General features: G+C 39.1%; 215 protein-coding genes, 1 riboswitch and 1 other annotated feature (2 of these 217 running past the window's edge). Of the genes, 170 read left to right on the top strand and 45 right to left on the bottom strand.

Translation table 11 applies throughout. From position 1 onward, the window contains the following. The 3 genes from IGL86_RS12700 to gor form a co-directional block, all read left to right on the top strand. Positions 1-1,396 carry the 3' portion of a hydantoinase/oxoprolinase N-terminal domain-containing protein gene (locus tag IGL86_RS12700; RefSeq protein ID WP_002360919.1) on the top strand. 158 nt of this gene lie to the left of the window's left edge, so the window shows 1,396 of its 1,554 coding nt (coding positions 159-1,554); its start codon lies beyond the left edge, outside the window; its stop codon occupies positions 1,394-1,396. Positions 1,397-1,470: 74 nt separating this feature from the next. Further along, positions 1,471-1,869, top strand: coding sequence for a hypothetical protein (locus IGL86_RS12695; RefSeq protein WP_033625562.1), 399 nt, complete (start codon positions 1,471-1,473; stop codon positions 1,867-1,869). An 86-nt stretch (positions 1,870-1,955) separates the two neighbouring features. Further along, positions 1,956-3,305, top strand: coding sequence for a glutathione-disulfide reductase (gene gor / locus IGL86_RS12690; protein WP_033625561.1), 1,350 nt, complete (start codon positions 1,956-1,958; stop codon positions 3,303-3,305). 114 nt (positions 3,306-3,419) lie between these two features. Here the strand turns inward: gor and IGL86_RS12685 are convergent, their stop codons facing one another. After that, on the bottom strand, positions 3,420-4,193 hold the full coding sequence (locus IGL86_RS12685) for a helix-turn-helix domain-containing protein (protein ID WP_016617644.1): 774 nt from the start codon (positions 4,191-4,193) through the stop codon (positions 3,420-3,422). A gap of 177 nt (positions 4,194-4,370) precedes the next feature. Here IGL86_RS12685 and folB point away from each other — a divergent pair, with 177 nt between their 5' ends. Genes folB through folP form a run of 5 tightly spaced genes read left to right on the top strand, consistent with a single transcriptional unit; the run spans position 4,371 to position 7,163 of the window. Further along, positions 4,371-4,733, top strand: a complete 363-nt coding sequence (gene folB, locus IGL86_RS12680) for a dihydroneopterin aldolase (RefSeq protein WP_002354733.1) — start codon at positions 4,371-4,373, stop codon at positions 4,731-4,733. Continuing rightward, positions 4,734-5,219 carry a 2-amino-4-hydroxy-6-hydroxymethyldihydropteridine diphosphokinase gene (folK, locus tag IGL86_RS12675; RefSeq protein WP_010778032.1) on the top strand — a complete coding sequence of 162 codons (486 nt, stop codon included), beginning with the start codon at positions 4,734-4,736 and terminating at the stop codon, positions 5,217-5,219. After that, positions 5,213-5,782, top strand: a complete 570-nt coding sequence (gene folE, locus IGL86_RS12670; RefSeq protein ID WP_002381007.1) for a GTP cyclohydrolase I FolE — start codon at positions 5,213-5,215, stop codon at positions 5,780-5,782. The genes folK and folE overlap by 7 nt, the downstream gene beginning before the upstream one ends. Positions 5,783-5,785: 3 nt before the next feature. Beyond that, a complete protein-coding gene (locus IGL86_RS12665) occupies positions 5,786-6,379 on the top strand; it encodes a non-canonical purine NTP pyrophosphatase (protein WP_010713670.1) in 594 nt (197 codons plus the stop codon). Beyond that, the gene (gene folP, locus IGL86_RS12660) at positions 6,372-7,163 is read left to right on the top strand and encodes a dihydropteroate synthase (protein ID WP_010713671.1); all 792 of its coding nucleotides are present in this window, start codon (positions 6,372-6,374) and stop codon (positions 7,161-7,163) included. The genes IGL86_RS12665 and folP overlap by 8 nt, the downstream gene beginning before the upstream one ends. Positions 7,164-8,079: 916 nt before the next feature. Here the strand turns inward: folP and IGL86_RS12655 are convergent. The 6 genes from IGL86_RS12655 to IGL86_RS12630 form a co-directional block, all read right to left on the bottom strand. Beyond that, positions 8,080-8,445, bottom strand: a complete 366-nt coding sequence (locus IGL86_RS12655; RefSeq protein ID WP_002370162.1) for a type II toxin-antitoxin system PemK/MazF family toxin — start codon at positions 8,443-8,445, stop codon at positions 8,080-8,082. Next, positions 8,435-8,680: a type II toxin-antitoxin system PemI/MazE family antitoxin gene (mazE, locus tag IGL86_RS12650; protein WP_033625488.1), complete on the bottom strand. Its 246-nt coding sequence runs from the start codon at positions 8,678-8,680 to the stop codon at positions 8,435-8,437. The genes IGL86_RS12655 and mazE overlap by 11 nt, the downstream gene beginning before the upstream one ends. A gap of 303 nt (positions 8,681-8,983) precedes the next feature. After that, the gene (locus tag IGL86_RS12645) at positions 8,984-9,970 is read right to left on the bottom strand and encodes a polyprenyl synthetase family protein (protein ID WP_002358954.1); all 987 of its coding nucleotides are present in this window, start codon (positions 9,968-9,970) and stop codon (positions 8,984-8,986) included. Positions 9,971-10,007: 37 nt separating this feature from the next. Next, the gene (locus tag IGL86_RS12640; RefSeq protein ID WP_002354743.1) at positions 10,008-10,565 is read right to left on the bottom strand and encodes a Gx transporter family protein; all 558 of its coding nucleotides are present in this window, start codon (positions 10,563-10,565) and stop codon (positions 10,008-10,010) included. A gap of 11 nt (positions 10,566-10,576) precedes the next feature. After that, the gene (locus IGL86_RS12635) at positions 10,577-10,999 is read right to left on the bottom strand and encodes a NusG domain II-containing protein (protein ID WP_002358956.1); all 423 of its coding nucleotides are present in this window, start codon (positions 10,997-10,999) and stop codon (positions 10,577-10,579) included. A 581-nt stretch (positions 11,000-11,580) separates the two neighbouring features. Next, on the bottom strand, positions 11,581-13,527 hold the full coding sequence (locus tag IGL86_RS12630; protein ID WP_002354747.1) for an NAD(P)/FAD-dependent oxidoreductase: 1,947 nt from the start codon (positions 13,525-13,527) through the stop codon (positions 11,581-11,583). Positions 13,528-13,804: 277 nt separating this feature from the next. Between IGL86_RS12630 and pplA the strand changes: the two genes are divergently transcribed. The 5 genes from pplA to IGL86_RS12605 all read left to right on the top strand — a co-directional run bounded on the left by pplA (position 13,805) and on the right by IGL86_RS12605 (position 21,695). Beyond that, entirely contained in the window at positions 13,805-14,734 is a 930-nt protein-coding gene (gene pplA, locus IGL86_RS12625; protein ID WP_002367507.1) for an extracellular electron transfer flavoprotein PplA, read from the top strand. A 255-nt stretch (positions 14,735-14,989) separates the two neighbouring features. After that, positions 14,990-16,057, top strand: coding sequence for an FAD:protein FMN transferase (locus tag IGL86_RS12620; RefSeq protein WP_002354751.1), 1,068 nt, complete (start codon positions 14,990-14,992; stop codon positions 16,055-16,057). A gap of 13 nt (positions 16,058-16,070) precedes the next feature. After that, on the top strand, positions 16,071-17,018 hold the full coding sequence (menA, locus tag IGL86_RS12615) for a 1,4-dihydroxy-2-naphthoate polyprenyltransferase (protein WP_010830747.1): 948 nt from the start codon (positions 16,071-16,073) through the stop codon (positions 17,016-17,018). A gap of 386 nt (positions 17,019-17,404) precedes the next feature. After that, a complete protein-coding gene (locus IGL86_RS12610; protein ID WP_033625812.1) occupies positions 17,405-17,767 on the top strand; it encodes an LPXTG cell wall anchor domain-containing protein in 363 nt (120 codons plus the stop codon). Further along, positions 17,754-21,695 (top strand): WxL domain-containing protein, encoded by a 3,942-nt coding sequence (locus IGL86_RS12605; protein WP_430605618.1) that lies wholly within the window; start codon positions 17,754-17,756, stop codon positions 21,693-21,695. The genes IGL86_RS12610 and IGL86_RS12605 overlap by 14 nt, the downstream gene beginning before the upstream one ends. Before the next feature lie 197 nt (positions 21,696-21,892). On the opposite strand, the gene pepG1 (IGL86_RS12600) is transcribed toward IGL86_RS12605, so the two are convergent. Both pepG1 (IGL86_RS12600) and IGL86_RS12595 read right to left on the bottom strand, forming a co-directional pair. Next, complete coding sequence (gene pepG1 / locus IGL86_RS12600; RefSeq protein ID WP_080270554.1) at positions 21,893-22,036, bottom strand: type I toxin-antitoxin system toxin PepG1; 144 nt, start codon at positions 22,034-22,036, stop codon at positions 21,893-21,895. A 330-nt stretch (positions 22,037-22,366) separates the two neighbouring features. Further along, positions 22,367-23,983, bottom strand: coding sequence for a phosphatase PAP2/LCP family protein (locus tag IGL86_RS12595; RefSeq protein ID WP_002372620.1), 1,617 nt, complete (start codon positions 23,981-23,983; stop codon positions 22,367-22,369). A 91-nt stretch (positions 23,984-24,074) separates the two neighbouring features. Then, a riboswitch (M-box (ykoK) riboswitch) is annotated at positions 24,075-24,241 on the bottom strand. A gap of 203 nt (positions 24,242-24,444) precedes the next feature. On the opposite strand from IGL86_RS12595, the gene IGL86_RS12590 reads away from it, so the two are divergent. Continuing rightward, on the top strand, positions 24,445-25,740 hold the full coding sequence (locus tag IGL86_RS12590; RefSeq protein ID WP_033625219.1) for an AAA family ATPase: 1,296 nt from the start codon (positions 24,445-24,447) through the stop codon (positions 25,738-25,740). 8 nt (positions 25,741-25,748) lie between these two features. Continuing rightward, positions 25,749-26,381, top strand: coding sequence for an RloB family protein (locus IGL86_RS12585; protein WP_033625386.1), 633 nt, complete (start codon positions 25,749-25,751; stop codon positions 26,379-26,381). Between the two features lie 66 nt (positions 26,382-26,447). Here the strand turns inward: IGL86_RS12585 and IGL86_RS12580 are convergent, their stop codons facing one another. After that, entirely contained in the window at positions 26,448-27,440 is a 993-nt protein-coding gene (locus IGL86_RS12580) for a biotin--[acetyl-CoA-carboxylase] ligase (RefSeq protein ID WP_002358973.1), read from the bottom strand. Between the two features lie 138 nt (positions 27,441-27,578). Between IGL86_RS12580 and IGL86_RS12575 the strand changes: the two genes are divergently transcribed. The 3 genes from IGL86_RS12575 (at position 27,579) to rpoC (ending at position 35,648) form a co-directional block, all read left to right on the top strand. Further along, on the top strand, positions 27,579-27,794 hold the full coding sequence (locus tag IGL86_RS12575; protein ID WP_002354768.1) for a zinc ribbon domain-containing protein: 216 nt from the start codon (positions 27,579-27,581) through the stop codon (positions 27,792-27,794). A 419-nt stretch (positions 27,795-28,213) separates the two neighbouring features. Continuing rightward, on the top strand, positions 28,214-31,828 hold the full coding sequence (gene rpoB, locus IGL86_RS12570) for a DNA-directed RNA polymerase subunit beta (RefSeq protein ID WP_002389470.1): 3,615 nt from the start codon (positions 28,214-28,216) through the stop codon (positions 31,826-31,828). Between the two features lie 166 nt (positions 31,829-31,994). Continuing rightward, a complete protein-coding gene (gene rpoC, locus IGL86_RS12565; RefSeq protein WP_002354777.1) occupies positions 31,995-35,648 on the top strand; it encodes a DNA-directed RNA polymerase subunit beta' in 3,654 nt (1,217 codons plus the stop codon). Between the two features lie 47 nt (positions 35,649-35,695). Here rpoC and IGL86_RS12560 read toward each other — a convergent pair whose 3' ends face one another. Beyond that, positions 35,696-36,388 carry a prepilin peptidase gene (locus IGL86_RS12560; protein ID WP_430605617.1) on the bottom strand — a complete coding sequence of 231 codons (693 nt, stop codon included), beginning with the start codon at positions 36,386-36,388 and terminating at the stop codon, positions 35,696-35,698. 108 nt (positions 36,389-36,496) lie between these two features. Between IGL86_RS12560 and IGL86_RS12555 the strand changes: the two genes are divergently transcribed. The 8 genes from IGL86_RS12555 (at position 36,497) to IGL86_RS12520 (ending at position 48,465) form a co-directional block, all read left to right on the top strand. Then, a complete protein-coding gene (locus IGL86_RS12555) occupies positions 36,497-38,017 on the top strand; it encodes a gluconokinase (protein ID WP_033625388.1) in 1,521 nt (506 codons plus the stop codon). 83 nt (positions 38,018-38,100) lie between these two features. Next, positions 38,101-38,820: a DUF5105 domain-containing protein gene (locus IGL86_RS12550; protein WP_033625389.1), complete on the top strand. Its 720-nt coding sequence runs from the start codon at positions 38,101-38,103 to the stop codon at positions 38,818-38,820. Positions 38,821-38,947: 127 nt separating this feature from the next. After that, positions 38,948-39,415: a Dps family protein gene (locus IGL86_RS12545; protein ID WP_002354782.1), complete on the top strand. Its 468-nt coding sequence runs from the start codon at positions 38,948-38,950 to the stop codon at positions 39,413-39,415. Between the two features lie 236 nt (positions 39,416-39,651). Beyond that, positions 39,652-40,080, top strand: a complete 429-nt coding sequence (gene rplM, locus IGL86_RS12540; protein ID WP_048670019.1) for a 50S ribosomal protein L13 — start codon at positions 39,652-39,654, stop codon at positions 40,078-40,080. Positions 40,081-40,093: 13 nt separating this feature from the next. Beyond that, positions 40,094-40,486: a 30S ribosomal protein S9 gene (gene rpsI / locus IGL86_RS12535; RefSeq protein WP_002354786.1), complete on the top strand. Its 393-nt coding sequence runs from the start codon at positions 40,094-40,096 to the stop codon at positions 40,484-40,486. Positions 40,487-40,624: 138 nt separating this feature from the next. Continuing rightward, positions 40,625-43,642 carry a sulfatase-like hydrolase/transferase gene (locus tag IGL86_RS12530; RefSeq protein WP_033625390.1) on the top strand — a complete coding sequence of 1,006 codons (3,018 nt, stop codon included), beginning with the start codon at positions 40,625-40,627 and terminating at the stop codon, positions 43,640-43,642. Between the two features lie 189 nt (positions 43,643-43,831). Continuing rightward, positions 43,832-44,392 carry a hypothetical protein gene (locus IGL86_RS12525; protein ID WP_033625391.1) on the top strand — a complete coding sequence of 187 codons (561 nt, stop codon included), beginning with the start codon at positions 43,832-43,834 and terminating at the stop codon, positions 44,390-44,392. A 1,145-nt stretch (positions 44,393-45,537) separates the two neighbouring features. Then, positions 45,538-48,465, top strand: coding sequence for a CHAP domain-containing protein (locus tag IGL86_RS12520; RefSeq protein ID WP_430605616.1), 2,928 nt, complete (start codon positions 45,538-45,540; stop codon positions 48,463-48,465). 55 nt (positions 48,466-48,520) lie between these two features. Here IGL86_RS12520 and IGL86_RS12515 read toward each other — a convergent pair whose 3' ends face one another. From IGL86_RS12515 to IGL86_RS12495, 5 genes are all read right to left on the bottom strand, one after another. Then, entirely contained in the window at positions 48,521-51,040 is a 2,520-nt protein-coding gene (locus IGL86_RS12515) for a sigma 54-interacting transcriptional regulator (RefSeq protein WP_033625645.1), read from the bottom strand. Positions 51,041-51,187: 147 nt separating this feature from the next. Beyond that, complete coding sequence (locus IGL86_RS12510; RefSeq protein WP_033625644.1) at positions 51,188-52,015, bottom strand: PTS system mannose/fructose/sorbose family transporter subunit IID; 828 nt, start codon at positions 52,013-52,015, stop codon at positions 51,188-51,190. Next, on the bottom strand, positions 52,012-52,827 hold the full coding sequence (locus IGL86_RS12505; protein WP_002365419.1) for a PTS mannose/fructose/sorbose/N-acetylgalactosamine transporter subunit IIC: 816 nt from the start codon (positions 52,825-52,827) through the stop codon (positions 52,012-52,014). Before IGL86_RS12505 ends, IGL86_RS12510 begins: the two co-directional genes overlap by 4 nt. A gap of 16 nt (positions 52,828-52,843) precedes the next feature. Beyond that, the gene (locus tag IGL86_RS12500; RefSeq protein ID WP_002354800.1) at positions 52,844-53,335 is read right to left on the bottom strand and encodes a PTS system mannose/fructose/N-acetylgalactosamine-transporter subunit IIB; all 492 of its coding nucleotides are present in this window, start codon (positions 53,333-53,335) and stop codon (positions 52,844-52,846) included. A gap of 12 nt (positions 53,336-53,347) precedes the next feature. Beyond that, positions 53,348-53,767, bottom strand: a complete 420-nt coding sequence (locus tag IGL86_RS12495; protein ID WP_002354802.1) for a PTS sugar transporter subunit IIA — start codon at positions 53,765-53,767, stop codon at positions 53,348-53,350. Between the two features lie 257 nt (positions 53,768-54,024). Here IGL86_RS12495 and IGL86_RS12490 point away from each other — a divergent pair, with 257 nt between their 5' ends. The 3 genes from IGL86_RS12490 (at position 54,025) to IGL86_RS12480 (ending at position 56,886) form a co-directional block, all read left to right on the top strand. Continuing rightward, the gene (locus tag IGL86_RS12490) at positions 54,025-54,960 is read left to right on the top strand and encodes an ABC transporter ATP-binding protein (protein ID WP_430605615.1); all 936 of its coding nucleotides are present in this window, start codon (positions 54,025-54,027) and stop codon (positions 54,958-54,960) included. Next, complete coding sequence (locus IGL86_RS12485; protein WP_002354811.1) at positions 54,953-55,723, top strand: ABC transporter permease; 771 nt, start codon at positions 54,953-54,955, stop codon at positions 55,721-55,723. Before IGL86_RS12490 ends, IGL86_RS12485 begins: the two co-directional genes overlap by 8 nt. 188 nt (positions 55,724-55,911) lie before the next feature. After that, positions 55,912-56,886 (top strand): tRNA dihydrouridine synthase, encoded by a 975-nt coding sequence (locus tag IGL86_RS12480; protein WP_010713692.1) that lies wholly within the window; start codon positions 55,912-55,914, stop codon positions 56,884-56,886. Positions 56,887-56,943: 57 nt separating this feature from the next. Here the strand turns inward: IGL86_RS12480 and IGL86_RS12475 are convergent, their stop codons facing one another. From IGL86_RS12475 to rpsN, 5 genes are all read right to left on the bottom strand, one after another. Further along, positions 56,944-58,479, bottom strand: a complete 1,536-nt coding sequence (locus IGL86_RS12475) for a zinc ABC transporter substrate-binding protein AdcA (RefSeq protein ID WP_033625643.1) — start codon at positions 58,477-58,479, stop codon at positions 56,944-56,946. Between the two features lie 20 nt (positions 58,480-58,499). Then, complete coding sequence (locus tag IGL86_RS12470) at positions 58,500-58,622, bottom strand: putative metal homeostasis protein (protein WP_002383181.1); 123 nt, start codon at positions 58,620-58,622, stop codon at positions 58,500-58,502. A gap of 34 nt (positions 58,623-58,656) precedes the next feature. Continuing rightward, positions 58,657-59,631 (bottom strand): CobW family GTP-binding protein, encoded by a 975-nt coding sequence (locus tag IGL86_RS12465; RefSeq protein ID WP_002367488.1) that lies wholly within the window; start codon positions 59,629-59,631, stop codon positions 58,657-58,659. Positions 59,632-59,646: 15 nt separating this feature from the next. Beyond that, entirely contained in the window at positions 59,647-59,796 is a 150-nt protein-coding gene (rpmG, locus tag IGL86_RS12460; protein ID WP_002354818.1) for a 50S ribosomal protein L33, read from the bottom strand. A gap of 110 nt (positions 59,797-59,906) precedes the next feature. Further along, positions 59,907-60,176 (bottom strand): 30S ribosomal protein S14, encoded by a 270-nt coding sequence (gene rpsN, locus IGL86_RS12455; RefSeq protein ID WP_002354822.1) that lies wholly within the window; start codon positions 60,174-60,176, stop codon positions 59,907-59,909. Between the two features lie 200 nt (positions 60,177-60,376). On the opposite strand from rpsN, the gene IGL86_RS12450 reads away from it, so the two are divergent. From IGL86_RS12450 to lrgB, 8 genes are all read left to right on the top strand, one after another. After that, complete coding sequence (locus IGL86_RS12450; protein WP_002386234.1) at positions 60,377-60,775, top strand: OsmC family protein; 399 nt, start codon at positions 60,377-60,379, stop codon at positions 60,773-60,775. 362 nt (positions 60,776-61,137) lie between these two features. After that, the gene (locus tag IGL86_RS12445) at positions 61,138-61,860 is read left to right on the top strand and encodes a methionine ABC transporter ATP-binding protein (RefSeq protein WP_002372719.1); all 723 of its coding nucleotides are present in this window, start codon (positions 61,138-61,140) and stop codon (positions 61,858-61,860) included. Then, a complete protein-coding gene (locus IGL86_RS12440; RefSeq protein WP_033625642.1) occupies positions 61,857-62,528 on the top strand; it encodes a methionine ABC transporter permease in 672 nt (223 codons plus the stop codon). Before IGL86_RS12445 ends, IGL86_RS12440 begins: the two co-directional genes overlap by 4 nt. 12 nt (positions 62,529-62,540) lie before the next feature. Then, positions 62,541-63,359, top strand: coding sequence for a MetQ/NlpA family ABC transporter substrate-binding protein (locus IGL86_RS12435; protein ID WP_002354826.1), 819 nt, complete (start codon positions 62,541-62,543; stop codon positions 63,357-63,359). Between the two features lie 91 nt (positions 63,360-63,450). Next, positions 63,451-65,220, top strand: a complete 1,770-nt coding sequence (locus IGL86_RS12430; protein WP_033625641.1) for a sensor histidine kinase — start codon at positions 63,451-63,453, stop codon at positions 65,218-65,220. Further along, entirely contained in the window at positions 65,201-65,929 is a 729-nt protein-coding gene (locus tag IGL86_RS12425; RefSeq protein ID WP_010822216.1) for a LytR/AlgR family response regulator transcription factor, read from the top strand. The genes IGL86_RS12430 and IGL86_RS12425 overlap by 20 nt, the downstream gene beginning before the upstream one ends. Positions 65,930-66,080: 151 nt before the next feature. After that, the gene (gene lrgA, locus IGL86_RS12420; RefSeq protein ID WP_002354829.1) at positions 66,081-66,500 is read left to right on the top strand and encodes an antiholin-like murein hydrolase modulator LrgA; all 420 of its coding nucleotides are present in this window, start codon (positions 66,081-66,083) and stop codon (positions 66,498-66,500) included. Next, the gene (gene lrgB, locus IGL86_RS12415) at positions 66,497-67,180 is read left to right on the top strand and encodes an antiholin-like protein LrgB (protein WP_002354830.1); all 684 of its coding nucleotides are present in this window, start codon (positions 66,497-66,499) and stop codon (positions 67,178-67,180) included. The genes lrgA and lrgB overlap by 4 nt, the downstream gene beginning before the upstream one ends. A gap of 205 nt (positions 67,181-67,385) precedes the next feature. On the opposite strand, the gene IGL86_RS12410 is transcribed toward lrgB, so the two are convergent. Next, positions 67,386-67,931, bottom strand: coding sequence for a cysteine hydrolase family protein (locus IGL86_RS12410; RefSeq protein ID WP_016630755.1), 546 nt, complete (start codon positions 67,929-67,931; stop codon positions 67,386-67,388). A gap of 165 nt (positions 67,932-68,096) precedes the next feature. Between IGL86_RS12410 and IGL86_RS12405 the strand changes: the two genes are divergently transcribed. From IGL86_RS12405 to IGL86_RS12350, 12 genes are all read left to right on the top strand, one after another. Next, the gene (locus IGL86_RS12405; RefSeq protein WP_033625640.1) at positions 68,097-69,110 is read left to right on the top strand and encodes an alpha/beta hydrolase; all 1,014 of its coding nucleotides are present in this window, start codon (positions 68,097-68,099) and stop codon (positions 69,108-69,110) included. A 366-nt stretch (positions 69,111-69,476) separates the two neighbouring features. Further along, positions 69,477-74,336, top strand: a complete 4,860-nt coding sequence (locus IGL86_RS12400; RefSeq protein WP_033625199.1) for a hypothetical protein — start codon at positions 69,477-69,479, stop codon at positions 74,334-74,336. A gap of 19 nt (positions 74,337-74,355) precedes the next feature. Further along, entirely contained in the window at positions 74,356-74,745 is a 390-nt protein-coding gene (locus IGL86_RS12395) for an LPXTG cell wall anchor domain-containing protein (protein ID WP_002354835.1), read from the top strand. Further along, positions 74,702-75,436, top strand: a complete 735-nt coding sequence (locus IGL86_RS12390; protein ID WP_002354838.1) for a WxL domain-containing protein — start codon at positions 74,702-74,704, stop codon at positions 75,434-75,436. The genes IGL86_RS12395 and IGL86_RS12390 overlap by 44 nt, the downstream gene beginning before the upstream one ends. 4 nt (positions 75,437-75,440) lie before the next feature. Continuing rightward, entirely contained in the window at positions 75,441-76,241 is an 801-nt protein-coding gene (locus tag IGL86_RS12385; protein ID WP_002385162.1) for a WxL domain-containing protein, read from the top strand. Continuing rightward, a complete protein-coding gene (locus IGL86_RS12380; RefSeq protein WP_002383195.1) occupies positions 76,242-77,000 on the top strand; it encodes a WxL domain-containing protein in 759 nt (252 codons plus the stop codon). A gap of 105 nt (positions 77,001-77,105) precedes the next feature. After that, on the top strand, positions 77,106-78,185 hold the full coding sequence (locus IGL86_RS12375) for a DUF916 and DUF3324 domain-containing protein (protein ID WP_002354842.1): 1,080 nt from the start codon (positions 77,106-77,108) through the stop codon (positions 78,183-78,185). Positions 78,186-78,289: 104 nt separating this feature from the next. Next, complete coding sequence (locus IGL86_RS12370) at positions 78,290-78,775, top strand: hypothetical protein (RefSeq protein ID WP_002372750.1); 486 nt, start codon at positions 78,290-78,292, stop codon at positions 78,773-78,775. Beyond that, a complete protein-coding gene (locus tag IGL86_RS12365; RefSeq protein WP_002378832.1) occupies positions 78,750-80,231 on the top strand; it encodes a helix-turn-helix domain-containing protein in 1,482 nt (493 codons plus the stop codon). The genes IGL86_RS12370 and IGL86_RS12365 overlap by 26 nt, the downstream gene beginning before the upstream one ends. A 236-nt stretch (positions 80,232-80,467) precedes the next feature. After that, the gene (locus IGL86_RS12360; RefSeq protein WP_033625735.1) at positions 80,468-80,965 is read left to right on the top strand and encodes an RNA polymerase sigma factor; all 498 of its coding nucleotides are present in this window, start codon (positions 80,468-80,470) and stop codon (positions 80,963-80,965) included. Positions 80,966-80,989: 24 nt separating this feature from the next. Beyond that, the gene (locus IGL86_RS12355) at positions 80,990-81,874 is read left to right on the top strand and encodes an RsiV family protein (protein ID WP_010824032.1); all 885 of its coding nucleotides are present in this window, start codon (positions 80,990-80,992) and stop codon (positions 81,872-81,874) included. Between the two features lie 129 nt (positions 81,875-82,003). Further along, positions 82,004-83,140: an ArgE/DapE family deacylase gene (locus IGL86_RS12350; protein WP_002367472.1), complete on the top strand. Its 1,137-nt coding sequence runs from the start codon at positions 82,004-82,006 to the stop codon at positions 83,138-83,140. 52 nt (positions 83,141-83,192) lie between these two features. Here IGL86_RS12350 and IGL86_RS12345 read toward each other — a convergent pair whose 3' ends face one another. Beyond that, positions 83,193-83,984, bottom strand: coding sequence for a hypothetical protein (locus IGL86_RS12345; RefSeq protein ID WP_010713701.1), 792 nt, complete (start codon positions 83,982-83,984; stop codon positions 83,193-83,195). 163 nt (positions 83,985-84,147) lie between these two features. On the opposite strand from IGL86_RS12345, the gene IGL86_RS12340 reads away from it, so the two are divergent. The 3 genes from IGL86_RS12340 to IGL86_RS12330 all read left to right on the top strand — a co-directional run bounded on the left by IGL86_RS12340 (position 84,148) and on the right by IGL86_RS12330 (position 85,881). Further along, complete coding sequence (locus tag IGL86_RS12340) at positions 84,148-84,531, top strand: YccF domain-containing protein (RefSeq protein WP_002358999.1); 384 nt, start codon at positions 84,148-84,150, stop codon at positions 84,529-84,531. A gap of 88 nt (positions 84,532-84,619) precedes the next feature. Further along, the gene (locus IGL86_RS12335) at positions 84,620-85,096 is read left to right on the top strand and encodes an Rrf2 family transcriptional regulator (protein WP_002408372.1); all 477 of its coding nucleotides are present in this window, start codon (positions 84,620-84,622) and stop codon (positions 85,094-85,096) included. Positions 85,097-85,251: 155 nt separating this feature from the next. Further along, positions 85,252-85,881 (top strand): NAD(P)-dependent oxidoreductase, encoded by a 630-nt coding sequence (locus IGL86_RS12330; protein WP_025188758.1) that lies wholly within the window; start codon positions 85,252-85,254, stop codon positions 85,879-85,881. Positions 85,882-85,959: 78 nt separating this feature from the next. Here IGL86_RS12330 and IGL86_RS12325 read toward each other — a convergent pair whose 3' ends face one another. After that, positions 85,960-87,165 (bottom strand): hypothetical protein, encoded by a 1,206-nt coding sequence (locus IGL86_RS12325; protein WP_033625547.1) that lies wholly within the window; start codon positions 87,163-87,165, stop codon positions 85,960-85,962. 191 nt (positions 87,166-87,356) lie between these two features. Between IGL86_RS12325 and IGL86_RS12320 the strand changes: the two genes are divergently transcribed. The 11 genes from IGL86_RS12320 (at position 87,357) to pepG1 (IGL86_RS12270) (ending at position 100,541) form a co-directional block, all read left to right on the top strand. Next, on the top strand, positions 87,357-88,601 hold the full coding sequence (locus tag IGL86_RS12320; RefSeq protein ID WP_010706982.1) for a competence/damage-inducible protein A: 1,245 nt from the start codon (positions 87,357-87,359) through the stop codon (positions 88,599-88,601). Positions 88,602-88,714: 113 nt separating this feature from the next. Then, the gene (recA, locus tag IGL86_RS12315) at positions 88,715-89,761 is read left to right on the top strand and encodes a recombinase RecA (RefSeq protein ID WP_002354860.1); all 1,047 of its coding nucleotides are present in this window, start codon (positions 88,715-88,717) and stop codon (positions 89,759-89,761) included. Positions 89,762-90,157: 396 nt separating this feature from the next. Continuing rightward, positions 90,158-91,714, top strand: coding sequence for a ribonuclease Y (rny, locus tag IGL86_RS12310; RefSeq protein WP_002354863.1), 1,557 nt, complete (start codon positions 90,158-90,160; stop codon positions 91,712-91,714). Positions 91,715-91,873: 159 nt separating this feature from the next. Further along, positions 91,874-92,671 carry a TIGR00282 family metallophosphoesterase gene (locus IGL86_RS12305; RefSeq protein ID WP_002354864.1) on the top strand — a complete coding sequence of 266 codons (798 nt, stop codon included), beginning with the start codon at positions 91,874-91,876 and terminating at the stop codon, positions 92,669-92,671. A gap of 73 nt (positions 92,672-92,744) precedes the next feature. Then, positions 92,745-93,131 carry a RicAFT regulatory complex protein RicA family protein gene (locus IGL86_RS12300; RefSeq protein ID WP_002359008.1) on the top strand — a complete coding sequence of 129 codons (387 nt, stop codon included), beginning with the start codon at positions 92,745-92,747 and terminating at the stop codon, positions 93,129-93,131. Continuing rightward, positions 93,132-95,708, top strand: a complete 2,577-nt coding sequence (gene mutS / locus IGL86_RS12295; protein WP_033625548.1) for a DNA mismatch repair protein MutS — start codon at positions 93,132-93,134, stop codon at positions 95,706-95,708. A 31-nt stretch (positions 95,709-95,739) separates the two neighbouring features. After that, complete coding sequence (gene mutL, locus IGL86_RS12290; RefSeq protein WP_033625549.1) at positions 95,740-97,872, top strand: DNA mismatch repair endonuclease MutL; 2,133 nt, start codon at positions 95,740-95,742, stop codon at positions 97,870-97,872. Between the two features lie 24 nt (positions 97,873-97,896). Beyond that, complete coding sequence (locus tag IGL86_RS12285; RefSeq protein WP_002354869.1) at positions 97,897-98,451, top strand: Maf family protein; 555 nt, start codon at positions 97,897-97,899, stop codon at positions 98,449-98,451. Positions 98,452-98,582: 131 nt separating this feature from the next. Next, positions 98,583-99,020 (top strand): peptide-methionine (R)-S-oxide reductase MsrB, encoded by a 438-nt coding sequence (gene msrB / locus IGL86_RS12280; RefSeq protein ID WP_002354871.1) that lies wholly within the window; start codon positions 98,583-98,585, stop codon positions 99,018-99,020. A gap of 174 nt (positions 99,021-99,194) precedes the next feature. Then, the gene (locus IGL86_RS12275; RefSeq protein WP_002381060.1) at positions 99,195-100,166 is read left to right on the top strand and encodes a ribose-phosphate diphosphokinase; all 972 of its coding nucleotides are present in this window, start codon (positions 99,195-99,197) and stop codon (positions 100,164-100,166) included. 231 nt (positions 100,167-100,397) lie between these two features. Next, entirely contained in the window at positions 100,398-100,541 is a 144-nt protein-coding gene (pepG1, locus tag IGL86_RS12270; RefSeq protein WP_002392696.1) for a type I toxin-antitoxin system toxin PepG1, read from the top strand. Between the two features lie 239 nt (positions 100,542-100,780). Here the strand turns inward: pepG1 (IGL86_RS12270) and IGL86_RS12265 are convergent, their stop codons facing one another. The 3 genes from IGL86_RS12265 to IGL86_RS12255 all read right to left on the bottom strand — a co-directional run bounded on the left by IGL86_RS12265 (position 100,781) and on the right by IGL86_RS12255 (position 105,245). Beyond that, a complete protein-coding gene (locus IGL86_RS12265) occupies positions 100,781-101,374 on the bottom strand; it encodes a PBECR4 domain-containing protein (protein ID WP_010706987.1) in 594 nt (197 codons plus the stop codon). A gap of 461 nt (positions 101,375-101,835) precedes the next feature. Further along, positions 101,836-102,486 (bottom strand): beta-phosphoglucomutase, encoded by a 651-nt coding sequence (gene pgmB / locus IGL86_RS12260; RefSeq protein ID WP_033625550.1) that lies wholly within the window; start codon positions 102,484-102,486, stop codon positions 101,836-101,838. Positions 102,487-102,500: 14 nt separating this feature from the next. Next, entirely contained in the window at positions 102,501-105,245 is a 2,745-nt protein-coding gene (locus tag IGL86_RS12255; protein WP_430605614.1) for a glycoside hydrolase family 65 protein, read from the bottom strand. A 260-nt stretch (positions 105,246-105,505) separates the two neighbouring features. On the opposite strand from IGL86_RS12255, the gene treR reads away from it, so the two are divergent. The 3 genes from treR (at position 105,506) to IGL86_RS12240 (ending at position 108,104) form a co-directional block, all read left to right on the top strand. Continuing rightward, positions 105,506-106,219 (top strand): trehalose operon repressor, encoded by a 714-nt coding sequence (treR, locus tag IGL86_RS12250; protein WP_002354877.1) that lies wholly within the window; start codon positions 105,506-105,508, stop codon positions 106,217-106,219. A 379-nt stretch (positions 106,220-106,598) separates the two neighbouring features. Further along, a complete protein-coding gene (locus IGL86_RS12245) occupies positions 106,599-107,297 on the top strand; it encodes a WxL domain-containing protein (RefSeq protein WP_033625718.1) in 699 nt (232 codons plus the stop codon). Positions 107,298-107,390: 93 nt separating this feature from the next. Beyond that, positions 107,391-108,104, top strand: coding sequence for a WxL domain-containing protein (locus tag IGL86_RS12240; RefSeq protein ID WP_033625719.1), 714 nt, complete (start codon positions 107,391-107,393; stop codon positions 108,102-108,104). Positions 108,105-108,144: 40 nt separating this feature from the next. Here the strand turns inward: IGL86_RS12240 and mscL are convergent, their stop codons facing one another. Further along, complete coding sequence (gene mscL, locus IGL86_RS12235; protein WP_033919012.1) at positions 108,145-108,591, bottom strand: large conductance mechanosensitive channel protein MscL; 447 nt, start codon at positions 108,589-108,591, stop codon at positions 108,145-108,147. 208 nt (positions 108,592-108,799) lie between these two features. On the opposite strand from mscL, the gene yfmF reads away from it, so the two are divergent. From yfmF to IGL86_RS12165, 14 genes are all read left to right on the top strand, one after another. Continuing rightward, positions 108,800-110,068, top strand: a complete 1,269-nt coding sequence (gene yfmF / locus IGL86_RS12230; protein ID WP_033625720.1) for an EF-P 5-aminopentanol modification-associated protein YfmF — start codon at positions 108,800-108,802, stop codon at positions 110,066-110,068. Next, the gene (gene yfmH / locus IGL86_RS12225) at positions 110,061-111,365 is read left to right on the top strand and encodes an EF-P 5-aminopentanol modification-associated protein YfmH (RefSeq protein WP_010824020.1); all 1,305 of its coding nucleotides are present in this window, start codon (positions 110,061-110,063) and stop codon (positions 111,363-111,365) included. Before yfmF ends, yfmH begins: the two co-directional genes overlap by 8 nt. Positions 111,366-111,532: 167 nt before the next feature. Continuing rightward, entirely contained in the window at positions 111,533-112,399 is an 867-nt protein-coding gene (locus IGL86_RS12220; protein ID WP_033625721.1) for a RodZ domain-containing protein, read from the top strand. A 303-nt stretch (positions 112,400-112,702) separates the two neighbouring features. Next, on the top strand, positions 112,703-112,957 hold the full coding sequence (locus tag IGL86_RS12215) for a hypothetical protein (RefSeq protein WP_010824217.1): 255 nt from the start codon (positions 112,703-112,705) through the stop codon (positions 112,955-112,957). A gap of 9 nt (positions 112,958-112,966) precedes the next feature. Further along, the gene (locus tag IGL86_RS12210; protein WP_033625937.1) at positions 112,967-113,329 is read left to right on the top strand and encodes a hypothetical protein; all 363 of its coding nucleotides are present in this window, start codon (positions 112,967-112,969) and stop codon (positions 113,327-113,329) included. After that, complete coding sequence (locus IGL86_RS12205) at positions 113,320-114,762, top strand: T7SS effector LXG polymorphic toxin (protein WP_430605613.1); 1,443 nt, start codon at positions 113,320-113,322, stop codon at positions 114,760-114,762. Before IGL86_RS12210 ends, IGL86_RS12205 begins: the two co-directional genes overlap by 10 nt. Positions 114,763-114,785: 23 nt before the next feature. Further along, the gene (locus IGL86_RS12200; protein WP_029742320.1) at positions 114,786-115,103 is read left to right on the top strand and encodes a hypothetical protein; all 318 of its coding nucleotides are present in this window, start codon (positions 114,786-114,788) and stop codon (positions 115,101-115,103) included. A 292-nt stretch (positions 115,104-115,395) separates the two neighbouring features. Further along, on the top strand, positions 115,396-116,169 hold the full coding sequence (locus IGL86_RS12195) for a hypothetical protein (protein ID WP_430605612.1): 774 nt from the start codon (positions 115,396-115,398) through the stop codon (positions 116,167-116,169). Between the two features lie 6 nt (positions 116,170-116,175). Then, positions 116,176-116,409, top strand: coding sequence for an Imm74 family immunity protein (locus IGL86_RS12190; RefSeq protein WP_010820319.1), 234 nt, complete (start codon positions 116,176-116,178; stop codon positions 116,407-116,409). 165 nt (positions 116,410-116,574) lie between these two features. Then, the gene (locus tag IGL86_RS12185; RefSeq protein WP_430605611.1) at positions 116,575-117,327 is read left to right on the top strand and encodes a hypothetical protein; all 753 of its coding nucleotides are present in this window, start codon (positions 116,575-116,577) and stop codon (positions 117,325-117,327) included. 17 nt (positions 117,328-117,344) lie between these two features. After that, entirely contained in the window at positions 117,345-117,617 is a 273-nt protein-coding gene (locus tag IGL86_RS12180; protein ID WP_016617324.1) for a hypothetical protein, read from the top strand. Between the two features lie 345 nt (positions 117,618-117,962). Next, positions 117,963-118,415, top strand: coding sequence for a hypothetical protein (locus IGL86_RS12175; RefSeq protein WP_425268165.1), 453 nt, complete (start codon positions 117,963-117,965; stop codon positions 118,413-118,415). 98 nt (positions 118,416-118,513) lie between these two features. After that, positions 118,514-119,092 (top strand): CDP-diacylglycerol--glycerol-3-phosphate 3-phosphatidyltransferase, encoded by a 579-nt coding sequence (gene pgsA, locus IGL86_RS12170; protein WP_002365382.1) that lies wholly within the window; start codon positions 118,514-118,516, stop codon positions 119,090-119,092. Positions 119,093-119,585: 493 nt separating this feature from the next. Next, positions 119,586-120,374: a hypothetical protein gene (locus IGL86_RS12165; RefSeq protein WP_033625397.1), complete on the top strand. Its 789-nt coding sequence runs from the start codon at positions 119,586-119,588 to the stop codon at positions 120,372-120,374. 377 nt (positions 120,375-120,751) lie between these two features. On the opposite strand, the gene IGL86_RS12160 is transcribed toward IGL86_RS12165, so the two are convergent. Continuing rightward, positions 120,752-121,639 (bottom strand): MurR/RpiR family transcriptional regulator, encoded by an 888-nt coding sequence (locus tag IGL86_RS12160; RefSeq protein WP_002383224.1) that lies wholly within the window; start codon positions 121,637-121,639, stop codon positions 120,752-120,754. Positions 121,640-122,014: 375 nt separating this feature from the next. Between IGL86_RS12160 and gnd the strand changes: the two genes are divergently transcribed. The 13 genes from gnd (at position 122,015) to IGL86_RS12095 (ending at position 131,930) form a co-directional block, all read left to right on the top strand. Continuing rightward, a complete protein-coding gene (gnd, locus tag IGL86_RS12155; protein ID WP_002378821.1) occupies positions 122,015-122,950 on the top strand; it encodes a phosphogluconate dehydrogenase (NAD(+)-dependent, decarboxylating) in 936 nt (311 codons plus the stop codon). 12 nt (positions 122,951-122,962) lie between these two features. Further along, positions 122,963-123,964, top strand: coding sequence for a D-isomer specific 2-hydroxyacid dehydrogenase family protein (locus IGL86_RS12150; RefSeq protein ID WP_010776179.1), 1,002 nt, complete (start codon positions 122,963-122,965; stop codon positions 123,962-123,964). 14 nt (positions 123,965-123,978) lie between these two features. After that, a complete protein-coding gene (locus tag IGL86_RS12145; RefSeq protein WP_002401114.1) occupies positions 123,979-125,082 on the top strand; it encodes an iron-containing alcohol dehydrogenase family protein in 1,104 nt (367 codons plus the stop codon). A gap of 12 nt (positions 125,083-125,094) precedes the next feature. After that, positions 125,095-125,931, top strand: coding sequence for a PTS mannose/fructose/sorbose/N-acetylgalactosamine transporter subunit IIC (locus IGL86_RS12140; protein ID WP_002372794.1), 837 nt, complete (start codon positions 125,095-125,097; stop codon positions 125,929-125,931). A gap of 20 nt (positions 125,932-125,951) precedes the next feature. Continuing rightward, entirely contained in the window at positions 125,952-126,824 is an 873-nt protein-coding gene (locus IGL86_RS12135; RefSeq protein WP_002354903.1) for a PTS system mannose/fructose/sorbose family transporter subunit IID, read from the top strand. Positions 126,825-126,845: 21 nt separating this feature from the next. Next, a complete protein-coding gene (locus IGL86_RS12130; RefSeq protein ID WP_002354904.1) occupies positions 126,846-127,352 on the top strand; it encodes a PTS system mannose/fructose/N-acetylgalactosamine-transporter subunit IIB in 507 nt (168 codons plus the stop codon). A gap of 77 nt (positions 127,353-127,429) precedes the next feature. Next, positions 127,430-127,882, top strand: a complete 453-nt coding sequence (locus IGL86_RS12125; protein ID WP_002354905.1) for a PTS sugar transporter subunit IIA — start codon at positions 127,430-127,432, stop codon at positions 127,880-127,882. Between the two features lie 23 nt (positions 127,883-127,905). Continuing rightward, entirely contained in the window at positions 127,906-128,979 is a 1,074-nt protein-coding gene (uxuA, locus tag IGL86_RS12120; protein WP_002388613.1) for a mannonate dehydratase, read from the top strand. Positions 128,980-128,983: 4 nt separating this feature from the next. Beyond that, on the top strand, positions 128,984-129,637 hold the full coding sequence (locus IGL86_RS12115; RefSeq protein ID WP_002354907.1) for a bifunctional 4-hydroxy-2-oxoglutarate aldolase/2-dehydro-3-deoxy-phosphogluconate aldolase: 654 nt from the start codon (positions 128,984-128,986) through the stop codon (positions 129,635-129,637). Between the two features lie 165 nt (positions 129,638-129,802). Then, positions 129,803-130,273 (top strand): ASCH domain-containing protein, encoded by a 471-nt coding sequence (locus IGL86_RS12110; protein WP_010713713.1) that lies wholly within the window; start codon positions 129,803-129,805, stop codon positions 130,271-130,273. 176 nt (positions 130,274-130,449) lie between these two features. Then, positions 130,450-130,668 (top strand): YdbC family protein, encoded by a 219-nt coding sequence (locus IGL86_RS12105; RefSeq protein WP_002381076.1) that lies wholly within the window; start codon positions 130,450-130,452, stop codon positions 130,666-130,668. A gap of 16 nt (positions 130,669-130,684) precedes the next feature. Next, entirely contained in the window at positions 130,685-131,569 is an 885-nt protein-coding gene (locus IGL86_RS12100; protein WP_002383232.1) for a YicC/YloC family endoribonuclease, read from the top strand. A 55-nt stretch (positions 131,570-131,624) separates the two neighbouring features. After that, positions 131,625-131,930, top strand: a complete 306-nt coding sequence (locus tag IGL86_RS12095; RefSeq protein WP_002383233.1) for a hypothetical protein — start codon at positions 131,625-131,627, stop codon at positions 131,928-131,930. A 43-nt stretch (positions 131,931-131,973) separates the two neighbouring features. Here IGL86_RS12095 and IGL86_RS12090 read toward each other — a convergent pair whose 3' ends face one another. Then, positions 131,974-133,455, bottom strand: coding sequence for a DUF1958 domain-containing protein (locus tag IGL86_RS12090; protein ID WP_033625856.1), 1,482 nt, complete (start codon positions 133,453-133,455; stop codon positions 131,974-131,976). 222 nt (positions 133,456-133,677) lie between these two features. Here IGL86_RS12090 and gmk point away from each other — a divergent pair, with 222 nt between their 5' ends. From gmk to IGL86_RS12035, 11 genes are all read left to right on the top strand, one after another. Beyond that, positions 133,678-134,292 carry a guanylate kinase gene (gene gmk / locus IGL86_RS12085; RefSeq protein ID WP_002354915.1) on the top strand — a complete coding sequence of 205 codons (615 nt, stop codon included), beginning with the start codon at positions 133,678-133,680 and terminating at the stop codon, positions 134,290-134,292. A gap of 4 nt (positions 134,293-134,296) precedes the next feature. Next, positions 134,297-134,599 carry a DNA-directed RNA polymerase subunit omega gene (gene rpoZ / locus IGL86_RS12080; protein WP_002354916.1) on the top strand — a complete coding sequence of 101 codons (303 nt, stop codon included), beginning with the start codon at positions 134,297-134,299 and terminating at the stop codon, positions 134,597-134,599. Between the two features lie 154 nt (positions 134,600-134,753). Beyond that, a complete protein-coding gene (gene priA / locus IGL86_RS12075; RefSeq protein WP_033625857.1) occupies positions 134,754-137,186 on the top strand; it encodes a primosomal protein N' in 2,433 nt (810 codons plus the stop codon). A gap of 26 nt (positions 137,187-137,212) precedes the next feature. Then, positions 137,213-137,707, top strand: a complete 495-nt coding sequence (def, locus tag IGL86_RS12070; RefSeq protein ID WP_002371656.1) for a peptide deformylase — start codon at positions 137,213-137,215, stop codon at positions 137,705-137,707. Continuing rightward, positions 137,700-138,641: a methionyl-tRNA formyltransferase gene (gene fmt, locus IGL86_RS12065; RefSeq protein WP_002383238.1), complete on the top strand. Its 942-nt coding sequence runs from the start codon at positions 137,700-137,702 to the stop codon at positions 138,639-138,641. The genes def (IGL86_RS12070) and fmt overlap by 8 nt, the downstream gene beginning before the upstream one ends. Positions 138,642-138,646: 5 nt before the next feature. After that, positions 138,647-140,026, top strand: coding sequence for a 16S rRNA (cytosine(967)-C(5))-methyltransferase RsmB (gene rsmB, locus IGL86_RS12060; protein WP_033625858.1), 1,380 nt, complete (start codon positions 138,647-138,649; stop codon positions 140,024-140,026). Between the two features lies 1 nt (position 140,027). Continuing rightward, on the top strand, positions 140,028-140,777 hold the full coding sequence (locus IGL86_RS12055) for a Stp1/IreP family PP2C-type Ser/Thr phosphatase (protein WP_002383239.1): 750 nt from the start codon (positions 140,028-140,030) through the stop codon (positions 140,775-140,777). Continuing rightward, positions 140,774-142,930, top strand: coding sequence for a serine/threonine protein kinase IreK (ireK, locus tag IGL86_RS12050; RefSeq protein ID WP_033625859.1), 2,157 nt, complete (start codon positions 140,774-140,776; stop codon positions 142,928-142,930). The genes IGL86_RS12055 and ireK overlap by 4 nt, the downstream gene beginning before the upstream one ends. Positions 142,931-143,179: 249 nt before the next feature. After that, entirely contained in the window at positions 143,180-144,073 is an 894-nt protein-coding gene (rsgA, locus tag IGL86_RS12045; protein WP_002383241.1) for a ribosome small subunit-dependent GTPase A, read from the top strand. 23 nt (positions 144,074-144,096) lie between these two features. Then, complete coding sequence (gene rpe / locus IGL86_RS12040) at positions 144,097-144,750, top strand: ribulose-phosphate 3-epimerase (protein WP_002354925.1); 654 nt, start codon at positions 144,097-144,099, stop codon at positions 144,748-144,750. Beyond that, entirely contained in the window at positions 144,747-145,391 is a 645-nt protein-coding gene (locus IGL86_RS12035; protein ID WP_033600674.1) for a thiamine diphosphokinase, read from the top strand. The genes rpe and IGL86_RS12035 overlap by 4 nt, the downstream gene beginning before the upstream one ends. Positions 145,392-145,493: 102 nt before the next feature. Here IGL86_RS12035 and rpmB read toward each other — a convergent pair whose 3' ends face one another. Beyond that, positions 145,494-145,682, bottom strand: a complete 189-nt coding sequence (rpmB, locus tag IGL86_RS12030) for a 50S ribosomal protein L28 (RefSeq protein WP_002354928.1) — start codon at positions 145,680-145,682, stop codon at positions 145,494-145,496. A gap of 266 nt (positions 145,683-145,948) precedes the next feature. Between rpmB and IGL86_RS12025 the strand changes: the two genes are divergently transcribed. The 20 genes from IGL86_RS12025 (at position 145,949) to IGL86_RS11930 (ending at position 170,268) form a co-directional block, all read left to right on the top strand. Beyond that, positions 145,949-146,857: an ATP-binding cassette domain-containing protein gene (locus IGL86_RS12025; protein WP_049095406.1), complete on the top strand. Its 909-nt coding sequence runs from the start codon at positions 145,949-145,951 to the stop codon at positions 146,855-146,857. After that, positions 146,850-148,091, top strand: a complete 1,242-nt coding sequence (locus IGL86_RS12020) for an ABC transporter permease (protein ID WP_033625861.1) — start codon at positions 146,850-146,852, stop codon at positions 148,089-148,091. Before IGL86_RS12025 ends, IGL86_RS12020 begins: the two co-directional genes overlap by 8 nt. 228 nt (positions 148,092-148,319) lie before the next feature. Next, positions 148,320-149,648, top strand: coding sequence for a sensor histidine kinase (locus IGL86_RS12015; protein WP_033625862.1), 1,329 nt, complete (start codon positions 148,320-148,322; stop codon positions 149,646-149,648). Between the two features lies 1 nt (position 149,649). Further along, positions 149,650-150,369 (top strand): LytR/AlgR family response regulator transcription factor, encoded by a 720-nt coding sequence (locus tag IGL86_RS12010; RefSeq protein WP_002413786.1) that lies wholly within the window; start codon positions 149,650-149,652, stop codon positions 150,367-150,369. Positions 150,370-150,580: 211 nt separating this feature from the next. Continuing rightward, a complete protein-coding gene (locus IGL86_RS12005; RefSeq protein WP_002354933.1) occupies positions 150,581-150,943 on the top strand; it encodes an Asp23/Gls24 family envelope stress response protein in 363 nt (120 codons plus the stop codon). 82 nt (positions 150,944-151,025) lie between these two features. After that, on the top strand, positions 151,026-152,702 hold the full coding sequence (locus IGL86_RS12000) for a DAK2 domain-containing protein (protein WP_002354936.1): 1,677 nt from the start codon (positions 151,026-151,028) through the stop codon (positions 152,700-152,702). Positions 152,703-152,817: 115 nt separating this feature from the next. Continuing rightward, positions 152,818-154,854 carry an ATP-dependent DNA helicase RecG gene (gene recG / locus IGL86_RS11995; RefSeq protein ID WP_033625863.1) on the top strand — a complete coding sequence of 679 codons (2,037 nt, stop codon included), beginning with the start codon at positions 152,818-152,820 and terminating at the stop codon, positions 154,852-154,854. 102 nt (positions 154,855-154,956) lie between these two features. Beyond that, on the top strand, positions 154,957-155,958 hold the full coding sequence (gene plsX, locus IGL86_RS11990) for a phosphate acyltransferase PlsX (RefSeq protein WP_033625864.1): 1,002 nt from the start codon (positions 154,957-154,959) through the stop codon (positions 155,956-155,958). Positions 155,959-156,094: 136 nt separating this feature from the next. Beyond that, a complete protein-coding gene (gene acpP / locus IGL86_RS11985) occupies positions 156,095-156,334 on the top strand; it encodes an acyl carrier protein (protein WP_002354939.1) in 240 nt (79 codons plus the stop codon). A 263-nt stretch (positions 156,335-156,597) separates the two neighbouring features. Beyond that, positions 156,598-157,638, top strand: coding sequence for an oligopeptide ABC transporter ATP-binding protein Opp2D (gene opp2D, locus IGL86_RS11980; RefSeq protein WP_002367425.1), 1,041 nt, complete (start codon positions 156,598-156,600; stop codon positions 157,636-157,638). Beyond that, positions 157,638-158,582 (top strand): oligopeptide ABC transporter ATP-binding protein Opp2F, encoded by a 945-nt coding sequence (gene opp2F, locus IGL86_RS11975; RefSeq protein ID WP_002415658.1) that lies wholly within the window; start codon positions 157,638-157,640, stop codon positions 158,580-158,582. Before opp2D ends, opp2F begins: the two co-directional genes overlap by 1 nt. Beyond that, the gene (gene opp2B / locus IGL86_RS11970; RefSeq protein WP_002354943.1) at positions 158,582-159,544 is read left to right on the top strand and encodes an oligopeptide ABC transporter permease Opp2B; all 963 of its coding nucleotides are present in this window, start codon (positions 158,582-158,584) and stop codon (positions 159,542-159,544) included. The genes opp2F and opp2B overlap by 1 nt, the downstream gene beginning before the upstream one ends. 27 nt (positions 159,545-159,571) lie before the next feature. Next, positions 159,572-160,495: an oligopeptide ABC transporter permease Opp2C gene (opp2C, locus tag IGL86_RS11965; protein WP_002365358.1), complete on the top strand. Its 924-nt coding sequence runs from the start codon at positions 159,572-159,574 to the stop codon at positions 160,493-160,495. A 28-nt stretch (positions 160,496-160,523) separates the two neighbouring features. Next, positions 160,524-162,302 carry an oligopeptide ABC transporter substrate-binding protein Opp2A gene (gene opp2A / locus IGL86_RS11960; protein WP_002408275.1) on the top strand — a complete coding sequence of 593 codons (1,779 nt, stop codon included), beginning with the start codon at positions 160,524-160,526 and terminating at the stop codon, positions 162,300-162,302. Positions 162,303-162,631: 329 nt separating this feature from the next. Continuing rightward, on the top strand, positions 162,632-163,324 hold the full coding sequence (gene rnc, locus IGL86_RS11955) for a ribonuclease III (protein WP_002354946.1): 693 nt from the start codon (positions 162,632-162,634) through the stop codon (positions 163,322-163,324). 20 nt (positions 163,325-163,344) lie between these two features. Beyond that, positions 163,345-166,923, top strand: coding sequence for a chromosome segregation protein SMC (gene smc, locus IGL86_RS11950; protein ID WP_010818566.1), 3,579 nt, complete (start codon positions 163,345-163,347; stop codon positions 166,921-166,923). A gap of 24 nt (positions 166,924-166,947) precedes the next feature. Continuing rightward, positions 166,948-167,775, top strand: coding sequence for a Cof-type HAD-IIB family hydrolase (locus IGL86_RS11945; RefSeq protein WP_002359053.1), 828 nt, complete (start codon positions 166,948-166,950; stop codon positions 167,773-167,775). Between the two features lie 2 nt (positions 167,776-167,777). Then, on the top strand, positions 167,778-169,106 hold the full coding sequence (ftsY, locus tag IGL86_RS11940) for a signal recognition particle-docking protein FtsY (RefSeq protein ID WP_002404795.1): 1,329 nt from the start codon (positions 167,778-167,780) through the stop codon (positions 169,104-169,106). A 158-nt stretch (positions 169,107-169,264) separates the two neighbouring features. After that, positions 169,265-169,750 carry a cupin domain-containing protein gene (locus IGL86_RS11935; RefSeq protein WP_002381091.1) on the top strand — a complete coding sequence of 162 codons (486 nt, stop codon included), beginning with the start codon at positions 169,265-169,267 and terminating at the stop codon, positions 169,748-169,750. Between the two features lie 119 nt (positions 169,751-169,869). Further along, positions 169,870-170,268 (top strand): VOC family protein, encoded by a 399-nt coding sequence (locus IGL86_RS11930; RefSeq protein WP_002354951.1) that lies wholly within the window; start codon positions 169,870-169,872, stop codon positions 170,266-170,268. A gap of 50 nt (positions 170,269-170,318) precedes the next feature. Here IGL86_RS11930 and IGL86_RS11925 read toward each other — a convergent pair whose 3' ends face one another. Both IGL86_RS11925 and IGL86_RS11920 read right to left on the bottom strand, forming a co-directional pair. Further along, positions 170,319-171,215 carry a YitT family protein gene (locus IGL86_RS11925; RefSeq protein ID WP_002365354.1) on the bottom strand — a complete coding sequence of 299 codons (897 nt, stop codon included), beginning with the start codon at positions 171,213-171,215 and terminating at the stop codon, positions 170,319-170,321. A gap of 345 nt (positions 171,216-171,560) precedes the next feature. Further along, positions 171,561-172,061: a cysteine hydrolase family protein gene (locus IGL86_RS11920; RefSeq protein WP_002378961.1), complete on the bottom strand. Its 501-nt coding sequence runs from the start codon at positions 172,059-172,061 to the stop codon at positions 171,561-171,563. Positions 172,062-172,231: 170 nt separating this feature from the next. On the opposite strand from IGL86_RS11920, the gene gshAB reads away from it, so the two are divergent. The 3 genes from gshAB (at position 172,232) to IGL86_RS11905 (ending at position 175,226) form a co-directional block, all read left to right on the top strand. Then, positions 172,232-174,502: a bifunctional glutamate--cysteine ligase/glutathione synthetase gene (gene gshAB, locus IGL86_RS11915; RefSeq protein ID WP_002368430.1), complete on the top strand. Its 2,271-nt coding sequence runs from the start codon at positions 172,232-172,234 to the stop codon at positions 174,500-174,502. Between the two features lie 187 nt (positions 174,503-174,689). Further along, positions 174,690-174,791 (top strand): putative holin-like toxin, encoded by a 102-nt coding sequence (locus IGL86_RS11910; RefSeq protein WP_075551663.1) that lies wholly within the window; start codon positions 174,690-174,692, stop codon positions 174,789-174,791. A gap of 333 nt (positions 174,792-175,124) precedes the next feature. Continuing rightward, positions 175,125-175,226, top strand: a complete 102-nt coding sequence (locus IGL86_RS11905; RefSeq protein ID WP_162780856.1) for a putative holin-like toxin — start codon at positions 175,125-175,127, stop codon at positions 175,224-175,226. Positions 175,227-175,440: 214 nt separating this feature from the next. Here IGL86_RS11905 and IGL86_RS11900 read toward each other — a convergent pair whose 3' ends face one another. Further along, positions 175,441-175,893 (bottom strand): YueI family protein, encoded by a 453-nt coding sequence (locus IGL86_RS11900; RefSeq protein ID WP_002367417.1) that lies wholly within the window; start codon positions 175,891-175,893, stop codon positions 175,441-175,443. Between the two features lie 184 nt (positions 175,894-176,077). Here IGL86_RS11900 and IGL86_RS11895 point away from each other — a divergent pair, with 184 nt between their 5' ends. The 10 genes from IGL86_RS11895 (at position 176,078) to IGL86_RS11850 (ending at position 188,313) form a co-directional block, all read left to right on the top strand. Then, positions 176,078-177,025 (top strand): ABC transporter permease, encoded by a 948-nt coding sequence (locus IGL86_RS11895; protein ID WP_002394759.1) that lies wholly within the window; start codon positions 176,078-176,080, stop codon positions 177,023-177,025. Beyond that, positions 177,022-177,987, top strand: a complete 966-nt coding sequence (locus IGL86_RS11890; RefSeq protein WP_002371665.1) for an iron chelate uptake ABC transporter family permease subunit — start codon at positions 177,022-177,024, stop codon at positions 177,985-177,987. The genes IGL86_RS11895 and IGL86_RS11890 overlap by 4 nt, the downstream gene beginning before the upstream one ends. After that, positions 177,984-178,739, top strand: coding sequence for an ABC transporter ATP-binding protein (locus IGL86_RS11885; protein WP_002354962.1), 756 nt, complete (start codon positions 177,984-177,986; stop codon positions 178,737-178,739). Before IGL86_RS11890 ends, IGL86_RS11885 begins: the two co-directional genes overlap by 4 nt. Positions 178,740-178,777: 38 nt before the next feature. Continuing rightward, on the top strand, positions 178,778-179,731 hold the full coding sequence (locus IGL86_RS11880) for a siderophore ABC transporter substrate-binding protein (RefSeq protein WP_033626077.1): 954 nt from the start codon (positions 178,778-178,780) through the stop codon (positions 179,729-179,731). Between the two features lie 281 nt (positions 179,732-180,012). Then, positions 180,013-180,258 (top strand) — a binding site (T-box leader). 48 nt (positions 180,259-180,306) lie between these two features. Further along, entirely contained in the window at positions 180,307-181,950 is a 1,644-nt protein-coding gene (locus IGL86_RS11875; protein ID WP_002359061.1) for a peptide ABC transporter substrate-binding protein, read from the top strand. Positions 181,951-181,971: 21 nt separating this feature from the next. After that, positions 181,972-183,192, top strand: a complete 1,221-nt coding sequence (pepT, locus tag IGL86_RS11870) for a peptidase T (protein WP_033626078.1) — start codon at positions 181,972-181,974, stop codon at positions 183,190-183,192. A gap of 85 nt (positions 183,193-183,277) precedes the next feature. Beyond that, a complete protein-coding gene (locus IGL86_RS11865) occupies positions 183,278-183,835 on the top strand; it encodes a GNAT family N-acetyltransferase (RefSeq protein ID WP_002415462.1) in 558 nt (185 codons plus the stop codon). Between the two features lie 34 nt (positions 183,836-183,869). Beyond that, positions 183,870-184,481, top strand: a complete 612-nt coding sequence (locus IGL86_RS11860) for a YktB family protein (protein ID WP_033626079.1) — start codon at positions 183,870-183,872, stop codon at positions 184,479-184,481. A gap of 381 nt (positions 184,482-184,862) precedes the next feature. Beyond that, positions 184,863-185,225 (top strand): LPXTG cell wall anchor domain-containing protein, encoded by a 363-nt coding sequence (locus tag IGL86_RS11855; RefSeq protein WP_033625187.1) that lies wholly within the window; start codon positions 184,863-184,865, stop codon positions 185,223-185,225. Further along, the gene (locus IGL86_RS11850) at positions 185,212-188,313 is read left to right on the top strand and encodes a WxL domain-containing protein (protein WP_430605610.1); all 3,102 of its coding nucleotides are present in this window, start codon (positions 185,212-185,214) and stop codon (positions 188,311-188,313) included. The genes IGL86_RS11855 and IGL86_RS11850 overlap by 14 nt, the downstream gene beginning before the upstream one ends. A 55-nt stretch (positions 188,314-188,368) precedes the next feature. Here the strand turns inward: IGL86_RS11850 and lepB are convergent, their stop codons facing one another. The 3 genes from lepB to rpsD form a co-directional block, all read right to left on the bottom strand. Continuing rightward, complete coding sequence (lepB, locus tag IGL86_RS11845; RefSeq protein WP_010707024.1) at positions 188,369-188,905, bottom strand: signal peptidase I; 537 nt, start codon at positions 188,903-188,905, stop codon at positions 188,369-188,371. Between the two features lie 61 nt (positions 188,906-188,966). Then, positions 188,967-189,515: a biotin transporter BioY gene (locus IGL86_RS11840; protein ID WP_002354975.1), complete on the bottom strand. Its 549-nt coding sequence runs from the start codon at positions 189,513-189,515 to the stop codon at positions 188,967-188,969. Positions 189,516-189,673: 158 nt separating this feature from the next. Continuing rightward, positions 189,674-190,285 carry a 30S ribosomal protein S4 gene (gene rpsD, locus IGL86_RS11835; protein ID WP_002365342.1) on the bottom strand — a complete coding sequence of 204 codons (612 nt, stop codon included), beginning with the start codon at positions 190,283-190,285 and terminating at the stop codon, positions 189,674-189,676. Between the two features lie 323 nt (positions 190,286-190,608). Between rpsD and IGL86_RS11830 the strand changes: the two genes are divergently transcribed. The 3 genes from IGL86_RS11830 (at position 190,609) to IGL86_RS11820 (ending at position 192,924) form a co-directional block, all read left to right on the top strand. After that, the gene (locus tag IGL86_RS11830; protein WP_002365340.1) at positions 190,609-191,412 is read left to right on the top strand and encodes a formate/nitrite transporter family protein; all 804 of its coding nucleotides are present in this window, start codon (positions 190,609-190,611) and stop codon (positions 191,410-191,412) included. A 72-nt stretch (positions 191,413-191,484) separates the two neighbouring features. Next, on the top strand, positions 191,485-192,138 hold the full coding sequence (locus tag IGL86_RS11825; protein ID WP_002354978.1) for a DNA alkylation repair protein: 654 nt from the start codon (positions 191,485-191,487) through the stop codon (positions 192,136-192,138). A 9-nt stretch (positions 192,139-192,147) separates the two neighbouring features. Continuing rightward, complete coding sequence (locus IGL86_RS11820) at positions 192,148-192,924, top strand: HAD family hydrolase (protein ID WP_002361040.1); 777 nt, start codon at positions 192,148-192,150, stop codon at positions 192,922-192,924. A gap of 170 nt (positions 192,925-193,094) precedes the next feature. On the opposite strand, the gene def (IGL86_RS11815) is transcribed toward IGL86_RS11820, so the two are convergent. After that, positions 193,095-193,658 carry a peptide deformylase gene (def, locus tag IGL86_RS11815; protein WP_002354981.1) on the bottom strand — a complete coding sequence of 188 codons (564 nt, stop codon included), beginning with the start codon at positions 193,656-193,658 and terminating at the stop codon, positions 193,095-193,097. 279 nt (positions 193,659-193,937) lie between these two features. On the opposite strand from def (IGL86_RS11815), the gene rpsO reads away from it, so the two are divergent. The 8 genes from rpsO (at position 193,938) to IGL86_RS11775 (ending at position 201,386) form a co-directional block, all read left to right on the top strand. Then, positions 193,938-194,207 carry a 30S ribosomal protein S15 gene (rpsO, locus tag IGL86_RS11810; RefSeq protein WP_002354983.1) on the top strand — a complete coding sequence of 90 codons (270 nt, stop codon included), beginning with the start codon at positions 193,938-193,940 and terminating at the stop codon, positions 194,205-194,207. Positions 194,208-194,393: 186 nt separating this feature from the next. Continuing rightward, entirely contained in the window at positions 194,394-196,508 is a 2,115-nt protein-coding gene (pnp, locus tag IGL86_RS11805; RefSeq protein WP_002354984.1) for a polyribonucleotide nucleotidyltransferase, read from the top strand. Between the two features lie 181 nt (positions 196,509-196,689). After that, positions 196,690-197,550 (top strand): rod shape-determining protein MreC, encoded by an 861-nt coding sequence (mreC, locus tag IGL86_RS11800; protein WP_002383273.1) that lies wholly within the window; start codon positions 196,690-196,692, stop codon positions 197,548-197,550. Next, entirely contained in the window at positions 197,547-198,056 is a 510-nt protein-coding gene (mreD, locus tag IGL86_RS11795; RefSeq protein ID WP_002354987.1) for a rod shape-determining protein MreD, read from the top strand. The genes mreC and mreD overlap by 4 nt, the downstream gene beginning before the upstream one ends. Positions 198,057-198,387: 331 nt before the next feature. After that, positions 198,388-199,809: a CHAP domain-containing protein gene (locus IGL86_RS11790; protein WP_177218725.1), complete on the top strand. Its 1,422-nt coding sequence runs from the start codon at positions 198,388-198,390 to the stop codon at positions 199,807-199,809. A gap of 177 nt (positions 199,810-199,986) precedes the next feature. Continuing rightward, complete coding sequence (locus IGL86_RS11785; protein WP_002354991.1) at positions 199,987-200,556, top strand: TetR/AcrR family transcriptional regulator; 570 nt, start codon at positions 199,987-199,989, stop codon at positions 200,554-200,556. A 40-nt stretch (positions 200,557-200,596) separates the two neighbouring features. Next, the gene (locus tag IGL86_RS11780; protein WP_010715461.1) at positions 200,597-201,067 is read left to right on the top strand and encodes a low molecular weight protein-tyrosine-phosphatase; all 471 of its coding nucleotides are present in this window, start codon (positions 200,597-200,599) and stop codon (positions 201,065-201,067) included. 88 nt (positions 201,068-201,155) lie between these two features. Beyond that, on the top strand, positions 201,156-201,386 hold the full coding sequence (locus IGL86_RS11775; protein ID WP_002383277.1) for a hypothetical protein: 231 nt from the start codon (positions 201,156-201,158) through the stop codon (positions 201,384-201,386). Positions 201,387-201,433: 47 nt separating this feature from the next. Here IGL86_RS11775 and IGL86_RS11770 read toward each other — a convergent pair whose 3' ends face one another. Further along, on the bottom strand, positions 201,434-202,168 hold the full coding sequence (locus IGL86_RS11770; protein WP_010816813.1) for a class A sortase: 735 nt from the start codon (positions 202,166-202,168) through the stop codon (positions 201,434-201,436). 233 nt (positions 202,169-202,401) lie between these two features. On the opposite strand from IGL86_RS11770, the gene IGL86_RS11765 reads away from it, so the two are divergent. The 3 genes from IGL86_RS11765 to thiT all read left to right on the top strand — a co-directional run bounded on the left by IGL86_RS11765 (position 202,402) and on the right by thiT (position 204,655). Next, entirely contained in the window at positions 202,402-203,187 is a 786-nt protein-coding gene (locus IGL86_RS11765) for a hypothetical protein (RefSeq protein WP_002354996.1), read from the top strand. Between the two features lie 76 nt (positions 203,188-203,263). Continuing rightward, positions 203,264-203,917, top strand: a complete 654-nt coding sequence (locus IGL86_RS11760; RefSeq protein WP_033625246.1) for a PepSY domain-containing protein — start codon at positions 203,264-203,266, stop codon at positions 203,915-203,917. 162 nt (positions 203,918-204,079) lie between these two features. After that, positions 204,080-204,655 (top strand): energy-coupled thiamine transporter ThiT, encoded by a 576-nt coding sequence (gene thiT / locus IGL86_RS11755; protein WP_002354998.1) that lies wholly within the window; start codon positions 204,080-204,082, stop codon positions 204,653-204,655. Positions 204,656-204,774: 119 nt separating this feature from the next. Here thiT and IGL86_RS11750 read toward each other — a convergent pair whose 3' ends face one another. Beyond that, complete coding sequence (locus IGL86_RS11750) at positions 204,775-205,137, bottom strand: hypothetical protein (protein WP_002354999.1); 363 nt, start codon at positions 205,135-205,137, stop codon at positions 204,775-204,777. A gap of 216 nt (positions 205,138-205,353) precedes the next feature. On the opposite strand from IGL86_RS11750, the gene IGL86_RS11745 reads away from it, so the two are divergent. Together IGL86_RS11745 and IGL86_RS11740 are read left to right on the top strand one after the other, a co-directional pair. Beyond that, a complete protein-coding gene (locus tag IGL86_RS11745; RefSeq protein WP_002372856.1) occupies positions 205,354-206,130 on the top strand; it encodes a peptidase C39 family protein in 777 nt (258 codons plus the stop codon). A gap of 76 nt (positions 206,131-206,206) precedes the next feature. Next, positions 206,207-206,758, top strand: a complete 552-nt coding sequence (locus tag IGL86_RS11740) for a DNA-3-methyladenine glycosylase I (protein ID WP_002378947.1) — start codon at positions 206,207-206,209, stop codon at positions 206,756-206,758. Positions 206,759-206,826: 68 nt separating this feature from the next. On the opposite strand, the gene IGL86_RS11735 is transcribed toward IGL86_RS11740, so the two are convergent. Further along, on the bottom strand, positions 206,827-207,579 hold the full coding sequence (locus tag IGL86_RS11735) for a MurR/RpiR family transcriptional regulator (protein WP_002365331.1): 753 nt from the start codon (positions 207,577-207,579) through the stop codon (positions 206,827-206,829). 143 nt (positions 207,580-207,722) lie between these two features. Between IGL86_RS11735 and IGL86_RS11730 the strand changes: the two genes are divergently transcribed. The 7 genes from IGL86_RS11730 to IGL86_RS11700 all read left to right on the top strand — a co-directional run bounded on the left by IGL86_RS11730 (position 207,723) and on the right by IGL86_RS11700 (position 213,609). Continuing rightward, on the top strand, positions 207,723-208,538 hold the full coding sequence (locus IGL86_RS11730; RefSeq protein WP_002387362.1) for a carbohydrate deacetylase: 816 nt from the start codon (positions 207,723-207,725) through the stop codon (positions 208,536-208,538). Positions 208,539-208,624: 86 nt separating this feature from the next. Further along, positions 208,625-209,719, top strand: coding sequence for an acyltransferase family protein (locus IGL86_RS11725; protein WP_033625243.1), 1,095 nt, complete (start codon positions 208,625-208,627; stop codon positions 209,717-209,719). A gap of 146 nt (positions 209,720-209,865) precedes the next feature. Further along, the gene (locus IGL86_RS11720) at positions 209,866-210,303 is read left to right on the top strand and encodes a PTS sugar transporter subunit IIA (RefSeq protein WP_010823988.1); all 438 of its coding nucleotides are present in this window, start codon (positions 209,866-209,868) and stop codon (positions 210,301-210,303) included. Positions 210,304-210,329: 26 nt separating this feature from the next. Then, positions 210,330-210,806: a PTS N-acetylgalactosamine transporter subunit IIB gene (gene agaV, locus IGL86_RS11715; RefSeq protein ID WP_002355007.1), complete on the top strand. Its 477-nt coding sequence runs from the start codon at positions 210,330-210,332 to the stop codon at positions 210,804-210,806. Between the two features lie 45 nt (positions 210,807-210,851). Continuing rightward, a complete protein-coding gene (gene nagA / locus IGL86_RS11710) occupies positions 210,852-212,003 on the top strand; it encodes an N-acetylglucosamine-6-phosphate deacetylase (protein WP_002409180.1) in 1,152 nt (383 codons plus the stop codon). Positions 212,004-212,027: 24 nt separating this feature from the next. Beyond that, the gene (agaW, locus tag IGL86_RS11705; RefSeq protein WP_010713739.1) at positions 212,028-212,801 is read left to right on the top strand and encodes a PTS N-acetylgalactosamine transporter subunit IIC; all 774 of its coding nucleotides are present in this window, start codon (positions 212,028-212,030) and stop codon (positions 212,799-212,801) included. Next, on the top strand, positions 212,773-213,609 hold the full coding sequence (locus IGL86_RS11700) for a PTS system mannose/fructose/sorbose family transporter subunit IID (protein WP_430605609.1): 837 nt from the start codon (positions 212,773-212,775) through the stop codon (positions 213,607-213,609). The genes agaW and IGL86_RS11700 overlap by 29 nt, the downstream gene beginning before the upstream one ends. A gap of 66 nt (positions 213,610-213,675) precedes the next feature. Here the strand turns inward: IGL86_RS11700 and IGL86_RS11695 are convergent, their stop codons facing one another. Together IGL86_RS11695 and IGL86_RS11690 are read right to left on the bottom strand one after the other, a co-directional pair. Continuing rightward, a complete protein-coding gene (locus IGL86_RS11695) occupies positions 213,676-215,331 on the bottom strand; it encodes a peptide ABC transporter substrate-binding protein (RefSeq protein ID WP_002355011.1) in 1,656 nt (551 codons plus the stop codon). A gap of 318 nt (positions 215,332-215,649) precedes the next feature. Continuing rightward, entirely contained in the window at positions 215,650-215,991 is a 342-nt protein-coding gene (locus IGL86_RS11690; protein ID WP_002355012.1) for a PepSY domain-containing protein, read from the bottom strand. A 306-nt stretch (positions 215,992-216,297) separates the two neighbouring features. Between IGL86_RS11690 and pepA the strand changes: the two genes are divergently transcribed. From pepA to ytpR, 4 genes are all read left to right on the top strand, one after another. Beyond that, a complete protein-coding gene (pepA, locus tag IGL86_RS11685) occupies positions 216,298-217,374 on the top strand; it encodes a glutamyl aminopeptidase (protein ID WP_002355013.1) in 1,077 nt (358 codons plus the stop codon). Between the two features lie 11 nt (positions 217,375-217,385). Continuing rightward, the gene (locus tag IGL86_RS11680; protein ID WP_002355015.1) at positions 217,386-217,700 is read left to right on the top strand and encodes a thioredoxin family protein; all 315 of its coding nucleotides are present in this window, start codon (positions 217,386-217,388) and stop codon (positions 217,698-217,700) included. Between the two features lie 149 nt (positions 217,701-217,849). Next, positions 217,850-218,305 carry a universal stress protein gene (locus IGL86_RS11675; RefSeq protein ID WP_002385249.1) on the top strand — a complete coding sequence of 152 codons (456 nt, stop codon included), beginning with the start codon at positions 217,850-217,852 and terminating at the stop codon, positions 218,303-218,305. 210 nt (positions 218,306-218,515) lie between these two features. Continuing rightward, positions 218,516-219,136 (top strand): YtpR family tRNA-binding protein, encoded by a 621-nt coding sequence (gene ytpR, locus IGL86_RS11670; RefSeq protein WP_002361057.1) that lies wholly within the window; start codon positions 218,516-218,518, stop codon positions 219,134-219,136. 46 nt (positions 219,137-219,182) lie between these two features. Here ytpR and IGL86_RS11665 read toward each other — a convergent pair whose 3' ends face one another. Further along, entirely contained in the window at positions 219,183-220,502 is a 1,320-nt protein-coding gene (locus tag IGL86_RS11665; RefSeq protein WP_193363163.1) for a S1C family serine protease, read from the bottom strand. A 376-nt stretch (positions 220,503-220,878) separates the two neighbouring features. On the opposite strand from IGL86_RS11665, the gene rlmH reads away from it, so the two are divergent. Together rlmH and IGL86_RS11655 are read left to right on the top strand one after the other, a co-directional pair. Further along, positions 220,879-221,358 carry a 23S rRNA (pseudouridine(1915)-N(3))-methyltransferase RlmH gene (rlmH, locus tag IGL86_RS11660; protein WP_002355021.1) on the top strand — a complete coding sequence of 160 codons (480 nt, stop codon included), beginning with the start codon at positions 220,879-220,881 and terminating at the stop codon, positions 221,356-221,358. Positions 221,359-221,938: 580 nt separating this feature from the next. Then, a complete protein-coding gene (locus IGL86_RS11655) occupies positions 221,939-226,057 on the top strand; it encodes an EF3023 family LPXTG-anchored polysaccharide lyase (RefSeq protein WP_430605608.1) in 4,119 nt (1,372 codons plus the stop codon). A gap of 70 nt (positions 226,058-226,127) precedes the next feature. On the opposite strand, the gene IGL86_RS11650 is transcribed toward IGL86_RS11655, so the two are convergent. Then, complete coding sequence (locus IGL86_RS11650; RefSeq protein ID WP_161633954.1) at positions 226,128-227,531, bottom strand: dicarboxylate/amino acid:cation symporter; 1,404 nt, start codon at positions 227,529-227,531, stop codon at positions 226,128-226,130. A 332-nt stretch (positions 227,532-227,863) separates the two neighbouring features. Between IGL86_RS11650 and gst the strand changes: the two genes are divergently transcribed. From gst to IGL86_RS11630, 4 genes are all read left to right on the top strand, one after another. Then, a complete protein-coding gene (gst, locus tag IGL86_RS11645) occupies positions 227,864-228,373 on the top strand; it encodes a DinB family glutathione transferase (protein ID WP_033625974.1) in 510 nt (169 codons plus the stop codon). Between the two features lie 278 nt (positions 228,374-228,651). Next, positions 228,652-229,116, top strand: a complete 465-nt coding sequence (locus IGL86_RS11640; RefSeq protein ID WP_002383292.1) for an RNA polymerase sigma factor — start codon at positions 228,652-228,654, stop codon at positions 229,114-229,116. Between the two features lie 2 nt (positions 229,117-229,118). Next, the gene (locus IGL86_RS11635) at positions 229,119-230,045 is read left to right on the top strand and encodes an anti-sigma factor (protein WP_033625341.1); all 927 of its coding nucleotides are present in this window, start codon (positions 229,119-229,121) and stop codon (positions 230,043-230,045) included. Positions 230,046-230,196: 151 nt separating this feature from the next. Next, positions 230,197-230,686, top strand: partial view of a hypothetical protein gene (locus IGL86_RS11630; RefSeq protein ID WP_033625340.1) — the start only. The gene runs 1,292 nt beyond the window's last position; only the first 490 of its 1,782 coding nucleotides appear in the window; the start codon lies at positions 230,197-230,199; its stop codon lies off the right edge, out of view.

The raw sequence follows: 230,686 nt of genomic DNA, 5'->3' as shown, positions 1-230,686 counted from the left end.
GGACCCAACCAAAGTCACACATGCAATGTTGGGCACGACCCAATGTACGAATGCCATTGTTGAGCGAAAAAAATTAGCAAAAGTTGGGGTCCTTCGTTTGGGCTATCCAGCAACCGCTTCGGTCTTGCCTTACACAGCTTGGCCCAAGGATTTAGTGGCCACTCTTTCAGAAACGTATGCTTTAGCACATGGCGGCTACGAATATGATGGACAACCATTGACTGCACTGGACGAAGAAGAATTACGTGGGATTTTGGCCTCTTGGCGAGGAGAAGTAGAGGCAATCGCAGTAATTGGCGTTTTTTCTTCTTTAAAAAATGACCAAGAATTGTTTGTTCAAGCACTTGCGAAGGAAGTGTTAGGGGCAGATGTTCCTGTATCTTGCTCCTCAATGATTGGGTCTGTCGGTTTAATTGAACGGGAAAATGCGACAATTTTGAATGCTGCGTTGCACAAAGTAATTAAAGTGACCAGCGAGGGCTTTGAACAAGCCTTAGAACAAGAAAAAATTCATCACGCCCAAGTGTACTTATGTCAAAATGATGGTACGTTAATGTCGTTAACGTATGCCAAACAGTTTCCTATTTTAACCATTGCTTGTGGACCAACCAATAGTATTCGTGGGGCTTCTTACTTAGCCGGCTTGAAAGATGCGGTTGTTTTAGATGTTGGTGGCACAACGTCAGACATTGGCGTGTTAGTGGATGGCTTTCCAAGAGAATCTTCACTGGCCGTTGATGTTGGCGGGGTACGGACTAATTTTAGAATGCCAGATATCGTGTCAATCGGTGTCGGCGGCGGCAGTCTAGTGCGTGAACAACCAGATGGTTCTGTGACAGTTGGCCCCGATAGTGTCGGCTACCGTATTACACAAGAGGCCCTTGTTTTTGGCGGCACACAATTAACGACCACTGATATTGCGGTTCGCTTAGGCCATGCCCAAGTCGGTGATCCTAGCAAAGTGGCTCATTTAGACCAAGCGTTTGCGGAAAAAGTGTACCAAAAAATTGGCGAATTGGTCAGTGAAGCGATTGATCGCATGAAGACCAGTTCCGCAGACGTGACGGTCGTTTTAGTTGGTGGTGGGAGTATTATCATCCCCGAAGAATTGACAGGCGTTAAAGCGCTAATTCGCAACGAAAACGGAGCAGTGGCGAATGCCATCGGTGCCTCTATCGCTCAGATTAGCGGACAATACGAACAAATTTATGTCTATTCAAAAATCCAACGGGATGCGGCGTTGACTGATGCCCAAGAAAAAGCCGTCCAACAAGCTGAACTTGCGGGTGCAGTCCCTGGCACAATCGAGTTAGTCGAGGTGGAAGAAACACCACTTGCCTATCATCCAGAAAATGCAACCCGCTTACGAGTAAAAGTGGTTGGGAATATGTACTAAAAGAAAGGAAATCCTCTGGCATATGAGGGTTTCCTTTTTGTGCTATAGTAAAAGAAAAAGAAGGAGGAATAACTATGGCTAAATTATTCGCCTACCAAATTGGTCAAAACCCTCGTATTCAAACGGACCTTTTGGTAGATCCTCAGCTGTTTGAAGATGAGCATGGCTGTATGGGTGCAGTGGGCTTCGGGTTAGCAGATTGTGTTCAAACCGGAATGTTTACAGATATTGAAGTGATAAAACGGTATCTTCACGAAGCAACCTACGTTTTTATTAATGGTGACTTTGACCGACTAAGTTATTTAGAAATTGGGATTGCACTTTCCTTAGGCAAAACACTTTACGTCATTACAATGAATCCAAACGTAACGAAAGAAGATTTAGGAATTCCCTTCGACAATGCTACGATTGAATTCCTTTCCCCCAGTGCTTTTACGGAACGAATCAATAAAACAGAAGCAGCAGAAAACTAAACAAAAGTAAGTAATACGACTGTCTTTTTTTGCTATTTTTTGCGATAATAAGGGAGAAAGTTCAAATTGAAAGGGAGCCAGAATAAATGAAAACCTATGATTATATTGTTATTGGTGGCGGTAGTGGCGGGATTGCTTCTGCTAACCGCGCAGGAATGCACGGAGCCAACGTCCTTTTAATTGAGGGCAACGAAATTGGTGGGACCTGTGTCAACGTTGGTTGTGTGCCTAAAAAAGTCATGTGGCAAGCCAGCAGCATGATGGAAATGATGGAAAGAGACACAGCAGGCTACGGGTTTGATGTTGAAATCAAAAATTTTAGCTTTAAACAATTAGTTGAAAATCGTGAAAAATATATTGACTTCTTACATGGTGCGTATAATCGTGGTTTAGACAGTAACAACATTGAACGTATCCATGGTTACGCTACGTTTACTGGGGAGCAAACAATTGAAGTCAATGGAACAGAATATACGGCGCCACACATTTTAATCGCGACAGGTGGTCGTCCGAAAAAACTAGGTATTCCAGGAGAAGAATATGCCTTAGATTCAAACGGCTTCTTTGCGTTAGAAGAAATGCCAAAACGTGTGGTCTTTGTGGGTGCAGGGTACATCGCAGCCGAATTAGCAGGAACCTTACATGGCTTAGGTGCAGAAACACATTGGGCCTTCCGTCATGAACGACCATTACGAAGCTTTGATGACATGCTTTCTGAAAAAGTCGTAGAACGCTATCAAGAAATGGGCATGCAAATTCATCCGAATGCAACACCAGCTAAAATTGAAAAAACGGCGCAGAATGAGTACGTTATTACATTTGAAAATGGTGAATCAATCACGACAGATGCCGTGATTTTCGGGACAGGCCGTCAGCCGAACACGGATCAATTAGGCTTAGAAAATACGAAAGTAGCCCTTGATGAAAAAGGCTACGTCAAAGTAGATAAATTCCAAAATACCACGCAAAATGGCATCTACGCAGTCGGCGATGTCATTGGGAAAATCGACTTAACGCCAGTCGCAATTGCCGCTGGTCGGCACCTGTCTGAACGCTTATTTAACGGACAAACCGATTTATATTTGGATTATAACTTGGTACCAACGGTGGTCTTTACCCATCCACCAGTTGCGACAATTGGCTTGACGGAAAAAGCAGCGCTTGAAGAATATGGTGAAGACCAAGTGAAAATCTATCGCTCTAGCTTTACACCAATGTATTTTGCTTTAGGAGAATACCGTCAAAAATGCGATATGAAATTAATCTGTGTCGGCAAAGAAGAAAAAATTGTCGGTTTGCATGGCATCGGCATCGGTGTTGACGAAATGCTACAAGGCTTTGCAGTCGCTATTAAAATGGGTGCGACAAAAGCAGATTTTGATAATACTGTTGCGATTCATCCAACAGGCTCAGAAGAATTTGTAACAATGCGATAAAAGGAGAATAAACCCCGAAAAAGAGCGTTGCATTAGCAACGCTCTTTTTTGAATACACGAGTTATTTCATTCAATTTATAACCAATTGGGTGCTGACAAACGTGATGAAATTAGCTATTTTCTATTATCAGTTGCAACATTTTTTTCATTAAAATGTTGATATAAGGAAGTATCAGAAACGAGTAATTCAATGATTTCAGATTTATCTATAATAGTAATTCTTTGTCGAGACAAAAACGCAATAAATTGTGGTAAAAATCTTTTGGCATAGATATCTAAATATAACTTTGTGGTTTGATTATTATAGGTGACTAGTAAGTAAAAATAGTCGGGACTACTATCAAAAGCGGACGCTCTTATCTTTTTGGTATAAATGATTTCTATGGATTCAATTTCAGAATAAGGAATTTTTATTTGTGTAGAACTGTTTTTTATGCATTCAATGATTTTCAGAATCGGGTTTCTGGAGAATTGATGGACCATAATATCTTGTTGGTTAATTATCCAATAATCTGAAAAGATGATTGGAAAAACTAAAAGTAGACCGATAAATATGATTGCACTAAACAACCAAAAAGGTTGATAACCAAAACCAGTAAGTAGCAAAGAGAAACAAGTCCAAACAATACAAAATAAAATTCCTTTTTTTAGATTATAAATTTTTCCAACAACTTGGGGCTTTTTAAAATAAGGACTACCTTGGATTAGCTCATCAATAGAAATATTGTATAAATCAGAAAGCATCAGTAAATTATCAATTGAAGGGATGGATTGTCCAGTTTCCCATTTGGAAACAGCTTGTGTAGTGACATGTAATTTTTGGGCAATTTGTTCTTGCGTATAGTGATTATTTATTCTCCGTGTTTTTAAAATAGTTTGGATTAACATTATTCGTTACCTCCTTGATTTTAGAGTAGTCTATTCCGCTATATGTTTCAATCAACTAGTGGTTAATAAGCAAATAATTGCTATTAAATAAACAATAACATCTTTTAACTACTGACTTTTCCAAGAAATATGCTATGATTAAAAAAATCAGCAAAACAGAGGGTAGGGAGTTAGAGGATGGATAAAATTAGAATCAACAACTTGAAATTTTTCACAAAAAATGGTGTTTTGGCAGAAGAAAAACGTCTAGGACAGCAAGTAGAAATCGACCTTGAAATGCAGTTGTCGTTAGCCGAGGCAGGGCGAACAGATGATGTCACCCAAACCGTCAATTATGCCGAAGTGAATGAATTGATTGCCCAACGAGTAAACAATCACTCGTACGATTTAATCGAAGGTTTAGCGAGTGCTATTTTAGATGATATTTCTGCAGATTATCAAGAACAATTGAACAAAATTATCATTAAAATTAGAAAATATAGTGTGCCGATGCCCGGCCTTTTTGACAATATTGAAATTGAAATGGAGCGAGAAGTATAGATGATTGGCTATGTAGCATTAGGTAGTAACGTCGGCGATCCGTACGCAAATTTAGTGAAAGCCCGCAATTATTTAAACGAAGACCCGCAGATTCAGGTCGTGGCTTCTTCAAAACTTTATGAAACGGATCCTTACGGTTATACAGACCAAGATGATTTTTTGAACGCCGTATTGAAAATTGATACTAGCTATACCGCTGAAGAGTTATTGGCTGTTACCCAAGGGATTGAGCAAGCAATGAAACGTAAAAAATTAATTCACTGGGGTCCGCGGATTATTGATATTGATATTTTATTATTAGGGGAGCAGTCAGTCACGTTGCCCCACTTACAAGTTCCTCATCAAGAATTAACAAAACGGTCATTTGTTTTGATTCCCTTAAGTGATGTTTACGCAGAGGAACAACTATTGGGCACGCCAATAGCTACGTGGATTCAGCGCAGTGGCAATCAAGAAGAAGTGCGAGTAAGCGAAAAGGAATGGTAGAGATGGAGCAGGAAAAACAAGCGCAAATTGAGCAGGCAGTTACCACAATCTTAGAAGCAGTGGGGGAAGATACTCAACGGTCAGGACTCATTGATACACCCAAACGTGTAGCTAAAATGTATGCAGAAGTTTTTAGTGGATTAACCGAACCTGAATTTGACGATTATAAATTATTTGATAGCTTAAATGAAGGCGAAATGGTTCTAGTAAAAGATATTGCCTTTTATTCAATGTGTGAACACCATTTATTGCCATTTTATGGAAAAGTACATGTCGCTTATCTGCCAGAAGGTGGCAAAGTATTGGGACTAAGCAAGTTACCAAGATTAGTAGAACATTGTGCCAAACGTCCCACAGTTCAAGAAGATTTAACAGTGACAATTGCCCGCAAACTTCAAGAAAATATTCCCGTTAAAGGCATTGCAGTAGCCATTGAAGCGGAACATATGTGTATGACGATGCGCGGCGTGAAAACACCACAAAGTAGCACCAAAACATTTCAATTTACCGGACTATTTAAAGAACAAGAGTGGAAAAATCAATTTTTAATGGAGATACGTTAGAAAATGGAAATTATTGTTGGCACGAATAACCAAGGTAAGTTAAAAGAAATGCAATCAGGACTTAAGGACCCCGCTATTCAACTTGTCTCTTATCGAAAGTATACAACCAGTCAAGAACAACCTGCAGAAACTGGCACTACGTATGCTGAAAATGCTTATCTAAAAGCTCGCTTTTTCCAACAATTAATTGGCCGCCCAGTGTTAGGTGATGATGGCGGCTTAACGTTAACTGCTTTTCCTGATTTATTAGGTATTCATACAAGCCGCTTTTTCCATTCAGCCAATCCGGAAGAACAGAACCGCGAACTGTTGCACTTATTTGAAGGGCGACAGTCGACTCGAGAGTTAACCTTATCAGCCACGTTGGTCTATGTACTCGATGACGACAAACTGTTGCAAACGGAAGCCACTTTGACTGGTGAATTAGTTGAACCGCACGGTACAGGTGGTTATGGCTTTGATCCGATTATTTATTTACCAGATCGAGGCAAAACCTTAGCGGAGTTGTCCACGAGTGAACGAATGAAGATAAGTCCTAGAATGCGGGCTTTACGAAAGATGATTCAGCAGATAAAGGAGCAATGTGACAATGATTGATTTAAAAAAGAATTACCAAATTATGGGGATTGTCAACACGACCCCCGACTCTTTTTCTGATGGCGGTAGCTACACAACGGTCGACGTGGCCTATCAACATGCGCTTCATCTACTAGAAGCGGGGGCCGATATTTTAGACATTGGCGGCCAATCCACACGTCCTGGCTACGAAGAAGTTTCTCCACAAGTTGAGGTAGACCGAGTATTACCATTAATAAAAAAAATACGTGAGACTTCTCTAGCGCCGATTTCTGTGGATACCTACTATCCCGAAGTAGCAGAAGCCGCGATCCAAGCTGGCGCCACAATGATTAATGACATCAAAGGATTAGACACTCCGAGGATGGCAGAAGTCCTCGCACAATATCCTGAAGTCCAAGTTGTGATTATGCATTCTAGAAAACGCCAATCGCTTTCTTTAAAAGAAGAGTTGCACCAATTTTATACAGAAAAAATTGAACAATGCCAAAAATATGGGCTTTCCTTAGAAAAAATTTGTTTCGATCCAGGGATTGGCTTTCATAAAACTGTCGCAGAAAACCTTCAACTGTTAAAAGATCCTAACGCCTTTCGCTACCAAGATTATCCGTTACTATACGGCGTTTCTCGCAAACGAACCATCGGCGCTTTAACGAACGAACCAGAACCAGCCAACCGTGATTTTGGCTCAGCCGCTGCTTCCTTGTATGCAGCACAACAAGGCGTAGAAATTTTACGTGTTCATAATGTCCAAGGCTTAAAACAAACATTTGATGTCTGGCGAGCATTGTCGGAGAAGGAGTAAGGGCGGAGCAATAGACTAAACAGACCGACCATCAAAAAAGATGGTCGGTCTGTTTAGTCTAAAAAATTTTAGTTGGCTGAATCGTTTTATCCCAGTAAACGGTGCGCGATTTTTATTACAAAAGAAAGCGGCTGTTGAATAATCAGGAAAGTAAGCGTATTCTAGGAAGGTACAAATGTGTTATACTACACAAGTGGGAAGTTTATGACGGTGGCAATTTCTCAAAAAAAGGGGGACTGCCAATGTTTTTGCTTGTTTGCTCTTTCCCTAGAAAGGAATAGTAGTGACTGTCTTTGAAGCATTGATGCTTGCGATTGCTTTCGCAACATTAATTGTCAAAATCAGTAATAAAAACGACAAAAAATAAACCCGTCATAACTTTTAGCGAAGATTGACGGGTTTATTTATCCACAATTAAAGCTACCGTCTTAAACGGTCTACCCGAGAGCGTATGTCTAGTACGCTCTCTTCGTGTTTATTATAGCAAGTTGAAACGGAAAAGTCGAATAGTAAATAAAAAAGTAAGCGTATTCTAGGAAGGCATAAATGTGTTATACTACACAAGTAGGAAGTTTATGACGGTGGCAATTTCTCAAAAAAAGGGGGACTGCCAATGTTTTTGCTTGTTTGCTCTTTCCCTAGAAAGGAATAGCAGTGACTGTCTTTGAAGCATTGATGCTTGCGATCGCTTTCGCAACATTAATTGTCAAAATCAGTAATAAAAACAACAAAAAATAAACCCGTCATAACCTTTAGCTGGGATTGACGGGTTTATTTCCGTATTAAAATCAAGCTACCGTCTTAAACGGTCTACCCGAGAGCGTATGTCTAGTACGCTCTCTTCGTGTTTATTATAGCAAGTTGAAACGGAAAAGTCGAATAGTAAATCATATATGCGTGTTCAGTTGAAGCCTAATTAAACAGCAAAAGAAAAGTTTTGTAAAAACTTTTGAGCAATTTCGTAAAATGTTTCTTCGTCTAACGTATCTACATACTTTATTCTGCGTTGTGCCTGTTCTGTATAGTCGAGTGAATAGACTTGGAGCGTATTCACTTTACTTACTGCATTATCGGAGGTATGAAGTTTTTCGCTATAAATAGGGACAAGAAAAGGACGTTCCTTATCCAACGAGGTTATTGGACAGACAATAACTAAATTTGTTGAAATATTGTAACTGTCTTTGCTCATTACGAGAGCAGGTCGTCGTTTTCTGATTTCATAACCTTTAGAAGGCGCAAAGTCGATAATAACAATATCTCTTTGAGTTGGTTTATAGCCCATCAATTTCTCCTCCGCTAGGTGAATAATCAATCGCTAATTCAGGAAGATAAAACTCTCCTTCAGCAGTATTTTCAAAAAAATCTTCTACTTTTGGAATCAATGCGATGGAGCCATTATTTTTGCGAAGAATAACAAATTCTTCCCCTTCTTTAACTCCTAAAGTAGCAGGAATTGTTATAACTAATGAGTTTCCTTGTTTTCTTGTTTTTGTTGATGTCATAGCTAACACCTCCATTTTTTAATTAGTATAACATGTATTCACTAGGTAATACAAATTAGAGATGGAATGAAGCATCAAAAGTAGTTAAGTTGTATAAGTAACAACATTAATTGTCAAAATCAGTAATAAAAACGACAAAAAATAAACCCGTCATAATCTTTAGCCAGGATTAACGGGTTTATTTCCTAATTAATTCAGCTACCGTCTTAAACGGTCTACCAGAGAGCGTATGTCTAGTACGCTCTCTTCGTTTTTATTATACCAAGGTATCACCTAAAAAGCTAGCCGCTAAATCCTCAATAGGATCCAGCGGCTTTTTTAATTTTCTCTTGTCAAAATCGTTTGTGTAATTTCATACAATTGTTCTTTCGCTTGGGCCTTTGTTTCAGGAAGTTTGCTGATTTCTTTCAGCGCTTTTTCTGTGTAATGAGTGGCTAATTGTTGGGCCTTTTCTACGCCACCTAGTTCATGGACAAGACGATAAATTTCCTGTGTTTCTTCATCGGTCAAGGCTTCTTTTTTCATTAAAAGTGGCAACAAGACTTCACGATTGGCTTCAAGTGCATAAATCAAGGGCAAAGAATACACGCCTTGACGTACGTCTTCTAAGACGGGTTTGCCGATAGCATCGGCAGTTTGCGTATAGTCCAAAATATCATCAATAATTTGAAAAGCCAGTCCGATGTTTTCGCCGATTTCACCACAACGTTTGGCAAAACGTTGGGAGGTGCCACTTTCATAGGCACCGACAAAACAACTTAGCGCAAACAGTTCCGCAGTTTTCCCGGAAATATTTTTTAAATATTGGTCAATCGTTACCTCGAAATTATAGCGATTGTCCATTTGACCAAGCTCACCAGTCAGGACTTTTTCCATACTGCGCGAATTTAATTGAATGCTTTTTAATGAAGAAGAATAATCAGATAAGAGCTTGAAACAGCAAACAAAAAGATAATCGCCTGTATACACGGCTGTGCTATTCCCAAAGCGCGAACGCAATGTTGGCAAGCCACGACGCGTATCGGCTTCGTCGACAATATCGTCGTGAACTAACGTGGCGGTATGCAGTAATTCAATGGAAGCCGCTAACGCTGTCGCCTTTTTAGGGTCCCGCTGTTCACCAAAATAAGAGAACAACAGTTGGTAGGCTGGACGTAGCAATTTGCCGCCAGAATGAATCATATCATGGACAGCAGCTTGAATCTCTTGATTATCGATTTGAACCGCTTGTTCCATCAAGCGAAGAGTAGTTGTTAATTCTTTTGATAACGTAGGATAGGTATTCCACATAGGATGTATATTCATAAGATGACTCCTTTAATTGTGGCGGACAGGTTTTCAATTAGAAAAATTGACTCCACTTATGTTTCGTTGTTTGTTCATAATTCAGTTGGAATTTTCGTAACGTCTGGACATGTTGTAGTAAATAATTAGCGGCAATCCCAATCGCAATCCCCGAAAGTAACCCAAACAGAGATAGAAATGGTAAGTACAGCATCGGCGCCCACGAATGAGCAAAGAAAGAGGTCGTTAGCAACTGACCAACGTTGTGTAAGAAACCACCAACGGCACTAATCCCGATAATGCTGACCCGTTTTGGCCCCAGCTGCTTGACAAGCAACATGCCGAAATAACTTAATAAGGCACCACTGGCACTATAGAAAAAGGTCGAAAGTGTACCGCCCAGTAATGTCGTTAAAATCAAACGTAAACAGACTAGGAAAAAACTATCACGCTTACGCATGGTGAAAATCGCAATAATAGTAATTAAATTTGCTAGACCGAGCTTTGCCCCAGGAGCAAATGCGAAAGGGTAAGGAATCATATTTTCGATTAAGCCAATAATGACCCCTTGGGCAACGAGCATAGCAATATAAATATTCTTGTGTAATTTGCTCATAGTTGTCGTGCTTAATAAATTAAGCTACCGTCTTCACTCCCATCAGAAGCTTCCACGGTGATAAACAAATTGTGGGGTAGACAGGCAATCGGGGTTTCACCAGGTTTGGAAATCCAGCCTCGCCGAACATCCACTAAGTCAGCACAGTTGGCTTCCTTCACGCGGATACGATCACCATCTACTTCAATCAGGTTGTAATCACCGTCTTTTGCTTCGTATTTATATGTATAATGCGGGCCGTCCTTTTTTAAGTCAAAGACTTTGATTACTTTGTTGTCTACTTTCAAGACTGCTTGATACGTAGCCGCTTCTTGACCACGGTTTTGCATGGCAAAAACAACAAGGGGCAGAAAAGAACCAAGAACTAAAACAGCAATAATAATAACGTCCCATGTTTTCAAGCGACTTTTCTTAATGAATTCTTTGATCGTCATTTTCTTCTCTCTCCTTTGGTGTTTTTTTCTTGTCTATCATAACACAGTGAACGAGCTTGGAACAAAAATTATTTTGAATTTTTGTTCCAAGCTCAAAAACTGATAAACGGCGGGAACAGAACCAACACTACGCGTTGCTCCGATCTCAACAACTTCTAAGAGCTAAAGCTCTAAGAGTTGAAGGTCCTTCGGAAATAAGCCGAAATTGTTGAGAATCACGAAGAACGTAGTGATTCGATGATGAACAATACCTACTTGGTCTCCAAAAATTAAAGAGCACCGAGTAGGTATCATGCAACATCAACTCTTTCCTCGTTGTGTTTTATGACAATTTTCGGAAATTCCTTCTTATTGCTGAGAAACACTATTTGCAAAGCAAATAGATGTTGAACAGTACCTACTTGGTTCTCGGAGCTAAACGATTCTGTCCCGACCTCAGTTGAGCCACCATATTATATAAAAGAAAATATGTGGGACAAAAGTCATGCTTGACTGCTGTCCCACATACTAAATCCTATGATAGTCAGCTGGAGACATGTGTCTCAGCTTTTGCTCGTAGTTGTCAATCGATGATCGATTGCTTACTTACCGCCGTATCTAGCTTTCGGGGTACCATACCACGCTTTACCAAGTTTGCGTTGAATCCATGGAATTACCCAGCGGTCTAAACCGACAGCACGGCCTGAACCGTTCATCAAAGCAAAAGCGACAAAGATAAACCAGATATTTACCCAATAGAACATGCCAGATAAACAGAAGGCAATTGTTAAACCAATTGTAGCAGCACTTGATAACCAAGTGAATAAACCAGCAATCAATGCTAAAGCAATACATACTTCAACGATTGTCATGAATTTTTGCATGAACAAAGCAACTTCTTGGTTTGGCATCATAAATTTCATTACGCTTTCGAACCATTTAGGCATGTGATCAAACACTTGCATTGGTGTTTCGCCGTAAGCGTAGCTTAAACCAAAGTGCGCTGCTTGTGTTGCCGCATCGGCACCACCGCTTGCCGCCGCATCCGCCGCACCACTTGCAGCAGTTGTTGCTGTTTCAGTTGCTTGAGAAGCACCTGTTGTTACTTGTTCTTGTAACCAAGGGAATGGGAAAACGACTTTATCTGTGAACCAAGAACCGTCACCAAACCAAGTGCTTGGTTTCAAGTAATCGCCGTTGCCGACAATTTTCTTCATTGATTCGACTAACCAAACCATACCATAGAAGACACGTAGCGGAACACTCCACAAGACATTGCCGTAACGAGACGTATGTCCGCGAGCAACAGAACGATCATCTTTAATATGGAAGATTTCGTGCATAATGTATTGGAACATGTAGTAACCAGAACGAATATCAAAGAAGTATTTCAAGTTAACGATATGTTTCATAATGATGGCTAAGAAACCACTCAAATGAATTTTATCGAATAAGTTGGCAACGCCCCATTTCGCGCCGATGGAAACCATGAATCCTTGGTAGTTTCCTTTAAAGGCATGTTTTTCGCCGCCTTTAATATCTGCAACGATGTTGGCAGCTGCAGTATGACCTGTTTGTTCAGCTGCTTGAACGATTTGAGGAGTTGGTGTATTTGGTGTTTCTTCGTAATAAACCAAGTCACCAATGATATAAATGTTTTTGTCTTCGTAACCTTTTGCTTGCATGTATTCATTCGCAACTAAACGACTACCACGGGCTGCTTCTAAACCAAAGTCAGCGGCATCAGAAGTTGCTTTCACACCAGCTGTCCAGATTAACGTATGCGTTGGTACTTCAGAACCATCTTTTAATTTAATGTGATCTGCTGCAACTTCAACGATTGGTGAGTTCAATAATAATTGAACATTTTTCTTTTCTAGATAACGTTCTGCTTTGGCAGCATCGTTACGAGATAACATGTTTAAGATGGTTGGCATTGCTTCAACAACCATTAATGTAATTTCGTCTGGATCAATTTTGGCATCTTTCGCTAAACGATCTTTCCAGTCGATTAATTCGCCGACCATTTCGATCCCAGTAAAACCAGAACCACAGACAACGAATGTTAACATTGCTTTGCGTACTTCAGCATCTGGTTCGATGGCTGCTTTAGCAACGGTTGCTTCAATGTGATGACGAATTTTCACTGCGTCATCAAATGACCATAAGGTGAAACCATTTTCTTTCACGCCTGGTGTTCCAAAGTCGTTTGGTTCGCCACCCATACCCAGAATTAACTGGTCAAATGGATAAGAACCTGCTAAAGTTTTCACAACTTTGTTTTCTTTGTCGATCCCAGTAACAGTATCTGTTACCAATTTTACGTTTTTCTTGCGTGAGAACAAACGTTGTAAGTCGTATTGAATTGCTTCTGGTTCAACACGTCCGCCTGCTACTTCATGCAATTCGGTCATCATAGTGTGGTAAGAATGGCGATCAATCAATGTGATTGTTACGTCCGTATCTTTTTTAAATTTCTTTGCTAGAAATTTAGTAGCTGAAACGCCAGCATACCCAGCACCTACAACGACAATATTTTGCTTTGTCATTGACAATCCGCTCCTTAATATTGTAAGTAGTAAAATAGTGATAATGATTAATAAGTACACAATCGACTAACATTATATAAGTATTTCACGAATTTGTCTAATATAAATTTTAATTGTCAACAAATTTACTCCAACGATGAGTTTTTGATGAAAAAAAGACCGAAATGTAAATATTTTTAGGGGATGGTCTTGACAACGTTTTTAAAACCATTATAATGTGTAATGTATCACAAACTTTTGATGTTTGTGAAAATCAGGAAAGAAAAGGTGACTATCAATGAAAGTGAATAAATTTGTTAAAGGTTTTGCGGCAATTGCATTATTTAGTTTAGTATTAGCAGGCTGTGGCGCAGACAAGAAAGACAACACAACGAACTCTTCTAGCGCAGCATCTTCAGAAACGAAAAAATCAACTGAATCATCAGCACCAGCGAAAAAAGTTGCCGGTGGCGATTTAAAAGATGGTACGTATAAATTAGAAGAAAAAAATGAAAAAAATGGTTACCGTGCAGTCTTTGAAATGACTGTAAAAGACGGCAAAATCACTGAATCTAAATATGACAACATCAATGCTGACGGCAAATCTAAAACAGAAGACACTAAGTATGAAGAAAGCATGAAAGCAAAATCTGGTGTTGGACCAAAAGAATACATCAAACAATTAAACGATTCTTTTGTTAAAGCACAAAGCGCAAGCGGTGTGGAAGTAGTAACTGGTGCGACTCATTCATCTGAATCATTCCAAAACTACGCACAACAATTAATCCAAGCAGCACAAGCTGGTAACACAGACACAATCGAAATCGACAATGGCGCAACATTGAAAGATGGTACGTACTCATTGAAAGAAAAAAATGACTCAAACGGCTACCACACAACATTCTCAATGACTGTGAAAGATGGTAAAGTGACTGAATCTAACTACGATAACGTGAACGCTGACGGCAAATCTAAAAAAGATGACACTGAATACGAAAGCAAAATGAAAGACGTTACTGGCGTTGGACCAAAAGAATATATCGAAACATTAAACAAAGAATTTGTTAAAGCAATGGGCGAAGAAGACGGCTCACCTGCAGGTGTTGAAGTGGTAACTGGTGCAACACACAGCACACATTCATTCATCAACTACGCACAACAATTAGTGAACGCTGCTGAAAAAGGCGACACAACTGAAATCGTTGTTGACAACATCGTAACAAAATAAGTAATAATAAATGAATCGTGAAGTAGTTCCTGAAACGCTTTTCAGCAATTACTTGACACCATTGAGGGGTTGGGAAAAAGTCGGTTGGCTGACTTTCCCGCCCCTTTTTCTTCGCTAGTTCTGTCCATCATTTCACAAATTTTTTTCACAGAAATTTGTGAATTTCCAAGAGAAAGACTTTTCATTTTTTCCAAAAAAGGCTACTATGCAAGAGAACTTATTTTTTAATTAAAGAAGGAAAGAAGAGGGAATCCTATGAAAAAGAAACTTCTGCTCATGGTGAGTGTTCTAGCAGTGCTGTTTGTGGCAGCTGCTTGTTCCTCAAAACCAGAAGCGAAAATTAATACAGAACCATACTCTGACCGTCAAACAATGCTTGGTACCTACGTTCAAATTCGCATCTACGATGATGGCAAAGAAGACGTCTTACCGAAAGCTTTTGCCCGTGTCAAAGAACTAGGCGATAAAATCACCGTCAACCAACCAGGTTCAGAAATTGATGAAATCAACCAAGAAGCAGGCGTGAAACCAGTCAAAGTCTCAGATGACCTGTATCCTTTGTTGAAAAAAGCCTATGAATATAGCAAAGACTCCCGCGGCGGCTTCGACATGGCAATTGGTCCAATCACCTCTATGTGGCACATTGGCTTCGATGATGCCCGCAAACCAAGCCAAGCCGAAATTGATCAAGCCTTGAAACTTGTCGATTACACGAAAGTCAAATTCAACGACAAAGAGCAAACCGTTTACCTTGAAGAAAAAGGCATGCAATTGGATTTAGGCGCAATTGCCAAAGGCTTCATCACCGATGAAGTCGTGAAAGTTCTGAAAGATAACGGCGTCACTACCGCTATCGTCGATTTAGGCGGGAATGTTTACGTCTTAGGACACAGCCCACGTGGCAAAGACATGGACTGGACAGTCGGCATTCAAGACCCGAATAAAGCCCGCAACACTGTTTTAGGTCAAGTCAAAGAAAGCAACAAAACCTTAGTCACATCAGGAATTTATGAACGCTACTTAAAAGTCGATGGCAAAACGTACCACCATCTCTTCGATCGTGAAACTGGCTATCCGTTTGATAACGACATCGCAGGTGTCACCATTATCACCGACAAATCCATCGATGGTGATGGTCTCTCAACAGCCGTCTTCTCAATGGGCGTCAAAAAAGGACTGGAATATGTCGAAAGTCTGAAAGGAACCGATGCCATTTTCGTCACAAAAGACGACAAAGTCTACATCAGCAAAGATATCGAAGGCAACTTTGAAATCGGCAAAGACTCTGGCTATACGATGGGGAATCGGGCCGATTTGAAATAAGGAGCGACTAAAAATGTCTTTAAATGTGTTTTTAAAAGTAGTGGAAATTCAGACGAAGCTTGCCAGTCTCTTTCCCTTTATCATCGGGGTCTTGTTTTCAATGACCTATTTTGGGGAAGTTCAGTGGGGCAACACGCTGGTTTTCTTCATTGGCATGGTGGTCTTTGATATGGCCACTACCGCCATTAATAATTACATGGACTTCAAAAAAGCCAAATCGGATGTCTACAAATATGAAGAAAATATTATCGGACAATCAGGCGTTTCACCACAACTAGTTCGCAACATGATTTTCGCCATGATTGCCTTCACTGCCGTTGTGGGTGCGTACTTGACGGTTCAAACCGGTTGGCTCTTCCTTGTGTTAGGAGGAATTTGCTGCTTCATCGGGATTTTCTACACGTATGGACCGATTCCGTTATCCCGCATGCCCTTAGGGGAAATTTTCAGTGGCTTCACGATGGGCTTAGGCATCTTCGTCTTAACCGTTTACTTGAATGTCGTCACCAAGCCGCCGTTTTACTTAACGGTCGATTTTGCTAGCGGCGCCTTTCGCTTAGACGGCAATCTCTGGGCGGTGCTTGCGATTGTCGTGGCGTCCTTGCCTTTGGTCTGTTCGATTGCTAACATCATGCTCGCCAACAATTTACGGGACTTAGATACGGATATTGAGAACCACCGTTATACATTAGTCTATTATATTGGGCGCCCAGCGGGGATTGTGCTGTTTCAAGTGTTAGCGCTAGCTGGCTATCTGGTGATTTTATTCGGCTTCATTAGTGGCATTTATCAATGGCCAGTGTTAATTACATTTGCTACTCTGCCTGTCATTTGGAAAAATATTCAAACGTTTAAACAAGAATTGCCGCAGCCGAAAAGTTTCCGCCATTCCATTAAGAACTTAATGGTTTTCAATGGCACCTATGCTTTAGGGCTATTAATCAGTGCCTTGCTTGGTTAGAACCTAAAAAAGTGCGAGGAATGCGAAAAAAATCTTGTTTTTTTAAAAAAGAATGCGTCGGAATAATTAAGAAAAGCTCAAAATGTTAGTCTTTAATGCTAACATTTTGAGCTTTTCTCGTTAAAAAGAGTAAAGACTTAAACTTTGAACGCGTGATTTCGAGGGAAAGTAGGCGTAGAACAACATTTTTGTTTATCGATAATTAAATAACGAGCTTGTAAACGTTGTTCTATCAACGTGTTTCAAAAATTTCGCATAGGGTGCGTAAAAATCGTCAACTTCTACAGGGGGGTTCTTTGTTATCATAGAGGTATGAAAAAAAGGTTGTTTGAGCAGTAATTGTACAGAAGCTCAAATCTGTTGTTGATTTAAAAGGAGGTTTTTAAATGAAAAAAAAGCGTTATTTAATGATTGTGTGTCTACTATCTTCTCCTAGTTTCTTTATAAATGTTGAAGCATCTGATGGTGGTTCTAGTTCGGTGGGGATTGAATTTTACCAAAATCCGACAACACCCGCTCCTAAAGATGCCCCGCCGAAAACAGATGCGCCAGCTGCTGATCCCAAGGGACCAGCTGGTCCTCCGCAAGGAGATCAACGAAGTGGTGGTTCGACACAGACCACCACGACTGGCTCGAAGCTCCCTCGTACAGGGAGCAAGAGTCAGGCAAATCTTAGCATTCTCGGCTTAGCCTTAATCGGCTTGGCGGGAATGGTACATAGAAAGAAGGGACGACATGAAGCAAACTAAGTGGCAACGTCTTGCAGCTATTGGCTTATGTAGTTCTTTGCTAGTGAATGCCTTTTCTGGCGTGACGGCAGTTGCGGAAACCGTCACGATTGAAAGTAGTCCGACCGCCGAAAGTAGCGCCAAGGAAGAAATGCAAGCAAGTAGTGAAACGCAAGAAACAACGACTGAAACAAGTCGAGAAGAAGTAACACAGGAAACAGAGAAACAAGCAGAAGTGGCGGTAGAAAAGAAGGAAGCACCGCCAGTGAAAGCGGAGCAAAAAGAAGCGGGAACAGCGGAGGAAAATCAATCGAATTCAATGCCTCTGCCAGTGAATGGACTTAGGGCTATAGTTGGTAATACAGATAACTATAGTTTAATATACGATGAACTTGCTAATTTTCTCAATAGACCAAGAGTGAATAGTGATGAAATAACTTTGTCAGTGCCAGAATTAAATCTTGGTTTTAATGTTGAAGAAACTAACGGGACACCTGTAAATGCAAAAGATTTTAATTTAAGTGCCTCTATTAATTTCTTACATTCCGTTCCTCCAAATACAACAAACGCTGTAATTGTTGATAGAGAAACTGTATTGGCAACAAAAGAATCGAATTCTTTAAATTTCAAATTACCCCAAAAAACAGTTACAACGACTGGTAGTTTTAATGTTAGTTATCGGTATAATTTCTATTATTTAGACAAAATGAATTTAACAATACCTAAGTATGTTAATTCTGTGAATGTTTCAAGTGATGTGACCCAGTTGCGAGTAGAAACGAGTAGTGCAACCACAGTTCAGGTGAGAAATCCAATAGAAACAAGTATTGCTCAAATTACTATGACAAAAATTAATGATTTGAATTTTTCGTTGTCTAGTAATCCAGGCATGCTAACACACTTTTATGAAGATGCTCAAACTATTGGGACGGTACCTTATTTATTGATGATAGGATATATTAGATCAAACTTACAAAATCTTACAGTGCACGTTGATTTCCCTAAAACAAGTCCCAAAATAATCGTAGACCTAAAAAAAGTCACCGAAAATTTCGTCGATGCTACAGGTGCCAAAATCACACCGCCAACTGGTTTCACGCAAGGACAACAAACAAGTATTACGAGCAATGACTTCACATACACCAGTGCCAAAGCCTTGCCAGATACGTACAAGGCAGGCGGCAAGACCTACAAATTCAAAGGCTGGTACAAAGGCACGGACAAAACAGCCCTGAAAACGACGAAAACACCAAGTTATGCCGTCACTTACGATGACCAAGACGACATGACGGCGGTCTATGAAGTGGACACAGGTAAAGATTACAATTTTCCAAGTAAGACTGTGAATTTCCAATTTATCGATGAAGCAGGGACGATTATATCGCCAACGCCGTTTACAATTACAACCGATTTACAACAAGAAATTAATTCCACTTATACGAAGCTTGGATCGATTACTGGGATCAATTCAGGAAATACCAAACGAGTGACGATTCCTGCCAAAACGATTAGAGCAGATGTATCTTTAGGTGGTGTGAATAATTATGGAACAACCAATACAAGAATCACTATTCCAAAATTTTATGAAAATATCTCTGTCTATACAGGAAGTGCTTATACACAAGCTACGTTGAATCGTTATTCAACTGCAGATAATACATTAATCGGTAACCCAACCAGTAATGCGCCATTGTATTACGGACTAAACAAAATGACAACGACACAATTTAAAGTGAGTGAGTATGATTCGACTACTACAATTCCAGAACAATCGGAGTATCTGTATAATCGATTGTATGTATCAGGTGCATCCCGTTTATTTAATTCTTACGTTACGCCAGTAGGGACGATTTACTATCAGTTAACCAATCGCAAGGTCACCGAAAACTTCGTCGATGCCAGCGGTGCCAAAATTACACCACCAACAGGCTTTACCCAAGGCAACAAAGTAGTGATTGATAGTGAGAATTTCACCTACACCAGTGCCAAAGCCTTGCCAGATACCTACACAGTAGGGGACAAAAACTACAAGTTCAAAGGTTGGTACAAAGGCACTGATCAAACCAAAATGAAAACGACGAAAACACCAAGTTATGCCGTCACTTACGATGACAAGGATGACATGACGGCAGTCTATGAAGAAGTCCAAGAAACCGCTGTTCACCCAGGATTCTACGCAGAGTTTGTCGATGAACAAGGTCAAGCATTCACGAATCCACTTACGCTTTCTGGAAACTATACAGAATTTTTCAGAAAAACCGCCACTAGTCCCTTTGAAGCAACAGGTTCGCTTTACCCAATGTTGGGAAGTAAAGAGGCGACCGTTGCTAATCGCTATAAAGTAGAAACCAAGCAAAACGTCTTGATTCCTAATGATTATGAACTTTTTTCTGATCTACCAACAGGTGTTTTAAATAAAGGTTTTGCGTTGAACAACTTTGATATTACGAATGAATTGAAGTATGTTGACAAAGTGGAAGCAACAACGAAAACCATTACGTTGTACGACTACGAGACCATTAGTGACATTGGCACCAACCTTCTATCGGATTCAGCAACGACTAGTTTTACTAGTTTTGAAACAGTGTTTAACAGAGAGACGAACAATACTTTTTCTGTTAAGGCAAGGTGGGGCCAATCAGGACTAACAAGAGATATCCTTCCTAGTCTATTATTTCTAACTAGTGCAAATTCCAAACCAAGATTATTTGGTTTCGATGGAACTAGCGACTACAAGCAAACGATAAACTATAAAGTCACACGAAAACAAGTCACCGAAAACTTCGTTGATGCCGCGGGTGCTAAAATTACGCCACCGACAGGTTTCACGCAAGGGAAACAAACACCAATGACAAGCAACAGCTTCAAGTATACGGCGGCGAGAGCTTTGCCAGCTAGTTATTCAGCTGGTGGCAAAGCCTATACTTTCCAAGGTTGGTACAAAGGTAAAACCAAACCAAACACATTGACAACAAGTACGACGCCAACATATAACACAACCTTTGATGGCAATGACGACATGACGGCAGTGTATAAAGAGGAAGTGGCAAAAGCGAGTGTTACTTTAACACGCACTACAGCTGAAACAGTGACTAGCGGCGGCAACGTCACATGGCGTGCTACGATTACCAATACAAGCCAAGCACCATTAACTACGGCGACCATCAAGAAATCAACGGCTTGGACAACTGGCTTAGCAGCACCAACTGCCATGATCGTTACACCAGTTGGCGGCACGGCGAAAACCGTCCCAGTCACAGCGACTACTTGGACTAATGGCGTTAGCTTAGGGACTGACATCCCAGTGGGTAAATCTGCCACGGTTCAGTTCACTACCAAAGCGACGGGCACAGCGGGGCAAGTCTTGCGTGCAGGGATTACCACCAGTGGGAATTACAGTGGCATTTCTGCTTCGGCAACTGTTCGTGTGAAAGACAATGATCAGGCGATTGTTACACCAACGGCTGAAGGCTTCATCAGTGTCCCAACTTTCAATTTTGGTCAGATAGAGATTGCAGGAAACACACAACAGCATGGCCTGAAGAAAGCCGCTGATTACTACGGCAACGGTACACGCAATCCCTATCTGCGAATTAAGAAAACTCAACCGAATTGGAGCTTAACGGCACAACTGTCCCAACCAAAATCAGCTACAGACAGCTTGCCAACAGCGACTCGCCTATTATTAGGCACGGCTCCTGTTTCAAGTTTCTCCAATTACAATCAACCAACGGAGTTGAAAAACATGATTGGCACCACGACTGCCATTAACTTAACGGCAAATAACACGGCTACGAACATCGTTGCCAACCAACAATTTACTGGCAGTAATGTCTATCAACTAGACTTCGCATTTGATAATATCAAATTAGAAGTACCAGCTAGTCAAGGCATGACTGGTCAACAATACCAAGCTGCAGTCACGTGGAATTTAGTGACTGGCCCATAAAAATAAAAATGCCCGAGCCTTGAAATAGGAGGCTCGGGCATCTTTTATTGATGGTCTTTTTAGGGGCGTTGTGCTACAATAGCAATGAAAAGAGAGATATGCTGTAACATACCTCTCTAGTGTAGAGCCGTTACTAACGGTGACAAAATTTTAAAGATTTTGAAATGACCGTCTAACTAGGCAAAGTTAAACAGCGGTCATTTCTTTTTGTCTTCTTTAAGCAATTTCACAATCAGTGCAATCAAAGCAATGGTAAACATACCAAACCCTAGGATCGTCTGAATTGTCTCATATGCTGACAAAAGGCCTCTCCTTTCATAGATTTTAGTACTTACATTCATAAGCACCACCACCGAAAGGGGAAAGCATCTGCTCCTACGCTTCTCACTTCGTTGCGATTCTCGTCGCAAGGCGCATGTTCCTGTGCGCTTGCCGCCGCCATAACTTCTCTACGCTTAGAGTATACTATGTAAAACAAAAAATAATTAGTTTCCAATATATTTTTTAGGCAATTGTACTATAATGGTAATGAAAAGAGAGCTATGCGCTAACATACCTCTCTGATGTAGAGCCGTTACTAACGGTGACAAAAATTAATATTTTTGAAATGACCGTCTAACTAGCCAAAGTAAGCAGCGCCCCTTTCATTAAGGGGCGCTGCTTTTTAGTCGTTATTGCGATTGTTCAGTGTCTTTTGTAGAGAGGTTCATTTGTTCTTTAATAGCATTTTCGACACGTTGGCGTTCACTCTCTTCCACAAGTTGATAAGAAATACCTTCAATCCCTGTCACGCCATCGCCAGTGTAATCGTAGCCTTTTAATTGATCGGTTTCAATCGTTTTTAGTGCGGGGGTGTATTTTTTTAGCATTGCCATCATTTGGTCAAAGGATAAGTCGGTTTCGCCATGTTCGCCGATTACGTCCAGAATTTCTTGATATTTTAGCAAGCTGTTAAAAGAAAGTAGTTTGTTGGTTAATTCGATTAAAACTTCTCGTTGGCGGCGTTGACGACCATAGTCGCCTTCGGGGTCTTCGTAACGCATGCGCGCGTATTGTAAAGCTTCCCAGCCCCCTAAATGCTGTTTGCCTTTCGGATAATGAATCCCTTCAGCGTCAAAAGCAAAGGCATTGTCAACAGTGACGCCGCCCACCGCATCGCCAAGGTCCTTCATAGCATCCATATCAATTGAAAAGTAATGATTGATTGGGATGTGCAAGACATTTTCAACCGTTTTAATTTGCATATCGGCACCACCGAAAACGTGGGCCGCATTGATTTTATTGTATTCGCCATTGGTGCCAGCCATTTCCACATAGTAGTCGCGCGGGATGCTGGTGATGGTAGTTTTTTGTAATTGATTATTCACTGTAACCACCATTAAGGCGTTGGAGCGGTAATCGGTTTTGCGTTTTGAGTCATTCGCAATTCCCATAATTAAGAAACTAACCGGCTCACCTTTGGCTAAATCGGGACTCTTCGTGGAAGATTTTCTTGGTTTATACATGGTGTTCGCCGTTTTTTGCAAATTACGATACATGCTGACGCCGTAAGCGGAAACAGAAAGTGTGCCTAAAAATAAAAGGGTTAAACTAAAGACCACGAATAAACTTTTTCTTTTACGAGAATGGCGGCGCCGGCGTTGTGTCGGTACTTCTGCTTCCTCTGGTTCAGGTGCCGGCAAATAACGTTGAACAATTTGAAATGAAAAGTTGATCCAGCTATAACTTAGGAGCATCCCAGCGATGACATCACTAGGATAATGAACGCGTAAGATTAAGCGACCTAACACAATCAAAACTAAATAAGTGAGTAAGAAAATTTTGATTCCTTTGGTTTTTTCGACATGAAGATAGGCCAAAATGATCAAAATCGTACAGACTAGCGCCATTGCTAATAATGAATGTCCGCTGGGAAAGCTAGCAGAGCTTCGATCAGCTAAAGCGCCTAGGTTTGGTCGAGCCCGACCCACCACATGTTTAAAAACGCTCCCTAAAAAGCCGACAGCTAATAGGTTACTGACAGCCCAAAAGGCTAGAATTTTTTCTTTTTTGCGTAAAAGGTACACCATCAATAATAAGAAGAATAGCAGCATTGGTCCAATTGTGGCTGTTTTTGCTAACAGATTGACCGCTGTTAAAAGTGGGGCATTTAATTGCCATTTGATGTGATAGATAGCTTCGTCCATTTGTTGAAACCAATTTGGACTAGCCGCCACTAACAAAGTGAGGAAAGTAAAACCAAGCGTTGTTAGGGCATAAAGTGGAAATTTTTTATTCGATGTTTGCATGAGAATCCCTTTCTTTTTCCCTTGAAAGAGTAGACTAAGCCAGCATCGATCGTAAATAAGCGCTTGCGACTAAACAGGACACAGCAAGCCAATCGGTTCTCATCGTCTGAGCTTTAGCACTATCCAACGTAAAGATTTCTCTTAGCTATTTTTAGAAGAGCCTTAATTCGACCATTCCTGTTTTACACATTGGTGTCTTTCGACATTTCTGCGCAATAGCCTATGTTTGGATAGGAGCCTCACCTAACAAGGTTATTTTATCTAACGCTAGAAGTATAGAATTTATGCAGCGGTTCTCACAATGAAGTTTAAGAAAATTTATTGTTTTTTAAATAAATTTAAAGGTGTGGGAGAAAAGCGTTATTTTGGGAAATCGATTTTAAAAACGGAAAAACGTTTTACAGCATCTGCTTTTAACGATATAATAAAAGAATAGATGAAAAAACGAGGAGGTGAACAGTATGCTAGTTAATTTTACAGTCAAAAATCTTCTATCTTTTAAAGAGGAACAAACACTTTCCCTACAAACAGGCGCGTATTTACGAAAGTATGTCAATAATCGTTTCGAAGTGAAGCCTAAAAATTACCCAGAAAAACTAAGGTTACTGAAGAGTGCCATTGTTTTTGGGGGAAATGGTTCAGGAAAATCAAATTTAGTGAGTGGGTTAAATGCGTTAAAAACTTTGGTTTTAAGAGAACAAGCTTCGATTAATGATGCTTTATTATATGAACCTTTTGCGTTAGACCCTCTCACTAAACATAGCCCATCTGTTATGATCATTGAATTTATTAATGACAGTGTCTTGTATCGCTATTCGTTAGCTAACACAGCGCGCGAAGTAGTTAAGGAATCTTTAGAAATTTATGACAAAACGCAGGATGATTTTGTTTATTATTTTAAAAGAGACGGTGCGGAATCTTCCGTTTTTCCAGAAAAATATCAAGAATACCAAACACAAATTAAGTCTAATTCGTTAGTTATCCATACGTTGGAATCAAAAAATGATCAGCACGCTACGAATGTCGTTCGTTGGTTTGCCAATCAGTTAGTTATTTTTGATGGATCTTTACGGAATATTGAACGGTTGAACAATGAAAAAGACAAAGAGAAAGTCTTGAACTTTTTGAAACTTGCGGATATGAACATGGTTGACCTAGTTCCTGTGAAAGACAAAGAGGAAGATTACTCGAAACAAGAAAAATTAGCCGCTGTTTTAGAACGAATTATCCAAGAAAAAGACCCGACTATTGAAATTGGTCGAGTCAAGAAAAGTCTGTATTCGCTGTACTCTGTTTATAACCAATATGATGAAATGAATCAAGTGGTCGGACAAGAACGTATTCATTATGATTTGGAATCTTCTGGGACGAAAAAATTAATTGGCTTAGCGCTAAATATTTTATTTAATCCAGAAGAAAAAGTTTTTGTTTTTGATGAATTTGATGATGCGTTTCATCAAGAGTTGTCAGGAACATTGTTAGAAGCGTTCAATGCCATGGAGACGAATACACAATTTATCTTGACCTCCCATGAACTTCATTTGATGGATAATCAATTGAGAAAGGATCAAATTTACTTCACAGATAAGAATTATCGTGGTGCCAGCGAATTATACGCTTTGTATGACTTTGAAGCAGACCCAAAAAAAGGTCGCGGAGATATCACATATTATCGCCGTTATTTAAATGGTCTGTTTGGTGGTGTTCCTCATATTGATCGAAGTGAAATCGTTCAGGCAGTGAAGGTAAAGGAGTAGAAGTTGGTATGCCAAAAATAAAAAGGGTAAAAAAAGGAAAGAAATTAAAACCAAATGTCATGATTTTTTGCGAAGGAGAAACAGAAGAAGCTTACCTTAGATTGATTAAACGAAAATATTCTGCAGTCAATATTAAAAGTAAACTCAAAGTAAAAACATGTAGACGTCAAGGAGAGGCGTTGGTCGAATACGCCGTTTCCTGTATTCGGAGTATGGGAAAAGCGGAGCGAGACAATTATGATTTGTTTTATGTTATGTATGACAAGGACGAACAAACCACAGAATCGATTGAAAACGCGGTAAGATGTGGACAACGACATCGTCCTGAAATCAAGACAATTTTTTCAAATGAATGCTTTGAACTCTGGTTATTACTTCACTTTGAGGAAGTCAATCGATACATGACTAGAGAAAATTTATATGGGAGATTAGAGAAAGTTCTGCATTTAAAAGACAGTTATCGAAATTTTAAAGGCGCAGAAGTATGTAAGTATCTTGAAGAAAAAGTAGCTATTGCTTTTCAGAATACGAATAAAAACTGGTTGTCTCCTTTAGAAGAAATGAAAATCAATGAAAATCCCTATACGAATTTCCCCAAAGAATTGTGCGAAATGTTAGCACAAAAAGAAGTTGATTTTTAAAGAGCAAGAAAGCATCTGTTTAAATTTAGACAGATGCTTTCTTGCTCTTTTTCTAAATTTCCCTACTTATCCTCGACGCCATTCACCAATCTGGTCCAAACTAATTTCCCCAGAAGACAACGTTTTGGCCGTGCCATCAGGCAACTGGACAATCAATTCTCCATTTCCATTAATGGTTGTCGCAACGCCGCGGAAGTCTTGCCCATTTTGGGTAAAAGCGACGTCTTTGCCAATCACAAAGGAGCGTTGTCGGTATTCTTCTAAAAAGTCTTTCGTTGAACGTTCGTCTAAAATTTGATAAAAATGATTCCAAATGTTGGCGACTAATTCATTTCGCGTCGCCGTCGGTTCACCATCTGGGAAAAGGGAAGTCACTTTCTGCCGAATGTCCTCAGGAAATTCGGTTTCTGTAATTGAAAAATTAATCCCCATGCCGATGATAACATTGGAAATCTGCCCTGTTTCCACATTGCTCATGGCTTCCGACAAAATCCCGCAAACTTTTTTGCCATTTAAATAAAGGTCGTTGACCCATTTAATTTCTGTGTGAACGCCTGCCAGAGCATCCATTGCTCGAGCGACCGCTACGGCCATAATCACAGTATATTGGGCGATTTCTTCAAAATTTTGGTTCGGTTGAAGCACCATGCTCATGTAAATCCCTTTACCTGGCGTAGCGAAAAATGGTCGGCCGAACCTGCCCCGCGGCATTTCTTGCATGTCAGCAACAATCAAAGTATTGTCGGGCGTCTGGTCTAAAATCGCCCGCTTAGCATCGGTCATGGTAGATTCAGATGTTTCTAGGACGGTAATTGTTAAAGGCGGCGTTTGGGGCCATAATGCCAACTGAATGCCTTCTGCAGAAAGGACATCTGATTTCTCAAGGCGATACCCCTTATTTTGCACGCTAGTAATTTGATAGCCATCTTTTTTCAATTCATTAATCGCTTTCCAAATAGCTGTGCGAGATAAGGACAGACGTTGTGCCATCTCTTCGCCCGAAAGGAATGCGGGCGTTTGTTTCATCAATAAAGTTAGGACTTGGCTTTTTGTCGACATATTTTTTCCTCCGATTCGTTATGCTTATTGTAGCGGAAAGGAAAAGGCTTGGTCAACTAGTGAAAAAATCCATCTTAGGATGGAGGAAAATGAAGCAGGCGTTTGCTATACTTGTTTTATTGAGAAGGAGTGAGGGGAATGGAAAAGCAACAATATGTTTGTGAGAAATGTGGCAACATGCACTATGTGTCGGACCAATTTCAAGCAACAGGTGGGAACTTTGCGAAAATTTTTGATGTTCAAAATAAAAAATTTATTACAATTAGCTGTACCCAATGCGGCTACACCGAACTTTACCGCAGCCAAACAAGCGGCGGCATGAATGTCCTAGACTTTTTATTAGGTGGCGGTTAGTCAAAAACGAATGCATCTTTGCATTCGTTTTTTTGTGTGCGAATAGGAAGATAGGGGAAAATGCGTAATTATTTATTACGCATTTTTTCATTTAAACCCTTTACAAAAAAACTCCTTTTTATGAAAAAGAAAACCTTAAAGAAACCCTTGACTTTTCTAGACAAAGGTAGTAGAATCTATAGAGCAAAAACTATCTGAAAGTGACGAAGCAGGAGCGAAATATTGTCCGTTCCGGTTTTTTATAGGAAAACAAAAGTAGAAACGCCAGAAAATTTTTCGGAAGCATGTTCTATTTTTGGTTTTTTTTTGCTTAAAAACTGCAAAAAATGCTTTTTGTTACATATATTTAATATATGTAACGTAAATGTAATTTTTCGGATCGGTGTTTTGATAGACTTATAACTAGAGGGGTGAAGAGCTTGGCTGGACACGTAGTAAAATACGGAAAGCATCGCGAACGTAGAAGTTTCGCACGTATCAGTGAAGTATTGGAATTACCAAATTTAATTGAAATCCAAACAGACTCTTATCAATGGTTTTTAGATGAGGGACTTCGTGAAATGTTTGAAGACATTTTACCAATTGATGATTTCCAAGGAAACTTATCCTTAGAATTTGTTGACTATGAATTAAAAGAACCAAAGTACACAGTAGAAGAAGCCCGCGCACATGATGCCAACTATTCTGCGCCATTACATGTAACATTACGTTTAACCAACCGTGAAACAGGTGAAATTAAATCCCAAGAAGTATTCTTCGGCGATTTCCCATTAATGACAGAAATGGGTACCTTCATCATCAACGGGGCAGAACGTGTTATCGTTTCCCAATTAGTTCGTTCTCCAGGTGTTTACTTCCATGGAAAAGTGGACAAAAACGGCAAAGAAGGTTTTGGCTCAACAGTCATTCCTAACCGTGGTGCATGGTTAGAAATGGAAACAGATGCGAAAGACATTTCTTATGTTCGGATTGACCGCACACGTAAAATTCCTTTAACTGTGTTAGTTCGTGCTTTAGGTTTCGGTTCAGATGATACCATCTTCGAAATTTTCGGCGACAGCGAAAGCTTACGCAACACAATTGAAAAAGATTTACACAAAAACGCAAGTGATTCTCGTACAGAAGAAGGCTTGAAAGACATTTATGAACGTCTTCGCCCAGGCGAACCAAAAACAGCAGATAGCTCACGTAGCTTGTTAACTGCACGTTTCTTTGATCCAAAACGTTATGATTTGGCAAACGTTGGTCGCTACAAAGTTAACAAAAAATTAGACTTAAAAACACGTCTATTAAACTTAACCTTAGCGGAAACGCTAGTTGATCCAGAAACTGGTGAAATCATTGTCGAAAAAGGCACGGTTTTAACACACCAAATCATGGAAACATTAGGCGAATACATTGACAACGGCTTAAACAGCGTAACTTACTATCCAAGTGAAGATGCGGTAGTAACTGAACCAATGACAATCCAAGTGATTCAAGTTCTTTCACCAAAAGATCCTGAACGTATCGTAAATGTGATTGGTAACGGCTATCCAGACGACAGCGTAAAAACAGTTCGTCCAGCAGATATCGTTGCTTCAATGAGCTACTTCTTCAACTTAATGGAAGATATCGGCAATGTCGATGACATCGACCACTTAGGTAATCGTCGTATCCGTTCAGTAGGCGAATTATTACAAAACCAATTCCGTATTGGTTTAGCCCGTATGGAACGTGTGGTTCGTGAAAGAATGTCTATTCAAGACACAGAAACATTGACACCACAACAATTAATTAACATCCGTCCAGTGGTAGCAAGTATCAAAGAATTCTTTGGTTCTTCACAGTTATCACAGTTCATGGACCAAACAAACCCATTAGGTGAGTTAACCCATAAACGTCGTCTATCAGCCTTAGGGCCTGGTGGTTTGACTCGTGACCGTGCCGGTTATGAAGTTCGTGACGTTCACTACTCTCACTATGGTCGTATGTGTCCAATTGAAACGCCTGAGGGACCAAATATCGGGTTGATCAATAGTTTATCTAGTTATGCGAAAGTGAATAAATTTGGTTTCATCGAAACGCCTTATCGCCGTGTTGATCGTGCGACAGGCCGTGTTACTGATCAAGTAGATTACTTAACAGCAGACATCGAAGACCATTATATCGTAGCGCAAGCGAACTCACTTTTAAATGAAGATGGCACATTTGCCAATGATGTTGTTATGGCGCGTCTACAAAGTGAAAACTTAGAAGTTGCCGTAGACAAAGTTGACTACATGGACGTTTCACCAAAACAAGTAGTCGCAGTCGCAACAGCATGTATTCCTTTCTTAGAAAACGATGACTCCAACCGTGCCTTGATGGGTGCCAACATGCAGCGTCAAGCGGTGCCGTTAATTCAACCACGCTCTCCGTGGGTAGGTACAGGTATGGAATATAAATCAGCCCATGACTCAGGTGCTGCTTTACTATGTAAACATGACGGTGTCGTAGAATTCGTCGATGCAAAAGAAATTCGCGTTCGTCGCGACAATGGCGCATTAGACAAATATATGGTTACAAAATTCCGTCGTTCTAACTCAGGAACAAGCTACAACCAACGCCCAATTGTTCACTTAGGTGAAAAAGTTGAAAAAGGCGATACTTTAGCGGATGGACCTTCTATGGAAGAAGGCGAAATGGCTTTAGGGCAAAACGTCTTAGTTGCCTTCATGACATGGGAAGGTTACAACTACGAGGATGCCATTATCATGAGCCGTCGTTTAGTTAAAGACGATGTCTACACTTCTGTGCATATTGAAGAATATGAATCAGAAGCACGTGATACAAAATTAGGACCTGAAGAAATTACCCGTGAAATTCCAAACGTTGGGGAAGACGCGTTGAAAGACTTAGACGAAATGGGGATTATCCGCATTGGTGCTGAAGTTCAAGATGGCGACTTACTAGTTGGGAAAGTCACACCTAAAGGGGTTACAGAATTATCTGCAGAAGAACGTTTATTACACGCAATCTTCGGGGAAAAAGCCCGCGAAGTTCGTGATACGTCTCTCCGTGTACCTCACGGTGGCGGCGGTATCGTTCATGATGTGAAAATCTTTACTCGTGAAGCTGGCGATGAATTATCACCAGGTGTCAACATGTTAGTTCGTGTCTATATCGTTCAAAAACGTAAAATTCACGAAGGAGATAAAATGGCGGGACGTCACGGAAATAAAGGGGTTGTTTCCCGTATTATGCCGGAAGAAGATATGCCATTCTTACCTGACGGAACACCTGTTGATATCATGTTGAACCCATTAGGGGTACCTTCTCGTATGAATATCGGACAAGTACTTGAATTACACTTAGGTATGGCTGCTCGCCAATTAGGTATTCACGTCGCAACACCTGTTTTCGATGGGGCAACCGATGAAGACGTTTGGGAAACTGTTCGTGAAGCTGGTATGGCTAGCGATGCTAAAACAGTTCTTTACGATGGACGTACAGGTGAACCATTTGATAACCGTATTTCCGTTGGTGTCATGTATATGATTAAATTAGCCCACATGGTTGATGACAAATTGCATGCTCGTTCAATCGGACCTTACTCTCTTGTTACGCAACAACCGTTGGGTGGTAAAGCTCAATTCGGTGGACAACGTTTCGGGGAAATGGAAGTTTGGGCACTGGAAGCTTACGGTGCTGCTTACACATTACAAGAAATCTTAACTTACAAATCTGATGACGTTGTCGGACGTGTGAAAACATACGAAGCCATCGTTAAAGGTGAACCAATTCCAAAACCAGGTGTGCCTGAATCATTCCGAGTATTAGTGAAAGAATTACAATCACTTGGTTTAGACATGCGTGTCTTGGACATTGAGGAAGCTGAGATTGAGTTACGCGATATGGACGATGACGATGATGATTTAATCACCGTTGACGCACTAACCAAATTTGCGGAACAACAATCAGCGAAACAGCTGGAAAAAGAAGCAGAATCAGTCGTGAAAGAAGAAGCACAAGACGTTGTTCAAGAAATTGAAACAGCCGAAGACAGAGACTAATTTGTCGCTACCACTCTGATGAGTTGATTCAACTGCGACTTTGTTGCAACTGCGCAAGCCATTACTTGTTCCAAGTGTCGTCAGACCTTCTTTCAAGTGATGCTTGCCATTTGCTAACAAGTTGCTGACTCAGCTTCTCTAAATAAGGAAATGGAGGGAATTCCTTTTGATCGATGTAAATAAATTCGAAAGTATGCAAATAGGGCTTGCTTCACCAGAAAAGATCAGAAGCTGGTCTTATGGGGAAGTTAAAAAACCCGAAACAATTAACTACCGTACATTAAAACCCGAACGTGAAGGGTTATTCTGTGAACGCATTTTTGGTCCAACCAAAGACTGGGAATGTGCTTGTGGTAAATATAAACGTATCCGTTATAAAGGTATTGTCTGTGACCGTTGTGGCGTTGAAGTCACTCGTTCAAAAGTACGTCGTGAACGTATGGGACATATTGAATTAGCCGCACCAGTTTCACATATCTGGTACTTTAAAGGAATTCCATCTCGGATGGGTCTTGTTTTAGACATGAGCCCTCGTGCATTGGAAGAAGTCATTTATTTTGCTTCATACGTTGTCATCGAACCAGGTGACACAACATTAGAGAAAAAACAATTGTTAACGGAACGCGAATATCGTGAAAAACGTGAACAATATGGCCAAGCCTTCAAAGCTGCTATGGGTGCCGAAGCCGTGAAACAATTATTAGATAACGTCGATTTAGATGGCGAAGTTGCGCAATTAAAAGAAGAATTGAAAACAGCTTCTGGTCAAAAACGGACACGTGCCATCCGTCGTTTAGACATCTTAGAAGCCTTCCGTGCTTCTGGTAACCAACCAAGCTGGATGGTAATGGATGTTATCCCAGTTATTCCACCAGATTTACGTCCGATGGTTCAATTGGAAGGTGGTCGTTTTGCAACAAGTGACTTAAACGACTTATACCGCCGTGTTATCAACCGTAACAACCGTCTAAAACGTTTATTAGACTTAAATGCGCCAAGCATCATTGTTCAAAACGAAAAACGGATGTTACAAGAAGCGGTCGATGCTTTAATCGATAATGGTCGTCGTGGTCGTCCAGTTACTGGACCAGGTAACCGTCCATTGAAATCTCTTTCTCACATGTTGAAAGGGAAACAAGGTCGTTTCCGTCAAAACTTACTAGGTAAACGTGTTGACTATTCTGGTCGTTCCGTAATCGTCGTTGGTCCGTTCTTAAAAATGTACCAATGTGGTTTACCAAAAGAAATGGCGATTGAATTATTCAAACCATTTGTAATGCGTGAATTAGTACAACGTGAAATTGCGACAAACATTAAAAATGCGAAACGTAAAATCGAACGTGGCGAAGATGAAGTTTGGGATATCTTAGAAGAAGTTATCCAAGAACACCCAGTTTTACTTAACCGGGCACCTACGTTGCATAGATTAGGGATCCAAGCTTTCGAACCTGTTCTTGTTGAAGGTCGTGCGATTCGTCTTCACCCATTAGTTTGTGAAGCCTACAATGCCGATTTCGATGGAGACCAAATGGCGGTTCACGTGCCTCTAAATGAAGAAGCACAAGCAGAAGCTCGTATGTTAATGCTTGCTGCCCAAAATATCTTGAACCCGAAAGATGGTAAACCAGTTGTTACACCATCTCAAGATATGGTCTTAGGTAACTACTACCTAACAATGGAAGAAGAAGGCCGTGAAGGGGAAGGCATGATCTTCCGCGACATGAACGAAGCTGTTTTAGCATGGCAAAATGGCTACGTGCATTTACACTCACGGATTGGGGTTCAAACAACACTTTTAGGTGACAAACCATTTACTGATTGGCAAAAAGAACGAATCTTAATCACCACAGTTGGTAAGATCATCTTTAACGAAATCATGCCTGTTGAGTTCCCTTACTTGAACGAACCAACAGACTATAACTTAACTGTTCAAACACCAGATAAATACTTCGTAGAAGCTGGTACAGACATTCCTGCACACATTAAAGAGCAAGAATTAGTGTTACCATTCAAGAAGAAAAATCTTGGAAATATCATTGCTGAAGTCTTCAAGAGATTCCACATTACGGAAACCTCTAAAATGCTTGACCGCATGAAAGACTTAGGTTACAAACACTCAACTTATGCTGGGATGACGGTAGGGATTGCCGATATCATGGTTCTTCATGAAAAACAAGCAATCATTGACGCTGCCCACAAACAAGTTGAAACAATTACTAAACAATTCCGTCGTGGTTTAATTACTGATGACGAACGTTATGAACGTGTAATCGGCGTTTGGAACGGTGCCAAAGACGAAATCCAACAAAAACTGATCGAAAGTATGGAAGCTCGTAACCCAATCTTCATGATGTCTGACTCTGGAGCCCGTGGTAACATCTCCAACTTTACACAGTTAGCTGGTATGCGTGGTTTGATGGCCGCTCCGAATGGACGAATCATGGAATTACCAATCATCTCAAACTTCCGTGAAGGACTTTCTGTCTTAGAAATGTTTATCTCAACTCACGGGGCTCGTAAAGGGATGACCGATACGGCCTTGAAGACAGCCGATTCAGGTTACTTAACACGTCGTTTAGTTGACGTTGCCCAAGACGTAATCATTCGTGAAGACGACTGTGGCACTGACCGTGGTCTTGAAATCGAAGCAATTCGTGAAGGTAACGAAATTATCGAACCATTAGACGAACGTCTATTAGGTCGTTATACACGTAAATCAGTTGTTCATCCAGAAACTGGTGCAATCATCATTGGTGCGGATCAATTAATCACTGAAGATCTTGCCAGAGAAATCGTGGACGCTGGTATTGAAAAAGTAACCATCCGTTCTGTCTTTACATGTAACACAAAACATGGTGTATGTAAGCACTGTTACGGACGTAACTTGGCAACTGGTTCTGACGTTGAAGTCGGAGAAGCAGTTGGTACAATCGCCGCTCAATCAATCGGGGAACCTGGTACACAGTTAACCATGCGTACGTTCCATACCGGTGGGGTTGCCGGTGACGATATCACTCAAGGTTTACCTCGTATCCAAGAAATCTTTGAAGCACGTAATCCGAAAGGGCAAGCAGTGATTACAGAAGTAACCGGTGAAGTTATCGATATTTCTGAAGATCCTGCCACACGTCAAAAAGAAGTAACCATCAAAGGAAAAACAGATACACGTACCTATACTGTCCCTTACACTGCACGTATGAAAGTTGCTGAAGGCGACATCATCCACCGTGGTGCACCGTTGACAGAAGGTTCAATTGATCCAAAACAATTATTACAAGTTCGTGATGTTTTATCTGTTGAAAACTACCTATTACGTGAAGTACAACGTGTTTACCGTATGCAAGGGGTAGAAATCGGCGACAAACATATCGAAGTAATGGTTCGTCAAATGTTACGTAAAATCCGCGTAATGGATCCAGGTGACACTGAAATCCTTCCAGGAACATTAATGGACATCGCAGAATTTAAAGACCGTAACTACGACACATTAGTTGCTGGTGGCGTCCCTGCTACTAGTCGTCCAGTTTTACTTGGTATTACCAAAGCGTCATTGGAAACAAACAGCTTCTTATCTGCTGCATCCTTCCAAGAAACAACACGCGTGTTAACAGATGCTGCTATCCGTGGCAAAAAAGATCCATTACTTGGATTGAAAGAAAATGTTATCATTGGTAAAATCATCCCAGCTGGTACTGGTATGGCTCGTTACCGTAACATGGAACCAAAAGAAGTTGGCGTAGCTAGCGAAAACGTTTATAGTATTTCAGACATTGAAGCACAAATGGCTGCTGAAGATGCGATGAAAAACATCAATAAATAAACCCTAAAAAGCCGTAAGGAGCATGCTCCTTGCGGCTTTTTTATTTGCTATAACCAACTGATTGTGAGTAAGCCCAAACTTAAAAAGGGGACAAAGGGAAGTTTTTGTTCAACTGGATACCCTAAAAATTTACAACTGTAGCCATAGATTAGACCATAACTACTGGCAAAAAATAGTAGCATCAGCAACTGAGGTACCTGTAAAAAACAGCCCCACAAACCCAGTAACAAAAGATCCCCTCGCCCCATGGCTTCCGGAAAATAATGTAAGACGGCTTGGAAAAAACAAAAACAAAAAAGACCAGTCAGTAAGTAAAACGAATGCTGACCCGCCACTTTCAGTAAGCAAAGCACAAAAAAACTAGGATAAAGAATCTTCGGTTCAACCACTAAATACCAGTAATCAATCAAGGATAATGTGAAAGCACTCGTCAGCCACCACCAGAGAATCAAAGCATCAATCGTCAGGCCAGCTGAAAAACAGCTTGTGGTTAAGCCGCCCATGACAAGTTCTGCTAAAAGATAACTCTTAGCTACTGGCTGTTGACACTTTCGACAACGAAAGCGCTGCAGCAAAATCGAAACAACTGGAATTAATTCATAGAGATGTAGAGGCTGGTGGCAACCTTGACAGTGGGAAGGGGGCCACCACAAAGAACGCCCTACTGGTAAGCGCTCCGCCACTAAGCATAAAAAAGAACCGAAACAGGCACCAATCAAAAAGAGACTTAAGAAAAACATAGGTTACCTCCTTAAAAATAAACTACGCTTTTTTTAAACTTTTTCGTTTGACTAGACAAATCTTTTTTTGTTAGGAATAATAAAAGAAACAAGAAATGAGGGAATCAAATGGAAAAATTAGCGATTGGTGTCGACGTTGGCACCACGCAAGCCAAAGCAGTGGCTTTTCAAGCAAATGGCACAGTCGTAGCTTCTAGCTATGTGCGTTATCCATTAATTCAAGAGACTGAAGGAATGGCGGAGCAAGACCCAGAAACGCTGTTCCAAGCTGTGGTGAACTGTATTCGAACCGTCACACAACAAGTGAAGAATCAACCAATTGGGCTCATTTCTTTTGCTTCAGCGATGCATGGCTTAATTGCCATGGATGCGCAAGGACGCCCATTGACCCAAGTGATTACTTGGGCTGATACACGAGCATCTGATTATGCGGAAGCGTTAAAAGAAACGCCAGCGGCCCAATTGTTTTATCAATTGACAGGCATGCCAGTTCATCCAATGGCGCCTTTGTACAAGATTCGCTGGCTGCAGGAAAATCAGCCAGCCGTTGCGCAGAGCGCGGCCAAGTTTATTGGGATTAAGGATTACATTTTTTACCGTTTCTTTGGCGAATACTGGACAGATTATAGTAGTGCTTCAGGAATGGGTTTATTTAATATTCACACACGGCAATGGGAATCGTCGATTTTAGCGTATTTATCTATTGAGGAGGAACAGTTGCCAAAAGTTGCCCCGTCAACGTTCATTTTTCCAGCGTTAGCGCCTTCTTGGCAAGAGATGCTTGGTGTTGAGGAGGAAACGGTTTTAGTTCTTGGTGGCGCGGATGGTCCATTGTCTAATTTAGGTTTGGGAGCGCTAGGAATGGGTGTAGCGACTTTGACCGTTGGTACGAGCGGTGCGCTTCGGTATATTGTCGAAGAACCTTTTTTGCATCCGCAAGGTGAAACGTTTTGTTTTGCTCTAGATGAACAGCACTGGGTGATTGGTGGCGCAAGTAGTAATGGTGCAGTTGCGTTAGATTGGGCGAGCCAAACGATTTTTGCAGAAGAACGTCAGCAAGCTCTCCAAAACGGGACCAATATCTATGACCCAATTATGGCCAAAATTGCAACCGTGCCAGCTGGGGCAAATGGCTTACTGTTTCATCCTTATTTGCTTGGTGAACGAGCACCGCTGTGGAATGCAGAGGCGAGCGCAAGTTTTATTGGCTTGCGCAAAAATCACCATGCCGGACATTTAGCTCGAGCGGTGGTGGAAGGCATCTGTTTCAATTTAAAAACCATTTTAGAAGATTTGAAACAACTCGGTGGACCCGTTCAGGAGATTCGAGCGACAGGCGGTTTTGCTGATTCCCCTGTGTTCCGTCAAATCATGGCTGATGTGCTGGGAGAAACGTTATCGTTCACTGATAGCACCGAAGCTTCGGCATTAGGCGCTGTTTTGCTAGGTTGGCAAGGCTTAGGGCAGTTACCAAATTTGCAAGCAGCGGCGCAACAGGTGCTGATTCATGAAACGGTCACGCCACGAGCGGATCAATTGCTAGTTTATCAAGAACTGTATCCTGTTTTTCAAGAAACCCAACAAGTTTTAGCACAAAGTTATCAAAAATTAGCAGAATTCCGCAAATAATTGATAGTAAATAGCTTTGACAAATGGCTGAGAAGTTGCTTAACTAGAAGAGAGACAAAGACTTGAGGAAATGAGGATGAGGAATGAAGAAGCAGCTACTACCACTATTTCTGTTATTCATTGGGGCGTTAGCAAGCTGCAGTGCACCGTCTCGTTCCGGCGAAAAAGCAGCGCAACAGTTGGTAGATTACTTTATTTATCAAGAAAAGCCAGCGACATTCTCTCAAACTTTTCGTGAACCGAAAGTCTTAGCGGAGCATTTGCAGACGAGCCGTCAACAGTTCCAGAAGCAGTTTTTCAATAGCTTAAAAGAAATGAACGCTGAAGTCACCGAGACTGAAGCCCAGAAGCTTAGCACAGAATTACTGGCTCAAGTGAAGAAAAAAGCGTCATATCAACTAGTAGCCACAAAAGAATTGAATGGGCAAGCGACAATCACTTTTCAGATTAAGGGCTTAGATTTTGTGACGGCGATTGAAGATACAACCACTGCTCTTCTTCAGCAAACGCAACAGGCAACACAAGCGCTAGACATGCAGCACACGTTAGCCGTTTTAAAAAAAGAAATCCAACAAATCAATGTCAGCCATGAGCCAGTTGAACTGCCATTAACGGTTAAGCAAGTAGAAGGACAATGGTACTTGCCGGCAGCGGAGCAACTGAGACTGAATCAGTTTTTTTTAGCTTTCGTCACAGGAAAAGAAGATACTGACCAGTTGACAGAGGCACTCGACACGATCCTCACTCAAGCAGAACAAAAAGTCGTCGCTGCGGATGAAAAAACAGCGATTTCAGGAAATTAATTAGATTCTTGATTGTAATTATTATAATTTGATAATAATTTTAAAAAAGAAAGGTTTTCAGTGTACTTTTTTCACAATTCATATTACACTAAGAGTGTAGAAATAATATTTAGGAGGATGACAAAGAATGAAATTTGAAAAAACAAAAGAAATTTTGAACCAACTCGTTGCAGATTTAAGCCAATTTTCCGTGGTAATTCATCAAACACATTGGTATATGCGTGGACCTGAATTTTTAACACTTCACCCACAAATGGATGAATACATGGATCAAATCAATGAGCAATTAGATGTTGTTTCAGAACGTTTAATCACATTGGACGGCTCTCCATTCTCAACATTGCGTGAATTCGCAGAAAATACAAAAATTGAAGATGAAATTGGTAACTGGGACCGCACCATTCCAGAACGTATGGAAAAATTAGTAGCAGGCTACCGTTACTTAGCAGACCTTTACGCAAAAGGAATCGAAGTTTCTGGTGAAGAAGGCGACGACTGCACACAAGACATTTTCATCGCAAACAAAACAGACATCGAAAAAAATATTTGGATGTTACAAGCCAAACTTGGCAAAGCGCCTGGTATTGACGCATAATTTAAAACAACTCCCAAAGCCGCTGACGTTGACGTTGGCGGTTTTTTTCTGTTTAAAAGGCACGAAAAAATAAGTGAAAATCTATTTTCTGAAAGCGCAGAAAAACATTGACTTTATCAGTGATTGAAGGTAAAATATTAAATGGTATTGTTTGCCCCACAATGAGCCCCGGAAACTCAAGTGTATGTCAAACATCGAAAACAAAATTGGAGGAAAGAAACGTGCGTACAACATATATGGCCAAAGCTGGCGAAGTAGAACGTAAATGGTACGTAGTAGATGCAACAGATGTTCCTTTAGGACGTCTATCAGCAGTTGTTGCTTCTGTACTACGTGGTAAAAATAAACCAACATTCACACCACATGTGGATACTGGAGATTTCGTAATCGTAATTAACGCTGATAAAGTAAAATTAACAGGTAAAAAAGCTACAGACAAAATTTACTACCGTCACTCAATGTATCCTGGAGGATTAAAATCAGTGACAGCTGGTGAATTACGCGACAAAAACTCTCGCCGTCTTATCGAAACTTCTGTAAAAGGTATGCTACCTAAAAACACTTTAGGACGTAAACAATTTACTAAATTGAACGTATACGGTGGAGCTGAGCATCCACATGCTGCACAACAACCAGAAGTATTAGATATCACGAACTTAATTTAAGGAGGGAAATTCATTGGCACAAGTACAATATAGCGGCACAGGCCGTCGTAAAAATGCAGTTGCCCGCGTACGCTTAGTACCAGGTACTGGTAAAATTACTGTAAACAAAAAAGACGTAGAAGAATATATTCCACATGCTGACTTGCGTGAAGTTATCAACCAACCATTTGGCGTAACTGAAACAAAAGGCGCTTACGATGTAATCGTAAACGTAAACGGTGGTGGCTATGCTGGACAATCAGGAGCTATCCGTCACGGAATCGCTCGTGCATTGTTACAAGTAGATCCTGACTTCCGTTCTGCTTTAAAACGCGCTGGGTTACTTACTCGTGACGCACGTATGGTTGAACGTAAAAAACCAGGTCTTAAGAAAGCCCGTAAAGCTTCACAGTTCTCAAAACGTTAATTATTTGGAATCGTTGCGAACGTGTTCGCTTACGAAAACAATCTGGGACGAAGATTTCCTTGGAAATCGAGTGCCACTCAATTATCATTTTGAAAGACACTTTCCAAATGAGGAAACTAAAATTATAAACCGTCCATTTTGGACGGTTTTTTTAAATTAAAGATAGGTGAAAATATGATAGAATTAAAAAAATACCCAATAGTTACACCAATTATGGCATGTATTTTTATAATTGTTCAACGTATATTATTTTCGGGTACAGCGATTCCACAATATGACCAAAATGGTACGCGTTTTTATCTTTATTCAGTAGCATTAGGATTAGTTGCAGTTGGTGGGAATTTATTGGCTTTATATATGGGGTACCACGGAAAAAAATCAGTAGGAACCAAGCCGCTAGCTAAATTTGCAAATTTTTATTTATTATATGTTTTTGGAACATTCGTTTTAAATTTGTCTTTGGCTTCTTTTTCATTAAATATACGTGATTATTGGACGATACTCTTTCCAATTAGTCAAAATATTTTTCCATTTGCTACGGCTTACTTGCTTTTGTTTTTATTAAGCCCTTATTTATACGAGTATTTAGATCGGTTAAAGAACGAACAAATCAAATGGACTATGTCACTACTAACATTCTTTTTAATCGCTTTACCAACTTTTTTTGGAAAAGATATTTGGGGAATGGCTAGCGGCAATAGCATTTTACTTTTAATTTATTTTTACTTAGTTGGCTACACCATTTATCGGTTTAAATTTCTTCCTCGTTATCATTTGAAATTTATTCAAGTGGCTTTTGGAATAGTAATATTAGCAAGCTTAGTCTTACTAATGACGCATATTTCTCTATTTTTAAACAAAGGAACAAGTACTGCTACTCGATTCAATGTTCCTTGGTCTCTTTTTTCCGTGTATTATTCAATCTCTTTATTTATATTTTTAGAAAATGTAAATAAACGATTTTCCTTATTGCGTTTAAATTTTAATGTGCTATCTACAAGTTTATTAGTTGTACAAATCTTAGTAAACTGGCCAATTGTTACACGTCTAGTTTCTGAGAAATTTGTTCAAACAGAGGTGAAATCTGGTACTGTTTGGGCAAAACAAATTATCTATTTAACTATTGCTTATTTGATAGTAGCACTTCTTTCTAGCTGTGTTGTATTACTTTTACAAAAAATTCCGCTATATCGTAAAATTGAGCAGAATTTAAGAGTAGAAAATTTTTCACAACTAAAATTGAAATTAAGTAAGCTATGGAACTGGGTCTGCGCTTACCGCAGATTATTTTATAGTGCGCTATTTTTCTACTTATTCACGATTATGCAATTGTTATTAATTGCAGATTACGGATCGAAGGATATAGCACTTCGTTCTATTTTTACTATTTTTATCTATAGACAAGCACAAGTTTTCTTAAACGTAATAGTAATCATGGCATTCTTAATGTTAGTTATTTTATTGATTAATAGATTTTGGTATGCGTTTGCGTTTACCTTAGTGATAAATCTTGTTTTAACTATCGCGACAGTTTTGAAAATTAAATATAGACTTGAACCAATTTTACCGGCAGATTTAGCTTTTTTAAACAGTATTAGTGAAATTTTAGATATGCTAAATCCTGTCATTCTTATTGTCAGCGTCATTGGTTTAGTTTTAGTAGGAATTTATTCTTGGATTCTACAAAAACGTTTGGAAAGAACCTATCATCTAAAAATAAACATAAAAAAACGAGTATTAGGAATTGTCTCAATTTTAGTGTTTTTTTCAGGGGTCTTTTTCGTTAACCATCAGAACTCGCTACCTAATTTAGTATTTAAGCTTTTCCGTATTGATAGTCAATTTTATAATCAAAGACGTGGGACACAGATTAATGGTCCAGTTATCCAATTTTTAAGTAATATTGATGTGAAAATTATGGAGGAACCCTCTGGATACTCACAAGAGAACATTAAAAAAATTATGGCAAAGTATGATGCAGAAGCTAAAAAATTAAATACCGAGCGTCAGGATTGGCAAAAAGAGCAAACGGTTATTTTTACTCTTAGCGAAAGCTTCAGTGATCCGTCTCGATTGAAGGATATAACCTTGAATAATAATCCATTTCCGTTTATTACACAGTTATCTAAAGAAACAACATCGGGTTTAATGCTTTCCTCAGGTTATGGTGGAGGTACAGCAAACATGGAGTGGCAATCGTTGACAGGGATGGATTTAAGTAACTTGGGGGCTACCTTGCCTGTTCCTTACACTCAGTTAGTGAACAAGCAAAAAAAGACGCCGACTTTTTTAAATTTATTTGATGAAGCTGTGGCAATTCATCCATTTTCAGCAAATACTTACAGTCGTTTAAATGTATTTGAAAAGTTTGGGTTTGATAAATTTCATTATATTGGAAGTCCAGATGGATTGAATTATACACAAAAGATTGAAGCGAATCCATATATTTCAGATGAAGCAGCCTATCAAGAAACAATTGATGCGATAAATGCAACGGAAGGTAAGACTCAGTTTATCCAACTATCTACAATGCAAAATCATATGCCGTATAACAATTACTACAAAGAAGATACATTTGATTTCGAGGGAGCTGGTGTATCAGAAAGCAATAGAAATCAAATGAAAACCTATCTTCAAGGTTTAAATTATACAGATCAAGCAACGCAGAAATTTATTGAAGAAATTGATAAAATTGAAAAACCAATTACAATTGTTTGGTATGGAGATCATTTACCAGGCATCTATAAGGAACAAGATTTAGCGAAGTATCCTTTGTTGTATCGAGAAACAGATTATTTCGTATATAACAATAAATATGCTCAACAACAAAGAAAACTGCCGAATTATTCATTAGTATCTCCGTATATGTTTTCTTCATTGGCGCTTGAGCAAGCTAATATTAAAGTGACACCATTTTATGCCTTGTTAGCAGCAGTGACAAATAATTTACCAGCTACAACAATTGACCCTAATTCTGGTAGTCAAAACGTTCAGAATGGTAAAAAAGTATTTGCTAGTGATCAAAATAAAACGACAGAAGAAAAAGATCTTACTAAGGAGCAAAAAGAGTTGCTTCATGATTATGAATTGATTCAGTATGACCTAGTCGCAGGAAAACAATATTCAGCAGATTGGGCGGAAAAAAAAGTGAATTGATTGGCAATAAAAATGTTATATAAAGAAAGTAGGGCATAAGTCGTTTCGACTTATGCCCTACTAGCTATATCTTAAAATAATTAGCTGAACAAAAGCAACTTCTTCAGAAATAAGCCGAATTCTCCAAAAAATGGTATCATTAAGTAATGAAACATAACCATAAAAAATAACAAATATCGGAGGCAAAAAATGAGTAGTGTGGTTTGTCAAAGTTGTGGGGCGAATGCGTTTAGGTGGTACGATACCACTGATCAAGTGGTGGAATGTAAGTATTGTCATTCCAAGCAAGCTTTTATAAAAGGTATGGGCGTCGAGTCAGCCATAAAAGTTGTTGGGGGAAAAGAAGAAGCGGAGACGGATTCTGAATACCAAGAACGGATTATTCATCAATTTGGTTTGAAAGATCAAGTGATTGAAGTGAAGAATTATTCATTAATCGATATTCCGTTAACATTTATTGTGTGGTTGTATTTGGATATTTTATTAGGAGCGTTGTTCATCTGTGGTGGTTTTCTATCTAAAAACTATCGAGCTTGGTACGCCAATTTACTTCGTTGGCACTTTTATGGTTGGCGTTATACAAAGTCAGCGACTGAAAAAGAGAAGGCAAGTCAACGGGTTAGAGGCAGTCTGTTGATTAAATGGCTACTTCAAGAGGACCCCAACAAAACGAAAAAATTAATAATGGTTGGCGTGTCCATCCTGTTCACTTTCCTGTTCGTTTACACTACAGGAAATGGCGCTGCCTAAACGAAATATTTATTGAAACACTTTCTGTTGATAGAAAGTGTTTTTTTGTCTCGATGCATAATTGAAATTGATTAATTTAATCATTCGTATGTCATCAAAATAAGCATTGACCTGTGCTTTTACTTATGTCTATAAAATATTATAGAAGGATAGTTCAAAACATAAAATCATGTGTTTATCCTAAATAAAATCATAATAAAAAATTACTAATGGGAATGATAGGGGAGTCGTGTTGAGCGGTATATTGAGTAGTTATATGAACAAGAAGAGTCAAGCGAAAAAACTCAAAAAATCTGGCAAAATACTTTGTCCGAGGCTAGAGATATGGAAATAAAGATTTCGTTATCTGAACAAAGAAATACTTTAGCATAGGAGGGAGCGATTGAAATGATTATCCAAAATCAGCCAATTCAACTATATGAAGGAAAATGACAAAAATCGAAAAAAACTAAATGAACTGATTTGTCAACTGAAAAAACAATTGCTAACCAAATAGCGACAAATCAAGAATTAGATCAATTAGCACGGCAAGCACAAAGAAATGCTAAAAAAGCAGAAGTTGAGGGAGGTCTAGAGACTATCAACTGTTTATCGAGTGCTTGAGCAAGCGAAAAATGATGGACAACAAGCCATCCGTCGATCGTTGTTCCAACAGGAAGAAAAGTTAGAAGAGAACAGACAAGTGTATAGAAAGAAAATGAATACATATGAAGAAGAGTGGCAGGGGTTACGACGAAAGGAGAATCAGTAAATGTTTGATGAGGTTATGGAAGATGTAGCAGAAATACTCGCACGTTTACAGGAATAACTTTTACAAATTGAAAAAAACTATCAAAAAATCAACATTAGTAACTATGTAGCAAATAGAGGCCTGCGCCGATCAAAGAAACAGTAAGAAAAAATTAAAAAGAAAGAACAAGCAAAAGTAACAGCTTTAAAATCACAAAGTCAAAAGCTGTGCGCAAGAAGAGTTAAAAAATGCGGTGACGGAGTCGGAAAGTGTATAGCATGAAAAATCGGTATTTTATATCTTTGTTTTATTTACAAAACATTTAATAACTTTAGTCGTGATTGTGTTTTAATTCACAACTTTAAGTGTTATAATTTAAATGTTATAAAATATATTTATATGAAAGGGTTATTTTATGAGAAAGAATAAAAAAATATGGGCGTTTTTAGGGATTTTATTAGTTGTTATGAGCTTTTCTTTTAAATCAGGGGTAGTAAATGCAGAAGATAAAGTAATAGGTGATGATTATCCTGCTAAATGGAAAAATCTGCCTTTAGGTGCAACTACTGATGATTGGGGTATGGCTACAAGATACTGTACTTCCTTTGTGGCAAATCGATTGAGTGTGGAAAATAAGTTTGATATTAGACGTGATGGTTTAGACTGGAATGCTAACCAATGGGGAAATAATGCTAGAAGGCAAGGCTATAAGGTAGATATGATACCCAGAAGAGGATCAGTAGCCTATTGGAACAGTATGTATCATGTAGCTTGGGTAGCGGCAGTTGATGGGGATAGAGTTTTGATTGAAGAATATAATTATGGATATACAGGAAGATATAATTCTAGATGGATTAGTAAAAACTCTGTTGATGGGTATATACATTTTAAAGATATATCCTCTTCTCCTGAAAAACAAGCTATTAATAAATATATTACTATAACTAAAGATGGACAAGATTTTTTTGAAAATATTGAGTGTACTACCAAAAAAGCAAAAACAGTTAGAGGAAGAATTTATTATGTAAAGATAGCGTACAAATTGTCTAACGGACAATTATTGTACTCTGTATATGAAGATGAAAAAGGAACAGCCTGGATTGGATATTTAAGACAAGGATCTTCAGAATTTACACAGTTAGAAACTTTTAACAGAAAAAAAGTTTCTTTAACGAATAATGCGACAACACTTTGGAAAGATTTAAATTATCAAGGGAAATTAGGGATGTCAGTAGCTGGGAATGCATACACGGTAAATCGAGTATTCTATAACTCTACCAATAATGCATCTTATCATGAATTGTATCGAGGGAACACGTTCTGTGGGTATGTGAATAGTGGGGCAGTAAAAGATATAACAACGCAAACAGTTAATAAATATAGCACTATCACAGAGGCTAATCAGGATATTTTTGGTAATATCGAATTGACAAGTACTAAAGGGAAAACAGAGAGAGGAAGAATTTATTATACTACGATAGGCTATAATTTAGGCGACGGTAGTGTTCTGTATTCATTGTACAAAGATGAGACTGCAGCAGAATGGGTAGGTTATGTAAAAGAGAATGTGTTTGAATATACACCAATAGAAACGTTTGATAAAAAACAAGTAATTTTAACAAACAGTACGACAACACTTTGGAAAGATTTAAATTATCAAGGGAAATTAGGGATGTCAGTGGCTGGGAATGCATACACGGTAAACCGAGTATTTTATAACTCTACCAATAATGCATCTTATTATGAATTGTATCGAGGAAACACATTCTATGGGTATGTGAATAGCGGGGCAGTAAAAGATATAGTTAGTGAATCTATTAAAAAATATGTGACGGTGACAGAAGATAACCAAGAGATTTTTGGTAATTATGAACAAACAAATATCAGAGGAAAGACAGAGCGGGGAAGAATTTATTATTCTAATGTTTCTTACGATCTAGGAAATGGAACAATCTTACATTCATTGTATAGAGACGAGACAATGTCGGAATGGGTAGGTTATGTAAAAGAGAATGTGTTTGAATATACACCAATAGAAACGTTTGATAAAAAACAAGTAATTTTAACAAACAGTACGACAACACTTTGGAAAGATTTAAATTATCAAGGGAAATTAGGGATGTCAGTGGCTGGGAATGCATACACGGTAAACCGAGTATTTTATAACTCTACCAATAATGCATCTTATTATGAATTGTATCGAGGAAACACATTCTATGGGTATGTGAATAGCGGGGCAGTAAAAGATATAGTTAGTGAATCTATTAAAAAATATGTGACGGTGACAGAAGATAACCAAGAGATTTTTGGTAATTATGAACAAACAAATATCAGAGGAAAGACAGAGCGGGGAAGAATTTATTATTCTAATGTTTCTTACGATCTAGGAAATGGAACAATCTTACATTCATTGTATAGAGACGAGACAATGTCGGAATGGGTAGGTTATGTAAAAGAGAATGTGTTTGAATATACACCAATAGAAACGTTTGATAAAAAACAAGTAATTTTAACAAACAGTACGACAACACTTTGGAAAGATTTAAATTATCAAGGGAAATTAGGGATGTCAGTAGCTGGGAATGCATACACGGTAAACCGAGTATTTTATAACTCTACCAATAATGCATCTTATTATGAATTGTATCGAGGAAACACATTCTATGGGTATGTGAATAGCGGGGCAGTAAAAGATATAGTTAGTGAATCTATTAAAAAATATGTGACGGTGACAGAAGATAACCAAGAGATTTTTGGTAATTATGAACAAACAAATATCAGAGGAAAGACAGAGCGGGGAAGAATTTATTATTCTAATGTTTCTTACGATCTAGGAAATGGAACAATCTTACATTCATTGTATAGAGACGAGACAATGTCGGAATGGGTAGGTTATGTAAAAGAGAATGTGTTTGAATATACACCAATAGAAACGTTTGATAAAAAACAAGTAATTTTAACAAACAGTACGACAACACTTTGGAAAGATTTAAATTATCAAGGGAAATTAGGGATGTCAGTAGCTGGGAATGCATACACGGTAAACCGAGTATTTTATAACTCTACCAATAATGCATCTTATTATGAATTGTATCGAGGAAACACATTCTGTGGGTATGTGAATAGTGGGGCAGTAAAAGATATAGTTAGTGAATCAAAATTTAAGGAAAATCCTGATATGAATCAAACAGACGTACTGAAAACACAAGACAGTATGGATGAATTTATAGATTTTGATAATGATGGAAAAGAAAATAAGGAAAGTTTAAAAGAAGATATTACTGAAAAAAATCTGAGTTCTAAAGAAGAGAGTAACAAGGAGCAGACTGAAACATCTTACTAAACAAAAAACTAAAAAAAGCCACTTTCCTCTGGAAAGTGGCTTTTCCCATCCCATCTCACCTAGAAGACAAAATTTCATAAATCACATAGAGTTCCCAGTTGGAAATCTCTATTCGATAAAACTGTTCTAGGGTATAGAAAATGTTCTTAGCATTTTGGAAAAATGGTTTTTGGTTAATGGTTAGTTCCTCGAGGTTAGCAGGGATTTCATAGTCTTCAACGCCGAGCATTGTCCGCTCTACCATGAGCGCGTTGTGCATCATTAAGTTAAATTTCATTTTGCCGCTGAGTGTGAGGTCGAAACGTTTTTCAATGTTTTTTGTAACGTTTTCGACTTGTTTAATAATGACGTCAGGATTAAGAAATTCTAGTTTTTCTGACAAGCCTTCTTTCGAGAAGAAGTGAACAAACTCGTTAATCATGCTATCAATGTTATTGGGATGCATCAAGTTTTGGAAAGGTTCCATCAACTGGGTTCCTGCATCTTCGTCTAACATGTCTAAGAGGTTCACGCTAGCAACATTCGTATGATTATCTAAGTAGGACGTCGTCAAAATGAGCGAGGTTTCTTTTAAATAATTTTCTTCGGCGTTGGCAATGTCTAACGTGTTCACCAAATCTTTGTATTTTAGAGTAATGACTTTAATGTCAGTATACAGGTATTTTTGACAGATTTGTTTGATTTGCTTGGCAATATCCAGACCTGAAATACTAGAGACAATGATATTTTTTTCTACTGAAAAGCCTTCAAAGTACTGTACATCAGTTTTAAATTTTTTTTCAGCGGTTTTAGCAATACCATAGAAAAGTTGTTCGTTCATTAATTGATGACCAATTTCCAACGCATAGGCAGTGGTCAGGTTGTTGATCACCAAGAGTTCTCCAAGAATTTGCGGTTTCAAACTTTTATAAAGTTGTGTCAGGGAACCCATATCGACGAGCATAATGACGCCTTGTGATGTGTCCCGCTGAGAAAGCCAGTCTTTAACTTCGGCGACGATATCTCGGACGGAGGAGGTTAAGGGCATGTTAATCGCATCGAAAATATAGGTACCACATAATTTGTTGGCAACGGCTTGAATACTTGTGGCAGTCGATTCACCATGCGCCACGAGGAGCGCTTGGTAAGGAATCGTTTCAGAAATTTCCCCGCTGAGTAATACAGATAAGAGTACCTCTGTCAAGAAACGGTATTCTTCTGGCAGCGGACTGACTAAGTTTTTCACGAGGGAAACCGTTCGCGGATAGTGTTCTTTTAACTGTGTTTGGACTGGAAAAAGCACTGTTTCGTTAAATGTTGGCGGTAAAATTTTCAGCAATTTGGCAACATCTTTCATCGGTTTTTCAGTTTGCTCAGGTTGGTTAATAATTAGTTTGTTTTTGGTTTGGACTTCCGTGACTAGGTTTTGTAAAAAATAATCATTTTCCAAGGTTATTTCATCGTCTAAACAATATTTAATGAATTGTGTCAGTTCAGTTTTTAAGTGGGCCAGTGTTTTTTCTTTTGTAAATAAGGCTTCAAATGTTGCGAAAATATCGGAAGAAAGTGTGTCTTCTTCCAACACTTCTTTGTCTAAAGGAATCGCAATCATTGGTTGAGCTGCATCGCCAATGACGACAGGTTGATTGGGCAAAGTTTTTCGTAATTGCGACGCGCAAAGGAGCTGCACTTTGTTGGATAAACTTCCCACGTTGCCAGGTTCGTCATTTTCTAATAATGCCGTAAAGATTTCTTCGTCCACGTTGATGTCTTTGGTCATTCGTTTCGCTTCTCGGTGGAATAAGTTTTTTAAAATCGCAATCCGTTCTCGAATGGGGCGCTCTTTGAAGTTCGGAAGTGAGACGATTACGGAAATTCGGCGATAAAAGGTTGGTAATAAGACTTTTTTCGGGTTTTCGGTGGTCGCAAATAGTAGCCGGACCTTGGAATGGACCATTTTTCCTTCTTCACCAATGGGGCGGAAGGTTCCTGTATCCATAAACTGAAAGAGTTTTTCTTGGTTTTCGTTGGATAATCGATGTACTTCATCTAAAAAGAGTACGGAATTATTGGCTTGGGCCAAGAGTCCTTGCTTTTCTGATTCAGCTCCAGTAAATGCGCCTTTGGTATGGCCGAAGAGAATGGATGACAGTAATTCGGGATTGTTGGCATAATCGGCACAGTTAAAGGTGTAGAATTTTTCCAGGCCAATGATTTGTTCGTTTTTTAGATACTCATAAATCAGCTTTGCCAAAAAGCTTTTGCCGACGCCACTGGCTCCATGGATTAATAAAGGCATACCCAACGGGGGATACAACATAGCGGCTTTGCATTGTTCGATGGCTTTTTTGGCGCTGCCTTGGCTACCGATGTATTGTCGAAACACATCGGTCGTGGGGGTTGTTGCACGGGTTAATTGCCAATAAACGGGTTTTTTTCCCGTTTGTTGGACTTCACCTTTTTCCAATAATTTATTTAAGTATAAGCTGGTTACCGAGCGGCTTAATTGAATTTTTGTGGCAATTTCTTGCGTGCTCATCGGGGTGTTGCTGGTTTCTAAAATATCAACTAAGTGTTGGTAGGTCTCCAAGCGCATGATTCATCGTCCTTCCAAAAGAGAGGTCGGGACAGGGGTTGCTTCTGTTCCCGCCGTTTATCAGCTTTTAAGCCTGAGATAAAAATCACTTTGGATTTTTGTCTCAGGCTCTAAGTGTTTAATAATTAAATGTTTATTGTTTCAATTTTAACAGATGCCTAGTAATCCTAGCAAGATGCCTAAGAACATGATGCCAAACATCACTACGTTAACATTGACTTTTTTGCGTAATAGCCAGAAAGCAAGTAATGTCACGGCTAATGGTACGATACCGACGAATAGTTGATCCAAATAGTCTTGGATTTTAACTACGTCTTCGCTTCCTTTAACGGAAACTTCAAGAATCGTTTTGAATTTTACATTTGAAGCAGTCATACTGCCCATCATCATTAAGCCTAGCATACTTGATACTTTTGTGAGTATCTTCATTCCGCCTGATTCGTACATTTTTTGGATAAAACTTTCACCGATTGAATAGCCGCTATACAACGCATAATAGTGAATTAAGAACGCAGGGACGTTGTATAAAAGTAAGAAGACAATCGCCCCTAATGGCGAACCAGTGCTGGCTAATGAAATCCCAATACCGGCAGCAATGACACGCAAGATGCCCCAGAAGAAGGAATCACCGATGCCTGAAAGTGGCCCCATTAGTGAGGCTTTAACCGCTGTAATAGAGCTAGCATCAAAATTTTTGTCTTCACTGTTTTGTTTTTCCATCGAAGCAACGAGCCCCATGATGAAGTTATTGATATGCATGGTTGCATTGAACCAAGTGGTGTGACGCACCAATGCCTCGGCCCGTTCTTCCTTGGTTTTATAAAAACGATTGATAACTGGGAGTAAAGTGTACATGACACCCACTGCGTGGTATTGTGTAGCTCCTGTCCGGCTAGCGTTCATCGTCCAAGAACGCCAGAAAACAGAGCGCATCATTTTTTTCTCTTCTTTAGATAAATTCTCTTTTAACTTCATGCGAAAAAGTCCTCCTCTTCGATTTCTTTCGCGCTGCCTTCAACCGCAGAAGACGCCGCAGGTTTTCTTTTTAGAATGTCGCGAAATTCTACATCCCGTTGGGCACTCACGACACAAATTACTGTCCCGATAACCGCCACCGCAACGGCTGGTAATTGTAGGTACGCGGTTAAAACAAAGCCTAAAATGTAAAAGACGGCTAATTTATTATCCCATAACAGTTTCATTAACATAGCAAACCCAACGGCAGGTAAAAGTCCGCCAGCTGCGCTTAAGCCGTTCATCAAATTTTGTGGAATGCTTTCAACAAACAGATTTACTGGCCCGCTTCCTGCTAAAATTCCGATAAATGAAATCGAAGCGATGATTAAATAATAAATGATCCACGTTCCGTAATGCAGTGTTACAACCATTTTTTGGTTGCCTTCACGTGCTGCTTTGTCAAGAGAAGGAGCAAAGATATTCATAAAGACATTTTTTAAAAACATCACCACGAAAGCGGCTAACATCCCAATTGGTACGGCTAACGTCATGGCGGCTTTTTGTTCGACATTTGAAATAATTGCAAACGTTGTGGCTAAAGTAGTCGCAGTTACAGGTTCCGCTGCGATAACACCACCGATATTAACATTTCCTAAGAAAATTGCTTCCAAAGAGGCCCCCATTAAGACCCCTGTTTTCATGTCGCCCATTAAAATTCCTGTGACTAATCCAACGACTAAGGGACGTTCCATCATACTTTGACCAGTTAAATAATTCCCAGCAAAACAGATAAATACAGCTAAGGCTGCCATTGTTGCATGCATAAGCATTGTTCATTTCCTCCTTTTAATTGACGGCTTGTTTTAGACTTAATTTTGAGTTGGTTGGCAGGACTTGGTTATAGCTTTCCACGTGAGTCAAACTGGCTAATTCTTTGGCAGCTTCTAACTCTTCAGGGTTTAATTGGACACTTGGGAAAACCATTGTTTTGGTGGCTGGATCTGATTTATCAAAGCGGCCAGCGTTGGCAACATTCACACTTTCAATATCTGTCACGTTTTTCGCAATTTTAGTAGCATCCGCTACACTGTTCACAATTACAAAAATTCGTTTGTCTTTACCACGAGGATCATTAAAGACATCAATCGCATCATCAACTGAGCGAATTAATAGTTTCATGCCATTAGGGACAGCCATTTTTAACGTCATTTGCATTACTTCGTTTTTGGCTGCTTCATCATTCGCTACAACTAATAAGGGGGCATTCAATTCTTTGGTCCAAACTACGGCTACTTGGCCGTGAATTAATCTGTCGTCTACTCGTACTTGTGTAATCATTTTAATTTCCTCCTAAAAAAAGTTTTCTTCTTCATTTGATGGGTTTAATTCAACGAATTGAATTTGTGCTTCAGCAATTGCTGCTTGAATATCTTCTTTGGTTAGCTTTTCGCCTTCTTTTAAGAAAATCAGAGACAAGGCAATGGCTAAGTTGGCATTGGAAATGATAAAAACATTGTCTGGTTTTGTCGTCATGACTTCTTGAACAATTTTTTGATTGACACTACCACCATATAAATCTGTTAAAATAATAGCTTGTTCTTCTGCGCCAAGGGACTGAAGAAACGTTTGAATAATTGGCGTGTAGTCCTCAGGAGTCACATAGGCATTGATGACCGCCAGCTCTTTTCCTTTGTCTGCGAGAATATCCAAGGAACTTTGGAAGCCTTTCGCTAAGTTTCCGTGACTAGCAATTAAAAATTTTCTTTTCATTCTTTTCACCTCACTTTTATATGAAGCAAGTTCTGTGCCAAAAAAAGAGAACTCTAAATCCTTGATTTGAAAGGATTTTGACGCTCTTGAAACTGTTTAAACAGTTTCGAGTCAAAATAAACACGTTATTCGTTGGCTAGTTTGTTGTTGAAAAATAGCTAAGCAAAACTGTGAAATTTAATCAAAATAACCCCCGTTTTTATCGAGAAGTGTTACAATAATATTCATGAATATTTATACATTAAGGAGAGTTACGAATGACTGATGCTCTTGTGATACAAGATTTACGCAAAGTGTACGCTTCAGGTATTGAAGCGTTGCGGGGGATTGATTTAACAGTCGAAGAAGGCGATTTTTATGCTCTTTTGGGACCGAATGGTGCAGGAAAATCAACGACGATTGGGATTGTGACCTCGTTAGTTAATAAGACTTCGGGGAAAGTCAAAATTTTTGGGTATGATTTAGATACGGAGATGGTGCGGGCGAAGCAACAGATTGGGTTAGTGCCGCAGGAGTTTAACTTCAATCCGTTTGAAACGGTCCAGCAGATTGTGGTCAATCAAGCGGGCTATTATGGGGTGTCTCGTAAAGAAGCCATGAAACGGAGTGAAAAGTATTTAAAACAATCCAATTTATGGGAAAAACGGAACGAGCGGGCTCGGATGCTTTCTGGCGGAATGAAACGTCGCTTGATGATTGCTCGCGCGCTGATGCATGAGCCGAAGTTATTGATTTTAGATGAACCAACTGCAGGTGTCGATATTGAATTGCGCCGTGAAATGTGGGCCTTTTTACAAGAGTTAAATGCGCAGGGAACCACGATTATTTTGACGACCCATTACTTAGAAGAAGCTGAGATGTTGTGTCGTAACATTGGGATTATTCAGTCTGGTGAATTGATTGAAAACACCAGCATGAAGCACTTGTTAGCAAAATTACAATTTGAAACGTTTATTTTTGATTTAGCACCTTATACGCAGGCGCCAGTTATTGAAGGCTATCAAAGCGTATTTGAGGACGAGTTAACGTTAGCGGTGGAAGTGGAACGAAACCAAGGAGTCAATCACTTGTTTGAACAGCTAAGTCAACAAGGAATCAAAGTATTGTCAATGCGGAATAAGTCCAACCGTTTGGAAGAGCTCTTCTTGAAGATTACCGAGGATACGTACCAAAGGGAGGATCAACATGTTTAGTCTGTATTTTACTGCTTTAAAAAGTTTAGCTGTGAAGGAAACCAACCGTTATTTACGGATTTGGGTCCAAACACTGGTACCGCCAGTGATTACGACGTCCTTATATTTTGTGATTTTTGGGAAAATGATTGGCGGGCGAATTGGCGACATGGGCGGTTTTTCTTATATGGAATTTATCGTGCCAGGTTTAATTATGATGTCAGCCATTACAAGCTCGTACGCCAATGTTTCATCTTCCTTTTTCTCACAAAAATTCCAGAAAAATATCGAAGAAATTCTCGTGGCGCCAGTTCCAACTCATGTGATTATTTGGGGATTTGTGATTGGTGGCGTTGGTCGTAGTATTTTGGTCGGTGCGTTAGTCACCATCATTTCTCTATTTTTTGTCCCATTGCACGTTGTTTCTTGGCTGATGGTCATCATGACTTTATTGATGACAGCGATTCTTTTTTCTTTAGCTGGTTTGTTAAATGGTATTTTTGCGCAATCCTATGATGATGTATCGATTGTGCCGACCTTTGTGTTACAGCCTTTAACCTATTTGGGTGGGGTTTTCTATGCCATTTCCATGTTGCCGCCATTTTGGCAAGCTGTCTCAAAAGTTAATCCGATTGTTTACATGATTTCTGGGTTCCGCTACGGTTTCCTAGGGGTTCAAGATGTGCCAATTGGTATTTCTATGACCATTTTAATCTTATTTATTGTCGTTTTATATGGCATTTGTTGGTACCTTGTAGAAACAGGGCGTGGCTTACGTAGTTAAGCCGTAAAAAGATTAAACTGTCTGAATCACTCATTCTAGCGAGCAGATTCAGACAGTTTTCTTGTTTCTAAGTATGCCTTTTTTGATTCTTCGTGCATTTCCCTGTATAATAGCAATGTTTCGCACCAGAATATGTCGACAAGTTGTCGTTGAAAATAAAGAAAAAATCAGAAACGGAGTATATGAAGATGAGCAAGAATTTTTGGGCAACATTGCCAAAGCCCTTTTTTGTTTTAGCACCAATGGAAGATGTCACTGATGTGGTCTTTCGTCATGTCGTGAAAGAAGCTGGGGCACCAGATGTGTTTTTTACAGAGTTTACTAATTCAGATAGTTATTGTCATCCTGAAGGGAAAGACAGTGTGCGCGGGCGCCTCGTTTTTACAGAAGATGAACAGCCGATGGTGGCACATATTTGGGGAGATAAACCGGAATTTTTCCGTGAAATGAGTATCGGCATAGCGGAGATGGGCTTTCAAGGATTAGATATAAATATGGGCTGTCCTGTGCCTAACGTGGCTGAGCGTGGAAAAGGCAGCGGGCTGATTTTGCGCCCAGAAGTTGCGGCTGAATTGATTGACGCCGCCAAAGCAGGTGGCTTACCTGTTAGTGTCAAAACACGCATTGGGTTTACTGAAATGGCGGAAATGGAGGCGTGGATCACGCATTTATTAGAGCAAGACATTGCGAATCTATCCATTCATTTGCGAACACGAAAAGAGATGAGCAAAGTGGATGCCCATTGGGAGGTCATTCCGCAAATTATGGCTATTCGGGACCGTGTCGCACCGCAAACGACAATTACGATTAATGGGGACATTCCAGATCGTCAAAAGGGCCTAGAATTAGCAGAACAATATGGTGTAGATGGCATCATGATTGGTCGGGGGATTTTTAAAAATCCTTATGCCTTTGAAAAAGAACCCAAAACACATACGCCACAAGAATTACTGGGCTTGCTACGTTTACAATTGGATTTGCAAGACAAATATGCAGAATTGGTGCCTCGCTCCATTGTTGGGCTGCATCGCTTCTTTAAAATTTATGTTAAAGGCTTTCCAGGTGCCAGTGATTTAAGAGCACAATTAATGAATACAAAATCAACGGATGAAGTGCGCCAGTTGTTAGCGACGTTTGAAGCAGAACATGGTGTGCTTGACTAAATAAAAAAAGAGAGGAGGCAGCATTTTAGCTAATGCTACCTCCTCTCTTTTGAATGCTTAATGCGCAATCATTTCTTGGGCAATTTCTTGTTTGCTTAAGTCGTTTGGATAATACGTTGGCCAGTTGTCCATTTCATTGAACAGACTTTCTTGGCTATCGCCGCCGAAGAAGATGTGGAAATGAGCGGCTTTCGTTGGTGCAATGTTGTGGTCGCTAAATTGGACGTATTTAAACCGCCCAGCATTGGCATCGTCTGTTTCAAAAAGGAAACGGACGCCACGGTTGCCTTTTGCATAGTTTAAAATTTTATAACCGGCTGCTTTATAGGTGAATTTTTGTGGTTTGCCATTGACCAGAAATTCAATGGTGGAATCAGTGATGTTGATGTGGTCGACATCGGTTTGATAGCCGGCATCATAGTAGGTTTTGTATTCGGTTGGTGTTTTATCTTTTTTCAGTTTCGCTTTGTAATCGAAGACTTGGTCTAATGTGCCATCTTTTAATAAAGGATAGACGGATTGCCAATTTCCAGCGTAATCTGTCAGTGTTCTCTCAGCCACCTCACTGTCTTTGAAATAGCCGTTAGCCACGGTTTTTTCTGTTTTTTCAGAGGTTTCTGGCTGAACCTCTTTCCCAGCTGTATCTGTTGTTTTTTTCAAAGCAGTTAAGTTTTCTTTCATTACAGAAAGATAATCTTCGCCATTGTCCATTTGTTTTTGTGTCAAACTTTCTAGCGGGTTTAGGACCTCCAATTGAACATTTGCTTCGTCAGCTAACGTTTTAGCAATTTTATCGTTGGCATTTTTTTCAAAATAAATATAGCGAATTTGATTGTCTGTAACATATTTTTTCAACTCTGCCAAGCGCCCTGCTGTTGGCTCTTGTTCAGGTGTTAAACCAGCTATTGGCACTTGTTTTAAGCCGTAATCTAAGGCAAGATAACCAAATGCAGCATGTTGGGTAACAAAACTTTTTTGCTTAGCGTCTTTCAAAGCTGTTTGGAACTCTTTGTCTAAGGCTGTTAATTTTGTTAAGTATTTTTCTGCGTTTGTTTCAAATGTTTTGGCTTTTTTAGGGTAAAGTTTGACTAATTGTTCTTTGATGTTTGTAACTTCTTGGATGGCACGATGGGGCGAAACCCAAGTATGCGGATCTAATTCATGGTGGTGGCCTTCTTCGCCATGTTCGTGGTCATGGTCGTGTCCGTCTTCGTCACTGCCAGGAAGTAAGACCATGTTTTCGGTACCTTTAATGACGTTCGGGGCTCCTTTTTTCCAGCCTTTAGCAGCTTTTGGTACCCAAGATTCCATATTTTCATTGTGGTAAACGAAAACATCCGCATCATGGATGGTAGCCATATCTTTGGCGGATGGTTCATAATCGTGGGGTTCAGAACCAGCAGGGATTAACAATTTGACGTCTCCTTCAGCGCCTACAATATTTTTAGTGAAATCGTACATAGGATAAAAAGTCGTGACAATGGATAGTTTTTCTTTACCGTCAGCGGTTTTATCAGAGGTGTTTGTTTTGCCGCAAGCGCCGAAAAGGATTAGCGCTAAGGCGGCTAACAGGGGAAGAGTAAATTTTTTCATAGGTGTGCTCCTTTAGTGAATTACGCAATTTTCTTTTGTTTATTGCGCTTATGTTCTTTAATGATTTTAAGTGCGCGTTTTCGTGTTTTGATGTTGGGACTTTTCAGTCGACGATAAGCGCTAGATAAGTCAGTTTTTTCCATTATATATAGGACCTCCATTTCGTAAAAAATTAATTTACGGAGTAGCTATTTTGTTGAGGGTTTGAAAGGTTTCTTGGATTTTTTTTGTCTCTAATTCTTTGCCAATCAGAACAATTGTCGTTTCTTGAGGGGGTTGATTCGTCATTTGAAAGGCCACTTGCTGGTTGACGCCTTGCATGGCAATGGCCAAGTCATGCTCCTGTAAGGCGAGAATCCCTTTGAAACGGTATAACTTTTCCTGATGTGTATACATTAACCAATCAAGCCAACGAGTGAAAAGAGGTTCGTTGAGGGCTGAGGACGCCGTTAACGTAAGGGAGTGAAAGGTATGGTGATGATGCTCATGGGCGTGCTCATGCGGGGAATGAGTCATTTCGTGTTCTGTAAGTGTTGCCGTAAACTTATTTAATTGAAAAAAGTCACTAGCCAAAAGAGGCTCGTTGGCTTGAAAGGATAAAATATCAGCAAAAGGATTAATGGTACGAAGGGTTTCTTGGAACGTTGGTAGCTGAGTGCTGTCTGCTGGTTCCTTGACAGAAAAAAAGAGGCGATCTGCTAAGGCCAGTTGTTTGATGGCTTCGGCTTCTTGAAGCTGTTGTTGCCAATGATGCCCATCAACGACCGTTAAGAGACTGTCTATATAGAAATGATTTTTGATGTGCGGGGTCGTTAAAATTGTTTGAATGATTGGTTGCGGATCAGCAATGCCCGTTGTTTCTAAAATGACTTGGGCAATGGGTTGTTGTTCTTCTTGGTACACTTCTAAGATTGCTGATAAAGAGGCAAGAAGATCTCCTCGTAAGCTGCAGCACATGCAACCGTTATTTAATTGAATAATTCGTTCCGTGGTTTGTAAAAGTAATGCGTGGTCAACGCCTGTTTGACCAAATTCATTTTCAATAATAATAATTTCTTCTTTAGGAAACGGTGACTGCGCAAGCGCATGGTTAATTAAGGTTGTTTTTCCTGCGCCTAAAAAGCCAGAAACAATGGTGATTGGAATGCCCATCAAGTTTTCCTCCTGTTATTTGACTTCAGTGAAAAGTGCGCGGCGCCGTAATTTTGGTGAATATTTTTTCAGCTGTAATTTTTCTGGTGTATTTCGTTTGTTTTTACTTGTTAAGTAAAGGCGCTCGCCAGTTTCAGCGCAAGCTAACGTAATGGTTTGGCGCATAGTACCGTCCTCCAATTTGATTTTTTTAATTGCGTATAAAAGATAAAGGGGGCTGCGAGGTCAGCCCAAATGCGACCGTCCTCGCTAGTTGTCTTTATCGAAATAATGAGTTACCAGCTTGCTTTTTTGACGCCAGGAATCAAGCCTTGGTGAGCCAATTCACGGAAACGAATCCGAGACATGCCAAATTTACGCATGTAGCCACGTGGGCGCCCATCTGTTTGATCGCGGAGTTTTAAGCGACTTGGATGAGCATCTTTTGGCAATTTGCTAAGACCTTCATAATCGCCAGCTTCTTTTAAGGCTTGGCGAATAGGCGCATATTTTGCAATCATTGCTTGTTGTTTTTTTGCTTTAGCAATTTTTGATTTTTTAGCCATAAGGCACTTCCTTTCTTTTTGGATTTATAAAATCTAAATCGTAATGGTTACGATTTGAACGGAAGTATATTATCAGGTGTTGCGTTGTTTGTCAAGTGAGAATTTCGTTTTTTTTAGGACTTGCTAAGTTGAGAAGTTAGAAATGTTTGTTTTAGCGCTGTTTTGTAGTATCTTTTAAGAAAGAGTAAAAAGGAGTGAAGATGGCAATGGTAGAACGTTTGACGATTATTCGTGGTGTGGAAAAATTTGAATTACAAACGAAAACAGCGCGCTGGGTGTTAGCAAAAGAAGAGGGATACTCGCCAGTTCAAATGCTCGTTTCGGCAATTGGCGCTTGTGGGGGGTACGTGTATCAATCCGTTTTGGAAAATTCGCACATTCCCTTTGAGTTTGAAAAAATAGAAGTCACGTATTCAAGAGAAGTAGAGAGACGCGCACAACCATTAAAACAGGTAACGATTCTCTTTTATGTGACTGTTCCAGAAGCCTTTCAAGAACGGGCGACACGGTGTTTGAAGCTTGTCTCCCCAAACTGTCCAGTGATTCAATCATTGGCTGAAAGAATTACTGTCGAAGAAACAGTTGTATTTAAAAAGTAAACTATTAGAGACATTATCGTTACGAGCGCTTTTCCCTTTTTGGATGCCTCGTTTCTGAGAATGTCTTTTTTTAGTAGGAGCGTGGGGAAATAGCTGTAGAAACAGGAAATTTTTAATTCATTTGTACAAAATAATACAGACAAAAAACAGATAGTGTTTTTTTCACAAATAAAAAGGTTGCTTTTTTTTCTGTTTTAGTAGATGATGTAAGTAGTTACATCTCTGGTATAACGCTGTTTTGCGAAACGTGTGTTATTTTTTAATTCGTAATAGTTTTTTTAAATCGTTTCACAGAATTACTTTAATTGTTATACAGTTTTTTTAGTTGTTATAGTTTGTTTGTCGGCCTTTAGGAGGTAATCATGATTGAGTTAGTGAATGTGTCGAAAGTCTATCAAGAGACACACGCGTTAAAAAATATTCACTTTTCTGTCCAACCAGGAGAAATCGTTGGGATTGTTGGGAAAAGTGGCTCTGGCAAGTCCACGTTGTTACGTTTGTTGAATTTAATGGAACAACCGAGTGAAGGGGAGATTCGTATTGATGGCAAAAATGTTCAAACCTTCTCTAAAAAAGAAGTTCGCCAGCAGCAACAACAAATGGGGATGGTGTTTCAGCATTACAATTTGTTAGAAAATTTGAAAATTTATGATAATGTTGCGTTGCCTTTGAAACTTTTAAAAGAGAAACAGCCTGAAAAAATTGAGCGTTTATTAACGTTTGTTGATATGGCCCATAAGGCAGAAGCGTATCCTGCTCAGCTTTCTGGTGGGGAAAAACAGCGTGTCTCTATTGCTCGAGCGTTGAGCCGTAATCCAAAATGGTTATTATGTGACGAGGCAACGAGTTCATTAGATGAAGAAAATACAGAAAGTGTCGTTCGACTATTACATAAGACGCATCAGGAATTCCGACCGACTATTTTCTTTGTTAGTCACGAATTAGAAACCGTGAAGCGCTTATGTAATCGTATCTTAGTGATGGAAAAAGGTCAGTTAATTGGCGAATTTCTGAATAATCCTCAGCAATATGAGGAAGAACCGCTTTCCTATTTAGAAAAAGTGGAAAGGAGTTTGCGTCCATGACTTTTTCAGAAACCTTTGCCGAATATTGGCCATCTATGCTGGTCGGTTTAAAAGAAACAGGGATTATGATGTCGATTTCGATGGCTATCTGTTTGCTTGTCGGCTTGCCTTTAGGCTTAGGACTATTTTTGGCTAATCCGAAAATCAAAGGGCATCAACCTTGGCTATACTGGGTTTTAAATTTCATTGTAACTGTTATTCGTTCGTTTCCTTATTTATTATTTGTGATTGCGTTGATTCCAGTTACTCGTTCTGTTTTAGGAAAGGCGTTTGGCCCAATTCCTTCATCTGTGCCATTGAGTATTGTTGCGATCGCGATTTTTGCTCGCTTGGTTGAACAAGTGCTGTTGGATGTTCCAGAAGAAATTTATTTTTTAGCTAATTCGTTAGGCACCTCGAAAGTCCAATACATTTGGCACTTTTTATTGGTGGAAGCACGTAGCGGATTGGTCCTTGCTTACACAACCACGACAGTGAGTATGGTTTCATATTCCACGGTGATGGGTGTTGTTGGTGGCGGCGGGATTGGCGATTTTGCAGTTCGTGTCGGGTATCAACGGTATGAATACGGTATTATGTATGTTGCCATTGTGATTATGATTGCACTGGTCTTCATTTTACAAATGCTTGGGAACTTCATTGCCCAAAAACTAGACAAAAGAAAGTAGGAGGACAAAAGAATGAAGAAGTTTTATTTAGCAACATTCGCTGTTATTGCAACAGTTATTTTAGCTGCCTGTGGGGGAAATAAACAAGCAGATCAGAAAGAAGACAAGGAGATTACCGTTGCCGTGCAATTGGAATCTTCAAAAGATATCTTGGAGATTGCCAAGAAAGAAGCTGAGAAAAAAGGGTACAAAATTAACATTATGGAAGTGAGCGACAATGTTGCCTACAACGATGCCGTGCAACATGACGAAGCGGATGCTAATTTTGCGCAACATCAACCCTTCATGGAAATGTTTAACAAAGAGAAAAAAGCTGATTTAGTGGCTGTGCAACCGATTTATTATTTTGCTGGTGGTTTCTATTCAAAAGAATACCAAGATGCGAAAGATTTACCTGAAAATGCCAAAGTGGGGATTCCTAGCGATCCAACCAATGAAGGTCGTGCTTTAGCAATTTTAAATGCAAACGGCGTGATTAAATTAAAAGAAGGTGTCGGCTTTAACGGCACGGTGGCAGATGTCGTGGAAAATCCTAAAAACATTACTTTTGAAAGCATTGATTTACTGAATTTAGCTAAAGCCTATGATGAAAAAGACATCGCTATGGTGTTCTGCTACCCAGCCTACTTAGAACCTGCTGGTTTAACAACGAAAGATGCGATTTTGTTAGAAGATGAAGAAGCAAGTAAACATTACGCATTGCAAGTTGTGACACGTAAAGGCGAAAAAGATAGCGAAAAAATCAAGGTTTTAAAAGAAGCGATGACAACAAAAGAAGTTGCTGAATACATCAAGAAAAATTCTAAAGGCGCTAATATTCCTGCGTTTTAATGAATAGAAAAAATGAAGCCTCTTTTTTGAGAAGCTTCATTTTTTTCTTTTCCTTGATTTATAGTATAGTTAATAGGAAGGAGGTGCCGGTGTGGTCGAATTATTTATTTTAATGATGGAACGGGTGGGCTTAATTATTTTACTGGCCTTTCTTTTAGTGAATGTGCCTTATTTTAAGCGTGTTTTATTAAGTCGTGAAAAAATGTCTTCAAAAGTTCAATTGATTTTGATTTTTGGTTTATTTGCTATTATTTCTAATTTTACAGGTATCGAAATCGCTAAGAATCAGATTGTTCCCAATAATTTACTAACCTATTTAAGCAGCAATGCTTCCATTGCGAATACGCGTACGTTAGTAATTGGCGTTTCTGGATTAGTGGGTGGTCCGATTGTCGGCAGTGCGGTTGGTTTAATTGCTGGCTTTCATCGGGTTATTCAAGGTGGGGGGCATAGTTTCTTTTATGTGCCTGCTTCTTTAATTGTTGGCTTAATTGCCGGTTTTTTAGGGAGCCGCATGGCAAAGCAAACCGTTTTTCCGTCTGCCGGCTTTTCTGCCATTGTCGGAGCGTGCATGGAAATGATTCAGATGATTTTTATTTTCTTTTTCAGCGGTGATCTATCGGATGGGGCCACGTTGGTTCGTTTTATTGCGCTGCCGATGATTTTGTTAAATAGCGTAGGAACGTTCATTTTTATGTCGATTCTAACAACGACATTGAAACAAGAAGAGCAGGCCAAAGCGGTTCAGACGCACGATGTTTTGGAATTAGCGGCGGAAACACTGCCATATTTTCGAGAAGGACTCAATAAAAATTCCAGCAAAAAAGTTGCGGAGATTATTAAGCATTATACAAAAGTCAGTGCGATTAGCATGACAAACAGTCATCAAATTTTAGCTCATGTTGGCGCAGGTAGCGACCATCATATTCCAGAGCTAGAAGTCATCACGGAACTTTCTCGGGAAGTGTTACGGACGGGCCAAATGACCATCGCGCATGCCAAAGAAGAAGTTGGTTGTTCGGACCCTAATTGTCCGTTGCAAGCGGCGATTGTGATTCCATTATTTTCCCATCAGCAAATTGTTGGCACCTTAAAAATGTATTTTACGGATCCAGCGCAGTTAACGCATGTCGAGGAGCAGTTAGCAGAAGGTCTTGGGACAATTTTTTCTTCACAAATTGAATTAGGTGAAGCGGAAGTACAATCAAAATTACTTAAAGAAGCTGAAATTAAATCCTTGCAAGCGCAAGTGAACCCGCATTTCTTCTTTAATGCCATCAATACTATTTCCGCATTAATGCGGAAAGACAGTGAAAAAGCGCGGAAACTATTGCTTCAATTAAGTAAATACTTTCGAGGCAACTTACAGGGAGCCGTGCAAACTACGATCCCAGTTTCACAAGAACTAGAACAAGTAAAAGCCTATTTGTCATTAGAACAAGCACGGTTTCCGAATCGTTATCAAGTAACATTTGACGTAGAAGAAGCGGTTGCTTCAGAAAAAGTACCGCCGTATGCGATTCAGGTGTTAGTGGAAAATACCATCAAGCATGCATTTGGCAGCCGGAAGGAGAACAATCAAGTTCGGGTAGTGGTCAAAGCAAAACAACATAAATTACATGTGGATGTGTATGACAATGGGCAAGGGATTCCTGAAGAACGCCGCTTGCTATTAGGAAAGACAACAGTGACTTCGGAAAAAGGCACCGGCACGGCACTGGAAAACTTGTCCCGCAGAATGGCGAACCTTTATGGATCAGAAGGTTGTTTTTTAATTGAAAATTTAGAGACAGGCGGGAGCCATGTTCATTTAGAAATCCCGATGGAACAGGAGGAATTAGATGCACGTATTAATCGTTGATGATGAACCCTTAGCACGAGAAGAATTGAGCTATCTTGTTTCCCAGCATCCGCAAGTGACGAGCGTTGCAGAAGCGGATTCTGTGGCGGAGGCAATGGAAGAGATGATGGATCAAAAGCCAGATTTGTTATTTTTAGATATTCATTTGACCGATGAAAGCGGGTTTGATTTAGCGGAAAAATTAACCCATCTTAAAAAAGCGCCCTACTTGGTTTTTGCAACCGCCTATGATCAATATGCGTTAAAGGCCTTTCAAGTGAATGCAAAGGATTATATTTTGAAACCTTTTGAAGAAGAAAAAATAACACAAGTCATTGAAAAAGCATCAAAAGAAATGGGGCAAGCTGTCCCAGAAAACATTGCCGAAAAAGGACCGAAATCTGAAGCAATACCTATTCAAGGGGAAGACCGCATTTATCTTGTGGCGCCAGAAGATATTTACCTCGTTTCTGTCGAAGAACGGCAACTGAGCATTTTTGTAGATCAACAGGTCTACAAGATGACAGGGACCCTCAACAGTATCGAACAGAAATTACCTGCCACGCTCTTTATTAAAACGCATCGAAGTTTCATCTTGAATCGAACAAAAATTCAAGAAATTCAGCCGTGGTTTAATAACACGTTGCAAGTAATTTTAACCAACGGCTCAAAAGTACCTGTTAGCCGTTCATACGTCAAAGAATTTAAAGAAAAACTTGGCTTAAGTTAAAAAATCACCACTTGAAATGTCGAATGCATTTCAAGTGGTGATTTTTGCATTTGGTGAAGAAATTCTGGCATTTCATGAAAAAAAGCCCTTAAAAAAACGTTTTCTTTATATACTTAACCCATAGAAAACAGACAAAAGGGAGCGAAGAAGAATGGAAAAGAAAGTATATTCATTTTTACAACAAGCAGCAGTTTTTGCCATTATTATGTTAATCGCCAACGGCTTGGCGTTCATTTCCCCAATACCAATGCCTGCTTCAGTAATTGGCATGGTGTTATTGTTCATTGGTTTATGTACAAAAGTTGTTAAATTGGAACAAGTGGAAGGGCTAGGTAATAGCTTATCAACGGTTATTACATTTTTATTTGTTCCTTCAGGGATTTCCTTAGTTAATTCTTTAGGGATTATGCAACAATTTGGCGTTCAAATTGTTTTTGTTATTTTAGTAGCGACACTAGCGTTACTAGCAACGACTGGTTGGACGGGCGCCTTTTTATTGCATATGAAAGATGCTCGAAAAGAAAAAGAACCCGCAGCAACGAAGAAAGCGAAAGGAGAGGTTCGCGCATGAATCCGTATGTTGGCATTATTATTTCATTAGCTGTATTTGGCATAGGTACTTGGTTGTTTAAAAAAAGTAAAGGTTTCTTCTTATTTACGCCATTATTCGTTGCGATGATTTTAGGCGTTGTCGTTTTAAAAGTAACAGGAATTAGTTACGAGCAATACAATGAAGGTGGCAAATATATCAGCTTCTTTCTAGAGCCTGCGACAGTAGCGTTTGCGATTCCTTTATATAAAAAGAGAGACGTATTGAAAAAATATTGGTTAGAAATTTTAACGGCGTTAACAATTGGTTCTTTTGGTTCGCTAGTGGCTGTTTATTTTGCAGGAAAAGTGATTGGCATGGATAATCATTTAGTGGCCTCAATCTTACCACAAGCTGCTACAACAGCGATTGCCGTACCTATTTCTCAAACTGTTGGCGGCATTGCTTCCATTACGGCGTTTACCGTAATCTTCAATGGTGTACTAACCTATGCCTTGGGTCGAATTGCATTGAAATGGTTTAAGATTAACAATCCAATCGCCAAAGGTTTAGCTTTAGGTGCGGCCGGACATGCCCTAGGTGTGGCAGTTGGCATGGAAATGGGCGAAACAGAGGCTGCTATGGCTAGTATTTCTGTCGTAGTGGTTGGCGTAGTTACTGTTTTAGTGGTTCCTTTCTTTGCAACGGTCATTGGTCTATAAAAAAGTGGGCTTCCTCACTTTTTTATGAGTAGCTAATTTCTATCAGCTAACAGTCTCTGCTTATTCTGTGAATGCTAGTTATCACTAATCCGTAGGCTCGGAGTTAAAATGAGTGTAAAAAAGCCAACCTTATCCATAGTAAGGTTGGCTTTTTCGTTGTTTACAGGATTTTTTGAATATAGATAGGTCGGATTGACCAGTCTTTTTATAGAATGGTTGCTCCTAAAGTTTGTTTAAAGTGGCGTAACGCCCATTCGTGTCCTTGTTCATCAAAACTAGCAACGGCATGCTCGGGAATCATTAATTGATAGCCTAAATTATAGGCATCAACAGCCGTATGCAACACGCAAATATCTGTACAAACACCAGTTAAACAAAGCTCTGTAATTCCTCGTTCTCGTAACCGAATGTCCAAATCCGTGCCACTAAAAGCAGAATAGTGCCGTTTGTCCAGCCAATAAACGGTTGCCTCATTTTTGTGAGCTTGATAAAAATCAGCTAGCGAGCCAAACAGATTACGCCCGTCAGTTCCTAAGACATTGTGGGGCGGGAAAAGTTTATTTTCAGGATGATAGTGATCTAGGGGGTCATGCCCATCAATGGCAAAAACCACAAAATCGCCATTGTCAAAATAGTGCTTTGTTTGTTGAACAAGGGCCGTTTCAATGGCTTGTCCAGCGGCACCAGTGGTTAGTTTTCCGTCTGTGGCGACAAAATCATTCGTATAATCAATGGAAATCAGAGCTTTCATTTGGCAACCTCCTAAAGGTTAAAGTCATTTTGTTCATTTTACAGCTTTTAAGAAAGCATTTCAAATGATAAAAGTACATCAAATTCTAAAAAAGCTGTTTCAAAATAAACGTTTTGGCTAAAAAACATGCTATAATTTTGCTACAAATTAAAGCAGGTGAATAGAGTGAAAAGAAAAATCGTACGTTTTATCCTTTGGTTGTTAGGAATCATTGTGGTTATTTGCTTAGGCGTGTTTCTCGCCTTTCAATTATCTCCTAAGCCAGGCGCTTGGGTCATCAACCAGTTATTCGCAGGTGAAGTTGAAATAAAAGATTCAGCTTCCTATGATAAAGCATTGCCCAATGTCCAATTGCAAGAAAATCAAACATACCCTTCTTTAAGAAAAAAGAATACCTTTGATTTGTATTATCCCCAAGCGTCAAAACAAGCGGTACCAGTCGTTTTATGGGTCCATGGTGGTGGCTATGTGGGAGGAGATAAGTCTGGGATGAAAGAGTTTGCGACACGTTTAGTGGCTGATTCCTCAGTTGCCTTTATTTCAATGAATTATGAATTAGCACCAGATGCACCTTATCCAAGCCAGCTCCAGCAGGTCAATGAACTTGTTCAATTTTTGTTAGAAAAGAAACAAGCGTATCCCATGTTAGATTTATCTAAGCTTTTTATTGGCGGGGACAGTGCGGGTGCACAGATTGCTCTACAATATGCAACAGTTCAAACCAATGCCAACTATGCCAAAGAACTAGGGATGACTGCAGCGTTGCCAGCTAACCATTTAAAAGGCACACTCTCGTATTGTGGTCCGGTGGATTTGAAACAAATGGTCAACCAACAAAGTGATAATCGTTTTATGAAATTTTTCGTTAAAACAGTGGCTTGGTCCTTGCTCGGCACTAAAGACTGGCAGACGAGTGCAGAACTGCAAGAAGTGAGTTTAGTGGATAAAGTCACCAAAGAATTTCCCCCGACGTATCTAACAGATGGCAATAGCTTTTCATTCCAAGAACAAGGACTAGCCTTGGTTCAGCGGTTAAAAACTTTAAATGTTCCAGTTTCAGCTCTCTTTTTCAAAGATAAGAAAGCAACGATCACCCATGAATATCAGTTCGACTATCAAACAAAAGAAGCTAAACAATGTTACCAAGAAACACTCCAGTTTGTGAATACGTATAAATAAACAGAGGCCTTAGAAATATTTCTAAGGCCTCTGTTTATTTATTTTTGTCATTTTTTTAGCTGGGAAATATGTATAAATTAAACAAAAATGTTTATTTAATGATGTTTACATGAGAAAAAATCCGTGCTATACTACGAACTCGTTTGTTAATTTTAATGTTAAAAACAACGTTTTTGTTATTTTTGTGAACAAATTAACATTTTATCTTACAAAAAACAGCAAAAAATTCGTTTAGTTAACAAAAAGAAAATTAAAAAATAAATTTTTTTTTTGAAATTAAGAAAATATCTTTAAAAAAATCAGAAGAAAACTTCGTATACTTGAGCCATAGGTTGGTTGTGGAAAGTTTACTTCGAGGGAGGAGTGATGAAGTTAATGAAAAAGAAAATCGCTGTTTTATTGGCAACTTGTTTACTTGTACAACCATTTTTATCTGTTTCAGCGTGGGCGATTGAAGGGGAGCAACAAACAGAACGTACGCAGACACAGCCAAAAACAGCAGAAACCAGTACAAGTGAAGCAACAAAAGAAAGCAGCGCACATTCTATAGAACAGTCATCAATGACGGAATCTAGTGCTATCACAGAAAAAGTAACCACCTCTTCCACAGAAACAAAACCAAGCGAAGAGCAGAAGCAAATCACGTTGACCTTTGAAACAACGGATCAAGCTTTGTTTCTAAATGATGCCAAAAGTTATCAAGTGGTAAAAGAAAAAAATCAGCCACTTCGGACAGAAGAATTACCAAAATGGGCGAATAGTGAGGAAAATGCGACTTTCGTTGGCTGGTCTTATCAAGGCAAAACATATACAAATGAAGAACTTCTTCAATTAGAGTTTTCAGAAGATACACAACTTACGGCTGTCTTTAAACAGAAACTGACACGCATGGCCAGAGCTGTTTCAGTTGATCAGTCCATTGCGGACACAATTGACCCTGCGGATAAAACAAAAGTGATTGTTGTGCCAAGTCCTGCAGGAGATGGAGCAGCGTACAAAGAATATGCATCGACAGAGGCTGGCTTGAAAGAAGCCTTGTTTGATTTGTATCAACAGGGGAACAATGGCGATTTCACTCTTTATATAGGAAACAATATTACGACGAGTGCGGCGACCACCGCTAAAGTGATTCCTGACACCGTTACGGCAAGTAATATGACCTTTTACGCCTTGCAAGGCAAGGTCAATCATTTAGTGATTACTGGAAACAGCGCGGATCCGATTAGTATGGATCAAACGGCGCCAACGGGTTCTAAGACGTTAGGATTTAATCAAAATATCTATTTTGGCTCAAACATCACTTTGAGAAATCTAAACTATACAGGTACGAATATGTATTTAAATGGTTACAGTTTGAACTTGAATGGCGGCTCTAGTGGAAACGGTCTGACCGTATACGGTGGAACGGATACAGGAGATGTTTCAGGAAACCCAACTTTAACAGTAAATAGTACAGGTACAGGGACATGGAATTTCTATGGCGGAAACCAAAATGGTGGTAATTTAGCTGGAAATCCTACGATTGTTATTAACAATACACGGAGCGGACTAAATACATTAAGTGGGGGCGCCAATATTGGGACAGTGACTGGGAATACTTCATTGGTTGTCAATGATTCTGGTGGCAGAATTGCTTCAATTTATGGGGGCGGTTATGGGACCAACGCAACCAACACAGCGAATGTTACTGGTAACGTCTCAACAAAGGTTGCGATTACGAATGCTGCTACAGGTTTCCAATTAAGTACGTATTATGGCGGTGTTCAATACGGAAATATTGGTGGAAAAGTAACAAACGATATTTCTGGATATGGCCGTTGGTATACAGCGGGACAACGTTTTATTGGTGGCTCTTCCCGCGGCGATATAGGAACGAATCGTGTGACTGATGGAATTACTACAAATTTAAATACACAGTTGTATAGTGCGGGTCGTGCAGATTTTGAAGGAGGCAACCAATATTCTGGAACGATCATCGGAGATATTACGAATGTGGTTACAGCAGGAACGAATACCGCTGGTGGTATTAATGATTTTAACGGCGGTGCTGGTAACAATGTTTCGAAATTTAACAAGAGTCAAATTGGGGCCTCAAATGAAGCAACGTATGATGCTTATACACCACAGCAAAGAGCAGAATTAGCCAAATCGGCAGCAGCTTTTAAAGTTTTCGGAAATATTTCTTCTAAATTAGTCAGCGGTTCGTTTAATAATGGTGCAATTTACTCAACTGCAGCTGGCCGCGGCGGTTATATCGAAGGAAATACAACAATTGAAGTGGGAACAGCGAATGGTGATGGGTCTTTAGGTGGCGATGGTATGGCTTATTCAGGCGCAAAACCGACAAGCTTAGATTATTCAACGACCAATAAAAGTCGTGGTAATAATTCAGGTTGGGATATTGTTGGTGGCGGCGGCTATCCTGCTAGTAATGATACTTGGGATATCTATATAAAAGGAGATACTAAGACTGTTTTAAATAATACCATTGCTCGCTGGACATATGGTGGCTCTTTTTCAGGTGTCGTTGAAGGCAATACTTCTAACACATTGAATGGCGGGATTGCTGACACATTAGAAGGAACAGGCTATCAAGCAGCTCGAGTTTATGGAAACGGTCAAACAATCGTTAATAATGGTCAAGTCGATTGGTTTCTTTCAGGCGGTGGCTGGAATGATGCCAAAAATGTTGGGAATGTCGGTGTAACGGTTTATGAAGGAGTAATTAATGCTTCGATGGGCGCTTCTTATGGAGCAAGCGGTGGCCATACAATTACTGGTAATTCAGACAATCGCATCTACGGAGGAAATTTCTCAGGAACTCCTCGGACAGGCGCGAACGGTTTTTCAGGTGGGATTACCAATGCGGGCTCACTTCTTGGAAATGCCAAACTCTTAATTGATTTAAGAAATTACAACGGAGAGTTTAAGTTGCCTGGTAATACCTACATTACTGGTGGTCGGCCCTATGGTCAAAATACGACACTAGGAACGGATGAATCAAACACAATTACTTTAAATATTTTCACTAAAACAGGTGTGGAATCTTTAAATGGGGCCAGCATTTACGGTGATGGTGGAACCAATGCTGCGTATACCAAGAACGGCAAGATTACAATGAATATTCAAGCAGCGGGTTCTAGTATTGGAAATTTATATGCGACACAGTATTCCAATATCAGTGGCGGAAAAATCTTACGTGATGTTACCGCAAATGTTCAAGGTGCAGTTAGTATTAACGGTTTATCCGGTGGTTCATCAACAGATAATTTCACTAATGCAATTGTGAATGCTAGTTCAAATAAAGTGGCCTTTAACTTTGGGACTAACGTTGACGGCACCAATAACTATCAAACAGAACCACTAAATGCGACAGGCTTAGGCGTTGTCAACTTTACGGAATTGAATGTCACTAATGGCATTAAATTAATGGCTAATGGTGGGAACATCAAAAATGGCGTTTCTGCTACTGCCGCGAACCACAGTACGACTTACAATGAATTCGGATCAATTCATCTATCTAAAAACGCTGGAATTGGGATCACCAACACGGCCAATTTAATTTCAGCTAGCAAACTAACGGTTCAGGATCATGCAACATTAGAAACAATTCCTGGTACAGGTAAAGTAAACATTGCGGATTTTGAAGCTGTCGATCCAACAAAAGATGAACTTTTATGGATTAAACCAACGACAGATACAACTGCTTTGGTGGATAGCACAGGGACTTGGTTTGGAAATGTCAAAGCCTATCAGGTCTTGACGATTAATCCAACGGTCAATAATGCTATAAAACTTACGCCAACAACGTTTCATGGGATTGAAAAAGCGACTGGAAAAACATTTATTGGCGATAACGATGTGAGCAAGGGCGCCAATGGCTATGGAATAGCAATTCCTGGCTCCATCATCGATTACGAAGTGGAAACGCCTGGGATTGTGGCAGGTGCAGGTACTATTTCTCATGATGTAAAAGAGGTCAAAGCTGGCAATGCGCCGTTAACCTTACAAGCGTGGGGCACCGAAGTAGCTGGACAAAAAGTTCAAAAAGGACGTTTGATGATTCCGACCTCAAGTGCTTTAACACCAACCCTAAGCTTCCTTCCTGACGAAGTAACAGGTTCTTGGTTGCACCAAGGAACGGTTAAATCTAGTGAAGTTGGGAGCGCGATAGAGCAAATTCCAGAGCAAAAAGATACCACCCCGCTTTCATGGAAAGCGACGAATATGAACTACAGTTATCAGGTGAAAGTTCAATTTTCAAATAAAGTGGAACTTTCGGGGCAATCGGTGATTGTCACAGAAGATGAGGCAGCGCAACTAACGACTGTCGATAAAGTAATAGAAATGCTTGGCGCAAAAGGTCGGCCGTTTTTCAAAACCTCATTAAAAGAGACGGATTTACCACAAATTCAAGCGCCGTTAGCAGAAAAAACTGTATCGCGGACACATGATATTCAATTAGAAGCAGGGACGTCAGGGGATAATTTGCAAAACAAAACGGTTCATTTAGTTGTTGTGAAAAATGAAAGTGTCCTTGCCAAAGATCGTTCGTTTGCCTTGTATGCGACAAGTGCGCATTTGAAATTAAAAGAAGCAAATGGCTTAACGAATTCAGACGAGTTGGCACAATGGACACAAGCAACGGTGATTTTCGCAGATGGTCGGGCCAATCAAACACCAAGTCTTGATGCCGCAACCTTCCAAGCCATTCAGCAAGCGAAACCAGAAGAATTAGCTAAAACGGTGCCAGCCAATTATCAATTTACAGAAGCTGGCGAAACGTTAAATAAAAAAGTCAATGTGTCTATTTCAGGTGAATTAACGTTAGAAAAAGTACCTAAAACAATTGATTTTGGCAAACAAAAAATTTCTGCCAAGCCAGAAGTTTACTGGCCAACTCTTTCAGATGATTTAGTCGTTCAAGACACACGCGGGACAGAAAGTACGCCTTGGAAACTGAATGTTCAGGTAACGAATCCCTTAACGAACGGCACAGATCAATTGGAAGATTTGTCATTGGTTACAGACAAAGGAGAATTTTTACTCAATAAGGGAGATACGGTTGTTACAGAAAATGAAGGCTCAGGTTCAGGTAGTTATACAATTAACCAAGGTTGGGGTGCGGCAAACCAACGGGGACTTAAACTATCTGTGCCAGTCGAAAAACAAAAAGTTGGCGAATTCAAAGGGACATTGTCATGGTCATTAGTCATGGCACCATAACAAGGAGGAGAGAAGTGAGATGAAAAAATACCTTTTGCTTAGTTGTTTTTTAGGTCTTTTCAGCTTCTGTCATTCAGACACTGCGTTTGGGGAAGCAGCTTATGAAAATAGTGGTGTTGTCTCCTTTTATGGAACGTATGAATATCCCACAGAAGAGTCGACAACAGCGACTAGTAATTCTTCCACAACGACCGAACCCACCAAGCCAGCTGACGGAGGCGCTTCATCCGTCCTTTCTTCTGGCGTATATGGGTCGCGACAAGGAAGATTACCAGCGACAGGTACCACCAATCAAGCACCATTTATTTATTTGGGAATCAGCCTTATCACTATAGGCATATTATTTATTAAAAGGAGAAGAGAAGATGAAAAAAACAGTATTAGCAGTAGTAGGGATTGTAGGATTTAGCGGTGTCCTAGCGACACAACAAGCATTTGCGGAAGATATTAACGTGAACTATACAAGTAATGGTGCCATTACATTTGAACCAGATACAGATCCAACGAAGCCAGTTAATCCAACCAATCCAGATGAAAAAGTTGAACCAGAAGATCCAACTGACCCAACTGGACCAAAACCAGGGACTGCAGGCCCCTTATCAATTGACTATGCTTCAAGCTTTCAATTTGGCGCCCAAAAAATCACTTCCGACACGAAAGATTATTACGCACAAATTCAAACATTTAAAGATGGGACAACAGGTCCCAACTATGTTCAGGTAACGGATAAACGTGGGACACAAGAAGGCTGGACGTTAAGCGCTGTACAAAATGCGCAATTCAAAACAGCCCAAAATGAAGAATTAGTGGGGGCCGCTTTATCGATTGCCAATGCAGGTGTGACATCGATTGTTGATGCCGCATACGCACCAACACCAACAGCAGCACATACCTTTGTTCCTGGAACAGAAGTAGAATTAGTCAAAGCAGAAGATGGCAAAGGAATGGGGACTTGGGTCTATCGTTTTGGGAAAGATGCGACAGAAGGTGCTACTGCCGTGAAATTAAATGTCCCAGGTAAAGCGATTAAATTAGCAAAAGAATATCGTACGACCTTAACATGGACATTGAAATCTGTACCAACGAATGTTGGAGGCTAAGTAAATGAAAAAAACAGTCGTCTACTCCTTGTTATTCGGAACAATGTTGCTTGGCGCCACTGTTCCTGCTGAAGCGGCGACGGTCGTTTTTGATAGCGAACAGTCGATTGTTTTTACCCCAAGCACAGATGGGACGGATCCAGTAAATCCAGAAAATCCCGATCCAGAAAAACCAGTTCGACCAGTCGATCCAACGAATCCTGATGGACCTAATCCAGGCACACCTGGGCCACTTTCCATCGATTATGCCTCAAGTTTGGATTTTGGAAGTAATGAGATATCGAATAAGGATCAAACGTATTTTGCCAGAGCGCAAACCTATAAAAACCCAGATGGTTCAGCAAGTGAATTGGCAACTGCTAATTATGTACAAGTAAGTGATTTACGGGGAACCAATGCTGGCTGGGTTTTAAAAGTGAAACAAAATGGTCAATTCCGTAATGCAGAAACATTACACAAAGAATTAACAGGCGCCACCGTTGCCTTTACTGAGCCCAGTGTGCGCTCAAATGCGACGGACGTATTGCCGCCAACTGCTACCGCAAACATTCAATTAGATGCTGCGGGCGCAGAAACTGTTGTCATGCAAGCCCCAGAAAAGACCGGCGCCGGAACGTGGATCACGCTGTGGGGGCAAGCAGAAAAAGTGACCGAAAAAAATCAACAAGGACAGCAAGTAAATGCCACAATCACACGGGCAATCTCACTAACTGTTCCCGGGAAAACCCCTAAGGATGCAGTACAATATAAAACAACTTTGACTTGGCTACTTTCAGATGTACCAGTAAATAATGGAGGGAAATAAATGAAAAAGACAAAAGTAATGACATTGATGGCAACCACAACTTTAGGCGCATTGGCACTTGTACCAATGAGTGCATTAGCAGTCGACGGTGGTGAATACCAAACAAACGGAGCGATTCAATTTGCACCAAATACGAACCCAACGAATCCAGTTGATCCGACGAATCCAGATCCGGATAAACCAATTACGCCAGTTGATCCAACTGATCCGACAGGGCCTAAGCCAGGGACAGCAGGTCCGTTATCCATTGACTATGCATCTAGCTTATCTTTTGGGGAACAAACGATTACCTCAAAAAATATGACCTACTATGCAGAAACACAAAAATACAAAGATAATGCTGGTGCCGACCAAGAAGGCCCGAACTTTGTTCAAGTCTCAGATAATCGTGGGACTGAAACAGGTTGGACGCTAAAAGTAAAACAAAATGGTCAATTCAAAACTGAAGCCAACCAAGAACTAACAGCGGCCAAAGTAACTTTAAGCAACGGACGCGTGGTTTCAGCTTCACAATCTGCAAAACCAACGACAGCGCCAGCTACGATTGAATTAAACCCAACTGGGGCTGAATCAGTGGTCATGGCTGCTGGCGATAAAGAAGGTGCGGGTACGTACTTAATGAGCTGGGGCGATAGTGTAGATGCTGCTAAAACAAGTATTTCATTAGAAGTACCTGGTTCAACCACAAAATATGCGAAAAAATACACGACAACTTTTACTTGGACTTTGACAGATACACCTGCTAACACAGGAAACTAAGAACGACAGCATACACGCAAGATCGGGATATAAGTCAAAAATTTTTGGCTTATCTTTCGGTCTTTTGGTGCTTATAATACAACAAAGAATGACAGACATAGGAGAATGAATATGAACAGATGGAAAGTATATGCAACGGTAATCGCTTGTATGTTATTTGGCTGGATTGGCGTGGAGGCGCACGCTTCTGAATTTAATTTTGCGGTCACACCAACAATTCCCGAAAATCAAGTGGATAAATCAAAAACCTACTTTGACTTAAAAATGGCGCCTGGTGCCAAACAAACCGTAGAAATACAGTTACGTAATGATACAGATGAAGACATTACCATTGAAAATACGGTAAACTCAGCGACAACGAATTTAAATGGCGTAGTAGAATATGGCCAAAACGGGATCAAACCTGACAAAACTTTACGCTTTAACTTAAAAGATTATGTGGAAGCACCGAAAGAAATCATCTTGCCGAAGCATTCCCAAAAGACCTTACCTTTAACCATCACGATGCCTAAAGATTCTTTTGATGGCGTGATGGCTGGCGGTATAACACTCAAAGAGAAAAAGAAAGAAACCACGACTTCTGCGGATCAATCAAAAGGGTTAGCTATTAATAATGAATACTCCTATGTTGTGGCTATTATTCTTCAGCAAAATGAGACAAAGGTTCAACCAGATTTAAAATTACTGGGGGTTAAACCAGGCCAAGTCAACGCGCGAAACGTCATCAATGTTTCTTTACAAAACCCACAAGCGGCCTACTTAAACCAATTACATTTAATCAACACTGTTTCAAAAGGAGGCGAAACGCTTTACCAATCCGATACTGAGGATATGCAAGTGGCGCCAAACTCTAACTTTAGTTACCCAATTTCTTTAAAAGGGGAACGATTAACGCCAGGGAAATATGTCTTGAAATCAACAGCCTATGGTGTAAAAGATGAAAAGGGCACCTATCAAGTCAAAGGCGCCAATGGTGAAGAACGGTACCTGTACAAATGGGAATTTACAAAAGAATTTACTATTTCTGGGGACGTCGCTAAAGAATTAAATGAAAAAGACGTAACCATTAAAGGAACCAATTGGTGGTTGTATCTACTGATTGCATTAATCATTCTAGCGCTGCTCTTATTGATTTTCTTCTTGTATCGTAAAAAGAAAAAAGAGGAAGAACAACAATCTGAGTAATAAAAAGGGCTATCTATTGACAAAAAGGGTTTTCCTTGTAAAAGTAAAGGTACTTTTACAAGGAATTGCTTCCCATAAAGTAGAGGTAGAGAGAGTGAGAAGCCATGAGAAAAAAGTATCTTTTTTTATTTAGTTCTTTGCTAATTTTTACGGCTGTCGAAATAGAACCAATTCAAACATTGGCGACACCTATTTATAATCCCTTAGAACCAACGGAAGAAATTCAACCAAAACCAGAATCAATCACCCCTCAGGAAAAGTCAGAACCGGAACAACCTGCGCCAACCCCTCAGGAAGATCAAAAAACTACGGTTCCTTCTGAAGAAAAAAAGCCTTCACCCAAGAAAAAAGACAAACCTGTGGAGAAACCGGCAATGTCAAAAGAAAAAAAGAAACAAACAAAAGAAACAACGGCTCATCCCCTACAAGTGAATAAAGATTTTGTCTTTCCTAACGGACTTGGTGCAGGCGGCGATGAAGAATCTGAAAGCTATTTAGCAGCGGTTGGGTACTTTCTTTCAGGAAATGGATTGTATGGGAAAAAAATGGATGTGAGAGAAGTCTATGATATTGATGATGTTTTTAAATAAAGTGGATAAAAGAAAAATCGCCTTATTTCAGTTACTGGAAAATGCACCGATGTTAACAGAGTCAAAAGAAACCGTAATGCAGGAGTTAGAATTATCTGAATTTATCGTGAACAAAACGGTCGCTGAATTAAATGCTGATTTTATTGAATTTGGTTTATCAGAGGATTTTCAAATTGTGAGCGATGGTATTTTCTTAACGCTTAATGAATCAGGAACGGAAACTTCTGCTACTTTGATTGATTGCTATATTAAAGAGTCGTTACGTTTTGCTATGTTTCAAGATTTCTTTTTTCAGCGTTTTGATTCTGTAAATGAGTTTGCGTTAGAACACTTTGTTAGTCACACATTGGCTTATAAGGAGTTCAAGGAATTAAAGAAAATGCTGGAAAATTATCAAATTACAATTAATAAAGAATTTCACTTGGTGGGAAATGAAACCAATTTACGCGAAGTAACAACACTGGTTTTTTTACAATTATACCAACGTGATTTTTCATTGTACGGTAAAAAAGTTTTAGAGCAGATTCGGAACTTTGAGCTATTTTTTTCTGAGAAGGTTCATCTTAATCAGCGTGCGGGCTATGCACAAGCTAAATGTTTTCATTTTTTGGCGGTTTCTTTAGTACGAACGCAGCAACAGTTTTATGTAGAGAAAAAAGTAGATTCGCAAGTGTTAAAACAATTAGCCGGTGACAATCAGCAGAATGTTTTCAATTGGTTAGAGAGTCTTCAAATCCCAGAACCACAACGAACAAACGAAGGCAATTATTTACTCTTATTTTTAATTGCTGAAGAGTGGCTTCAAGTAGCTTCAGCAGCACTTTGCCAAAGATTTGCAGAAATTCAACAATTGAATCGTGACTTGTTAAGCTATTTAAAAATACAATTTCAGCTTTCCGAGGAAGTCCTGCAAGGTTTTGAACAAAAAGTAACAATCGTACATTTTAAATTGTTCCATTTTCCAATAGAAGCAAACTATAGTTATCGCAAAATGGATATAACCTACTTTGCAGAAACGTATACAGAGTATTTTTCTGCTAGTCGACAATTTATTCAAGAACAAAAAACGAATCCCGCTGTTTGGGATGCCAGACAGTTTTTATTTTATCGGTATCTGTTGTTAATGGTGGATGCGTTACCATTGAAAAAAGTTTTGGCTCCGATTACATTGTGTGTCGACTTTTCCTTTGGTGAAGCCTATAATCGTATGATACAAAAAAATATTGAAAAAATTACGGAATGGAATATCATTTTCAAAGCACATGTAGATGAAAGTGTACAATTAATTTTATCGGATATTCATTTTGTCGATTGGCCTGAGATTACCCAAATTATTTGGCTAGCGCCACCACGTCCTGTTGATTGGTCGCATTTTATTAAAACGCTGAGTGCACTAAGACCGCACTCGGGAGAAGAAAACAAGGTCGGGACAGCACCGCTTAGCTCCGAGAAATAAGAAGAAATTTCCGGAAATTGTTCTTTAATTTTTGGATAATTTCGGCTTATTTCCGAAGGAGCTGGTTCTGTTCCCGCCGTTTATCAGATTTTGAGCGTGGAGCAAAAATCCAAAGTGATTTTTGTACCGCGCTTTTTCTTTTAGAATATAAAAATTAAAAATAATAAAAAAGTTGAAACTTTTTATGCTTGTGATTCGTCTATATAAGTGTACAGGAAAGGAGGTTCCAGAAATCGATGGTTTTCGATGGTTGGAAAAGAAAAAAACAAATTCGTGCGTTAGAAACGCTTGTTGATACCAAATATGAAAAAATGTATCGCATTGCCTTTAACTATACACATTCGAAAGAAGATGCCTTGGATGTGATTCAAGAAAGCTTTGAAAAGGCACTGAAGGCCATCCAAAAAGGACCCGATATTAAGGATTTTGACGCGTGGTTCTTTCGAATTCTGCTTTCTGTAGCGACAGATTATTGGCGTAAAAAGAAACGAGAAGCTGTTCATATTGAAAAAGATGAACATGTGTTAGCTCTTTTAAATAATCCCCAACGCAGTTTTTTAGAAATTGAAGAAATTATTAATCAATTAGATAGTCCCAATCGTGAAATTATTCTATTAAAATTTTTTGAAGGATTTACGCTAAAAGAAATCGCTTTGATCCTGGATATTAACGAAAACACGATTAAAACGAAGATGTACCGCAGTTTGAATGAACTCCGAAGTCTAATGAATTAGTAAAAGAAAGGAAGCGAAAAAATAATGGAAGATTTTGTAAAAAGTGTTGTTAAAAACTTTTCAAAAGAATACCGCCAACAACCGTTGCCAACGGATCTACAAGCGGAAGTCAAAGCGCGTTTTCATAAAGAGAAAAAGCGGTACACCTGGCTTCGTTTTAGAAACCGCTCACTGCAAAGTAGTGTAGTGGTGGCTTGTGGCTTTGTCTTATCAGTCAATTTGTTTCCAGGTTTTAGTGAAGCAGCCCGCAACATTCCTGTGTTAGATAAAATTGTTCAATTAGTCACCATCAAAACGTTGACAGCGAAAAAACAGGAAAGTGAAGTAAACATCGATGTCCCTAAAATCCAAACATCCCAAGAATCTTCAGTAGCCGACACGCTCAACAAAAAATACTTGAAAGAAGCCCAAACAGAATTTCAACAAGTCAAAGGGCAATTGTTTGATGGTTCTCGTGTTTCAGTCACTGGAGATTATGAAAAAGTTGTGGACGACCGTCGCTTCCTAGTGGTCAAACGAACCTTCACAGAAATTAAAGGCAGCTCTGCGACGACAACGAAATATGACACCATCGACAAACGAGCCAATGTTGTCGTTTCACTCCCCTTAATTTTTAAAAATGATTTTTACATTGATGTCATTAGTAGTGAAATTAAACAACAAATAGCAGACCAAATGAAGAACGATAGCAATAAAATATACTGGTCCGAAAAAGAGGATGCCCCCAGTGATGTTCAACCCTTCAAAAAAATTAAAAAGGACCAACCTTTCTATATCAATGAAAAACACCAATTAGTGATTGTGTTTTCTCAAGGAGAGATTGCGCCTTACTATATGGGCACCCCTGAATTTGTGATTCCTAATCAAGTCATTGAGAATGAATTGGCAGCGCCTAATTATTTAAAATAAACTCAGTAAAAAACACGCGACATTTCTTAAAACTGTCGCGTGTTTTTTACTGACCTAACCAAGTCAGTTGCGGTTTTACTGAGAGAAGCGTACACTAGAATTAAGCATAACAAGAAAGGGCGAATGGCAATGGAAAAATCAGAAAAAATTAGTATTTTACAAGATGTGGTTAAAATTAAATCTGTAAATGGAAACGAAGAAGAAGTGGCAATCTATTTACAAAATCTTTTGAAGAAATATGAGATCCCTTCTGAACTTGTTTCTTATGCACCAAATCGTAGTAGTTTGGTTGCTTATTTAGGTGAAAACCGAGAAAAAGTCTTAGGGTTTAGTGGCCACATGGACGTGGTTTCTGAAGGGGACGAAAGTCAATGGACTTTCCCGCCATTTGCGGCCCATATTGAAGGAAATAAATTGTATGGCCGTGGCGCAACGGACATGAAAAGCGGCTTAGTCGCAATGGTTTTAGCAATGATTGAATTAAAAGAAAAGGAAGTTCCATTAAATGGAGCGGTTAAATTTTTAGGTACAGTTGGTGAAGAAGTCGGTGAGCTAGGTGCTGGCCAATTAACTGAAAAAGGCTATGCGGATGATTTAAGTGCCTTAGTCATTGGAGAACCAACCAATTATAACTTGATGTATGCGCACATGGGTTCAATTAACTATTCTGTTGTGTCACACGGAAAAGAAGCCCACAGTTCGATGCCAGAAGAAGGCATTAACGCGATTAATAATTTGAACGAATTTATTACAGAAGCAAACCAACAAATGGCGGAAGTCACAGCAAACTATGAAAATCCTGAATTAGGTCGAACGATTCACAATGTAACCGTCATTAAAGGTGGCACACAAGTGAACAGTATTCCAGGTCAAGCAGCCTTGCAAGGGAATATCCGTTCAATTCCAGAATTTAGCAACGACCAAGTCATTGCGTTATTACAAAAAATTGTCGATGAATTGAACAAAAAAGAAAAACATCAGTTAGAATTAACGATTGATTACAATAAAATTCCTGTAAAAGCTGAGAAAGATTCTGCGTTAATTCAAGCCATTCAAGCCCAATTTGATCAACCATTACCATTAGTGACAAGCGCTGGGACCACAGACTTAGCTGAATTTACTAAATCAGACAATACATTTGATTGCGTTGTCTTTGGACCAGGTGTGACCACTACTGCACACCAAGTCGACGAATATGTCGAAATTGATAATTATTTAGATATGATTGATAAGTATCAAGCGATAGCAAAAAGTTATTTAAATTAAAAAAGTGTCGCGCCTGAATCATAAAAATCAGGTGCGACATTTTTTATAAGGTTTATTCCACCACAGTCCATTCATTTAAAGTTTTGCCGTTCTCATCAACTAGCTCTAACCAGCTGTTTGTTCCAGCAAAATAGAGAAACAAGCCGACTTCATTAACGCTTTTTAAGATGATATCTTCCGTTGTGACAAAGTCTTTAAATTGGCCCTTGCGTTCATCACGAAGTTTTTCACCAAATCTAGCGGAGAAACCGACAGACCCGTCTTTATTTAAAGGGGCTTCTGGCATCATTGTCGCGCCAGCTTTAATAAGCATTTCATTGCGCTTTTGCCAAAAAACAGTTGCTTTGCTTTGTCGAGTATCAATATAAAAAGGAATTTGGCTAACTTCTTTTGTCCATTTGTGGCGTGCTTTGGCTGGTCTGGCTTTCTTCGGCGCCGGTTTTTTAAACAGAGAGTAGCCAAAACGTTCCAAGATAAAGGTGACTGTTTCTTTATAGTTAGTCACTGTCGCTACCGCACTTTTCGGAATTTTGACTGTCGTTGGGGTTGCTTCCAATGTTAAACCACTTTCTTTCGCATCATCTAGGAAAGCTTGCGCTAAATAGGCAAGTTCTGTGTCCCAAGTCGGTTTCAATAAAATCGAGTGATCAAAAGAAACTTCTTTATATGTAGCTTTTTCTTCAGCAAGTCCTAAAGCAACTAGTTGGTTATCTCTTAGCAAGAAAAGAATCGCTGCCTCTTTTTTCGGTAATTTAGTTGTTTGTTCAATGATTAAGTGGGCCTGATCGGCTAAATCAATGAGTGTCTTTGTTTTTTTTAAATCAACGGTTAAATGTAAGTCCATGAAGTCTACTCCTTTATCGTTAGTTTCTTCATTGTATCATGAAACACCGTCTTCGTCTTTTAACGAGTCAGCAACCTTACAATATTGTTTGAAACAAAAAGAAGCTTTCATGGTATACTTACTCACATGCATAATTTTTAATGAGGAAAGTAGAGGAACAAGAATGAAAACACTTGGCAATATTTTATGGTTCATCTTTGGCGGCTTTTTTGGTGGCTTATCGTGGCTATTCGCAGGCGTGATTTGGTGCATTACAATCATTGGTATTCCGATTGGTTTACAATGTTTCAAATTAGCGGGATTGAGCTTTTGGCCGTTTAAAAAGCGAGTCGTGTATAGTGATAGCGGCGTATCTTTGGTGGTAAACATTATTTGGCTGATTATCAGTGGACTACCATTAGCAATTGGGCATTGTATTAGTGGCTTGTTGCTTTGTCTGACAATCATCGGTATTCCGTTTGGGCAACAATCCTTTAAATTGGCGAAATTAGCGTTAATGCCGTTTGGGGCCCGTGTTGTTTCAACAAATGATTTTTATTTTGAATAGTCAGAGGTTTCTCATTGACAAATAAAACGAAACAGCGTATTCTGTAAATGTAACAAATAACGTTACATTTAGTTTGGAGTGATTAGACATGGCCATGTCAACGAAATTAAGTGTTGCGATTCATATTTTAAGTTTGATTGAAACAGGTCCTCAAGAACAAGTGACTTCTGAATACATTGCTTCGAGCGTGAATACGAATCCAGTCGTTGTTCGACGACTAATGAGCCAGTTAAAAAAAGCCGGCTTGATTCATTCCATGCGTGGAGCCAATAAAAATACCTTATTAAAGAAACCAGAAGAGATCTCACTGTATGAAATTTATACAGCGGTTGAATTGGAACGAGAGATTTTCAATATTCATCAAAATCCTAATCCAAACTGTTCCGTTGGGGCAAATATCCAATCGGTACTAGAAACTGAATTTACTAAAGTGCAACAAAAAATGGAAGAAGAATTGAAAAGCATCACCTTAGCAGATGTGATTCATGAAATAGAAGTTAAGAGGTCGGGAAAGAAGTGTTCAGCTCCGAGAAATAAGAAGGAATTTCCAGAAATTGTTCTTTAATTTTTGGAGAATTTCGGCTTATTTCCGAAGGAGTTGCTTCTGTTCCCGCCGTTTATCGGCCTCTAAGCTTGGGAAAAATTCAAAGTGAATTTTTTTCAAGCTCTACTTTTAAAGTGTCAAATGTAACTATTTTAGTTCTATTTAAAAATGAAAGGATGATTTACATGAAAGTAGCAGTATTAGGAGCAACAGGAAAAGAAGGACAATTACTTTTAGCAGAAGCTAAACGTCGCGGGATGGACGTGACAGCCATCGTTCGTAATGCCTCAAAAATAACAGATGGCACACCGACCATTGAAAAAGATGTTTATCAATTAACAACAGAAGATATTCAAGCGTTTGATGTATTAATTAGTGCCTTAGGATTCCCTAATGTGCAAGATTTCCCCAAATCTACCCAGCATTTGATTGAGATTTTAACCAATCAAAAAACGCGCTTGTTTGTCGTTGGGGGCGCTGGAACCTTGTATGTGGACCCAGAACACACAACTCAATTAAAAGATACACCATCATTCCCAGCAGAAATTCAGCCATTAGCTTCGGCGATGGGCGAAGCTTTAAACTTATTGAAAGAAGCTCAAAACATCCACTGGACCTATATTAGTCCTGCAGCCATGTTTGATGCTGATGGTCCTGCGACAGGCCATTATGAAATCGCTGGCGAAGAATTAACAACCAATAGTCAAGGTGACAGCTACATTAGTTACGCAGACTACGCCGTTGCCATGTTAGATGAAGTGGAAAGTAATGCACACCCAAATCAACGAATTAGTGTGTATCAATAAAAGAAACAAGAAAAATGGGGCCTCCGTTAAAACAACGGAGGCCCCATTTTCTTGTTTGATTAATTATTGCTAATGTATTTACTGTTTGGGTGCTCGGTATCCTGCTGCTTCTGCTTCTTCAACAGTAGAGAACCAAGCCACTGGATTAGTGGTTCTATTATAATATCTACTTCCAGGCACATGATAAATTCCATTACGTGACCCTTTAATTAAGGCGTTACCGCTTGGTGCTTCCGCAGCAGCCGTCTCGACTTCCGCCGGCGCCTGTGCGGCTTGTTGCGCCTCTGCTTCAGCTTGCGCTTTTGCTGCCGCTTCGGCTTGTTCTTTTTGCGCTTTTTCAGCGGCTAGTTTCTGAGCTTCTGCTTCTTTTCGTTGTTTTTCTTTGTGGGCATCTAATTGAGTTTTAACAACGGCTACCCGTTTTGTTAAAGCTTGATTTGGGGAGTTTAAAGCGTCAATTTGTTTGACCGCTTCATTATAGTAAGCTTCATTGGTTGGTTCTTGTTCAGCTTTTTCAACAGCGGCAGTTGCACTGGCGACTAATTGTTCATTTTTTTCTTTTTCAGCGATAGCGGTTTGAACAGTCGTTAATCGTTGTTGAAATCCTTCTTTGCCAACTGGGGCAGCAGCTACTAATTTTTCAGCTGCTTGATAATCGCTTTTACTTTTAGATTTTTCAGCAGTTGTAACTGCTTCATCAACAGGTACTGCTTTTTTGATTTTTTCAAGGCGATCATTGTATTCCTCGTATTCTTGACTTAATGAAGATACTAAGGTTGCGGCTTCATCATAGTTTTTCTGAGAAGGTTGTTTTTCAGCGTAAGCTAAGGCTTTTTCTGTTTTGGCCAATTCTTGTTCAGAATCTGTGATGCTCGCAATAAATTCTTTTGATGGTGTGACTTCGACTGATTTTTCAACTTTGGTATCTTTCTTCTCAGCCACAAAGGTGATTTTTTGCGTTTTTTCATCGGACAGTTTTACTTTGTAAGCAAACGTTTTGTCTTTCGTTTTTACTTCCTTGCCATTGGCCGTTAGTTTGCTGCTGCCATCGTATTCGCCTTTGATGGTGGCTGAGCCATTGGCATCGGTTTCAACACTCTCTGCATCAAGTGAAAGCGTTGGGGAAGAATCTGTCGTGGCAACCCCACCAATAAATAGAGCGGCACTTGCTAATGCGGCATAGCCATATTGTTTTTTCGGTTGTTTCTTAATTAATGCTTTGATAGTCAGTCCCCCGCTGACAAGTAACCCTAATAGACCCAAAAGTACTAATACTACACTCATTCATTTCTCTCCTTTCGATATAACGTTATTATACAATGTATTGTGAGAAAATGAACATTTTTTTCGTAATAATTAATAAATTTCCTGATAAAAAAATTATTTCCTGAAGCTCAAATTCTTTTGTAAAAATTTTGTTGTGCTAAAATGGAAAGTGAGTTTAACTACGTATGTTATTAGAGAAGGGGAAATCAATGAAAGCAGAAATCATTGCAGTCGGAACAGAGTTATTACTGGGACAAGTAGTGAATACCAACGCCACCTTTTTATCAGAAGAGTTAGCTGCGCTAGGCATCGATGTTTACTATCAGACCGTTGTTGGTGATAACGGCGGCCGCTTAGAAACGCTACTAACAGAAGCAGAACAAAGAAGTGATTTAATTGTCCTTTGTGGAGGGCTAGGACCTACAGAAGACGATTTAACCAAGCAAGTTGTCGCACAACATCTCCATAAATCATTAGTAGAAGATCAAGAAGGATTGAACCGCTTGCACCAGTTTTTCCAACAGTCTAAGCGGCCAATGACGGAAAATAATCTACGACAAGTGTTAGCCATTGAAGGTGGACAAGTTCTTCAAAACCCGACAGGATTAGCGGTTGGTTCTTTCGTAACAGAAGGGACAACAAGCTATTTGCTCTTACCAGGGCCGCCCAATGAATTAATTCCGATGTTCCAACAAGCGGCACGACCTTTATTGATTGATGCGTTTCCACAAGAAGAACAATTGATTTCAAGAGTCTTGCGTTTTTATGGCATTGGTGAATCACAGCTGGTGACCGAGATTCAATCGTTGATTGCGCACCAAACGAATCCAACCATTGCGCCTTATGCTAAGGCTAATGAAGTGACACTTCGTTTAACAGTTAAAACAAAAGACTTAGTAGCTGGCGAAGAATTATTAACAGCGACGGAAGAAAAGGTTTTAGCTAAAGTGGGAGACTATTTTTATGGGTATGGGGATGACAATAGTTTAGCCAAGGTAACAGTGGATTTGTTATTACAAAACGGACAAACCGTCACGGCTGCTGAGAGCCTCACCGCTGGCCTATTCCAAAGTACACTGGGGGAAATTGCGGGTGCTTCGAAGATTTTTAAGGGAGGCTTCGTGACGTATTCGCAAGAAACAAAAGAGAACTTTTTAGGAATTTCTCATGAACTTTTAGAAGAACATGGCACGGTAAGTGAAGCGTGTGCCAAAGAAATGGCAGAGAAAGCGCGTCAGTTAGCTAAATCTAACTATGGTTTATCATTTACTGGGGTCGCTGGTGACCCAATCGAAGGTCAACCGACAGGCACTGTTTGGATTGGGCTGGCGGAAGAAGGCCAACCAACCGTTGCAGAATGTTTCCATTTTAACCGTGACCGAAATTATATTAGACAGAGTGCGGTTATGCGAGGGTTAGATCTTTTGCGGCGCCGAATCATTAATAAAAAATAAATATGCGAATGTTTGTTCGGTTTTTTCTTGCTTTTTTGGTACAAAAGAGATATGATAGACCTACTAACAGGAAATGAAAAATAAGTTTATATAAATTAAAGGAGGATTATCCATTGGCAGATGATCGTAAAGTGGCTTTAGATGCCGCACTGAAAAAAATTGAAAAGAACTTTGGGAAAGGTTCTATTATGAAATTAGGCGAAAAAGCTGATCAAAAAATTTCAACTATCCCTAGTGGTTCTTTAGCGTTAGATGTTGCATTGGGCGTAGGTGGGTATCCACGTGGCCGAATTATTGAAGTATATGGTCCTGAGAGTTCAGGTAAAACAACTGTTTCTTTACACGCAATTGCAGAAGTGCAACGAAATGGTGGAACAGCCGCTTTTATCGATGCTGAGCATGCATTGGATCCTCAATATGCGGAGAAACTAGGCGTTAACATTGATGAATTACTTTTATCTCAACCAGATACGGGTGAGCAAGGCTTAGAGATTGCCGATGCCTTAGTTTCAAGTGGTGCGATTGACATCGTTGTCATCGACTCGGTTGCTGCGTTAGTTCCTCGTGCAGAGATTGATGGTGAGATGGGAGCGAGCCATGTCGGCTTACAAGCTCGACTAATGTCTCAAGCACTACGTAAATTATCAGGCTCAATTAATAAGACAAAAACAATTGCTATTTTCATTAACCAAATTCGTGAAAAAGTTGGCGTGATGTTCGGAAATCCTGAAACAACTCCTGGTGGACGTGCATTGAAATTCTACGCAACGGTTCGTCTAGAAGTCCGTCGTGCAGAACAGTTAAAACAAGGAACAGACATCGTCGGTAACCGCACAAAAATTAAAGTCGTTAAAAACAAAGTGGCGCCACCATTTAAAGTGGCAGAAGTTGATATCATGTATGGCCAAGGGATTTCCCAAGAAGGCGAATTACTAGATATGGCTGTGGAAAAAGACCTTATCAGCAAAAGTGGTGCTTGGTATGGCTACAAAGAAGAACGAATTGGCCAAGGCCGTGAAAATGCCAAACAATACATGGCGGATCATCCTGAAATGATGGCAGAAGTGTCTAAATTGGTCCGTGATGCATATGGCATCGGTGACGGTTCAACCATTACAGAAGAAGCAGAAGGTCAAGAAGAACTACCTTTAGATGAATAAATAACGAGTGAATACGACTCGTTAAGAAGAAAGACAACACTTACTGAACAGGACAGGTGTTGTCTTTTTTTGTTTAGAACTAAATTGTTAAATAGACTGTTGTCCATGTCCGAACCCATCCACATCAAGCAGCTTAGTCAAACAGCAGACTATGCGGCGTTTGTTCTAAAATTTAAACAATTCGTGACGGCGGAAACCTAAAAATGTGACGTTGTCTAATATTTGCTGCCCTTTCCAAAAGAAAGGGCTTTTTTAAGTTGACACCTTTCGCGACAAACATTAGAATAAAATTGTGTGTATGCACAAATATGCAAGTAGGCATATTGATAATTGATTTTAGTTTATCAAAAAACTACAAGATATGAATTAACAAAAAGATAGTATGGAGGTGGAAATATGGTTTTAAATATTCTCCTCGCTATCGTCGGTTTGATTGTCGGTCTTGGTTTAGGATTTGTTATTGCAAAGTCACGTCATGATAAAGCAATAAATGGTGCAAAAATTTCAGCGTCGAGTATTCTCGAGAACGCTCGGAAAGAATCAGAAACACTGAAAAAAGAAGCATTGCTAGAAGCTAAGGAAGAGAACCAGAAGTATCGTTCAGAAATTGAAAGTGAGTTGAAAGAAAGCAGATTAGAACTTAAATCTCAAGAAAATCGTTTAATTCAACGGGAACAAACGTTGGATCGTAAAGATGACTCTCTTGAAAAACGTGAAGGCTCACTGGAAGAAAAAGAAGAGAAACTTGGTGCTAGACAGCAATTAATTGATGAGCGAGAAAAAGAAGTAGAAAACTTAATTAATCAGCAACATCAAGAATTAGAACGAATTGCTTCCCTTTCAAAAGAAGAAGCAAAATCGATTATTATGAAGTCAACAGAAGAAGAGTTGAATCATGAACTAACCTTGATGGTCAAGGAGTCAGAACAACGTGCCAAAGAAGAATCTGATCGCAAAGCGAAGAACTTGCTTTCCCTAGCAATTCAACGTTGCGCCGCCGATTCTGTTTCTGAAACAACTGTTTCCGTGGTCACTTTACCAAATGATGAGATGAAAGGTCGCATTATTGGTCGTGAAGGACGTAATATTCGTACATTGGAAACATTAACAGGGATTGACTTAATCATTGATGATACGCCAGAAGCGGTTGTGTTATCCGGATTTGATCCAATCAGACGAGAAATCGCTCGAATGACCTTGGAAAAATTAATCCAAGATGGTCGGATTCATCCCGCTCGCATCGAAGAAATGGTAGAAAAATCACGTAAAGAAATGGATGAACGGATTCGTGAATACGGAGAACAAGCAGCCTTTGAAGTAGGTGCTCATACGTTACATCCTGATTTAATTAAAATTTTAGGCCGTTTACGTTTCAGAACAAGTTATGGTCAAAATGTCTTGAACCACTCAATCGAAGTAGCAAAACTGGCTGGCGTTTTAGCCGCCGAATTAGGCGAAGATGTTCAATTAGCAAAACGTGCAGGTTTACTACATGATATTGGGAAAGCATTAGATCATGAAATTGAAGGTTCTCACGTTGAGATTGGCGCAGAATTAGCTGCGAAATATAAAGAAAATTCAGTAGTTATTAATGCCATTGCCTCGCATCATGGTGATGTGGAAGCAACCTCAGTTATTTCTGTTTTAGTGGCAGCCGCAGATGCGTTATCTGCAGCCCGTCCAGGTGCACGTAGTGAATCGTTAGAAAACTACATTCGCCGCTTAGAAAACTTAGAAAATATTTCTAATAGTTTTGAAGGCGTGGATTCAAGTTTTGCTGTTCAAGCAGGACGTGAAGTTCGTGTCATGGTGAAACCAGAAGAAATTTCTGATTTAGAATCTGTTCGTTTAGTTCGAGACATTCGGAAGAAAATTGAAGATGACTTGGATTATCCAGGACATATCAAAGTAACGGTTATCCGTGAAACACGTGCCGTTGACTATGCGAAATAAAATAAAAAGCGAATAAGTATCGCGTGTAGTGTCTCAATGAACAATTGCAAGGATTGTTCGTTGAGACACTTTTTTTAATCTTTTAAAACCAAAACTTTCTTTTCAAAGCGAAAACAACTATAATAAACAAGAGATGTTAAAAAGAGAAGAGGAACCTTTTTGCGTATATTATTTATAGGAGATGTTGTCGGTTCTTTAGGAAGAGAAGCCCTAGCAACGTATGTCCCTAAATTAAAGAAAAAATATCGTCCACAAGTGACCATTGCCAATGGTGAAAATGCGGCATCTGGTCGGGGAATTACTGGCAAGATTTATAAGAAATTTTTGCAAGATGGTGTCGATGTTGTTACGATGGGTAACCATACGTGGGACAACAAGGATATCTTTGAATTCATTGATGATGCGAAGAAAATGGTTCGTCCAGCGAACTTTCCAGAAGATGTGCCTGGTCAAGGAATGGTTTTTGTGAAAGTCAATCAATTGGAACTAGCGGTGATTAATTTACAGGCCCGCACATTTATGGTGCCATTGGAAGATCCTTTCAAGAAAGCCGCCGAGCTAGTGGCTATCGCTCGCAAACGGACACCGCTCATTTTTGTGGATTTTCATGGCGAAACGACGAGCGAAAAACAAGCCATGAGCTGGTTTTTAGATGGCCAAGTTTCAGCCGTTGTTGGAACACATACGCATGTTCAAACAAATGACGCTCGGATTTTACCGAAAGGGACAGCCTTCTTAAGTGATGTCGGTATGACCGGACCTTATGATGGGATTCTAGGAATGAAGCGTGAACCGATTATTGAGAAGTTTATGACAGCATTGCCGAAGCGCTTTGAGGTAGTCGAAACAGGGCGGACAATTTTATCTGCCTGTATTTTAGAGATTGATGACCAAACGGGCCAAGCGAAGATGATTGAGCCGATTCAGATTAGCGAAGATCGCCCGTTTCAAGAATAATAGAAGAAAAGTTAATCTCGGATCATTAAGAGGTTAACTTTTTCTGCTCTTATAGAAAAAGTGCCGGTGAAAGATGAAGGTGAAAAAAATGGAGCCGTTGAATTTAGATGCACAAAGTAATAAAGAATTAGAAAAATTGTTACATTTAATTGGACAAGATGAAGTCATTCAGCGCTACCAAGCGATTGAAGAAAAGGTAAAGAAAAACAAAAAGCTGACAGAATTAGTGGAAGAAATTAAAGCTGCGCAAAAAGATGCGGTTCAATTTGCTCACTATGGCAAACCAACTGCTGAAAAAGAAGCCATTCAACGAGCTGATGCGAAAACAAAAGAATTTGATGAGCACCCACTCGTTGTAGCCTACCGCGAACAACTGATCGAAGCCAATGACTTAGTCCAACATGTCACGGCGCTCATTCAATACCGCGTGAACGAAGAGCTAGAGAAGGAAGGGAATTAAATGCCACAAAAGACAAAAAATACACCCATGATGGAACAATATTTATCCATTAAGGCCCAATACAAGGATGCGTTTTTATTTTATCGCTTAGGTGATTTTTATGAATTATTTTATGAAGATGCTATCAATGCAGCGCAAATCTTAGAATTGACGTTAACCAGTCGTAACCGCAATGCGGATGATCCGATTCCTATGTGTGGCGTTCCTTATCATGCCGCGCAAGGCTACATTGATACGTTGATTGAGCAAGGCTATAAAGTAGCGATTTGTGAGCAAGTGGAAGATCCAAAGACTACCAAGGGCATGGTCAAACGAGAAGTGGTCCAGTTGGTAACGCCAGGAACGGTGATGAATAGTAAAGGCTTGGAAGCCAAAGACAATAATTACTTAACCGCTGTGCTAACAGATGGTAATCAGTTCGGTTTTGCCTATGTAGACTTGAGTACAGGCGAATTAAAAACAGCAGTCTTGGCTGATGAAGAGGGCGTTTTAAACGAAGCTTCTGCGTTGCAAACAAAAGAAATGGTCCTAGGTTCAGGGATTCCTGAATCGTTAAAAGAGAACTTAAGTTTACGTTTAAATATTATCTTTTCGACACAAGAAACGGTGGAAGAAAATGCCGAGTTTAGTTTTTTAACCAATGAACTGATTAATCCATTAGAAATTGAAATTACAGGCAAATTATTATCTTATTTATCCGTTACCCAAAAGCGGAGCTTGTCCCATATTCAGAAAGCTGTGGAATATCAGCCAGATCATTTCTTGAAAATGGATCATTATTCTAAATTCAATTTAGAATTGAGTCAGTCGATCCGAACAGGACAGAAAAAAGGGACTCTATTGTGGCTATTAGATGAAACGAAAACAGCTATGGGCGGCCGTTTGTTGAAACAATGGTTGGATCGTCCGCTAATTCAGGAACGTCAAATTAAGGCGCGTCAAGAAATGGTGCAATCCTTATTAAATGCCTATTTTGAACGCTTAGATTTGCAAGCAGCATTGACGAACGTGTATGATTTAGAGCGGTTAGCAGGACGCGTGGCATTCGGCAGTGTGAATGGGCGTGATTTAATTCAATTACGGACCTCTTTAGAACAAGTACCAACGATTCGACAGTTAATTGTCGGGATCAATCAAGGGGAATGGGATGATTTGTTAGTCGACTTAAACCCTGTTGAAGATTTAGTGGCATTGATTGCGACGGCGATTAATGAAGAAGCCCCTTTACAAATTACTGAAGGAAATGTTATTAAAGACGGCTATAACGACCAATTAGATGAATACCGTGATGCCATGCGCAATGGTAAGCAATGGCTAGCGGAGTTAGAAGCGAAAGAACGCCAAGAAACAGGGATTAAAAACTTGAAGATTGGCTACAATCGTGTCTTTGGTTATTTCATTGAAATTACTAAGTCAAATTTAGCGAATTTAGAAGAAGGAAAATACGAGCGGAAGCAAACATTAGCTAATGCGGAGCGCTTTATTACGCCAGAACTAAAAGAACTAGAACATTTAATCTTAGAAGCCGAAGAAAAATCAGTTGAACTAGAATATCAATTGTTCTTGGCCGTGAGAGAACAAGTGAAAACGAACATTGATCGGTTGCAAACACTGGCTAAAACCATTAGTGCGGTTGATGTTTTACAATCTTTTGCAACAATTAGTGAACGGTATCAATACGTTCGACCAACGTTAAGAAGTAACACGAAAAATTTGGCGATTGTCGAAGGACGACACCCAGTCGTGGAAAAAGTTTTAGGGCACCAAGAATACATTCCAAACAGTATCCGCATGAACCCAGAAACAGATATTCTCTTGATTACTGGACCAAACATGTCAGGGAAAAGTACCTACATGCGTCAATTGGCTTTGACGGTGGTCATGGCGCAAATTGGCTGTTTTGTACCAGCGGAAAGTGCTGAAATGCCAATTTTCGATCAAATTTTTACACGGATTGGAGCCTCTGATGATCTAATTGCAGGGCAAAGTACCTTTATGGTAGAAATGATGGAAGCCAACCAAGCACTGCGGCATGCCACGCCTAACAGCCTAATTTTATTTGATGAATTAGGACGCGGCACGGCAACCTATGATGGAATGGCGCTAGCGCAAGCCATCATTGAATATATCCATCGTGAAGTACAAGCCAAAACGCTATTCTCTACACATTATCATGAACTAACTGTTCTAGATGAAACCTTAAAAGGCTTGAAGAATATTCACGTGGGCGCTGTCGAAAAAGATGGCGAAGTGGTCTTTCTTCATAAAATGATGGAAGGACCTGCTGATAAGAGCTATGGGATACATGTTGCTAAAATCGCTGGTTTACCAAGCCCGCTTTTAGAACGAGCAGCCACCATTTTATCCGCTTTAGAAGCGGAAGAAACAACGATTCCAAGTTCAGTTCATCATGAAGAAGTTTCAGAAGTCCATGAAGAAACCGAGCAACTTTCATTATTTAAAGAAGTTTCAACAGAAGAATTAAGTGTCATTGACACATTGAAGAAAATGAATCTATTAGAAATGACACCACTAGATGCGTTAAACATGCTTCATCAATTGCAAAAACGTATCTAATTAGGAACCGAACCGGTTAGGAGGTCGTGAAATGGGGAAAATTCAAGAACTATCTGAACAACTAGCCAACCAGATTGCTGCTGGTGAAGTTGTTGAACGTCCCGCTTCTGTCGTCAAAGAATTGGTGGAAAATGCACTGGATGCAGGAAGCACTCAAATTGATATTTTTATTGAAGAAGCTGGCTTGAAAACCATTCAAATTATTGATAATGGTGAAGGAATTGCCAAAGAAGATGTACTGAATGCCTTCAAGCGCCATGCCACAAGCAAAATTCATACAAGAGATGATTTGTTTCGAATTCGCAGCTTGGGGTTTCGAGGCGAAGCCTTACCAAGTATTGCCTCAGTTTCTGAAATGATTGTCGAAACTGCCACAGCTGAGGAAGAAGAAGGCAGCTATGTGATTCTAAAAGGGGGCAAGGTCGAAGAAAACCGACCAGCAGCCCTCCGTAAAGGCACAAAAATGACCGTTTCTAATTTATTTTATAATACGCCCGCTCGTTTGAAATACGTCAAAACGATCCAAACGGAATTGGCCAATATCGGTGACATTGTCAATCGTCTGGCGTTAAGCCACCCTAAAGTCGCTTTTCGCTTAGTTCATGACGGCCACAAAATGATGAGTACAACAGGCAATGGTGATTTAAAACAAACGATTGCCGGGATTTATGGCATTAGTACCGCAAAGAAAATGTTGAAAATTGAAGGAAAAGACCTTGATTTTACTTTGACAGGGTATGTTTCATTGCCAGAAGTCACACGGGCCAGCCGCAACTATTTATCAACGATTATCAATGGTCGTTATATTAAAAATTTCGCGTTAAATAAAGCAATTGTAGCCGGCTATGGTTCGAAACTAATGGTGGGGCGTTTTCCAATTGCTGTGTTAGAAATTGAAATGGATCCGCTGTTAGTCGATGTCAATGTCCATCCTACTAAGCAAGAAGTTCGTTTAAGTAAAGAAAAAGATTTAATGGCATTAATTGAACAGGCGATTCAAGAAGTGTTGAGCCAAGAACAGTTGATTCCCAATGCGGCAGACAATTTGCGTTTTAAAAAGAAACTACCGCCAGAACCTAAAGCCGAACAAATGGAAATTCCTTTATCGACTGAACAACCTGCGGTAAAACAACGACCGGGCAGCTTAAGCTATAATCCTGCAACGGGTCGCTTCTATGCGGAACATGCGACAGACGAAACACCAGTCTCAAGCGCCCCTGAAACTGTCAACCAGACAGAAAGAGCAGTGGATCCAATGGACGACCCATTTGCGCCGCCAGTGCCAGAATCAACGAGTGTAGCGGAAGAAACGTCAGCTTACGAAACCTCTTCGGCAGCTGCTGATTCCGCAAATCATTGGGAAACAGCTAGTAATGAGCAACAGGTAATAGCCGAAGAAACGAAAATAACTGAAGTGCCTGATTCAGAACCTTCTCTGCGTTCATCAGAGGCTGCTGACGAGGTTTTCCAAGAAGAAATGAAACTTCACCCGGAATTCGATGCCAATAGCGCTGCGAGCCAAAGAGAACTGAAACAAGCCCTGAACAAGTTGGAAGAAGAACGACCGACAGAACGTTTTCCTGAGCTAGAATACTTCGGTCAAATGCACGGAACTTATTTATTCGCACAAAGCAAAGATGGTCTGTTTATTATCGACCAACACGCTGCCCAAGAACGAATTAAATACGAGTACTTCCGTGAAAAAATTGGCGAAGTCAGTGATGATTTACAAGAACTATTGGTACCAATCGTTATTGATTATCCAAATAGCGATGCCTTGAAAATTAAAGAGCAGAAAGAAACCCTTGCGGAAGTCGGCATCCATTTGGAAGACTTTGGACAAAATAGTTTCATTGTGCGGGAGCACCCAACTTGGTATCCTGCAGGCGAAGAGGAAAGCATTGTTCGCGAGATGATTGACATGTTGCTAACAACTGGCTCGGTCAGCGTGAAAAAATTCCGTGAAGCAACTGCCATTATGATGAGCTGTAAGCGATCCATCAAAGCCAATCATTACCTCAATGAGCAACAAGCACGCGTGCTATTAAAAGATTTAGCCTTGTGCGAAAATCCGTTTAATTGTCCGCATGGACGTCCGGTGCTGATTCATTTTACGAATTCAGATATGGAACGAATGTTTAAACGCATTCAAGACCCCCATTAAAAAGAAACGAGGCGTCATCAATTTATGCAAATTATTTTAGCATCCCAATCTCCTCGCCGTCAGGAGTTATTAAAGCGTGTGGTTCCAACTTTTACGATTGCACCAGCCGATATCGATGAAACTGTTGGCAAAGACGGCTTACCAGCAGAATATGTGGCGCAAATGGCTGCCCAAAAAGCAGCGGCTATAGCAGAACAATCCCCCGAAGCACTAGTCATTGGCTGCGATACAATTGTGGCATTGGCGGGAGAAATCCTCGGTAAACCGACTTCTCGGGAAGACGGTTATCGCATGTTGCGCCTGTTAAGTGGCAAAACACATGACGTGTATACAAGTGTGACGTTGAAACAAGGGGAAAAAGAGCGCTCCGCGACAGTTCATTCAACCGTGACGTTTTATCCACTGACAGACACGGAAATCCATGCTTACTTAGATACCGCAGAATATGCCGACAAAGCAGGCGCTTATGGTATCCAAGGACAAGGAGCATTACTAATTGAAGCAATCGCCGGCGATTATTACGCCATTATGGGCTTACCAATTGCCAAAGTAGCCCGACTACTAAAAGAATTCAACTAATAAAAGACAGTCCTTTTCATTCGTCAAAAGAGAAAGGACTGTCTTTTACTATGCAAACTATTAGGTGCCTGTTTGGCAAACGTGGTATCATTGAACCCAATAAATTGAACAGAAGAAAAGGAGTGGACAGAATGACAAAACCAACAGAAGAAGAATTAAAACAAACCTTGACGGATCTTCAATATGCCGTCACACAAGAAAACGCAACAGAACGCCCTTTTTCAGGAGAATATGATGACTTTTACCAAGACGGAATCTATGTAGACATTGTTAGTGGCGAACCGTTGTTTAGCTCCCTGGACAAATACGATGCTGGTTGCGGCTGGCCATCCTTTACCAAACCAATTGAAAAACGTGGCGTCAAAGAAAAAGCTGATTTTAGTCACGGCATGCACCGAGTAGAAGTTCGCAGTCAAGAAGCAGATTCACATTTAGGGCATGTTTTCACTGATGGCCCACTCCAAGAAGGCGGCTTACGTTATTGCATTAATGCGGCAGCTTTGAGATTTGTGCCAGTGGCAGATTTAGAAAAAGAAGGCTATGGCGAGTACCTTTCTTTATTCAAATAATCCTCATTTTTTAGACAAATACGATAAAATAGTTAGAAGAAAGCGACTTTTGATGAATATCTTGTATGAAATACAGAAAATCTCTTGATTTATTTGGCTAGGACTACTATTATTTTAGAAGGAAAGTATTGTTCAGTTTTAACGAATTGGCTGAAATAGAAAGTGGAGGTTCTAATGTCGAAACATTATTTTGATCCAAGATTGAAAATCTTTTCTTTGAACTCTAATCGTCCCTTAGCAGAAAAAATTGCGGATGCTGTGGGTGTGGAGCTAGGAAAGTGCTCTGTAACACAATTTAGTGATGGCGAAATTCAAGTGAATATTGAAGAAAGTATTCGTGGTGCACATGTTTACGTCATTCAATCAACAAGTAGCCCTGTTAACGATAACTTAATGGAACTATTAATCATGATTGATGCGTTAAAACGTGCGAGTGCTAAAACAATTAACGTGGTTATGCCTTATTATGGGTATGCACGTCAAGACCGTAAAGCACGTGCCCGGGAACCAATCACTGCTAAACTTGTTGCAAACATGATTGAAAAAGCTGGCGCAACAAGAATGTTGACATTGGACTTACATGCGGTCCAAATTCAAGGATTCTTTGATATTCCAGTGGATCATTTGATGGGTGCACCATTAATTGCCGATTACTTCATCGAACACGGCATTCAAGGCGATGACGTCGTTGTTGTTTCCCCTGACCATGGTGGTGTAACGCGTGCACGTAAATTGGCAGAATTCTTAAAAGCACCAATTGCGATCATTGACAAACGTCGTCCAAAAGCGAACGTAGCAGAAGTAATGAATATCATTGGTCATGTGGAAGGCAAAACATGTGTCTTAATTGATGACATGATTGACACAGCGGGGACAATTTCTCTTGCTGCAAACGCATTGAAAGAAGCCGGAGCAAAAGACGTTTACGCTTCTTGTACACATCCCGTTTTATCAGGACCAGCCTTACAACGTATTGAAGATTCAGCAATTGAACGCTTAGTTGTAACAGACTCTATTTACCTATCTGATGATCGTAAAATTGCAAAAATTGACGAAGTCAGCGTTGGTGAATTAATCGGAGATGCGATTAAACGTATCCACGAAAACAAACCAGTTAGTCCGTTATTTGAAACAAAAAATAAATAATTACAAAAAACCGCCCACATCATTTTTCTGATGTGGGCGGTTTTTTCTCTAAATCATTTTATCTAAAAAAATATTGTAACCTGAATATTTATTAGGTATTCATGATATACGATAAGTGTAGAGAAGTTAATGCGGAGGCAAGCGCAAAGGAACATGCGCTTTGCGACGAGCATCGCAACAAAGTGAGAAGCGTAGGAGCAGAGACTTTCCTCTTTCGGTGAGGTGGTGCGTATGAGCGTACTTCCAAAATTTACAGAAAGGAGAGGCCTTTTGTCAGCATATGAAACAATTCAGACGATCCTAGGGTTTGGTATGTTTACCATTGCTTTGATCGCGCTGATTGTGAAATTGCTTAAAAATGACAATAAAAAATAACCGTTTACTTTGATCGAGTACGGTTATTTTTTATAACTAAATTGGTCACCGTCTTAAACGGCTCTACATCAGAGAGGTATGTTGACGCATATCTCTCTTTTCGTTTTTATTATAGCATATTTTCCCGAAAAGTACGAATAAATTTAGCGTTAATCCGTGAAATCCTAAAAGCTGTTAAAGAGGAGAAAAACCTCTGGGCTTTTTCTCTTTGCCTATAGTCTGTTTAGCCCGCTTTTTTGTTAAAATTTATCGTAAACTTCAATTACTGAGGTGCTATTCAGCTCAGACTTACTTATTTTAATTACTTCATGGGATTCAGTTAAAGATTTCGATTGGCTCTTTCGTGGCTGATTTATTAACGATAATAAAGATTGTGGGACGTACTTTTTGTTATTCTCTTTACATGTTAACGCCACAATCATTTTGCCTGAACGAATTGCTTTTTCATACTGTAAATTATAAAATTTTCCTCCATCGCATATTCGTACACCTGGAGAAATAAGCATTTCTAATAGAGAAATTACTTGTAATTTTTGGCCTGTGGTTCCATCATCTTTAGGTTTAATCCCGCGCAGTGAAACTTTATTATTTTTTAAAGCTCTGTAAAATTGAGTAGCCTTAAAACGAAATTTACAGCTCCCTTGTTTATCTATTTGATAATAGTCAACTCCGCATAAATGCATAAAATTCCCAGCTTCAAATTGAACGTTCATTTCTAACAATTTCTTTGTTTTCCGATGTTGATATGTATAAGTGAACATATGATTATTGAAGTTGGTGTCATAAATTAAGAACGCCTTTCTAATTGTGTCAAAATCTTTTTTCTCAATCATTAGTTTCTCCTATAAATAAAGAAGCCAAGCTTAGCTTGCCTTCTTTAAACTTCAAATATAATTCAGGTTTTTCTGTTGCTCACCAACTATTGGCTCTACGTCCAATTCTATATCGAGTTTTTCTGTTGCTCGCCAACTATCGGCTATTACTTCCGATTTCAGTATTGAGTTATTATGATGCCTGATCATCAAGAAACATCTACTTGTTTCTAATAAAAGTCTACCACAGAACCACGTTCAACTCAATCCTTTTTAATCCAATAATGGAGTGTAATGACAATAAAAAATAACCGTCAACTTTGACCAGCACGGTTATTTTTAAATAATCCAAAAGGTCACCGTCTCAAACGGCTCTACACTAGAGAGGTACGTTGACGCATCTCTCTCTTTTCATCTACATTCTAGCATAGATACAATGTAGATGAAAAGAGGTGCCTGCTGCTAAAGGTTCTTGTCCTTCTTTAGCGATTGAGCAGTGCATCAACGCTTAGTTTAGTCATTTCAGAGACTTGCATGTCGGCTCCGATTAAGGGTTGGCTGGCCGACAAGCCGACGGCATAGATGCCTGCGGCTTTCAAGCCGTCAATGCCTGATTGTGCATCTTCAAAGCCAATGGCGTTTTGCGGTAGCACGCCAATACTGTCAGCGGCGGCTAAAAAGATTTCAGGATCAGGTTTGCCTTTGCTTAACGAGTCGGGATCGACAATTGTGGCGAAGTACGCGCGCACGCCTAATTTTTCCAAAATCAGGGGGGCGTTTTTTGAAGCCGAAGCCACGGCACAGGGAATGTGACGTGCTTGGGCTTGCTGTAGCAATGGCACGACACCAGGTAAAACATCTTCTGTTGTTAAATGTTCTAATAATTGAACGTAGTGGTCATTTTTTTGCTGAGCTAAGGCTTCTTTTTCTGCTGGAGTAAACGCATTTTCACGGTGGCCATGGGCTAAAATGCGGTCCAAGGAATCCATCCGACTAATGCCTTTTAATGTTTCGTTGAAGGTTTCGTCAATGGGGATACCTAGCGAATCGGCCAACGCTTTCCAAGCTTGATAATGAAATTTGGCGGTGTCTGTAATGACACCATCCAAATCAAAAATAAATCCAATCGTCATTGTGGTTCGCTCCTTTATTGATAATGTACTTCTTTTGGTCGTTCGGCGGTTAACGGAATCAACGCGCCCTGAACCAATAATTGTGTATCTTTATCTGCTGTAATCGTGACACTGGTTTGTGTTAATGAAAATTGATACGTCACGCCTTGATGAATAAACTGGAAGGCCAGCGCTTGCCAATGTTCAGGTAAGTTTGGACAAATTGATAACTCGTTCTGGCGCGTGTCAACGCCTGCATACGTCGCTAAAGTAACGTGGATCGTCGCAGCCATGACCCCTGTATGAATCCCTTCAGCGGTCGTGCCACCTTGAATGTCACGATAATCGGAATACAATGCTTCTTGATAAAGTTGCCAAGATAGCTCATGGAATTGCGCCATTTCTGCCAATTGGGCATGAACAATTCGTGACAAAGTCGAACCATGAGACGTCCGTTTTAGATAATACAAAAGATTTTTTTCCAAATAATCCGCAGGCAATTGATACCCTAAATCTTCTAAAATTTGATCCACCCGAGTTTTGTCTAAGTTGTAGAACAACATTAACGTGTCGGCTTGTTTCGCCACTTTGTAATCATCGGGAGATTCTCCTTCGGCTTTTAAAATTCGATCCATGCGGTAAATATTGCCGTATTTCTCTTTCATCGCCGCCCAGTCAATCTCTTTTAAGCCGAAATACCCTTCATATTGCGCAATAATGCCGTCAGAATTAACTTCAATTTCCAGTGAATTTTGAATTTGCTGCATGCGGGCTAAATCAGCCGAAGTAGTCTGAGTTTTGGCAAAAAGTTGTGCCTGTTCTTCCTCAGAGAAAAGTGCCAAAATGTTGGTTAATTCTTCGAATAGCCAAACCACCATCAAATTCGTATAGGCGTTGTTTTTCAAGCCGCTTTCCGTTTGGTCTGGATAGCCCTCGTGAAACTCATCAGGTCCCATCACTTTATCAATAAAGAACCGTCCTGTTGCGTCATCTAACGTCGCAGCGCTGTTCCAAAATTGAGCGATTTCTAACAACATTTCGCCGCCATATTGTTTCATAAATTCATGATCCTGTGTACTATGCCAATACAACCAAGCATTGTAAGCAATCGCCAAGGACACATGCCGTTGCAGAATGCTATGATCCTCGCCCCAATGTCCATTCAACGGATTTAAGTGAAGTTTTTGCGTGGTTTCACGCCCGTCACGTCCTGATTGCCACGGATACATTGCGCCACGATACTGGCTAGCCGCCGCATTTTCCTTCGCCTTCTCTAATCGATGGTAGCGATACAGCAACAATTGTTTCGCCGTGTCAGGATAATGTTGAATATAAAAAGGTAAAATAAAAATTTCATCCCAGAAAATATGTCCACGATACGCTTCACCATGCAAGCCTCGGGCGGTAATCGAGACGTCCAATGCTTGCGCTTGGTTACTAAAAGGCGAAGCCGAAGCCAGCAAGTGATAACTGTGAATCCGTAAAAGTTTTTGAGACATCAAATCGCCTGTCACGGTAATGTTGGCTTGTTGCCAAAGGGTTTGCCAAGCGCGGGCGCTTTCCTGAGCGGCGGCCGCAAAAGAGTCCTTCGGCGTAAACGGTACTTGCCAACTTTGTTCGGCGTGGCTGGCTTGCACATAGACTTGTTTTTCTAGCGTATAGCGCGTGCCTTGGTGCGCCATCACGGTCACCACTTGGGCGATTTTTTCCGCTTCTTCTTGAATCGTAATCGCTTCTTTTTCAAAAAAATCACCGGTTATCAAGGCCGTTTCTCGGACGCTCAAGTTAGATTGATTGGTACAAACCTCAATCACGGTTTTGTTTTCCTGCGCGCTTAATGCTGTCACCTGAAAATGTTTCGCTGTTAAGTTACGATACCGCGCCACGTTGTAGTTGTAGACACTGCCATCCGTGACGGTTTTCAAAGTAATCGGGGCCGAAAAGTTTAACGGCTCAAACGTATATTGCAGATGATAGTCATTCGGCTGTGCCATATTGGCGATTTTTTTCGTCGTTAATTTAATTTGCTGATTGTCCGCATCTTTCAAAATCATTTCTGCGACAAACAATCCCGTTTTCAAGTTCAATTGACGATGTAATTGTTGTAGTGTGTCTGGAGAAATCGTTAACCAGTCAGTGGCATCGCCAATTTTTAAAGCGATGTGTTGGTTGTCAGGAGCATTGACGAAATCTTCATTTTCCACTACTTGACCCGCAACTTCCGAAGCCGCTGTATTATAAAGCCCCGCAATGTAGGTCGCTGGATAATGATCATCAGAAATCGTCATCTCAGGTGTTGTGCCGCGCAAACCTAAAAAGCCATTGCCGACAGTTAACAGGGACTCCACCGCATATTCATTTTTCCCAGGCACGTAGCCATAATAGTCCAAATGCCAAGCCAGATACTGCCGTTTTTCTTCAAATGCTTCCAGCAGATTCGGTGCCGCCGCTTGTTCGGCTGCCGTTAAAAGTGGCGTGTTCAATTGTTCCGAGAATGCTTGAATCACCGCTTGCGGAACCAGCGCCAACGTTTCCTCTGGCGAAAAGAAGTCCGCTGGGAAATCAGCCACAATTCCCCCCAGAATCGGCGCAGCCTCTGCCACAATCAATTGGCACAGTTCAGGAACCGTTTCTTCGATAGTCAAAGCTTCAAAAGGGAACGTTTTTTGGTGAAGCGGTTCCAATTTATGGTTTAAAAAAGTCGTCGTTAGTTGGTTCGTTGCGAATGTTAATTCTAAAATAGTCATGTTTGGCGCCTCCTTGCGAACTTGTATAGACATGTTTCGTTTGACTACAGTATAGTATGAACGAATCAGAATTACAAGGATTTTCCCCAGATTCTTGGGAAAACTTTTCTACAACGTGGCTGCAACCGACTACGCTGGGTCCGAAAAAAAGGCGGTCAAGCAGTGGTTTAGCTGGGGGAGTCAGTGCGTAAGCAAGGCAGAAAGTGCGGGGGATTTTTCTGACCAGCTCTAGGTTTTTCGGAGGGAATATGCTATGCTTTTAGAAAAGAAATTGTTGGTAGAGGAGGATCGGCATGAACAAGTTTCATGACATATTTTTAGAATTAGAACAACAAATTGTCCAAGGCGACTATCAGCCAGGCGATTTATTACCTAGTGAAAATCAATTAGTGGAAACTTACAATGTTTCCCGTGAAACAATTCGGAAAGCCTTGAATTTACTGATTAACGCTGGCTACATTCAGAAAAAACAAGGCAAAGGCTCGATTGTGCTCAACTTTAAAAAATTTAATTTTCCTATTTCAGGGGTGACCAGTTATAAGGAGTTACAACAAACGCAACATATTGAAAGTCATACTCATGTGGTTTCCTTAGAAGAAATTCCTGTAGAGCGCAACTTGGCTCAGTTGACTGGTTGGACCGAAGGGGCCCCTGTTTGGCGCTTAGTTCGGCAACGGGAGATTGAAGGGGAAGTCGATATTTTAGATATTGATTACTTGATTAAAGAGATTGTCCCTGAACTGCCGAAGCATCGTGCCGAAGATTCGATTTTCGATTATTTGGAAAACGACCTTGGCTTGGCGATTAGTTATGCCCAGAAAGAAATTACCGTGGAACCGCTCACAGAGATGGACAAGCAACTGATTGGTGAAGTCGAAGGCAATCATGTCGTCGTGGTCCGCAGTATCATGAACTTGGAAGATACTCGCTGTTTTGGCTATACGGAATCCCGTCACCGCTTAAACAAATTTAAGTTTGTGGAATTCGCCCGTCGCCGCAAGTTGTAAGGCGCAGTGACTAGCAAACACAAAAACGGCTGTCATTAAATGAAATTTGAAGATTTTTTCGCCGAAATCGCGGATAAATTTATAAGAATTTAGGAGAAAACGTCAAAAGGTAAGAGTTGAACCCTTACTTTTTGACGTTTTCTTGCTGTTTATTAATCGATTTTGCCGCGAAAATCATTAAATAACACTTTCGAATGTCAAAAAGTGTTGAAATTTATGTTTAAAATCAAGAGATATCATTGATATTAAAAGAACTGTTGATTTTTTCTATGCGCGGTTAAATATTTAAAATCACAGACACAGGGGAATCTTGTATAATTAAGGCCATAGCTTCAGAAGTACATTCTGGAAATTCTTAAACAAAAGGAGACGTACATAGATGAAAAAGAAATTATTTGCAAGTTTACTCGTTGGCAGCGCAGTTGTTGGGGCTAGCTTGGCGCCTCTTTCGGCACAGGCTGTCACGACAGGAAATACACCAGTACAGGTAGAATTTGAAGGTGGAACATTGCAAGATCAGGGGGATGATACTGGCCCAATCGTAGATCCCGATCCGACGCAACCGAATACGAATTTTGACTTATTAGCCATCCCGAAAATTTTTGACTTTTCTCCCGTAAAAATTGGTGAGGATGTAACCGCTATTAGACCCATTTCAACTGCGCCAAAATCGATCATGGTGGGTGATGTCCGCGGAACCAAAGAAGGTTGGCATGTCACTGGCGAAGTAGTGGGCATGAGCAATGGCACAGATACATTAGATGGACAGATTACTTTTGGAATGACACCATACTATGCCATATTCAATGAAAGTACGAGTTCTTACGGGGGCTTCAATACTCTGAATGGCATGAATATCGCTAATGATCCAACGGCCCCTAGCTTTAACGGTGCGAGCCTTAAGATTGGTGGCGGCGCCGCGGCTTTAATTAACGCTCCTCTAGGAAAAGGGCAAGGGACTTGGTCAGGTCGTTTAGATAACTTAACGTTAAATGTAACGACACCGATGCAAGAACTGAAAAAAGGCGCGTATACAGGAAATGTCACCTGGAATCTTGTCGCAGGACCAGCGATTTAAGCATAAACAGGTAAACAATAGCGGACGAAAGAGCTGTTTAAATGGTCTTCCATCCGTTCTTAAACAATCAATTAAAAAAGAGAGGTATGCAAAATGAAAAAGAAATTACTCGCAAGTTTGTTGGTAAGTAGCGCAGTGGTTGGCGCTAGTTTGGCACCACTGTCGGCACAGGCTGTGACGACAGGGAATACGCCAGTGCAGGTGGAGTTTGGTGGAGGAAAGTTGCCAGATGGAGATGGTGATGCGATTACAGTAAGACCTGACCCAGATGCTACAAACAGTGATTTTGATTTACTATTTATTCCAGATGGATATAACTTTAGAAACTCATCTATTTCAGACGATTTGACAAAACCTATTCCTGCGACGGTATCTGCTTATCCTGCTGTAGTTGGCGTGGGTGACTTACGAGGGACGAAAGAAGGTTGGCATTTAACAGCCCAAGTAAATGGTATGAAGTTAGGAAGTGAAAGCTTACAAGGATATATGGAAGTGACAGGAGCTATGAGTATCAACGCCCTCGTTTATGACGAAACATTAAATAAATATACTGGAGCTGGTGCAGCTGGTGCGCCAATTATACCACCTGAACTGCTACCACAATTAGCCAGTGAGGGGCAAAGGTCGATAAATTTAGAGGGGGATGCGACGCTTATAGCAAATGCTCCTGCGGGTATTGGGCAAGGCATGTTTAGAGTAGCGATGTATAGCACTATGTTAAACATCACGACCCCTTACCAACAGATCAAAGCAGGGGCTTACACAGGGAACGTCACCTGGAACCTTGTCGCAGGACCATCTCTCTAAGACAAAACAAAAAAGTCATCCCCTCAGGATGACTTTTTGCTTATTTCTCTGTGAAGGTGCTGTCTGTTTTGACAGTTTCAGCAGGCGGTGTTTGTGCCGCTAGCAAGTCGCGAATTTCTTTTAAGTAATCTTCGCTGGTTGGTACCACTTCTTCTGCCGCTTCTTCTTTTTTGCCACGGTTTTTCATTTTGTTGGCCGCTTTGACAATCAAGAAGAGGACGAAGGCCGTAATTAAAAATGTAATAAGTGCACTAATCACGCTACCAATATTGAATTCAACACCTTCGACTTTATAGACAAGGGCACCCAATGCATCGTCGGCACTCTTTTTCCCAGTCGTCAAGACAAAAATCAGACTAATTAACGGGGTAATCAAGCCTTCCACCACTTGTGTCACGATTGCAGTAAACGCACTACCAATGACAACACCGACGGCTAGGTCTAAGACACTTCCGCGCATGATAAACTCTTTAAATTCTTTAATCATTCTTTTTTCCCTCCTCACTTTAAAAACAGTATACCGAATCTTCTTGAAAATTTGAACTGAAAAACTCTTATCATTCAGAAAGCACCTGAAGCTGTGTTATAATGGAGCTATTGGAAAAAACATTAAAAAATGCTTTAGAATTTACGCGATACATATATTTCACAGCATTCTTTAGGTAAGATGAAGCAAATGAAGGAGCGATGCGGCAATGTCTGTTCAATTAGTTAAAGGCGTGAATTTACACGTCATTCCTACAGAAAAATATAAAACGGTGCGTCTTTTAGTCCGCTTTAATACACGATTAAATCATGAAACCATTACAAAAAGAACGCTGTTGTCCAGTTTGATGGAAACCAACAGCTTGAATTACCCGAATCAAGTCAAGTTAAGTGAGCGTTTGGCGGAACTTTACGGCGCCAGCTTTGGGATTGGCGTTTCCAAAAAAGGCAATCAACATTGGTTTAATATTTCTATGAACATTGTCAATGATCATTATTTACAGGATAGTCAGGTGCTTGCCGAAGCGGTGGACTTTTTGAAGGAAATTACTTTTGCCCCCAATATTCAAGCGGGCCAATTTGAGGCGGAAACCTTCCAACGGGAGAAAGAGAACTTGAAAGCGTACTTGGAAAGTATTGTGGAGGATAAGCAAACCTATGCTTCTTTGGCGCTTCAAAGTGTCTATTTTAATCAATCGGAGGATCAAAAAATCCCTAGTTTCGGGACCGTTGCGGCGTTAGCAGAGGAAACAGCGGCGTCATTAGCAGCGTATTATCAAAAAATGCTGGCGGAAGATCAAGTGGATATTTTTGTTTTAGGTGATGTCAATGAGGCGGAGCTAGTGCCGTTATTCAAGCAATTACCGTTTACGCCTCGTGAAGAAGGCAAAGCCGCGATTTTCTACAATCAACCAATTCGCAACGTGATTGAAGAGCGGACCGAGCGTGAGGTGTTAGCCCAATCGAAATTAAACTTGGCTTACAACACAGATATTTATTATGGCGATAGCTATTATTTTGCGTTGCAAGTGTTTAATGGGATTTTTGGCGGTTTCCCGCATTCTAAATTATTTATGAATGTCCGTGAAAAAGAGCATTTAGCGTATTATGCTTCTAGTAGTATCGACACCTTCCGTGGCTTCATGACGGTTCAAACAGGAATCGATGGCAAAAATCGGAATCAGGTCTTGCGTTTGATTTCGACAGAATTGGAAAATATTCGCTTAGGTAAGATTAGCGAATTAGAAATTGAACAAACGAAAGCAATGTTAAAAAATCAGTATATCTTAGCGTTAGATAATGCAGGCGCGTGGCTGGAAAAAGAATACTTGAACGAATTAATGCCGCAGACAATACTGACGGCGGAGGAATGGATTGCGCGGATTAATGCCGTGACTATTCCAGAAATCCAAGAAGTAGCCAAACGCTTGGAACTTCAAGCGATCTTCTTTTTGGAAGGAGAAACGGAAAATGATTAAAAAAGACTATGCACAAATTAAAGAAACATTGTATACAGAAACACTGGAAAATGGGTTAAAGGTTTACCTATTACCGAAAAATGATTTCCAAAAAACGTATGGCTTGTTTACGACCGATTATGGTTCCATTGACAATACGTTCGTGCCAATTGGTCAAGAGGAAATGATTGAAGTACCTGACGGAATCGCCCACTTTTTAGAACATAAAATGTTTGAAAAAGAAGATGGCGATGTCTTCCAAAAATTTGGGCAACAAGGGGCTTCAGCGAATGCCTTTACCAGTTTTACGAAAACGAGTTATTTGTTTTCAACGACGGATCAAGTGACACAAAATCTAGAAACGTTGCTTGATTTTGTGCAATCGCCGTATTTCACGAAGGAAACGGTCGAAAAAGAAAAAGGCATCATCGGACAAGAAATTCAAATGTATTTAGATGATCCTAACTGGCGCTTGTTCTTTGGGATTTTAGGCAACCTTTATCCGAAACATCCATTGCATATTGATATTGCCGGTACAGTGGCAAGTATTGCGGAGATTACCGCAGAAGATTTGTATACATGTTACAATACGTTTTATCATCCAAGTAATATGACCTTGTTCGTGGTAGGGAAAATGGACCCCGAAGCGTTAATGGCGTTCATTCGTGAAAATCAAGCGGCGAAAGAGTTTCCTGCCGCCCAACCTATTCGTCGGCATTTTCCTGAAGAAACAGCTGCCGACATTGTCAAAGAGAGCGCCATTGAAATGGCGGTCACACGGGCAAAAGTGCTTGTTGGCTTGAAAGGCTTAGATGAAGTGCCAACAACGGGTCGTGACTTAATGAAATATCAAATCACCGTGAACTTGTTGTTACAATTATTGTTTGGTAATACCTCTCAAAACTATTTAGCTCTTTATGATGAAGGCTTGTTAGATGATAGTTTTAGTTATGACTTTAATTTAGATCGCAGTTTCCATTTTGCGGATATTGGCGGCGATAGTGAGCAACCAGAAGTCTTAGCAGAACGAATTGAAGCTATTTTATTATCTGCCACAACAAGTCCAGAATTAACGGAAGAAAATTTGTCCTTATTGAAGAAAAAAATGATTGGTAAATATTTCCAATCCTTAAACTCTTTAGAGTATATCGCCAACCAATTTTCACAATCATTGTTTGGGGAAACCACGCTGTTTGATAAGATTGAAGTCATTGAAAGTATTCAATTAGCCGACGTCCGCCAAGTAGCAGAGACCTTTATTCGTGAAGAAGGATTGAGCCGTTTCTACATGTATCCTAAAGGAGAAACCGAGCAATAAACCAACTGTTTAAGAAAAAGAAAAATCTTTGAAATCTTTCAATTTTGTTATCCTCAGTTGGCTTCTTTTGTGGTATTCTTAAAGGACGGGAATGTTTTCCTTGGCAATTGAAAAAGACTGATGAGACAATCGATAAATTAACAAAATAGACTGGAGAAGATGGACGAGTGGCCAGCGTAAATATTGGAGAAACACTAAAAGAAGCAAGATTGCAGAAGAACATCACAATTGATGAACTGCAACAAATGACAAAAATTCAAAAAAGATATTTAGAAATTATTGAACAAAACGATTTTGAGTCCTTACCAGGCACCTTTTATGTGCGGGCGTTTATCCGCCAATATGCAAGTGCGGTCGGCTTAGATGGCAATCAATTGGTAGATATCTATGATGGCAAAGAACCAGCAATTGTCGAAGAACCCAAGCCAGTGTATGAAGAGCTTGAAGGATCACGTAAGCAATTGCATGACGAAGAAAAGCAATCCAGTTGGTTACTGCGGAACTTACCAGCCATTGCCTTTTCGTTAATTGGTTTAGCCATTGCGGTCGTAGTGCTGTATATTATGTGGCAAGATCAAAAAGCCGAACCGATTATTCAAACACCGGCAACTAGTGCCAGTGTGGAAAAAACCAAAGAATCAAGTCAAGCCCCAGAAAGTAGCACACAAAGTAGTACACCGCCGTCTTCTTCAAGCGAACCAGAGAAGAAAACAGCTGTGGCTGTGGTGAGCGATGCCAACAATCAAGTAACTGCAACGGTTAAAGATGCGAATAGTCCAATCAACATTACCTTTAAAGGCACTGAAGGCTCTTGCTGGATTGGCGTGATGGTCGATGGCAACTATACGTACCAACACACCCTGCAAGCAGGAGAGACCCAAACAACAGCTTTACCTGCGAATGCCGCCAACGCGACACTGATTTTAGGCGCCTCAAATAACGTCGCCATTCAAGTCGATGGCGCCGATTTAACACTGGAAAAAACGCCAGTTTTAATTCGTAAGGATGTTACATTAGGGATTACGTATCGTTAGAAGAGAATAAAAAAATAACTGCCCAAAATTCTTATTTAAAGAATTTTGGGCAGTTATTTTTATTTATAATTAATAATATATTTATATATATTATTACGATAGCTAAACCATATTTTTTGTTTTTTGTGAAAAATGATTTAATTTATGCATTATATGTTTGTTTTTCTTTTTTTGAAAATGATTTAAATGTTATTTTAAAGGTATTTTATACAAAAATATGCGAATTCACATTTTATTATTATCAATATTTTTGTATATAATTTAATTATACATTTAATAAAAAGGTTAAAAAGGAGGAAGTTGATGGTAAAAATTGCATCCAATCAAGGCGCTGCCCAAAAGGCAATTGCCGGGATTAAGAATGTATCTGTGAATAAAAAACAAACATGTCATTTAGGAGAAAGCAATATTTCAAGCATGAAAAAAGGGGTTAAAGTCAGTAATCAACTGCTCAATCAATTAGCAAAAGTAGTCAATGGTGTCAACGCACAAGCCAATAAATTCCCCAAATTAGCGGCAACGATGGCGGCTAGAGATAGCCAAACAACGTTTAAATAAGGAGAAACGATGGAAAAGGATACGAATGAAAAATTAAGAAGGAACTACGCGGAACAGATTGTCGAAAAAGAACGAGCAATGGATCAATTGTCGAAGGAAAAGAAGCAAATCCAAACCATTTTTGGTACACTAGAGTCTGAACTAACTAGAAATTTTCGCGAACTTGAGCAACTCAACGCAGAAGTGATTCATAAAGGCGGTAAGTCGACGCGTTGGGAGCGAGAGGAGCTCTCTGGAAAACAACGCTATTTAAGGGGCTTTTTACAACAACAGACACATGAATTAAGTCAAAGATACACAAAAGCAACCGCACAATCGAATGAAGAACGACTACAGCTCCAAAGAGAAAGGAGTCGGTTGTCATGGGATTAATCTACTCCAGTAGCGATTCTTCAGCAATGATGCGTGCGCTGTCCAGCAACCTAGCAGTTGCCCGAACAACCACCAGTGAGCTAACAGCTGGTTGTCAGCAACTAATCGCAGCCATCGACGGTCATACATTGTCTGGCGCTGCCTATAATGCGGGAAAAGGGCTATTTTCAGAATTAGTGATTCCGACGATTCATCGAATGACTGCCGCCGTTGATAACGTCCAAAGTGATTTGGCCAAATACAGCGCTGCGGATGCGTTTATTGCCAGTGAAGGTTTTTTAGATGAAGACAAACTCAAATTAAAAATAAAAATCATGAAAGCCAACCAACAATTATTGCACGATTCTGCTAGGGCAGTCGCCACATTAGCCCATAGTCAGCCGATTCCAGGAATTTATGAACTCTTACAAAATACCCAACGGACCTTTATTAAAATGGCTGATAGTATGCAACAGGACATTGACAAGCTCCACAAGCAAATACAAAAGCTCAATGAGTTTGACCGACAAACCAAAAACCTGTTCGCCACTAGCTTAGAAGAAATGGAATTGGCGATGCAAGGGATCTTAGTCCTGAATGAAACAACTGTCAAAAGCAACGGCCTCTATACCTTGCCAAGTGGTGTGGATAAAAGTTACTTTACGGAGATTAAAAAAGATACTAAAAATGAAGTCACTGACAAACAGCTGTTAGCGGGTTGCACCATTCTTTATGTTCATGATAAAAAGAACGGTTTCAATTATTACATGCTAGAAAAAGACGGCTATTCCTACCGAATAGACGAGAAAAAACTATCAGGAAACTTGGCTTCTCTAGTAAAAAAATATGACTTAGATGTAGTAGAATTGACGCCAAAGGAACTGACTACCCGGGTCAATAACCAACAGAAAAAAGGTTATAATTACTTTGAAAAAGATGACAGAGTTTTGGGATTAGGTCTCCTGTCAAAAGGCCAAGGAGTTATGGATGAAATCCAAGAATCAGGTGTGTGGGATTCCTTGTGGATGTTAGGAATGGGTGTTGCTTCGGTAAGAAATGCGCAGACATTTTCTAAGAAAGTCAGTGGGAATAAAAATATTGATGATATATCTTGGAGTTTAAATAAAAATGGAGCAAATATAAATGGGCGTGATTATTCAGGACATGCTTTAGAAAGAATGGCTCCTCATACTCCTGAAATCAGAGCACAACTGCGAACAAGAGCTCAAGAAATTGCTAAAAATAACGATTTAGTTCCAGGATCTGATCCATATAATAAATTTGTCAACAATTATATAAAGCCAAGAAATATACCGCCCTTTGTAGTAGAAGAGGCTATTCAAAATGGCACGAAATTGAAAGGAAACAGACCCAATACTTGGTCTTTTGAAACTAAAGATGTTAAAGTCATCACTAATGATAGTGGTAAAGTCGTAACAGTTATACCCAAATAATTATTATGTAAGGAAGAGTGGAAATGGACATCAAATACGATGATTTAGAATTAATGGAACTATTCTATTCAGAAGGACAAAGTTTAACAGGAAATATAGAAGATGGTGATATTTTATACCGAAGAAGTAATGAAAATTTCAACTTAACAATGTTTATATATACGTATGAGCAAAGGATTAATGTATTTTTGCAATATAAAGAAATGGATATGATTTCTATTGAATTAAAAGATATTTCAAGTTTACAAAAAGCAGATCACTATTTGAAAATTTATCGTGATGATCAAGAGGTAGGGAATATTTGTTTTGGAAAAAACTTTTTAATTAATATAGAGAACTGAAAAAACACTATCACTTAATTGTCAGTTAAATGATAAAGCTTTGAATTGTAAGTAGTGACTTACTAATCAAGTTGACAATAGCTAATAAAATATAGCTATATCTATCAAAAAAACAGAGTGATTGTAGTTGATTCAAACTATAATCACTTTGTTTAAAATAAATACAGAATCTAAAATTAAAAATCATAAATCCACGACAACAAAATTTACATAATACCAAACTAACAGCCGTAATATTCAAAGTATCTCAGTCCTGAATGAAACAACTGTCAAAAGCAACGGCCTCTATACCTTGCCAAGTGGTGTGGATAAAAGTTACTTTACGGAAATTAAAAAAGAAGCTTCTACGATTCTTGAAACAGCCAAACCAAAAATAGAGCTAATCAAGAAAACCGACAGTCTAGAAGAAATCAGCAGAAAAACCATTGCTTGTGCAAATATAGGCATTAATCCTTATACAGGAAAGAAAATTAGTCAAAAAGAAGCCAATAAATTCAAGTATGCGGCGTGGGCAGGCACACTAACAGAAGTTGGTAATGTGGTGCTAGGTTCTTATTATGGGAATAAAGCTGCATCAAGACTGGACGGACTGGATGATGCTGGAAAGGTGAAGAATGGACGACAAAAATCTACAAATGATTTGTACGTAGTATCTAAAAATGTATTTGATATTGAACAAGTACGTCCTTTATTAAAAACAGAACCCAATACAGCTTTCTTTTGGTCTGGAAGAACAAAAGGTGTTGGTGGATCTGAAGTAGCGGCTAATGTGGCAAAAAGTAAAGGAGGAGTTACGTTAGAAACAACCATTGAAACTAAAAATATAAAAATGCCGGAATGGGATTTTAATAATCCAGAATCTATGAAGGCGTGGGATTTAGCTTCTGGATCATATGTTGAACAAGTCTCGGGGGAAATTCGAGCAGTTGTTGGTTTAGAATTGAGAAAAGGAAATATTTGGGAAAATGTAGAACTTCCAAGATTAAAAAATAATCCTAATGTGAGTAAGATAACAATTATTGATCCAAGAACTGGTTTAGAAAAAATAATATTTGAAAGGAAATAAATTGTCATGAAAATAACAGGAAGTAATTCATATATTAAATTTGATTTAGAAAATGGATATATAGTGAAAGCAGGAGGTGAAATGCTTATTGGAGGTAAATTTGTTGTATTTACAGACACCATGAAAAAATGGGAACCTCCTCATGAACAAGAGAAACTAACTTCTATAGATATTCAAAATATTATAGCTAATGTAAAAGAAAGCGTTAATGAAAATACTGTACAAATTGAATTTGAATAAATCTATAAATTACGATATTTGTTATTTATTAAGTAATTATTTATGGAGACTATCCTATTTTATGAAGATAATTTAAAATTATAAATATTCAATGGAACTTACTCTTTACCAAGTGGTGTCGATAAAAGTTACTTTACGGAAATCAAAAAAGATACTAAAAATGAAGTGACTGACAAACAGCTGTTAGCGGGTTGCACCATTCTTTATGTTCATGATAAAAAGAACGGTTTCAATTATTACATGCTAGAAAAGGACGGCTATTCCTACCGAATAGACGAGAAAAAACTATCAGGAAACTTGGCTTCTCTAGTAAAAAAATATGACTTAGATGTAGTAGAATTGACGCCAAAGGAACTGACTACCCGGGTCAATAACCAACAGAAAAAAGGTTATAATTACTTTGAAAAAGATGACAGAGTTTTGGGATTAGGTCTCCTGTCAAAAGGTCAAGGAGTCATGGATGAAATCCAAGAGTCAGGTTTGTGGGATTCCTTGTGGATGTTAGGCTTAAGTACCGCAGCAATCCGAAGTACCCAGACATTTTCAAAAGAAACTGGTAGCACGGGTAATGTCTTAAAAGGAAGTAAGAATGGACAGGCTTATACTCTTGATCGGAATAAGACTGCTGAGGCTAAATTTTCTGGAGAAGATATCTTTAACTATACAAACAAAGTGAACGAGCACATGGCTAATCCTGATAGAGCAGTTCCAGCTCAAACATTGAAAGAAGTAATCAATGGTGGTATCTCAATGTCTGACCCCAGAGGTTCTAGTGCGACAATGTATTATAGTGAAATTTATATTAATGACAAGAAGTATAATTTTGAAGTGCTTTATGATAAACCAACAAACACTGTTTATCACTTTAAATATGACAGAAGACCATTGGGCCCATTACCAGCAGTATCAAAACAATAATATTGGAGGAAACTATAATGACAAAAAAAGAGCAACTATATTATTTATTAAATGGTTTGAATCTTGGAGAAATAGAAATTAACCATTTTACAAATCAGTTTATGAAAATTTTTGATTTAGAAATAGATTATGATGAATTGTCGAATAAAGAATATACAGTTCTAGGAAATATTTCTGATATGTCAGCTAGATTTTCTGATAATACAGAAGATTTGAAATTACCTAATGTGTACTATAGCGAAAAACAAATTAGAGATGAAGTATTCTATGCTTTAAAAGAATTAATGTAAATCATATAAAAAAAGACGATTTACTGACTGATAATTAAATAATAAGGCCTTGATAGTAAGGATATAGGTTCATCAATCCAGTTGTCAATAGCTAACAAAATATATCTATCAGAAAAAACAGAGTGATTGTGGTCAATTTAAACCGCAATCACTCTGTTTAAAATAAATATAGAACCTGGATTTAAAAATTATTAATACACGATAACAAAACTTACATAATACCAATCTACAAGTCGCAACCTTTAAGACATTGCCAAGCTCCACAAGCAAATTCAAAAGCTCAATGAGTTTGACCGACAAACCAAAAACTTATTCGCCACTAGCTTAGAAGAAATGTAGTTGGCGATGCAAGGGATCTTAGTCCTGAATGAAACAACTGTCAAAAGTAACGGCCTCTACACCTTACCAAGTGGTGTTGATAAAAGTTACTTTACGGAAATTAAAAAAGATACTAAAAATGAAGTGACTGACAAACAATTATTAGAAGGCTGTACGATTATTCGTGTTCATGATAGATCACGCGGCTTTGAGTATTACATGCTAGAAAAAGACGACAATAATAATTCAAGAGAGAAGGGGTTATCAATGCTTAAAATAGTTAATAAAAAATTTAATCTTATCACCATATTTTCAATCGCTCTGTTGGTCATGGGCTTCTTGATTGTTGGCTTACAACTGTATTTCTACTTTATCTATGGTTCTAAATTTTTAGACAGTATCACATTGATTGGAATGATTAATTTAGGTTTAGGCTATTACCAGCTCTTTCTAAAAAAAGGCAAGAATATTTCTGAATAAACGGTCAAACGGCAATTATTCCAGATTCTTTTCTTTTTTTCGTGACACTGCCAGCAAGATAACGTAAAATAGAACAGGAGAAGGAAGGGGCAATTGAAGTGAATTTACCAAATAAATTAACAGTTTTAAGAATATTTATGATTCCGATTTTTATTATTATTGTGTCAGTGCCAATGGACTGGGGAACGATTAGTTTTGGCGACACAACGTTAGCCGTTACCCAATTAGTGGGCGCGATTATTTTTGCAGTTGCTAGTTTTACAGACTGGTTGGATGGCAAAATTGCCCGTGCGCAAGGCTTGGTGACGAACTTCGGAAAATTTGCGGACCCATTAGCGGACAAAATGCTAGTGATGACCGCTTTTATCGTCTTAGTTGGTCAAGGCAAAGTACCCGCTTGGATTGTAGCAATTATTGTTTGTCGTGAATTGGCAGTAACTGGTTTACGGTTGTTATTAGTCGAACATGGCGAAGTAATGGCAGCAGCTTGGCCGGGAAAAGTAAAAACAGCTACCCAAATGGTTGCAATTATTTTACTATTCATTAACAACATTCCATTTTCAGCACTTCATCTACCACTAGATCAAATCATGCTATATGCTTGCTTGATTTTCACCATTTACTCTGGTGTTGATTATTTTGCTAAGAATAAAGATGTTTTTAAAGGTTCGATGTAAAGAGAGAATCAAAACGCTTGGCTTGTGCCAAGCGTTTTTTTGATTATTTTTTACCTATGAATAATTACTGGCTTTCTACCCACTAGTTAAAGACTCAAGTGGATTTAAAAGCAACAGATAAATAGTTTAAACGAATTTATTTAAAGCCAGCCATAATTAATAGATAAATAAAATAAGAACAAAATATAATTATAATTGCGTCTGCAATTATTATTGATATGTGTAAAATATAGGATTTTTTTAAATTCTTTACTGATTTATAGACTGAAAATAGACATATGACTATGGCTATTAACAAGGGGAAAACTAAAGGTCCTGTAGAATTTATAATTTCAAAAAAAGTCTCATCATCTATCAACTCCTGTTTTTGTTTATATTATAACATAAATATTTAATAAAATATAAAAACATTTCTGTTTTGGGTTAGGAAGTGCTATAATTTAATAACTAGTGAAAATAATCATTAGTTATTAAATTAAAAAAGGAGAAGTCTATGAAAAAAATTGTATTTGTTTTGTTAGGGTTGGTTACTATTTTTTCATATCCGCTTACAACTAAAGCGGATGAAATTGATGATGTAGTGAGTAAGTACAGTTTGGTAGGAAAAGAATTGGATGAATTTGAGCAACAAGAGAGGTTAGGCAACTTTCAACGTTCTACGGATATTAATAAAGCTGAAATTGCTAGTGATTATAAAAATCTCATGGAAAATGGACAATTAAATGATGATACTTCGTATGAAGAGTATTATAATTTTAGAACATATCCTGAACCAAGGGATCCTGTTGTTGATTATGCTAGAAATTCTAGAGGTATTCAAAGTCCAAATGTAGGGGATATTTTAATAACTAATAGTACAAATCTTGATGTTATAGGACATGCAGGTATTTATATTGGAAATAGTAAGATTTTAAGCATTGAAGGGTATGGGGCCACTCCTTCGGTAAAGTCCATTTTTCAGTGGATGGTAGAAAGAAATTCTAAGAGAGATAAATGGACAAAAGTATATCGACCAAAGGCAGCATATAATCCATCAAAAGCTGCTAATTGGGGAGCTAAGAACATTTTAGGGAAGAATATTTCTTATGGATTTCGTGGTGCACCAACAGATTTAAATCCCACATATTGTTCTAAAATTGTATTCCAAAGCTATTGGTATGCTAACAATGGCAGAGGGATAGTCTTTCCAAGGTATATTTCTCCATATGCTTTACCAAATATTTTTGTAAATTATGGGCAACCTGACCATGTAGCGACTTGGACATGGAGAAATATTGCTTAATCTAAACGAATCTTTAAGCTCTTTGTCAAATAATCTTGATAAAGGGAATTTGTAGAATTGTGTTAAGTCCAGAGGAGAAAATCCTCTGGACTTTTTAATTGGGCTTGTACAGCTATTTTCAGTCTTTCTTGTTTGTTCGCAAGCAACTTGGCTGTATGAGTATAATCTACTTTTCAGAGTAGTCGATATTTGGATGATTCTAATGATACTGTTCGTAAGGATAAAAAATATAAATCCTGAGTAGTTACACTGAGAAAGCCAAGGATTAAAACTTCAAAGGAAAAGCCTGGGACATCAATCATTTTGGATTTTTGTTCCAGGCTTAAAAATGATAAAGGGTGGGAGCAGAAGCAACTACTAACAAACAAGACTTTTCTTTACGACAAATAATGCGGATCGGTCTTAGTTGTGCTAATGTTATCACGGATTTTTTTCAAGGAATCGGCATTTTGATCAAAATTGTGATACATCGTATTTGTGTATAAAATATCCATTACCGTTAAGTAACTAATCCGTGAAGCCAAGGATTCCGCACGAAACAAGCCTTCTTCGGTGACGACAATAATTGCTTCGTCGGACAAGCCTGCCAACTCTGAACCGCTGTTACCGGTTAACGTAATCATTTTTGCGTTGGTTTTTTTAACTTGTCGTGCTAGGTTGATTGATTCTTTGGTTTTGCCTGAATGGGAAAAAATAAACACGCAATCTTCACTGGTTAATTTTGTGACAAAACTTAACTGCATGTGGTAATCAAAAATGTAGTTGCATCGATAGTTGGTCCGAATGAATTTATGGAAACTATCAAAAGCCACAATCGAGGAGCCGCCTTGCCCAAAAAAATGAAGCGTTTTGGCAGAGTACATCAAAGCCAACACGTTATCTAACAGCTCCTTTGTTAAGAACTGTGTGGCGTTACTGAGGGAATAAATATTGGCTTGTAAGACTTTTTTAGCAATCGTAATACTATCATCATCTGGTGAAATATCATCGGCGCCATTCACGCTATTGACGTTTTGAAAAGTCGGCTGATAATTAGAATTCCTGGCGATATCAATTTTAAATTCTTGGAACCCAGAATAGCCAATCTTTTTTACAAATTGATACACGGAAGATTGGGAGACGCCAATTTCGTTGGCCAGACTTTCTAACGTCATTTGTGTCAATAATGATTCAGAATGAACAAAGTAATCGGAAATTTTCTTTTCTGTGAGGCTCAAATTCGGTTTTTTGATCCGAATCCGTTGATCCAAATAGTGGTTTTTCATTAACACGTTCCTCCAATCTTATTTTTTTAAAAATAAAATGAATGCCTTTTCATTGTTGGTATAGACTGATTATAGTGGAAAAAGAGGACAAATACAATTTCTCTTTTTCTCCACAAAAAAGAAATTCTTTAAAAAAAGCCAAAAAAAATAAATAATCTTTTTTCTGAAAAATGAAGGGGTCTTGAAAAGACTTCCCTCAACTAAAGAAAGTAGCCAGTAAAAAGAACGTGATACCAAGAGATTTACTTGTGTTTTTTGTATGAAAGCTCCTTAAAAATAAAAACGTTTTACCTTTTGAGTAGGCAAGATTTTTGCTAAAAAATAAAAAATATTTTTTAATTAGTGTAATCGTTTACATTATTTTTTTTATCCTTTATGATTGAAGTATCAAAAGAGGCAGGTGAAAGAAAAATGGACATTGGCTTTATTGGACTTGGGAAAATGGGTTTGAACATGGCGTTAAATGTTCACGAACAAGGCTGGCCCATTATTGGCTTTGATGTGACAAAGGAAGCAAGAGCGACTGCTAGAGAACAGGGTCTTTCCGTTGTAGATTCGTTGTCAGAATTATTGAAAGCGCTTAATAAAAGGAAGGTGATTTTTTTAAGTACCCCCGCTGGTCAGATTACCAATCAATTAGTGGCAGAATTGGTAGAGCAATTAGCACCAGAGGATATCATTGTGGATAGTGGCAATTCAAATTTTCATGATAGTGTCGCGAATGCTCAGCTTGCTAAGGAAAAAGGAATTTATTTTATTGATTGTGGTACTTCTGGTGGCATCAAAGGAGCGCGGGAAGGAGCGTGTTTAATGGTTGGCGGTGCGCCTGAAGCTGTCAAGGTGTTAACCCCATTTTTTGAAGATTTAGCTTGTGAACAAGGGTATCTTTATGCTGGAAAATCAGGAGCTGGTCACTATTTGAAAATGGTGCATAACGGGATTGAGTACGTCATGATGCAGGCCATGGGCGAAGGATTCAATTTATTAGAAGCTGCTGAATATGATTTTGCGTTGGAGAAAGTAGCCGATGTGTGGAATCACGGCTCGATTATTGAAGCTCGCTTGATGGGCTTAGCGAAAGAGGTTTTTGCGGAAAATCCTACGTTAGCCAATCTAGAAGGGAAAGTTGCAGCAAATGGCGAAGCCAAATGGATGATTGAAGAAGCATTGCGTTTGGAGATGCCCGTCCCAACTACGGCGTTGTCCTTATTTACTCGAAATGAAAGTATGCTAGCAAATCATTTTTCAAACAAAGTGGTCGCTTCTTTGCGACAAGGATTTGGCGGGCATGAAGTCGTAAAAAGTCAGTAAAGGAGTTTAGCCATGTTAAAAAAACAAAAAATTGCCATAGTGAATTCCAGTAGTTTTGGTCAAATTTTTCCTGAACACTTGACGCGCTTAGAAAAAATAGGCACCGTGAAGCATTTTACAGTCGACAGTGAAATTGGTGGCAAAGAGTTAGCGGAATGTTTACAAGGATATACGATTATTATTGCTAGCGTGACGCCATTTTTCACGAAAGAATTTTTTGAACATAAAGATGAATTGTTGCTGATTTCTCGCCATGGTATTGGGTATAACAACATCGATTTAGACGCTGCAAAACAGCACGATACAATTGTTTCCATCATCCCAGCTTTAGTAGAACGAGATGCCGTGGCGGAAAACAATGTCACAAATTTACTAGCTGTTTTACGGCAAACCGTGGCTGCAGATGCCAGCGTTAAAGCGGATCAATGGGAAAAACGAGCGAATTTTGTCGGTCGGACGTTATTTAACAAAACTGTGGGTGTCATTGGTGTTGGGAACACAGGAAGTTGTGTCGTGGAGACGTTACGAAACGGATTTCGCTGTGACGTGTTAGCGTATGATCCCTATAAATCCGCCACTTATCTGCAAAGTTATGGAGCCAAAAAAGTAGACTTAGATACGTTGCTAGCTTCAGCTGACATCATTTGTTTATGTGCCAATTTAACTGAAGAAAGTTATCACATGATTGGCTCGGCGGAAATTGCCAAGATGAAAGACGGCGTCTATCTTTCCAATAGCGCACGAGGCGCCTTGATTGATGAAGAAGCCATGATTGCCGGTTTACAATCGGGCAAAATTGCTGGGCTTGGGACAGATGTTTTAGAAGAGGAACCAGGTCGGAAAAATCATCCTTATCTTGCGTTTGAAAATGTAGTAATGACGCCGCACACCTCCGCTTATACCATGGAATGCCTGCAAGCGATGGGAGAAAAATGCGTGCAAGATGTGGAAGACGTGGTGCAAGGTATTTTACCTCAACGGACAGTGCAAGAAGTCAGTCGTTACGTTAGTTAAGAAGGAGGAGGAGCATGTTAACTGATTTAAAAGTGAAAGTTGGACCGCAATTTTATCGTTACCACGAAGGCGCCTTAGCTTCGGTGCCGTCACTTTTCAAGGAATATCACGCCCAACGAATTTTGGTGGTGCATGGCACCGTATCCTTTGAAAAAGCTCAGCCATTTTTGCCCTTCTTGGCAGATTCAGAGTATCAATTCTTCTATCACACTTACACAGGAGAATGTAGTTATTTTGGCGCCGAACAAATTTCACAGCAAATAAAGGAACACCAGATTGACTTTCTTCTGGGAGTCGGCGGCGGTAAGTTAGCCGATTTAGTGGGCTACAGCGCCCATTTAAACAATCTGAATTTTGGCTTGGTCCCCACTTTGGCTAGTAACTGTGCGCCGTGGACACCGTTAGCTGTGATGTATCAAGAAAATGGCGCGGCCGAAGGCAAAACGGAACATTTCTTTCGCCAAGCTGCGTTTTTAATCACCGATCCTAAGTTGCTTCTTGATGCACCCCGTGATTATTTTGTCGCTGGTTTAGCTGATACGTTAGCGAAATGGTATGAATCAGAGACCATTTTACGCCAAGCCCATTTGCAAGGGGAACCCTTTTTACAATTAGCGGGAGCGACCGCCAAGCTTTCGCAAGAAGCGATTATGCGGGACTCAAAAGCAGCCTTAGCAGCGATGGACGAGGGCAAACTCACGCCTGAATTTGTCCATCTTTCAGAAATTGTTTTCGCCGTTTCCGGATTAGTCGGCGGCTTCGGTGACAAATACGCCCGCAATGCAGCAGCACACGCCATGCATGATGCTATGAGTAAATTTTTACCAAAAAGTCATGACTATTTACATGGCGAAAAAGTAGCTTACGGCATCTTCTATCAATTAGCATTGGAAAAAAGGTGGGCCATCATAGACGCATTAATCCCTTTTTATCAAGAGCTAAACTTGCCCATGTCGTTACGACAAATGGGCCTTTACCCAGAAGAAGCAGTACTCGATGCAATGGTTCAATTTATTGATTCAAAAGAAAAGGTTCATTTAATTCCTATTGAGATTTCGGAAGAACGTTTACGTCAAGGGATTGAAGAGCTAGAAAAGTATATCCAAAACCAAGGATAAGAAGGAGGAACTATGGAAACGTTAAGTGTTTTACAAAGTTTGATAATGGCGCTTTGGGTGGCAGCAATTATGTCCAGATGGCTTGGAGGAGGAGCAACGTTAACGTTGCGTTTCTCGCCCTTAATGACAGGGTTAGTAGCAGGTTTAGTGATGGGCGATGTCCCGAAAGCGATGATTGTCACCGCAGCATTACAAATGATTTACATGGGTGTTTTTTCACCAGGTGGCTCTATGCCAGCAGAACCATCAATTGCGGCAGCGATTGCTGTGCCAGTTGCGTTGCTAGGGAATTTGAAGCCGGAAGCGGCTATCGCCGTAGCGGTTCCTGTCGGTCTTTTAGGAAGTTATTTATATCAATTCCGTTTCTTTATTAACACGTTTTTAGGGAAGTATACCGATCGTGCGGTGGCTGAACTAAATTCTAAAAAAATTGCCCGCTCAATTATCTGGTATCCAACGATTGCCTCATTTATTTTATTCGTTCCATTAGTCTTTTTTGCTCTTTATCTAGGGGCACCAGTCATTGCCGATATTATTAAAGCATTAGAAGGAACCGTTGTGATTCACGTGTTAGAAGTAGTCGGTGGTGGTTTAGCCGCAATTGGGATTGCGACAACGGTCTATGTCATTGGTCGAAAAGATTTCTTGGTTTTCTTTTTCCTTGCATACTTCATGAGTATCGTCTTTAAGTCATTGGAAATTACCATGGTAACGTATGCCATCTTTGGCGTAATTATTGCGTTAATTTTTGTGCAAGTCCAAAAAGGCAAACCTGTAGCAGAAAGTGCTAGTTCCGCCAGTGCCACCACTGATTTTGATGATGATGACGATTACGATGACGGGTTTTAAAAGAAAAAGGAGGAACTGAAATGACGGAAACAACAGAAAAAGTCGTGCCGAAAACAACGAATTTAGCACCAGAAGAAATTACCAATAAAGATGTTACAAAAGCCTATCTCCGTTGGCATTTTGCCAATGAAATTCCCCATTCCTTTGAACGTTACTTGGCGCCTTCGTTACTGTACGCAATGATGCCACTTTTAAAGAAATTATATAAAGACGATGAACAATTAAAAGCCGCTTATATGCGTCAACTGCTGTTTTTCAATACGCAATTAAGTTGGGGCGGCGGGGTCATTACTGGATTGATGGCTTCTATGGAACAAGAGCGGGCCAAAGAAGAACATGAAGGCCGCGAAATCATGATGCAAGATGATTTAATGTATAACACCAAAGCTGGCTTGATGGGCGCGTTAGCTGGAATTGGTGATGCGATTGACTCAGGTACGGTTCAATATATTTTTATTGCGATTGCGGTGCCGTGGGCGCAACAAGGTAGCGCATTAGGTGCGATTTTCCCCTTTGTCGCGTTTGCCCTTTATCAAGTACTGTTAGGTGTGTTCTTTGCGAGACAATCCTTTAAAATGGGGCGGAATGCCACAGGCTTAATGCAAAGTGCTGGGATTCAAAAAGCTATTGAAATGTTATCTGTTTTAGGGTTGTTCATGATGGGAATTTTAGCTGGTAATTATGTCAAAGTTTCTTCAACCCTTCAATTTAAACTTTCTGGCCGTGAGTTTGTGGTCCAAGATATCCTTGATCAGATTGTCCCAGGACTCTTGCCGCTAGCTGTCGTAATGGGCGTGTATTGGTTCTATACGAAAAAAGGCTTGAAAGTTACGCAAGCATTATTGTGGTTAACAGGTATCTTAATTGTCTTAGCAACAGTCGGTATTTTATAAAAAGAAAAGGACGTGAATCAGATGGGCGTAGTAAATTTAGCAAGAGTAGATGAACGATTAATTCATGGACAAGTGATGGTGACCTTGTCTCAAAAAAGTGGCGTTAATTCCATTTTCGTTGTCGATGAAGTGGTGGCAAAGGATAAATTTATGCGTGATTTATACAAAAGTGCAGGCAGTCGGACAGGACAAAAAACCATTGTCATTACGCCGGAAAAAGCCAAATTTTATTGGGATGAATACCAATTCAAAGAGTACAACTGTATTTTAATCGCTAAAACCGTCTCTGTAATTTATGACTTAGTAAAACACGGAGTCCCTATGAAGGAGTTAAACATCGGCGGTATTGCACAGAAGAATCCAGAAAAAGATTTATTAGTAACCAAATCAGTTTATTTAAACAAAGAAGATGCTGAAAAATTAAAAGAACTACATGAGGTGTATGGCGTAGAAGATATTTATTTCCAAGCAACGCCTTCTGCACCAAAAACTAGTTTAAAAGAGGTTTTAGGCAAATTTAATTTATAAAAAAGGCCAGTCGCTTGAGTCATTGCATGACTGTTTGAAGTAATGACTCAAGCCACTGAATTGAAGGAGGAACTTTTATGTTAGGGATTGTGATTGCTACACACGGTGCACTAAGTGACGGTGCGAAAGACGCAGCTACCGTGATTATGGGCGCAACCGAAAATATCGAAACCGTTAATCTAAATAGTGGAGACGATGTCCAAGCACTAGGCGGACAAATTAAAACAGCGATTGAGAACGTCCAACAAGGGGATGGCGTGTTGGTCATGGTTGACTTATTAAGTGCGAGTCCTTACAATCAGGCAGTTTTGGTGATTAACGAACTCGAACCAGCACTACAAAAGAAAATCTTTGTGGTGAGTGGTACCAACCTACCAATGGTCTTAGAAGCGATAAACCATCAATTATTAGGCACACCGATTGCTGAAGCGGCGCAAGCGATTGTTGCGCAAGGCAAAGAAAGTGTGCAAGCATGGGATATTTCTATGACTTCCTTTGAGGACGAAGAGGATGAGGACGATGATTTTTAAGAATGTAGTAAAGGGTGAAAGCAATGAAATGGGGATTTAGATGGTACGGAGCGGCAGGCGATGCCATTCCGTTAAAACACATTCGACAGATTCCAGGAATTACTGGCGTTGTCGGTACCTTGTTAAATAAACTACCAGGTGATGTTTGGACAGTAGCCGAAATTCAGGCACTTAAACAATCGGTGGAACAAGAAGGATTAGCACTTTTAGGAATTGAAAGTGTCGCTATTCATGATGCCATTAAAGCGGGAACGGATCAACGAGACCACTATATTGATAATTATCGCCAAACGTTACGTAACTTGGGGAAATGTGGAATTTCCTTAGTGTGCTACAGTTTCAAGCCTATTTTTGGTTGGGCTAAAACGGACTTGGCGTATGAGAATGAAGATGGTAGCTTATCGTTGTTATTTGATCAAGCTGTGGTAGAGAACATGCAGCCAGAAGACATGTATCAATTAATTCACAGTCAGTCAAAAGGATTTCGGTTACCAGGTTGGGAAGAGGAGCGTTTGCAACAATTTCAAGAATTGAAAGCCATGTATGCCGGCGTAACGGAAGAAGATTTGGTCGAAAATTTGCGCTACTTTTTAGAACGTGTGATTCCTGTATGTGAAGAAGAAAATATCAAAATGGGGATTCACCCCGATGATCCACCTTGGGAAATTTTTGGTTTGCCAAGAATCACTAAAAATTTAGCGGATTTAAAACGGATCCTTTCCTTGGTGGACTCACCAGCAAATGGGATTACATTTTGTACAGGTTCCCTCGGTGCGGACCCGACGAATGATTTGCCTACTATGATTCGTGAAATAGGTCACAGAATTAATTTTGTTCATTTCCGCAATGTGAAGTATTTAGGCGAGCATCGTTTTGAAGAAACGGCGCATCCGAGTGTCGCTGGTTCTTTAGATATGGCGGAATTAATGCAAGCACTGGTAGACGTAGGGTATGAAGGCGTTATTCGCCCTGACCATGGGCGGGCAATTTGGGATGAAAAAGCGATGCCTGGTTATGGTTTATATGATCGAGCAATGGGGTTGACCTATATTCAAGGACTGTACGAAGCAACCAAAGCCAAACAAAATAGGAAGTGACAGAATGGAAACAAAAGTTGAAAAAAATCAACTGTATCAACAATTAGCGACATGCAAACTTTTACCACTATACACTGCAACAGATTTACGTTATTTGCCACAAGTAGAATCAGTCTTAGTAGAAAACGAATTACCGTTTATTGAAGTCACTTTTCGGAGTCAGCTGGCCTTGCCTGCCATCAAACAACTTGCTGCTTCAGGGAATTTAATTGTGGGCGCAGGAACTGTTAGAACCTTGAAAGAAGCCCAAGAGGCAGTAGCGAACGGTGCACAGTTCATTGTTTCCCCAGCGATTGTTCCAGAAGTCATTGATTTTTGTCTGGCAAACGAGGTGCCTATTTTTCCAGGAACAGCTACGCCTGGGGAGATTCAGCGAGCGCTGGCGTATGGCTTACGAGTGGTTAAATTTTTCCCAGCCGATATTTATGGCGGGTTAAAAGCCATTAAAAGTTTAAGCGGTCCGTTTTATGATGTTCAATTTTTACCAACTGGCGGGATTGATGAAACAAACTTTATAGAGTATGTGGAAGCCAAAGAAGTATTAGCAGTGGGCGGCTCCTTTATTTTATCGGAAAAGATGCTTCAAGAAGATGAAGCTTCGGCACGCCAGCATGTTCAATCTTTACTCACGAAAATCAAAGAACGACAAGCAAAATAAAAAGATGGGCTAAGTTTTGTTACTTAGTCCTTTTTTTTCTGTCCAAATGTTACTGACATTATTTTAGTTTTCATTTTGTAAAAATAGTATAGGAGAAAAGCAATCAGTTATGTATAATTAGTGAAAGAAGGTTGCGTGAAGTAAAAATAAAAAGGAGAGCAAAGGATGTTAAAAAATGTAGAAGTGTTCTGGCAAAACTTTTTAGATAAACATGAATTAGATATGTTGATGCCCGATGTGTGGATGTTTGGTGATGGCTCTTCTGAGATGGGTAATCGTTTGGGTCAATTGGTTGTTTCTGGTCGTAAGACAGCGACATGTTCTTCTTTAGATATTTATAAAATGGAAGAAGAACAACTCCCTAAAGCTGGTCAATACGACATAATTTTAGATGGTCAGTCTCAACCTCTGGCTATTATTCGAACAACCAAAGTTGAAATTATGCCCATGAATAAGGTCTCAGAATCTTTTGCGCAAGCGGAAGGTGAAGGAGATTTGACGTTGGATTATTGGTATGAAGAGCATGCGCGGTTCTTTAAAGAAGAACTGTCCCCCTATCAGTTACAATTTTATCCCGACATGTTATTAGTTTGCCAAAGTTTTGAAGTGGTGGATCTTTATACAGAAAAAGAATAGACAGAGAAGCGGTGACTGACACGATTGAAACGAGCAGTTGTCGCTTTTTTTTACTGATTTTTTGAAAAAGTTGCGTATGTTTATATAGACAGGGTGATAGAAAAAAGATGTGTATTTTAAGTGTCGAGGAAAAGATGGTACAATAACCTAAGGAATACTAACAAGGAGTGAATGTTATGAAAGAAGAATTTTCATATGAAATTTTAGAAGAAGTCGCTGTGTTATCTGAGAATGCTCGTGGCTGGCGTAAAGAATTGAATTTAATTAGTTGGAATGGTCGTCCACCAAAATTTGATTTGCGTGAGTGGGCCCCTGATCACGAAAAAATGGGTAAAGGCATCACCTTAACCAACGAAGAATTTGCTGAATTAAGCAAAACAATTAAATCCATGTAAAAGGAGCACCCTGTCAATGAAAAGTATGACTGGATTTGGAAAAAAGACCATTCAAAATGAAAATTATCAATTGGATATCGAAGTCAAAAGTGTTAATCAGCGGTTTTTAGATATTCAATTGCGTATGCCAAAGGAACTGAATGCCTATGAACTGGTGATTCGGCAAGTAATCAAACGCACGTTAAAACGTGGACGTGTGGAAGTCTATGTAAATCTCCAAAAAATCGGCAACAATCAAAAAGAAGTGCGCGTGCAGTGGGACTTAATTGATCAATTATTAACTTCGGTAGATCAACATTTAAAGGAAAACTATCCGGAAGCAACGTTTGATGCAGGGGACACGGTCAACCATTTATTAAAGCAAAATGATTTTGTCGAAATAGTGGAAGCAGAAATTGCTGATCAGACATTTGAACCATTTCTTGTTCAAGCATTTGAAGCAGCCATCGCTAGTCTTGACCAAAGCCGTGTGCAAGAAGGAACGCAAATTAAACAAGTCCTGCTTGACTATGTAGCAGTGTTGACCCAATCAATTCAAGAGCTGCAAGCGTTTGTGGGCGTTTTTGAACAAGAATACCGTCAACGTTTTGAAGCGAAATTAAACGAATGGTTAGGTAGCCAAGTGGATGAAACACGCTTATTAACAGAAATGGCCATTTTATTGGAAAAAGGCGATATTCATGAAGAATTGGATCGTTTGGATATCCATATTGATAAGTTGCATCAGTTGCTTGACGAAACAGAACCAGTGGGCCGAGAACTAGATTTCTTAATTCAAGAAATGAACCGTGAAGTCAATACGATTGGTTCGAAATCAAGTCCAATTGAAATAAAAAATAGTGTCGTTCAAATGAAAACAACCTTAGAAAAGATTCGGGAACAAATTCAAAATGTCGAATAGAGAAAATGGTTTCGTGTTTTTCCAGAAAACGCTATAATATAGAAGTAACGAATAAATGACAGAGGTGAAAGCAATGACTAAATTTTATGATGTAACCTTTCAAGAATTAAGTGGTCGTTCTGTGGTAAAAACAGAAGTCGCTTCAGACAGAGAACCATTTGACGTCTGGCAAGATGCTTGTGCAAGCTATTCTGAAACAGAATTAAATATCCAAATTAACGAAGACACGTTTGTTACTTTGAATCGTCACTTTGTTGTTCGCATTGACGTGAAAGAAGTTGACGGCCCTGTCGACAAACAAGTTCGTCGTCGCGATGAATTGATGAACGTGGTCAATACGCTTTCTAATATGGGCTTATAAAAAATACCACCAAGCATTTCACGCTTGGTGGTATTTTTTTTAATTAGAATAAAAGAAACAAGCCAACGGCGCATAGGAAAGAAAGAACTGCGGCACTTAAAAAGATTGTCCGCATGGATGCAGTTTTACTGCTTTCTTTGCCGTGTTTTTTCTGACGTTCTAAACGTTTTTGAAGCTGACGGGTAATTACTGAGAAGATTAGCCCGAAAAGGACTAAAACACTTGTGGCAATCGATTTGGGAATAAAATGATTCGGTTCTGCAACGGTGGTATCCCCAGAACGTTCGTTTGATTCTGACGCAGCTTCCGCTGTTGTTTGTTTTGGCTTAACTTCTTGGTAAGCCACTTTAGGCGCTTGAACAGTACTATTTAACAATGTCAAAGGCGTGTCGACTTGCACCTGCCCTGCTACTAATTTAAAAGTAGGCTGACTGCCTTTGGGAACGACACCGTATAAATCGTTAGCCAAAGTGACTTTTTTGTGATCAATGGTTTGTGGTCCTTTGTCTAAAAGTTTTTTGCGTTCGTATGTCGTATAGGCATAGTCCAGCAAAGCATTCCCAGCCACATGCCGTTCGTATTCACCATCTTGGTTTTGCCAATTACCAACGCCTAAAATGACTTCAATTAAACGGAAATCTCCTTGTTTGACAGTCGCAATATAGTTAAAGCCGCCTGTTGGACTAGAGCCTGTTTTTAAACCATCCACGCCTTGATAACCATACTTAGCGCCTGGTAAAGAATAATTGTACGCTTCAAACGTTTCCTCGTAAGGCGTGCCGACCATTGTTTTCACCACTGGTTTATTGGTGATTTCTAAAATTTCTGGATAATTTTTCAGAAAATGATAGGTTAGTGAAGCTAAATCTCTAGCTGTAGAGACGTTATCGCCATTTGGGTCAATTCCTTGCATTTGATACAGGCCGTTAAAGGCACTTGCTTGCGCTCCACTGCAGTTGTAATAGGTAGTATTTGTCATCCCTAATTCAGCCGCTTTTTGATTCATTAAATGAACAAAGTCAGTAGGCTGGTTCCCTGAAATTAAGTTTGCCAACATGAGAGTCGCCACATTAGAAGAGGGGACAGCAATCATTTTTAACAGTTCACGGACTGGATAAGCAACACCTAACGTAATTTTGTTATTACTAATGGCATATATTTTAGAAATATCGACATCTTTTTGCGTAGCAGTCACAGTCGTATCCATTGTAAATTTTCCTTGCTCCATTGCTTCAAAGGCCAAGTACATGGTCATCACTTTGGCAATACTGGCAGGATTCCACGCTAAATCTGGTTGCTGCGACCAGAGAATTTCTCCAGAATCAGCATCAACAACGATGGCTGCTTTGGGAATGCCATCCGCTTTCAGGGTTGTCCCCATTTTTTTAGCAATTGCGGTAATATCTTCTTCTGCGTGAGTCACAGTAGGTTGGGCAAAAAAGGCCCCACAACTGACAACTAAGCCTAGCAGAAACAATGTAAATGGTTTAATTCGTGCGATGTTTCTCAGTCCTTTCTTATTCACGTTTTTTCATCCTAAAGGAGTCATCACTTCATTTTACTTAAAAAATGGCTGCCTGTATAGGAATTCTAGGTAATTTGTTTAAAAAAAGAACAAGTTATGAAAGCCAAATTAAAGAAGAAATGTTATTTTTTCAGTGAATCTCCAAGAAAGTCTTGAAAATTGCAGAAAAAAAGTGCAAAATAGAACTAATACTGTGAAATTATGTTTTGAAAGGAAGTCGTTATGTCAGAGCGCGGGTTATTAATCGTATTGTCAGGTCCTTCAGGAGTGGGGAAAGGGACTGTAAGAAAGGCTATTTTCGACAGTGAAGAAAATGATTTTCAATATTCAATCTCAATGACCACTCGGAAACAGCGAGAAGGCGAAGTGGATGGAGTAGATTACTATTTCCGTTCAAGAGAAGAATTTGAAGCGATGATTGAAGCTGGAGAAATGTTGGAATATGCGGAATATGTTGGTAACTATTATGGGACACCATTAACGTATGTTAACCAGACGCTAGATGAAGGCAAAGACGTCTTTTTAGAAATCGAAGTCCAAGGGGCTAAACAAGTCAAAGACAAAGTGCCTGATGGCGTATTTATCTTTTTGACACCTCCCGATTTAGCGGAATTAAAATCAAGAATTATTGGCCGCGGAACAGACGAAATGTCTGTGATTGAAGAACGAATGGCTGTGGCCAGAGAAGAAATCGAAATGATGGCGCTGTATGATTATGCGGTAGTGAATGATGAAGTTCCTTTAGCCGTGCAACGAATTAAAGACATTATCGCGAGTGAGCACTTCCGTGTTGACCGTGTAATTGGAAAATATATTAAAATGTTAGAGGAGATGTAGCCTTATGATGTTAAAACCGTCAATTGACTCATTGTTAAAAGAAGTCCCTTCAAAATATTCTTTGGTTATTTTAGCAAGCAAACGTGCGCATGAATTAGATGAAGGTGTTCAACCAACCGTTGAATCCTTTGATTCTGTAAAAAGTGTGGGTCGTGCGTTAGAAGAAATCGAAGCAGGAACAGTGATCAGTGATCCAAATCCTGAAGAAAAACGCGAACGTCTACGCATTGAACGTGAAGAACGCAAACGCCAACGTGAACAAGAACAAAAAGAATTAGAAAACCGTTTACGTGACGAAAAAAATTAATTGAATGATTGTCAACGAATGGAGAAAGCCGTCTGTCTATTTCAGAGGCTTTCTCTTCGTTTATTCTGAAAGGTGCCAACGAGACACACAAGACAAATCAGTCAATCTTTAGTACAATAGGCAAAGAGAATTTACATAAAAAGGAGGATGCACCATGCAAAAAGTAGCCAAAGTTATTGTGGATGTACCAACGATGCAAACCGATCAACCATTCACTTATTTAGTTCCTGAAAATTTAAATGAGCAATTGGCTGTCGGCATGCGTGTAGAAGTGCCTTTTGGTAACGGTAATCGGCATGTTCAAGGGTTTGTTCTAGCCATTGAACCAATGGCTGCAACGGTTCTTGACGAAGCCAACGTTCAGTTGAAAGAACTAGTGGCGGTGTTGGATTTAAAACCTGTCTTAAATACAGAAATGTTGGCTTTAGCTGATTATATGAAGGAAAAAACGTTTGCCTTTAAAATCACTTGTTTGCAAACCATGTTGCCTAGCGTAATGCGTGCCGATTACCAAAAATATATTTATTTAACGGATGAGCTTTCTGAAGAATTACAAGATCAGTTATTTTATGGTTTAGAGGAAATTTCGTGGGACCAAGCGCAAGAACGTGGGATTTTGCCTCAACTAATGGCGTTGCGTAAACAGCAAAAAGTCGATATTCGCTACGAAGTTACGACGAGAAATAAAGTCAAAATGGTCCGCTTCATTCAAGCCGCTAAGGAATTTGAACAACTAGAGGAAATTCGTTTGGGTTTACGCAAGGGAGCTAAGAAGAAAGAGCAACTTCTTTACTATTTACAACGCTTGGGCACTGAAAAAATCACCGCTGTGAAGGAAATGAAAGAATTAGGTTTCAGTACCGCGCTTTTAAATGAAGCGGCCCAAAACGGCTGGTTAACGTTCATTGAAAAAGAAGCGTATCGTGATCCGTTTGCTAATCAGACGTTTGAAAAAACGACTGCGTTATCTTTGAACGCAGAACAACAGGTGGCTGTGGAAACAATCTTACAATCGGTCCAAGAACAGCAAAGTCAAACCTATTTATTGGAAGGTATTACAGGAAGCGGGAAAACAGAAGTTTATCTACAGGTCATTGCAGAAGTTCTTAACCAAGGCAAAACAGCCATTATGCTTGTTCCTGAAATTTCTTTAACTCCACAAATGGTGCAACGCTTTAAAAGTCGCTTTGGCGAACATGTTGCTGTAATGCATAGTGGCTTATCGCAAGGTGAAAAATACGATGAGTGGCGGAAGATTGAACGAGGAGAAGCGGAAGTGGTGGTTGGCGCGCGTTCTGCCATTTTTGCGCCAATCGAAAACATCGGTGTGATCATTATTGATGAAGAACACGAGGCAAGTTATAAACAAGAAGAAACCCCCCGCTACCACGCGAGAGATTTAGCGATTTGGCGTTCGGAGTATCATCATTGCCCTGTTGTTTTAGGCAGTGCCACGCCATCCTTGGAATCACGCGCTCGTGCGCAAAAAAACGTTTATCAGCGGTTACGATTAACACAGCGTGCCAATCAAGCGGCAACCTTGCCCACGATTGATGTAGTGGATATGCGTCAAGAAGTAGAAAATGGCAATGTCTCTTCTTTTTCCATGTCGTTGCAAGAAAAACTCCAAGAACGCTTAGAGAAAAACGAACAAAGTGTTCTCCTGCTTAATCGCCGTGGCTATTCGTCATTTGTGATGTGTCGCGATTGTGGCTATGTGTTGCCGTGTCCGAATTGTGATATTTCCTTAACTTTGCATATGGATAGCAAAACAATGAAATGTCATTATTGTGGGCATGAAGAGCGGATTCCTTATCGCTGTCCTAACTGTGGCCAAGATAAAATTCGTTACTACGGAACAGGCACACAAAAAGTAGAAGAAGAATTACAAACGTTGTTACCAGACAGTCGTATTCTCCGAATGGATGTTGATACGACCCGTCGCAAAGGTGCGCATGAAAAGATTTTGCGAACATTTGGTGAAGGACAAGCGGATATCTTATTAGGCACACAAATGATTGCCAAAGGACTGGACTTTCCAAATGTGACGTTAGTCGGTGTCTTAAATGCTGATACCGCCTTGAATTTACCCGATTTTCGTTCCAGTGAACGGACCTTCCAATTATTGACACAGGTCAGCGGCCGCGCTGGTCGCGCTGAAAAACCGGGAGAAGTCATCATTCAATCTTTTAACCCCGAGCATTATGCGATACAATTGGCAAAAGCCCAAGATTATGAAGATTTTTATACAAAAGAAATGTATATTCGTCATCGTGGGAATTATCCGCCGTACTATTTTACGGTCCAAATTACGGCCAGCCATCCTGAAGAAAATGAAGCAGCGAAACAAATGTTTCAAATTGCAACGAAATTAAAACAAGGCTTATCGCCGCAAGCTATTTTGTTGGGACCAACGCCCAACGCAATTATGCGTGTCAATAATCGGTACTTTTATCAAGTGATTATCAAGTATAAACAAGAACCAATGCTTCAACCATTATTGAAAGAAATTTTAACCGATACACAACGAGCAACGGCTCGTGGTTTAAAACTTTCCATTGATGCAGAACCCATGAATTTTATTTAAAAAATACAGCTTTGAAAGGAGCACTTATGCGCTATCCAGTTGTGATTCACCCGAACGAACACTTAAAAATGAAGGCTCAACCTGTGACGATTATTACCGATGAAATTGTGCAGTTACTAGAGGACATGTATGAAACAATGCTGGCCCATGATGGGATTGGCTTAGCAGCCCCGCAAATTGGGAAAAATTTGCAAATGGCAGTGATTGAAATCGATGAAGAATCTGGTCGTTTTGAACTAATTAATCCTGTGATTATTGAAAAAAAAGGAACCAGTATTGATGTGGAAGGCTGTTTAAGTATTCCAGAAACATATGGAACCGTTGAACGAGCAGATGAAGTGACTGTCCGTTATTTTGACCGTGAAGGTGAAGAAATGGAAGTTACGGCTTACGGCTATTTAGCTCGAGCTTTTCAACACGAAATTGATCATTTGAATGGCGAGTTATTTATCGACAAAATGATTGAGAAAATTGCACCAGAAGATTTAGAAGCGTATATGGAGGAACATTTTGATGACTAAAATTGTATTTATGGGCACACCAGCCTTTTCTGTTCCGATTTTAGAAAGTTTAATCGAGGCAGGCTATGACGTTCAAGCGGTTGTCACGCAACCAGATCGACCAGTTGGCCGAAAAAAAGTGATTACCCCAACGCCTGTCAAAGAAGCAGCTTTAAAACATAACTTATTAGTCTTACAACCAGAGAAAATTTCAGGTTCTCCTGAAATGGAAAAAGTGATTGACTTAGCACCAGATGTAATTGTGACAGCAGCCTTTGGGCAATTTTTACCAGAGAAAATTTTAAAAGCGCCCAAACTAGGTGCGATTAATGTCCATGCCTCACTTTTACCAAAATATCGTGGCGGCGCACCTGTACATTACTCGATTATTGAAGGAGAAAAAGAAACAGGCGTCACGATTATGGAAATGGTGAAAAAAATGGATGCTGGCGCGATTTTATCGCAACGTGCAATTCCGATTACGAAACAAGATGATGTAGGCACCATGTTTGAAAAATTAAGCATTCTAGGAAAAGAACTTTTATTAGAGACGTTACCTAAGCTAATTGCTGGCGAAATTACGCCTATTCCACAAGTGGAAGAAGAGGCTACTTTTTCACCAAATATTACTCGAGAACAAGAACGAATTGACTGGCAAAAAACCGCTGAGGCAATTGATAACCAAGTGCGTGGTATGCGTCCTTGGCCAACAGCGTTCACAACCTACCAAGGGACCAACTGGAAAATTTGGGCAGTGACACCACTGACTGAAACAACAACCAGCGCCCCAGGAACGATTATCCAACGTAGTAAAAAAGCGCTGTGGATTGCTTGTGGTGAAGGGACAGTCCTTCAAATTGATCGCCTGCAACCAGCAGGTAAAGGTCAATTAACGATTCAAGAATTTTTAAATGGCGTTGGTCAAAATGTCGCAGAAAAAGATAAGGTGGACTAACAAAAATGGCTGAAAAAATCCCCAAGAAATTAAAACGTTCTGTTCGATACGTTGCTTTAGAAACCATCGAACGTGTGGATAAAGGTGGGGCGTACTCCAATCTTTTACTTAATGAAATGATGACAAAATCAGAACTAAGCGAGAAAGATGGCCGCTTGTTTACAGAACTTGTCTACGGCACAATTAGTCGCAAATTATTGTTGGAATACTACTTAACACCATTTGTTAAGAAACCGCAAAAAGTCGATAATTGGGTGAAAAATTTATTGATTTTATCGTTATATCAATTACTTTATTTAGATAAAGTACCCGATCATGCAGTCATTAATGAAGCGGTTGAAATTGGCAAACGTCGTGGCAATCCTGGGATTGGTAAATTCGTGAATGGCGTGCTGCGGGCGTTCCAACGAAATGGAGCACCTAGTTTGGCAGCAATTAGCGATCCAGTTGATCGGTTAGCCACGGAAATTAGCATGCCACGTTGGTTAACAGAAAAATTACTTGCCCAATTAGGCGAAGAAGAAACACGGCAGTTGGGTTTGTCATTATTTGAAAAAAGCCATGCGAGTGGCCGCGTAAACACACGGTTTATTTCACGAGAAGAAGCGCTGGAAGAATTACAAGAAACAGGGATTGCCGCAAAGGAAAGTCAACTTTCCCCTTATGGTGTTGTCGCTGAAAAAGGCTACTTAGCTGGCAGTGAACTGTTTATTAACGGTTGTTTAACCATTCAAGATGAAAGCTCTATGCTCGTGGCTCCAGCGATGCAAATTGAACCGCATCATCGTGTCTTGGATGCTTGTGCGGCTCCTGGTGGCAAAACGACTCATATCGCAACTTTTTTAGAGGCTGAAGCAGGTGGTCGTGTGACTTCTTTAGATATTCATGCGCACAAAATTAAGCTAATTAATGAAAATGCGCAACGCCTCCATGTGGCGGATGTCGTCCAAGCAGAAAAGCTTGATGCGCGACAAGTGGCCGAAGAATTTCCCGCAGAAACCTTTGATCGGATTTTAGTTGATGCACCATGTTCAGGCTTAGGGCTAATGCGCCGTAAACCAGACATTAAATACCATAAAACGGCCAGTGATTTTCAAAATTTACCTAAAATTCAGTTAGAAATCTTAGAAAGTGTTGCCCCAACACTAAAACAATGGGGTATAATGGTCTATAGCACTTGTACTATTACGCCAGAAGAAAATCAGGAAGTAGTGGCAGCCTTTTTAGCCAAACACCCTGAATTTGAAAAAATTGAAATTGTTGCAAATGAAAACGTCCAAGCAGTAGTAAAAGAGCAAGAACTGGTTCTGTATCCCCATCAATACATGACAGATGGCTTCTTTATTTGCTGTATGCGGAAAGTTAGTTCAAATGAGGTGAAATAATTTGGAAATCAACGTTCAATCAGATGTCGGTCGCAAAAGAAATACGAACCAAGATTATGCCAACGTTTTTGAGAACCAACAACACGTAACCTTTGCTGTTTTAGCAGATGGCATGGGTGGCCACCAAGCAGGTGATGTCGCTAGCCAAATGGCAGTCAATAATTTAGGTGAGAGTTGGTCCAATGCGTCTGTCGACTCAGCTGAAAAATCTGCACAGTGGTTAATTCAAGCAATTCAAAAGGAAAATGAAAAAATTTATGAACGCGGACAATCGAAACCAGAGTATTTAGGAATGGGGACAACCGTGGTTGGTGCCATTCTTTTACCGGATTCATTTGTCTTAGCAAATGTGGGGGATAGTCGTGCTTATTTAGTTCGTGACCAACACATGTTACAATTAACAGAAGATCATTCTTTAGTGAATGAACTAGTAAAATCAGGGGAGATTACTCGTGAGATGGCTGCAAATCATCCACGAAAAAATGTCCTAACACGTTCTTTGGGAATGCCTGGCACTGTCGAAGTCGATGTAACCAATCATGAATGGCTGCCTAATGACTATTTACTGTTATGTTCGGACGGTTTAACCAATATGGTTCCTGAGACAAAAATTTTAGAAATTTTAGAGACGTCAGATCCCTTAGAATCCAAATTAAGCCAACTCGTTGCCCAAGCAAATGAAGCGGGTGGTTTAGATAACATTACCGTGTTAGTGATACACTTTGACGAACAGAAGGAGGAAAACCAATGATAGAAATCGGCAAGAAGCTGAATGGTCGATATCACATTATTGGCAGCATCGGAAGCGGCGGCATGGCCAACGTCTATTTAGCACACGATTTAATTTTAGACCGAGACGTTGCAGTAAAAGTCTTGCGCTTTGACTTCCAAAACGATCAAGCCGCCATCCGACGTTTTCAGCGTGAAGCACTAGCCGCAACTGAGCTGGTTCACCCGAATATCGTCAGTGTGTACGATGTAGGCGAAGAAGATGGACTACAATATTTAGTCATGGAATATGTGAAAGGAATGGACTTAAAACGTTACATCCAAACGCATTTCCCAATTCCTTATTCCACAGTTGTGGACATTACGCAACAAATTTTATCTGCTGTCGCAATGGCACATGAACATAGAATTATTCACCGGGATTTAAAACCGCAAAACATTCTGATTGACGAACACGGCACAGTCAAAATTACTGACTTTGGGATTGCGATTGCTTTGTCAGAAACGTCAATTACGCAAACGAACACAATGTTAGGTTCGGTGCATTACTTATCGCCAGAACAAGCGCGCGGAAGCATGGCGACTAACCAATCAGATATTTACGCTGTGGGAATTATTCTCTATGAAATGTTAACGGGGAATGTACCGTTTGATGGTGAATCAGCCGTAACGATTGCCTTAAAACATTTTCAAGAAGAAATTCCTTCTGTCAAAATGTTTGATCCAGGGATTCCTCAATCATTGGAAAATGTGGTTCGTCACGCAACCGCAAAAGACCCAAGCGATCGCTACAAAACAGCGAATGAGATGGCAGAAGACTTATACACGTCCTTGTCAGCCAGTCGTTTAAACGAACCTGCGTGGGAACCAACGGCTTTATTAGGAGAAACGAAAGTATTAACTCCGATTCCCGAAGACATCGCTGAACCGGAAGAGACAACGCCTGTCGAAGTTCCAGAAGATACCGCAGATGACATTTTAGCTGAACAACCACCGAAGAAAAACCGCAAAAAATTGTGGATTGGCTTAGCAATTGCGGCATTAATTGCTTTAGCAATAGGTGGCTTAGCCTTTGCAATGTCGGGCGGTAAAGACGTTGAAGTTCCTGATGTTACAAATGAAACGAAAGCGGCCGCTTCACAAGCGCTACAAAGTGCCGGTCTGAAAGTCGATAGTGAAACCAAAAAAATTCCCGACGATAAGATTGAAGAAGGCAAGGTGGTCAAAACAGACCCCGAAGCAAAATCATCTGTGAAAAAAGGCCGATCTGTTACTTTATATATCAGCTCTGGAACAGAAAAAATTGAGATGGCCGATTATACAAAGGAATCGTATGAATCTGCTGTCGAAGCCTTGAAAAAACTAGGGTTTTCAGAAGACCAAATTACAACGAAAAAAGAATACAGTGATTCTGTGTCTACAGATAACATTATTAAACAAAAACCAGCTGCAGGTAAAAAAGTTGATCCGAAAAAAGACAACGTCACTTTAACGGTCAGTGAAGGACCAGAAGCGGTTACTTTGCCTAGTTACGCCGGTTATTCTTACACAAATGCAGTAAATGCACTGGCACAATTAGGTATTTCTGAATCTCAAATTACGCGTGTCGACCAAGCAAGCGATACGGTAGAACCAGGTTTAGTCATTACGCAAGACCCCGCACCAGGGGGCACCGTAGTATCTAAAAATGGTCAAGTGACATTATATGTAAGTAAAGGTAGCGACAAAGTGACACTTTCTGATTATAGCGGAATTTCTTATGATAATGCGGTAAGTCGCTTAATTGCTTTAGGTATCCCAGAATCTCAAATTAAACGAGTGGACGAAGAAAGCGACAAAGTTGAAAAAGATACCGTGATTAGTCAAGAACCAGCTTCTGGTACCGCTGTTGATCCGAAAAATGACACGATTACTTTACATGTCAGCAAAGGCAGCGACTCAGTAACTGTTCCTGATATTTCAGGTTATTCGCCAAAAGCTGCAGAAGACAGCATCAATAACGCTGGCCTTAAAATCAATGAACAAGGATTATCTGGCTCTGGCGATGGCCAAGTCGTTGAACGAACTAGCCCATCCGCTGGCAGCAAAGTCAAAAAAGGCGACGCTGTTACGGTTTATTATTCAAAAGCAAATGATTCAAAAAGCACCACTAGTGAAAGTAGTACGAGTAATTAAGACAAGAGGTTGGGACAGGAGTGTTTAGCTTCAAGAAATAAGAAGAAATTTCCGAAAGATGCTTTTCGTCTTTCGAGGAATTTCGGCTTATTTCTGAAGAAGCTGCTCCTGTCCCGCCGTTTATCTTAAGATTTAAGTCTAGGAAGGTAAGTCATTTCGACTTATGTCCTAGGCTCTTTTTAATTAATAGAATCGAGAGGCTCTCTTGATTTCTCTGCCACTATCCTGTATATTCGAAAGTAGTTAGGAGTGGTTTATCTGAAAGGTCAAATCAGAAAAGCGTTAAGCGGTTTTTATTATGTATACGCAGATGGAGAAACATATCAAACAAGAGCGCGAGGGAATTTTCGTAATCGAAAAATTACGCCACTCGTGGGAGATGAAGTACTTTTTGAAAGCGATAATTTAACAGATGGTTATGTGTTGGAAATTTTACCAAGACGAAATGAATTAGTGCGCCCGCCTGTTGCAAATGTGGATCTAGGTGTGGTTGTCATGAGTATGGTTTCGCCAAATTTTTCGTTTAATTTGTTGGATCGTTTCTTAGTCAGCTTAGAGTATAAGGATATAGAACCAGTTATTTATTTAACGAAAGTTGATCTATTAGATGAGCCGCAACGTCAAGAAGTCACTGAAATTAAACAGATTTATGAAGCGTTAGATTATGCGGTAATCGCTTCGGAAGACGTAGAAGCCACCAAAGAATTAGAACGCTTTTTCCCAGAACGGTTGACTGTTTTTATGGGACAATCAGGCGCTGGAAAATCAACATTGTTGAATCAAATTTCACCAGAATTACAACTAGCAACTGCGGAAATTTCCCAATCTTTAGGACGGGGCAAACATACGACCCGTCACGTGGAGTTGATTCCGTTATACGACGGTTTGGTTGCTGATACACCAGGATTTAGTGCCATCGATTTCTTGGAGATGGAAGCAGTGGAATTACCAAAGCAATTTCCTGAATTTGTTGCCGCGGCCTCTCACTGTAAGTTTCGTGAATGTATGCACCACAAAGAACCTGGTTGTGAAGTGAAACGCCAAGTGGAAGCGGGAACCATTGCGACGAGTCGTTACGAAAATTATTTACAGTTTTTAATGGAAATCGAGAATCGACGACCTGTTTATAAGAAAAAATCATAGCAAATATAAAGGGAGCGAGCCAAATGAAACTAGCACCATCCATTTTAAGTGCCGATTTTGCCAATTTAGAAAGAGATATCCGTTTAGTAGAAGAATTAGGAGCAGATTATATTCATGTTGATGTCATGGACGGTCAATTTGTGCCCAACATTACCTTAGGACCGAATATCGTTTCAGCGATTCGTCCAGTGACAAAACTACCATTGGATGTTCATTTGATGATTGTACAACCTGAAAATTATATCAATGCCTTTGCGGAAGCCGGTGCGGATATTATTACTGTCCATCAAGAAGCAACACCCCATATTCATCGTGCCTTACAAATGATTAAAAATGCGGGTGTGAAAGCTGGCGTAACCATCAATCCTGGGACACCACTTTCGATGATCGAAAATGTATTAGACTTGGCAGATCAAGTCTTGGTAATGACTGTCAATCCAGGCTTTGGCGGACAATCATTTATTGAAAACTCACTAGAAAAAATTGCTCAATTAAAAGAATGGAAAGAAACAAAAGGATACACCTATGAAATTGAAGTCGATGGCGGGATTGTTCCTGAAACTGCCGCACGCTGCAAAGAAGCTGGTGCGGAAGTGTTTGTTGCAGGCTCCTACATTTATAATGCTGAAAATCCTCAAGAACGAATCGATGCACTGAGAGCAGTGCTAGACAAATGAGTCGTGTCTTACTGGTAGCTGGCGGTGAGCCAAGTGATTGGCCAACCATTGAACCAGCTACGTATGATTATTTTGTAGGTATTGATCGCGGCTGTCTCCATTTATTAGAGGCCGATTTACCGTTACAATTAGCGGTGGGCGATTTTGATTCATTATCACGAGAAGAATACCATTTTGTCCAAGAAACTGCCGAAACACTTATCCAAGCACCTGCTGAAAAAGATGATACAGACACACAATTAGCACTTCAAGAAGCTTTACAACGATTTCCACAAGCAGAGATGACGATTATCGGTGCAACAGGGGGCAGAATTGACCACCTGTTAGCCAATCTTTGGTTACCCTTTGAACCACGATTTCAAGGTGTACTTCGCCAAATCCGTCTATGCGATCGTCAAAATAGCATCCAGTATTACGCCCCTGGTTCGTATATCGTACAGAAAGAGCCAGATAAAGAATATCTGGCCTACTGCTGTTTGACGCCTGTAGAAAACTTGACGCTACGACGCAGTAAATATTTATTAACCAATCAAGATGTTCCTTACCCAACATCGTATGCAAGTAATGAATTTATCGAAGAAGCCGCTGCTTTTTCCTTCGATGCAGGGATGATTGCGGTTATTCAAAGTAAAGACAAGTAAAAAGAGGTTGGACCTTCATCAATGCGATGAAGGTCCAACCTCTTTTTTTATGCAATAAAAAAAGCCGAACAACGAACGTCCAGCTTTGCTTATTTAAGTTTATTAAACACGTTCGATTTTACCAGATTTCAAAGCACGAGTTGACACCCAAACTTTTTTAGGTTTACCATCGATTAATACGCGAACTTTTTGTAAGTTAGGTTTCACAGTGCGTTTTGTTGAGTTCATCGCATGTGAACGGTTATTACCACTTGAAGTCTTACGACCAGTGAAGTAACATACTTTTGCCATTTTAAGTTTCCTCCTTTGCCTTGATCTTGGAGCGATAATATTCAGCTCATACTAACTTAATTTATCATATTAGGCACTGATTTGCAAGAAGATTTTTAGTGACTAACAACAAAAGTAGCTTGTCAGGTGATAGTTTTTCATTGTCTGATTTTAAATACTTAAGAAATCCATGCACAAACGTAAGACGATAAAGATGAAAATTTAAGAGTTCAAGAAAAAAATGTAGTGGTCCGTGTTTGATTAATATAATTAAAGTACTTAGATAAATGAAAAAGGAGGAAAATATGAGCTTAGAAATTAAAAAGTTGAAAAAGAAAATGAATGAGCAGGAAATTATTAAAGGAATCAATTTGACTATTTCAGAAGGCGAAATTTACGGCTTCTTAGGCGCAAACGGTGCAGGTAAAACTACTATTTTCCGCCATATTTTAGGCATCTACTCTCCTGATGAAGGGGAAATAACCTGGCAGGGACGTAAAGTTGATCGCTTTGATGCTAAAGAGGTCGGTTATCTTCCAGAAGAGCGTGGCCTATATCCGAAAAGAACGGTGAGACAACAATTAACTTTCTTTGGGAAGCTCCGTAAAATGAAAAAGAAAGAAATTGAAAAAAGTATCCTCTTTTGGCTGGATTTTTTTAAGATACAAAAGAACGTAGATCGAAAAATTAGTGAATTGTCAAAAGGGAATCAACAAAAGATTCAATTTATTGCATCGATCATTCATGGACCCAAGCTTGTCATTTTGGATGAACCATTCTCTGGGCTAGACCCGATTAATGCGAATCAACTAAAAGAAGCAATTCTTTTTTTGAAGGAAAATAGTGCTACGATAATTTTCAGCTCTCATCAAATGGCAAACGTAGAAGAAATCTGTGAAAACATTTGTATGATGAAAAAGGGTGAGGTTATTTTAGAAGGAAATTTAAAAGAAATCAAAGATGAAACGGATAAAAGAAAAGTGATTGTTCAGGCTGATTTTGACAGAGAAATATTAAAGCAAGATTTTGAAATAGAATCGTATAAAGAAGAAAATGATGTTATTTCTTTTTATGTAAAAGATGAATGTACTGCGAAGAAAATTCAAAAATTTATTTTTCAATCAGAAAATATTCAGCAATTCAGAATTGAGCCAATTTCGTTAAATGATATTTTTCTAGAAAGAGTGGGTGAGTAAAGTGAAAAATATAGTGACGATTGCTTTAGAAACATACAAACAAAAAGTCGTGTCAAAAGTTTTTGTTATTATACTGTTGGTTTTGATGGTAGGGACATTTTTGGGAATGAATTATGAAGGGATTCTAAAAAAAGAGGAACCAAGTAAAGAAACCATCCTTGTTGTTTCAAATAATCAAGAGACTGTTACTATGCTGAAAGAAGTTGGTAAAGGTACCAATCTGAACTTTGTTGACGGCGGTCAAAAGTTATCAGATGCTGAGAAAGAGCTGAAAGATAGAGCGAGTAAAACCATTTTGAAAATTGAAAAGAGTAGCGCTGGTCTATACGAAGGAAAAATTTATTACGAAGGAGCTCTCCAATATAATGTGTCTGAACAATTACAAAGTCTTGTAACCACTGTAAATCAATCGATTAAATTAAATCAATTAAATATTGATGCGGCGCAACAACAGTTTTTGAATGAAAGCACACGTTTATCCTTAGAATCTTTAGCTGGAAATCAAGATAATTCGGTTCAAACATTAATACTAGTTTATATTGTTGGTTTTATTCTCTACATTGCAGTTATGCTCTTTTCTACAATGGTTGCCCAAGACATTGCGGTGGAAAAGAGTTCAAGAGTTATGGAAATTTTACTCACAACAATTACACCAGTTCAGCATTTAATTGGTAAAATTGTTGGCATTGGGCTAGTTGGGGTAACGCAAGCAGCAGCAATTTTTGGGGCTGCGTATGCATCTTATGGAATTTTTGGAGATAGTACAGGAGTATTTGACTTTTTGAGTGAAGGCAAAAATAGTCAAGCAATCATCTTAGCTGTCATATGTTTCGTTTTAGGTTATTTGCTATATTCTGTTACGGCTGCTATTTTAGGTTCTGTTGTTTCCTCTGTTCAGGAAGTTCAACAGTTGATGTATATTTTGATTATTCCTTTATTTATTGCGATGTTTATGGTAATGATTCTTGCAACTGGATTAGGAAGTAACCAAGCGACTATCCTTTCATCTTATATACCGTATCTATCACCGATAGTCATGTACGCACGTTATATGCTGGGGGATGCATCGTTAAATGCTTTTGCAGTAGCGATGGGAATTAATCTGGTCTTTACTATGATTTTAGCGTTTCTAGGGAAGAGTGTTTATCAAGGGGGCGTGTTTATTTATAGTGGAGATAAACTTATAAATGTTTTCAAAAAAGCGTTTAAATCTGGGAAATATTCTGTTAGATGAGTATAAAAAATCTTGTCGCAACTCTCATGTATAAAACATTTATTTTGATAAATAAAAAAGTAATTGAAATTGTACACTCAGTATAGCGAGTGTACAATTTTTGTTTATAGCGTAATAGTCGGGCACCGAAATCTACTTTTTCTCAGTTTCACTTATAAAGAAAGCTTGAATTGTCTTTTATTAGAGTATATACTTTTTTTATTAACTGAAATATAAGGAGGTTTTAATTTGGTGAGGTTTGTTTTTATTCTAAGTAATATCACGGCAGTGTTTCAAGTGTTCTTTAATTATCTAAAGTCAAAAGTAGTAAAGCTTAATAAAAAAATTACTTTACATAGTATTTTCGGATTGATGGTTATCGCAATTTTGAATGGCAAAATAATTTCTGCTATAGGAATGTATGGATTTGCTTGGATTTATTTGAGTATAATAATTTTAGGTTATTTTTTTATCTCTAAAAGCCTTATTAAAGTTTTAGGTATAAATTCTTATATCGTCATTATTTCAGCTATAAGTGGTCAGTTTGTATCCTTTATAAAGGAAAAAATATTTGGCACAGAACTAATTTTTTCAAGTAATTTAACTATGTTTTTACATAGTACATTTCGGCTAGCACTATCAGTAATTCTGACGATATTAATGATAAAGGGGATAAAAAAACTAGAAAAAAAGTTTTCTATTATCAATGAATGTCTTCTGCTTTTTAATTTGATAGGAATCGGCACAATGATTATCTACTATACCAGCCTGGTTTTAGGAAAATATTTGGGGAATAACAAGGAAATAATTGTAGTAAATTCCATCTTTCTCACGCTCTATTTAGTTGTTTCATTAATTTCTTTTATTGTGTATCTTAGTTCGCTCAAAAATAAATATGATATTCAACAGAAGGAAACAGAATATTTAGAAAATCAGAGATATATGGAGGCAATGGAGAAACAATTCAAGGAGATTCGGAAGTTTCGGCATGATTATAAAAATATCCTAAATTCATTAGAAGATTTTATTGTAAGTGGAGATTACGAGAGTCTTAATGACTATTATTTCAATAAAATAAAGAAAGCATCAAAATGCATTGACCAAAATGGGTTCAAGTTAGAAGCGATTGGAAACATTCGAGTAAGAGAAGTTAAAAGTCTCCTTGTGTCTAAGTTGATTTCAACGCAAGAAAAAGGAATGGATGTACAGTTAGAAGTGACTGAATCAATTGAAGAATTAGCCATTGATTCAATTTCTTTGGTTAGAATACTAGGTATTTTTTTAGATAACTCTATAGAAGAAATCGAATTTTTAGGTGAGGGTAAGCTTGTAATCGCTGTATATAAAGATGCCTCTGCTGTACATATTATCATCCAAAATTCATGTAGGAAAAATTTACCAAAATTCCATCTACTTAAGCAACGCGGTTTTTCATTAAAAGGCACTGATAGAGGAATGGGATTGAGTAATGTTCAAGAATTGCTTCAATCCCTAAATAATGTTCAACTAGCTACCTCCATCAGTGATGGATGGTTTACTCAAAAATTGACGATTGAAAACAATAGGAGGTGCGAATAAGGTGATTTCTATTATTATTTGCGAAGATGATTGGCGACAACGACAAATGTTGGAAACCTATGTTAAAAATTACATAATGATGGAAAGTCTTGATATGGAACTGGTTTTTTCAACAGGAAATCCGTTAGAAGTACTTGAATTTGTCAAAAGTCAGTCTAGAATAATTGGGTTATATTTTCTAGATGTTGATTTACAACATGAAATGTCAGGATTAACCTTAGCAGCTAAAATCAGAGACTACGATAATTTAGGTAAAATCGTTTTTGTCACAACACATGGGGAACTGTCCTATCTGACGTTTACGTATAAAGTGGAAGCGCTGGATTATATCATTAAAGACAACAAAGAACATCTACAGCAGAAAATCTGTGAAAATATTCAATTGGCTCATGAACGTATAACTAGTGAACGTGGAGATACAAAAAAATTATTTAAATTTAAGGACGGCGATACCATTCGGTCTGTAGATATGGCAACAATCATTTTTTTTGAATCTTCTTCCGTATCGCATAAAATCGTTTTACATCTTGAAAACGGAGAAATTGAATTTTATGGTTCCTTAAAGGAGATTGAAGAACAGTCTAATGACTTTTATCGTTGTCACAAATCATATTTAATCAACCGCAAGCATATAAGTAAAGTTATAAAAAGCGAACGGATTGTCGAAATGAGTAACGGAGAAAGATGTTTAGTCTCAGTGAGAGCCATGAAAAACCTCTAAAATCAGCAGACAAGATTCAATGAACCAAGTCGAATCTTGTCTTTTTCTGCATTGACAATGCACGACAAACGTTGTAAATTGTACAAATGTTGGTAATTATGAGGAAGGGTCTATAATATCTGACGAACTTCCTTTTAATTAAAGGCTGGATATGATAAAATGTTATGGAAGAAAATAGGGCGAATGTGCTCTTATAAGGAGGCTTTCATCAATGGCTGTAAAAATTCAAACACCCGCAGGTACCATTGAGATTACCAATGATGTGATCGCTACAGTAGTTGGCGGAGCTGCGACAGATATTTACGGAATTGTCGGAATGGCAAGCAAAAATCAAATTAAAGATAACTTAAACGATATTTTACGTCGTGAGAATTACTCACGTGGTGTCGTTGTTCGTCAAGAAGACAACGGAATCGCAGTGGATGTCTACACGATTGTTAGTTATGGTACAAAAATTTCTGAAGTTTCTCGTAACGTCCAAGAAAAAGTAAAATATAATCTTGAAACATTATTAGGTGTCACTGCGAATTCAGTTAACGTTTTTGTTCAAGGAGTTCGTGTATTACCGGATTAGAGGTAGTGTACTGTCAACGATGCAATTGCACAAGGAAGTCGTGTGTTGCCGTTAGCGGTAAATCTGAAGGAGGATTTTTTAGGTGAATGTAACAGAAATCAGCGCAGGTCAGTTCCAGGAAATGGTCCAGGCAGGTGCGACTCGTCTGCACACAAATGCAGAATATGTCAACTCATTAAACGTTTTCCCTGTACCCGATGGTGATACAGGAACAAATATGAACTTATCAATGACCAGTGGTGCAAAGGCTGTGGCCGATTCTCGCTCTGAAAAAGTAGGAGAATTAGCAGGCGCGTTATCCAAAGGGTTATTAATGGGTGCTCGTGGAAATTCTGGGGTTATTTTATCTCAATTATTCCGCGGCTTCTCAAAACAAATTCCTGAGGTTACAACATTAAATGCCAAAGACTTGGCCGCTGCATTTACACATGGTGTAGAAACAGCGTATAAAGCAGTGATGAAACCTGTTGAAGGAACAATCTTAACTGTTTCTCGTGAAGCGGCGCGTTCTGGTGAACGTAAAGCGAAAGAAACAGATGACTGTATCGAAGTTATGACAGCTGTTGTAGCAGGTGCTAAACGTGCCTTAGCGAAAACACCTGATTTATTACCTGTCCTAAAAGAAGTCGGCGTTGTAGATAGTGGGGGTCAAGGACTACTATTTATCTATGAAGGATTTTTAGAAGCGCTTAGTGGTGAATTTTTACCAACTGAAACGTATGAACCAAGTCCTGCCGAAATGGACGAAATGGTTAATGCTGAACATCACCGTGGTGTTAGTGGTCACGTTGCGACAGAAGACATTAAATTTGGCTATTGTACAGAAATTATGGTTCGTATCGGCGAAGGCCCAACCGTGGACAGCGCTTTTGATTATGAAACATTCAGAAACTACTTAAATGAACTAGGCGATTCTCTATTAGTCGTTAACGATGACGAAATTATCAAAGTTCACGTACACACCGAGCATCCAGGTGAAGTGATGAACTACGGCCAAAAATTTGGTTCGTTAGTAAAAATAAAAGTAGACAATATGCGTTTACAACATGAAACGTTAGTTGAACGCGATGCTCAGCAAGAAGCGTTGACTGAAAAAGTTCGCGTACCGTTTGCTGTGATTGCTATTGCAGCCGGTGAAGGCGTTCAAGAATTATTCCGAAGTTTAGGTGCAAGCTACATTATTAGTGGTGGCCAAACAATGAACCCAAGTACGGAAGATATTTTAAAAGCAGTCAAAGAAGTGAATGCAGAGCAAGTCATTATTTTACCAAACAACAAAAACATCTTTATGGCGGCTGATCAAGCAGCAGAAGTTGCCGATGTACCAGTAGCGGTTGTTCCATCTAAAACCATTTCTCAAGGAATGACAGCAATGTTAGCTTTCAATGATCAACAATCATTAGAAGAAAATAAAGCAAGTATGACGGAAATGTTAGACAGCGTTGTGAGTGGTCAAGTAACCACAGCTGTTCGTGACACAACCATTGATGACGTTGAAATTAAAAAAGATGACTTCTTAGGAATGATTGATGGTAAAATCGTCGTTTCTGAAGCAGATCGTTTTAATGCATCATTAGACACGTTGAACCGCATGATTGATGAAGACACTGAAATCGTGACAATTATTGTCGGCGAAGATGGTTCGGTTGAAGAAGCTGAAAAGCTAATCGCTATTTTAGTTTCTGAAAACGATGAACTAGAAACAGAACTTCATGAAGGTGGACAACCTGTGTATCCATACTTATTCTCAGCAGAATAGGTTTTCGTGATGAAAAAATAAAAACGAATAGGCTGGTTCATTAGTTAGGGCTAATGAACCAGCCTATTTAATGAATGATCCATTTTTTTGCGTATATTAATGAGGAGGGGATTTTATGGACATCACAGATTTAGTCAGCGTATTGCCCGGTGTTGGCCCAAAACGTGCTGAAAATTTACAAGAACTGGGGATTGCTACAATTGAAGACTTATTGACGTATTATCCCTTCCGCTACGATGATATCCAAGAAAAGGATTTAAGCGAGATTCAGGATCAGGAAAAAGTTACGCTAAAAGGGCTAGTGGTTTCGGAAGCAGTCGTTAGTCGGTACGGTTATAAGAAGAGCCGGTTAACGTTTCGAATGATGCAAGAACATGCGGTCATTAATGTTTCCTTCTTCAATCAACCTTTTTTAAAAGACAAAGTAGTTCTTTCCGAAGAAATTGCTGTTTATGGCAAATGGGATGCCAAGAGAAAATCATTAAATGGCATGAAAATCTTAGCTTCTCAAGGAGACAATGAAGATTTCGCCCCCATTTATCATGTGAATAAAAAAGTCCGCCAAAGCACGTTGGTTCAGTTAATCCGCACTGCTTTTGAAGAGTATGGTTCACTGGTTGAAGAGATTTTACCGAATGATTTATTAGAAAAGTACCGCTTGATGCCTAGAAAAGAAGCAATGTGGGCGATGCATTTTCCCAGTAATCCAGAAGAAAGCCATCAAGCTAAACGACGAGTAGTCTTTGAAGAGTTTTTCCTTTTCCAACTTAAAATGCAAGGATTGAAGAAACAAGAAAAAGCGGAAAAAAATGGTTTAGCTATTCAATATGACGTGGATCGCTTAAAAACGTTCACCCAAGGACTGCCGTTTGAATTGACAGGCGCCCAAAAAAAAGTGACCAATGAAATTTGTCGAGACTTGCGAAGTCCGAAGCATATGCAACGATTGCTTCAAGGTGACGTGGGGAGTGGGAAAACGGTAGTGGCTGCGATTGCGCTATACGCCACCATGACCGCTGGCTTTCAAGGGGCGTTAATGGTTCCGACTGAAATTTTAGCGCAGCAACACATGGAAAGCTTACAGCAGTTGTTTGATCCATTAGAAGTGCGAACGGCCTTATTAACAGGTTCCACCAAAACGAAAGAACGTCGTCTAATTCTCGAAGAACTGGCCAATGGCGAGATTGACATTGTGGTAGGGACCCATGCTTTGATACAACAAGATGTCAGTTTTCATCAATTAGGTTTGGTAATCACCGATGAGCAACATCGTTTTGGTGTGAATCAGAGAAAAATATTAAGAGAAAAAGGCTTAAAACCAGATGTTCTATTTATGACGGCCACTCCGATTCCTCGAACGCTGGCCATTACAGCCTATGGCGAAATGGATGTATCAATCATTGATGAAATGCCAGCTGGACGGATTCCAATCGAAACACGTTGGATTCGGCCGCCGCAGTTAGATACTGTTTTAGAATGGATGGAAAAAGAGCTGGCTCGAGGACATCAAGCCTATATTATTTGTCCCTTGATTGAAGAATCAGAAGCCTTAGATGTGAAAAACGCAACAGAAATTTTTGAACATATGCAAAGCTTTTATTCCCCAAGATATCAAGTGGGATTACTACATGGTAAAATGAAAAACCAAGAAAAAGATGACATTATGCAGGAGTTCAAAGACAATCAGCTGCAATTATTGGTTTCTACCACCGTTATTGAAGTTGGCGTGAATGTACCAAATGCCACAGTGATGTTAATTATGGATGCGGACCGGTTTGGGTTAGCACAATTACATCAGTTACGGGGACGTGTGGGGCGTGGCTCCAGTGCATCTTATTGTATTTTAGTGGCCAATCCGAAAAATGAAATGGGCGTTGAGCGTATGAAAATCATGACAGAAACCACCAATGGTTTTGTCTTGAGTGAGCGTGATTTGGAACTTCGCGGACCTGGGGAAGTGTTCGGTGCACGGCAATCAGGGGTGCCTCAATTTGCGGTAGGAGATATCGTGACGGACTTTAACATTTTAGAAGTTGCGCGCCAAGAAGCAAGTGCCCTATGGAAAGTGAAAGAGTGGTGGCAATATCCTGCTTATCAAGGCTTAGCCAATCGAGTGAAACCCCAAGATGAGGAAGCCCAATTTTTCGATTAGAAGAGGTAATTTTTGAAGCCAGAAAGTAAAAGCCAATACGTATTTCTTTGAAAAAAATATGTTATACTTGTTAGGAAACAAAAAAGTAGGAGGGAATCACTCATGAAAATTGCTGTAGATGCAATGGGTGGAGATAACGCCCCACAAGCAATTGTTGAAGGGGTTATGCTAGCCAAACAAGACTTCCCAGACATTGAATTTCAATTATATGGAAAAGAAGCCGAAATAAAAAAATACATCACCGATGAAAAAAACATTACGATTATTCATACCGATGAAAAAATTGCTAGTGACGATGAGCCAGTGAAGGCAATCCGTCGTAAGAAAACTGCTTCCATGGTTTTAGCAGCGCAAGCAGTTAAAAATGGGGAAGCCGATGCGATTTTTTCTGCAGGCAACACCGGAGCGCTATTAGCAGCGGGTCTTTTCATTGTCGGCCGCATCAAAAATGTGGAACGTCCCGGTTTGATGTCAACTTTACCTGTCATGGGAGAACCAGACAAAGGGTTTGACATGTTAGATTTAGGAGCCAATGCAGACAATAAACCAGAACATTTGGTTCAGTATGCCGTTTTAGGTTCATTCTATGCTGAAAAAGTTCGGAACGTTCAGAATCCTCGTGTCGGTCTATTAAATAACGGAACTGAGGAAACAAAGGGCAGTGAATTAACGAAAAAAGCCTTCGAATTGTTAGCAGCAGATGAAACGATTAATTTTGTCGGAAACGTTGAAGCACGAGAATTATTAAATGGCGTAGCTGACGTGGTGGTGACAGATGGCTTCACAGGGAATGCCGTTTTAAAATCTATCGAAGGCACAGCTATGAACATGATGAGCTTGCTGAAAACAGCGATTCTTTCTGAAGGTGTCAAAGGAAAAATGGGCGCCTTATTATTAAAGAATGCGTTGCGTGGCATGAAAGACGAAATGGACTACTCAAAACATGGGGGAGCGGTTTTATTTGGCTTAAAAGCGCCAGTCATTAAAACGCATGGGGCCACGGGTTCTGATGCCGTCCGCTACACCATTCGTCAAATTCATACAATGTTAGAAACCCAAGTTGTCCCACAATTAGTGGAATATTATGAAGGCAAAGCAGAGTAATTTGCAATTGTCTTGACATCAGTTTGTTACTCAAATGAAAAAAAGATGGACAAATACCCAAATTGTGAGTACAATGTATCTTAGCGTTTTAGTAAAAGAAAGAACCTTTTTTCAAAAGCAGTGGAGGTGAATACAGTTGACTCGTGAAGAAGTACTTCAAAAAGTAGCGAAGATTATCTCAAACCACTTTGATATTGAAGCGGATCAAGTAACAGATCAATTAAACATTAAAGATGATTTGAACGCTGACTCAATTAGCGTAATGGAGTTTGTTTTAGAACTTGAAGATGAATTTGGAACAGAGATTTCAGATGAAGATGCAGAAAAAATTGAAACAGTTGGTGCCGCTGTAGATTATATTGTGAGTAATTCATAAAAAATAATAAGACAAAGTCGATTAACATTCCTGTTAATCGACTTTTTTTGCGTACATAATGGTTATTTTATTAAGCAATAAGGCTATTTTTACACATGTTTTTGTAAAAAAAATCATACATGTAAAAAAATAACTGCGAAAAAAGTTATTTTATCTTGCTTTTTATGGAATAATTCTATAAAATTATGAAAAAACAATGAGCTGTAAATTAACATTGATAAAAATTAGAAAGTGCTATCATTAAATATTAGTTAATTTATATAATGTTTTTGAAAGGACGTAAGGGGTGCGTATGGATGCAAGGAAATGAACAATTATTAGAGGTTTCAGGATTAGAAACAGCATTTAGAATCAAAGATGATTATTATAATGCCGTCGATGATGTTTCATTTGAATTGAAGAAAAATGAGATTCTGGCAATCGTCGGAGAATCTGGTTGTGGAAAAAGTACCTTAGCAACAACGATTATGGGCTTACATGATCCCAATCATACCAAAATTACTGGGGAAATTTTATACAACAATTTAAACTTAACTACGTTTAATGAAACATTGTACAACAAAGTCAGAGGAAACGATATTGGGATGATTTTCCAAGATCCGTTGTCTGCACTGAATCCGCTCATGCGAATTGAAGACCAAATTAAAGAAAGTCTCACGTATCATACCAAAATGACTGCACAACAAAAACAAGCACGGGCCATTGAACTGTTAGATCAAGTGGGGATTCCCAACCCAGAGCGTGTCGGGAAACAGTATCCTCATGAATTGTCTGGCGGCATGCGCCAACGGGTGATTATTGCCATTGCAATCGCGTGTAAACCACCGATTTTAATTGCAGATGAACCAACAACGGCCTTAGACGTTACCATTCAGGCACAAATTCTCGATTTGTTAAAAGATTTACAAGAAGAAACGGGAAGCGGCATTATTTTAATTACCCATGACTTAGGTGTAGTTGCGGAAATGGCTGATCGTGTAGCGGTTATGTATGCGGGTCAGTTTGTAGAAGTAGCCACTGCTGAAGAATTGTTTAGTCATCCGAAACATCCATATACACGTTCCTTACTTCAGTCCATTCCCCAAGAGAATTCCGATGAAGAAGAACTTCATGTGATTGAAGGGATTGTTCCTTCGTTAACCAAATTACCTAGAAAAGGTTGTCGGTTTGCCCCACGAATTCCTTGGATTGATGCATCGGAACATGAAGAAAATCCAACATTACATGAAGTTGCACCGAATCATTATGTTCGTTGTACATGTTATAAACATTTTCATTTTAGAGACGGGGAAGGGGAAGCGTAATGACAGAAATTATTCAAATTAAAGATTTAAAAGTTCATTATCCAATTCGCAGCGGCTTCTTCAATCGAATCACTGATCATGTTTTGGCGGTTGATGGTGTGGATTTCATGATTGAACAAGGTAAAACGTATGGGTTAGTTGGTGAATCGGGTTCTGGAAAATCAACGACAGGAAAAGCAATTATTGGTTTAGAAAAAATTACAAATGGTGAAATTATTTATCAAGGACAAGATGTAACCAAGCCGCGAAGTCGAAAAGCGATCGGATACAACAAAGATGTCCAAATGATTTTCCAAGATTCGATGTCAAGTTTAAACCCTAAAAAACGAGTACTAGATATTATCGCCGAACCAATTCGAAATTTTGAACGGTTAAGTGACCAAGAAGAAAAGAAAAAAGTCAAAAGTTTGTTGGACATTGTGGGGATGCCAGAAGATGCGTTGTACAAATATCCTCATGAATTTTCTGGTGGGCAACGCCAACGTTTAGGCGTCGCCCGAGCGGTGGCTACCAGCCCCAAATTAATTATTGCAGATGAACCTGTTTCAGCACTGGACTTATCTGTGCAAGCACAGGTATTGAATTTTATGAAAAACATTCAACAGGAATATGGGTTAAGTTACTTATTTATTTCCCATGATTTGGGCGTAGTTAAACATATGTGTGACAACATTGCCATTATGTACAAAGGCCGTTTTGTAGAAATCGGTACACGCCAAGATATTTACACTAATCCACAACACATTTATACCAAACGCTTACTTTCAGCAATTCCTAAAATTGACGTAGCGAACCGAGAAGCTCACAAAGAAGAACGAAGAAGAGTTGAGCAAGAGTATCGGGAAAATCATAAAGACTATTATGATGAAAATGGGCGGGTTTATAACTTACATTCGATTAGTCCAACCCACCAAGTAGCGTTAAAAAATGGAGGTGCTGAATAATGTGGAAAACAATTTTACGCCGTTTGTTATTGATGATTCCGCAAGTGATTATTTTAAGTGTCTTGATTTTCCTGTTGGCTAAAATGATGCCAGGTGATCCGTTTACAGGATTGATTAATCCGAACCAAGACCCGAAAGTGATTGAAGCCATGCGCGAAGCTGCCGGGTTAAATGATCCTTGGTACGAACAATATTTCCGTTGGATTGGCAATGCCTTACATGGAGATTTTGGTCATAGTTTTATCTTTAAATTACCTGTGTCCACGCTCATTGCTGGTCGGGTGGGGAATACGATTGCATTGGCCGCTGTGTCAGTTATAATCACGTATTTAATCGCCATTCCTTTCGGTTTAATTGCTGGCCGTTACCAAAATTCATGGTTTGACAAAATGGTGGTTATCTACAACTTCTTCAGTTTTGCCGTACCATTATTCATCTTTGCCTTGATTATGCTCTTTATTTTTGGGTATCGCTTAGACTGGTTCCCAACGAGTGGAACCGTGACTGTTGGTTTGGCTGAGGGAACGTGGCCGTATTATTTAGATAAACTGAAGCATTTAATTTTACCAGGGGTCACTCAAGCGTTGCTAGGGACAGCGGTCACTATTCAATATTTGCGCAGTGAAGTGATTGATGTTAAAAACATGGACTTTGTTCGTACTGCTCGTTCAAAAGGAGTGCCAACGAATAAAATTTTTAATCGACACATTTTTAGAAATGCAGCATTACCAATTGCCTCTCAATTAGGTTATGAAATTACTGCTTTGATTGCCGGATCAGTCGTTATTGAAAAGATTTTTGCTTTCCCAGGAATTGGAAAATTATTTATTGATAGTATCATTCAACGTGACTATTCCGTTATTACCGCTCTCGTGTTGATTTTGGGATTGGCAACCCTTATCGGAACCTTAATTTCTGATATTGTAATGAGTATTGTTGATCCAAGAATTCGAATTCAGTAGAAAAAACACGAAGAAAGGGTGATAAAAATGGAATTGACAGAAGAAAAAAGAGAAGAAGTCTTACAAGAAAGTATTCCACCAATGGGCTTTCGGATGATTGCGCGAGAATTCGTCAAAGAAAAAATGGCGATGTTTTCTTTAATCCTTTTGGTCATTATCTTATTAGCCGTTTTTATCGGTTCGTTAGTGTTAGACCAAAGTGCCGTTATGCATGTAAGTATTTTAGATAAATATGCGGAACCAGGTACCGTTACAATGAATGGCACCAAGTTCATTTTAGGTGCCGATGAAGGGGGTCGTGATGTTTTAGGACAATTGATTATCGGGGCTAGAAACTCGATTTTAATCGGTTTTGCCATTACGATTATTACGTCTATTATCGGGGTCGGTTTAGGGATTATTTCCGGTTATTATGGAGGCATGATTGATAATATTTTGATGCGTATCGTGGATTTTATTATGATTTTGCCAATTATGTTAATTATTATTGTGTTCGTTTCCGTGATTCCTAAATATAGTATCTGGTCCTTTATTTGGATTATGTGTGCGTTTTATTGGGTTGGAAAAGCGCGGTTGTTCCGCAGTAAAACGTTATCTGAAGGGCGCCGAGATTACGTTAGTGCCTCTAAGACAATGGGAACAAGCGATTTTAAAATTATGTTTCGAGAAATTATGCCGAATTTAAGTTCATTAATTATTACGAACTTAACGATTAATTTCGCGGCCAATATCGGGATCGAAACAACGTTAACTTTCTTAGGCTTCGGGTTACCACAAAGTGTCCCAAGTTTAGGAACCTTAATTGGCTACGCCAGCAGTGGAGATGTATTAGTCAATAAACAATGGGTTTGGTTACCTGCATCAATTCTAATTTTAGTCTTGATGTTAAGTATAAACTATGTTGGACAAGCATTTAAGCGCTCAGCAGATGCACGACAACGATTAGGCTAATTAGCCAAAAAATGAGGGAGGAAAAGAGATGAACAAGAAACGGATTTTAGGTGCAATCACGTTAGCTTCTGTGTTAGTATTCGGGTTAGCTGCATGTGGTGGCGGCAATAAAGGCGGGGGCAATAAAGCAACGGAAACAGAAGACATTTCAAAAATGCCAATCGCTGTTAAAAATGATAAAAAAGCAATTGATGGCGGGACATTAGATGTCGCTGTAGTTATGGATACACAATTCCAAGGACTTTTCCAGCAAGAATTTTATCAAGACAACTATGATGCACAATACATGCTTCCAACGGTACAGCCATTATTTAACAATGATGCAGACTTTAAGATTGTCGATGGGGGTCCTGCGGATCTGAAATTAGATGAAGATGCCAATACAGCAACCATTAAATTACGTGACAATTTGAAATGGTCTGACGGTAAAGATGTGACGGCAGATGACGTGATTTTCTCTTATGAAGTCATTGGTCATAAAGACTATACAGGGATTCGTTATGATGATAACTTTACGAATATTGTTGGCATGGAAGACTACCATGATGGTAAATCGCCAACCATTTCTGGCATAGAAAAAGTCAATGATAAAGAAGTTAAAATCACTTATAAAGAAGTTCACCCAGGAATGCAACAATTAGGTGGCGGTGTTTGGGGTTCAGTTTTACCAAAACATGCCTTTGAAGGAATTGCTGTTAAAGACATGGAATCAAGCGATGCAGTTCGTAAAAACCCTGTAACTATTGGACCATACTACATGAGTAATATTGTGACAGGTGAATCTGTTGAATACCTACCAAATGAGTATTACTACGGTGGCAAACCAAAATTAGATAAATTAGTGTTCAAATCTGTGCCTTCTGCGAGCATTGTAGAAGCGATGAAAGCGAAACAATACGATATTGCATTATCAATGCCAACAGATACGTATCCAACATACAAAGATACTGAAGGGTATCAAATCTTAGGACGTCCCGAACAAGCCTACACGTATATTGGCTTTAAAATGGGCACGTTTGACAAAGAAACAAATACAGTGAAATACAATCCAAAAGCTAAAATGGCAGATAAAAGCTTACGTCAAGCCATGGGCTATGCAATTGACAATGATGCAGTCGGCCAAAAATTCTACAACGGCTTACGAACAGGGGCAACAACGTTAATCCCACCAGTCTTCAAGAGCTTGCATGATAGCGAAGCGAAAGGCTATACGCTTGATTTAGACAAAGCGAAAAAATTATTAGACGATGCTGGTTATAAAGACGTAGACGGCGATGGCATTCGCGAAGACAAAGAAGGCAAACCACTAGAAATCAAGTTTGCTTCAATGTCAGGCGGCGAAACTGCACAACCACTTGCTGATTACTATGTCCAACAATGGAAAGAAATTGGCTTAAACGTAACGTATACAACAGGACGCTTAATTGATTTCCAAGCATTCTATGATAAATTGAAAAATGATGACCCAGAAGTAGATATCTATCAAGGCGCGTGGGGCACAGGTTCAGATCCTTCACCAACCGGCTTATATGGTCCAAACTCAGCCTTTAACTATACACGTTTTGAGTCAGAAGAAAATACTAAATTACTTGATGCGATTGATTCAAAAGCATCATTTGATGAAGAAAAACGTAAAAAAGCCTTCTACGATTGGCAAGAGTATGCCATTGATGAAGCGTTTGTAATCCCAACGCTTTACAGAAATGAAGTCTTGCCTGTCAACGACCGTGTAGTTGACTTTACTTGGGCAGTTGATACGAAAGATAATCCATGGGCAACAGTGGGTGTCACTGCGGAAAAACGTTAAACAACGTTCCGCTGATTTAATAGAGATAGAACGAGGTCGGGACAGAAGTGTTTAACTCCGAGAAATAAGGAGGAGTTGCTTCTGTTCCCGCCGTTTATCAGTTTTTGAGCGTGGCGCAAAAATCCAAAGTGATTTTTGTCCCACGCTCTTTCTATCTCTTACGTAAACAAACGCTTTTATCTCAATCATAGCTCTATTTATTTATTTTTTTCTAAAAAATAATGAGAACACAGTGAATAACAGGCTTTTTCTGAATAGAACCATTTAAAAAAAGTGAAAAAAAAAGTATAATGAAACAAGGTGTAAATAAATGTAAAGGAATGTGGAGAATGGACAATCAGTTAACAACAGAGTTAAAAGAACGTTACGGCATTGTTTTCCATGATGTCAATCTATTAGAGCAAGCTTTTACTCATTCATCCTATGTGAATGAGCATCGCTATTTAAAATTATCCGATAATGAACGTCTTGAATTTTTAGGAGATGCAGTTTTAGAATTAATTGTTTCACAATATTTGTATTTAAAATTCCCAGAACTTCCAGAAGGAAAATTAACGAAGATGCGCGCAGCCATCGTTCGGGAAGATAGTTTAGCCAAATTTGCGAAAGAATGTCACTTCGACAACTACATTTTATTAGGTAAAGGAGAAGAAGCATCGGGCGGACGAACACGTGCATCATTATTATGTGACTTATTTGAAGCCTTCTTAGGTGCCCTCTACTTAGACCAAAAAGTTGGCGCAGCCAAGAAATTTATTGAAGACGTTATTTTTCCGAAAATTGATGCCGGTGCTTTTTCACATGAGATGGATCACAAAACACAATTACAAGAAGTTTTACAACGCAAAGGCGATGTTTCAATTGAATATCGCTTAATTAAAGAAGAAGGCCCTGCTCATGACCGCACCTTTTTCACTGAAGTTTACATGAATGGTGAACTCATTGGGTTAGGCCAAGGAAAATCGAAGAAGTTAGCTGAACAGGATGCCGCTGAGCGGGCACTGAAAAGTATTCCTCAGTAAGGCTGGAAGGAGCAATATTCGTGTATTTAAAACGAATTGAAATTACAGGATTTAAATCATTTGCAGATAAAACCATTATTGAATTTGAAGATGATGTGACAGCAGTGGTTGGTCCGAATGGAAGTGGGAAAAGTAATATCACGGAAGCCGTTCGCTGGGTATTAGGTGAACAATCTGCGAAAAACCTTCGCGGTGGCAAAATGAACGACATTATCTTTGCCGGTTCGGAAGGTCGTAAGCCGCTAAATATTGCGGAAGTTACCGTGACGTTAGACAACAGCGACCATTATTTAGCATTGGATTATAGTGAGATTAGTGTCACCCGTCGTTTAAAACGAACGGGCGAAAGTGACTTTTTTATTAATAAACAAGCGTGCCGTTTAAAAGATATTCAAGATTTATTTATGGATTCAGGGTTAGGCAAAGAATCTTTTTCAATTATTTCGCAAGGGAAAGTTGAAGCGATTTTTAATAGTAAACCTGAAGACCGTCGAGGGATTTTTGAAGAAGCAGCGGGCGTTTTAAAATACAAACAACGAAAGAAAAAGGCTGAACAAAAGCTTTTCGAAACCGAGGACAACTTAAGCCGTGTCCAAGATATCATTTACGAATTGGAAGACCAATTAGTTCCTCTAGCCGCCCAAGCAGATGCGGCTAAAAAGTATTTAGCTTTGAAAGAAGAACTTACCGAAATTGATGTCAATTTAACTGTGACCGAAATTCAAGAAGCAAAAGCTATTTGGGAAACGAAAACGCAAGAATTAACAGCCATTGAAGAAAAGTTAGCTGGCGCAAGTAAGCAAGTCCATGACTTAGAAGGCAAATTGGTACGTTTACGAAGCAAGCGCAATCGTTTAGATGAACAAATTGAAACGGAACAACAACAATTATTACAAGTGACAGAAGCGTTGAAACAAGCAGAAGGACAAAAAAATGTTTTAATTGAACGTTCCAAACACACCTCCCAAACGGCAAGCGAATACGAAGAGACATTGGCAGAAACGGCCGAAAAAATTGTTCGTTATCGAGAAGAATTGCAGACGCTGGAAACAGCAATCGCAGAAAAAACGGCACAACGTCAGACGTTAAAAGAAGCATTGGCTTTGGCAACGAAAGATGTGGAAAAATATAGTAAGTCTTCTAAAGAATTGATGGAAGAATTGCGCAGTCAGTATGTGGAAGTCATGCAAGAACAAGCCAATACAGCCAATGACTTAAAATATTTAGAACGACAATATCAACAAGAAACAGCTAAAAATCAACAATCGCTAGCAAAACACGAAGCGCTAGAAGAACAGATGGTTGAAGCTCTTGCAATGAAAGAAACGCTAGAAAAAGAGCAAAAAGTTGCAAAACAAGGCTTACAAGAACAGCTGGAAGAATACACTGCGTTGAAAGCAACGCTTGAAGCCAAACGTGAACGATTAGCACAGCGTCAAAATGATATGTACCAAGCGATGAATCAAGTGCAACAAGCGAAGGCACGCCAAAAAAGTTTGCAAGAAATTCAAGAAAATTACGCTGGCTTCTATCAAGGCGTGAAAGCTGTATTGCGTCACAAAAACCAATTAACTGGGATTGTTGGCGCAGTGGCTGAGTTAATTGAAGTGCCTAAAGAATATACGTTGGCGATTGAAACGGCCCTAGGTGGTGCGGCGCAACATATTGTTGTGGAAAATGAGAAAGATGGTCGAGCAGGCATTACCTTCTTAAAACAACAACACAGTGGCCGGGCAACCTTTTTACCATTGACTACCATTAAGCCGCGCTCTGTATCGGCGATGGTTCAGAATCGTTTGGCTGGTGCACCGGGCTTCGTGGGGATTGCCAGTGAATTAGTTCGTTATCCAGAACAAGTACAAACCGTTATTCAAAATCTCTTAGGCGTCACGATTTTAGCGGCAGATTTAACGAGTGCCAACCAGTTAGCAAAATTAGTCAATTACCAATATCGCGTTGTCTCATTGGAAGGCGATGTGATGAATCCTGGCGGTTCGATGACTGGGGGAGCCAATAAACGTGGCAACCAAGGAAGCCTATTTTCACAAGCGCAAGAACTTCAAACAATCACTGAACAAATGACTCAATTAGAAACACAACTAAGAAGTGTAGAACAAGAAGTCCAAGCGCTCTCGCAAGAAGTGAAAACAGCCACAGAACGTGCAGAAATGTTGCGCTCTGCTGGTGAACAAAATCGCTTAAAACAACAAGAAATTGACAATAAATTAGCCAATCAAACAGAAACGATTACTCGTTTAACAAAAGAAAAACGCTTGTTTGAATATGAATCACGGGAATTGCATCAATTCTTAACCGAATATCAAACGAAAAAAGCCACATTGACAGAGCAACAAGCAAACTTAACGGCAACGAAAGAACGTTTAGATGCTGAAATGAAACAAGTGGAACAAGAAGCTAGCCAAATGGAAACCTTTAAAGCCCAAGCGCAAGAACGCTTGACGACAGTTCAAGCAGAACAAGCAGTAGCGGCGGAACAATGTGCCCATTTTGCTCGTCAAAAGCAAGACAAACAAGAACAATTGGACGAATTGTTGATTCGAGAAACGGCCATCCGTCAACAGCTACAACAACTAAGTAGCCATTCTAGCGATCACCAGTTAACCGAAGAAGGCTTAGCGGCACAAGTCGCGCAATTAGCGGAGAAACAAACAGCGTTGCAAACGTCTTTACAAACGGCACGTAGTCAACGACAAGCGTTGCAAGAAGAAGTAGACGAGTTAGATACAAAATTAGCGGAAGAAAACAAACGCCAACAACAGTATTTAGCAGATAAAACACAAATTGAAGTCCTAAAAAATCGTGCAGAAATGCAATTAGATAGCTCATTAAGTTACTTACAGGAAGAATACAGCTTAACCTTTGAAGCTGCCTATGAAGCGTATTTCCCAATCGATGATTTGGCGCAAGCGCAACAAACAGTGAAACGCCTAAAACAAGAAATTGAGCGGTTAGGACCTGTTAACTTAAGTGCCATCGAGCAATTTGAACAAGTCGATGAACGCCATCAATTTTTAGTCAGTCAACGTGATGATTTATTAAATGCGAAAGAACAATTATTTGAAACTATGGATGAAATGGACCAAGAAGTGAAAGAACGGTTTAAAGAAGTCTTTGAAGCAATTCGTGCCCAGTTCAAAGTGGTATTTCCTAATATGTTTGGTGGCGGACGGGCAGAACTGGTGCTAACCAATCCAGAGGATCTCTTGAATACAGGGATTGAGATTGAGGCGCAACCACCAGGGAAAAAATTACAACATTTAAGCTTGTTGTCTGGAGGCGAACGGGCATTAACGGCGATTGCGTTACTCTTTTCAATTATTCGTGTTCGACCAGTTCCGTTCTGTATTTTAGATGAAGTAGAAGCAGCTTTAGATGAAGCCAACGTTGCTCGTTTTGGTCATTATTTAAGCGAATTTGAAGATGGCACACAGTTTATTGTGGTGACGCATCGTAAAGGGACAATGGAAGCCGCAGATGTTTTATATGGCGTGACTATGCAAGAATCTGGGGTTTCAAAAATCGTTTCAGTTCGCTTGGAAGAGGTCAAAGAAGGTGGCGCAATTGAAAAAAGCAATTAGCCAGAAGCAAGGAGGAGCGAACGTTTGATAAAATTAGTTGCTATTGATTTAGATGGAACATTATTAAATAGCCAAAAAGAGATTTCTTTACGGAATAAACAAGCACTGATGGCTGCGAAACAAGCAGGCGTGAAAGTTGTTATCTGCACAGGTCGACCTTTGGCAGCTATTGGTCCTTACTTAGAAGAATTAGGTTTACAAGATGAAGGCGATTATAGCATTACTTTTAACGGCGGGTTGGTTCAAAAAAATGATACAGGGGCCATTATTGAGAAAACATTGATGCCCTTGGAAGCGATTCATGAGCTGTACCAATTAGCAACCACACTCAACATGCCGTTTGATGTCTTATCCGATGAGGTCGTGATGCAATTGCCTTCTGCACCTAATTATCCTTCAATTTATAGTTCTCTAAACAAATTATTAACCTTTGAGTCCTACAAATTAGAAGAGTTAACCCCGAATCGAATTTATAACAAAGTTGTTGTTGCGATTGATGAAGCGTATTTAAATGAACGCATCAAGGAAATTCCGGCCTCTTTTTATGAGCGCTTTGAAATTATTAAAACGCGAAATAACTTATTAGAATTTATGCCAAAAGGGATTACGAAAGCCTATGGTATTTCCTTGTTAGCCAAAGATTTAGGAATCCGTGCAGAAGAAATCATGACCCTAGGGGACGAAGAAAATGATTTACCGATGATTGAATACGCTGGCTTAGGTGTCGCCATGGCAAATGCGATTCCATTAGTTAAAGAAGCCGCAGATGTCGTCACAGACACGAATGACCAAGATGGCGTTGCCAAAGCGGTCGAAAAATATATTTTAACGCCGTTGGAAGGAGGCCAATAAGAATGGGATTTTTTGATAAAATTAAAAAAGCTTTTTCCGCTGAAAAAAAGGAAGAAGAAAAACAAGAGATCGTTGAAGAAACAGTAGACGAAACACCTAGTGATGAATCAGCGCCTGCTGAATCAAAAGAAACCGCAGCAGAAGAGGCGCAAACAATGCCAGAAACGACAGCGGAAGAAGTCACAGAAACAGCCGATTTAACAGATAACGCTGAAATGGAAAAATTAGCTGGCGTAGAAGAAGCATTAGAAGAAGAGCCAGAAGAAATCCTGACAGAGGAAACACAAGAAGTTGTTGTGGAAGCGCCTGAGGAAGAAAGTAGTGTCGTAACTCCGTTGGCAGAACCAACAGACACGCAGGTTTCAGAAGAAATTGAAGAGTCAAAAGAAGAGCAGGTCCAAGAAAAATATGAAAAAGGCTTGGAAAAAACGCGTAAAACATTTGGTCAACGGTTGAACGAATTGTTTGCTAATTTCCGGAGCGTTGATGAAGATTTCTTTGAAGAATTAGAAGAAACGTTAATTGGTGCAGACGTAGGCTTTGATACATCCTTAAAAATTACAGAAGCCTTGCGACAAGAAGTGAAACTGCGAAACGTGAAAAAACCAGCTCAAGTTCAAAATACCATCATTGAAAAAATGGTTGATTTGTATGAAGAAGCAGGAATTAATGAAAATAATGCGATTAACTTACAGCCAAATGGCTTAACCGTGATTTTATTTGTCGGTGTTAATGGAGTGGGGAAAACAACCAGCATTGGTAAATTAGCCCATCAATACAAGTTGGAAGGAAAGAAAGTTTTAATGGCCGCTGCCGATACGTTCCGAGCGGGCGCCATCGATCAATTAGTTGTTTGGGGTGAACGTGCTGGCGTTGAAGTTGTGCGTGGGAACGCTGGCGGCGACCCAGCAGCGGTCGTTTTCGATGCAGTGGAACGTGCTAAAGCAGAACAGGCCGATGTTTTGTTGGTGGATACAGCAGGTCGTTTACAAAATAAAGTCAACTTAATGAAGGAATTAGAAAAAATCAAACGAGTCATCCAACGAGAAATTCCAGATGCGCCTCACGAAGTTCTCTTAGTCGTGGACGCAACTACTGGGCAAAATGCGATGACACAAGCCAAACAGTTCAAAGAAACAACCGATGTCACTGGCTTAGTTTTAACCAAACTAGACGGAACAGCCAAAGGTGGTATTGTCATTGCTATTCGGAATGAATTACACTTGCCAGTGAAATTAGTTGGTCTAGGTGAAGGCATTAACGATTTAGAACCATTCAATGCCAACGATTTCGCAATGGGCTTATTTAAAGGCTTATTAAAAGATGTTTAGTTGTAGAAAATAACAGGTTTGGGAAGAACGTGGGACAGGAGTATTTAGCTTCAAGAATGAAGAAGCTACTCCTGTCCCGCCGTTTACTTTAGGATTGGGACGGATGTTCTAAGTTCTTCCTAAATCGTTTCTGAAAAAATGAAGGAGTGAGGGAGAAGATGACAGAACAAATGTGGATTGAGAAGTTAGGATTAGAAGCGCATCCTGAGGGCGGTTATTTTAAACAAACCAATAAAAGTGAACAATTGATTCCGACCAAACGAGGCGAACGGGCGTTGCATACAGCGATTTTGTTTCTATTAAACACAGAAAGTCCATCACATTTTCATCGTTTAAAAGCGGATGAATTATGGTTTTTTCACGATGGTCAGCCATTAACCGTTCACTGTATTTTTCCTGATGGAACGTATCAAGCTGTTCAGTTAGGGAAAGACTTAGTTCAAGGACAACAGCTTTCGTTCTCAGTTCCTGCCGGCACAATCTTTGGCTCTACAGTAGCGACAGGATTTGCGTTAGTCAGTTGTGTGGTTACACCAGGCTTTGAGTTTGAAGACTTCGAGTTATTTACTCAAGCGGAATTGTTAAACGATTATCCACAACATAGTGAAATCATTCAGCACTTGGCTTATCGAGAATTACCTTAAGAAAACGTTTTAGTAACATTTCTTTTATGAATATGCTAGTATAAATCAAACAAGCTTGTTGATTTTGTCGCAACGCACACTTAGCTGTCGTAGATGATTAAAAGAAAGGGATGAATCACATGGGCACAATGGTTTTTGTTAACTTCCCAGTAGCGGATGTCCAACGTTCTACAGCATTTTATGAAAAACTTGGATTCAAAAAGAACGAGGAATTTTCAACAGAGGAAGCTAGTTCGATGATGTGGGATGATCAATTTTGGATTATGTTGTTGAACCATGACTTTTATGGAAAATTTATCCAAGAAAAGCAAATTATTGATGCGCAAACAACCAGTGGGGCATTAATTTCCTTTAGTTTAGAGAGTGCCGAAGCCGTAAAACAGTTTGGCGAAACCGCCAAAGCTAACGGAGGCAACTGTTACCGAGTTGATATGGGAATACCAGAAGAGCAAATGTATGGCTTAGAAGTGCAAGATTTGGATGGCAATAGCTTAGAACCTGTCTGGATGAAGATGTAAAAAGAGCCGCAAAATCTCTACAGATTTTGCGGCTCTTTTCCTACAAAAAACTATTGTAAATTATTGGCATTAGTAGCTTCAACACCATAAGAATCAGCTACTTTTTTCAAGCTAAATCCTTTTCCGTAGACTTCACTTGCACTCATTGAAATCAAAAAGGCTTCTTCATCAATCTCAAGAATGGCTTCTTTTAAGCGGGGAAAATCTTTTTCACGAATGACGGTCATTAAAAGCATGCCTTTCGCGCTTCGATAACCGCCTTCGATTGGCACCAAGGTCACACCTTTATCTAGTTCACGTAATAAGCGTTCTTGAATAGCGACATATTTTGGTGAAATAATCATCACATTCTTCGAGCGAACCAGACCAACTTGAATCATGTCAACGACACGACCAATTGTAAATAAACAAATTAAAGAGAATAGCACAATATCTGCATTAAAAGCATACATTGCTGATAAAATGACTAAACCATCGACGAATAAAATAGCAATACCTAAGGAAACTTTGAAGTATTTATTGACAATTTGTGAAATGATTGCTGTCCCACCAGTTGAAGCATTGCCACGGAAAACCAAGCCTAGGCCAGCACCTGTAATAATACCGCCAAATAATGCTGCTAGAAAAATATTATGTGTTAAAACAGGCATCCCTGAAGTAATTCCTACAAAAAATGGATAAATAAGACTGCCATAAATGGTTTTGACACCGACCTCTTTCCCAAGAAGTAGGAAACAAAGCACTAAAAGAGGAATATTGATGGCGTAAAGAACAATGGCGGGACTAATCCCGAAAACATAATTAATAACAATACTAATGCCATTGGCTCCGCCTGCGACAAGTTTATTTGGCAATAAGACCGCATTGATTGAAATGGCCAAAATGAATGCACCGACTGTTACATAGGCGGTGTCTTTTAAACGTTGGGCTGTAAAAAATTTGTTCATAAAATACCTCCAATTATTTATTAGTTTAGTGAATGATGACATAAAAAAAGACAGAACATGAGAGACAAGCCTAATCGACTTATGTCCCACACTCTAAATCTTCAACTAATCAACTGAACACTTTTTCCTTATACTAACATGAAATCCGACAAGAAAACATAGTGAACAAACAATTTTTTGGAAAAGAGGTCGGGACAGAACCGTTTAGCTCCGAGAAATAAGAAGAAATTTCCGAAAATTGCTCTTTAATTTTTGGAGAATTTCGGCTTATTTCCGAAGGAGTTGGTTCTGTTCCCGCCGTTTATCAGATTTTGAGCCCGGAACAAAAATCCAAAGTGATTTTTGTCACAGGCTCAAAAAAGTCAAAAAGCGGCCAGCCCAAATAGCTTCATGATGTTGGATAATTTGTGCCGCGGTTAAATGTCCATTATCCAAGGTGGAAGTGGTTTTCGGTGTCATCAAACACGTATAGCCTAAACCATGAGCCATCCGAATTGTAGTGTCCACACAAAACTCGGTTTGGACACCAGCGATTTCTAACGTTTGAACGGCTTGTTCCGTCAATAAATCATTTAAATTTGTTTGGTAAAAGGCATTCGCATGTGTTTTTCGGATGAAAAAATCTGTGGGTTGTGTATCCAGCTTTTCAAAAAGTTGCCAAGAGTCTGAGCCAAAAGGTAATTCGGTTTCTTCATGTTGAACAAAAATAATGGGCGCATGGTGTTGGCGGTAGACAGCAATACGCTGATTGACTTTATCCAACACTGCTGGTAGACGGTACAATTGCTGCGTCGGACTTTCGATGCCTTTTTGAAAGTCAATTAAAAGTAATGCACGATTTTTCATGAGCAATCCCCACTTTCTATAAACTAGTTGTTTTCAGTATAACGGAAAAAGGCGCTCTCAAAAAGTGTCTCGAAAATTCTCAAGCGAACGTTCAAAAAAACAGCATATTTACTCGTTTTCCTATATAATAGTAAGAGAAACAGATAGTTTGTAGAAAGAAAGGCGACAAGATGAATTATAGAGAATTAATGCAAAAGAAAAATGTTCGTCCTTACGTATTGATGGCTCGTTTTGGTTTAGAAAAAGAAAACCAACGTAGTACACGAGAAGGGCTTTTAGCGACAACTGATCATCCCACGGTTTTTGGTAACCGTTCTTATCATCCATATATTCAAACAGATTTTAGTGAAACACAATTAGAACTAATCACGCCTGTAGCAAATAGCGGCACAGAAATGCTTCGTTTTTTAGATGCCATTCACGATGTTGCTCGTCGTTCGATTCCAGAAGATGAAATGTTATGGCCATTAAGTATGCCGCCACAATTACCAACAAAAGATGAAGAGATTAAAATTGCTAAATTAGATCAATATGATGCAGTGTTATATCGTCGTTATTTGGCAAAAGAGTATGGCAAACGAAAACAAATGGTCAGCGGAATTCATTTTAATTTTGAATATGACCAAGCCCTGATTCAGCAATTATATGATGAACAATCCGAAGTGACAGATTGCAAACAATTTAAAACGAAAGTATACATGAAAGTTGCCCGTAACTTTTTACGTTATCGTTGGTTAATTACGTATCTTTTTGGGGCTTCGCCGGTTAGTGAAGACGGCTACTTTAGGGTCTATGACGACCAACCGCAAGAACCTATTCGCAGTATTCGGAATAGTACGTATGGCTACAGAAATCATGACAATGTGAAAGTATCGTATGCCTCATTGGAACGCTATTTAGAAGATATTCATCGCATGGTGGAAAATGGTTTACTTTCTGAAGAAAAAGAATTTTATGCGCCTGTGCGCTTACGTGGTGGGAAACAAATGTCTGATCTGCCTAAAACAGGTATTCGCTATATCGAGTTGCGTAATTTAGACTTAAATCCTTTTTCACGTTTAGGCATTGTGGAAGATACTGTGGATTTCTTACATTATTTTATGTTGTATTTATTGTGGACAGATGAAAAAGAAGAAGCGGATGAATGGGTAAAAACTGGCGATATTTTTAATGAACAAGTGGCTCTTGGTCATCCTCATGAAACGATTAAGTTAATTGCAGAAGGCGATCGGATTTTTTCAGAAATGATTGATATGTTAGATGCTCTAGGCATTCGTAAAGGCAAAGAAGTTGTCGGTAAGTATTATCAACAACTGCGGAATCCACAAGACACCGTTTCTGGCAAAATGTGGACGATTATTCAAGAAAACTCCAACAGTGAACTGGGAAATATTTTTGGAAACCAATATCAAAGTATGGCCTTTGAACGCCCTTATCAATTAGCTGGTTTCCGTGAGATGGAATTATCCACACAAATTTTCTTATTTGATGCGATTCAAAAAGGTTTGGAAATCGAAATTTTAGATGAACAAGAGCAATTTTTGAAACTGCAACATGGCGAGCACATTGAATACGTCAAAAATGCCAACATGACTAGCAAAGATAACTACGTGGTACCATTGATTATGGAAAACAAAACCGTGACAAAGAAAATTTTGTCTGCAGCAGGGTTCCATGTGCCTGGCGGTGAAGAATTTTCATCTTTTATTGAGGCACAAGAAGCACATTTACGCTATGCCAATAAAGCGTTTGTCGTGAAACCAAAATCAACGAATTACGGTTTAGGAATTACGATTTTTAAAGAAGGCGCTTCGTTGGAAGACTTTACGGAAGCGTTACGGATTGCTTTTAAAGAGGACACAGCGGTTTTAATTGAAGAATTTTTACCTGGAACAGAATATCGGTTCTTTGTGTTAGATAATGATGTAAAAGCCATCATGTTGCGCGTACCAGCCAATGTTACCGGAGATGGCAAACACACTGTAGAAGAATTGGTGGCCGCTAAAAATAGTGATCCATTGCGGGGGACCAATCACCGTGCACCACTAGAGTTAATCCAGTTAAATGATTTAGAAAAACTAATGTTGAAAGAACAAGGTTTAACTATCTATTCTGTGCCAGAAAAAGAGCAAATCGTGTACTTGCGAGAAAATTCTAATGTTAGCACGGGCGGGGATTCGATTGATATGACCGATGTCATTGATGATAGTTATAAACAAATCGCCATTGAGGCCGTAGCTGCTTTAGGAGCCAAAATTTGTGGCATTGATTTAATCATTCCTGACAAAGACGTAAAAGGCACACGTGATAGCTTAACGTACGGGATTATCGAAGCAAACTTTAATCCAGCCATGCACATGCATGTGTATCCTTACGCTGGAAAAGGACGCCGTTTAACAATGGACGTTTTAAAACTTTTATACCCAGAAGTGGTTCAATAAAAAAGAATACCGCCAAAAAATTCATAATAGATTTTTTGGCGGTATTCTTTATAAAAACGTTTTCTTGGTGAACCCAATAGGTTATACTAAAACTATTACCAATGAAAGTTGTATGACGGTGGCTCTGAGTTAGAGAGGCAGGTGATGCCTATGTGTATCCGATGCACTTTAACGAAAGGAGCATTTTTTGTCAATCGAAGCGGCATTGGAATTGATGATTAGTTTTGCAGCATTTGTTGCACTACTGATTTTCGGTATCCTTGAAGCAACGAAAAACGATAAAAAATAACCGTTCATAAGCTTAGACGGCTGAACGGTTAAAGAACAACAAAAACTTAACTCAGTAAGCCACCAGTTCTTATAACTGGTGTTGGTATAAAGGAGAGGTATGTAGTAGCATATCTCTCTTTTCATTTTCATAATAGCATAATTCTATTTAAAATGGAAGCGCTCATAACTTATATCATTTTATAGAAAATTCCTATAAAAACGTTTTCTTAGTGAACCCAATAGGTTATACTAAAGCTATTACCAATGAAAGTTGTATGACGGTGGCTCTGAGTTAGAGAGGCAGGTGATGCCTATGTGTATCCGATGCACTTTAACGAAAGGAGCATTTTTTTTGTCAATCGAAGCGACATTGGAATTGATGATTAGTTTTGCAACCCTTGTTGCGTTACTGATTTTCGGTATCCTTGAAGCAACGAAAAACAATAAAAAATAACCGTTCATAAGCTTGACAGGCCGAACGGTTAAATAGTAACAAAAATTTAACTCAGTAAGCCACCAGTTCTTATAACTGGCGCTGGTATAAAGGAGAGGTATGTACCCGCATACCTCTCTTTTTCATCTTTATAATAGCACAATTCTATTATAAATGGAAGCGCTCATAACTTATGTTTAAACAATCCAATGACTCATAACTTTTCTTGAGCTTTTTATGAGTGAAATAGTTTTTGCCAGAAGCCTTTTTTAGCTGTTGGCTCTTCTTTTGGCGTTTCGGTTGCTTGAGGATATTTTTCTGTAACGTCAATCACAGGTTCATCGACTGCATGTTTTTCAGCTAACAGTAAGCCGAGAGAGTCAGGGTTGTTCTCCACAAAATTGTTAACAATCTTAAAGGTTGCGCCATGCTGATTTAATAATTTAATATAGGTACTTTGCAGGTCAGAAGAGATTTCGCCGTTTAAAAGTACTGTAACTTCAGGATGCTTCGCTAATTCTTCTAATAAATGTTGTTGGTTCTGTGCATCTTTCATTTCAGCGACGGTCATGGAGAGACGGCAGCGTTCACGAAATGTGCCCATGTATTTGTGTTGTTCTTCAGGATTGACGAGGGGCGTACCGTACATTCCTTTATCCAGACGTTGTTGTAAGTCATCATTCGCCATTCAGTAACACTCCTTTCCTAACGTTTCCCTCCATTATAGCATATCTTAGATAAGTCGTTGGTCAGTCGGCTTGAGAAGAAGTTTTTAAGAAAGGAAAAAAAGTGGTTGCATTTGTGATGGTTTTCTCATACACTGTAATTAAGAATGAGAATCATTCTCAATTAAATAAAAATGGAGTTTTCTCATGAAAAAGATTGGTTTGTTTGTTCTACTATTACTTTTCAGCTTATTGTCATTAGTGATAGGGGTGAAGGACATTGCACTTTCTCAGTTGTTTCAATTAGATGCGCAGCAACAATTTGTTTTATTTACCACCCGTGTTCCCCGCACGTTGAGTTTAATCATTGCTGGTAGTACGATGAGTATTTCTGGATTGATTATGCAGCAACTCACACAAAATAAATTTGTCGCTCCTAGTGTCGCTGGAACAACCGATAGTGCAAGGTTGGGTATTTTAGTTGCAATGTTATTTTTCCCAACAGCTCCGTTTCTCTATCGAACGGCAATTGCTTTTATTTTTGCGCTAAGCGGGACCTTATTATTCTTAGCGCTCATTCGATTATTACCAAGTAAGAATCAAGTAATGGTCCCTTTGGTGGGCGTGATGTTTGGTAACATTCTAGGCTCAATTGCCACATTTTTTGCCTATCAATACCAATTGGTTCAAAATATGTCTGCTTGGTTACAAGGAAATTTTTCCACAGTTATGAAAGGGAATTATGAATGGTTATTTTTAATGATTCCTTTGTGGTTTGTTATTTATTTATTTGCTTATCATTTCACTGTCGTTGGTATGGGTGAAGCATTTGCAAATAGTCTTGGCGTCCATTACCAGCGAATTCAGTTTTTAGGTTTGACGCTGGTTGCTTTAGCAAGTGCCATCGTTTTATTGATGGTGGGGAATATTCCGTTTTTAGGGGTTGTGATTCCCAATCTCGTGTCTTTACGTTATGGCGATCATATGAAAAATACCTTGTGGTTAACTGGGATTTGCGGGAGTTTGTTCTTGTTAATCTGTGATATTTTAGCACGAGTATTGATTGCCCCCTATGAAATTCCTGTCAGCGTGGTTGTCGGAACATTAGGGAGCATTTTGTTCATTTTATTATTACTAAGGGGGCGCAAACGATGAAACGGCCTTTAAAAAAATGGCTTTCATTACTTTTGCTTTTAGCTGCCGTAGTAATTGTGAGTCTTTGTTATTTAACTTATAACACGTATGGCAATTGGTCCTTTGCTTTGGCGTTACGAGGGAAAAAGTTATTGGCTTTTATTTTTGTCGGAATCGCTGCGGCTTTTTCAACTATTAGTTTTCAAACAGTCACGCAAAATCATTTCCTAACGCCAAACATTTTAGGGATGGATTCCTTGTATGTCTTTGTGCAGACGGTGTTATTTTTTCTTTTAGGAGGCGCACAAGCGTTAGGTCAAGTAAGTCTTGGCTCGTTTTTGATGAACGTCTTTTTAATGGTGTTTTTAAGTACTAGTTTATCGTATTTTCTATTACGCAAAAATCAATCCGATTTATTTTTATTATTGATGATTGGCATGATTTTAGGTACTTTTTTCAGTAGTATCAGTACGTTTTTACAAGTGATTATGGATCCTAACGAATACGACTTACTCCAAGGAAAGTTGTTTGCCAGTTTCGGTAACGTCAATAGTCAGTATCTCGTTTTCGTTGGTGTGGCGGTACTCATGATTTGTGGGATACTTTGGCGGGAAAGTTATCGTTTAGACGTTTTACATTTAGGGAACCATCAAGCCCAGAATTTGGGGATTGCTGTGAATCAGTTTCAATTAGTGTTGTTGTGTTTGATCAGTAGTCTGGTCGGCTTATCAACAGCATTAGTGGGACCGATTACATTTTTAGGTTTTATCGTGGCCAATATGAGTTATCAATTCATGAAAACCTATCGCCACCGAGAACTGTTTGTGGCAGGGAGTTTAATAGCAGTCTTTTTACTGGTGTTTGGTCAATTGATGGTTGAACAGGTCTTTCATTTGAATACCCCGCTCAGTGTGGTGATTCAATTTGTTGGGGGCGTTTATTTTATATGGAAAATTATTGCAGAAAGGAAGCAACGCACATGATCCAGATGAGTGATGTATCAAAAAAATATGGCGATAAATTTGTCGTTTCAGACATTGATTTACCTATTTCTGAAGGCAAATTAACGGCCTTTATTGGGCCGAATGGCGCTGGGAAAAGCACGCTGCTAGCCATGATGAGTCGCTTAATTCCCAAAGATACCGGGGAAATTTATCTGGACAAGCAAGAAGTAAAAACCTGGAAGCAATCGGCTTTTTCACAAAAAATTGCCCTTTTAAAACAAGCCAACGGTGTACAACTTAAATTAACTGTGCGAGAACTGGTCAATTTTGGCCGCTTTCCTTATTCCAAAGGTCGCTTAAAAAGCGCTGACCATGAAAAAGTAACAGAAGCACTGGAACAATTGGGCTTAACTGAAATGGCGGAAGAATACATTGATACCCTTTCTGGAGGGCAATTACAACGGGCGTATATTGCCATGATTTTAGCCCAAGATACCGATTATATTTTATTGGATGAGCCCTTAAATAACCTCGACATGAATTATGCGGTTCAAATGATGCAGATTCTTAAACGCTTAGTGGATGAACTAGGAAAAACAATTCTGATTGTTCTACATGATATTAATTTTGCCGCAAGCTATGCAGATGAAATTGTCGCCATGAAAGGCGGAAAGCTCTATGCGCATGGCGCAACAGAGGAAGTTATTCAAACAAGTATTTTAAATGATCTTTATGAAATGAATATCCGGATTTGTGAAATTGAAGGAAAACGCTTTTGTCTTTATCACTAAATCGGACAATTTAAAAATAACGTTTTTGGAGGAAAAGAATGAAAAAGAAATTTTTAGCAATGATGGCAGTTTCAATGATGGGACTGTTAATGTTAAGTGCTTGTCAAACAAATAAAAAAACAGCAGATTCTGCAACAATGGAAACAACAGCCAAAACGGAAGTTACAGTCAAAGACACCAATGGTCAATTAACCGTTCCCAAAAATCCTCAGAAAGTCGTTGTTTTTGATAATGGTTCCTTGGATACAATGGACGCACTAGGTGTCGGTGACCGCGTGGTAGGTGCGCCAACCAAAAATATCCCTGCGTATTTGAAAAAATACCAAAAAGTTGAATCAGCAGGCGGCATTAAAGAACCAGATTTAGAAAAAATCAATCAACTAAAACCAGACTTGATTATTATTTCTGGTCGTCAACAAGACTATCAAGAACAATTAAAAGCCATTGCGCCAACCATTTACTTAGCTGTAGATGCCAAAAATCCTTGGGCATCAACGAAACAAAATATCGAAACGTTAGGCACTATTTTTGATAAAGAAGAGGTAGCTAAAGAAAAAATAACTGGCTTAGAAAAAGAAATTGCTGACGTGAAAAAGCAAGCAGAAGCTAGCGCGAATAATGCGCTTGTTGTGTTAGTTAACGAAGGACAACTTTCCGCTTACGGAAAAGGCTCTCGTTTCGGTTTAATTCATGATACATTTGGCTTCAAAGCAGCAGACGATAAGATTGAAGCTTCCACTCATGGGCAAAGTGTTTCTTACGAATATGTTTTAGAAAAAAATCCTGGGATTCTCTTTGTGGTAGATCGCACCAAAGCAATTGGTGGCGACGATTCAAAAGATAACGTCGCTGCAAACGAATTGATTCAAAAAACCGATGCTGGTAAAAATGATAAAGTCATTATGCTTCAACCAGATGTTTGGTATCTAAGCGGTGGTGGATTAGAATCAATGCATTTGATGATAGAAGATGTTAAAAAAGGATTAGAGTAAAAAAAAGCCTAGGACAAAAATCACTTTGGATTTTTGTCCTAGGCTTAAAAGCTGATAAACGGCGGGAACAAAAGCAACTCCTTCGGAAATAAGCTGAAATTCTCCAAAAATTAAAGAACAATTTTCGGAAATTTCTTCTTATTTCTCGGAGCTAAACACTTCTGTCCCGACCTTCTTGATGAAAAACAAAAAAGTTTTAAATTAAAAATGTAGTTGACGGCCTCGAAAATGTTTGCTAAACTATCCGTAAATCAGTATGATTGATGAAACAAATAAAAGAACAAAATGTGATGAGAAGGAAAGTACTTTTTAAAATAGCTTGCAGAGAGCCTCGTTTGGTGAGAAGAGGTAGTGACGTTAAAGGGGAAAATGGCCTTTGAACAGGTTGGTTGAAGCCGTTTGCTTAAACCAATTCAGGTGCGCCTGTTATAGCGCTACAGTATGATTGTACTGGAAACGAGCGGATCTTTTTTAGCGAAGAGATCAACAAAGGTGGTACCGCGATTGCATAAGCATTCGTCCTTTTTAGGACGAATGCTTTTTTATTTGTTTAAAAAATATGAGGGGGCAACAACATGAAATTGGGGAAAAAAGTAGTAGGTTTGATTGCAACAGGGTTTCTTTTAGCCGCATGTGGCGGAACCAAAGAAGCGGCAGAGAAAGTAGATTCGGGAAATTTAGCAGCTGAACAAAAAATCAGTATTAGTTCACCTGCACCAATCTCAACATTGGATACAACACAAACAACAGATAAAAATACCTTTACAATGGCACAACATTTATTTGAAGGCCTTTATCGGTTTGATGATGATAGTGCCACGGTGCCAGCTCTAGCTAAAGATGTCAAGATTAGTGACGATGGGCGCAAGTACCACTTTACCTTGCGGGAGGGGATTAAGTGGAGCAACGGCGAGCCAATCACGGCCCAAGATTTTGTTTATTCTTGGAAAAAACTGGTGACACCAGCGACGATTGGACCGAATGCCTATTTACTAGATAGTGTTAAAAATAGTTTTGAAATACGCAACGGTGAAAAGTCAGTCGATGAATTAGGGATTTCAGCCCCTAATGACAAAGAATTCATTGTTGAATTAAAACAGGCCCAACCTTCCTTCTTAGCAGTCGTTTCGATTGCTTGGTTAGCGCCACAAAATCAAAAATTTGTCGAAGCGCAAGGTAAAGATTATGCCTTGGATAGTGAACATTTACTTTATAGCGGGCCATTTACGCTAGCCAATTGGGATGCGACTTCAGATACTTGGACATTGAAAAAAAATCCAGAATACTATGATGCGGATCAAGTGAAACTGGAAGAAGTTGCGGTTAGCACAATCAAAGAAGATAATACTGGGATTAACTTATATCAAGCGAATGAACTAGACTTAGTTCGCATTAACGGACAATATGTTCAACAATATCAAGATGATCCAGGCTATGTCAGTCATCCAGATGTGGCCAACTACTTCTTAGATTTCAACAAAAAAGAAGGAACGCCATTAGCGAATGTTCATTTACGAAAAGCGATTGGCCAAGCAATTGATAAAGAAGCCTTAACACAAAGTGTCTTAAACGATGGGTCAAAGCCGCTTAACGGATTGATTCCAAGTAAACTTTATGCGAATCCAGAAACAGATGAAGATTTCCGAGCTTACAGTGGCGAATATTTGAAAAATGACGTCAAAAAAGCTCAAGCTGAATGGACGAAAGCCCAAGCGGATGTCGGTAAAAAAGTGAAACTTTCATTGCTGGCGGCAGATACAGATCAAGGAAAACGAATTGCTGAATATGTTCAAAGTCAGTTGCAAGAAAATCTGCCAGGTTTAGAAATTACCATTTCATCGCAACCAAGTAATAATGTGAACCAATCGCGACGTGAAAAAAATTATGAGTTGTCTCTTTCAGGATGGATTGCCGGCAGTAGTGAATTAGACTCTTACTTTAACTTATATGCAGGAGAATCAAGTTACAATTATGGCAATTATCATAATGCCAAATACGACCAACTGGTAGAAGATGCACGAACGATTAATGCCAATAATCCAGAGAAACAGTTTGCAGAATACAAAGAAGCGGAAGACATCTTGTTGAACCAAGATGCTGCCCAAGTACCGCTGTATCAAAGTGCCTCAAATTATCTAATCAATCCTAAATTGAAAGGCATTAGTTATCACTTGTATGGGGATTATTTCCACTTGCGCAATGCTTATTTAACAGAATGATTCAGGAAGAAGGAGTAAAAAATGGAAAAATTAGTCGAACGATTTTTAACTTACGTGAAAGTTAACACCCGTTCAGATGTCAACAGTCAAACCACACCGACGACGGTCGGTCAAGTGGTTTTAGCCAAAATGATTGAAACAGAACTTCATGAATTAGGCTTGGCCGATGTGCATTATAACGAACAAAACGGCTTTTTAACGGCACGGTTGCCGGGTAACCAACCTGCAGCGAAGAGTATCGGCTTGATTGCACATCTGGATACGGCGGATTTTTCAGCAGAAAATATCCGTCCCAAAGTCATCACTAATTATGATGGTCAAGATGTCCTCTTGAATCAAGAACAAGGCATCGTTTTATCAGTTGCTGAATTTCCCAATTTAAAAGAGTATCAAGGGGAAACGTTGATTACTACAGACGGAACAACACTTTTAGGAGCAGATGACAAAGCGGGAATTGTCGAGATTTTAGCTGCTGTTGAATATTTTTTGGTACATCCAGAAGTAGCGCGGGGGGATGTTTGGCTCGCCTTCGGTCCAGATGAAGAAATTGGACGCGGGGCCGATCAATTTGATGCGCCGAACTTCCCAGTCGCTTTTGCGTATACAATCGACAGTGGCCGCGTGGGGCATTTCGAGTATGAAACGTTTAACGCTGCTCAAGCTGTGATAACAATTGAGGGAACCAGTGTCCATCCGGGAACGGCCTATGGTTCGTTAGTAAATGCCATTAAATTAGGCGAACAACTTGATCAATCACTGCCGCAAAAGGAAGTACCAGAACAAACACGTGGAAATGAAGGATTTTATTTACTCAATAAATTTACAGGAAGTATTGAAAAAGCAGAACTTGTCTATATCATTCGGGATCATGATCAAGAAAACTTTCAAGCGAGAAAGCAATTTTTGGAAAAACAAGTCCAACGTTTAAATGCGCTGGCGGATAAACCCAGACTAACAATTACTTTCCAAGACCAATACTATAATATGAAGGAAATCATCGAAAAAGATTGGACGCCTGTAGAATTGGCCGTCCAAGCAATGGAAAGTTGTGACATTGAACCAATCATCACACCATTTCGTGGCGGGACAGATGGTTCTAAGATTTCTTTCATGGGCATTCCCACGCCTAATCTATTTACAGGAGGCGAAAATTTTCACGGGCAATATGAATTTATTACCGTTGAATCAATGGCCAAAGCTGTTCAAACGATCATTGCCATCATTCGCTTAAACGCCAATTAAAGAAACACGCGAGGGAAATGCCGATTTTCCTTGCGTGTTTCGCTGTTTTTCGGTAAAGTATGTAGAAAAGTAGGGAGTTTTGCTCATGAATTATCCATTGATTTTTGCAGAAAACCAACGAATTGAAACCGAACGCTTGATTTTAAGACCTGTCACATTAGCCGATGCAGAAGATATGTACGAATATGCTTCAGATGAGGAAACGGTCCGCTATGTGTTTTTGAAAAACCAAACAATCGCTGAAACACGACAAAACATTGCTAAATATTTTATGGGGGAACCTTTAGGAAAATATGGGATTGAAGTGAAAGAAACGGGCAAAATGATTGGCACGATTGATTTGCGGGTCAATGAAACCAATAATGTTGGAGAATTAGGCTATGTCTTGAACCGTGCCTTTTGGGGCAATGGCTACATGCCTGAAGCCGCGACGGCGTTAGTTGAACTGGGTTTTGCAAAAATGAAACTCATGAGAATCTTTGCTTTACATGATCAAGACAATCCAGCTTCTGGTCGTGTCATGGAGAAAATTGGTTTTACCTACGAAGGAACACTACCCAATGCTCGAATTAGTAAAGGGAAAATTGTCACAGATGTTTATCGTGGGATGACACTGGAAACATGGCAAAATCGACAAAAATAGAAGCGTAAGACAAGTTGAGAGAGGAATTAGAGAAATGTTGATGTTTACAGAAAAAGAATTCGCAGCCTTTGAAGTTGCTGGATTAGATGAACGAATGGCGGTTATCCGTGCGCAAATTCAACCGATTTTTCAAGAATTAGACACGTATTTTGCCGAACAACTAGCGCCTGAACTAGGAACGGAGTTGTTTGTTCATATTGCGCAACATCGCCGTCGCACCGTGTATCCACCAGAAAATACTTGGTCCGCACTCAGTCCGAATAAGCGCGGCTATAAAATGCAGCCGCATTTTCAATTAGGCATTTGGGGCGACTATGTGTTTATGTGGTTGTCATTTATTGATAATCCTAAAAATGAAAAGCAGATTGCGCAAGCCTTTTTAGAGAATCAGCAATTATTCCAAGCATTACCAGAAGATACGTATGTTTCTTTGGATCACACGGTTCCTCAAATTACTCCGCTACCAGACACGGATTTAGAAAAAGCCTTAACTCGTTTTAGAGATGTAAAAAAAGGTGAGTTTGAAATTGGGCGCATCATTCCCAAAGATAGTGCTTTGTGGCAAAACCCTGAAAAAGCACGAGCGTATATGTTGGCAACCTATCAACAACTCCTGCCATTGTACCAATTGGCTATTGCCCAATAAGAGAAACAGACAGCATTTTGTGTTTTAGTGTTATTTTATCGAATTATCTAATCGTCAAAAATGAGAAAAGCTCACAATGTTAGTATCGAAAACTAACATTGTGAGCTTTTCTGAGGTTTGGTTAGCAAAAATTTAAGAAATTAAAGGCGATTTCTAAAGGATAAACGTGTTTCGACAATCATTTTCAAAGGATAATTTTAAATAACAAAGCACGAAACGCTTGTTATATAAGGGTTTTGTGGGAAATAGGGTTGTCAAATGGAAAATAATGGTGTTTTGGAAAGCTTTTTCTTTGTTATTATAGAGATATGAAAAAAGGTGGTTTGAGCAGTAATTGTAGAGAAACTCAAATCTGTTGTTGAATTAAAAGGAGGTTTTTAAATGAAAAAAAAGCGTTATTTAATGATTGTGTTCCTACTATTTTCCCCTAGTTTTTTTATAAATGTTGAAGCGTCTGAACGTGGTTCTAGTTCGGTGGGGATTGAATTTTACAAAAAGGCACCCCCGAAAGAAGAGCCCTCACCGAAAACAGATCAACCAGGGGCAAGTCCCAAGGGGAAAGGACCAGGACAGACGAGCACTAATCAAGGTATGGCAGGTGGTCAAGGCGCCATTACCACTGGCAATAAACAGCTACCGCGCACAGGGAGTAAGCGGCAGGCAAATCTTAGCATTCTCGGCTTGGTCTTAATTGGCCTTGTCGGAATGGTACATAGAAAGAAGGGACGACATGAAGCGAAATAAATGGCAACGTCTTGCAGCTATTGGCTTATGTGGTTCTTTGCTAGTGAATGCCTTTTCGGGCGTGACGGCAGTTGCGGAAACCGTCACGATTGAAAGTAGTCCGACCGCTGAAAGTAGCGTCAAGGAAGAAACGCAAGCAAGTAGTGAAACGCAAGAAACAACGACTGAAACAAGTCGAGAAGAAGTAACAAAGGAAATAGAGAAACAAGCAGAAGTGGCGGTAGAAAAGAAGGAAGCACCGCTAGTGAAAGAAGCTGAGCAAGAAAAAGCAGAAGGTCAGCAGGAGGTACAACTCACACCGCAACTCCCAGTACAAATCCAGAATCGAGCGATTGGAGTTAGGGCAGGAAATTTAGCCTCGCTTGATTCCCAATTTAGGGAGTTATCTAGAAATGAAAGGAATAGGACGCAACTAGTCACTCCAGAAGCACGGTTGGGACTTAATCTTACTTCGAAGGATAACACGCCATTAAATACATCAGACTTCAAATTAAAAACAGAGATGGGCCTAACGAGATGGATTCAAACTACTACTACGAGTGGGTGGTTTGTCCATTCTGATCAAACTATGGTAGCCCCTAATATCCCCACAGAGACGGGGATTGATATTATTTTACCTAGTCAAACAGCCGTAATTGGTTTTGTTTACAGATCAGATATAAGCCTTTACTATCTGAAAGATCCTGAGTTGACTGTACCCAAGTATATAGATACGGTTGAATTGAAAGCACCTGCGAATGGCTACACATACAGACGCTATATTGGTGCTACGGGAATAGGAAATCCTCCAAATGTTGGAGATTATCCTATGAATGTTAGTTTAGTGAAAACGAACGATACGTATGTAATTAATCAACCTAAAGCATCTGTTTGGCCAGTATCGCCAGCACCACCAATTGGTTATCAAGCAGAAATCCGCTCATCTCCAGCAGCTAGTACTGAAGATTATAATATTTCTGCTAGCGCATTTTATGTTACACAACAAGATTACGCTTTAGTAGTTACCCACAAAAAAGTCACCGAAAACTTCGTAGATGCTACAGGTGCCAAAATTACACCACCAACTGGTTTCACGCAAGGACAACAAACAAGTATTACGAGCAATGACTTCACGTACACCAGTGCCAAAGCCTTGCCAGATACGTACAAGGCAGGCGGCAAGACCTACAAATTCAAAGGCTGGTACAAAGGTACTGACAAAACAGCTCTGAAAACGACGAAAACACCAAGTTATGCCGTCACTTACGATGACAAGGATGACATGACGGCAGTCTATGAAGAAGTGCAAGAAATCACTGTTCACCCAGGATTCTACGCAGAGTTTGTCGATGAACAAGGTCAAGCGTTCACGAATCCACTTACGCTTTCTGGAAACTATACAGAATTTTTCAGAAAAACCGCCACTAGTCCCTTTGAAGCAACAGGTTCGCTTTACCCAATGGTGGGAAGTAAAGAGGCAACCGTTGCTAATCGCTATAAAGTAGAAACCAAGCAAAACGTCTTGATTCCTAATGATTATGAACTTTTTTCTGATCTACCAACAGGTGTTTTAAATAAAGGTTTTGCGTTGAACAACTTTGATATTACGAATGAATTGAAGTATGTTGACAAAGTGGAAGCAACAACGAAAACCATTACGTTGTACGACTACGAGACCATTAGTGACATTGGCACCAACCTTCTATCAGATTCAGCAACGACTAGTTTTACTAGTTTTGAAACAGTGTTTAACAGAGAGACGAACAATACTTTTTCTGTTAAGGCAAGGTGGGGCCAATCAGGACTAACAAGAGATGTCCTTCCTAGTCTATTATTTCTAACTAGTGCAAATTCCCAACCAAGATTATTTGGTTTCGATGGAACTAGCGACTACAAGCAAACGATAAACTATAAAGTCACACGAAAACAAGTCACCGAAAACTTTGTTGATGCCACTGGTGCTAAAATTACGCCACCGACAGGTTTCACGCAAGGGAAACAAACACCAATGACAAGTAACAGCTTCACCTACACCAGTGCCAAAGCCTTGCCAGCCACCTACACAGTAGGGGACAAAAACTACAAGTTCAAAGGTTGGTACAAAGGTACTGATAAAACTGCGTTGAAAACGACGAAAACGCCAAGTTATGCCGTAACTTACGATGATAAAGACGACATGACGGCAGTCTATGAGGAAGTCCAAGCAACGGCAGAAATGACCGTTAGTCGGTTACTAGAAGTTGTCTCCAATGAAGCTTCTATGATTTGGACAGTTAGGCTAAAAAACACTAGTGAAGTTCCATTGACCAACGTTAAACTAGCACCAACGGCCAAATGGGCGGCAGGTATTTCGGCGCCGACCCAATTAGCTGTTCGCCTTGGTAATACGCCAAATAAAATTATTCCAGTGACGGCAGAACAATGGCGCACAGGAGTTAACTTGGGTGTGGAAATTCCGGTGAATGGTGAAGCTTTAGTGACAGTGAACACAGCGAAAATCACTGGGGAACCAAGACAACTTTTAACCGCAGAAATGACAGCAAGTGGGAATTTTTTCCCAGTGACAGCTAGTAACTTTGTACGTATTCAAGGCGAAGATCAAACGATTGAGCCAACACCAGCAGAAGAAGGCTTCATTAGTACGCCGACGTTTGACTTTGGAAAAATTATGATTAGCGGTAGTACTAAGCAGTACGGCCTGAAAAAAGCAGCTGATTATTATGGGAATGGCACACGTAATCCGTATTTGCGGATAAAGAAAAGCCAACCCAATTGGCAGTTGACAGCACAATTATCACAGCTAAAAGCGTCTGCCGATAGTTTGCCAACTAGTACGCGCTTATTATTAGGCAATGCAGACGTTGCAACAATCGAAAACTATAATCAAGTCACAGAATTAACGAATAAAGTTGGAATTACGGAGCCGTTAGCTTTGACGAGTGACGGCACATCTACACCAGTAATTCTTAATAACCAATTTACAGGTAATGATGTCTATCAATTAGATTTTGATTTTGCCAATGTGAAATTAGAAGTCCCTGCCAATCAAGGGAAAATAAATGAGAAATATCAAGGAACGGTGACGTGGAACTTAGTCACTGGACCTTAAAAAAATAGTAAACCGCCCTCAAAAAGTCTAACTTTTTGAGGGCGGTTTATTATTTTTATGGAAAGCCAATTTTATCTAACGGATAATAACGAAAAGTCAAAACACCTTCCACGCTCGCTTGTTTAACAAAGCCAAAGTAACGACTGTCATCTGAGCGTGGGCGATTATCCCCCAAGACAAAATACATGCCTTCTGGAACGGTCAGGGATTGGGTTGCTTCTAAGGTCTCTAGCGTAAAATCTTGGGTATAATTTTCATTTTTAGAGACATTTCGTTTAGCACTTGCTAAGTAATCTTCACTAAGTGATACACCGTTAATATAAAGGGTATCATCGCGATACTCGACTGTTTCGCCAGGTAAACCAATTAAACGTTTGGCTACTCGTTGGCCGTTGCGAGGACTGGGAAAAGCGATAATATCAAAGCGCTGTGGCTTTTTAATCGAGGTCACCCATAAACGGTCGTTGTTATGAAGTGTTGGTTCCATTGAAGAGCCGTTCACCGCAGCAGGGGAGAAAACATAGTGTCGAATTAGCAAGACAGCGCCGACTAACAAAACCAACTGAACCAATCGTTTTAATAATGAGGACATGGACTTCACTCCTTTGTCCTTTTAGTGTACTACAGACAAGGAAAAGAAAAAAGTTTTCCCCTTAAGAAAGGTGTGCTAAAAAACGTTTCATAAAGCGTTGGCGAATTAAAATACCAACATAAGCAGCTGCGACAGCCTTGATGATACCAGGAATAATAAACGGAGCAAACCCGCCCGCGAAAGCATTTGGCCACGGTAGATTTGCGGAATATTTCAACCAAATCATACCGAAAACTAAGGTAACTAAGGCGCCGGCAATATTTGCGATAATGGCCCAAGTATAGTTAAAGGTTGTTTTTTCTAAAATATAACCAGTTAATAAGCCGTTAAAGATAAAGCCGATTAAATAGCCGCCAGTTGGTCCAAAGAGTACACCGAACCCGCTAGACATCCCAGCGTAAACGGGTAAACCAATTAATCCTAATAAGAAGTAAATTAAAATAGCGTAGGTCCCCGTTCGCTTGCCCAAAACGGTAGCGGTTAAGCCGATGGCAAATGTTTGTCCAGTTAAGGGGACAATCCCCAATGGAATTGTAAATTGTGAAAGTACAGCAATAATCACAGCGAATTCTGCTGCTAAAATTAAAGAGCGTAACGATGCTTTATTCATAAGAAGCCTCACTTTCTATTGTTAACCAATTATTTTTATTTGGTTAACAATAGTTTAGCGGAAGTAAACAATTTTGTAAAGAGGGCAAAGAAAAAACCTTGCCAAGAAAGGCAAGGTTTTGAAAGAAGGTAAGAACCGCAGTTCGACCTTTTGAAATCTTAAAGTTTTTGGTTGTAGTATTCAACGACAAGTGCTTCGTCGATTTCTGGGTAAAGTTCATCACGTTCTGGTAAACGAGTGAAGCTACCTTCTAATTTTTCAGTGTCAAAGCTTACGAATGCTGGACGTCCAACAGTTGCTTCAACCGCTTCTTTAATTGTTGAGATGTTTTGAGATTTTTCACGAACACCGATCACTTGACCAACTTCAACGTGGTATGATGGAATATCAACACGTTTGCCGTCTACAGTGATGTGGCCATGGTTAACTAATTGACGTGCTTGACGACGAGTAGTTGCAAGACCTAAACGGTAAACAACGTTATCTAAGCGTTGTTCTAGTAAAACCATGAAGTTAACACCGTGTTTACCTTCTTTGATTTTGCTTGCTTTAATGAACAACGTACGGAATTGACGTTCGTTCATGCCATACATATGACGTAATTTTTGTTTTTCAGTTAATTGCATTCCGTATTCAGAAACTTTACCACGGCTGTTAGGTCCGTGTTGTCCTGGTTTGTAAGGGCGACGAGCTAGTTCTTTACCAGTACCTGATAAAGAGATACCTAGACGACGAGATACTTTCCATGATGGTCCAGTATAACGAGACATTAAAAATTCCTCCAATAAATAAATGTTTTTTTGGAGTAAAATAATTAGATGAAAAATTCATATTCGTTCAGTTCATTCTTCAACCTTCGCCTTTGCAGCCGCGGTTACGCAGTTGAACCAAGTTTGGCAATGAACTGTTGACGAGTTATTATTCTTCTGCTGCAATTATTTTACACAAAATCTAGTATACTTAATAGGATAGGAAACGTCAAGGTTTTAAAGTGAAATATGAAAAAAAGGTAGACAAAAACACTTTTCCTCATTAGAATAAGGAGAGATGTTTTGAAAATATAAGTTGAAAACGGAATGAAAGGGAGTTTACAATGAAGTCTGGTTCACCATTGTTTGAACAAATTGATAAATCCATCGACAAGAAAGTGAATTTATTCTCAAACAGCTTTTCCCGCTACGCTGTTCGTGCAATGCTTGCTTGTCTATTTTTAACGTTGGGAACAGCCGTTGCTTTTGCAATCGCAATTAAAGGAGAAGGAATTTCTCATGGTTTAGGGAAAATGCTTTACGCCTTCATGTTCAGTTGGTCACTTGTGATGATTTTATATATGAATGCCGAACTTGGTACCTCGAATATGTTGTACATGACTGTTGGCGTCTATCGTAAAAAAGTCAACTTTTCCTTAGCTGCAAAAATTTTATTTACCTGTATCTTATTCAATTTAATTGGTGGCGTCTTATTTGGTTTCTTGGTATCACTTACGGTGCCGTTCCAAGATTTACCAAAAGATAGTTTCTTCTTTACGTCGATTGCTGGAAAATTAGAAAAAACCACCCTGCAAATTTTAGTTGAAGCTATGTTCGCCAATATTGTAGTTAATACAGCCGTATTAGTGAGTATGCGAATGAAAGATGACGCCGGCAAAGTCGCGGCCATTATTTTCATTATCTTTATCTTTGCGTTCCTTGGTTTTGAACACGTGATTGCCAACTTCCCAGCCTTCAGTTTAGCTTACTTTGCTTCAAACGGCGCAATTGAAGCTTTCACAGCTGGTAATGTTGTTCATAATCTGTTCTGGGCCTTTATCGGTAACTTTATCGGTGGTGGCTTAATTATGGGTCTCGGCTATGCCTGGTTAGATAAAGACAACAAAAACTTAACGTATTTTGATTAATTGATCAACCAACTATACTAAAACATGGTACACTGTTTTAGTATAGTTTTTTTTATTATAAGGAGCGAAGGAATGGACACACTTCAATTTCAGAAGAACCCAGAAACAGCAGCAAAAATGTCTGCTTATATGAAACACCAGTTTGTTTTTGCAGGCATCCCCGCCCCAGAACGTCAAGCGTTAAGTAAACAACTTTTAAAAGAAAGTCATACGTGGCCAAAGGAAAAATTATGCCAAGAGATTGAGGCTTATTATCAAAAAACAGAACGAGAATATCAGTATGTCGCTATTGATTTAGCCCTTCAAAATGTTCGGAGATTTTCATTAGAAGAGGTCGTAGCGTTTAAAGCCTATGTTCCACAAAAAGCGTGGTGGGATAGTGTGGATGCTTGGCGAAAATTTTTTGGGTCGTGGGTGGCGTTGCATCTGACTGAATTGCCAACGATTTTTGCCCTTTTTTATGGCGCTGAAAATTTCTGGAATCGGCGTGTTGCGCTGAATTTACAGTTGATGTTGAAAGAAAAGACCAATCAGGACCTGTTGAAAAAGGCGATTATTTATGATAGAACTACAGAGGAGTTCTTCATTCAAAAAGCGATTGGCTGGTCATTGCGCCAATATAGTAAAACGAATCCGCAATGGGTCGAGGAATTGATGAAAGAATTAGTGTTGAGTCCTTTAGCACAACGAGAAGGCAGTAAATATTTAGCGAAAGCGAGCGAATAAGGAGAAATGATGGAAAGAAAACTTTTTGCATTTGATATTGATGGGACGTTGTTAAATTCGGAGAAGAAAGCATTAGATAGCACGAGAGAAGCGCTAGCAAAATTGCGGGAGCAAGGACACTTAGTTACGCTGGCAACTGGCAGAAGTCGTTATATGGCGCAAGAGGTGATTTGGGATTTAGATTTTACCAATTACGTATTATGTAATGGCGCCGCGGCTTTTGTGGATCATGAGCAATATTATCAAAATTTATTGCACGCTGAAGCGTTGGAACGTTTGGCACAAGACAGTGATCAACGCGGCTTAGGATTTGCTTGTGTGGGCTTAGATGATATTAAGAAGAGCAACCAGCACCGTGCTGAAAAAATGGAAATTGCGATGAACTCTTTTCATTTTCATTCACCTGCTTATGATGAACACTTTTATCGTCAAAATGATATTTACCAAGCGCTAGCTTTTTATGACGCAGAAGATCAGTGTACGTTTGAAGAAGAATACCCAGAATTTCGCTTTATTCGCTGGCATCAACATAGCGTAGATGTTGTGCCTAAAGATGGCTCAAAATCAGCTACGTTAACGTATTTAGCTAAACGTGTGGGCATTGATGCAAAAAATATCATTGCCTTTGGGGACGGCGAAAATGACCGAGAAATGTTAAGCCATGCAGGGATTGGCGTCGCAATGGGCAACGCGAGTCCTTCCATTCAAAAAGTGGCCACGATGGTCACAGATACCAATGATAATGATGGGATTTGGAAAGCCTTAAAAGAAATGAAGGCCATTTGAGGTCGGGACAGAAGTGTTTAACTCCGAGAAATAAGAAGGAATTTCCGAAAATTGTTCTTTAATTTTTGGAGAATTTCGGCTTATTTCCGAAGGAGTTGCTTCTGTTCCCGCCGTTTATTAGTTTTTGAGCGTGGAGCAAAAATCCAAAGTGATTTTTGTCCCACGCTCCTTTATTCGATGACTAAAACGCCCTCTTTTAAAGCAAATGGATTTTCTTTGTTAATATGATCGTAGAACATGATGCCATTAATATGATCAATTTCATGTTGAACCACAATCGCTTCGTAGTTTTTTAAACGAACTTTGTGTTTTTCGCCAGCCATGTCAAAATAACTGACGGTAATTTTGTTATGGCGAACGACATATCCAGGCACATCCCGATCGACAGATAAACAGCCTTCCCCTTCACCTAAACATACATCTTGCACAGAATGGCTCAAAATTTTAGGGTTGTACATCACCGTACTTAATGAAGGCGTTTCGTTTTCTGGGTCGTTACTAGGAACATGGACAGCAATAATTCGTTTAGAAATATCTAATTGTGGTGCAGCTAAACCAACGCCACCACGTAATTGTAATTCTTCGGCTTTGACTGGATCTTGACTATTTTTTAAGAAAGTCAACATGTCCTCACCTAATTGTCGGTCTTCCTCAGTGATAGGGACAGGCACTTCTTCTGCCACAGCACGAAGTGTGGGATTCCCTTCACGAATAATATCTTTCATTGTAATCATTCAATGGTTCCTCCTTTGAAACATAAAAAAATTCTTCTTTTATTTATTCATGCGCTGAAATAATCAGTTGTTTACCACCATTTAGTGTATCACAAAATCACCAAAAAAGGGGCTAGATTGTTTAAAAAAACTATCGAATAATAGAGATTAAGCTTGCATTTTAGCGGTGTTTCCTGTAAAGTAAGCTTGTGTGGGAACACACCATCTATCACTTGGTTTAGCGAGTCACCAACGCTTCACTCAGTGATCAGACGAATAATAGAGAAAGAGGTGGAACAAATGGCAATTTCACAAGAAAGAAAAAACGAAATCATTAAAGAATACGCACGTCATGAAGGAGATACTGGTTCTCCAGAAGTACAAATTGCTGTCTTAACTGAAGACATTAACCAATTGAACGAACATGCGCGTACACACAAAAAAGATCACCATTCTTACCGTGGTTTAATGAAAAAAATCGGTCACCGTCGTAACTTGTTAGCTTACTTACGTAAAACTGACATCCAACGTTACCGCGAATTGATCCAACGTTTAGGATTACGTCGTTAATCATTACGTATAAAGCGAGGTTCAATCAGAATCTCGCTTTTTATCTTATTGTCACTATTGAAGGTCCTCTTTGGAAAGTTTTTAGGAACTACTAACCAAATGAAAGAGCAACAACGACTTGTTACTTTTTCATTTGTTTAGTAGCCGTCTGACTTTTCCAAAGAGCAAGAGTAAAGGAGAAGAATTATGACAGAAAAACAAGTCTTTAAAACAACTTGGGGCGGCCGCCCACTAGAAGTAGAAATCGGCCAATTAGCCAAACAAGCCAATGGGGCTGTCTTGGTACGCTACGGCGATACAGTCGTTTTAAGTGCTGCTGTTGCCTCTAAAGAAGCAAAAGATGTAGACTTTTTCCCATTAACTGTAAACTATGAAGAAAAAATGTATGCGGTAGGAAAAATTCCTGGCGGCTTCATTAAACGTGAAGGTCGTCCAAGTGAACGTGCGACATTAACCGCTCGTTTAATCGACCGTCCTATTCGTCCAATGTTCTCAGAAGGCTTCCGTAACGAAGTTCAAATTACGAACATCGTTATGAGTGTGGAGCAAGACTGTACACCAGAAATGGCTGCAATGTTTGGGTCTTCCTTAGCGTTAGCAATTTCAGATATTCCGTTTGATGGACCAATTGCTGGTGTTGACGTTGGCCGTATTAATGGCGAATATGTTTTAAATCCAACGGTAGAACAAGCGGAACAAACAGATATTGAATTAACTGTTGCTGGAACAAAAGAAGCCATCAATATGGTTGAAAGTGGTGCCAAAGAAGTATCAGAAGAAGATATGTTAGGTGCCTTACTTTTCGGTTTTGATGCCATTAAAGAACTAGTGGCGTTCCAAGAAGAAATCGTTGCCGCTGTAGGTAAACCAAAGATGGACGTGGACTTATTACAAGTGGACGCTGATCTTAAAAAAGAAATTTTTGATGCGTACTACAATACAATGAAAACAGCCGTAATGACGGAAGAAAAATTAGCACGTGAAGTTGAAATTGACAAAGTAAAAGATACAGTCAAAGAAGTTTACGCTGAAAAATTTGCGGAACACGAAGAAGAAGCACAATTACTAAAAGAAGTGAAACAAATTGCGGAAGATCTTGAAAAAGATGTTGTACGTGAGTTAATCACGATCGATAAGATTCGCCCGGATGGCCGTAAATTAGACGAAATTCGTCATTTATCATCAGAAGTAAGTATTTTACCACGTGTGCATGGTTCTGGCTTATTTACTCGGGGTCAAACACAAGCTTTATCCGTTTGTACATTAGCGCCTTTAGGAGAACATCAAATTATCGATGGGCTGGGTGTCCAAGATAGCAAACGTTTCATCCATCATTATAACTTCCCGCAATTCTCTGTTGGTTCAACAGGACGCGCGGGCTCACCAGGTCGTCGTGAAATCGGTCACGGTGCGTTAGGTGAACGTGCCTTAGCACAAATTATTCCATCAGAAGAAGACTTCCCTTACACAATCCGCTTAGTAGCAGAAGTGTTAGAATCAAATGGTTCTTCTTCACAAGCAAGTATTTGCGCGGGAACATTAGCATTAATGGATGCGGGTGTGCCAATTAAAGCGCCAGTTGCAGGTATTGCAATGGGTCTTGTTAGTGATGGTGAAAACTATACAATCTTAACAGATATTCAAGGTTTAGAAGACCACCTTGGCGATATGGACTTTAAAGTAGCGGGAACGAAAGACGGAATCACTGCTTTACAAATGGACATCAAAATCCAAGGAATTACAGAACAAATTTTAACGGAAGCATTAGACCAAGCGAAGAAAGCACGGATGGAAATTCTAGAAGAATTAACAACAACGATTGCTGCTCCTCGTGAAGAATTAAGTCAATATGCACCGAAAATTGAAATGATTCAAATTAAACCAGCGAAAATTAAAGATGTCATTGGTAAAGGTGGCGAAACAATCAACAGCATTATTGATGAAACCGGCGTTAAGATTGATATCGATCAAGACGGTAACGTAAGTATTGCTTCATCAGATGCTGAAATGATTAAAAAAGCCATCAAGATTATTGAAGAATTAACCAAAGAAGTTGAAGTCGGTCAAGTTTACTTAGCAAAAGTTGTCCGCATTGAAAAATTTGGTGCGTTTGTTAACCTAATTAAAGGCAAAGATGGCTTGATCCATATTTCTCAATTAGCAAACGAACGTGTGAACAACGTTGAAGATGTCGTGAAATTAGGCGACGAAGTCCTTGTCAAAGTAACTGAAATTGACAAACAAGGCCGTGTCAACGTGTCAAGAAAAGCATTATTAAACGAAGAAAACAAAGAAAAATAATTTCTTTTTAAACCAACGAAAACCAAGGAAGCTTCCTTTCTTTTCGTTGGTTTTTTCGTTGAAAACAAGCCCTAAAAAAGAAATGATAAAAAAAGCTAAAGACGATCGCCAACTCTTTTGTTTATAGTCAATTAGTGGTAAAATTAATACTATCAGTCTGAAGAATATCTGGGGTGTCTTTGTGAAAAAATTTAATCCAAATAAAAATATAATCATTACCTTAATTTTAGTCATTATTTTAGTAACCATTATTAGTTTAACTGCTGCGCAACGTTCTGAAAAAGGCAAAACCAATGTCGTTCAAGGTGGCGTCAATAATAGCGTTAGTATGGTGGACCGTGTGATTTCTTTTCCAGCTCGTGTGGTGGAAAATGGCTTGTCTTCAATGGGCAATTTAATTAACACGTTTAAAGAAAACGAACGTCTAAAAGAAAAAATTGATAGCTATAATGAATTAGCTGTCCAAAACAATAACTATAAACGTGAAATTGATAGTTTAAAACAAGAATTGAATCTGAACGAAACGTTAGCCAACTATGAAAAAGTAACTGCGAATGTCATTACGCGTTCGCCGGATACTTGGCAAGACTTATTAATTATCGATAAAGGAACCAATGACGGCATTGAAGCGGGCATGGCGGTCATGGCGCAAAAAGGGTTAGTGGGGCGTGTTATTGAAGTCAATGCAACGACTGCAAAAGTGGAACTACTAACGTCTAAAAATGTTAACTCAAACCATTTCCCTGTGCGAGTAACTTCCGCAAATGGCGAATCGTTTGGTTTACTTAAAAATTACGACAATAAGACAAATGCATTAATTGTGTCACAATTAACTGGCGATGCTACTCTGAAAGAAGGCGATGTCGTTCAGACTTCTGGCTTAGGTGGTAATTCCCCAGCCGATTTAGCGGTAGGGACAGTTATTAAAGTGAAACCAGATAGTTTTGGTTTAGATCGTGAAGTGTATGTGAAACCTTATGCGGATGTCTATGGTATCTCCGTTGTGACGGTCGTGAAAAGATCGGCAGGGGAAAGCGAATGATTCGGAAAGAGTATTTAAAATACGTCACACCTATCCTCTTGTTTTTCTTAATGTTAATTGACGCTCATTTAACAAAGTCTTTTGAAACGTGGACAAGTAATGTTTACTTCGCCAGTTCTCATCTGCTATTACTTGCGTTTATGTTTGCCGTTCCTAATTTTTCTAAACGTTATTTATTAATTACTTCGTTAATTTTAGGCTTTATTTGCGATAGCTACTACATTGGCATTATCGGGATTTATACAGTCGCACTGACGCTTTCGGTTATGTTGATGTATACATTTAAAGAAGTAATTCAAACAAATTTACTAACTGGTTTTTTTGGGATCGTTATTTTTACCACGTTGTATGAACTGATTGCGGTACTGATTCAAGTGGCCTTTCATTTAGCGGATGTCAGCCCGATTTTATTTATTACACGTGTGTTGGGCCCTACATTGCTATTGAACATGGTGTGGTATGTTATTTTATCTTATCCACTGAAAAAACTGTTTTCCGTAAAATAAAAATTGAAAATTTTGTTCGTTTGCGAAAAATGCTCATTTGTTAGCATTTTTCGCTTTTTTTATTTTCTTTAAATAACAAAACAATGAGAAGATTACCCTGGAGCCATGAAGAAAGTTGTGAAAAAAGTGAAGCTTTTTTTTGTCATTTACAAGAAGAAAATTGAAATATTACTGTAACATCCATATTATCTCAGTGACATACAGCTATGCTACAATTGCTCTATCGTTGAAAAAGAGAAATTTATTCAAATTTTAATAAATAATAAAAAAGCTTAACAAAAAAGGATTTTCGGAGGACAACAGATTGAAGAAAAGTGTATTATCGGCTCTAATGGTATGTTCCATTACCTTAACAAGCGTAGCGTTACCATCCGCAGCATTTGCAGATGAATACGATACAAAGATTCAACAACAAGATCAAAAAATTAATGCGTTAACTAGCCAAATGTCAGATGCAGAAGCAAAAGTTGCCGCGATTGAAAATGATATGGTTGAAACGGCCAAACAAATCGATACATTAACAGCTAAAAAGAACAAGCTATCATCAGAAGTATCTAAATTATATAGTGAAATTTCTGATTTGAATGTCCGTATTCAAAAACGTGAGGTACAAATGACAAAACAAGCACGCGATGTCCAAGTGAATGGTCAAAGTGATTCAATTATTGATGCTGTCTTAGATGCAGATTCAGTAGCAGATGCAATTGGTCGCGTTCAAGCGGTCTCAACAATGATGAGCGCCAACAATGAATTACTAGAACAACAAAAAGAAGACAAAGCGACTGTTGAAAAGAAAACAAAGAATGTTGAAAAACAAATTGCTGAATTAGAAGCAGCAACAAAAGAATTAAATGACAAAACAGAATCATTAAAAACATTGAAGATTCAACAAGAAGTGGCTAAAAATGATTTAGAAGCACAACGTTCTGAAGAACAAGGGAAAAAAGACAGCTTCATTAAACAGAAAAAAGAAGCGGAAAAACGTTTAGCAGAAGAGCAAGCACGCCAACGTGCAGCTGCTAAAAAAGCAGAAGAACAAGCGGCAGCGCAAGCACAAGCCGCAGCACAAAAAGCGGCAGCAGAGCAAGCGAAAGCAACAAAAGCAGCCAATGAGGCAGCAGCATCAGCCGCTGAAGAAAAAGCCGCAACACCAGCAGTAGAATCATCAACAACTACTGAAAGTACCACAACGCAAGAAACAACAACTTCAAGTACTGAAACAGAAAGTGTTGTAACAACACCTGTGGCAGCAGCACCTGAAAAAGAAAAAGAAGTTCCTGTAACTAACCCAACGACTCCTGAAAAAGGTAATGAAGCAAAACCAGGGAATGGTGGCGTGACTTCAGGAAAACAAGCCGCAATTAATGCAGCTTTAGCAGATGTTGGTAATTCTTATGCAACAGGTTGGAATCAACCAGGTGAATGTTTAGTATCTGTTCGTCGCTGGTTAGCGGCAGGCGGTATTAACTTCGGTTATGGTGGTCCAAACAGTGGCTATGTTGCTTCTGGCGCAACACAAGTTAGCTGGAGTAACGTGCAACCAGGCGATGTTGTTCAATATGAAAGTGCCTATAGTCCAGATAGCTGGATTGGTGGCGTGCATACTGTCTTAGTTACAGGTGTAAGTGGTGGAAGTGTTCAAATCGTTGAAGCGAACAACCCAGGAGGCTCTGGTTATGTTTCTTCTAACTCTAACTGGTCACCAGCACCACCAGCAGGATTCCGCGCTGTTGTATGGCGTTTTCCAGGCTAAATAGTCACCTATTAATAATTGATAACAAGGAGTGGTAACTAACAAAAATCGTTAGTTGCCGCTTTTTTTATTCATTTAATTTTAAATATATGCATAAAATGTATCTGAAAATATTGTAATCTGGCCATTTTTTTGCAATTATAGAGGTATATACATATTAGGAGCGGAGGAATCAGCATGAGCGGAACGCACGATACAAAACAAGCAATCGCTTCAGCTTTAATAGAATTATGTGAACAAAAGGATTTTCGTAAAATAAGTGTCCAAGATATTACCAAAAAAGTGGGCTTGAATCGTCAAACATTTTATTATCACTTTACAGATAAATATGATTTATTACGTTGGATTTATCGTCACGATGCATTGATTTACTTAGAAACAGATATTTGTTTGGAAAACTGGGAGGAACAAGCCCTGAAGTTATTAAAAGCGATTAAAGAGAAGAGTCATTTTTACTATACAACGGTGACCTCAGATTCAGAAGTTCTTCTTAATGTTTTTTCCGCTTCGACCAATCGCTTATTTATTTCATTATTTGAACAAGTCGATGTTGAGAACCATTTAACAGATAAAGACAAACAATTTTATGCGAATTTCTTTTCCTATGGATGTAGCGGCGTCTTAACGAAATGGATTCTTGAGGAATATCCTCAGACTCCTTTGGAAATGGCGACACAATTATTCCGTTTAGCGAAAGATACAGAATTTATGGCTTATCATTTGTATGAACAAGAAGCCAATGAGTAATGTGTGAAGGATAAAAAGTTTTATGAAGGAGTGAAACGTTGTGGTAACTGTGTTATTTGTTTGTTTAGGCAATATTTGTCGTTCGCCAATGGCAGAAGCGATTTTTCGTCAGAAAGTCCAACAAGCTGGTTTAGAATCGGCTATTCAAGTGTTTTCAGCAGCTACTAGCCACTGGGAAGTTGGCAGTCAGCCACATAAGGGAACCAGAAAAATTTTGGAGCAACAAGGAATTTCCTATCAAGGAATGCAGGCAACACAAATCCAGCCAAGTGATTTTAAAAAATATGACTATATCATTGGGATGGATGCGAATAATGTGGCAGATTTAAAAGCATTAGCTCCTCAAGAAGAGCAACGGCGGATTCATTTATTTATGGAAGTTGTGGCTGGTAAAGAAACCATGGACGTACCTGATCCTTATTATACTGGTGATTTTGAGGAAACTTACCGCTTAGTGGAAGCAGGTACCTCAGAATGGTTGAAAAAAATAAAAGCACAGCTGAAAGATTAGGACTATAGTCCGATAGTACTTTCTGTTTCCCCTTGGTACAATAGTGTTAACAAATTGTTCAGGGAAAAAGAGACAGGAGGGAAGTAAGATGAACAGTAGTTATTTATCCTATGTTTTTGAATTGAGTTTGTATTATTTATTGTTGATAATGAGTCTGCCGCTAGTGTATGCTGTCACGTATCATTTATCTTTTAGTAGTATGTATACAAGTGAATGGTTAATGATCTCTGTATTCTTATCTCCGTTAGTTTTATTGTTTGCAGGTATCCGTTATGGTTTTGCTCGTCTGAAACAGCAAGAACGTCAAGCGATGAAATAAAGCAAAAAATCCTTGAAAAGTGTCAAAACTTTTCAAGGATTTTTTTATTAAGCCACCCAATCGGCTAAGGTTTTTTGCTCCAATTGGAAAGCCTTCAACATATCGTCGTTGGCGTCTTTAATAGGCGTCGTTGCTGCTAATGTTCCTTGAACAGCAATTCGCGTCGTTGCTTGTAAATCGCCACAGGTAATTAAGGTAATCATATTTTGACCAGGAACGTCATCAATTAACTCAACACGAGTTGGTTCGATTTTTTCTACAGAAGTTATTTTGTATGTATAAACAGTAGATAAATCAGTGATATAAATGAGTTCGTCTTTTTTGGTTCTTTCTAAAGGTGAAAATAAGGAAACACCATCTTCCGTTCGATGACTAGCCAAGGCATAATTGTTTTTCCCCATGACTTGATCTTCTTTCATGGTCCCGGCACCAGTTAATAAAGCGACATTTGACAATCCTTTAAAAATGGGCAAATTAATTTCGACACTTGGTATCGCAATGGCACCAATCACAGGTAAGTTTTTGTTTTCAAATTGGGCTTTCATCACCGCTTCTGTGCTCAAGGACTCAACTGAATCAAAGTCAAACGTTGTTTCACGAGCCATATTTTTCTTCACATCAGCTGGGTTCAACTTGCTAACGGCGTACGAGCGGCTATTTTGTTGAACCACCCAACTACGTATCTGATTGTTAAAAATTAAGGCCAAGCCAATGATAAATAGTAAAACTAATAAGCTGTTGATTAACCAATTTTTTCCTCTTTTTTTCTCTTTTGGGCGCATATTCTCCCTCCTTTTAATGTATCAAGTTTACCACAATTTATTTGAAAAACCTATTTATTTTCTTTGGGGAATAGGTAAGCTGGCCGGACCTTGATTTAATAAAAAACAACTGAATCGATTGATTTTTCAAAAAAATCCTCATTTTGTAATGGAATTTTAAAGTAAAAGAAACAAGCTTTTCTTTTGAAAATATTGTAAAATGGTAAGGAGGCTAGTAGAGGGGAGATGGGAATTTGCTTGATTTAATTTATGTACATATAGATGTAACCAGCAACGCGGTTTTATCTAAAGGAATTACCCATTCCGATTTTGTTCGTTCAATTGTGCATCATCCACAGAACTTACTATTATTAGATCCTTCTGCCGAAGCTGGCGAATACGATATGCATTCAGGCTTGAAAATTATTCGCGGAGAAGAAAGCGTCAATCGCTATTTTCAATCGCTACAACGTCGTTGGATGACTGAAGAAATTAAATGGATTGACTTTTCCGATGTGACGATGCTAAAAGAGCTAACGCCATTAGAAATTTCGGAACTTCTTTATTTTGGACACATGAAGAATAGTTTGCATTCGCCTTTCTTTTATAAGCTACAAAATGATTTTGTCTTTTTTGAATTTGCAGATCAGATGACGCGTGTCTATTATCGTTATATTGATGAATTTTATCGAATCTTTGCTGATAAAATTACACGTGTTGTTTTAGAGAAAGTGAATCAGAAAAAGGCCTTCTTTAAACGAAATACGCCTGTCGAAAAATTAAGTCCTGAATTACTTAAAAATATGAAAGGTATCTTGCAAGAAGGTGTTATTTTTTGCTTCCAACAAACGGAAGTGGATAAAGAAGAATATCGGATTCCTATTTACTTGGTGGAAGATTCACTTAGCAAGATGAAAAATACGTCATACCAAAAAGAAGAAATTTTGGCAACGCTTGTCTATAATAGTGAAAAACGCATTTGGCACATTGAACAAGAGAATGATTTCGGTGAAATTTTTATGTTAGCCCATGAAGGCTGAGAGAGCTCTAACTTTATCAACTAAAGTAGGGCTCTTTTTGTAGCTATGATTTGAATGAGAAATCAAGTATAATAAAATGATAAAAAGGAAAGAAGGTTGTTTAATGAAAAAAATACTCTATGGCGCTCTGACTGGCTTGGCACTCTTTTTGGTAGCTGGCTGTACACCCAAAACGCCTACTGCTGTTTCATCAACAAATGAACAAAAAGAAACAGCAATATCAACTAGTGAAACAAGTTCATCCGTACAACAAGAAGCAACGACGACATCAGAGAAGACAAGCGCGGTAGCTGTCTCTTTAGAAAAAGTAACGACAGCATTTGAGAAAAAATATCCAGAAGCTAAAATAACAAGTCTGCAGTTAGATACAGATTTTGGACGTTATTTTTATGAAATAGAAGGCGTGGATCAGCAAAAAGAATATCAAGTTGAAGTGAACGCAGAGACAGGCGAATTCACAAAAGAAAAAGTCGAAACCTTGGATGCCGATGAACAAAATGGCGTTAAAATGCAAGAAGAGGCACTTGATTTAACAAATATCATTTCCAGAGAACAAGCCACAACCTTGGCTGAAAAAGAAGCGAAAGTCGGCCAGGCAACAGATTGGAAGTTAGAGAAAGAATTAGGAATCACCTATTGGGAAGTGAAAGTGAAAGAGGGCCAACAAAAAATAGAGGTAAAAATCGATGCTCATTCTGGTAAAATTTTGACAACTGAGCGGGACGATTAATGGATAAACAGTAGCTGGCATGCGTTTGAGTAGGAGCTGATTCCCTTAAACGTTGGTCCAGCTATTTTTTGCTTGTTCGACAAACGTGTTTTTCTAAAGTCTCTATGGTAAAATAACGATGTATTAGTGGTTGAGAGCGTCAGAACATAGGAGGAAATTTGTTTGGCTAGAAAAATGGATTTACGTATTTGGGTAGAAGGAACAGTCGTCGCAGCAATGGCAATGGCCCTCTCTTTTTTACCGATTGAATTTGCCAATAGTGGCTTGGACCTATCGTTGGGAATGGTCCCATTAGTTCTTTATTCGTTTCGTCGTGGGTTGCTTCCTGGAGTTGCAGCAGGCTTTGTTTGGGGCATGTTAAATATTATTCTCGGTACAGCCATGAAAAATTTCTTGTCCGTTCCACAGATTATTTTTGAATATCCCTTTGCTTTTGCGTTTGGAGGAATGGGTGGCGTATTCGCTAGAAAAATTCAACTGTATTTTCAAGCGAATCGCTTAAAATCAGCCATTCGTACAATTATTTTAGGAAGTGTTGTCGCAGTCTTCGCCCGTTGGTTTTGGCATTTTTGGGCGGGCGTATTGGTTTGGGGCATGTATGCACCAGAAGGGATGAGCCCATACCTCTATTCTTTTGTACTAAACGGTACGAGTACCGTCGTCAATTGTTTGTATGTAAGTCTAGTTCTAGGCTTATTGGCAAAAGTAGCACCGCAATTATTTGTTCCTAAGAAATAAGTTGAGTCCTAAGTCAGAAGTTTCATGGGATTTTGACTAAAGTCATAAATAAAAGAAACCACCAACCTGCAATCGCCAGGGTTGGTGGTTTCCATTTATTTTATAAAGACTTCAATATTCTAGTGAATTTGACGTTGGTGACGATTGGCTAACGTGCTGACTTTCATGACAGAAGCAACAGGAATCATGCGCAACTGTTGTTCATCCGTTTGTAAACGAACAACGATATTGTCCGAAATATTTTTTGAGACAATCCAGCCGATCACCGTTTCGAATTTATGCGCTGTAGGGACTTCTTTCAATTGTAAGACCACTAAGGATTTTTGGGCGGCAGCGACTTGGAGCTCTTGTAAAAGCGCACTGCGTTCCTTTTCTTTATTCTTTTGATCTTGAGAATCTTCTAAAAATGCCGAAAAGAAATGTTGGGAAGAGAGCGTAATCAGTTTAGAAATGCTCTTGATGGTAGCTTTATGTTGATCCATTCTTCTGCCTCCTTTACGAATAAAATAGAATAAAACTCAAATGACTAATTACCTGTATTTTACCTAATTTTGTGATAAAATTCAAGAAAATATGTTCGCCTTCAATAATTATGAGAATTTACCAACGTTTCTGTTTTTCGAAAAAGAAAGTAGTATAATGTGTGAGCATATAAGAAATACATAAGATTATCGGATGTAGTCAATAGATAGAAAAGGATGAATAGTATGTCAAAAAAACCATCAGGTTACCAAAAAAAAGTTCTCACGGTGTTGTTGGTATCGTTTGGCTTTGGCGGATTGTTAGCGCAGTTTTCGCCGATGAAATCAGGTGGGTTTTCAAGTTGGTTTGATGATTCATATGTTAAAGCTAGTGCTGAATCAAGTAAAACAAAAGAACCAGCACCAGTTAAAATTGAGAAAAAAGTCAAACCTTTAAGCTATGGACAACAGGTCAATCAAGAAATTGAAAAGAAGCAATATGATGGACATCTGGATTTGCCGTTAGAATTGCAGACAGATGCTAAATGGAAAGACACCGCGTACGGATTTGGCAATGTAGATAAGCCGAATACAATCGAAATTAATGGCTGTGCGATTGTGTCGCTTGCAATGGTTGGTTCATACATGGATCACCAAGAAGTTACCCCTCTGGATGTGTTAGCTTGGGCAAAAAATGACTTCTTTATGGAAGGACAAGGGACGGCGTGGTCTATTTTTAGTGCATATGCTGAAATGAAAGGCTATAACTGTCAAGAAATTGGGGATATTGAAACAGTGGCAGCTTTCTTGAAGGAAGGTCATCCAGTCATTATTTCTGTAAAACCGGGCTATTTCACTACAACTGGTCACATTATGGTGATGAGTGGTGTGGATGAAAAAGGCGATTTCTGGATTAATGATCCAAACGATTCAGAAGAAAAGGGCCATTCAAAACGGACATTTACAGCCGAAGAAGTGATGAATGAAGCGTTAAACTTCTGGGCATTTTATTAGGAATAAGAAAAGGTGTGGAACAACAGGCAGTACCCTTTGTTCGCATCTTTTTTAGCAAATAAAAGGAGGCAGGACAATGGAGCGATGTACTTGGGCAACGAATACAACTGAAGAGATGCAAGCCTATCATGATGATGAATGGGGACGTCCAGTTCATGAAGAGCAACAGTTATTTGAGTTATTGACCTTAGAAAGTATGCAAGCGGGCTTAAGCTGGGCGATTATTTTGAATAAACGAGAAACGCTTAGAGCAGCTTATGATGCGTTTGATTATCGGAAAATTGCGCGATATGATGAGGAAAAAATTTTAGCTTTACTAGCAAATCCTGGTGTGATTCGTCATCGTTTAAAAATTCAAGCGACCATCACGAATGCGCAAGTTTTTCAAGAAGTTCAGGCAGAATTTGGCTCCTTTGATCGCTACCTCTGGAACTTTGTCGATCAGCAACCAATCGTTAATCACTGGCAGCACCCAGAAGAGGTTCCAGCCTCCACGGAATTATCGCAACAGATTAGTCGAGCGTTAAAAAAACGAGGATTTAAATTTTTAGGTGCCACGACAGTCTATTCCTTTTTACAGGCGGCGGGATTGGTGAATGATCATTTAGAAACGTGTCAGTATAAATAAGTATAGAAGAATTAAAAAGGAAGGAACTAGCAAAACGAATGGCTAGTTCCTTCCTTTTTTTACAGTGATTATGGACACTCATTTAACATCGTTGAAACAGTTTTCGCCAACTTTTCTATTAAGAATAGTGCAGGTAGTTGGGACGTTACGTCTGCAATGGAACTTTTCTCGGTTGTTATATAGTAGGGGATCGTGACTGTTGAAAGTTGAGCAATCGTGCTTTTTTCACTATTTGTAATAGCAATTACATCAATCCCCATTTCGATAAAATAATCAATATTTTGCCGAACTTTTTGTGTTTCACCCGAAACTGATAAGGCGATAACACCCACTTTTTTAGCCGTTTCTTCGGATAATTTGCTAACGGGATGGGAAAAAAGGTGGGATACAGAAGCAGATAAATTATAGATACTGGAAAAATAAATTTCACCAAATTCAGCTAGGACTTTGGACGTTCCTTCGCCAATAAAAAGAACAAATTCTTTTTTTGCCAGCAATTCCGCAGCTTGAACAATCCGTCCTTCTAATAATTCTTCTGATGAGCGTTGCAAAAAATGAATCAGCATTGTTTCATCTAAAGATTTTGGTTGGGCTGTTTTTTTTCGTTCGCTTAGATAATTCTTCAATTTAAATTTAAAATCTGTATAGCCTTCACACTCGAATTTTTGACAAAAACGCCAGATTGCCGTTTTACTGAAATGAATTTCATCTGCTAATTCTCGAATTGTCATATAAGGAACTTTTTCAATATTGTGGCTAATATACTTGTAAATCTCTAATTCTGTTGGATTTAATTGTGGATCGTAGGTTAAAAACAGCATGCTGATTCCTCCTGTCGTTTGTGAACGTAATGTCCTTTTTTAGGGACATGGTCTTATTTGTAGATTATAGCACTCAATCAGAAAACTAGCTATAAAAAAAGGCGTCACTTAGCTACAATCAATAGAGAAACAACTAAAAATTCATGAAACAGAAGAGAGAGTGGGGAAAAATGAGCAATAAAAAATTAATTATCAACGCTGATGATTTTGGTTACACGCCAGCGGTAACGCAAGGAATCATTGAAGCACACAAACGTGGCGTGGTTACTTCAACAACCGCATTACCAACTTCTCCTTATTTTTTAGAGGCCATGGAGAGTGCTCGAATCAGTGCACCGACTTTAGCTATTGGTGTCCATTTAACATTGACATTGAACCAAGCAAAACCTATTTTACCTCGAGAAATGGTTCCTTCCTTAGTAGATGAAGCTGGTTATTTTTGGCATCAATCGATTTTTGAAGAAAAAGTCAATTTAGAAGAGGTTTATAACGAATGGGATGCTCAAATTATTTCATTTATGAAAAGTGGCAGACGCCCTGATCATATTGATTCTCATCATAACGTTCACGGAAAAAATAAAAAGTTATTAGGCGTAGCTTTGGCACTTGCTCGCAAATATCAATTACCTTTACGTAACGCTTCAAGAAGTATTGAAACAAAAGACTATTTAGAGTTATATCAGGATGTTCGCACGCCAGATGAAATGTTGTACCAATTTTATGACAAGGCGATTTCAACTGAAACCATCTTGCAATTGCTTGATATGGTTGTTTGTAGTGAAGGAGAGGTCTTTGAAATCAATTGTCATCCTGCGTTTATCGATACTATTTTACAAAATCAATCAGGGTATTGTATGCCTCGCATTCGTGAAGTGGAAATATTAACGTCCCAAGAAGTCAAAGAAGCGATTGAAGAACGCGGCATCTTGTTAGCCAATTATGAATCGCTAGCAATGTAAATCAAAGAAGCGTGAATAGCGTGTGAGTAAGTTCTTAATCAGAGCGCCTACTTACACGCTAAATTATTGAAAGAAAGAGGACGTACATGAGTAAAGGACAACCAATAAATCTGAATATCAGCGATTTTTTAAAAGTTTTCGCTGTAGCATCAGTTATTTTACAAACGGTTTTATCATATGTGTTGATACATTCTCCGCAAACGGAAGCAATGAATTCAATCGGTAGTTTTTACCGAATGTCTAAATATTCGGCACCCATGTTTATTTTTGCAATTATTTACAACATGGTGTTAAAGAGTCAAGCTAAATCGTATCTTGAATTTTTAAAGGAAAAATTTTATGAATTGGTGCTTCCTTATGTGGTCTGGTCCAGTCTCTATCTATATGCTTTTCCTAGTTTACAACAACGAATGCCCTATGAAACGCCCCTAGGATTTCTAGGAAAAGTTCTCAGTGGTGATGGCGCGGCACATCTATGGTATGCCGTAATGATGTTGCAATTCCAATTATTTATGCCGTATTTTATTTGGTTGGCAACAAGAATTACAAAAAACAAAAAAGTGATTTTACCAATTGTCTTTTTTACAATCGGTGCGCATATCCTTTGGTGCTTCTGGTACCAGAAAATGATTTTTCCATATGCAGAAACTTCTCTTTGGTACTTAATAGATCGTTCAGGGCTTAGTTATCTCATTTATGGTATTTTCGGGGTCATCACAGCGAAGTATCAAGGGGAAATTTTTACTTTCTTGAAAAAGACGAGAGTGGCGCTATTTCTGTTGTTTCTTTTTATTTTTTGGCAGGCAGTCCAAGGGAATTTATTTGATGGAACACAGATGACACCGAACGATCTACCTTATTTGGATCCTCTTCAAAGTGCCTATAGTTTACTGATTATCGGGTTGGTTTTTTATTTGGGAACACAAGGAATAGCCAAAAAGATTCGTCTTTTACCAATAGTTAAATGGATAGCCACTTATGCGTATCGCAGTTATTTAGCGAATGTTTTTGTTTTTCAATTGGTCTTGAAACTGGTCCATCCGTTTTTAACCAATCAACCAGTCAGCTTGGTTATTCTTGTGTTGTATATGGGTACATTTGTTGGCTCGTTTGGGTTAACGGTTGTAGTCGAGTATTTTTTCAAAAGCATCTTTAAGTTGGGACGCCTTGTATCTGTATAGGGACATGTTCTTAAATAGAAATCATCGTCCAAAATCATGGGAAAGCATACTCAATTGTTACAAGAATTGTTACACTCTTTGAGGAATAAGTTCTGCTTATCCAATTAAATAGTAAGCTCAGTAAATAGTTAGGGGAGAAAGAATAAATGATAGGTCTTATTTTAACGGGACATGGGGTATTTTCAACTGGAATGCATCAATCAGTTAGTATGATTGCAGGAGAACAACCAAATATTCAGGCGGTCCCTTTTTTCAATGATACAGGGCTTGATGTATTAGAGTCAAACATTCGTAAAGCCGTTGACTCTATGCTGGAGACGTGTCCAGCAGTGGTCATTTTAACTGATCTTTTAGGGGGTACACCGTTTAGAATTTCAATGACTGTCGCAAGTAATTATCAAAATGTTGAAGTGTTAGCAGGAACAAATTTACCGATGGTTCTTGAAGGGCTTGCATTACGCACAATCAGCACGAACGTAGAAGATTTTGTTTCAATGGTCACAGATTCAGCCAGAGACGGGATTGTTCATAAAAAACTAGAACAACCACAAGCAACTACTCAAGAAGAAGCAGACGGAATCTAACCAATTAGAAAAGAGGAGGAAGCACTATGCCGAATATTTTATTAACAAGAATTGATAATCGCTTGATTCATGGTCAAGTCGCAACACAATGGAACGGTTCTTTAGGCGCCAACTTAATTTTAGTCGCAAATGATGCAATTTCTGAGGATACAATGCGCCAACAATTGTTAAACATGGCGGCCCCTGCAGAAGTACAAACCCGTTTTTTCTCCATTAAGAAAACGATTGAGGTCATTCATAAAGCCTCAGAAAGACAAAAGATTTTTCTGTTAGTTGATAATCCTGTTGATGCATTGCGCTTGGTAGAAGGTGGTGTGCCAATCGAAAAATTAAACATTGGTAATATGCATATGGAAGAAGGCAAAAAACAAGTAGCTACCGCTGTTGCGGTTAATAAAACAGATGTAGACGCCTTTAAAAAGCTACAAGAATTAGGTGTTAAACTTTCGATTCAACGTGTACCGTCAACGCCAGAAGAAAGTTTAGATGCATTATTTTCATAAAAAAGTAATGTTGGACAATAATTTTGAAGAGAAGAAGTGGGAAGAATGATTATTCAAAGTAAAAACGTATGGATTAACGAACAATTTCAACCAGCTCAAGTTGAAGTGTCAGAACAACGAATTGTTGCAATTCTACCGTACAATGAAAAAGCTGTCGACAAAGAATACGGAGAAAATCGCATTCTTCCAGGATTTATTGATATTCATGATCATGGTTGGCATGGTGGGGATGCCAATCATGCCAATCATGAATTTATCAAAGAGTGGCAAGCTTACCTTCCAGAAGAAGGGATTACAGCTTTTTTACCAACAACGTCAACCACATTTCCAAAAGACTTGGAACATTCATTTGAAGTGATTGGTTCATTTATTGAGGAAGACCAAGGAACCAACGGGGCACAAATCTTAGGGATTCATGCGGAAGGACCAATGATTTCTGAAGAATTTCGTGGCTCTCATAATCCAGAGTTATTAGTAAAACCATCCGTTGAGACATTTAAAAAATGGCAAGAGTTAGCAAAAGGGCACATAAAATTAATGACGTTGGCACCAGAAAATGATGTAGAGAATGCCTTGACTACATATTGTCATGAACATGATGTAGTCATTTCAATTGGCCATACGGCTGCAACCTATGAACAAGCAATGGCAGCTGTCGAAGCAGGTGCAAAAAGTTTTACCCATACGTTTAATGGAATGGAAGATATCAGTCACCGGAAACCAACCGCAGTAGTTGCTGCTTTGGATAGTGAAGAAACGTTTGCTGAAATTATTGCTGATGGGGTACATGTTGATTATTCATTAGTACGTGTGTTAGCCAAACTAAAAGGCAAGGACTATTTAATTGCTGTGACAGATTCTATCTGGGCCAAAGGATGTCAACCAGGCGTTTATCCAAAACCAGAAAAAGGGATCGAAATGGTTATTGATGAACAAAATGTGGTTCGTTTAGCCAATGGCAAGTTAGCTGGAAGTACGAACCATTTAAATAATATGGTTCGCAACCTTGTTGAAAAAGCATTACTTCCAGAAGTGATTGCAATTAATTCAGTCACGAAAAATCCAGCTCGTTTGTTGAATGTGAACGAATCTATGGGAGAAATCAAACTAGGGCTTTTAGGTAATTTTACAATTATTGATGAGAAATACGAAGTGCTAGAAACCTTAGTAAATGGTGAAACAGTTTATAAAAAGTAGACGAAGTCTAATAGGAGGAAAAAAATGTTAGTACAGGCAATTTTGGTAGGAATTTGGGCTGGGATAGCAGGGGTTGATAAGCTTGTCTTACAGACACATATTCATCGTCCGATTGTTACAGGGCTGATTGTTGGTTTAGTATTGGGAGATGTCAACACAGGGTTAATCACTGGGGCAACGCTAGAGTTAGTTTGGATTGGTGCAGTAGCAATCGGCGGTGCGCAACCACCCAACGTAGTAATTGGGGGAGTTATTGGAACAGCGTTAGCAATTATCACAAAATCTGACCCACAAGTGACCGTAGGGTTGGCTGTTCCTTTCGCAGTTGCAGCGCAAGCGTTAATTACCTTGTTATATACAGCGATGTCACCAATTATGCATAAATTTGATGCTTATGCAAAAAAAGCAGATACAAGAGGCATCGAAAGAATGTCTAGTTTTTTACCAATCGTTTTATTCATTTGTTATTTTTTTGTAGTATTTTTATGTATTTTCTTTGGTGCTGATAAAGCATCTAGTTTCATTTCTATTCTACCCGAATGGAGTATTCATGGCTTGAGCGTTGCAGGTGGTATGATGCCAGCAGTAGGTTTCGCCATGTTATTAAAAACGATGTGGGAAACATCCTACGCGCCGTTCTTTATTTTTGGTTTTGTTATGGCTGCCTATCTAGGATTAGATACATTAGCGGTTGCAGGTTTAGCTGTCGCAATTGCTTTATATGAATTTTACGCACAAAGAAATAATACAGTCACTGCATCAAATAATAATGGAGGGTTTGAAGAAGATGGCATCTGAAGAAACATATAATGATACGATATCCGAAAAAGTAATAACAAAAAAAGAGTTAAAAAAAATAATGTTCCGTTCGTATCTGCTACAATCTTCATTTAATTATGAAAGAATGCAAGCAGGCGGCTGGACCTACTCATTAATTCCAGGATTGAAAAAGATCCATCGTGATAAAGAAGATTTAGCTCTTTCTTTGGAAAATCATTTACAATTTATGAACACGAATCCACAATTGGTGACGTTCATGCATGGTGTGATTATTGCAATGGAAGAGTCAAAAGAATCACCAAAATCCATTCAAGCGATTAAAACAGCGTTGATGGGCCCGTTAGGCGGAATTGGGGATGCGCTATTTTATTTAACCGTTTTGCCGATTGCAGCAGCGATTGGTTCACAACTATCATTAGAAGGCAATATCTTAGGACCAATTGTTTTCTTGTTGTTATTTAATATTCCGTATATGGCTGCCAAAATTGGGTTAATTAATCTAGGTTATAAAATGGGTGTCAAAGCAATTTCAGTTTTAAGCGAAAGTACCAAAAAATTATCTCGTTCAGCAACAATTGTAGGAATTTCCGTGGTGGGTGCGTTGATTCCGAAGAGTGTACAATTAACGACAACTTTTGTTTTTTGCTTGAAAGATACTAAGTTAGACCTTCAAACACAATTGTTTGATACAATCATGCCCAATTTATTACCGTTAGTGTTTACGCTGTTTTGTTTTATTATGTTGAAAAAAGGACGCACGCCGATTGCTTTAATTATTTTTACTGTGATTTTTGGGTTGTTAGGTTCTTTAATCGGGATTATATAAAAAAGATTTGGAACAATAGCCAAAATCGCTATTGTTCCAAATCTTTTTCTAAATTTAATCGAGTGATTATTCTTTATACGCCCACTTGAAGTCGTATTTAGCACCTGTTGGATGATAAATAATTTCTTTCACGTTTGGTGCACGTAAGTGTGATTCTGCTTTTTGGTAAATTGGCACAACACCCATATCAGCAATTACTGTTTTTTCAGCGTTGATTAAATCTTCCCAGCGTTTTTCAGGATCGTTAACATCTGTAGTTTTGGACGCAGCAATGAATTTATCGTATTCAGGATTGCTGTAACGTCCACGGTTATTAGAAGTTGAGCTTTCTAATAAATCTAAGAAGTTAATTGGGTCTGAATAGTCGGCACTCCAACCACGAACAGCGATTTGGAAATCCCCTTTTAAGGTACGATCTAAGCGAACAGCCATAGGGACAGGCGTCACAGTTACTTTTAAGCCTTCCAAAGTATCAGACAGTGATCCTTGAAGATATTCGCCCATTTTTTTAGCGCCTTCAGAGTCGTCTACCATTAAATCAACCGTTAAGTTGGAAACACCAAGTTCTTGTTTCGCTTTGTTCCAGTATTCCACAGCTTTTTTCTTGTCGTATTTGACTAATTTGTCGCTACCAGCTTCTTTAACAAAGTCTTCACCCGTTTTTGGTGATTTCGCGACATCCACAGGGACGAAGCCTTGTGAAGGAAGAGAGCCATTGGCTAAAATGTTTTTAGCTAATGAATCGCGATCGATGGCATAAGACATAGCACGACGTAAGTTTGCGTTGGTCAATGGTGATTTTTCATCTGCTTGATTCATTTCTAAATAGAAAGAAGAAGCGGCTTTTAATTGGACCAAGTCAGGCGAGTTTTGCATTTGTTGGGCCAGTTCGCCAGATAAATACGTATCATCCACTTCACCAGTTTCATAAAGATTTAAGGCAGTTGGGGCTTCTTTCACCACGTTGATAGCGACTTTATCTAACTTGACAGTCTCTTTGTCCCAATATTCTTCATTTTTAGTTAGAGACCATTTAGTATCTGTTCCGGGACCATCAAACTCAGTTAGCGTAAACGGACCATTGTAGACTGCTTTATCGCTACTCTTTGTATAATCTTTACCAAAACGTTCAACGATATCTTGACGTTGCGGCAAGAAAGAAGGGAAAGCCAATAAATCGTCAAAATATGGTGTTGCTGTTTCTAAAGTGATTTCCAATTCATGATCATTGATTGCTTTAATGCCCAATTCTTCTTTAGGTAGTTCCCCTTTAGAAATTTTTTCAGCATTTTTTACTGGTTCAAACATGTAGGCATATTCTGAAGCAGTGGCAGGGTCCACTGTTCGTTGCCAACCGTAAACGTAATCTGCAGCAGTAACTGGTTTGCCATCAGACCATTTTGATTCTTCACGTAATTTAACTTTGTAAACTAAACCGTCTTCTGAAACAGTCGCTTTTTCGGCTGCACCAGCAGGCGCGGGTTTGTTGTCTTTATCTAAACGATAGATTCCTTCGTAGACATTATTTAAAGTGGTAAAACTCACTTCATCTGTCGCAAGGGACGGATCGGCACTAGGCATTTCTTGGGATTCAACCATTGTGTATACTTGGTTGTCGCTGCCGCCGTTGCTTGCTCCTTTATCGTCACTGCCACCGCCGCAGGCCGCTAAAGCTAAGCTTGATAATACAAGTAATGAAGTAAATAAAACAGATTTCTTCATTTGACACGCTCCTTTTCATTTTTAGCAATACTCTCAGTATAATGTAAAAATGAAAAGGAGAAATTAAAAAATCGTTAGAAATGATTATTCTTTTATCAATTTTTAAAAAATGTCTAATCTTTTTTATGAAAAAAGTGGACAAACGTTGATAAGTAAAGATTTGAGGTGATTTCCATACAGAAAACATTCGATTTTTGAGTATTTATTCATCATTGATTTGATTTTTTTGACATAAAATAAACATCCCTTTTACAAAAAACAAATGAGAAGAAAAAAAGATTGTTACAAAAGCAAATAAGTGCTTTTGTAACAATCTTTTTAATCTTTTAATCGTTGGATGTCAATGACAGTTCCTGTGTAGGCATCTGCAGTGAATTCGTATTGAACAATGCCGTCGTCTTCAATGCGGCAAATTCCTCCAGTATATGTTTTGGAGTGGATGGCGAATTTCCGCAAGGGCTTTTTCTCAAACTCAATCCACGAACCTTCAATCGGTCCTTCTTTTAAAAAAGCAGCTTTTACATTTTCTAAGACGAGATCAGCGGAGATTGTTTTTTTCTTATGGTAGAACAAGGTTGAGGCAATGCCGCCTACTAAACCAAGACCAACGCCTAGCGCTAAGCCGCCTTTAAAGTATGTCAACTCATTTTCTTCGTTCATTTGTATGACCTCCCTTGGTCGGTTTCTGCTTACTATTACTTTTGTCAGTATCACTCTTATTTTACCATAGAGAAGGGGCCGCTGAGAAATAAAAAAAGTTTTTCAATCATTCTTTTAGAGCATTCTCATTGTCACGTTTAAAAAGAGAAAGCGATGTGCATTTTCTAGTATTTGCGTTATAATAAGAGTGAAATCATATGAAAGGAGTACCTATTTTTATCGACAGGATAAAGTGACTTTTTAGAGAAAAAGTGACGCTTGGTTGGCGTAATTTCCAACAAATCAAAAGCAATAGGACATACATCTATGGAAGAAAAAACATTTCAACGAATCAAGGAATTAACTGAATTACAAGGAACCAGCGGATTTGAAGACGACATTCGCGCGTACATGAAAGAACATATCACCCCGTTAGTGGACGATGTTCAATATGATGGTTTAGGTGGTATTTTTGGGATTAAACGTTCAAAAGTGGAAGCAGCGCCACGCGTAATGGTAGCAGCTCACATGGACGAAGTTGGCTTCATGTTAACTCAAATTAACGATAATGGTTTATTCCAAGTGGTTCCTTTAGGTGGCTGGAATCCCTATGTTGTTTCAGCACAACGTTTTACGTTAAAAACAAGTAAAGGGAACTATCCATGTATTTCTTCATCTATTCCGCCACACTTGTTGCGTGGTACGAGTGGTCAAAAACAATTAGAAGTCTCTGATGTGTTATTTGATGCAGGATTCTCTTCAAAAGAAGAAGCTGAAAGCTTTGGTGTTCGTCCAGGGGATTCCATTGTTCCACAAACAGAAACGATTAAAACAGCCAATGGCAAAAATATTATCAGTAAATCATGGGATAACCGCTATGGTTGTACGTTGGTATTAGATGCATTGGAAACGTTACAAAATGAAGAATTAGGCCACACATTAATTGCTGGAGCAAACGTACAAGAAGAAGTTGGTTTACGTGGTTCTAAACCATCTGTTCATAAATTTAATCCAGATATCTTCTTTGCGGTGGATTGTTCAGCGGCAGATGATATTCACACGAAAAAAGGGACATATGGTCATTTAGGTGAAGGAACGTTATTACGGATTTTCGACCCAGGTTTGATCACATTGCCTCGCTTACGTGAATATTTATTAGATACAGCTGCGACACACAATATTCCGTATCAATATTTTGTTTCTAAAGGCGGAACGGATGCTGGGGCAGCGCACACAACTAATAACGGTGTACCAAGTACAGTCATCGGCGTTTGTGGTCGTTACATCCATACGCATCAAACAATGTTTAGTATTGCGGATTATGAAGCAGCGCGGGAAATGTTGTTACAAGCATTACGTGGCTTGGATAAATCAACAGTTAATACAATTGTTTACGGAAAGTAGAGGATGTTTAAATGATTTATCCCAATTCATTAGAAGAACTAGCAACTTATGTTGAAAAAGGTAAAAATGTTTTCTTCTTTACTGCTGATTGGTGCGGAGACTGTCGTTTCATTAAACCAGTCATGCCTGAAATTGAAGAAGCATTTCCAGCGTTTCAATTTATCGAAGTTGACCGTGATCAGTTTATTGACGTGGCTGCCGAGTGGAATATTTTTGGTATTCCGAGTTTTGTCGTAATTGAAAACGGTCAAGAATTAGGACGCTTAGTAAACAAAGACCGAAAAACAAAAGAAGAAATCAGTGCATTTTTAACTAGCTTAGGCTAAAATTTTCATGAACCAGAGGAACCATTAAATTAAGAGAGAATCAGCTGGACAAAAGGGCGTTCTGCGCAAGGGTCCTAAATTCATTTTTGACTCTAATTTCTTAGTCAAAGAAGCCTTTTAGATCAGCCTCCATCGGGAAGGTGACGAAAATGGAAGAACAAATGTATAAAAATATTCTTGTCGGCGTAGACGGTAGTGATCAAGCTAATTTAGCTTATGAACGTGCAATTGAGGTTGCTCGTCGAAACGGAAGCCGAGTCATTGTTGCAAATATTTTAGAAAATCAAGTGTATACAATGATGGGGTATTCGACGTTAAATGATCAATTAATTGATCAAGAAACAGCTGCTGCGGAAGAATTAATGGCCGATTGTAAAAAGTATGCTGAAAGCGTTGATTTTCATAATGTTGAAACAGTTACCATGTTTGGTTCACCCAAAGAAGTCATGAGTCATGAATTACCTGAAAAATACAATGTTGATTTAATTATGGTGGGACAATCAGGATTAAACGCAGTCGAACGCGTGGTCATGGGAAGCGTCAGTAGCTACATTATTCGCCAAGCCCCTTGCGATGTCTTAATTGTTCACTCTGAAGAAAAATAAGTAAAAAAAGTTATTGATTGAATAGAGAGTTGACCCTACGTTTCTTTTGTTTTTTCAAAGGATCAGCGGCTTGTCACTCAAAATTGAGGACTTGGAGAATAAGTCGTAGCGACATATTTTCCAAGTCTTTTAGTTTTTCGACAAAAAAGTATGCACAATGGGTCAATTTTTGATAAGATAAGACAGGAAAACGACAGAGGAGGAACAGAAATGATTTTTGCATATAACAAAGAACACGTTGGCGATGTCTTACTTGTCATCGTTGCGGACGATCAAGGGGCGGAAAACCAAGTGAAACGTGTCGGCGATGTGGCACGTGTAAGTTTAGTTGAGGCGCCAGAAACGGTGGTAGCTTGGAATATTTTCAATGCTTCAGCGCTTCTAGGTGACATTAATGGCACCGGCCAAGTAACTTTAACAGACGAACAAATTGAAAAAGTCAATACAGCGATTAAAGATGCGGGATTTTCAGAAACCCTTGAAAAAGACGACACTCCTAAAATTGTGGTTGGCTTTGTCAAATCATGTAAAAAACACCCAGATTCAGATCATCTATCTATCACACAAACAGAAGTAGACAACGGCGAAATCTTACAAATTGTTTGTGGCGCACCGAACATCAAAGCAGGACAAAAAGTAGTTGTGGCCAAACCAGGCGCAATGATGCCTGATGGTTTAATGATTTGGCCAGGGGTTTTACGTGGGGAAGAAAGTTTTGGAATGATTTGTTCAGCAAAAGAATTACGTTTACCAAATGCACCAGCTAAAAAAGGAATCTTAGAATTGCCTTTTGATGCAGAAGTTGGTTCTGCATTTGCGGTAGGAGAATAAAAGAAAGAAACGACCTGTTGTTTGAACAACAGGTCGTTTCTTTCTTTTATTGATTGCTGCGATTATTTTGTTGTGTTAAAGCTGATTTATCAATGGTTAAATCGATGGTTGCTTTCATTTCTTTAGAACCACGATAATAAGTCACTTCCATTTTATCGCCAACTTTTTTCTTGTAAAGCGCGCTTTGTAAATCTGTAGTAGAGCTTACGTCTTGGCCGTCAACTTTCGTGATAACATCGTATTTTTCCAATCCAGCCTTTTCAGCAGGGGTCGCTGCTTCAACACCACGAACCACTACGCCAGTTTTTACAGAAGCTGGAATTTTTAAAATTTGTTCTTGTTGTTGTGAAGAGATACCTGTTAAATCAGACATCGTAATCCCTAGAGCTGGCCGCGTCACTTTACCATCTTTTTCTAATTGGTTGATAATGTTGACTACGTCATTACTTGGAATGGCAAAGCCCATCCCTTCAACGCTCACTTGACTAGTTGATTGCACAATTTTTACTGAGTTAATGCCAATGACTTGTCCTTCAATATTGATTAGTGGACCACCAGAGTTTCCTGGATTAATGGCAGCATCGGTTTGAATGGCATTAATATTGATGGTTTCACCAGACTCGTTTTTATTGGTAATATTTCTATTCACAGAAGAGATGATTCCTTGTGTGACAGAGTTAGCATAATCAGAGCCTAGAGGGGAACCAATTGCAATAGCAGGCTCACCGACTGTGATTTTACTAGAATTTCCAAACTCAGCGACTTGATCAACTTTGTCGGAAGAAATTTTAATCACGGCTAAATCCGTATAAGCATCGGTTCCGACTAATTCGCCTTTCACTTTGGTACCATCAGATAAAACAACTTCCAATCCTTGTGCTTTATCTACGACGTGGTTATTTGTCACGACATAAGCCGTTTTACCATCTTTCTTATAAATAACCCCACTACCTTCACTAGCTGCTTCTAAATCGTTACCATTGTTGCCGGAAGAGTCTTGTGTACCTTCATTCCCACCGAACAATCCCCCAAAAGGATCATCTGCCGAAGAATTGTTGCTAGCACTTTGCATATTAATGACAGAAACCACAGAATTTTGAACTTTTTTCACGGCTTTTGTGACATCGCTAGAAACATTGTAACTCACATTGCTGACTTTTGTGTTGCCGTGATTAGTGGACGTCGTCGCTGCATTATTTCCGCCGTTGGGTGTGGGAATAATCCCAGAATAAGCGCCTCCTAGAATAAGGGCGCCACCAAGTAAGCCGCCAGCTAAACCAATCCCAAATTTTTGCAATAAACTTTTTTTATCTGAATTAGGTGTAACATCTTTTCGTTGCATAAAATAACCTCCCAATAAGTGCATCTGAATTTTCTATATTAAGTATATCTGTTTCCTACTCCTTTAGTCTATCGAATAGCTTTGAATTTTTTATGAACAACTTAGGGAAAAATTACAGAAAAAATACGAATGAAAAAGTTATACACAGAAAAATGTGAACAAATCGGGAATAACTCTGTGTACAGTTTTTAGAAAAGTTATCCACAGAATGTGGATAATGTGGACAAATCAGTGGCGAATATGTGTTTGTATTGAAAAAGCTGTTAAATAAAGTAATTTTTTAGTTTGTTCTGTGGATAACTCTGTGTATATGTGTATAAGTATGTGGAAACGTTGTGGAAAGTAGCCAAACTTCGTGCTAAAATAAGAAAGAAGAGAAAACGAGAAAGTAGTGGAATAGGTGAAAATTAAACTAGTAACAGTCGGAAAACTGAAAGAAAAATACCTGATTCAAGGCATTAATGAATATCTGAAACGTTTAAATAGCTATGCCAAGATGGAAATCATTGAAGTACCAGATGAAAAAGCCCCGGAAAAACTCAGTGACGCTGAAATGCTTCAAGTCAAAGAAAAAGAAGGCCAACGTATTTTGGGGAAAATTAATGACAACGAATACGTCTTTGTTTTAGCCATTAATGGCAAACAATTATCTAGTGAAGAATTTTCAAAAGAAATTGAACAATTAGGGATTAGTGGCAAAAGTAATCTAACCTTTGTCATTGGTGGCTCCTTAGGTCTCAGTGATTCAGTCCTTCAGCGAAGTAACCAACAAATTTCTTTTGGCCGCTTAACTTATCCACATCAGTTAATGCGTTTGGTATTAGTGGAACAAATTTATCGCGGTTTTCGGATTATGAAAGGGGAACCGTATCATAAATAGGAAGTAGGCTGGTTGCTCAGTAAGTTCTATGAATCAAGTCATTGCTTGAAAAATATATGAAGTAAAATATCTTTAGTCTGTTTGTTTGATAGAAAATAAAAAAATTCAATCAAACTGGATTGAGAGAAACGTTACCGTTCAAACAATAAATAAAAATGAGAGGAATGGCAAAAAACAATGGTCATTCCTCTCGTTTTTTTTAAAATTGTCCGATTGTTGTGCCTCAGAAATAGGTTCAGCACCCATAATTATTATTTTAAAATGAGAAAAAATTAAGGGATTATCATAAAAATCAATATTTTTAACGTGAAAAGTTGAATAAGCTCTTTAATGAAGAAAACGCTATTGACAGTAACCAAAAATTACCTTAAAGTGAAAGCGTAAACATGTATAATATTTCATGTGACTAGGGAAAACTAGGCATGAAAAGTCTGTCTGAAGTAATTACTTTAGGTTGTCTTTTCATGCCTAATTTTTATATAGAATACTTAGTAGAGGAGGAAGTTGATTAAATTATCAGAAAAAAGTGTTTGGAAAAGTCGGATTGGTTGCTTAAAAATAGAAAGATATGGGGAAAAATATGATTAAAAAAATAATAGTCGTTGTTGCTTTCATGCTTACAGGCTTCTCGCTAACTGCGATGAGTGCCTCTGCAGAAGAAATAACTGATTTATTTTTACAAAAAGAAGTGACATATTCTGGTGTAGAAGGAGGAAAAATTGGAGAGAATTGGAAATACCCTCAATTTGTTGGCGAAAAAGCTGTCGATGGCGATGAAACAACACGCTGGTCCGCTGATAAGCAAGATGAACAATGGTTAATTGTTGATTTGGGTGAAGTAAAAAACATTGGCGAACTCGTTTTACAGTTGCATGCAGAAAGTCCTGTGTATGAAATCTTAGTTTCAACAGATGGTGAAAGCTATCAATCTATCTTTAAAGAAGAGAATGGGCAAGGCGGCCAACCTACTAAAAAATATATTGATGGCAATAATGTCCAAGCACGTTTTGTAAAATATCAGCAGATGAAAATGTGGCAACACACAAATAAGCAATTTTACAGTTCAAGTATTATTTCGTTTGAAGCATATGAAAAAAAACGACTGCCAGAAGCGATTAAACTTTTAACAGAGAACCTGACTATTAGTGAAAAAAGAAAGCAACAGCTAGCCTTTGAAGTGTCACCAGCTGGAGTAGATATCACAGAGGATCAGATTGAGTGGTCAAGTAGTGATCCTACTGTTGTGACGGTTGACCAAACGGGTAATTTAACAGCAGTTAAGAGTGGTGAAGCGAAAGTAACAGTCAAAATTAAAGGAACAGAAATTAGTGATACAATTCCTGTGACTGTTGTAGCAGAAAATAAACAATATGCGGAAATGCGAGCAAAATGGAAAATGCGATTGTTGGGTACTACGCAGTATGATAACGATACAGATGTGCAACAGTATCGTGCCCAGATTGCTACGGAGAGTTTAGCATTGTGGCAAACGCTTAATCAAGCAGCAGATCGTGGGTATCTGTGGGAACGAAAACCATCGGATACAGTGTCTGCTGATTACACGACTCAATTTACCAATATTAAAAAATTAGCGTTAGGCTACTATGAACCATCAAGTGAGCTTTTTGAAAAACCAGAAGTTTATGATGCGATTGTTAAAGGCATTGAATTTATGATTGATACAAAAAAATACAATGGAACGTATTACACAGGTAACTGGTGGGATTGGCAAATTGGTTCCGCGCAGCCGCTAACAGATACATTGATTTTATTACATGATGACCTATTGAATACAGATGCAGAAAAATTAAATAAATTTACTGCTCCGCTGATGCTGTATGCAAAAGATCCAAACATACAATGGCCAATTTATCGTGCAACAGGGGCTAACTTAACAGATATTTCAATCACCGTTTTAGGTACTGGACTTTTGTTAGAAGATAATCAACGCCTAGTACAAGTACAAGAAGCTGTTCCGTCCGTTTTAAAAAGTGTTTCCTCTGGTGATGGCTTATATCCTGATGGTTCCTTGATTCAACATGGTTATTTTCCGTACAACGGCAGTTACGGGAATGAGTTGCTAAAAGGGTTTGGACGAATTCAGACTATTTTACAAGGTTCCGACTGGGAGATGAATGACCCTAACATTAGTAATTTATTTAATGTTGTTGATAAAGGTTACTTACAATTGATGGTAAATGGAAAAATGCCATCGATGGTTTCTGGTAGAAGTATTTCCAGAGCGCCAGAAACGAATCCTTTTACTACAGAGTTTGAATCGGGTAAAGAAACAATAGCTAATTTAACCTTAATTGCAAAATTTGCACCAGAAAATTTAAGAAATGACATTTATACATCTGTCCAAACGTGGCTTCAACAAAGTGGGTCATACTATCATTTCTTTAAAAAACCAAGAGATTTTGAAGCGTTAATTGACTTGAAAAATGTGGTGAATAGTGCGTCACCTGCCCAAGCGACACCAATGCAATCTTTAAATGTATATGGTTCGATGGATCGAGTCCTACAGAAAAATAACGAATATGCGGTGGGGATCAGTATGTATTCACAACGTGTCGGAAACTATGAATTTGGGAATACGGAAAATAAAAAAGGCTGGCATACAGCAGACGGCATGCTTTATTTATACAATCAAGACTTTGCTCAGTTTGATGAAGGATACTGGGCAACGATCGATCCATATCGATTACCAGGAACGACAGTTGACACAAGAGAATTGGCAAATGGTGCTTATACAGGGAAACGCAGTCCCCAGTCATGGGTAGGTGGCTCAAATAATGGACAGGTTGCCTCTATAGGAATGTTTTTAGATAAAAATAATGAAGGAATGAACTTAGTTGCTAAAAAATCTTGGTTCTTATTAGATGGTCAAATCATTAATTTGGGAAGTGGCATTACTGGTACGACAGATGCTTCGATTGAAACAATCCTCGATAATCGGATGATTCATCCACAGGAAGTGAAGCTTAACCAAGGTTCAGACAAAGATAATTCTTGGATTAGTTTAAGCGCAGCGAATCCATTGAATAACATTGGCTATGTTTTTCCTAATTCAATGAATACGCTTGATGTTCAAATAGAAGAACGCTCTGGTCGCTACGGAGATATTAACGAATACTTTGTTAATGATAAAACCTATACAAATACATTTGCTAAAATTAGTAAAAATTATGGCAAGACTGTTGAAAATGGTACTTACGAATATTTAACAGTGGTTGGGAAAACGAATGAAGAAATCGCAGCTCTTTCTAAAAACAAAGGCTATACTGTTCTAGAAAATACAGCAAACTTACAAGCCATTGAAGCAGGTAATTATGTCATGATGAATACATGGAATAATGACCAAGAAATTGCAGGACTGTATGCGTATGATCCAATGTCGGTTATTTCAGAAAAAATTGATAACGGTGTTTATCGCTTAACTCTTGCGAATCCTTTACAAAATAATGCATCCGTTTCTATTGAATTTGATAAGGGCATTCTTGAAGTAGTCGCAGCGGACCCAGAAATTTCTGTTGACCAAAATATTATCACTTTAAATAGTGCGGGGTTAAATGGCAGCTCGCGTTCAATCACAGTTAAAACAACTCCTGAAGTAACGAAAGAAGCGTTAGAAAAATTAATTCAGGAACAAAAAGAACACCAAGAAAAAGATTACACCGCAAGCAGCTGGAAAGTCTACAGCGAAGCATTGAAACAAGCACAAACTGTGGTAGATCAAGCAACATCAACGCAAGCAGAAGTAGACCAAGCAGAAGCAAAACTACGCTCGGCAGTGAAGCAATTGGCAAAAGTGCCAACTAAAGAAGTAGATAAAACCAACTTGTTGAAAATCATCAAAGAAAACGAGAAAAACCAAGAAAAAGACTACACCGTAAGCAGTTGGAAAGCCTACAGCGAAGCATTGAAGCAAGCACAAACTGTAGCAGATCAAGCAACAGCAACACAAGCAGAAGTAGACCAAGCAGAAGCAGAGCTACGCTCGGCAGTGAAGCAATTGGTAAAAGTACCAACTAAAGAAGTAGATAAAACCAACTTGTTGAAAATCATCAAAGAAAACGAGAAAAACCAAGAAAAAGACTACACCGCAAGCAGTTGGAAAGTCTACAGTGAAGCATTGAAGCAAGCACAAACTGTGGCAGATCAAACAACAGCAACGCAAGCAGAAGTAGACCAAGCAGAAGCAGAGCTACGCTCGGCAGTGAAGCAATTGGCAAAAGTGCCAACGAAAGAAGTAGATAAAACCAACTTGTTGAAAATCATCAAAGAAAAAGAGAAACACCAAGAAAAAGACTACACCGCAAGCAGCTGGAAAGTCTACAGCGAAGCATTGAAGCAAGCGCGAACTGTGGCAGATCAAACAACAGCAACGCAAGCAGAAGTAGACCAAGCAGAAGCAAAACTACGTTCGGCGGTGGAGCAATTAACATTGAAAAATAGTGGGGAAAATAAAAAGGAGCAAAAAAATGGAGGGGATAATGGACACTTAAATACTAGTGCGGGAGTTGATCAAACTGGTACGAAACAAGTTAAGCCATCAAGCCAAGGTGGTTTCAGAAAAGCTAGCCAATTTTTACCGAGCACAGGAGAAAAGAAATCAATCGCGCTTGTGATTATTGGCCTTCTAGTTATCGCCAGTGGGTGTCTTTTAGTTTTTCGTAAAAGTAAATCGAAGAAGTAAAAAATTACGGATTCACTAAAAACATAATAAAAAAGCAGACTTCCATACAAGAAGTCTGCTTTTTCATTAATTACTCCGCTTCTGCATTTTGCAAGTCAGCGACATCAGTCAGATAAGTGGCTTCATCCAACAAATCTTCCGAATGTGCGACATAAATCGCAGTGGCGCTATCACCAACCACGTTTAGGCTAGTAACGAGCATTTCGATTGGACGATTAATGGCTAAAATCAATGAATACGTCGCAATCGCAATCTCATTGTTATAGTTTAAACCAGTTAAAATAGTGAAAAGGATAATTCCGCCAGCGCCAGGTGCCGCCGGTGTACCAATAGATGACATTAAAGCTAAAATGGCAATCAAGGCAATATTAGCTGGTGTCACTTCATAACCAGCTACGCCCGCCACAAAAATAGCCGCAATTACTTGCATAATCGCTGTGCCGTTCATATTAATAGTCATTCCTAACGGCAAGACAAAGGCGGCAACATCATTGTCGACACCTAACTCTTCAACCGTCGTTTTTGTATTTAACGGTAAAGTGGCTGCCGAAGAAGAAGTAGAAAATCCAAAGACCACAACTTTCATAATCTTTTTAATAAAAGGAACAGGATTTAATTTTGTCGCAAATAAGATAAATAATGGGTAACCGATCATCAAAAAGGCTAAGAGCGTCGCTGTCGTTGTTACGACGTAGACTAACGCTGGTTTTAAATAATCAATCCCGTAAGAAGCAAACGTCCGAACTAACAACATAAAGACGGCAATAGGAGCAAATTTAGTAATTACAAAGGTTAAAAATAACGTGACCATCGCATTGACTTCTTCAATTAATTTTTTGAAAACACGAATTTTATCCCCTAATGCATTAATACATAAACCAGTAATCACTGCCAACACAACAACAGCTAAAATCGCACCATTGTCGCTAAACGCAGAACCGATATTTTTCGTGACAGCATTGACAATCACCATTAATGGGTTGCCGCTCGTACTTACTTCGACAGGAGATAGCGTTTCAGATAACGACACATTAAAAGCGCCAGTTAAATATACGCTATAGCCCACAATTCCAGCCGTTAATAGAGCAATCAGTGACATCGATAAAAAGCCAAAAATCGTTTTATAAGAAATTCGTCCTAATTTTTGCGTATCGGTAATATGACAAATGGCTAAAGTAATTGAAGTAAAGACCATCGGCACAATCACTAATTGTAGGCCGTTGATAAATAGTTGACCAATAATATAGAAAAGCCCAATCGCAGATTGTCCTTTTTCAGGATCTGAAATATCTTGGAAAAGAATCTGATTGATTGTCTGCCACACAGCGCCTTGATTGCTGCGAATAAGGTGCTCTCTTAAAAATAAAAAGCCGAGCCCAACGATTAAACCTCCCACCAATGAAATCACCATTTTTTTGGTAAATGAGATACCTTTCACTTCACGTTTTTTCTTTTCCACTTTGTTGCCTCCCAAATAAATTGATTAAGCACCGCGCAAAAAAAGCCTTGCACACAAAAAAAGGGCAAGACATCTCGTATCATTCACTATACAAAAATACAGAATTTTACAGAACTTTGCCTTGTTAGCCTCTCGGACTATCTTAAAGGTACTTTTCCACATACTAAGGGAAACTACGAGAATTGTCAATTCTTTTTTACTTAGGGAAGTGTTATTTTTGAAGAAAGAAAGTGATCTTTACCCTTTCCGCAGATACCGCAGCCAAAAAAGAACTACAACGGATTCTTTTGCAGTATAATAGAAAATAGAAACGAAAGAACAGGCACCAACACAAAGGAGGTATTTTTATGAAAGTCACTCAACTTTCTAGTGAAACCCTTGACCGAGCGCACGAACGTTTTGAAGAAACACTTGCGCAAATGACCGTTGCCGAAGCAAACACGATGCCCGCATCATTAATTAAGTCTGTTACTTGGCTGATGTGGCACACAGCCAGAGAATTAGACCTACAAATTTCCGCACTTAATCATAGTGAACCGTTATGGCTTAGCCAACACTGGACAGAAAAATTTGCCTTGGATTTGCCAGATGAGACAGAAGACTGGCATCACACACCAGAAGAAGCGGCGAAAGTCGTGGTGGCAGAAAAGCAATTGCTTAGTGACTATTTGGCTGCTAGTGTGGCACTTACCAAAAGCTATTTAGACCAAATCAAAGAAGAACAATTGTCAGACGTGATTGATAAAAATTGGACCCCGCCGGTGACTAGACAAGTCCGTTTAGTTTCAGCGATTGATGATGCAGTGATGCATTCTGGGCAAGCCGTTTATACACGAAGGTTAGTCATTGGAAAATGATAAATAAGCAAAAACAGAGCCTGGGCCAAAAATCACTTTGGATTTTTGGCCCAGGCTTAAAAATTGATAAACGGCGGGGACAGAAGCAACTCCTTCGGAAATAAGCCGAAATTCTCCAAAAATTAAAGAACAATTTTCGGAAATTCCTTCTTATTTCTCGGAGTTAAACACTTCTGTCCCGACCTCTTATTGAGAGAAAAAATACATAAAAATAATGAACGAAGGACTGTCCACTTTTTCCCTAGTTGAAACGTTGTATAAGTGAAAGGAGCAATCAGATGAAAAAGGAGGCAAATTTTGACGAAGTACTATTTTCTTTGGGGCAAGAAGTCATCCAAGTCTTGATTCGCCGAGGAGCAAGTCTTGAAGATGCACAAGATGCAGTGTCGCAAACGTATACAACGATTTTTTCAATATTACCTGAAATTACATCAGAAAATCTACGCCCGTGGTTTTTCCGAGTAACATTTAATTACTACATTACGATGTATCGAAAAAAGAAACGAGAACGCACTTTTGTGGCAAACAGCCATCCTGTGCAATCAATAGAAAAAATGGAAGGGCAAGAGTTATTATTATTGATTGATTCCTTAAAAGATGAGGAACAAGAACTATTGCTTTTGAAATATTATTATCAATTATCGTATGCCGAGATTGCGTTGATTTTAGAATTATCTGTTGAAAATGTTCGCAAAAAATTGTATCGCACACGTCAAAAATTAAAAAAAGAACTGGAGGAATAGAAGTGGATTTAAAAAAAAGTATTCGTAAAGCGAAAAGAAAACAATTTATCGTGATTGGTGCCATAACCGTTGTTAGTTTTGCTGTATTGTTTGTCGGTTTTTTTGTGGGAATGGATAAACTTTCGACGAAAAACTATCATACCCTACTAGAAGTAATTAATGATCAAGAAATGATTGCTTCACCAAACACTCAATTAGATTCCCAAGTAATTGCTAATAGTTCGCCTTTTGGGGGCGAAGTTGTGACCAATCGTTCAAAAAATATTGATGGTTACACGGTGGAGTGGAGTAATTTACGTAGCAGATATAGCTTTTTCAAAAATTCGATTGACTGGAATGAAGCCTATCCTGGCTGGTACCATTCGGACAAAAATTCCTATGAATACAACCGACAAACCAAGCAGAAAGTGGCAACTTTTTATAACCCAGCGATTACCAATTACTATGATGATGTTAAAAACGAATTAAGTGAATTAGATAAAATGGAAAACCAAGTAGCGGAAGTGGCGATTTCTTTTGATAAACCTTATCCATATGAAGAAGTCCGCAAAATGTTACCGAGCAATGTCAACTTAGTTTGGCTTTATGTTTACTCCGAAACGGTTAATGAAGCAGAAGGTTCTTCTGGTACGCTGCCTTATGGTTTTCAATTAAGCATGGACGATCAAAATGAAATATTTGATCCTGAAAACGACAAGCAACACTTTTTTGAAACCTTAGAAAAATCCCCGTTGTTTGCTGACAACCAAGAAGGCCAAAAGTTTATCCAACAAAATAAAAATAAAAAAGTCGAAAAGTTACCTATTTGGGGAGTCATGCTCACCGGACAAACCAAAAATTTCAAAGCCTTACAAAATGAACCTTTTGTTCGTGGTGCTTCAATTGGCGTGACCGCACCTATCGTTCCTTATATTCAGCCAGAGAAATAAACATTCTTCCAAACTCTAAGCCTTCCGACTGATTTTGCTTCAACGATATTGTCAGTAAAAATAGAAAACGTTATAATAGAATGGATCACAGGAAGTGCTTCTACAATGCGTGGGAGCACTTTTTTTACTTATCTATGAGGAGGGCAAGTGAATGTTTTTTAATTTTATTGGGTTAACGTTATTTTTTGGTATCGGGATCTTAGTTGCGAATGGCGCCAACATTGTAGCGAATAAAGGGAAAAAGAGTAAGGGGACCATTCTATTAATGGCGATTGAATTGCTCTTGTTAGGTATCTTTTTATTTGTGACTTTGCCAAGTAAAAATCTTTCAACCGTGTTATGGATTAATCTGATTGGCGCAGTGATTGCTAGTGGGGTGTTATTAAGTACACGCTTAGCTAGTAAAGTCGAAGTTCCTGGTATCCAAAAGGGCCGCAAAGAAGTAGGGAAGAATACCAACAAAACGGCTAACAAAGACTGGTCTGGCAAAATTTTGGGTGTTGCCGTTGTGGCAATGATTTTGTTGACCATTGTCAGTAGTATTACCAGAATTTCTTCTATTGATGAAATTTATCAAACGATTCCTTTAAAAACGGAAGAAAAAGCTGAAGTTTTAACTTCGGCGAAAGAAACACCCATTG

This window comes from Enterococcus sp. DIV0774 (genome assembly GCF_050539095.1).
Classification (GTDB): domain Bacteria; phylum Bacillota; class Bacilli; order Lactobacillales; family Enterococcaceae; genus Enterococcus; species Enterococcus faecalis.
This window is presented reverse-complemented; position numbering and strand designations above follow the sequence as displayed.

What these genes read in the sequence shown, in the direction of transcription:
- IGL86_RS12695 (WP_033625562.1), top strand. Translation starts at nt 1,471, where the DNA reads ATGGCTAAATTATTCGCCTACCAAATTGGTCAAAACCCTCGTATTCAA.
- gor (WP_033625561.1), top strand. Translation starts at nt 1,956, where the DNA reads ATGAAAACCTATGATTATATTGTTATTGGTGGCGGTAGTGGCGGGATT.
- IGL86_RS12685 (WP_016617644.1), bottom strand. Translation starts at nt 4,193, where the DNA reads ATGTTAATCCAAACTATTTTAAAAACACGGAGAATAAATAATCACTAT.
- folB (WP_002354733.1), top strand. Translation starts at nt 4,371, where the DNA reads ATGGATAAAATTAGAATCAACAACTTGAAATTTTTCACAAAAAATGGT.
- folK (WP_010778032.1), top strand. Translation starts at nt 4,734, where the DNA reads ATGATTGGCTATGTAGCATTAGGTAGTAACGTCGGCGATCCGTACGCA.
- folE (WP_002381007.1), top strand. Translation starts at nt 5,213, where the DNA reads ATGGTAGAGATGGAGCAGGAAAAACAAGCGCAAATTGAGCAGGCAGTT.
- IGL86_RS12665 (WP_010713670.1), top strand. Translation starts at nt 5,786, where the DNA reads ATGGAAATTATTGTTGGCACGAATAACCAAGGTAAGTTAAAAGAAATG.
- folP (WP_010713671.1), top strand. Translation starts at nt 6,372, where the DNA reads ATGATTGATTTAAAAAAGAATTACCAAATTATGGGGATTGTCAACACG.
- IGL86_RS12655 (WP_002370162.1), bottom strand. Translation starts at nt 8,445, where the DNA reads ATGGGCTATAAACCAACTCAAAGAGATATTGTTATTATCGACTTTGCG.
- mazE (WP_033625488.1), bottom strand. Translation starts at nt 8,680, where the DNA reads ATGGAGGTGTTAGCTATGACATCAACAAAAACAAGAAAACAAGGAAAC.
- IGL86_RS12645 (WP_002358954.1), bottom strand. Translation starts at nt 9,970, where the DNA reads ATGAATATACATCCTATGTGGAATACCTATCCTACGTTATCAAAAGAA.
- IGL86_RS12640 (WP_002354743.1), bottom strand. Translation starts at nt 10,565, where the DNA reads ATGAGCAAATTACACAAGAATATTTATATTGCTATGCTCGTTGCCCAA.
- IGL86_RS12635 (WP_002358956.1), bottom strand. Translation starts at nt 10,999, where the DNA reads ATGACGATCAAAGAATTCATTAAGAAAAGTCGCTTGAAAACATGGGAC.
- IGL86_RS12630 (WP_002354747.1), bottom strand. Translation starts at nt 13,527, where the DNA reads ATGACAAAGCAAAATATTGTCGTTGTAGGTGCTGGGTATGCTGGCGTT.
- pplA (WP_002367507.1), top strand. Translation starts at nt 13,805, where the DNA reads ATGAAAGTGAATAAATTTGTTAAAGGTTTTGCGGCAATTGCATTATTT.
- IGL86_RS12620 (WP_002354751.1), top strand. Translation starts at nt 14,990, where the DNA reads ATGAAAAAGAAACTTCTGCTCATGGTGAGTGTTCTAGCAGTGCTGTTT.
- menA (WP_010830747.1), top strand. Translation starts at nt 16,071, where the DNA reads ATGTCTTTAAATGTGTTTTTAAAAGTAGTGGAAATTCAGACGAAGCTT.
- IGL86_RS12610 (WP_033625812.1), top strand. Translation starts at nt 17,405, where the DNA reads ATGAAAAAAAAGCGTTATTTAATGATTGTGTGTCTACTATCTTCTCCT.
- IGL86_RS12605 (WP_430605618.1), top strand. Translation starts at nt 17,754, where the DNA reads ATGAAGCAAACTAAGTGGCAACGTCTTGCAGCTATTGGCTTATGTAGT.
- pepG1 (WP_080270554.1), bottom strand. Translation starts at nt 22,036, where the DNA reads ATGAATGTAAGTACTAAAATCTATGAAAGGAGAGGCCTTTTGTCAGCA.
- IGL86_RS12595 (WP_002372620.1), bottom strand. Translation starts at nt 23,983, where the DNA reads ATGCAAACATCGAATAAAAAATTTCCACTTTATGCCCTAACAACGCTT.
- IGL86_RS12590 (WP_033625219.1), top strand. Translation starts at nt 24,445, where the DNA reads ATGCTAGTTAATTTTACAGTCAAAAATCTTCTATCTTTTAAAGAGGAA.
- IGL86_RS12585 (WP_033625386.1), top strand. Translation starts at nt 25,749, where the DNA reads ATGCCAAAAATAAAAAGGGTAAAAAAAGGAAAGAAATTAAAACCAAAT.
- IGL86_RS12580 (WP_002358973.1), bottom strand. Translation starts at nt 27,440, where the DNA reads ATGTCGACAAAAAGCCAAGTCCTAACTTTATTGATGAAACAAACGCCC.
- IGL86_RS12575 (WP_002354768.1), top strand. Translation starts at nt 27,579, where the DNA reads ATGGAAAAGCAACAATATGTTTGTGAGAAATGTGGCAACATGCACTAT.
- IGL86_RS12560 (WP_430605617.1), bottom strand. Translation starts at nt 36,388, where the DNA reads ATGTTTTTCTTAAGTCTCTTTTTGATTGGTGCCTGTTTCGGTTCTTTT.
- IGL86_RS12555 (WP_033625388.1), top strand. Translation starts at nt 36,497, where the DNA reads ATGGAAAAATTAGCGATTGGTGTCGACGTTGGCACCACGCAAGCCAAA.
- IGL86_RS12550 (WP_033625389.1), top strand. Translation starts at nt 38,101, where the DNA reads ATGAAGAAGCAGCTACTACCACTATTTCTGTTATTCATTGGGGCGTTA.
- IGL86_RS12545 (WP_002354782.1), top strand. Translation starts at nt 38,948, where the DNA reads ATGAAATTTGAAAAAACAAAAGAAATTTTGAACCAACTCGTTGCAGAT.
- rplM (WP_048670019.1), top strand. Translation starts at nt 39,652, where the DNA reads ATGGCCAAAGCTGGCGAAGTAGAACGTAAATGGTACGTAGTAGATGCA.
- IGL86_RS12525 (WP_033625391.1), top strand. Translation starts at nt 43,832, where the DNA reads ATGAGTAGTGTGGTTTGTCAAAGTTGTGGGGCGAATGCGTTTAGGTGG.
- IGL86_RS12520 (WP_430605616.1), top strand. Translation starts at nt 45,538, where the DNA reads ATGAGAAAGAATAAAAAAATATGGGCGTTTTTAGGGATTTTATTAGTT.
- IGL86_RS12515 (WP_033625645.1), bottom strand. Translation starts at nt 51,040, where the DNA reads ATGCGCTTGGAGACCTACCAACACTTAGTTGATATTTTAGAAACCAGC.
- IGL86_RS12510 (WP_033625644.1), bottom strand. Translation starts at nt 52,015, where the DNA reads ATGAAGTTAAAAGAGAATTTATCTAAAGAAGAGAAAAAAATGATGCGC.
- IGL86_RS12505 (WP_002365419.1), bottom strand. Translation starts at nt 52,827, where the DNA reads ATGCTTATGCATGCAACAATGGCAGCCTTAGCTGTATTTATCTGTTTT.
- IGL86_RS12500 (WP_002354800.1), bottom strand. Translation starts at nt 53,335, where the DNA reads ATGATTACACAAGTACGAGTAGACGACAGATTAATTCACGGCCAAGTA.
- IGL86_RS12495 (WP_002354802.1), bottom strand. Translation starts at nt 53,767, where the DNA reads ATGAAAAGAAAATTTTTAATTGCTAGTCACGGAAACTTAGCGAAAGGC.
- IGL86_RS12490 (WP_430605615.1), top strand. Translation starts at nt 54,025, where the DNA reads ATGACTGATGCTCTTGTGATACAAGATTTACGCAAAGTGTACGCTTCA.
- IGL86_RS12485 (WP_002354811.1), top strand. Translation starts at nt 54,953, where the DNA reads ATGTTTAGTCTGTATTTTACTGCTTTAAAAAGTTTAGCTGTGAAGGAA.
- IGL86_RS12480 (WP_010713692.1), top strand. Translation starts at nt 55,912, where the DNA reads ATGAGCAAGAATTTTTGGGCAACATTGCCAAAGCCCTTTTTTGTTTTA.
- IGL86_RS12475 (WP_033625643.1), bottom strand. Translation starts at nt 58,479, where the DNA reads ATGAAAAAATTTACTCTTCCCCTGTTAGCCGCCTTAGCGCTAATCCTT.
- IGL86_RS12470 (WP_002383181.1), bottom strand. Translation starts at nt 58,622, where the DNA reads ATGGAAAAAACTGACTTATCTAGCGCTTATCGTCGACTGAAAAGTCCC.
- IGL86_RS12465 (WP_002367488.1), bottom strand. Translation starts at nt 59,631, where the DNA reads ATGGGCATTCCAATCACCATTGTTTCTGGCTTTTTAGGCGCAGGAAAA.
- rpmG (WP_002354818.1), bottom strand. Translation starts at nt 59,796, where the DNA reads ATGCGCCAAACCATTACGTTAGCTTGCGCTGAAACTGGCGAGCGCCTT.
- rpsN (WP_002354822.1), bottom strand. Translation starts at nt 60,176, where the DNA reads ATGGCTAAAAAATCAAAAATTGCTAAAGCAAAAAAACAACAAGCAATG.
- IGL86_RS12450 (WP_002386234.1), top strand. Translation starts at nt 60,377, where the DNA reads ATGGCAATGGTAGAACGTTTGACGATTATTCGTGGTGTGGAAAAATTT.
- IGL86_RS12445 (WP_002372719.1), top strand. Translation starts at nt 61,138, where the DNA reads ATGATTGAGTTAGTGAATGTGTCGAAAGTCTATCAAGAGACACACGCG.
- IGL86_RS12440 (WP_033625642.1), top strand. Translation starts at nt 61,857, where the DNA reads ATGACTTTTTCAGAAACCTTTGCCGAATATTGGCCATCTATGCTGGTC.
- IGL86_RS12435 (WP_002354826.1), top strand. Translation starts at nt 62,541, where the DNA reads ATGAAGAAGTTTTATTTAGCAACATTCGCTGTTATTGCAACAGTTATT.
- IGL86_RS12425 (WP_010822216.1), top strand. Translation starts at nt 65,201, where the DNA reads ATGCACGTATTAATCGTTGATGATGAACCCTTAGCACGAGAAGAATTG.
- lrgA (WP_002354829.1), top strand. Translation starts at nt 66,081, where the DNA reads ATGGAAAAGAAAGTATATTCATTTTTACAACAAGCAGCAGTTTTTGCC.
- lrgB (WP_002354830.1), top strand. Translation starts at nt 66,497, where the DNA reads ATGAATCCGTATGTTGGCATTATTATTTCATTAGCTGTATTTGGCATA.
- IGL86_RS12410 (WP_016630755.1), bottom strand. Translation starts at nt 67,931, where the DNA reads ATGAAAGCTCTGATTTCCATTGATTATACGAATGATTTTGTCGCCACA.
- IGL86_RS12400 (WP_033625199.1), top strand. Translation starts at nt 69,477, where the DNA reads ATGAAGTTAATGAAAAAGAAAATCGCTGTTTTATTGGCAACTTGTTTA.
- IGL86_RS12395 (WP_002354835.1), top strand. Translation starts at nt 74,356, where the DNA reads ATGAAAAAATACCTTTTGCTTAGTTGTTTTTTAGGTCTTTTCAGCTTC.
- IGL86_RS12390 (WP_002354838.1), top strand. Translation starts at nt 74,702, where the DNA reads ATGAAAAAAACAGTATTAGCAGTAGTAGGGATTGTAGGATTTAGCGGT.
- IGL86_RS12385 (WP_002385162.1), top strand. Translation starts at nt 75,441, where the DNA reads ATGAAAAAAACAGTCGTCTACTCCTTGTTATTCGGAACAATGTTGCTT.
- IGL86_RS12380 (WP_002383195.1), top strand. Translation starts at nt 76,242, where the DNA reads ATGAAAAAGACAAAAGTAATGACATTGATGGCAACCACAACTTTAGGC.
- IGL86_RS12375 (WP_002354842.1), top strand. Translation starts at nt 77,106, where the DNA reads ATGAATATGAACAGATGGAAAGTATATGCAACGGTAATCGCTTGTATG.
- IGL86_RS12370 (WP_002372750.1), top strand. Translation starts at nt 78,290, where the DNA reads ATGAGAAAAAAGTATCTTTTTTTATTTAGTTCTTTGCTAATTTTTACG.
- IGL86_RS12365 (WP_002378832.1), top strand. Translation starts at nt 78,750, where the DNA reads ATGATATTGATGATGTTTTTAAATAAAGTGGATAAAAGAAAAATCGCC.
- IGL86_RS12360 (WP_033625735.1), top strand. Translation starts at nt 80,468, where the DNA reads ATGGTTTTCGATGGTTGGAAAAGAAAAAAACAAATTCGTGCGTTAGAA.
- IGL86_RS12355 (WP_010824032.1), top strand. Translation starts at nt 80,990, where the DNA reads ATGGAAGATTTTGTAAAAAGTGTTGTTAAAAACTTTTCAAAAGAATAC.
- IGL86_RS12350 (WP_002367472.1), top strand. Translation starts at nt 82,004, where the DNA reads ATGGAAAAATCAGAAAAAATTAGTATTTTACAAGATGTGGTTAAAATT.
- IGL86_RS12345 (WP_010713701.1), bottom strand. Translation starts at nt 83,984, where the DNA reads ATGGACTTACATTTAACCGTTGATTTAAAAAAAACAAAGACACTCATT.
- IGL86_RS12340 (WP_002358999.1), top strand. Translation starts at nt 84,148, where the DNA reads ATGAAAACACTTGGCAATATTTTATGGTTCATCTTTGGCGGCTTTTTT.
- IGL86_RS12335 (WP_002408372.1), top strand. Translation starts at nt 84,620, where the DNA reads ATGGCCATGTCAACGAAATTAAGTGTTGCGATTCATATTTTAAGTTTG.
- IGL86_RS12330 (WP_025188758.1), top strand. Translation starts at nt 85,252, where the DNA reads ATGATTTACATGAAAGTAGCAGTATTAGGAGCAACAGGAAAAGAAGGA.
- IGL86_RS12325 (WP_033625547.1), bottom strand. Translation starts at nt 87,165, where the DNA reads ATGAGTGTAGTATTAGTACTTTTGGGTCTATTAGGGTTACTTGTCAGC.
- IGL86_RS12320 (WP_010706982.1), top strand. Translation starts at nt 87,357, where the DNA reads ATGAAAGCAGAAATCATTGCAGTCGGAACAGAGTTATTACTGGGACAA.
- rny (WP_002354863.1), top strand. Translation starts at nt 90,158, where the DNA reads ATGGTTTTAAATATTCTCCTCGCTATCGTCGGTTTGATTGTCGGTCTT.
- IGL86_RS12300 (WP_002359008.1), top strand. Translation starts at nt 92,745, where the DNA reads ATGAAGGTGAAAAAAATGGAGCCGTTGAATTTAGATGCACAAAGTAAT.
- mutS (WP_033625548.1), top strand. Translation starts at nt 93,132, where the DNA reads ATGCCACAAAAGACAAAAAATACACCCATGATGGAACAATATTTATCC.
- mutL (WP_033625549.1), top strand. Translation starts at nt 95,740, where the DNA reads ATGGGGAAAATTCAAGAACTATCTGAACAACTAGCCAACCAGATTGCT.
- IGL86_RS12285 (WP_002354869.1), top strand. Translation starts at nt 97,897, where the DNA reads ATGCAAATTATTTTAGCATCCCAATCTCCTCGCCGTCAGGAGTTATTA.
- msrB (WP_002354871.1), top strand. Translation starts at nt 98,583, where the DNA reads ATGACAAAACCAACAGAAGAAGAATTAAAACAAACCTTGACGGATCTT.
- IGL86_RS12275 (WP_002381060.1), top strand. Translation starts at nt 99,195, where the DNA reads ATGTCGAAACATTATTTTGATCCAAGATTGAAAATCTTTTCTTTGAAC.
- pepG1 (WP_002392696.1), top strand. Translation starts at nt 100,398, where the DNA reads ATGAGCGTACTTCCAAAATTTACAGAAAGGAGAGGCCTTTTGTCAGCA.
- IGL86_RS12265 (WP_010706987.1), bottom strand. Translation starts at nt 101,374, where the DNA reads ATGATTGAGAAAAAAGATTTTGACACAATTAGAAAGGCGTTCTTAATT.
- pgmB (WP_033625550.1), bottom strand. Translation starts at nt 102,486, where the DNA reads ATGACGATTGGATTTATTTTTGATTTGGATGGTGTCATTACAGACACC.
- IGL86_RS12255 (WP_430605614.1), bottom strand. Translation starts at nt 105,245, where the DNA reads ATGTCTATACAAGTTCGCAAGGAGGCGCCAAACATGACTATTTTAGAA.
- treR (WP_002354877.1), top strand. Translation starts at nt 105,506, where the DNA reads ATGAACAAGTTTCATGACATATTTTTAGAATTAGAACAACAAATTGTC.
- IGL86_RS12245 (WP_033625718.1), top strand. Translation starts at nt 106,599, where the DNA reads ATGAAAAAGAAATTATTTGCAAGTTTACTCGTTGGCAGCGCAGTTGTT.
- IGL86_RS12240 (WP_033625719.1), top strand. Translation starts at nt 107,391, where the DNA reads ATGAAAAAGAAATTACTCGCAAGTTTGTTGGTAAGTAGCGCAGTGGTT.
- mscL (WP_033919012.1), bottom strand. Translation starts at nt 108,591, where the DNA reads ATGATTAAAGAATTTAAAGAGTTTATCATGCGCGGAAGTGTCTTAGAC.
- yfmF (WP_033625720.1), top strand. Translation starts at nt 108,800, where the DNA reads ATGTCTGTTCAATTAGTTAAAGGCGTGAATTTACACGTCATTCCTACA.
- yfmH (WP_010824020.1), top strand. Translation starts at nt 110,061, where the DNA reads ATGATTAAAAAAGACTATGCACAAATTAAAGAAACATTGTATACAGAA.
- IGL86_RS12215 (WP_010824217.1), top strand. Translation starts at nt 112,703, where the DNA reads ATGGTAAAAATTGCATCCAATCAAGGCGCTGCCCAAAAGGCAATTGCC.
- IGL86_RS12210 (WP_033625937.1), top strand. Translation starts at nt 112,967, where the DNA reads ATGGAAAAGGATACGAATGAAAAATTAAGAAGGAACTACGCGGAACAG.
- IGL86_RS12205 (WP_430605613.1), top strand. Translation starts at nt 113,320, where the DNA reads ATGGGATTAATCTACTCCAGTAGCGATTCTTCAGCAATGATGCGTGCG.
- IGL86_RS12200 (WP_029742320.1), top strand. Translation starts at nt 114,786, where the DNA reads ATGGACATCAAATACGATGATTTAGAATTAATGGAACTATTCTATTCA.
- IGL86_RS12190 (WP_010820319.1), top strand. Translation starts at nt 116,176, where the DNA reads ATGAAAATAACAGGAAGTAATTCATATATTAAATTTGATTTAGAAAAT.
- IGL86_RS12180 (WP_016617324.1), top strand. Translation starts at nt 117,345, where the DNA reads ATGACAAAAAAAGAGCAACTATATTATTTATTAAATGGTTTGAATCTT.
- IGL86_RS12175 (WP_425268165.1), top strand. Translation starts at nt 117,963, where the DNA reads ATGCAAGGGATCTTAGTCCTGAATGAAACAACTGTCAAAAGTAACGGC.
- IGL86_RS12165 (WP_033625397.1), top strand. Translation starts at nt 119,586, where the DNA reads ATGAAAAAAATTGTATTTGTTTTGTTAGGGTTGGTTACTATTTTTTCA.
- IGL86_RS12160 (WP_002383224.1), bottom strand. Translation starts at nt 121,639, where the DNA reads ATGAAAAACCACTATTTGGATCAACGGATTCGGATCAAAAAACCGAAT.
- gnd (WP_002378821.1), top strand. Translation starts at nt 122,015, where the DNA reads ATGATTGAAGTATCAAAAGAGGCAGGTGAAAGAAAAATGGACATTGGC.
- IGL86_RS12150 (WP_010776179.1), top strand. Translation starts at nt 122,963, where the DNA reads ATGTTAAAAAAACAAAAAATTGCCATAGTGAATTCCAGTAGTTTTGGT.
- IGL86_RS12145 (WP_002401114.1), top strand. Translation starts at nt 123,979, where the DNA reads ATGTTAACTGATTTAAAAGTGAAAGTTGGACCGCAATTTTATCGTTAC.
- IGL86_RS12140 (WP_002372794.1), top strand. Translation starts at nt 125,095, where the DNA reads ATGGAAACGTTAAGTGTTTTACAAAGTTTGATAATGGCGCTTTGGGTG.
- IGL86_RS12135 (WP_002354903.1), top strand. Translation starts at nt 125,952, where the DNA reads ATGACGGAAACAACAGAAAAAGTCGTGCCGAAAACAACGAATTTAGCA.
- IGL86_RS12130 (WP_002354904.1), top strand. Translation starts at nt 126,846, where the DNA reads ATGGGCGTAGTAAATTTAGCAAGAGTAGATGAACGATTAATTCATGGA.
- IGL86_RS12125 (WP_002354905.1), top strand. Translation starts at nt 127,430, where the DNA reads ATGTTAGGGATTGTGATTGCTACACACGGTGCACTAAGTGACGGTGCG.
- uxuA (WP_002388613.1), top strand. Translation starts at nt 127,906, where the DNA reads ATGAAATGGGGATTTAGATGGTACGGAGCGGCAGGCGATGCCATTCCG.
- IGL86_RS12115 (WP_002354907.1), top strand. Translation starts at nt 128,984, where the DNA reads ATGGAAACAAAAGTTGAAAAAAATCAACTGTATCAACAATTAGCGACA.
- IGL86_RS12110 (WP_010713713.1), top strand. Translation starts at nt 129,803, where the DNA reads ATGTTAAAAAATGTAGAAGTGTTCTGGCAAAACTTTTTAGATAAACAT.
- IGL86_RS12105 (WP_002381076.1), top strand. Translation starts at nt 130,450, where the DNA reads ATGAAAGAAGAATTTTCATATGAAATTTTAGAAGAAGTCGCTGTGTTA.
- IGL86_RS12100 (WP_002383232.1), top strand. Translation starts at nt 130,685, where the DNA reads ATGAAAAGTATGACTGGATTTGGAAAAAAGACCATTCAAAATGAAAAT.
- IGL86_RS12095 (WP_002383233.1), top strand. Translation starts at nt 131,625, where the DNA reads ATGACAGAGGTGAAAGCAATGACTAAATTTTATGATGTAACCTTTCAA.
- gmk (WP_002354915.1), top strand. Translation starts at nt 133,678, where the DNA reads ATGTCAGAGCGCGGGTTATTAATCGTATTGTCAGGTCCTTCAGGAGTG.
- rpoZ (WP_002354916.1), top strand. Translation starts at nt 134,297, where the DNA reads ATGATGTTAAAACCGTCAATTGACTCATTGTTAAAAGAAGTCCCTTCA.
- priA (WP_033625857.1), top strand. Translation starts at nt 134,754, where the DNA reads ATGCAAAAAGTAGCCAAAGTTATTGTGGATGTACCAACGATGCAAACC.
- def (WP_002371656.1), top strand. Translation starts at nt 137,213, where the DNA reads ATGCGCTATCCAGTTGTGATTCACCCGAACGAACACTTAAAAATGAAG.
- fmt (WP_002383238.1), top strand. Translation starts at nt 137,700, where the DNA reads ATGACTAAAATTGTATTTATGGGCACACCAGCCTTTTCTGTTCCGATT.
- rsmB (WP_033625858.1), top strand. Translation starts at nt 138,647, where the DNA reads ATGGCTGAAAAAATCCCCAAGAAATTAAAACGTTCTGTTCGATACGTT.
- ireK (WP_033625859.1), top strand. Translation starts at nt 140,774, where the DNA reads ATGATAGAAATCGGCAAGAAGCTGAATGGTCGATATCACATTATTGGC.
- rpe (WP_002354925.1), top strand. Translation starts at nt 144,097, where the DNA reads ATGAAACTAGCACCATCCATTTTAAGTGCCGATTTTGCCAATTTAGAA.
- IGL86_RS12035 (WP_033600674.1), top strand. Translation starts at nt 144,747, where the DNA reads ATGAGTCGTGTCTTACTGGTAGCTGGCGGTGAGCCAAGTGATTGGCCA.
- rpmB (WP_002354928.1), bottom strand. Translation starts at nt 145,682, where the DNA reads ATGGCAAAAGTATGTTACTTCACTGGTCGTAAGACTTCAAGTGGTAAT.
- IGL86_RS12025 (WP_049095406.1), top strand. Translation starts at nt 145,949, where the DNA reads ATGAAAAAGGAGGAAAATATGAGCTTAGAAATTAAAAAGTTGAAAAAG.
- IGL86_RS12005 (WP_002354933.1), top strand. Translation starts at nt 150,581, where the DNA reads ATGGCTGTAAAAATTCAAACACCCGCAGGTACCATTGAGATTACCAAT.
- recG (WP_033625863.1), top strand. Translation starts at nt 152,818, where the DNA reads ATGGACATCACAGATTTAGTCAGCGTATTGCCCGGTGTTGGCCCAAAA.
- plsX (WP_033625864.1), top strand. Translation starts at nt 154,957, where the DNA reads ATGAAAATTGCTGTAGATGCAATGGGTGGAGATAACGCCCCACAAGCA.
- opp2D (WP_002367425.1), top strand. Translation starts at nt 156,598, where the DNA reads ATGTTTTTGAAAGGACGTAAGGGGTGCGTATGGATGCAAGGAAATGAA.
- opp2F (WP_002415658.1), top strand. Translation starts at nt 157,638, where the DNA reads ATGACAGAAATTATTCAAATTAAAGATTTAAAAGTTCATTATCCAATT.
- opp2B (WP_002354943.1), top strand. Translation starts at nt 158,582, where the DNA reads ATGTGGAAAACAATTTTACGCCGTTTGTTATTGATGATTCCGCAAGTG.
- opp2C (WP_002365358.1), top strand. Translation starts at nt 159,572, where the DNA reads ATGGAATTGACAGAAGAAAAAAGAGAAGAAGTCTTACAAGAAAGTATT.
- opp2A (WP_002408275.1), top strand. Translation starts at nt 160,524, where the DNA reads ATGAACAAGAAACGGATTTTAGGTGCAATCACGTTAGCTTCTGTGTTA.
- rnc (WP_002354946.1), top strand. Translation starts at nt 162,632, where the DNA reads ATGGACAATCAGTTAACAACAGAGTTAAAAGAACGTTACGGCATTGTT.
- ftsY (WP_002404795.1), top strand. Translation starts at nt 167,778, where the DNA reads ATGGGATTTTTTGATAAAATTAAAAAAGCTTTTTCCGCTGAAAAAAAG.
- IGL86_RS11935 (WP_002381091.1), top strand. Translation starts at nt 169,265, where the DNA reads ATGACAGAACAAATGTGGATTGAGAAGTTAGGATTAGAAGCGCATCCT.
- IGL86_RS11930 (WP_002354951.1), top strand. Translation starts at nt 169,870, where the DNA reads ATGGGCACAATGGTTTTTGTTAACTTCCCAGTAGCGGATGTCCAACGT.
- IGL86_RS11925 (WP_002365354.1), bottom strand. Translation starts at nt 171,215, where the DNA reads ATGAACAAATTTTTTACAGCCCAACGTTTAAAAGACACCGCCTATGTA.
- IGL86_RS11920 (WP_002378961.1), bottom strand. Translation starts at nt 172,061, where the DNA reads ATGAAAAATCGTGCATTACTTTTAATTGACTTTCAAAAAGGCATCGAA.
- gshAB (WP_002368430.1), top strand. Translation starts at nt 172,232, where the DNA reads ATGAATTATAGAGAATTAATGCAAAAGAAAAATGTTCGTCCTTACGTA.
- IGL86_RS11900 (WP_002367417.1), bottom strand. Translation starts at nt 175,893, where the DNA reads ATGGCGAATGATGACTTACAACAACGTCTGGATAAAGGAATGTACGGT.
- IGL86_RS11895 (WP_002394759.1), top strand. Translation starts at nt 176,078, where the DNA reads ATGAAAAAGATTGGTTTGTTTGTTCTACTATTACTTTTCAGCTTATTG.
- IGL86_RS11890 (WP_002371665.1), top strand. Translation starts at nt 177,022, where the DNA reads ATGAAACGGCCTTTAAAAAAATGGCTTTCATTACTTTTGCTTTTAGCT.
- IGL86_RS11885 (WP_002354962.1), top strand. Translation starts at nt 177,984, where the DNA reads ATGATCCAGATGAGTGATGTATCAAAAAAATATGGCGATAAATTTGTC.
- IGL86_RS11880 (WP_033626077.1), top strand. Translation starts at nt 178,778, where the DNA reads ATGAAAAAGAAATTTTTAGCAATGATGGCAGTTTCAATGATGGGACTG.
- IGL86_RS11875 (WP_002359061.1), top strand. Translation starts at nt 180,307, where the DNA reads ATGAAATTGGGGAAAAAAGTAGTAGGTTTGATTGCAACAGGGTTTCTT.
- pepT (WP_033626078.1), top strand. Translation starts at nt 181,972, where the DNA reads ATGGAAAAATTAGTCGAACGATTTTTAACTTACGTGAAAGTTAACACC.
- IGL86_RS11865 (WP_002415462.1), top strand. Translation starts at nt 183,278, where the DNA reads ATGAATTATCCATTGATTTTTGCAGAAAACCAACGAATTGAAACCGAA.
- IGL86_RS11860 (WP_033626079.1), top strand. Translation starts at nt 183,870, where the DNA reads ATGTTGATGTTTACAGAAAAAGAATTCGCAGCCTTTGAAGTTGCTGGA.
- IGL86_RS11855 (WP_033625187.1), top strand. Translation starts at nt 184,863, where the DNA reads ATGAAAAAAAAGCGTTATTTAATGATTGTGTTCCTACTATTTTCCCCT.
- IGL86_RS11850 (WP_430605610.1), top strand. Translation starts at nt 185,212, where the DNA reads ATGAAGCGAAATAAATGGCAACGTCTTGCAGCTATTGGCTTATGTGGT.
- lepB (WP_010707024.1), bottom strand. Translation starts at nt 188,905, where the DNA reads ATGTCCTCATTATTAAAACGATTGGTTCAGTTGGTTTTGTTAGTCGGC.
- IGL86_RS11840 (WP_002354975.1), bottom strand. Translation starts at nt 189,515, where the DNA reads ATGAATAAAGCATCGTTACGCTCTTTAATTTTAGCAGCAGAATTCGCT.
- rpsD (WP_002365342.1), bottom strand. Translation starts at nt 190,285, where the DNA reads ATGTCTCGTTATACTGGACCATCATGGAAAGTATCTCGTCGTCTAGGT.
- IGL86_RS11830 (WP_002365340.1), top strand. Translation starts at nt 190,609, where the DNA reads ATGAAGTCTGGTTCACCATTGTTTGAACAAATTGATAAATCCATCGAC.
- IGL86_RS11825 (WP_002354978.1), top strand. Translation starts at nt 191,485, where the DNA reads ATGGACACACTTCAATTTCAGAAGAACCCAGAAACAGCAGCAAAAATG.
- IGL86_RS11820 (WP_002361040.1), top strand. Translation starts at nt 192,148, where the DNA reads ATGGAAAGAAAACTTTTTGCATTTGATATTGATGGGACGTTGTTAAAT.
- def (WP_002354981.1), bottom strand. Translation starts at nt 193,658, where the DNA reads ATGATTACAATGAAAGATATTATTCGTGAAGGGAATCCCACACTTCGT.
- rpsO (WP_002354983.1), top strand. Translation starts at nt 193,938, where the DNA reads ATGGCAATTTCACAAGAAAGAAAAAACGAAATCATTAAAGAATACGCA.
- pnp (WP_002354984.1), top strand. Translation starts at nt 194,394, where the DNA reads ATGACAGAAAAACAAGTCTTTAAAACAACTTGGGGCGGCCGCCCACTA.
- mreD (WP_002354987.1), top strand. Translation starts at nt 197,547, where the DNA reads ATGATTCGGAAAGAGTATTTAAAATACGTCACACCTATCCTCTTGTTT.
- IGL86_RS11790 (WP_177218725.1), top strand. Translation starts at nt 198,388, where the DNA reads ATGGTATGTTCCATTACCTTAACAAGCGTAGCGTTACCATCCGCAGCA.
- IGL86_RS11785 (WP_002354991.1), top strand. Translation starts at nt 199,987, where the DNA reads ATGAGCGGAACGCACGATACAAAACAAGCAATCGCTTCAGCTTTAATA.
- IGL86_RS11775 (WP_002383277.1), top strand. Translation starts at nt 201,156, where the DNA reads ATGAACAGTAGTTATTTATCCTATGTTTTTGAATTGAGTTTGTATTAT.
- IGL86_RS11770 (WP_010816813.1), bottom strand. Translation starts at nt 202,168, where the DNA reads ATGCGCCCAAAAGAGAAAAAAAGAGGAAAAAATTGGTTAATCAACAGC.
- IGL86_RS11760 (WP_033625246.1), top strand. Translation starts at nt 203,264, where the DNA reads ATGATAAAAAGGAAAGAAGGTTGTTTAATGAAAAAAATACTCTATGGC.
- IGL86_RS11750 (WP_002354999.1), bottom strand. Translation starts at nt 205,137, where the DNA reads ATGGATCAACATAAAGCTACCATCAAGAGCATTTCTAAACTGATTACG.
- IGL86_RS11745 (WP_002372856.1), top strand. Translation starts at nt 205,354, where the DNA reads ATGAATAGTATGTCAAAAAAACCATCAGGTTACCAAAAAAAAGTTCTC.
- IGL86_RS11740 (WP_002378947.1), top strand. Translation starts at nt 206,207, where the DNA reads ATGGAGCGATGTACTTGGGCAACGAATACAACTGAAGAGATGCAAGCC.
- IGL86_RS11735 (WP_002365331.1), bottom strand. Translation starts at nt 207,579, where the DNA reads ATGCTGTTTTTAACCTACGATCCACAATTAAATCCAACAGAATTAGAG.
- IGL86_RS11730 (WP_002387362.1), top strand. Translation starts at nt 207,723, where the DNA reads ATGAAACAGAAGAGAGAGTGGGGAAAAATGAGCAATAAAAAATTAATT.
- IGL86_RS11725 (WP_033625243.1), top strand. Translation starts at nt 208,625, where the DNA reads ATGAGTAAAGGACAACCAATAAATCTGAATATCAGCGATTTTTTAAAA.
- IGL86_RS11720 (WP_010823988.1), top strand. Translation starts at nt 209,866, where the DNA reads ATGATAGGTCTTATTTTAACGGGACATGGGGTATTTTCAACTGGAATG.
- agaV (WP_002355007.1), top strand. Translation starts at nt 210,330, where the DNA reads ATGCCGAATATTTTATTAACAAGAATTGATAATCGCTTGATTCATGGT.
- nagA (WP_002409180.1), top strand. Translation starts at nt 210,852, where the DNA reads ATGATTATTCAAAGTAAAAACGTATGGATTAACGAACAATTTCAACCA.
- agaW (WP_010713739.1), top strand. Translation starts at nt 212,028, where the DNA reads ATGTTAGTACAGGCAATTTTGGTAGGAATTTGGGCTGGGATAGCAGGG.
- IGL86_RS11700 (WP_430605609.1), top strand. Translation starts at nt 212,773, where the DNA reads ATGGAGGGTTTGAAGAAGATGGCATCTGAAGAAACATATAATGATACG.
- IGL86_RS11695 (WP_002355011.1), bottom strand. Translation starts at nt 215,331, where the DNA reads ATGAAGAAATCTGTTTTATTTACTTCATTACTTGTATTATCAAGCTTA.
- IGL86_RS11690 (WP_002355012.1), bottom strand. Translation starts at nt 215,991, where the DNA reads ATGAACGAAGAAAATGAGTTGACATACTTTAAAGGCGGCTTAGCGCTA.
- pepA (WP_002355013.1), top strand. Translation starts at nt 216,298, where the DNA reads ATGGAAGAAAAAACATTTCAACGAATCAAGGAATTAACTGAATTACAA.
- IGL86_RS11680 (WP_002355015.1), top strand. Translation starts at nt 217,386, where the DNA reads ATGATTTATCCCAATTCATTAGAAGAACTAGCAACTTATGTTGAAAAA.
- IGL86_RS11675 (WP_002385249.1), top strand. Translation starts at nt 217,850, where the DNA reads ATGGAAGAACAAATGTATAAAAATATTCTTGTCGGCGTAGACGGTAGT.
- ytpR (WP_002361057.1), top strand. Translation starts at nt 218,516, where the DNA reads ATGATTTTTGCATATAACAAAGAACACGTTGGCGATGTCTTACTTGTC.
- IGL86_RS11665 (WP_193363163.1), bottom strand. Translation starts at nt 220,502, where the DNA reads ATGCACTTATTGGGAGGTTATTTTATGCAACGAAAAGATGTTACACCT.
- IGL86_RS11655 (WP_430605608.1), top strand. Translation starts at nt 221,939, where the DNA reads ATGATTAAAAAAATAATAGTCGTTGTTGCTTTCATGCTTACAGGCTTC.
- gst (WP_033625974.1), top strand. Translation starts at nt 227,864, where the DNA reads ATGAAAGTCACTCAACTTTCTAGTGAAACCCTTGACCGAGCGCACGAA.
- IGL86_RS11640 (WP_002383292.1), top strand. Translation starts at nt 228,652, where the DNA reads ATGAAAAAGGAGGCAAATTTTGACGAAGTACTATTTTCTTTGGGGCAA.